209 protein-coding genes, 3 tRNA genes and 1 pseudogene (2 of these 213 running past the window's edge) are annotated in these 226,450 nt (G+C 66.1%); 99 read left to right on the forward strand and 114 right to left on the reverse strand.

Annotated features, from left to right (window positions below; genetic code table 11):
* From SJY41_RS12390 to SJY41_RS12400, 3 genes are all read right to left on the reverse strand, one after another.
* Nucleotides 1–358 carry the 5' portion of a TorF family putative porin gene (locus SJY41_RS12390; protein ID WP_380782114.1) on the reverse strand. 491 nt of this gene lie to the left of the window's left edge, so the window shows 358 of its 849 coding nt (coding positions 1–358); the start codon lies at nt 356–358; the stop codon falls past the left edge of the window.
* Between the two features lie 296 nt (nt 359–654).
* A complete protein-coding gene (gene nhaA, locus SJY41_RS12395) occupies nt 655–1,779 on the reverse strand; it encodes a Na+/H+ antiporter NhaA (protein ID WP_380782116.1) in 1,125 nt (374 codons plus the stop codon).
* Complete coding sequence (locus SJY41_RS12400) at nt 1,776–3,152, reverse strand: FAD/NAD(P)-binding protein (RefSeq protein ID WP_380782118.1); 1,377 nt, start codon at nt 3,150–3,152, stop codon at nt 1,776–1,778. Before SJY41_RS12400 ends, nhaA begins: the two co-directional genes overlap by 4 nt.
* Nucleotides 3,153–3,401: 249 nt before the next feature.
* Between SJY41_RS12400 and SJY41_RS12405 the strand changes: the two genes are divergently transcribed.
* Nucleotides 3,402–5,777: a TIM-barrel domain-containing protein gene (locus SJY41_RS12405; RefSeq protein WP_380782120.1), complete on the forward strand. Its 2,376-nt coding sequence runs from the start codon at nt 3,402–3,404 to the stop codon at nt 5,775–5,777.
* A 63-nt stretch (nt 5,778–5,840) separates the two neighbouring features.
* Here the strand turns inward: SJY41_RS12405 and SJY41_RS12410 are convergent, their stop codons facing one another.
* The gene (locus SJY41_RS12410; protein ID WP_380784139.1) at nt 5,841–7,508 is read right to left on the reverse strand and encodes an MFS transporter; all 1,668 of its coding nucleotides are present in this window, start codon (nt 7,506–7,508) and stop codon (nt 5,841–5,843) included.
* A 32-nt stretch (nt 7,509–7,540) separates the two neighbouring features.
* Nucleotides 7,541–9,016 (reverse strand): DcaP family trimeric outer membrane transporter, encoded by a 1,476-nt coding sequence (locus SJY41_RS12415; protein WP_380782122.1) that lies wholly within the window; start codon nt 9,014–9,016, stop codon nt 7,541–7,543.
* Nucleotides 9,017–9,168: 152 nt separating this feature from the next.
* On the opposite strand from SJY41_RS12415, the gene acs reads away from it, so the two are divergent.
* Nucleotides 9,169–11,124: an acetate--CoA ligase gene (acs, locus tag SJY41_RS12420; protein WP_380782124.1), complete on the forward strand. Its 1,956-nt coding sequence runs from the start codon at nt 9,169–9,171 to the stop codon at nt 11,122–11,124.
* Between the two features lie 82 nt (nt 11,125–11,206).
* Here acs and SJY41_RS12425 read toward each other — a convergent pair whose 3' ends face one another.
* Complete coding sequence (locus SJY41_RS12425) at nt 11,207–11,884, reverse strand: spermidine synthase (protein ID WP_380782126.1); 678 nt, start codon at nt 11,882–11,884, stop codon at nt 11,207–11,209.
* A gap of 191 nt (nt 11,885–12,075) precedes the next feature.
* Here SJY41_RS12425 and SJY41_RS12430 point away from each other — a divergent pair.
* Nucleotides 12,076–12,149: transfer RNA gene (locus tag SJY41_RS12430), tRNA-Gly, on the forward strand.
* Between the two features lie 93 nt (nt 12,150–12,242).
* Here the strand turns inward: SJY41_RS12430 and SJY41_RS12435 are convergent.
* The 6 genes from SJY41_RS12435 to groES all read right to left on the reverse strand — a co-directional run bounded on the left by SJY41_RS12435 (nt 12,243) and on the right by groES (nt 17,175).
* Nucleotides 12,243–12,746, reverse strand: coding sequence for a DUF4262 domain-containing protein (locus tag SJY41_RS12435; protein ID WP_380782128.1), 504 nt, complete (start codon nt 12,744–12,746; stop codon nt 12,243–12,245).
* Between the two features lie 201 nt (nt 12,747–12,947).
* On the reverse strand, nt 12,948–13,349 hold the full coding sequence (locus tag SJY41_RS12440) for a winged helix DNA-binding protein (protein ID WP_380782130.1): 402 nt from the start codon (nt 13,347–13,349) through the stop codon (nt 12,948–12,950).
* 19 nt (nt 13,350–13,368) lie between these two features.
* On the reverse strand, nt 13,369–13,827 hold the full coding sequence (locus SJY41_RS12445; RefSeq protein WP_380782132.1) for a hypothetical protein: 459 nt from the start codon (nt 13,825–13,827) through the stop codon (nt 13,369–13,371).
* 34 nt (nt 13,828–13,861) lie between these two features.
* Complete coding sequence (locus tag SJY41_RS12450; RefSeq protein WP_380782134.1) at nt 13,862–14,854, reverse strand: sigma factor-like helix-turn-helix DNA-binding protein; 993 nt, start codon at nt 14,852–14,854, stop codon at nt 13,862–13,864.
* Nucleotides 14,855–15,146: 292 nt separating this feature from the next.
* Nucleotides 15,147–16,790, reverse strand: a complete 1,644-nt coding sequence (groL, locus tag SJY41_RS12455) for a chaperonin GroEL (protein WP_380782136.1) — start codon at nt 16,788–16,790, stop codon at nt 15,147–15,149.
* A gap of 97 nt (nt 16,791–16,887) precedes the next feature.
* Nucleotides 16,888–17,175: a co-chaperone GroES gene (gene groES, locus SJY41_RS12460; RefSeq protein WP_056052039.1), complete on the reverse strand. Its 288-nt coding sequence runs from the start codon at nt 17,173–17,175 to the stop codon at nt 16,888–16,890.
* Between the two features lie 512 nt (nt 17,176–17,687).
* On the opposite strand from groES, the gene sppA reads away from it, so the two are divergent.
* Entirely contained in the window at nt 17,688–19,643 is a 1,956-nt protein-coding gene (gene sppA, locus SJY41_RS12465; protein ID WP_380782138.1) for a signal peptide peptidase SppA, read from the forward strand.
* A 2-nt stretch (nt 19,644–19,645) separates the two neighbouring features.
* Nucleotides 19,646–20,212, forward strand: a complete 567-nt coding sequence (locus SJY41_RS12470; RefSeq protein WP_380782140.1) for a GNAT family N-acetyltransferase — start codon at nt 19,646–19,648, stop codon at nt 20,210–20,212.
* A 351-nt stretch (nt 20,213–20,563) separates the two neighbouring features.
* Here the strand turns inward: SJY41_RS12470 and SJY41_RS12475 are convergent, their stop codons facing one another.
* Entirely contained in the window at nt 20,564–21,202 is a 639-nt protein-coding gene (locus SJY41_RS12475) for a trimeric intracellular cation channel family protein (RefSeq protein ID WP_380782142.1), read from the reverse strand.
* Between the two features lie 183 nt (nt 21,203–21,385).
* On the opposite strand from SJY41_RS12475, the gene SJY41_RS12480 reads away from it, so the two are divergent.
* Nucleotides 21,386–21,691: a glycine zipper 2TM domain-containing protein gene (locus SJY41_RS12480; protein ID WP_380782144.1), complete on the forward strand. Its 306-nt coding sequence runs from the start codon at nt 21,386–21,388 to the stop codon at nt 21,689–21,691.
* 89 nt (nt 21,692–21,780) lie between these two features.
* Entirely contained in the window at nt 21,781–22,206 is a 426-nt protein-coding gene (locus SJY41_RS12485; protein WP_380782146.1) for an OsmC family protein, read from the forward strand.
* A 53-nt stretch (nt 22,207–22,259) separates the two neighbouring features.
* On the opposite strand, the gene SJY41_RS12490 is transcribed toward SJY41_RS12485, so the two are convergent.
* Nucleotides 22,260–22,481, reverse strand: a complete 222-nt coding sequence (locus SJY41_RS12490; RefSeq protein WP_380782148.1) for a hypothetical protein — start codon at nt 22,479–22,481, stop codon at nt 22,260–22,262.
* Nucleotides 22,482–22,587: 106 nt separating this feature from the next.
* Between SJY41_RS12490 and SJY41_RS12495 the strand changes: the two genes are divergently transcribed.
* The 3 genes from SJY41_RS12495 (at nt 22,588) to SJY41_RS12505 (ending at nt 25,294) form a co-directional block, all read left to right on the forward strand.
* Nucleotides 22,588–23,328, forward strand: coding sequence for a hypothetical protein (locus tag SJY41_RS12495; RefSeq protein WP_380782150.1), 741 nt, complete (start codon nt 22,588–22,590; stop codon nt 23,326–23,328).
* Nucleotides 23,329–23,627: 299 nt separating this feature from the next.
* Nucleotides 23,628–24,002 carry a fluoride efflux transporter CrcB gene (crcB, locus tag SJY41_RS12500; RefSeq protein ID WP_380782152.1) on the forward strand — a complete coding sequence of 125 codons (375 nt, stop codon included), beginning with the start codon at nt 23,628–23,630 and terminating at the stop codon, nt 24,000–24,002.
* The gene (locus SJY41_RS12505; RefSeq protein ID WP_380782154.1) at nt 23,999–25,294 is read left to right on the forward strand and encodes an RluA family pseudouridine synthase; all 1,296 of its coding nucleotides are present in this window, start codon (nt 23,999–24,001) and stop codon (nt 25,292–25,294) included. The genes crcB and SJY41_RS12505 overlap by 4 nt, the downstream gene beginning before the upstream one ends.
* A 334-nt stretch (nt 25,295–25,628) precedes the next feature.
* On the opposite strand, the gene SJY41_RS12510 is transcribed toward SJY41_RS12505, so the two are convergent.
* Nucleotides 25,629–26,126: a DUF1440 domain-containing protein gene (locus SJY41_RS12510; protein ID WP_380782156.1), complete on the reverse strand. Its 498-nt coding sequence runs from the start codon at nt 26,124–26,126 to the stop codon at nt 25,629–25,631.
* A gap of 112 nt (nt 26,127–26,238) precedes the next feature.
* Between SJY41_RS12510 and SJY41_RS12515 the strand changes: the two genes are divergently transcribed.
* From SJY41_RS12515 to SJY41_RS12525, 3 genes are read left to right on the forward strand one after another with little or no spacing between them, the layout of a single operon-like run.
* Entirely contained in the window at nt 26,239–26,898 is a 660-nt protein-coding gene (locus tag SJY41_RS12515) for an HAD-IA family hydrolase (protein WP_380782158.1), read from the forward strand.
* Nucleotides 26,895–27,113 carry a hypothetical protein gene (locus SJY41_RS12520; protein ID WP_120301293.1) on the forward strand — a complete coding sequence of 73 codons (219 nt, stop codon included), beginning with the start codon at nt 26,895–26,897 and terminating at the stop codon, nt 27,111–27,113. The genes SJY41_RS12515 and SJY41_RS12520 overlap by 4 nt, the downstream gene beginning before the upstream one ends.
* A 13-nt stretch (nt 27,114–27,126) precedes the next feature.
* Nucleotides 27,127–27,807, forward strand: a complete 681-nt coding sequence (locus tag SJY41_RS12525) for an ATP12 family chaperone protein (RefSeq protein WP_380782160.1) — start codon at nt 27,127–27,129, stop codon at nt 27,805–27,807.
* A gap of 142 nt (nt 27,808–27,949) precedes the next feature.
* Here SJY41_RS12525 and gmk read toward each other — a convergent pair whose 3' ends face one another.
* The 5 genes from gmk to SJY41_RS12550 form a co-directional block, all read right to left on the reverse strand.
* Nucleotides 27,950–28,600 (reverse strand): guanylate kinase, encoded by a 651-nt coding sequence (gmk, locus tag SJY41_RS12530; RefSeq protein WP_380782162.1) that lies wholly within the window; start codon nt 28,598–28,600, stop codon nt 27,950–27,952.
* A gap of 73 nt (nt 28,601–28,673) precedes the next feature.
* Complete coding sequence (locus tag SJY41_RS12535) at nt 28,674–28,871, reverse strand: hypothetical protein (RefSeq protein ID WP_380782164.1); 198 nt, start codon at nt 28,869–28,871, stop codon at nt 28,674–28,676.
* Nucleotides 28,868–29,080 carry a hypothetical protein gene (locus tag SJY41_RS12540; RefSeq protein WP_380782166.1) on the reverse strand — a complete coding sequence of 71 codons (213 nt, stop codon included), beginning with the start codon at nt 29,078–29,080 and terminating at the stop codon, nt 28,868–28,870. Before SJY41_RS12540 ends, SJY41_RS12535 begins: the two co-directional genes overlap by 4 nt.
* A gap of 175 nt (nt 29,081–29,255) precedes the next feature.
* Nucleotides 29,256–30,647, reverse strand: a complete 1,392-nt coding sequence (gene fumC / locus SJY41_RS12545; protein WP_380782167.1) for a class II fumarate hydratase — start codon at nt 30,645–30,647, stop codon at nt 29,256–29,258.
* 186 nt (nt 30,648–30,833) lie between these two features.
* On the reverse strand, nt 30,834–31,319 hold the full coding sequence (locus tag SJY41_RS12550; protein ID WP_380782169.1) for an SspB family protein: 486 nt from the start codon (nt 31,317–31,319) through the stop codon (nt 30,834–30,836).
* A 71-nt stretch (nt 31,320–31,390) separates the two neighbouring features.
* Here SJY41_RS12550 and hisB point away from each other — a divergent pair, with 71 nt between their 5' ends.
* The 9 genes from hisB to SJY41_RS12595 all read left to right on the forward strand — a co-directional run bounded on the left by hisB (nt 31,391) and on the right by SJY41_RS12595 (nt 37,437).
* Nucleotides 31,391–31,978 carry an imidazoleglycerol-phosphate dehydratase HisB gene (hisB, locus tag SJY41_RS12555; protein WP_056052090.1) on the forward strand — a complete coding sequence of 196 codons (588 nt, stop codon included), beginning with the start codon at nt 31,391–31,393 and terminating at the stop codon, nt 31,976–31,978.
* Nucleotides 31,975–32,292, forward strand: coding sequence for a YciI family protein (locus tag SJY41_RS12560; protein ID WP_380782171.1), 318 nt, complete (start codon nt 31,975–31,977; stop codon nt 32,290–32,292). The genes hisB and SJY41_RS12560 overlap by 4 nt, the downstream gene beginning before the upstream one ends.
* On the forward strand, nt 32,289–32,906 hold the full coding sequence (hisH, locus tag SJY41_RS12565; protein WP_380782173.1) for an imidazole glycerol phosphate synthase subunit HisH: 618 nt from the start codon (nt 32,289–32,291) through the stop codon (nt 32,904–32,906). The genes SJY41_RS12560 and hisH overlap by 4 nt, the downstream gene beginning before the upstream one ends.
* Nucleotides 32,903–33,637, forward strand: a complete 735-nt coding sequence (gene hisA / locus SJY41_RS12570) for a 1-(5-phosphoribosyl)-5-[(5-phosphoribosylamino)methylideneamino]imidazole-4-carboxamide isomerase (protein ID WP_380782175.1) — start codon at nt 32,903–32,905, stop codon at nt 33,635–33,637. Before hisH ends, hisA begins: the two co-directional genes overlap by 4 nt.
* 244 nt (nt 33,638–33,881) lie before the next feature.
* Nucleotides 33,882–34,670 (forward strand): imidazole glycerol phosphate synthase subunit HisF, encoded by a 789-nt coding sequence (gene hisF, locus SJY41_RS12575; RefSeq protein ID WP_380782177.1) that lies wholly within the window; start codon nt 33,882–33,884, stop codon nt 34,668–34,670.
* Nucleotides 34,671–34,675: 5 nt separating this feature from the next.
* Nucleotides 34,676–34,867, forward strand: coding sequence for a hypothetical protein (locus tag SJY41_RS12580; protein WP_380782179.1), 192 nt, complete (start codon nt 34,676–34,678; stop codon nt 34,865–34,867).
* A gap of 32 nt (nt 34,868–34,899) precedes the next feature.
* Entirely contained in the window at nt 34,900–35,220 is a 321-nt protein-coding gene (locus tag SJY41_RS12585) for a phosphoribosyl-ATP diphosphatase (protein WP_380782180.1), read from the forward strand.
* A gap of 116 nt (nt 35,221–35,336) precedes the next feature.
* On the forward strand, nt 35,337–35,714 hold the full coding sequence (locus SJY41_RS12590) for a histidine triad nucleotide-binding protein (RefSeq protein WP_380782182.1): 378 nt from the start codon (nt 35,337–35,339) through the stop codon (nt 35,712–35,714).
* Nucleotides 35,715–35,826: 112 nt separating this feature from the next.
* A complete protein-coding gene (locus SJY41_RS12595; RefSeq protein ID WP_380782184.1) occupies nt 35,827–37,437 on the forward strand; it encodes an amino acid permease in 1,611 nt (536 codons plus the stop codon).
* A gap of 174 nt (nt 37,438–37,611) precedes the next feature.
* Here the strand turns inward: SJY41_RS12595 and SJY41_RS12600 are convergent, their stop codons facing one another.
* Nucleotides 37,612–38,610 carry an adenosine kinase gene (locus SJY41_RS12600; protein WP_380782186.1) on the reverse strand — a complete coding sequence of 333 codons (999 nt, stop codon included), beginning with the start codon at nt 38,608–38,610 and terminating at the stop codon, nt 37,612–37,614.
* 456 nt (nt 38,611–39,066) lie between these two features.
* Between SJY41_RS12600 and SJY41_RS12605 the strand changes: the two genes are divergently transcribed.
* Complete coding sequence (locus SJY41_RS12605) at nt 39,067–39,756, forward strand: EI24 domain-containing protein (RefSeq protein ID WP_380782188.1); 690 nt, start codon at nt 39,067–39,069, stop codon at nt 39,754–39,756.
* Entirely contained in the window at nt 39,753–40,124 is a 372-nt protein-coding gene (locus tag SJY41_RS12610; RefSeq protein ID WP_380782190.1) for a hypothetical protein, read from the forward strand. The genes SJY41_RS12605 and SJY41_RS12610 overlap by 4 nt, the downstream gene beginning before the upstream one ends.
* 101 nt (nt 40,125–40,225) lie before the next feature.
* Here SJY41_RS12610 and queG read toward each other — a convergent pair whose 3' ends face one another.
* The gene (gene queG, locus SJY41_RS12615) at nt 40,226–41,368 is read right to left on the reverse strand and encodes a tRNA epoxyqueuosine(34) reductase QueG (RefSeq protein WP_380782192.1); all 1,143 of its coding nucleotides are present in this window, start codon (nt 41,366–41,368) and stop codon (nt 40,226–40,228) included.
* A 44-nt stretch (nt 41,369–41,412) separates the two neighbouring features.
* Here queG and SJY41_RS12620 point away from each other — a divergent pair, with 44 nt between their 5' ends.
* The 4 genes from SJY41_RS12620 to msrB all read left to right on the forward strand — a co-directional run bounded on the left by SJY41_RS12620 (nt 41,413) and on the right by msrB (nt 45,574).
* Nucleotides 41,413–42,354 (forward strand): ABC transporter ATP-binding protein, encoded by a 942-nt coding sequence (locus SJY41_RS12620; RefSeq protein ID WP_380782194.1) that lies wholly within the window; start codon nt 41,413–41,415, stop codon nt 42,352–42,354.
* A complete protein-coding gene (locus tag SJY41_RS12625; RefSeq protein ID WP_380782196.1) occupies nt 42,351–43,583 on the forward strand; it encodes an ABC transporter permease in 1,233 nt (410 codons plus the stop codon). The genes SJY41_RS12620 and SJY41_RS12625 overlap by 4 nt, the downstream gene beginning before the upstream one ends.
* Nucleotides 43,584–43,777: 194 nt before the next feature.
* On the forward strand, nt 43,778–45,025 hold the full coding sequence (locus SJY41_RS12630; RefSeq protein ID WP_380782198.1) for a cytochrome P450: 1,248 nt from the start codon (nt 43,778–43,780) through the stop codon (nt 45,023–45,025).
* Nucleotides 45,026–45,085: 60 nt separating this feature from the next.
* Complete coding sequence (gene msrB, locus SJY41_RS12635) at nt 45,086–45,574, forward strand: peptide-methionine (R)-S-oxide reductase MsrB (RefSeq protein WP_380782200.1); 489 nt, start codon at nt 45,086–45,088, stop codon at nt 45,572–45,574.
* A 430-nt stretch (nt 45,575–46,004) separates the two neighbouring features.
* Here the strand turns inward: msrB and SJY41_RS12640 are convergent, their stop codons facing one another.
* The 4 genes from SJY41_RS12640 to SJY41_RS12655 all read right to left on the reverse strand — a co-directional run bounded on the left by SJY41_RS12640 (nt 46,005) and on the right by SJY41_RS12655 (nt 51,126).
* Complete coding sequence (locus tag SJY41_RS12640) at nt 46,005–46,613, reverse strand: CHAP domain-containing protein (RefSeq protein WP_380782202.1); 609 nt, start codon at nt 46,611–46,613, stop codon at nt 46,005–46,007.
* A 137-nt stretch (nt 46,614–46,750) separates the two neighbouring features.
* The gene (locus SJY41_RS12645; RefSeq protein ID WP_120299450.1) at nt 46,751–48,628 is read right to left on the reverse strand and encodes a M1 family metallopeptidase; all 1,878 of its coding nucleotides are present in this window, start codon (nt 48,626–48,628) and stop codon (nt 46,751–46,753) included.
* Between the two features lie 240 nt (nt 48,629–48,868).
* Nucleotides 48,869–50,302: an MFS transporter gene (locus tag SJY41_RS12650; protein WP_380782204.1), complete on the reverse strand. Its 1,434-nt coding sequence runs from the start codon at nt 50,300–50,302 to the stop codon at nt 48,869–48,871.
* Nucleotides 50,299–51,126 (reverse strand): SDR family NAD(P)-dependent oxidoreductase, encoded by an 828-nt coding sequence (locus SJY41_RS12655; protein WP_380782206.1) that lies wholly within the window; start codon nt 51,124–51,126, stop codon nt 50,299–50,301. The genes SJY41_RS12650 and SJY41_RS12655 overlap by 4 nt, the downstream gene beginning before the upstream one ends.
* A 130-nt stretch (nt 51,127–51,256) precedes the next feature.
* Between SJY41_RS12655 and SJY41_RS12660 the strand changes: the two genes are divergently transcribed.
* Nucleotides 51,257–52,045 (forward strand): SDR family oxidoreductase, encoded by a 789-nt coding sequence (locus SJY41_RS12660; RefSeq protein WP_380782208.1) that lies wholly within the window; start codon nt 51,257–51,259, stop codon nt 52,043–52,045.
* 155 nt (nt 52,046–52,200) lie between these two features.
* On the opposite strand, the gene SJY41_RS12665 is transcribed toward SJY41_RS12660, so the two are convergent.
* Entirely contained in the window at nt 52,201–54,456 is a 2,256-nt protein-coding gene (locus tag SJY41_RS12665) for an NADP-dependent malic enzyme (protein WP_380782210.1), read from the reverse strand.
* A gap of 511 nt (nt 54,457–54,967) precedes the next feature.
* Here SJY41_RS12665 and mutS point away from each other — a divergent pair.
* From mutS to SJY41_RS12680, 3 genes are all read left to right on the forward strand, one after another.
* Nucleotides 54,968–57,547 (forward strand): DNA mismatch repair protein MutS, encoded by a 2,580-nt coding sequence (gene mutS / locus SJY41_RS12670; RefSeq protein WP_380784140.1) that lies wholly within the window; start codon nt 54,968–54,970, stop codon nt 57,545–57,547.
* A gap of 365 nt (nt 57,548–57,912) precedes the next feature.
* Nucleotides 57,913–58,878 (forward strand): cation diffusion facilitator family transporter, encoded by a 966-nt coding sequence (locus SJY41_RS12675; protein ID WP_380782212.1) that lies wholly within the window; start codon nt 57,913–57,915, stop codon nt 58,876–58,878.
* A gap of 50 nt (nt 58,879–58,928) precedes the next feature.
* The gene (locus SJY41_RS12680) at nt 58,929–59,342 is read left to right on the forward strand and encodes a hypothetical protein (protein ID WP_380782214.1); all 414 of its coding nucleotides are present in this window, start codon (nt 58,929–58,931) and stop codon (nt 59,340–59,342) included.
* Between the two features lie 62 nt (nt 59,343–59,404).
* Here the strand turns inward: SJY41_RS12680 and SJY41_RS12685 are convergent, their stop codons facing one another.
* The 3 genes from SJY41_RS12685 to SJY41_RS12695 form a co-directional block, all read right to left on the reverse strand.
* On the reverse strand, nt 59,405–60,721 hold the full coding sequence (locus SJY41_RS12685; protein ID WP_380782216.1) for an Nramp family divalent metal transporter: 1,317 nt from the start codon (nt 60,719–60,721) through the stop codon (nt 59,405–59,407).
* Nucleotides 60,722–60,800: 79 nt separating this feature from the next.
* On the reverse strand, nt 60,801–60,974 hold the full coding sequence (locus SJY41_RS12690; protein WP_380782217.1) for a hypothetical protein: 174 nt from the start codon (nt 60,972–60,974) through the stop codon (nt 60,801–60,803).
* Nucleotides 60,975–61,082: 108 nt separating this feature from the next.
* On the reverse strand, nt 61,083–61,706 hold the full coding sequence (locus SJY41_RS12695) for a DNA-3-methyladenine glycosylase family protein (protein WP_380782219.1): 624 nt from the start codon (nt 61,704–61,706) through the stop codon (nt 61,083–61,085).
* 75 nt (nt 61,707–61,781) lie between these two features.
* Here SJY41_RS12695 and SJY41_RS12700 point away from each other — a divergent pair, with 75 nt between their 5' ends.
* Complete coding sequence (locus SJY41_RS12700) at nt 61,782–62,099, forward strand: ferredoxin (protein WP_380782221.1); 318 nt, start codon at nt 61,782–61,784, stop codon at nt 62,097–62,099.
* 164 nt (nt 62,100–62,263) lie between these two features.
* Here the strand turns inward: SJY41_RS12700 and rlmB are convergent, their stop codons facing one another.
* Nucleotides 62,264–63,007, reverse strand: coding sequence for a 23S rRNA (guanosine(2251)-2'-O)-methyltransferase RlmB (gene rlmB / locus SJY41_RS12705; protein WP_380782223.1), 744 nt, complete (start codon nt 63,005–63,007; stop codon nt 62,264–62,266).
* Nucleotides 63,008–63,183: 176 nt separating this feature from the next.
* On the opposite strand from rlmB, the gene SJY41_RS12710 reads away from it, so the two are divergent.
* The 7 genes from SJY41_RS12710 (at nt 63,184) to SJY41_RS12740 (ending at nt 73,460) form a co-directional block, all read left to right on the forward strand.
* Nucleotides 63,184–63,270 (forward strand) — tRNA-Tyr (locus tag SJY41_RS12710).
* 181 nt (nt 63,271–63,451) lie between these two features.
* Complete coding sequence (locus tag SJY41_RS12715; RefSeq protein ID WP_380784141.1) at nt 63,452–65,851, forward strand: glycogen/starch/alpha-glucan phosphorylase; 2,400 nt, start codon at nt 63,452–63,454, stop codon at nt 65,849–65,851.
* Nucleotides 65,848–68,010: a 1,4-alpha-glucan branching protein GlgB gene (glgB, locus tag SJY41_RS12720; RefSeq protein WP_380782225.1), complete on the forward strand. Its 2,163-nt coding sequence runs from the start codon at nt 65,848–65,850 to the stop codon at nt 68,008–68,010. The genes SJY41_RS12715 and glgB overlap by 4 nt, the downstream gene beginning before the upstream one ends.
* 62 nt (nt 68,011–68,072) lie before the next feature.
* Nucleotides 68,073–69,332, forward strand: a complete 1,260-nt coding sequence (glgC, locus tag SJY41_RS12725; protein ID WP_380784142.1) for a glucose-1-phosphate adenylyltransferase — start codon at nt 68,073–68,075, stop codon at nt 69,330–69,332.
* A 211-nt stretch (nt 69,333–69,543) separates the two neighbouring features.
* On the forward strand, nt 69,544–70,989 hold the full coding sequence (glgA, locus tag SJY41_RS12730; protein WP_380782227.1) for a glycogen synthase GlgA: 1,446 nt from the start codon (nt 69,544–69,546) through the stop codon (nt 70,987–70,989).
* The gene (locus SJY41_RS12735; RefSeq protein ID WP_380782229.1) at nt 70,986–72,605 is read left to right on the forward strand and encodes an alpha-D-glucose phosphate-specific phosphoglucomutase; all 1,620 of its coding nucleotides are present in this window, start codon (nt 70,986–70,988) and stop codon (nt 72,603–72,605) included. The genes glgA and SJY41_RS12735 overlap by 4 nt, the downstream gene beginning before the upstream one ends.
* Before the next feature lie 18 nt (nt 72,606–72,623).
* On the forward strand, nt 72,624–73,460 hold the full coding sequence (locus SJY41_RS12740; protein WP_380782231.1) for an HpcH/HpaI aldolase/citrate lyase family protein: 837 nt from the start codon (nt 72,624–72,626) through the stop codon (nt 73,458–73,460).
* Nucleotides 73,461–73,597: 137 nt separating this feature from the next.
* Here SJY41_RS12740 and SJY41_RS12745 read toward each other — a convergent pair whose 3' ends face one another.
* The 5 genes from SJY41_RS12745 to SJY41_RS12765 are packed head-to-tail and all read right to left on the reverse strand — an operon-like array spanning nt 73,598 to nt 77,506.
* Nucleotides 73,598–73,891, reverse strand: coding sequence for a plasmid stabilization protein (locus tag SJY41_RS12745; protein WP_380782233.1), 294 nt, complete (start codon nt 73,889–73,891; stop codon nt 73,598–73,600).
* A 54-nt stretch (nt 73,892–73,945) separates the two neighbouring features.
* Nucleotides 73,946–74,527, reverse strand: coding sequence for an ABC-type transport auxiliary lipoprotein family protein (locus tag SJY41_RS12750; RefSeq protein ID WP_380782235.1), 582 nt, complete (start codon nt 74,525–74,527; stop codon nt 73,946–73,948).
* An 8-nt stretch (nt 74,528–74,535) separates the two neighbouring features.
* Nucleotides 74,536–75,501: an MlaD family protein gene (locus tag SJY41_RS12755; protein ID WP_380782237.1), complete on the reverse strand. Its 966-nt coding sequence runs from the start codon at nt 75,499–75,501 to the stop codon at nt 74,536–74,538.
* Nucleotides 75,501–76,397 (reverse strand): ABC transporter ATP-binding protein, encoded by an 897-nt coding sequence (locus SJY41_RS12760; protein ID WP_380782239.1) that lies wholly within the window; start codon nt 76,395–76,397, stop codon nt 75,501–75,503. Before SJY41_RS12760 ends, SJY41_RS12755 begins: the two co-directional genes overlap by 1 nt.
* The gene (locus tag SJY41_RS12765; protein WP_380782241.1) at nt 76,397–77,506 is read right to left on the reverse strand and encodes an ABC transporter permease; all 1,110 of its coding nucleotides are present in this window, start codon (nt 77,504–77,506) and stop codon (nt 76,397–76,399) included. Before SJY41_RS12765 ends, SJY41_RS12760 begins: the two co-directional genes overlap by 1 nt.
* Before the next feature lie 62 nt (nt 77,507–77,568).
* On the opposite strand from SJY41_RS12765, the gene SJY41_RS12770 reads away from it, so the two are divergent.
* A complete protein-coding gene (locus tag SJY41_RS12770; protein ID WP_380782243.1) occupies nt 77,569–78,261 on the forward strand; it encodes an HAD family hydrolase in 693 nt (230 codons plus the stop codon).
* Between the two features lie 381 nt (nt 78,262–78,642).
* Here the strand turns inward: SJY41_RS12770 and SJY41_RS12775 are convergent, their stop codons facing one another.
* The 3 genes from SJY41_RS12775 to SJY41_RS12785 form a co-directional block, all read right to left on the reverse strand.
* Nucleotides 78,643–79,911, reverse strand: coding sequence for a DUF445 domain-containing protein (locus SJY41_RS12775; protein ID WP_380782245.1), 1,269 nt, complete (start codon nt 79,909–79,911; stop codon nt 78,643–78,645).
* A gap of 177 nt (nt 79,912–80,088) precedes the next feature.
* On the reverse strand, nt 80,089–83,310 hold the full coding sequence (locus SJY41_RS12780) for an efflux RND transporter permease subunit (protein ID WP_380782247.1): 3,222 nt from the start codon (nt 83,308–83,310) through the stop codon (nt 80,089–80,091).
* Between the two features lie 4 nt (nt 83,311–83,314).
* Nucleotides 83,315–84,493, reverse strand: coding sequence for an efflux RND transporter periplasmic adaptor subunit (locus tag SJY41_RS12785; RefSeq protein ID WP_380782249.1), 1,179 nt, complete (start codon nt 84,491–84,493; stop codon nt 83,315–83,317).
* 210 nt (nt 84,494–84,703) lie between these two features.
* On the opposite strand from SJY41_RS12785, the gene SJY41_RS12790 reads away from it, so the two are divergent.
* A complete protein-coding gene (locus SJY41_RS12790) occupies nt 84,704–85,432 on the forward strand; it encodes an SIMPL domain-containing protein (RefSeq protein WP_380782251.1) in 729 nt (242 codons plus the stop codon).
* 180 nt (nt 85,433–85,612) lie between these two features.
* On the opposite strand, the gene SJY41_RS12795 is transcribed toward SJY41_RS12790, so the two are convergent.
* From SJY41_RS12795 to SJY41_RS12805, 3 genes are all read right to left on the reverse strand, one after another.
* A complete protein-coding gene (locus tag SJY41_RS12795; RefSeq protein WP_380782252.1) occupies nt 85,613–85,870 on the reverse strand; it encodes a GlsB/YeaQ/YmgE family stress response membrane protein in 258 nt (85 codons plus the stop codon).
* Nucleotides 85,871–85,963: 93 nt separating this feature from the next.
* Nucleotides 85,964–86,263, reverse strand: a complete 300-nt coding sequence (locus SJY41_RS12800; RefSeq protein ID WP_380782254.1) for a DUF1153 domain-containing protein — start codon at nt 86,261–86,263, stop codon at nt 85,964–85,966.
* A gap of 103 nt (nt 86,264–86,366) precedes the next feature.
* Nucleotides 86,367–86,594 carry a hypothetical protein gene (locus tag SJY41_RS12805; RefSeq protein ID WP_380782256.1) on the reverse strand — a complete coding sequence of 76 codons (228 nt, stop codon included), beginning with the start codon at nt 86,592–86,594 and terminating at the stop codon, nt 86,367–86,369.
* Nucleotides 86,595–86,790: 196 nt separating this feature from the next.
* Between SJY41_RS12805 and mnmA the strand changes: the two genes are divergently transcribed.
* Nucleotides 86,791–87,909, forward strand: coding sequence for a tRNA 2-thiouridine(34) synthase MnmA (mnmA, locus tag SJY41_RS12810; RefSeq protein WP_380782258.1), 1,119 nt, complete (start codon nt 86,791–86,793; stop codon nt 87,907–87,909).
* A gap of 37 nt (nt 87,910–87,946) precedes the next feature.
* Nucleotides 87,947–88,195 carry a UvrB/UvrC motif-containing protein gene (locus SJY41_RS12815; RefSeq protein ID WP_056412271.1) on the forward strand — a complete coding sequence of 83 codons (249 nt, stop codon included), beginning with the start codon at nt 87,947–87,949 and terminating at the stop codon, nt 88,193–88,195.
* Between the two features lie 461 nt (nt 88,196–88,656).
* Here the strand turns inward: SJY41_RS12815 and SJY41_RS12820 are convergent, their stop codons facing one another.
* The 3 genes from SJY41_RS12820 to pdxH form a co-directional block, all read right to left on the reverse strand.
* Entirely contained in the window at nt 88,657–89,448 is a 792-nt protein-coding gene (locus SJY41_RS12820; RefSeq protein WP_380782260.1) for a PhzF family phenazine biosynthesis protein, read from the reverse strand.
* 69 nt (nt 89,449–89,517) lie between these two features.
* Nucleotides 89,518–90,465, reverse strand: coding sequence for a cation diffusion facilitator family transporter (locus tag SJY41_RS12825; RefSeq protein WP_380782262.1), 948 nt, complete (start codon nt 90,463–90,465; stop codon nt 89,518–89,520).
* Complete coding sequence (gene pdxH, locus SJY41_RS12830) at nt 90,462–91,040, reverse strand: pyridoxamine 5'-phosphate oxidase (protein WP_380782264.1); 579 nt, start codon at nt 91,038–91,040, stop codon at nt 90,462–90,464. Before pdxH ends, SJY41_RS12825 begins: the two co-directional genes overlap by 4 nt.
* 113 nt (nt 91,041–91,153) lie before the next feature.
* On the opposite strand from pdxH, the gene SJY41_RS12835 reads away from it, so the two are divergent.
* The 11 genes from SJY41_RS12835 to SJY41_RS12885 all read left to right on the forward strand — a co-directional run bounded on the left by SJY41_RS12835 (nt 91,154) and on the right by SJY41_RS12885 (nt 103,711).
* On the forward strand, nt 91,154–92,035 hold the full coding sequence (locus tag SJY41_RS12835; protein WP_380782266.1) for a Ku protein: 882 nt from the start codon (nt 91,154–91,156) through the stop codon (nt 92,033–92,035).
* A 192-nt stretch (nt 92,036–92,227) separates the two neighbouring features.
* Nucleotides 92,228–94,756 (forward strand): DNA ligase D, encoded by a 2,529-nt coding sequence (gene ligD / locus SJY41_RS12840; protein WP_380782268.1) that lies wholly within the window; start codon nt 92,228–92,230, stop codon nt 94,754–94,756.
* Nucleotides 94,757–95,175: 419 nt separating this feature from the next.
* The gene (locus tag SJY41_RS12845; protein WP_380782270.1) at nt 95,176–97,647 is read left to right on the forward strand and encodes a circularly permuted type 2 ATP-grasp protein; all 2,472 of its coding nucleotides are present in this window, start codon (nt 95,176–95,178) and stop codon (nt 97,645–97,647) included.
* 169 nt (nt 97,648–97,816) lie between these two features.
* Nucleotides 97,817–98,710 carry a transglutaminase N-terminal domain-containing protein gene (locus SJY41_RS12850; RefSeq protein WP_380782271.1) on the forward strand — a complete coding sequence of 298 codons (894 nt, stop codon included), beginning with the start codon at nt 97,817–97,819 and terminating at the stop codon, nt 98,708–98,710.
* Nucleotides 98,711–98,803: 93 nt separating this feature from the next.
* A complete protein-coding gene (locus SJY41_RS12855; protein WP_380782273.1) occupies nt 98,804–99,739 on the forward strand; it encodes a DnaJ C-terminal domain-containing protein in 936 nt (311 codons plus the stop codon).
* Nucleotides 99,740–99,745: 6 nt separating this feature from the next.
* Entirely contained in the window at nt 99,746–100,711 is a 966-nt protein-coding gene (locus SJY41_RS12860) for a YihY/virulence factor BrkB family protein (RefSeq protein ID WP_380782275.1), read from the forward strand.
* Between the two features lie 8 nt (nt 100,712–100,719).
* The gene (fabI, locus tag SJY41_RS12865; RefSeq protein WP_380784143.1) at nt 100,720–101,511 is read left to right on the forward strand and encodes an enoyl-ACP reductase FabI; all 792 of its coding nucleotides are present in this window, start codon (nt 100,720–100,722) and stop codon (nt 101,509–101,511) included.
* A gap of 35 nt (nt 101,512–101,546) precedes the next feature.
* On the forward strand, nt 101,547–101,759 hold the full coding sequence (locus SJY41_RS12870; protein ID WP_380782277.1) for a DUF4160 domain-containing protein: 213 nt from the start codon (nt 101,547–101,549) through the stop codon (nt 101,757–101,759).
* Entirely contained in the window at nt 101,743–102,096 is a 354-nt protein-coding gene (locus SJY41_RS12875) for a DUF2442 domain-containing protein (protein WP_380782279.1), read from the forward strand. Before SJY41_RS12870 ends, SJY41_RS12875 begins: the two co-directional genes overlap by 17 nt.
* A complete protein-coding gene (aroC, locus tag SJY41_RS12880; protein ID WP_380782281.1) occupies nt 102,093–103,160 on the forward strand; it encodes a chorismate synthase in 1,068 nt (355 codons plus the stop codon). Before SJY41_RS12875 ends, aroC begins: the two co-directional genes overlap by 4 nt.
* 56 nt (nt 103,161–103,216) lie before the next feature.
* Nucleotides 103,217–103,711: a hypothetical protein gene (locus tag SJY41_RS12885; RefSeq protein WP_380782283.1), complete on the forward strand. Its 495-nt coding sequence runs from the start codon at nt 103,217–103,219 to the stop codon at nt 103,709–103,711.
* 54 nt (nt 103,712–103,765) lie between these two features.
* On the opposite strand, the gene SJY41_RS12890 is transcribed toward SJY41_RS12885, so the two are convergent.
* From SJY41_RS12890 to SJY41_RS12910, 5 genes are all read right to left on the reverse strand, one after another.
* Entirely contained in the window at nt 103,766–105,055 is a 1,290-nt protein-coding gene (locus SJY41_RS12890) for an adenylosuccinate synthase (RefSeq protein ID WP_380782285.1), read from the reverse strand.
* A 30-nt stretch (nt 105,056–105,085) separates the two neighbouring features.
* Complete coding sequence (locus SJY41_RS12895) at nt 105,086–106,186, reverse strand: ATP phosphoribosyltransferase regulatory subunit (RefSeq protein ID WP_380782287.1); 1,101 nt, start codon at nt 106,184–106,186, stop codon at nt 105,086–105,088.
* Nucleotides 106,183–106,545, reverse strand: coding sequence for an endonuclease domain-containing protein (locus SJY41_RS12900; RefSeq protein ID WP_380782289.1), 363 nt, complete (start codon nt 106,543–106,545; stop codon nt 106,183–106,185). Before SJY41_RS12900 ends, SJY41_RS12895 begins: the two co-directional genes overlap by 4 nt.
* A gap of 110 nt (nt 106,546–106,655) precedes the next feature.
* Nucleotides 106,656–108,233: a phosphoglycerate dehydrogenase gene (gene serA, locus SJY41_RS12905; RefSeq protein ID WP_380782291.1), complete on the reverse strand. Its 1,578-nt coding sequence runs from the start codon at nt 108,231–108,233 to the stop codon at nt 106,656–106,658.
* Between the two features lie 205 nt (nt 108,234–108,438).
* The gene (locus SJY41_RS12910) at nt 108,439–109,593 is read right to left on the reverse strand and encodes a phosphoserine transaminase (RefSeq protein ID WP_380782293.1); all 1,155 of its coding nucleotides are present in this window, start codon (nt 109,591–109,593) and stop codon (nt 108,439–108,441) included.
* Nucleotides 109,594–109,776: 183 nt separating this feature from the next.
* Here SJY41_RS12910 and SJY41_RS12915 point away from each other — a divergent pair, with 183 nt between their 5' ends.
* Complete coding sequence (locus SJY41_RS12915) at nt 109,777–110,460, forward strand: extensin family protein (RefSeq protein ID WP_380782295.1); 684 nt, start codon at nt 109,777–109,779, stop codon at nt 110,458–110,460.
* A gap of 33 nt (nt 110,461–110,493) precedes the next feature.
* On the forward strand, nt 110,494–111,378 hold the full coding sequence (locus SJY41_RS12920; RefSeq protein WP_380782297.1) for a TIGR00730 family Rossman fold protein: 885 nt from the start codon (nt 110,494–110,496) through the stop codon (nt 111,376–111,378).
* Nucleotides 111,379–111,525: 147 nt separating this feature from the next.
* On the opposite strand, the gene SJY41_RS12925 is transcribed toward SJY41_RS12920, so the two are convergent.
* Nucleotides 111,526–112,257, reverse strand: coding sequence for a c-type cytochrome (locus tag SJY41_RS12925; protein ID WP_380782299.1), 732 nt, complete (start codon nt 112,255–112,257; stop codon nt 111,526–111,528).
* Nucleotides 112,258–112,402: 145 nt separating this feature from the next.
* Between SJY41_RS12925 and SJY41_RS12930 the strand changes: the two genes are divergently transcribed.
* A complete protein-coding gene (locus SJY41_RS12930) occupies nt 112,403–113,305 on the forward strand; it encodes a prephenate dehydratase (RefSeq protein ID WP_380782301.1) in 903 nt (300 codons plus the stop codon).
* Between the two features lie 36 nt (nt 113,306–113,341).
* Here the strand turns inward: SJY41_RS12930 and SJY41_RS12935 are convergent, their stop codons facing one another.
* The 3 genes from SJY41_RS12935 to SJY41_RS12945 all read right to left on the reverse strand — a co-directional run bounded on the left by SJY41_RS12935 (nt 113,342) and on the right by SJY41_RS12945 (nt 115,762).
* A complete protein-coding gene (locus SJY41_RS12935) occupies nt 113,342–114,652 on the reverse strand; it encodes a sensor histidine kinase (protein WP_380784144.1) in 1,311 nt (436 codons plus the stop codon).
* Between the two features lie 97 nt (nt 114,653–114,749).
* The gene (locus SJY41_RS12940; protein WP_380782303.1) at nt 114,750–115,415 is read right to left on the reverse strand and encodes a response regulator transcription factor; all 666 of its coding nucleotides are present in this window, start codon (nt 115,413–115,415) and stop codon (nt 114,750–114,752) included.
* A 35-nt stretch (nt 115,416–115,450) separates the two neighbouring features.
* Nucleotides 115,451–115,762: a hypothetical protein gene (locus tag SJY41_RS12945; protein ID WP_380782305.1), complete on the reverse strand. Its 312-nt coding sequence runs from the start codon at nt 115,760–115,762 to the stop codon at nt 115,451–115,453.
* 121 nt (nt 115,763–115,883) lie between these two features.
* On the opposite strand from SJY41_RS12945, the gene SJY41_RS12950 reads away from it, so the two are divergent.
* Together SJY41_RS12950 and SJY41_RS12955 are read left to right on the forward strand one after the other, a co-directional pair.
* Nucleotides 115,884–117,665 carry an ABC-F family ATP-binding cassette domain-containing protein gene (locus SJY41_RS12950; RefSeq protein ID WP_380782306.1) on the forward strand — a complete coding sequence of 594 codons (1,782 nt, stop codon included), beginning with the start codon at nt 115,884–115,886 and terminating at the stop codon, nt 117,663–117,665.
* Between the two features lie 97 nt (nt 117,666–117,762).
* The gene (locus SJY41_RS12955) at nt 117,763–118,002 is read left to right on the forward strand and encodes a hypothetical protein (protein ID WP_380782308.1); all 240 of its coding nucleotides are present in this window, start codon (nt 117,763–117,765) and stop codon (nt 118,000–118,002) included.
* A 55-nt stretch (nt 118,003–118,057) separates the two neighbouring features.
* On the opposite strand, the gene SJY41_RS12960 is transcribed toward SJY41_RS12955, so the two are convergent.
* The 5 genes from SJY41_RS12960 to SJY41_RS12980 all read right to left on the reverse strand — a co-directional run bounded on the left by SJY41_RS12960 (nt 118,058) and on the right by SJY41_RS12980 (nt 125,738).
* Complete coding sequence (locus SJY41_RS12960; RefSeq protein WP_380782310.1) at nt 118,058–118,861, reverse strand: DUF815 domain-containing protein; 804 nt, start codon at nt 118,859–118,861, stop codon at nt 118,058–118,060.
* A gap of 39 nt (nt 118,862–118,900) precedes the next feature.
* Nucleotides 118,901–120,850, reverse strand: coding sequence for a tetratricopeptide repeat protein (locus tag SJY41_RS12965; protein ID WP_380782312.1), 1,950 nt, complete (start codon nt 120,848–120,850; stop codon nt 118,901–118,903).
* A gap of 67 nt (nt 120,851–120,917) precedes the next feature.
* Nucleotides 120,918–122,276: a PEP-CTERM-box response regulator transcription factor gene (prsR, locus tag SJY41_RS12970; RefSeq protein WP_380782314.1), complete on the reverse strand. Its 1,359-nt coding sequence runs from the start codon at nt 122,274–122,276 to the stop codon at nt 120,918–120,920.
* Nucleotides 122,273–124,324, reverse strand: coding sequence for an XrtA/PEP-CTERM system histidine kinase PrsK (gene prsK / locus SJY41_RS12975; RefSeq protein WP_380784145.1), 2,052 nt, complete (start codon nt 124,322–124,324; stop codon nt 122,273–122,275). The genes prsR and prsK overlap by 4 nt, the downstream gene beginning before the upstream one ends.
* Before the next feature lie 25 nt (nt 124,325–124,349).
* Nucleotides 124,350–125,738 (reverse strand): TIGR03013 family XrtA/PEP-CTERM system glycosyltransferase, encoded by a 1,389-nt coding sequence (locus SJY41_RS12980; protein WP_380782316.1) that lies wholly within the window; start codon nt 125,736–125,738, stop codon nt 124,350–124,352.
* A gap of 162 nt (nt 125,739–125,900) precedes the next feature.
* Between SJY41_RS12980 and SJY41_RS12985 the strand changes: the two genes are divergently transcribed.
* Entirely contained in the window at nt 125,901–126,974 is a 1,074-nt protein-coding gene (locus SJY41_RS12985) for a mannose-1-phosphate guanylyltransferase/mannose-6-phosphate isomerase (RefSeq protein ID WP_380782318.1), read from the forward strand.
* A 484-nt stretch (nt 126,975–127,458) separates the two neighbouring features.
* Here SJY41_RS12985 and SJY41_RS12990 read toward each other — a convergent pair whose 3' ends face one another.
* The 10 genes from SJY41_RS12990 to SJY41_RS13035 form a co-directional block, all read right to left on the reverse strand.
* Nucleotides 127,459–128,691, reverse strand: a complete 1,233-nt coding sequence (locus SJY41_RS12990; RefSeq protein ID WP_380782320.1) for a glycoside hydrolase family 27 protein — start codon at nt 128,689–128,691, stop codon at nt 127,459–127,461.
* A 2-nt stretch (nt 128,692–128,693) separates the two neighbouring features.
* Nucleotides 128,694–131,009, reverse strand: a complete 2,316-nt coding sequence (locus SJY41_RS12995; protein ID WP_380782322.1) for a glycoside hydrolase family 3 C-terminal domain-containing protein — start codon at nt 131,007–131,009, stop codon at nt 128,694–128,696.
* A gap of 103 nt (nt 131,010–131,112) precedes the next feature.
* Nucleotides 131,113–132,714 carry an alpha-N-arabinofuranosidase gene (locus SJY41_RS13000; RefSeq protein ID WP_380784146.1) on the reverse strand — a complete coding sequence of 534 codons (1,602 nt, stop codon included), beginning with the start codon at nt 132,712–132,714 and terminating at the stop codon, nt 131,113–131,115.
* A 59-nt stretch (nt 132,715–132,773) separates the two neighbouring features.
* Entirely contained in the window at nt 132,774–136,358 is a 3,585-nt protein-coding gene (locus tag SJY41_RS13005; RefSeq protein WP_380782324.1) for a hydantoinase B/oxoprolinase family protein, read from the reverse strand.
* Nucleotides 136,359–136,389: 31 nt separating this feature from the next.
* The gene (locus tag SJY41_RS13010) at nt 136,390–138,423 is read right to left on the reverse strand and encodes a M3 family metallopeptidase (RefSeq protein WP_380782326.1); all 2,034 of its coding nucleotides are present in this window, start codon (nt 138,421–138,423) and stop codon (nt 136,390–136,392) included.
* Between the two features lie 10 nt (nt 138,424–138,433).
* Nucleotides 138,434–139,831 (reverse strand): L-serine ammonia-lyase, encoded by a 1,398-nt coding sequence (locus SJY41_RS13015; RefSeq protein WP_380782328.1) that lies wholly within the window; start codon nt 139,829–139,831, stop codon nt 138,434–138,436.
* A 202-nt stretch (nt 139,832–140,033) separates the two neighbouring features.
* A complete protein-coding gene (locus SJY41_RS13020; RefSeq protein WP_380782330.1) occupies nt 140,034–141,434 on the reverse strand; it encodes a dihydrolipoamide acetyltransferase family protein in 1,401 nt (466 codons plus the stop codon).
* Nucleotides 141,434–142,441, reverse strand: a complete 1,008-nt coding sequence (locus SJY41_RS13025; protein ID WP_056053047.1) for an alpha-ketoacid dehydrogenase subunit beta — start codon at nt 142,439–142,441, stop codon at nt 141,434–141,436. Before SJY41_RS13025 ends, SJY41_RS13020 begins: the two co-directional genes overlap by 1 nt.
* 217 nt (nt 142,442–142,658) lie before the next feature.
* Nucleotides 142,659–143,948: a thiamine pyrophosphate-dependent enzyme gene (locus SJY41_RS13030; RefSeq protein WP_380784147.1), complete on the reverse strand. Its 1,290-nt coding sequence runs from the start codon at nt 143,946–143,948 to the stop codon at nt 142,659–142,661.
* Nucleotides 143,949–144,087: 139 nt separating this feature from the next.
* Nucleotides 144,088–145,107 carry a fumarylacetoacetate hydrolase family protein gene (locus SJY41_RS13035; RefSeq protein ID WP_380782332.1) on the reverse strand — a complete coding sequence of 340 codons (1,020 nt, stop codon included), beginning with the start codon at nt 145,105–145,107 and terminating at the stop codon, nt 144,088–144,090.
* Nucleotides 145,108–145,294: 187 nt separating this feature from the next.
* On the opposite strand from SJY41_RS13035, the gene SJY41_RS13040 reads away from it, so the two are divergent.
* From SJY41_RS13040 to SJY41_RS13055, 4 genes are all read left to right on the forward strand, one after another.
* Nucleotides 145,295–145,537, forward strand: coding sequence for a DUF6894 family protein (locus tag SJY41_RS13040; protein ID WP_380782334.1), 243 nt, complete (start codon nt 145,295–145,297; stop codon nt 145,535–145,537).
* 202 nt (nt 145,538–145,739) lie between these two features.
* Nucleotides 145,740–146,471 (forward strand): Crp/Fnr family transcriptional regulator, encoded by a 732-nt coding sequence (locus SJY41_RS13045; protein WP_380782336.1) that lies wholly within the window; start codon nt 145,740–145,742, stop codon nt 146,469–146,471.
* Between the two features lie 226 nt (nt 146,472–146,697).
* The gene (locus tag SJY41_RS13050; protein WP_380782338.1) at nt 146,698–148,137 is read left to right on the forward strand and encodes a DEAD/DEAH box helicase; all 1,440 of its coding nucleotides are present in this window, start codon (nt 146,698–146,700) and stop codon (nt 148,135–148,137) included.
* Between the two features lie 57 nt (nt 148,138–148,194).
* Nucleotides 148,195–148,461, forward strand: a complete 267-nt coding sequence (locus SJY41_RS13055; RefSeq protein ID WP_380782340.1) for a hypothetical protein — start codon at nt 148,195–148,197, stop codon at nt 148,459–148,461.
* A gap of 215 nt (nt 148,462–148,676) precedes the next feature.
* Here the strand turns inward: SJY41_RS13055 and SJY41_RS13060 are convergent, their stop codons facing one another.
* The 5 genes and pseudogenes from SJY41_RS13060 to SJY41_RS13080 form a co-directional block, all read right to left on the reverse strand.
* The gene (locus SJY41_RS13060) at nt 148,677–149,342 is read right to left on the reverse strand and encodes a nitroreductase (RefSeq protein WP_380782342.1); all 666 of its coding nucleotides are present in this window, start codon (nt 149,340–149,342) and stop codon (nt 148,677–148,679) included.
* 115 nt (nt 149,343–149,457) lie between these two features.
* A complete protein-coding gene (gene hslU, locus SJY41_RS13065; protein WP_380782344.1) occupies nt 149,458–150,753 on the reverse strand; it encodes an ATP-dependent protease ATPase subunit HslU in 1,296 nt (431 codons plus the stop codon).
* 119 nt (nt 150,754–150,872) lie between these two features.
* Nucleotides 150,873–151,415: an ATP-dependent protease subunit HslV gene (gene hslV, locus SJY41_RS13070; RefSeq protein WP_380782346.1), complete on the reverse strand. Its 543-nt coding sequence runs from the start codon at nt 151,413–151,415 to the stop codon at nt 150,873–150,875.
* A gap of 199 nt (nt 151,416–151,614) precedes the next feature.
* Nucleotides 151,615–151,842: pseudogene (locus SJY41_RS13075) on the reverse strand (3TM-type holin); the annotation flags it as partial.
* Between the two features lie 95 nt (nt 151,843–151,937).
* A complete protein-coding gene (locus SJY41_RS13080) occupies nt 151,938–152,474 on the reverse strand; it encodes a glycoside hydrolase family 108 protein (RefSeq protein WP_380782348.1) in 537 nt (178 codons plus the stop codon).
* Nucleotides 152,475–153,019: 545 nt separating this feature from the next.
* Here SJY41_RS13080 and SJY41_RS13085 point away from each other — a divergent pair.
* The gene (locus SJY41_RS13085; RefSeq protein ID WP_380782349.1) at nt 153,020–155,302 is read left to right on the forward strand and encodes an NADP-dependent malic enzyme; all 2,283 of its coding nucleotides are present in this window, start codon (nt 153,020–153,022) and stop codon (nt 155,300–155,302) included.
* Between the two features lie 100 nt (nt 155,303–155,402).
* Here the strand turns inward: SJY41_RS13085 and SJY41_RS13090 are convergent, their stop codons facing one another.
* The gene (locus SJY41_RS13090; protein ID WP_380782351.1) at nt 155,403–155,636 is read right to left on the reverse strand and encodes a hypothetical protein; all 234 of its coding nucleotides are present in this window, start codon (nt 155,634–155,636) and stop codon (nt 155,403–155,405) included.
* Nucleotides 155,633–155,935 (reverse strand): hypothetical protein, encoded by a 303-nt coding sequence (locus tag SJY41_RS13095; protein WP_380782353.1) that lies wholly within the window; start codon nt 155,933–155,935, stop codon nt 155,633–155,635. The genes SJY41_RS13090 and SJY41_RS13095 overlap by 4 nt, the downstream gene beginning before the upstream one ends.
* A gap of 126 nt (nt 155,936–156,061) precedes the next feature.
* On the opposite strand from SJY41_RS13095, the gene SJY41_RS13100 reads away from it, so the two are divergent.
* Complete coding sequence (locus tag SJY41_RS13100) at nt 156,062–156,406, forward strand: hypothetical protein (protein WP_380782355.1); 345 nt, start codon at nt 156,062–156,064, stop codon at nt 156,404–156,406.
* A gap of 262 nt (nt 156,407–156,668) precedes the next feature.
* On the opposite strand, the gene SJY41_RS13105 is transcribed toward SJY41_RS13100, so the two are convergent.
* Complete coding sequence (locus tag SJY41_RS13105) at nt 156,669–156,950, reverse strand: CsbD family protein (protein ID WP_380782357.1); 282 nt, start codon at nt 156,948–156,950, stop codon at nt 156,669–156,671.
* Nucleotides 156,951–157,145: 195 nt separating this feature from the next.
* Nucleotides 157,146–157,949 (reverse strand): SirB1 family protein, encoded by an 804-nt coding sequence (locus SJY41_RS13110; RefSeq protein WP_380782359.1) that lies wholly within the window; start codon nt 157,947–157,949, stop codon nt 157,146–157,148.
* Nucleotides 157,950–158,050: 101 nt separating this feature from the next.
* Here SJY41_RS13110 and SJY41_RS13115 point away from each other — a divergent pair, with 101 nt between their 5' ends.
* The 3 genes from SJY41_RS13115 (at nt 158,051) to SJY41_RS13125 (ending at nt 160,059) form a co-directional block, all read left to right on the forward strand.
* Nucleotides 158,051–158,635: a glutathione S-transferase N-terminal domain-containing protein gene (locus SJY41_RS13115; protein ID WP_380782361.1), complete on the forward strand. Its 585-nt coding sequence runs from the start codon at nt 158,051–158,053 to the stop codon at nt 158,633–158,635.
* 91 nt (nt 158,636–158,726) lie between these two features.
* Entirely contained in the window at nt 158,727–159,557 is an 831-nt protein-coding gene (locus tag SJY41_RS13120; protein ID WP_380782363.1) for an aldo/keto reductase, read from the forward strand.
* Between the two features lie 13 nt (nt 159,558–159,570).
* Entirely contained in the window at nt 159,571–160,059 is a 489-nt protein-coding gene (locus SJY41_RS13125) for a metallophosphoesterase (RefSeq protein WP_380782365.1), read from the forward strand.
* Between the two features lie 168 nt (nt 160,060–160,227).
* Here the strand turns inward: SJY41_RS13125 and SJY41_RS13130 are convergent, their stop codons facing one another.
* The 5 genes from SJY41_RS13130 to SJY41_RS13150 form a co-directional block, all read right to left on the reverse strand.
* Nucleotides 160,228–160,533 carry a cytochrome o ubiquinol/quinol oxidase subunit IV gene (locus SJY41_RS13130; RefSeq protein WP_380782367.1) on the reverse strand — a complete coding sequence of 102 codons (306 nt, stop codon included), beginning with the start codon at nt 160,531–160,533 and terminating at the stop codon, nt 160,228–160,230.
* Complete coding sequence (locus tag SJY41_RS13135; RefSeq protein WP_380782369.1) at nt 160,530–161,156, reverse strand: cytochrome c oxidase subunit 3; 627 nt, start codon at nt 161,154–161,156, stop codon at nt 160,530–160,532. The genes SJY41_RS13130 and SJY41_RS13135 overlap by 4 nt, the downstream gene beginning before the upstream one ends.
* Nucleotides 161,153–163,252: a cbb3-type cytochrome c oxidase subunit I gene (locus SJY41_RS13140; RefSeq protein ID WP_380782371.1), complete on the reverse strand. Its 2,100-nt coding sequence runs from the start codon at nt 163,250–163,252 to the stop codon at nt 161,153–161,155. Before SJY41_RS13140 ends, SJY41_RS13135 begins: the two co-directional genes overlap by 4 nt.
* A complete protein-coding gene (locus SJY41_RS13145) occupies nt 163,249–164,121 on the reverse strand; it encodes a cytochrome ubiquinol oxidase subunit II (RefSeq protein WP_380782373.1) in 873 nt (290 codons plus the stop codon). Before SJY41_RS13145 ends, SJY41_RS13140 begins: the two co-directional genes overlap by 4 nt.
* A 349-nt stretch (nt 164,122–164,470) precedes the next feature.
* Nucleotides 164,471–164,547, reverse strand: a tRNA-Pro gene (locus SJY41_RS13150).
* A 243-nt stretch (nt 164,548–164,790) separates the two neighbouring features.
* On the opposite strand from SJY41_RS13150, the gene yajC reads away from it, so the two are divergent.
* From yajC to SJY41_RS13170, 4 genes are read left to right on the forward strand one after another with little or no spacing between them, the layout of a single operon-like run.
* Nucleotides 164,791–165,132 carry a preprotein translocase subunit YajC gene (gene yajC, locus SJY41_RS13155; RefSeq protein WP_380782375.1) on the forward strand — a complete coding sequence of 114 codons (342 nt, stop codon included), beginning with the start codon at nt 164,791–164,793 and terminating at the stop codon, nt 165,130–165,132.
* Nucleotides 165,132–166,736: a protein translocase subunit SecD gene (gene secD / locus SJY41_RS13160; RefSeq protein WP_380782377.1), complete on the forward strand. Its 1,605-nt coding sequence runs from the start codon at nt 165,132–165,134 to the stop codon at nt 166,734–166,736. Before yajC ends, secD begins: the two co-directional genes overlap by 1 nt.
* Before the next feature lie 14 nt (nt 166,737–166,750).
* The gene (gene secF / locus SJY41_RS13165) at nt 166,751–167,716 is read left to right on the forward strand and encodes a protein translocase subunit SecF (RefSeq protein ID WP_380782379.1); all 966 of its coding nucleotides are present in this window, start codon (nt 166,751–166,753) and stop codon (nt 167,714–167,716) included.
* A gap of 3 nt (nt 167,717–167,719) precedes the next feature.
* Nucleotides 167,720–168,094 carry an Mth938-like domain-containing protein gene (locus tag SJY41_RS13170; protein WP_380782381.1) on the forward strand — a complete coding sequence of 125 codons (375 nt, stop codon included), beginning with the start codon at nt 167,720–167,722 and terminating at the stop codon, nt 168,092–168,094.
* On the opposite strand, the gene SJY41_RS13175 is transcribed toward SJY41_RS13170, so the two are convergent.
* A complete protein-coding gene (locus SJY41_RS13175) occupies nt 168,076–169,257 on the reverse strand; it encodes a glycosyltransferase (RefSeq protein WP_380782383.1) in 1,182 nt (393 codons plus the stop codon). The genes SJY41_RS13170 and SJY41_RS13175 overlap by 19 nt on opposite strands.
* A 303-nt stretch (nt 169,258–169,560) precedes the next feature.
* On the reverse strand, nt 169,561–170,385 hold the full coding sequence (locus SJY41_RS13180; RefSeq protein WP_380782385.1) for a class I mannose-6-phosphate isomerase: 825 nt from the start codon (nt 170,383–170,385) through the stop codon (nt 169,561–169,563).
* 158 nt (nt 170,386–170,543) lie between these two features.
* On the opposite strand from SJY41_RS13180, the gene SJY41_RS13185 reads away from it, so the two are divergent.
* Entirely contained in the window at nt 170,544–171,506 is a 963-nt protein-coding gene (locus SJY41_RS13185) for an outer membrane protein assembly factor BamD (RefSeq protein ID WP_380782387.1), read from the forward strand.
* Nucleotides 171,507–171,568: 62 nt separating this feature from the next.
* Entirely contained in the window at nt 171,569–173,233 is a 1,665-nt protein-coding gene (gene recN / locus SJY41_RS13190; protein ID WP_380782389.1) for a DNA repair protein RecN, read from the forward strand.
* 129 nt (nt 173,234–173,362) lie between these two features.
* On the opposite strand, the gene SJY41_RS13195 is transcribed toward recN, so the two are convergent.
* The gene (locus SJY41_RS13195) at nt 173,363–173,710 is read right to left on the reverse strand and encodes a hypothetical protein (protein WP_380782391.1); all 348 of its coding nucleotides are present in this window, start codon (nt 173,708–173,710) and stop codon (nt 173,363–173,365) included.
* 127 nt (nt 173,711–173,837) lie between these two features.
* The gene (locus SJY41_RS13200; RefSeq protein ID WP_380782392.1) at nt 173,838–174,812 is read right to left on the reverse strand and encodes an SDR family oxidoreductase; all 975 of its coding nucleotides are present in this window, start codon (nt 174,810–174,812) and stop codon (nt 173,838–173,840) included.
* Nucleotides 174,813–174,924: 112 nt separating this feature from the next.
* Here SJY41_RS13200 and ligA point away from each other — a divergent pair, with 112 nt between their 5' ends.
* The 6 genes from ligA to SJY41_RS13230 all read left to right on the forward strand — a co-directional run bounded on the left by ligA (nt 174,925) and on the right by SJY41_RS13230 (nt 186,144).
* Nucleotides 174,925–177,060: an NAD-dependent DNA ligase LigA gene (gene ligA / locus SJY41_RS13205; RefSeq protein ID WP_380782394.1), complete on the forward strand. Its 2,136-nt coding sequence runs from the start codon at nt 174,925–174,927 to the stop codon at nt 177,058–177,060.
* 211 nt (nt 177,061–177,271) lie between these two features.
* Complete coding sequence (locus SJY41_RS13210; protein ID WP_380782396.1) at nt 177,272–180,586, forward strand: carboxypeptidase regulatory-like domain-containing protein; 3,315 nt, start codon at nt 177,272–177,274, stop codon at nt 180,584–180,586.
* Between the two features lie 140 nt (nt 180,587–180,726).
* Nucleotides 180,727–181,872, forward strand: a complete 1,146-nt coding sequence (locus tag SJY41_RS13215) for a sensor histidine kinase (RefSeq protein WP_380782397.1) — start codon at nt 180,727–180,729, stop codon at nt 181,870–181,872.
* Nucleotides 181,869–182,666 carry a LytTR family DNA-binding domain-containing protein gene (locus SJY41_RS13220; RefSeq protein ID WP_031393111.1) on the forward strand — a complete coding sequence of 266 codons (798 nt, stop codon included), beginning with the start codon at nt 181,869–181,871 and terminating at the stop codon, nt 182,664–182,666. The genes SJY41_RS13215 and SJY41_RS13220 overlap by 4 nt, the downstream gene beginning before the upstream one ends.
* Nucleotides 182,667–182,819: 153 nt before the next feature.
* Complete coding sequence (locus SJY41_RS13225; protein ID WP_380782400.1) at nt 182,820–183,833, forward strand: cell wall hydrolase; 1,014 nt, start codon at nt 182,820–182,822, stop codon at nt 183,831–183,833.
* 442 nt (nt 183,834–184,275) lie between these two features.
* A complete protein-coding gene (locus tag SJY41_RS13230) occupies nt 184,276–186,144 on the forward strand; it encodes an ABC-F family ATP-binding cassette domain-containing protein (RefSeq protein WP_380782402.1) in 1,869 nt (622 codons plus the stop codon).
* Between the two features lie 255 nt (nt 186,145–186,399).
* Here SJY41_RS13230 and SJY41_RS13235 read toward each other — a convergent pair whose 3' ends face one another.
* Both SJY41_RS13235 and SJY41_RS13240 read right to left on the reverse strand, forming a co-directional pair.
* Nucleotides 186,400–186,720 (reverse strand): DUF3297 family protein, encoded by a 321-nt coding sequence (locus tag SJY41_RS13235; protein ID WP_380782404.1) that lies wholly within the window; start codon nt 186,718–186,720, stop codon nt 186,400–186,402.
* Between the two features lie 108 nt (nt 186,721–186,828).
* On the reverse strand, nt 186,829–187,212 hold the full coding sequence (locus SJY41_RS13240; RefSeq protein ID WP_380782406.1) for a hypothetical protein: 384 nt from the start codon (nt 187,210–187,212) through the stop codon (nt 186,829–186,831).
* A gap of 209 nt (nt 187,213–187,421) precedes the next feature.
* Between SJY41_RS13240 and SJY41_RS13245 the strand changes: the two genes are divergently transcribed.
* Nucleotides 187,422–188,093: a L,D-transpeptidase family protein gene (locus SJY41_RS13245; protein WP_380782408.1), complete on the forward strand. Its 672-nt coding sequence runs from the start codon at nt 187,422–187,424 to the stop codon at nt 188,091–188,093.
* A 427-nt stretch (nt 188,094–188,520) separates the two neighbouring features.
* Here SJY41_RS13245 and typA read toward each other — a convergent pair whose 3' ends face one another.
* From typA to SJY41_RS13260, 3 genes are all read right to left on the reverse strand, one after another.
* Nucleotides 188,521–190,365: a translational GTPase TypA gene (gene typA / locus SJY41_RS13250; RefSeq protein WP_056051990.1), complete on the reverse strand. Its 1,845-nt coding sequence runs from the start codon at nt 190,363–190,365 to the stop codon at nt 188,521–188,523.
* A gap of 89 nt (nt 190,366–190,454) precedes the next feature.
* Nucleotides 190,455–191,420, reverse strand: coding sequence for a DUF2268 domain-containing putative Zn-dependent protease (locus SJY41_RS13255; RefSeq protein ID WP_380782410.1), 966 nt, complete (start codon nt 191,418–191,420; stop codon nt 190,455–190,457).
* 325 nt (nt 191,421–191,745) lie between these two features.
* Nucleotides 191,746–192,759, reverse strand: a complete 1,014-nt coding sequence (locus tag SJY41_RS13260; RefSeq protein ID WP_380782412.1) for a zinc-binding alcohol dehydrogenase family protein — start codon at nt 192,757–192,759, stop codon at nt 191,746–191,748.
* 150 nt (nt 192,760–192,909) lie between these two features.
* On the opposite strand from SJY41_RS13260, the gene SJY41_RS13265 reads away from it, so the two are divergent.
* Together SJY41_RS13265 and SJY41_RS13270 are read left to right on the forward strand one after the other, a co-directional pair.
* On the forward strand, nt 192,910–194,121 hold the full coding sequence (locus SJY41_RS13265) for a toxic anion resistance protein (RefSeq protein ID WP_380782413.1): 1,212 nt from the start codon (nt 192,910–192,912) through the stop codon (nt 194,119–194,121).
* Nucleotides 194,122–194,126: 5 nt separating this feature from the next.
* Complete coding sequence (locus SJY41_RS13270) at nt 194,127–194,834, forward strand: hypothetical protein (RefSeq protein ID WP_380782415.1); 708 nt, start codon at nt 194,127–194,129, stop codon at nt 194,832–194,834.
* A gap of 260 nt (nt 194,835–195,094) precedes the next feature.
* On the opposite strand, the gene SJY41_RS13275 is transcribed toward SJY41_RS13270, so the two are convergent.
* Nucleotides 195,095–195,934 carry an inositol monophosphatase family protein gene (locus SJY41_RS13275; protein ID WP_380782417.1) on the reverse strand — a complete coding sequence of 280 codons (840 nt, stop codon included), beginning with the start codon at nt 195,932–195,934 and terminating at the stop codon, nt 195,095–195,097.
* A 90-nt stretch (nt 195,935–196,024) separates the two neighbouring features.
* Between SJY41_RS13275 and SJY41_RS13280 the strand changes: the two genes are divergently transcribed.
* Both SJY41_RS13280 and SJY41_RS13285 read left to right on the forward strand, forming a co-directional pair.
* Nucleotides 196,025–196,558: a peroxiredoxin gene (locus SJY41_RS13280; protein WP_380782418.1), complete on the forward strand. Its 534-nt coding sequence runs from the start codon at nt 196,025–196,027 to the stop codon at nt 196,556–196,558.
* A 103-nt stretch (nt 196,559–196,661) separates the two neighbouring features.
* Nucleotides 196,662–197,756 carry a GGDEF domain-containing protein gene (locus SJY41_RS13285; protein ID WP_380782420.1) on the forward strand — a complete coding sequence of 365 codons (1,095 nt, stop codon included), beginning with the start codon at nt 196,662–196,664 and terminating at the stop codon, nt 197,754–197,756.
* 419 nt (nt 197,757–198,175) lie between these two features.
* On the opposite strand, the gene SJY41_RS13290 is transcribed toward SJY41_RS13285, so the two are convergent.
* Nucleotides 198,176–198,793: a YbhB/YbcL family Raf kinase inhibitor-like protein gene (locus SJY41_RS13290; protein ID WP_380782422.1), complete on the reverse strand. Its 618-nt coding sequence runs from the start codon at nt 198,791–198,793 to the stop codon at nt 198,176–198,178.
* A 4-nt stretch (nt 198,794–198,797) separates the two neighbouring features.
* Nucleotides 198,798–199,310: a hypothetical protein gene (locus tag SJY41_RS13295; RefSeq protein WP_380782424.1), complete on the reverse strand. Its 513-nt coding sequence runs from the start codon at nt 199,308–199,310 to the stop codon at nt 198,798–198,800.
* 100 nt (nt 199,311–199,410) lie between these two features.
* Between SJY41_RS13295 and SJY41_RS13300 the strand changes: the two genes are divergently transcribed.
* A complete protein-coding gene (locus tag SJY41_RS13300) occupies nt 199,411–199,851 on the forward strand; it encodes a DUF1810 domain-containing protein (RefSeq protein ID WP_380782426.1) in 441 nt (146 codons plus the stop codon).
* 67 nt (nt 199,852–199,918) lie between these two features.
* Nucleotides 199,919–200,044: a hypothetical protein gene (locus tag SJY41_RS13305; RefSeq protein WP_259457500.1), complete on the forward strand. Its 126-nt coding sequence runs from the start codon at nt 199,919–199,921 to the stop codon at nt 200,042–200,044.
* A gap of 557 nt (nt 200,045–200,601) precedes the next feature.
* On the opposite strand, the gene gyrB is transcribed toward SJY41_RS13305, so the two are convergent.
* The 8 genes from gyrB to SJY41_RS13345 form a co-directional block, all read right to left on the reverse strand.
* Nucleotides 200,602–203,136, reverse strand: coding sequence for a DNA topoisomerase (ATP-hydrolyzing) subunit B (gene gyrB, locus SJY41_RS13310; protein WP_380782428.1), 2,535 nt, complete (start codon nt 203,134–203,136; stop codon nt 200,602–200,604).
* A 51-nt stretch (nt 203,137–203,187) separates the two neighbouring features.
* Nucleotides 203,188–203,448, reverse strand: coding sequence for a hypothetical protein (locus tag SJY41_RS13315; RefSeq protein ID WP_380782430.1), 261 nt, complete (start codon nt 203,446–203,448; stop codon nt 203,188–203,190).
* Nucleotides 203,449–203,541: 93 nt separating this feature from the next.
* The gene (locus tag SJY41_RS13320; RefSeq protein WP_380782432.1) at nt 203,542–204,348 is read right to left on the reverse strand and encodes an OmpA family protein; all 807 of its coding nucleotides are present in this window, start codon (nt 204,346–204,348) and stop codon (nt 203,542–203,544) included.
* Nucleotides 204,349–204,436: 88 nt separating this feature from the next.
* Complete coding sequence (locus SJY41_RS13325) at nt 204,437–205,645, reverse strand: DNA replication/repair protein RecF (protein ID WP_380782434.1); 1,209 nt, start codon at nt 205,643–205,645, stop codon at nt 204,437–204,439.
* Between the two features lie 44 nt (nt 205,646–205,689).
* Nucleotides 205,690–206,490 carry a Coq4 family protein gene (locus tag SJY41_RS13330; RefSeq protein WP_380782436.1) on the reverse strand — a complete coding sequence of 267 codons (801 nt, stop codon included), beginning with the start codon at nt 206,488–206,490 and terminating at the stop codon, nt 205,690–205,692.
* Between the two features lie 181 nt (nt 206,491–206,671).
* Nucleotides 206,672–207,157, reverse strand: a complete 486-nt coding sequence (locus tag SJY41_RS13335; RefSeq protein WP_380782438.1) for a YbjQ family protein — start codon at nt 207,155–207,157, stop codon at nt 206,672–206,674.
* 158 nt (nt 207,158–207,315) lie between these two features.
* The gene (gene dnaN, locus SJY41_RS13340; protein ID WP_277983735.1) at nt 207,316–208,434 is read right to left on the reverse strand and encodes a DNA polymerase III subunit beta; all 1,119 of its coding nucleotides are present in this window, start codon (nt 208,432–208,434) and stop codon (nt 207,316–207,318) included.
* Nucleotides 208,435–208,579: 145 nt separating this feature from the next.
* A complete protein-coding gene (locus tag SJY41_RS13345) occupies nt 208,580–209,233 on the reverse strand; it encodes an outer membrane protein (RefSeq protein WP_380782440.1) in 654 nt (217 codons plus the stop codon).
* Nucleotides 209,234–209,421: 188 nt separating this feature from the next.
* Here SJY41_RS13345 and SJY41_RS13350 point away from each other — a divergent pair, with 188 nt between their 5' ends.
* From SJY41_RS13350 to SJY41_RS13365, 4 genes are all read left to right on the forward strand, one after another.
* A complete protein-coding gene (locus SJY41_RS13350; RefSeq protein WP_380782442.1) occupies nt 209,422–210,057 on the forward strand; it encodes a histidine phosphatase family protein in 636 nt (211 codons plus the stop codon).
* Nucleotides 210,054–210,527 carry an invasion associated locus B family protein gene (locus SJY41_RS13355; RefSeq protein ID WP_380782444.1) on the forward strand — a complete coding sequence of 158 codons (474 nt, stop codon included), beginning with the start codon at nt 210,054–210,056 and terminating at the stop codon, nt 210,525–210,527. The genes SJY41_RS13350 and SJY41_RS13355 overlap by 4 nt, the downstream gene beginning before the upstream one ends.
* Before the next feature lie 268 nt (nt 210,528–210,795).
* A complete protein-coding gene (gene rlmN / locus SJY41_RS13360; RefSeq protein ID WP_380782446.1) occupies nt 210,796–211,986 on the forward strand; it encodes a 23S rRNA (adenine(2503)-C(2))-methyltransferase RlmN in 1,191 nt (396 codons plus the stop codon).
* Nucleotides 211,979–212,737 carry a sulfite exporter TauE/SafE family protein gene (locus tag SJY41_RS13365; RefSeq protein ID WP_380782448.1) on the forward strand — a complete coding sequence of 253 codons (759 nt, stop codon included), beginning with the start codon at nt 211,979–211,981 and terminating at the stop codon, nt 212,735–212,737. The genes rlmN and SJY41_RS13365 overlap by 8 nt, the downstream gene beginning before the upstream one ends.
* On the opposite strand, the gene SJY41_RS13370 is transcribed toward SJY41_RS13365, so the two are convergent.
* Nucleotides 212,728–214,272 carry an ABC transporter permease/substrate-binding protein gene (locus tag SJY41_RS13370; protein WP_380782449.1) on the reverse strand — a complete coding sequence of 515 codons (1,545 nt, stop codon included), beginning with the start codon at nt 214,270–214,272 and terminating at the stop codon, nt 212,728–212,730. The two genes, SJY41_RS13365 and SJY41_RS13370, sit on opposite strands and share 10 nt — an antisense overlap.
* A complete protein-coding gene (locus SJY41_RS13375) occupies nt 214,269–215,042 on the reverse strand; it encodes an ATP-binding cassette domain-containing protein (protein WP_380782451.1) in 774 nt (257 codons plus the stop codon). The genes SJY41_RS13370 and SJY41_RS13375 overlap by 4 nt, the downstream gene beginning before the upstream one ends.
* A gap of 54 nt (nt 215,043–215,096) precedes the next feature.
* Here SJY41_RS13375 and SJY41_RS13380 point away from each other — a divergent pair, with 54 nt between their 5' ends.
* Complete coding sequence (locus tag SJY41_RS13380) at nt 215,097–215,885, forward strand: SDR family oxidoreductase (RefSeq protein ID WP_380784148.1); 789 nt, start codon at nt 215,097–215,099, stop codon at nt 215,883–215,885.
* A 42-nt stretch (nt 215,886–215,927) separates the two neighbouring features.
* Here the strand turns inward: SJY41_RS13380 and SJY41_RS13385 are convergent, their stop codons facing one another.
* Entirely contained in the window at nt 215,928–216,224 is a 297-nt protein-coding gene (locus tag SJY41_RS13385; protein WP_055881974.1) for a 4a-hydroxytetrahydrobiopterin dehydratase, read from the reverse strand.
* Between the two features lie 48 nt (nt 216,225–216,272).
* Between SJY41_RS13385 and SJY41_RS13390 the strand changes: the two genes are divergently transcribed.
* Genes SJY41_RS13390 through SJY41_RS13405 form a run of 4 tightly spaced genes read left to right on the forward strand, consistent with a single transcriptional unit; the run spans nt 216,273 to nt 219,058 of the window.
* Nucleotides 216,273–216,707, forward strand: a complete 435-nt coding sequence (locus tag SJY41_RS13390) for a metallopeptidase family protein (RefSeq protein ID WP_380782453.1) — start codon at nt 216,273–216,275, stop codon at nt 216,705–216,707.
* 41 nt (nt 216,708–216,748) lie between these two features.
* The gene (ccmA, locus tag SJY41_RS13395; RefSeq protein WP_380784149.1) at nt 216,749–217,276 is read left to right on the forward strand and encodes a heme ABC exporter ATP-binding protein CcmA; all 528 of its coding nucleotides are present in this window, start codon (nt 216,749–216,751) and stop codon (nt 217,274–217,276) included.
* Nucleotides 217,273–217,914, forward strand: a complete 642-nt coding sequence (locus tag SJY41_RS13400; RefSeq protein ID WP_380782455.1) for a heme exporter protein CcmB — start codon at nt 217,273–217,275, stop codon at nt 217,912–217,914. The genes ccmA and SJY41_RS13400 overlap by 4 nt, the downstream gene beginning before the upstream one ends.
* Before the next feature lie 31 nt (nt 217,915–217,945).
* Nucleotides 217,946–219,058 carry an oxidoreductase gene (locus tag SJY41_RS13405; RefSeq protein WP_380782457.1) on the forward strand — a complete coding sequence of 371 codons (1,113 nt, stop codon included), beginning with the start codon at nt 217,946–217,948 and terminating at the stop codon, nt 219,056–219,058.
* Between the two features lie 106 nt (nt 219,059–219,164).
* On the opposite strand, the gene SJY41_RS13410 is transcribed toward SJY41_RS13405, so the two are convergent.
* Complete coding sequence (locus SJY41_RS13410; protein ID WP_380782459.1) at nt 219,165–219,356, reverse strand: hypothetical protein; 192 nt, start codon at nt 219,354–219,356, stop codon at nt 219,165–219,167.
* Between the two features lie 375 nt (nt 219,357–219,731).
* On the opposite strand from SJY41_RS13410, the gene SJY41_RS13415 reads away from it, so the two are divergent.
* Nucleotides 219,732–220,235, forward strand: a complete 504-nt coding sequence (locus tag SJY41_RS13415; protein ID WP_380782461.1) for a MucR family transcriptional regulator — start codon at nt 219,732–219,734, stop codon at nt 220,233–220,235.
* An 87-nt stretch (nt 220,236–220,322) separates the two neighbouring features.
* Here SJY41_RS13415 and SJY41_RS13420 read toward each other — a convergent pair whose 3' ends face one another.
* The 7 genes from SJY41_RS13420 to SJY41_RS13450 form a co-directional block, all read right to left on the reverse strand.
* Nucleotides 220,323–221,228 (reverse strand): flagellar motor protein MotB, encoded by a 906-nt coding sequence (locus SJY41_RS13420; RefSeq protein ID WP_380782463.1) that lies wholly within the window; start codon nt 221,226–221,228, stop codon nt 220,323–220,325.
* A gap of 3 nt (nt 221,229–221,231) precedes the next feature.
* Entirely contained in the window at nt 221,232–222,095 is an 864-nt protein-coding gene (gene motA, locus SJY41_RS13425) for a flagellar motor stator protein MotA (protein ID WP_380782465.1), read from the reverse strand.
* Between the two features lie 112 nt (nt 222,096–222,207).
* The gene (locus SJY41_RS13430) at nt 222,208–223,128 is read right to left on the reverse strand and encodes a flagellin (protein WP_380782467.1); all 921 of its coding nucleotides are present in this window, start codon (nt 223,126–223,128) and stop codon (nt 222,208–222,210) included.
* A 5-nt stretch (nt 223,129–223,133) separates the two neighbouring features.
* Nucleotides 223,134–224,480, reverse strand: a complete 1,347-nt coding sequence (flgK, locus tag SJY41_RS13435; protein WP_380782469.1) for a flagellar hook-associated protein FlgK — start codon at nt 224,478–224,480, stop codon at nt 223,134–223,136.
* Complete coding sequence (locus tag SJY41_RS13440; protein WP_380782471.1) at nt 224,477–224,824, reverse strand: rod-binding protein; 348 nt, start codon at nt 224,822–224,824, stop codon at nt 224,477–224,479. The genes flgK and SJY41_RS13440 overlap by 4 nt, the downstream gene beginning before the upstream one ends.
* On the reverse strand, nt 224,821–225,915 hold the full coding sequence (locus tag SJY41_RS13445) for a flagellar basal body P-ring protein FlgI (protein ID WP_380782473.1): 1,095 nt from the start codon (nt 225,913–225,915) through the stop codon (nt 224,821–224,823). The genes SJY41_RS13440 and SJY41_RS13445 overlap by 4 nt, the downstream gene beginning before the upstream one ends.
* A gap of 131 nt (nt 225,916–226,046) precedes the next feature.
* A protein-coding gene (locus SJY41_RS13450; protein WP_380782475.1) for a flagellar basal body L-ring protein FlgH crosses the window boundary here: on the reverse strand, nt 226,047–226,450 show its 3' portion. 289 nt of this gene lie beyond the right edge of the window; the window shows 404 of its 693 coding nt (coding positions 290–693); its start codon lies off the right edge, out of view — the gene reads right to left on this strand; the stop codon is at nt 226,047–226,049.

Consider the following 226,450-nt stretch of genomic DNA (forward strand, 5'->3'; position numbering starts at 1 on the left):
CGCCGCCCGGATACATGTACCAGGTCAGGCCGACGTCGATCGTCGCGTTGTCCGCGAGCTTGTGCTTGTAGCCGCCGATCAGGTCGAGTTCCATGTTCGAGCCGCCGAACGTGCCCCAGCCCGACAGGTTCGATCCCCAAGCGCCGACATACACGCCGCTCTCGTGCGCGATCGTCAGCCCGCCCTGGATCGCGCCGTCCTTGTCCGACTGCGACACGCCGCGCAGGCGGTAGTCGGTCGCGAGCGTGACGGAACCGGAGATGGTTACCGGAGACGGCGGCGCGGTGTCCTGTGCGAACGCAGGCGTGGCGATACCGGCGAGAAGTCCGGCGGCGGCGGCGAAACGAAGAATGTGCATTGCGGTCCCCATGCGCGTGCCGCCGGAAGGATGGCGGTTCGCGAGGACTGGCAATTAGGCTCTGGCGACGTAGCAATTCGAGATCGATTGCCGGGCCGGAGCATATGTTTCGCGTAGTATTGTCGAATTATCGACGGCTACCGTACTGGCCGAGATGCACCACCCCGGCGGAGGCCGGGGCCCAGGTGGAAAGGTCGCTGTGACGAAGCGCACCCGCCGATAGAATCGTTGCCCAACTGGGCCCCGGCCTCCGCCGGGGTGATGCCTGCCCAGTGCCGATCGGCATTACCGACTTACTATCCGGTGCGGCGAAGGATCATCCAGCCGGCGATGCCCGACAGGATCGAGCCGGCGAATACGCCGACCTTCACCGCGTCCATTGCGTGCGGTGCGCCGGCGAAGGCGAGGCCGCCGATGAACAGACTCATCGTGAAGCCGATCCCGCACAGCACCGCCATGCCGTACACCTGCGTCCAGCTCGCGTTCTTGGGTGCCTCGGCCAGCCGGAACGTCACGAGCCCACGGATCGTCGCGAAGATACCGATCTGCTTGCCGAGGAACAGCCCCAGCATGATCCCGACCGGCAGCGGCGCGATCACGTCCGCCGCCACCATCCCGCCGAACGCGATGCCGGCATTGGCAAACCCGAACGCCGGCACGATCAGGAAGCTCGACCACGGCTGGAGCGCGTGTTCGAGACGTTTGAGCGGCGGCTGGCCGTCCCCGGTCCGCAGCGGAATCGTCAACGCGACCGCCACGCCCGCGAGCGTCGCATGCACACCCGACAACAAGACGCCGTACCAGATGCCGACACCGATCAGCAGATACGGCACCAGCGAGCGCACGCCCGACAGGTTCAGGACGACGAGCACGCCGAGCCCCGCACCCGCTGCGAGCAACGGCAGCAAAGCGATGTGGCCGGTGTAGAACACCGCGATGACGAGGATCGCGAGCAGGTCGTCGATCACCGCGATCGCCGTCAGCAATATCTTCAACGAGGTCGGCACGCGCGACCCGAGCAAGGCCAGGATGCCGAGCGCGAACGCGATGTCGGTCGCCGCCGGGATCGCCCAGCCGCGCAGATTGGCGGGCGTGCCCATGTTGACGAGCACATAGAGGGCCGCCGGGACCGCCATGCCCGCGAGCGCCGCCGCACCGGGCATGATGCGCTCGCCCCAGGTCGAGAGATGCCCCGAGACGAACTCGCTCTTCACCTCCAACCCGATCAGCAGGAAGAACAAGGCCATCGCGCCGTCGTCGATCCAGTGGTGGACGCTCATCCCGCCGACCGTGTGGTGCAGTGTCGCGAAGTAGGTTGGCGCGAGCGGTGAGTTCGCGACGATCAGTGCCGCTACCGCCGCCGCGAGCAGCACGATGGCTCCCGCCGCCTCGCCCGAGAAAAAGCGCCGGATCGCGGTCAAAGACCTTCGCCGCCGACCCATTGCGCGTTGGACAGGCGCCGCGCGAGATCCCAGCTCTGGACGCGGATATCGGGCACCGCGACCACCTCCCACAGCCCGCCACGAGTCATCGGCCCGATGCAGTGGATCCGGTCATCCGGCGTGCCGTCGGCGCGGATCGCGCGCGACTGCGCATCGACGTCGACGCCGAGCCGCAACGGATCGGGCCGGATCGCCCCCGCCGCGAGCAGGTGCTTCACGAGCGGCTCCTCCGAGCGCAACAGGTCGCCCTGCGGCCCGGTGCAATTGACGATCCGCGCGGCACGCGTGACGACCGGATCGGTCTCGCCGCGAGGCCGCCACGTCAGCCTCGCCTGCGTCCCGTCGGCGTCGGCGGACACGATCTTGCCCGCCGCGAAGGTCAGCCGCCCGGTCGCAACGAGCGCCTCGACCCGGTCGGCAACGGCTGGTGCGAGCCGGTGGCGGTGGACGTCCCAATACGGGCGTAGATGGCGAAGGAAGCGTCCGCGCACCTCCTGCGACGCCGCCGCCCACAGCATCTGCGTGACCGGACGAAGCTCGTCGACTGCGCAACGCCAGCCCTCCGTCGCGGCACGAGCGCGGACATGGCGGACGAGGTCGGTCAGCCCGCCCTGCGGTTTGTCCGAAACCCCGCGGTGCGCCGGCGCGCCATCGACATGCCGTCGCGGCGACAAGCCGCGTCGCGACATCGCCAGGATATTTCCGACGAACCCCTGCGCATCGAGCAGCAACGCCGCGTCGATCGCGGTCAGCCCGGTCCCGACCAGCACGACGGTATCGTCCGCACCCAGCCCCTCGGCGAGGTTCGCAGCCCAGGGGTCCGCGTAATAGACACCGGCCGGCAGCGCCTCCGGCTTCAATCCCGGCGGCGTGTGCGGCGGCAGATTGCCGAGCGCGAGCACCGCGGTGTCGGCCGCGATCTTGCGCCCATCCGCCATCGTCAGCGTCACCCCGTCGCGTTCGACCGGATCGATCGCGCAGACCTCGCCCTCGACATGCACCAGCCGGCCATCCGATTCCGCGATCGCCGCATCGAGCAGTTCGCGCAGGTACGCGCCATAGGTCGTGCGGGGCACGAAGGTCTTGCGGTCGCCCTTGCCGTGCGCCTCGAGCCAGCGGACGAAGTGATCGGGGTCGTCGGGCAACGCGCTCATGTTCCCCGCGCGGACGTTCAACAGATGATCCGGGTGGGCCGCACTATAGGCCACGCCGCGCGCGAGCTGGCGGTCGCGCCGCTCGATCAGCGTGACGCGGGGTCCGTCATGCCGGATCAGGTTGACCGCGAACAGCGCGCCCGAAAATCCGCCGCCCACGACGACGACGTGATCCTCGGGGCCCGCGATGCGCGGCATTGTTGGTCGTTCGTCCATCTGTTCGCTCACCCATTGGCTGCGCACGCCATGCCTTATCGGCGGCAGCTAGCCTACCCCTTTGCCACGCAGCATCCGTCCCGGCCTCACGCCCCGGGCGCCGCAGACGCATCCTTGGGCCCAATTATACGACCACGTGCCATCTGGCATTTCGGCCGCGAACCGAGCATGTCGCGCGGGACCACCGCGCGCATCTGCGCCGACCTCTTTGCTGACGGGAAACCTGAACCCATGTCGACCTTCCTTTCCGCCGCTCGCCTCCTGCTGGTCGGCACCTGCCTTACATCGGCTCTGTCGGCACCGGCCTGGGCCGACCCGATGGCGACGGTCGACCGCAACGGCAGCCTGGTCGCGATAGAGCCCTATGCGCCGAACATCGTCCGCGTCACGATCTCGCTCGATCGTGCGCTGGCCGACGCGCCGCCGGGCGAGGGCCCCAACGCGAAGTCGGACGCGACCGGCTGGACGCACCGCACCGACGCGAGCGGGGACGTCTTCACGTCGAACGCGGTATCGCTGACGGTCGCTGCGCAGCCCTGGCCCAAGGCGCCGACGCAGATGCAGCGCTATTTCGCGCCGTCGCTGCCGCCCGTCTCGATCGCCGTGCGCAAGCCTGACGGTCGCATGGTCGCCGAGATGACCGGCTGGGAAATGTCGCCGCAGACCGTGAACGGTGAAAAGACGTTCCGCGTCGGCGCAAGCTTCGCGGTGCAGCCGAACGAGCATTATTACGGGCTCGGCCAGAACCAGGAAGGCGTGCTCGATCTCAAGGGTCGTACGATCGACTGCCGCCACAATTACGATGCGCCGGCAGGCGAAACGGTGTGCGTGCCGTTCATGGTGACGAACAAGGGGTACGGCATCGTCTGGGACAATGCCTCGGCGACCACCGTTTCCCCCGGCCTGTCGAGTTCGACGCACTGGCAGTCGAACGTCGGCGAGCGCGTGTCGTTCTTCGTCATCACCGGCGACACGACCGACGAACTCTACGCCGGTTACGCCAAGCTGACCGGTGCGACGCCGCTGCCGCCAAAGGCCGCGTTCGGGCTGATCCAGTCGAAGGCCCGCTACGAGACGCAAGCCGAACTGCTCGACATCGCCAAGGGGTATCGCACGCGCGGCCTGCCGCTCGACGTGATGGTGCTCGACTGGTTCTACTGGTCGCGGATGGGGCAGCTGGACATCGACCGGACCTATTTCCCCGATCCCAAGGGCATGAACGACACGCTGAAGAGCATGGGGATGCATTCGATCATCAGCGTGTGGCCGCGATTCGAGAAGGAATCGCGCTATTTCAACTTCCTCGGCACCAAGGGGTGGCTGCTGAAGGACAAGGACGGCGGTGTGGTCGACGGCCTGCCGATCCGTTCTGACCGTGCCGGCGCGCTGCTCGATTCGACCAATCCGGACGCCCGCGCCTGGTTCTGGGATCGGATCCGCGACAATATCGCGTCGCAGGGCTTCGACTGGTTCTGGCTCGACGAGACCGAGCCGGACTTGGTCCCGGACGGCAATTTCTTCTCGATCGGATCGGGTGATCGGTATCACAACCTGTATCCGCTGGTGCACACGCAGAGCGTCGCTGAAGGCTCCGCGCGCGACCGGCCCGACTTTCGCAACCTGATCCTCGCGCGGGCGGCCTATCTCGGTACGCAGCGCAACGGCGCGCTGTTCTGGTCGTCGGACGTGCAGGCGAACTGGGAAACGCTGCACCGCCAGGTTCCCGCGGGGCTCGGCTTTACCGCGACCGGCATGGCCTATTGGAGCAGCGACACGGGCGGCTGGCAGTATCCGAACGGGCCGAAGGCGGAGCATGCGCCGCTGCTCGATCCGGCCGGCGCGACGGCGATGCCGCCGAGCTACACCGACTATCCCGAGCTGTTCACGCGCTGGTTCGCCTATAACAGCTTCACGCCGACGCTGCGGATACACGGCCAGCGCCCAGCGACCGCGCTGTGGGATTATGGCACGGCGGCCGAGCCGGTGCTCGCCGGTTTCCTGAAGCTGCGCTACGCGCTGATCCCGTATCTCTATTCACTCGGCTACCAGACCTACAGGACCGGTGCGCCGTTCATGCGCGCGCTGTTCATGGACTTCCCCAACGATCCGGCCGTCGCGACGATCGGCGACGAATATATGTTCGGGCCCGCCTTCCTGGTCGCGCCGGTTACCGAGCAGGGCGTCACCAGCCGCAAGGTCTATCTGCCGGCGGGTTCCGAATGGTATGATTATTGGACCGATCAGCGCTATGCGGGTGGCCAGACGATCGACGCTGCGGCGCCGATCGACCGCATCCCGCTGTTCGTCCGTGCGGGGTCGATCGTGCCGATGGGCGTACAGGTGCCGAGCACCGCGACCAAGCAGGCGCTCGAGACGATCAAGGTCTATCCGGGCCGCGATGCGAGCTTCACGCTGTACGACGACGACGGCGTCACCAACGGCTACAAGAATGGGGCGGGCAAGAAGGGTGCGGGATCGAGCGCGGTGCTGCGCTGGAACGACGCGGCGGGGACGCTGACCGCATCGGGTCCGCTGCCGACCGGGCAGGACGTCAGGACGCTGGTGAAGGTCGTGGCTCCGCGCCAGCCCGGAACGGCTGCACGCTGACGTGACTGGGGCGGGAGGGTCCGAGGATCCGCCCGCCCCGACATTCCGATAGTCTAGATCGGCTCAGCCGTGCAGCGACCTGCGGAACGTCTCCGGCAGGAACACCAGCCCGACCACTGCCGTCACCGCGCAGGCGACGATCGGGTACCAGAGCCCGTAATAAACATCCCCGGTGGCCGCGACCATCGCGAACGCCGCGGTCGGCAGGAATCCGCCGAACCAGCCATTGCCGATATGATAGGGCAGCGACATCGACGTGTAGCGGATCCGTGTCGGGAACAACTCGACCAGCAGCGCCGCGATCGGGCCGTAGACCATCGTCACGTACAGCACGAGGATGACCAGGATCGCGACGACCATCGGCTTGTTGATCTGCGCGGGGTCCGCCTTTTCGGGATAGCCTACCGCGGTCAGCGCGGTCTTTACTTCGGCACCGAACGCCTTGATCGCCGCCGCTTTCTCCGGCCCGGAAACGACCGCCGGGTCGACGACCGGGATCGTCGCGCCGCCGATATGAATCTGTGCGACGGTGCCCGCGGGTACGACGACGTTGGTATAGGATATGCCGGCCTTCGCCAGATAGGCCTTGGCGATGTCGCATGAACTGCGATCGAACTTGTTCTTGCCGACCGGATCGAACTGCACCGAACATTCGGCGGGGTTGGCGACGACCGCCACCGGCGACGATTCCTGCGCGGCATAAAGCGCCGGGTTGGCCGCCTTCGACAGCGCGTGGAACAGCGGCATGTAGGTCAGCGCGGCGAGCGCGCAGCCGGTCAGGATGATGTATTTCCGCCCGACCTTGTCGGACAGCCAGCCGAACAGGATGAACGCAGGCGTGGCGATCAACAGTGCGATCGCGATCAGGATATTGGTGGTCGGCCCGTCGACGCGCAGGTTCTTTTCGAGGAAAAACAACGCGTAAAACTGGCTGGTGTAGAACACGACGCCCTGCCCGACGACCGCACCGAACAACGCGATCAGCACGACCTTTAAATTGCTCCACTGCCCGAACGCCTCGGTCAGCGGCGCCTTCGAGGTCTTGCCCTCGTCCTTCATCTTCTGGAACACCGGGCTCTCTTCGAGCTGCATGCGGATCCAGAGCGACACCGCCAGCAGCGCGATCGAGACGATGAACGGGATCCGCCAGCCCCACGCCGCGAACGCCTCTTCGCCGACCAGGGTCCGCACGCCGATCACGATCAGCAGCGCCGCGAACAGGCCGAGCGAGGCGGTGGTCTGGATGAAGCTGGTGAACAGCCCGCGCTTGTTGTCGGGCGCATGCTCGGCGACATAGGTCGCGGCACCACCATATTCGCCGCCGAGCGCAAGGCCCTGCAACAGGCGTAACACGACCAGCGCGATCGGCGCGGCGACGCCGACCGACGCGTAGCTGGGGAGCAGGCCGACGAGGAAGGTCGACAGGCCCATGATCGCCATCGTGACCAGGAACGTGTTCTTGCGCCCGACGACGTCGCCGATCCGCCCGAACACCAGCGCACCGAATGGCCGCACCGCGAACCCCGCCGCAAACGCAGCGAGTGCGAAGATGAAGCCGGTGGTTTCGTTCACGCCCGAGAAGAACTGCGCGGTGATGATCGTCGCGAGCAGGCCGTAGAGGTAGAAATCATACCATTCGAACACCGCGCCCAGCGACGAGGCGATGATGATCAACGGCTGGCTCTGCGTGACGCGACCGGGTGGGGAAACGTCCCCTGTTGTCGTAGCTATGACGATGTCCTCTCGGATGGCGCGATCATGCGTCAGAAGGAATAGCGGGCCGCGAATTCGCCGCGGTCCATCTTGCCCACCTCCCCGTCGACCAACGTACGTTCGGCGTGACGAAATTCGACGCCGAGATCGACGGCCTTGACCGGCGAGTAGAAGAGATTGGCGGAGGCGCTCCACGTGGAATCGCTCGCGCCGATCGGCACCGCGCCGGTCGGATAGTCGATCCCCTGGACGCTGCCGGTGAAGGTCGAGCGCAGCTTGTCGGTCCAACCGAGCTTGAGTGCCGCAAAGCCCGCGGTGAGACTTGGTGTCTGCAACCGCATGCCTACCAACGGCACGAACACCGCATCCGGCGCGAGGTTGAGGCCGACGTAGCGGCCGATACCGTCGCCGTGCGTCACCATGAAGCGGATGTCGGAACGGCCGTTCTCGTCGAGCGGGACCTTGCCCGCGAACGATACGCCCCACCCGGTCGCGGATTCGTTCAACGCTCCGGTATCGATCGTCAGCTTGCGGCCGAGCCCCGCCAATGAGAATTCACCGAACGCGGTCTTGTAGTTCAGCCGCGCGGTAATGTCGGGCAAGCGGTCGTCGGCATTCTCGACGATCGTGGCCGACGCGACACTGGTCGACGAAGTCTCGGGGTTTTCCGCCGCGACCGACAGCGACAGCGCATCGCTCAGCTTGCGCGTGTAGCGGATCTGCGGCTGGCGAACGAACACGGTGCCTTCCGTCGGCCCGATCAAGTCGGTGGTCTCCGGCAGCGCACCGACATACTGAAAGTTCGACCAGTCCTGGCCGAACAACCAATCGTCGTAGACGAAGAACGCACGCCGTAGACCCAGGTCATAGCCATTGGTGGCCCGCTGGTTTCCCTGGGTACCAGGAACGACCTGGAAATCGAGTTCGACAAGGCCTTTCAGCGTGTGGCCGGCGATCGGCGTCTCGGTGGAGAGGACGAGCCGCGTCTGCTTGACGTGACCCTCGACGCTATCGCCTTCGTTCCGGCCGCCGACCGGAGTCATGCTCGGAAAATAGAAATCGCGACCGACCGATTCCGGCGCGATGTTGCCGCCGCTATACCGGCTGACCGAGGCATAGGCCTTGATGAAGCCGTTCAGCTTGACCGTGGTACCGGCGACCTTGAAGCCATCGGTCGAAGCGGTCGCTGGCCCCGTAGGCTTGGTTGCGGCGAGTGCGGTCGCGGTACTCGGACCGTTCGGCCGAGGTGCCGTCGGTGAAGACACCACCTCGGTCGGCGCGATCGGCGCCGAACCCGCACTGGGCGACGACGACGGAGACTGGGCTGGGGACGGCGTGGCGGACGCCGTAGCCCGGGCCGCGTTCAACTCGCCGCGCAAATCCTGGACCGCTGCCTCGAGCGCCTTGAGCCGGGTCTCGAGTTCGATTTCGCGCGCCGTCTGCGCCTGCGCGGCGGTGGGCGCCAAGCCCATCAACGCCGTGCCAGAAAGCAAGGCCGTCAGGGCCATCCGTGTCTTGAACGCCATACTTCTCATCCCTGCTTCGCTCTCCACTGGTCTGACGCGCGGATATAGGCTGCGTCATCATGCCGGATTGCGATCCGGCGTCCACCCCTTACTGCGATTGGGGGTGATTGTCCGAACACGACCGTCTAAAGCGCGCCGAAAAGGAGAGCCAGATGACCGAGGCCAGCTATCCCGTCCCCGCAGAGTGGGCAAAAGACGCGCTGATCGATGCCGCTGCCTATGACCGAATGTACGCGGAGGCCGCGACCGATCCCGACGCCTTCTGGGCACGCGAGGCGAAGCGGCTCGACTGGATCGTGGCACCGACCAGGATCAAGGACACCTCGTTCGACGAGAGCGATTTCCACATCCGCTGGTTCGAGGACGGCCAGCTCAACGTCGCCGCCAATTGCGTCGATCGCCACGCGGACACGCGCCCCGACGCGACGGCGATCTTGTGGGAGGGCGACGACCCCGCCGACGCCCGTGCGATTACCTACGCCGAACTCCGCGACGAAGTATCGAGGCTCGGCAACGCGCTGAAGGCGCGCGGCGTTCGGAAGGGCGACCGCGTCACGATCTACATGCCGATGATTCCCGAAGCGGCATTCGCAATGCTCGCCTGCGCGCGGATCGGCGCGATCCACTCGGTGGTGTTCGGCGGCTTCTCGCCCGAGAGCCTGTGCAACCGCATCCACGACTGCGACAGCCGCATCGTCATCACCGCCGACGAGGGCTTGCGCGGCGGCAAGACCATCCCGCTGAAGGCCAATGTCGACGCGGCGCTGAGCCACGCGAACCTCGCGGTCGAGACCGTCATCGTCGTCCGCCGCACCGGTGGCGCCGTGACGATGACCGAAGGCCGCGACTGCTGGTACCATGCGTGCATCGCCGGCCAGTCCACCGACTGCGTGCCCGAACCGATGGGCGCCGAGGACCCGCTGTTCATTCTCTATACCAGCGGCTCGACCGGCCAGCCCAAGGGCGTGCTGCACACCAGTGGCGGCTATCTCGTCTGGGCGTCGATGACGCACGAATACGTCTTCAACTACCGCCCCGGCGAGATCTTCTGGTGCGCCGCCGACGTCGGCTGGGTCACCGGCCACACCTACACGCTGTACGGCGCGCTCGCGAACGGCGCGACGACCGTGATGTTCGAGGGCGTACCCAACTACCCCGACCACAGCCGCTTCTGGCAGATCGTCGACAAATATCAGGTCAACATCCTGTACACCGCACCGACCGCCCTCCGGTCGCTGATGCGCGAGGGCGACGACTGGGTCACGCGCACCAGCCGCAAGTCGCTGCGCCTGCTCGGTTCGGTCGGCGAACCGATCAATCCCGAGGCATGGAACTGGTATCACAACGTCGTCGGCGACGGCCGTTGCCCGATCGTCGACACGTGGTGGCAGACCGAGACCGGCGGTCACATGATCAGCCCCCTGCCCGGTGCTACCGCTTTGAAACCCGGCAGCGCGACCAAACCGTTGTTCGGCGTTGTCCCCGAACTCGTCGATGCCGACGGCAAGGTCCTCGATGGCGCGGTGGAGGGCAATCTCGTCATCGCCGATAGCTGGCCGGGCCAGATGCGGACCGTGTGGAACGATCACGCACGGTTCTTTCAGACCTATTTCTCGACCTACCTCGGCAAGTATTTTACCGGCGATGGCTGCCGTCGCGACGAGGACGGCTATTACTGGATCACCGGCCGCGTCGACGACGTGATCAACGTCAGCGGCCACCGAATGGGCACCGCCGAAGTCGAAAGCGCCCTGGTCGCGCATGCGAAGGTCGCCGAGGCGGCGGTCGTCGGCATGCCGCACGACGTGAAGGGTCAGGGCATCTATGCCTATGTCACGCTCAACGCGAACGCGGAGTCTAGCGAAGACCTGCGCAAGGAGCTCGTTCAATGGGTCCGCCGCGAGATCGGGCCGATCGCGACACCCGACATCCTACAGTTCGCGCCTGCCTTGCCCAAGACGCGCTCGGGCAAGATCATGCGCCGTATCCTGCGCAAGATCGCGGAGAACCAGCTCGATCAATTGGGCGATACGTCGACGCTAGCCGATCCCGCCGTCGTCGATGCGCTGATCGCCGGCCGCAACGAGGCCACCGCCGCACCGGCATGACGCGCACGCGTCTCGCAGATGGCGGCGGAGCTTTGGAGGCACTTGGGATAAACCAGCAACGATCCCGGTGCCTCCGGCGGCCCTAGTCCGCCGCCGTCGCGAACCAGATGACGTGCCTTGGACCTTTTCCGTTGCTCCGCGCGCGAACGACGACCTCGTCGGTACGGAAGCCCGACTGCGTGAGGCGGCGCGTGAAGACCGGATCCGGGGCGGCGGACCAGATCGCCAGAATGCCGCCGGGTGCGAGTGCTCGCTTCGCCGCGGTCAGCCCGCGTGCCGAATACAGCCGGTTGTTGTCGCTTCGGGTCAGTCCGTCGGGCCCGTTGTCCACGTCGAGCAGGATGGCATCATAGACGGACGCACCTTGCGCGATGACCGCGGCCACGTCGCCTTGGATCAGCTCGACGCGCGGGTCGTCGAGACAGCCCGCCATCAGCGTCGCCATCGGGCCCCGCGCCCATTCGATGATCTCGGGCACCAGTTCGACCACCGTGATCCGAGCGGTATGGTCGAGTACCGCGAGTGCCGCACGCAACGTGAACCCCATGCCGTAGCCGCCGATCAACAGGTGCGCTCCCGTCCGGCCTTCGAGTCTTGCGCATGTCATGACCGCCAGCGCTTCTTCGGATCCGCTCATCCGCGTACTCATCAATTCGGCGCGATCGAGCAGGATCATGAAGTCGTCCGCCCGGCGATACAGTCTGAGTTCCTCGCTCGCACCCGGCACCGCGGCAATGGCAATCAATTCTCGTGGAGTCATCGTAGGTCCAGGTCCTTGGCATCCGAGCGCCGAGGATCGTACCACATCGACAGGAAGAAAAGGAACGACACGACGGAGCAGACTTGACGTCAGAATGGCGCCCGTGGCAGTGGTTTTCGGCATCACCGGGGAACGCCGAGCGGATTTCGGCTCGTGGCGCAACCGATGACACGCAGCCGTCTGGCTGTGATGCGGGTATAGTACAATGGTAGTACAGCAGCCTTCCAAGCTGAATACACGGGTTCGATTCCCGTTACCCGCTCCATCCCCTGCAAAAGCCCCGCTCCATCGAGCTAATTTCCGGGATGGGAAGGGAAGCGGACTGGCGGCTTTTGAGGCAGCGCGATGGAAAGCGGACTCACCCCGTAAGTGCTGACTCCCACCCATTTTCTGTAAGATCGATCTGGTCGGTTGCAAAAGCTGTGTCGAACTCCTGCTCCCATGGGAAAACGCCACGCCGATCCGGCCAAACAATCTGAAGGCATGGGAAATCGTCGCTACCGTAAAACCATCGGCTCCAGCCGAGGTGATTTCGGTAGAAGCGCTTTGCCACCGGAAAGGCATAGGCAAGAAGGTTTTCAAACGCTCTATCGGTTGGCTCGCCTACCGGCAGTGGTAACCCCGCCTTAGCCTCTCGGAATAACTCCCAGAACACGTCATGGGCTATCTCACGCTTCATGCCGAACATAATCAATTCTGGCTGACCGGTGTTCACCCACAACCCCGTAGTAAACGAGAACCCCGGCCCTTCAGTGTCGCCAAACACTGCGGTATCGAACCAGCCGTGCTCTCGGACCTTGGCTACAAACACTCGCTCGGCATCATCCAGAGCTTCATCAGGCGCGTTCAGGGCGGTTCGCATGAGCGGTCGCTAACCCTCCCGCTGAACGTCCGCAATCAGGAAGCGCAACAGCCATCCCGAATGACCTATTCTGGGCGCTCTCTGCCGGCCCTAAACGAACGCCCCGCGGTACCGACCAGACTCGGGGAATCCGATCGTTCGGCCTGAAGGCAGGCGCCATACCTGATAATGGCCAATTCCCGTTACCCGCTCCATCCCATTTCAGGCATCGATCAACCGTCCGAGCAGCGCCGCCATGCGCCTGCGGCCGAGACCGGTGAGTTGAACGTGCGATCGCCGGCCGTCACGTTCGTCGCGGGTCCGTTCGACCAGGTCGGCCTCCTGCAACAATGTCAGATACCGTAGCGCGGTAGCCGATGGTGCGCGTGCGCCGATGCAGACTGCGGAGACGCTGAGCCGGTGGCCTTCATGGTCGGAGATGAACAGATCGAGCAGGATATCCCAAGCCGGTTCCGAGAACAGCGCCTCGCCGAGCAGCGCGTCGCGAACCTTGCGGAGCTCGTAGAGCCGCTTGGCCATGTCGACCAATGCGAGATCGGATACGGGAAGGGACACCTGGCGCTGCGTGGAAATGGCAGGCGCCATGGCAAATGCGAAGGTCATAAACATCTTCCGAATTCGCTTAACGCGTAGTCGGGTCCTGGTGGCTCCAGTCGAGATCCCAGCCTCGAGCCCGGATCCGCTGCGAATGCCTGACAGTCCCGATCACGAGAAGCAGAACGATGGGATAGCTCCAGACGGCGGAAAGGACCGCATAAACGAGGCGGATCACGTCAGGACTGATCGCCCTGGCCAGATGCGCACCCGTGCCCAGCGCATGAAGCGCGGTAACCCAGGCCGGCCAGAACCGATCGGCGTGCAACGTGATCGTGATCATCACCGCCAGCAGGATCAGGTCGATGATCATCACGCCGACCTCCAATCCTGCGAACAGGACGGGGGTATCGCGCTGGACCATTCCGGTCGACGCCGCCGCAAGCAGCAGCGCCAACGCCGTCAGCCGCTCCGGCGCCCCGCCCCGCAGGAACGCGTAGCCGGACGCCGCAATCTGAATCGCGTAGAACAACCAGACCCGATCCAACTCTTATCTCCGAAGCAGGACCGAGAGCGGCCGTTCAGGCAACTGCGGCCAGGCGGACCGGGGCAACCTGGTCCGCAACGTCACGCAGCGCGCCTTCGTTCGGCGGGCACGGGGCCGTGTCGCCATATCCATAAAACCGGCCAAGACCGATCTCGGTATGGACATCCACCAGCGCGCGGTGCGCCTCGACGAAGCGCTGTCGCGCGTTGATGATGTCGAACGAAGCCTGGGAGACCATCTGCAGCGCGGCGGCGCCCGTGCCGACCGGCAGATTGGCGGCCGCACGCTCCTGCAGCAGCGTCGTCATGCACGACGCGGTGAGCATTGCCGCCTCGTCGACCGCGGCTTCTGCTTTCAGGAAATCACTGGCCACCCTGTCGGCAGCCTGACGCCGTTGCCTCAACATCGAAATCTCTCCCCTTGGCGCCGACGTTGCGGTGCCGTGTACGGGAGCGCTGCGGTCACGGTTGGATCGCAACAGGGTGGTCAACGTCATCGCCATGTTCACGACCGCCATCGAGGTGACAGCGATCAAACCCATGAGCACGAGAAGTCGTACTGCCCTGTCGCCGATCGAGAACCGGTTTCGCGCCACCCCCATAAATCCGCTGTTCCCGGACATTCCGAGGAAGCGGCGAACAAGCCCCCACGGCTCGATCTGGACCCCGTTTGAGGGCTGGCCGGGGGTGATGGGAATGTCGATTGGTTCGGATGGTAGCCGTTCGTATGTCGCAGGCGGGCCACTCCATGACGGCCCGGCAGCGGGACCGGCTGCGTCGACATCCAGCCGCTCGTGGACCAGGACGCCGTCCCCGCTAGCGCCGCGTTCGTGCTGCTGCAGACGGCGCGCCGCCTCGAAGCGCGTACCGACGCCGAGAATCTGGACGGCGCGCTCGATCCGCTTGTCGATCGCTGACGGCGACACGCCGACGATCGCCGCGATCTCCTTCGAATTGTGATGCGTCAGCACGAGCCGGAGACAGGCACGTTGGGCTTCGGTCAACTGATCGATGCGGCCTTCGGTCATGGTGCTATGGTAGCGAAAACCCAAAGTGGTTGCACCTCCCGCGTGCGGCCAATCGTGGGAAATCTCCAATCATAGGATCGGTAGCATCTGCCTGATCGGGCAGGGGTGCGAGCGACGTGGACGAACGAAGGGCCGGGGATTCCTCCCCGGCCCTTCGTCTTGGTCGTCTGTTCGGAACGGAGGACCGGCGAAGCCGGCCCTTTTCGTCGGACGGGACTGGGGGCTTCGCCGCCCAGCCCGCCGGCCGTTCTGATTTCGTGTCGGAAGCAGCTTTCGCTGCCTCCGTCCGAAATCAGAAGTCCATGCCGCCCATGCCGCCCATGCCGCCGCCGCCCATGGGCATGGCGGGCTTGTCTTCGGCGAGTTCGCTCACGGCCGCTTCGGTCGTGATCAGGAGGCCTGCAACCGATGCTGCGTTCTGCAGCGCGGTGCGGACGACCTTGGTCGGATCGATCACGCCGGCTTCGACCAGGTTCTCATACGTGTCGGTCGCGGCGTTGAAGCCGATCGACGTGTCGTTGCCGTCGAGCAGCTTGCCCGAAACAACCGCACCGTCATGACCCGCATTCTGAGCGATCTGGCGAACCAGAGCAGTCAGCGACTTGCGAACGATGTCGATACCGCGCGTCTGGTCTTCGTTCGCACCGGTCAGGCCATCGAGTGCCTTAGTCGCGTACAGCAGCGCCGTACCACCACCGGGGACGATGCCTTCTTCGACGGCTGCACGGGTTGCGTGCAGGGCGTCGTCGACGCGGTCCTTGCGCTCCTTGACTTCGACTTCCGAAGACCCGCCGACCTTGATCACGGCAACGCCGCCGGCAAGCTTGGCGAGACGCTCCTGGAGCTTCTCCTTGTCGTAGTCGCTGGTCGTGTTCTCGATCTGCTGGCGGATCGCTTCGGTACGGCCCTTGATCGTGTCGTGATCGCCGGCACCGTCAACGATGACGGTGTTGTCCTTGTCGATCGTGACGCGCTTGGCGGTGCCGAGCATGCCGAGCGTGACGGTTTCAAGCTTGATGCCGAGGTCTTCCGAGATCATCTCGCCCTTGGTCAGGATCGCGATGTCCTCGAGCATCGCCTTGCGACGATCGCCGAAGCCCGGTGCCTTGACCGCTGCGACCTTCAGGCCGCCGCGCAGCTTGTTGACGACGAGCGTGGCGAGAGCCTCACCCTCGATGTCTTCTGCGATGATCAGGAGCGGACGACCCGACTGAACGACGGCTTCCAGGATCGGGAGCATCGCCTGCAGGTTCGAGAGCTTCTTCTCGTGGATCAGGATGTAGGGATCCTGAAGCTCGACCGACATCTTCTCGGGGTTGGTGATGAAGTAGGGCGACAGATAGCCGCGGTCGAACTGCATGCCCTCGACGACGTCGAGCTCGAATTCGAGACCCTTCGCTTCCTCGACGGTGATCACGCCTTCCTTGCCGACCTTCTCCATGGCTTCGGCGATCTTCTCGCCAACTTCACGGTCGCCGTTTGCCGAAATGATGCCGACCTGCGCCACTTCCTTCGAACCCGAAACCGGCTTCGAACGCGCCTTGACGTCCTCGACGACCTTGATGACGGCGAGATCGATGCCGCGCTTCAGGTCCATCGGGTTCATGCCCGCTGCAACCGACTTCATGCCCTCGCGGACGATCGCCTGCGCCAGAACCGTTGCGGTGGTCGTGCCGTCACCGGCGATGTCGTTGGTCTTCGAGGCCACTTCGCGCAGCATCTGCGCACCCATGTTCTCGAACTTGTCCTTGAGCTCGATCTCCTTGGCGACGGTGACGCCGTCCTTGGTGATGCGCGGTGCGCCGAAGCTCTTGTCGATGACGACGTTGCGGCCCTTGGGGCCCAAGGTCACCTTGACCGCGTCGGCGAGGATGTCGACGCCGCGGAGGATGCGCTCACGCGCGTCACGACCGAATTTCACGTCCTTGGAAGCCATGTCAGCTGCCCTTTCAGATGAGATATAGAAAAAGAAGGTTAAGCCGGGTTAGGCCAAGATCAGGTCTGAAAACCGATGATCCCTGAAGTCGTCGGGGTTAGCCGACGATCCCGAGGATGTCAGATTCCTTCATGATCAGAAGGTCTTCGCCGTCGACCTTGACCTCGGTGCCCGACCATTTGCCGAACAGGATCTTGTCGCCGGTCTTGACGTCGAGCGGGGTGATCGTGCCGTTCTCGGCGCGGGTCCCGGTGCCGATGGCGACGACTTCGCCTTCCTGCGGCTTTTCCTTGGCGGTGTCGGGAATGATGATGCCGCCAGCCGTCTTCTCTTCGGCTTCGAGGCGCTTCACCAGCACGCGATCATGCAACGGACGAAAGTTCATGGGGTCCATGTCCTTTTGGGATTGTGACAGATTTCTGGCACTCAGGGAGCCCGAGTGCCAACGGACGGCATATGTGCTTGCGTGTGCGGCATGTCAAAGGCCGGGAGCGGGAATTTTTTCGGGCGAGCGTGGGTTTGGGGCATCGTGGCTGAGGCGGCTGGATGACCGCGCTGCCGTTCTCCTGCGAACGCAGGAGTCCAGGGTTACGAGGTGCAGCGCTTGGGATCCTGGGCTCCTGCGTTCGCAGGAGAACAAGGCTGGGCGAGCCCACTCCGTGATGCGGATACCGCGAAAGCTGCACGCAGCCTGCCCCAGCATGCCGTCATCCTCGCGCACGCGGGGATCCATACTGGCTAGCCCATCGATAGAGGCGCCGGCGTTCGAGTTTATGGGTCCCCGCGTCCGCGGGGATGACGGATAGGGAGAGGGCCAGCACGACGACGCCCCCCCCTGTGTTGGACACGTAATACAGGGCATTTACCTCCGTCCGCGCATGCTCTAGCTCTGCTCGCATGACCGATACCGCAGCGCCGTCCTACGCCCCCTCCTACACCGACCCTGCCCGTCCCCCTCGCCGCAACTGGCGACTCGTACGCGGGGTGTGGAAGTTCCTCGTGGCGATCAAGGATGCGCTCGTCCTGATCGCCATGCTGTTGTTCTTCGGCCTGATCTTCGCGGCGCTGAATGCGCGGCCGGGAACCAAGGCGATCAAGGACGGCGCGCTGGTGCTCGACCTGAACGGCTCGATCGTCGAGCAGCCCGAGGAGCAGGCCGCGTTCGCCGCGCTGTCAGGGCAGAGCCAGACGCGCCAGTTCCGCCTGCGCGACGTGGTGCGATCGATCGATACCGCGCGCACCGATGCGCGCGTGAAGGTGGTGGTGCTCGATCTGGACAGCTTCGGCGGTGCGTATCCCGCAGCCTTGGGCGAAGTCGGCGACGCGCTGGCGCGGGTGCGGGCGAGCGGCAAGCCGGTTCTGGCTTACGCGACCGCGTACACCGATGGCGGCTACCGGCTGGCGGCGAATGCGAGCGAGGTCTGGGTCAACCCGCTGGGTGGCACGATCTTCATGGGACCGGGCGGAAATCAGCTCTATTACAAGGGCTTGATCGACAAGCTCGGCGTCAACGCGCACGTCTACCGCGTCGGCCGCTACAAGTCGTTCGTCGAGCCGTACACGCGCGCCGACCAGAGCGAAGACGCGCGCGCCGCCAGTACCGCGCTGTACGGCACGCTGTTCTCGCAGTGGCGCGAGGCCATCGCCAAGGCACGGCCCAAGGCGCAGATCGCCCAGTTCCTGAGCGCGCCCGACAAGGTCGTGCTCGCGGCGAACGGTAACATCGCCGAGGCGAATTTGCGTGCTGGCATCGTCGACAAGCTCGGCGACCGGACCGCGTTCGGCCGCCGCGTGGCGGAGATCGCCGGGAGCGACAACAACAAAGCGGCCGGCAATTTCAATACGATCAAATACGACGCGTGGGTGAAGGCCAACCCTCTCCCGACCGGCGGCGACGCGATCGGCGTGTTGACGATCGCCGGCGATATCGTCGATGGCGAGAGCGGTCCCGGCAAGGCGGCCGGCAAGACGATCGAGAAGGCGGTGCTCGACGGGCTCGCCAAGAAGACGCTGAAGGCGCTGGTCGTGCGCGTCGATTCGCCGGGCGGCTCGGTGCTGGCGTCGGAGCAGATCCGGCTCGCGATCCTCGAAGCCAAGCGGCAGAAGCTGCCGGTCGTGGTGTCGATGGGCGGCCTTGCGGCCAGCGGCGGATACTGGGTGTCGACGCCGGCCGACGTGATCTTCGCCGAGCCCGGCACGATCACCGGCTCGATCGGGATCTTCGGCGTGATCCCGACCTTCGAGAACGCGCTCGCCAAGATCGGCGTGACCAGCGACGGCGTGAAGACCACGCCGCTGTCGGGCCAGCCCGATATCGTCGGCGGCACCACGCCGATGTTCGACGCGATCGCGCAGGCCGGCATCGAGAACGGCTATCGCGAGTTCGTGAGCCGCGTGGCGGCATCGCGGAAGCTGTCGCCGGCGCGGGTGAACGAGATCGGCCAGGGACGCGTTTGGGATGGCGGCACCGCGCGCCAGATCGGACTGGTCGACCGGTTCGGCACGTTGCAGGATGCGATCGACGAGGCAGCCAAGCGCGCCAAGCTCGATCCGGCCAAGGTACATGCCGAGTATCTCGAGAAGAAGCCGGGCTTCCTCGCGACGCTCGCGCAGGATTTCGGCGACACGGGCGATGACGATGCCGCGGATGGCGCAACCGGCGGCGATGCGTTCGCGCATGTCGCGGCGGATCGGCGCCAGATGCTCGCGCGCGCGGTCGGCGACATGAAGCGGCTGGCGACGTCGGGCTCGATCCAGGCGCGCTGCCTGGAGTGCGGCGGGATGGGGCCGACCTCGGCAGGGCTCGGCGACGCGAAGCTGCTCGACCTGCTGCTCGCGCGGATCGGGTTCTGACCATGCCAGCCGGCATCGTCATTCGCGCGGCGGTGCCGGAAGATGCGGCGTCGATCGCGGCGATCTATGCGCCGCACGTGCTGGTCGGCACGGTGTCGTTCGAGACCGAGGCGCCCGACGCGCGCCAGATGCGGACGCGGATGACGGCGTCGGGCGGACTCTATCCGTGGATGGTGGCCACGGTGGGTGACGAGGGCGGCGTGCTCGCCTTTGCCTATGCCGCACGGTTCCGCGAGCGCGAGGCGTACCGGTTCGTGTGCGAGACTACCGTCTATGTCGCGGACGCGGCGCAGCGGCAGGGCGCGGGGCGGCTGTTGTACGAGGCGTTGATCGACACGTTGCGGGCGCAGGGCTTTACGCAGGCGATCGGGGTGATCGCGCTGCCGAACGATTCGTCTATTAAGCTGCACGAGGCGGTCGGGTTCCGGCGCGCGGGGGTGTACCGAGAGGTCGGCTACAAGAACGGCCAGTGGATCGACGTCGGGCACTGGCAGTGCGAGCTGAACGAGGGTTCGGTACCGCCGGTCGAGCCGAAGCGGTTTGCGGATGTCGGTGTGGTGCGGGGGTAGGGTAGCGTGCTTCCGATGGAGTTGCATTTCAACATCCGGAATCTTTAAATCCGCATCCACCAATAGAAGCACCTCCCCGGCGAAGGCCGGGGTCCAGTTGGGCAACGTCGCTGATCAAGTGTCGCGCTCAATTACCGCAGCCTCACCAACTGGGCCCCGGCCTCCGCCGGGGAGGTGGGTTGTTAAGGATGTCGTGACCGGATCAGTTCGGCGTTTCAATCAGGATTGTCGAAAGGTGAAAGGCCGCAAACCAAGTGCGGTCCCCGCCCCCTTGTTCTCCCGCGAAGGCGGGAGCCCAGTCTGGGTCCCCGCCTTCGCGGGGACACAAGCTAGAGCTCGAGACGGGTTGAGCTAGCGGCGGCCGCCATACGCCGGCAGCGCCAGGTGATAGCGGATCGCCGCTGCCCGCAGCGTGAAGCCAGCACTCGCCGCGATCATCGCCGCCCACGCCAGCGGCACGCCCAGCAACACCAGTCCAACATAGCTTGCCGCCGCCAACGCCGCCGCCGTCACATACAGCTCTGGCCGCATCAGGATCGACGGCTCCCCCGCCAGCACGTCGCGGATGATGCCGCCGACGCAGGCGGTCATCACGCCCATCAGCGCCGCGGGCACTGGCGGCACGCCGTAGCCGAGCGCCTTGGCGGCGCCGTAGACCGCATAGGCCGCGAGACCGACCGCATCGAACCAGCCGAGCGCCTCGTCCTTCCACCAGCGTTCGGGCGTCACCCAGATCAGCAGCGCGACGCCGAGGCACACGCTGGCGGCGCGCGCATCGTGCACCCAGAACACCGGCGCGCCGATCAGCAAGTCGCGTACCGTGCCGCCGCCGACGCCGGTGATCAGGCCAAAGAACACGAGCGTGACGAAGGTCTGTCCGCGCTTGGCCGCGGCGAGCGCGCCCGAGGCGGCGAACACGGCGAGCCCCGCCAGGTCGAACCACGGCGCGGCGACGGGCAGGATTTCGACGGGAAGCGGGACGGGCAGCATCGTGGCGACGTAACCGGCCTGCCATCCAGCGTAAAGCGGGACCGCGGATGGCGGGTCCTGCCAAGACATCGCGGCCTGGCGCGCATGAACACCAGCATGAACGGGGTGTTGTTTTCCGTTCATGCAACCGGCGGTATAGTCGCATCGTTACGCTATCAGATCATATCACTTGGGAGTTCAACAATGCGTAAGTTTATCCTGGCACTCGGCCTTGGCGCGATGGTCCTGCCGACCGTCCTCATCCCGGTTTCGGCTGCAGACGCCCGCGATCGTCGCGAATGGCGTGGTCGTGACGGCCGCACCTATTGCAAGAAGAACAACGGCACGACCGGTACGATCATCGGCGGCGTCGGTGGTGCACTGCTCGGCCGCACGGTCGACACCCGCGGCGACCGTACGGTCGGCACGCTGGGCGGCGCCGTGCTCGGCGGTCTCGCCGGTCGCGCGATCGACAAGGGTTCGAGCAACAACAATCGTCGTTGCCGCTAATCCGGGCGCCGCTATTTCGGTAGTCATGCGTTGGGGAAGGGCGTCGCGGGAAACCGCGGCGCCTTTTTCTCGTCCCGAAAGGATCAATGATGACCACACGCAGCGGATCGGCCAAATATGACGGCCTCGGCAAGAGCGGCAAGGGCCATGTCTCGACGCAGTCGGGCGTGCTGTCCGACAGCCCCTACGGCTTCAACACGCGGTTCGAGAACGAGCCGGGCACCAACCCCGAGGAGCTGATCGCGGCGGCGCATGCGAGTTGCTTCACGATGGCGCTGAGTTTTGCGCTTGCGGGCAAGGGCTATGAGGCTGGTACGCTGGAGACGTCGGCGAAGGTGACGCTCGACAAGGACGGCGACGGCTTCAAGATCACCAAGTCGGCGCTCACCCTGACCGCCAAGATCGACGGCATCTCGAAGGACGAGTTTGAGGCAATCGCTGCGGATGCCAAGGCGAACTGCCCGGTATCGAAGGTACTGAACGCAGAGATCACGCTGGAGCACACGCTCGCCTGACCTGCCGGGCCCGGTGGAAACACCGGGCCCTTCGTTTCAGAAGTCCAGATCGTTCAGAAGATTCCGCCGCCAATGCTGAGGCGGATCGCGAAGATGACGATCAGCACGATGTTCAGGTTACGCCCACCGCTGCTCGACGAGAGCGCGCCGACGGCGGCGCCGACGATCCCGATCGGGATGACGAGCCAGTTCATCCAGCCGAGCAACGGAATGAACGCGACGAGGCCGAGCACGAGAGTGACGAGGCCGATGAGGATCGAGACGATGTTCAGCATAAGCCGAACATGGCGAGTCGCACCGCTTCGGGCAAGATCATCGCGGCGATGCGCGAGGCCGCGGAAAACGCTTTCTTCACCGTCTTTCGCGCATAGGATGCGGGTGATGACATTTTCCCCGCGCCGCACCCTCATCCTCCTGCCGCTAATGCTGGCGCCGATGCTGGCCGCCTGTGGCAGATCGTCCACCGACCAGCAGGACTTGAACAGCCTGGATGCGGAACTGACCAACGCCACCACGCGCGATCCTGCGATGACCGCCGCGCTGGGGTCGCAGATCATGGTCGACCCACGGCTTGCGCAATCGTCGAATACCGACGCGGTTCGGCCACCCACGCAACCAGGCAGCGGCGCGGTGCCCGATAGTGCGCTCGCGGCGGATCCGGTCGATGCGAAGACGTTGAAGCCGGCACCGGCGGCGTCGAACGACTGTCCGGAATGCAGGTCGGCGAACGGTGCGCTGACCCTGGGCGCACTGGCCGAGCGGCAGAAGACGCCGGATGCGGGGGCGTGCGCGAAGGATATCGGCTATTCGGCGGGATGGGCGAACCGGTTGCCGGCCGACCTGCCACTGTATCCGGGCGCGCGGCTGTCGGAGGCTGCGGGCGCGGACCAGAATGGGTGCCGGCTCCGAGTGGTGAGCTTTGCCAGCGCCGCGCCGATGCCGAAGATGCTCGCATATTATTATACCAAGGCGACGGCGGCCGGGTATTCGGCCGGGCACAGTACGGACGGGCGCCAGCACGTGCTGGGCGGGATCCGGGGGAACGACGCTTACGTGGTGTATGTGACCGCGCGGCCTGGCGGTGGGAGCGATGTGGACATGGTGTCCAACGCCGGGCGGTGAGATTTTGCGATACGTGCAACACCCCGGCGAAGGCCGGGGCCCAATTGGGAAACGTTGCTAATTGAGCGCCGGCCTTCGTTACTGCGACCTTTCCAATTGGGCCCTGGCCTCCGCCGGGGTGGTTTGTAACGGAGGCACGGGCTGCTCTCCATGTTTGCCCGCGAAGGCTGGCGCTCAGACCAGGTCCCCGCCTTCGCGGGGAAACAATCTGCGGACTGAGTGAAGCCTTCTGCGGGCAACCCCACCCCCTCCACCAACCCCACCTTTCCGTTTTGCCCGATTCACGCTAGGGCCCGACAATGTCTCCCCTTCTCTCCGTCATGGTCGGTGGTGCGGTCGGTTCCGGCGCGCGCTATCTGACTGGCCGCGCGATGCTGTCGTTGCTCGGTCCCGACTATCCCTTTGGTACACTGGCCGTGAATCTGGTCGGTGGCTTGCTGATGGGTGTGCTGGTTGGCGTGCTTGCCCGGACCAGCGCTTCGGAAACGTGGCGGCTGGTGCTCGGCGTCGGCGTGCTGGGTGGGTTCACGACGTTCTCGGCGTTCTCGCTGGATGTCGTCACGATGATCGAGCGGGGCGCCATCGGCGTCGCGTTCGGCTATGTTTTGGTGTCGGTGATCGGTTCGGTCGCCGCGTTGTTCGCGGGTCTCTCCGCAGTAAGGGCCGTCGCATGACTGCGGGCAAAAGCGATAGCGATATGGGTTTCCGCGAGTTCAACGTCGGGTTCGACGATGACGGCATCCGGCTGGACCGGTGGTTCAAGCGGCATTTGCCAGACACGAGCTTCACCACGGTGGCGATGTGGGCGCGCACCGGGCAGCTCCGCGTCGACGGCGCACGCGCTACGCCGGGCGACCGGATCGCGGCGGGCCAGATGCTGCGCGTACCGCCGCCCGAGGCCGACAAGGCCGCCGCCGACGTCGACAAGCCCAAGCGCGTCCGCGAACGCGTGATCCTGTCGGACGAAGAGACCGAGCTTGCGCAGGGCATGGTCATCCACAAGGATTTCCAGGCGTTCGTGCTGAACAAGCCGCCGGGGCTGGCCACGCAGGGTGGGACCAAGACGACGCAGCATGTCGACGGGCTGCTCGACGGATTGCAGTACGATAACGAGGGTCGGCCGAAGCTGGTTCACCGGCTCGACAAGGATACCTCCGGGGCTTTGCTGGTGGCGCGGACGTCGCGCGCGGCGGCGTTCTTCGCGAAGGCGTTCTCGGGGCGGACCGCGCGGAAAGTCTATTGGGCGCTGGTGGTCGACGTGCCGTCGATCGAGGACGGCATGATCGAGCTGCCGATCGCGAAGCAGCCGGGCACCGGCGGCGAGAAGATGCACGTCGACGAGGCCGAGGGCGCGCCGGCGCGAACGCGCTACCGGGTGATCGAGCAGGCCGGCAATCGCGCGGCGTGGGTCGAGTTGCAGCCGTTCACCGGCCGCACGCACCAGTTGCGCGTGCACATGGCGGCGATCGGGCATCCGATCGTTGGCGACGGAAAATACGGCGGCGCGGCGGCGTTCCTGACCGGCGGGATCTCGCGAAAAATGCATCTGCATGCGCGGCGCATCAAGGTGGATCATCCCGATGGCGGGTCGATCGACGTGACCGCCGAGCTGCCGACGCATTTCGCCGAGAGCCTCAAGCAATTGGGTTTCGAGGAGAAGCTGGGCAACGACCTGGTGCTCGACGAGAAGACCGCGCCGACACGCGAGCAGATGAAGTCGCGGGCTAGGGCGCATGCGAAGTCGGTGCGGAAGGACCGTAAGGGTGAGCGGCGTGGACGTGGGGCTGTCGAGGAGAAGGCGACGGGCAAGCCTGCGCCGAAGACGGGTGGACCTCGGACGGGGGCTGGGTCGAAGTTCGGGCCGCCGCGGAGTGGGCCTCGGGTTGAAGGTGCCAAGCCGGCTGGGCGCGGGCGTCCGGGTGGAGCGGGGAAGCCTGGGCCTCGGAGTGGGCCCGGGACTCGGTAACTGTTGGCGGCGGCCTAACGTGCCCTCACCCTCCCGCTCCCCCGAGGGGAGAGAGAGAATTGGTTAGACTGGGCGCTCAGACCTAACCATATTGCGCCACCCCGGCGAAGGCCGGGGCCCAATTGGAAAGGTTGAGGTAACTGAGCAACGTCCTTCGTTAGCGACGCCCCCCAATTGGGTCCCGGCCTTCGCCGGGATGGAGTTTGAGGTGGGGGCGCGACACCAACCGTAAGCCGTTCCCCCGCGAAGGCGGGGTCCAGGGGCCATGATCGCGGCGCTGCTCGATTCCTGCGCCCCCGCCTTTGCAGGGGAGCTAAGTGAGCGCAACTAACGCCTACTTCAGCCACCCCAGCAGGAACCGCCGCACGCCCTCCGTCACCGTCCCGAACACGATGTGCGACGCCGCGCTGTACAGATGCGTCGTCGGCGCTGTGTTCCACGGAGCCTCGCCCAGCCCCGCCGCCGGCACCGCCGCCTCGTCGAGCAACGACGTCGTCACCGCCGCGAACGCGGTCCCGTAACCTGCCGTCACTGCCGGCCGGTATTCCGCCGCCACCGCGTAGGCGATCCCCAGCCCTGCCCCGAGCGCATAATGCACGACCTGCCCGGCGAGCGGCTTGCGATCGTCGGAGATGGCGTGGCCGGCCACCGCCTTGGAAACCTTGTCCGCCGCTTTTTGCGTCGCGGGTTCGGCGTCGCTTTCCGACGACGACAGCGCGGCGACGCCTGCCTGGAACAGGTCCATCGCCAACGACGCGGCCAGCCCAGCAACCAGGCCGGCCGCCGCGGCGGCCCATGGGTTTGGAGCAGTGTCGGTCGGTGTGCGCGCCATGATCGGTCTCCAGAGGTATTCCACACAACCCGCCGCCTGCGCGGCCGTTCCGGTTTGGCGTTCCCTCGCGTGCACGCGTGATCTACGAGGCGGCAATGCGTTGGAAAACTTCTTGACCCGTCTTGCCGTGTTCGATTGCGACGGGACGCTCGTCGACAGCCAGGCGAATATTTGCGTCGCATGCGAACGGGCGTTCGAGCGCGCCGGGCTGGTCCCGCCGTCTCGCGCGGACATTCGGCGGATCGTAGGCTTAAGCCTCGTCGAGGCGATGCAGGTGTTGCTGCCAGAGGCGGACGCAGCGCTGCATCGATCGCTCGCCACCGACTACAAGAACGCGTTCCATGCGATGCGCGCGAGTGGCGAACTGGCCGACGAACCGTTGTTCGACGGGATCGCCGAAGTGCTGGGGACGCTTGCCGCCGACGGCTGGGCGCTGGGCGTGGCGACGGGGAAATCCGATCGCGGCCTCGCGCATATCCTTGCCGCGCACGGCATCACCGAACGGTTCGTGACGTTGCAGACTGCGGACCGGCATCCGTCGAAACCCGATCCGGCGATGCTGCTGGCGGCGATCGCGGAGGCGGGTGCTGCCGTGGAGACCACCGCGATGATCGGCGATACGAGCTTCGACATGGCGATGGCGCGAGCCGCCGGTGCGCGCGCCGTCGGGGTCGCGTGGGGGTATCACGACGTGCACGAGCTTTCGGATGCGGGTGCGGATGTCGTCGCGGCGACCGTGCCGGACTTGCTCCACATGGTGGCGCCACGATGACCGACGCCGACAAGCTCGCGCAGCGACGCTGGTTCGTGCTGGTCGCCGTGCGACTGGCAGGGGTGGCCGGCGCGCTGCTCGGGCTGATCCTGATCGCGCGCGCGCATGATCTCGGGCCGAAGATCCTCGGGACGGCGATCGTGTTGTCGGCGATGGCGATGATCGCCACCGTGCCGCGCAGTCTGGCGCATCGCTGGCGGAGTCCGCCTGAATGAACGGAATGGGCGCATGAAGCGGTTCTGGAAAGACGTCGCGATCGATGCGGACCGCGTGGTGACGCTCGACGGCAAGCCGGTGCGCACGCCCGGGCGGCGACCGCTCGCGTTGCCGAGCGATGCGCTGGCCGAGGCGGTCGCGGCGGAATGGCGCGCGGTCGGCGTGGACGTAGATCCGCGGACGATGCCGCTGACGGGACTCGCCAATGCGGCGACCGACCCGATCGCGAACGATCCCGCGCAGTTTGCCGCGCGGCTGGCGGCGTATGGCGAGAGCGACCTGCTCTGTTACCGCGCGGAAGGACCTCCGTTGCTGGTCGAGCGGCAGGCGGCGGCGTGGGATCCGCTGCTGGCATGGGCGCGAGGGCGGTATGACGTGACCTTCGCGGTAACGGCGGGCGTGATGCACGTCGCACAGGCCGCCGCGACGATCACGCGGCTGTATGAGGCGGTCGCGGCGTATGACGATTTCCGGCTGGCCGGGTTATCGCCGGTAGTGACGCTGACGGGGTCGCTAGTGATCGGGCTGGCGCTGATCGAGGGCGAGATCGATGCGGACGCGGCCTGGGCGGCGGCGGGAATCGACGAGGACTGGTCGATCGAGATGTGGGGCGAGGACTGGCAGGCGACCCAGTTGCGCGACGCGAAGCGCACGGAGTTCGGGTTGGGGGTAGAGTTTCTGGGGCTGCTTTGAGAGCGTATTCGCCCTCTCACATTCGTCACCCCAGCGAAAGCTGGGGTATCCCGGTTGGCGGGTATTGCGACCCGGAACGGGAATATCCCAGCTTTCGCTGGGATGACGGGTAGGGTCTGGGTGACGTTGACGGTAGGTAAGCCTAGCGGGTCAGCCGGCGGATGAAGCCGATCAGGCCGGTCTGGCGCGAGCGCTTCAACCGTTCGGCAGCGAGGATCGTCTTCACGCCGCGGATGCAGCTGTCGACGTCGTCGTTGACGAGCACGTAGTCATAGCCGTCCCAGTGGCTGACCTCGTTGGCGGCGCGCGACATGCGCGCTTCGATCACTTCGGTCGAGTCGGTGCCGCGGCTGGTGAGCCTGCGGTGGAGCTCTTCCATCGATGGCGGGAAAATGAAGACGCGGACGACGTCGCCGCCGGCGATCTGGAACAGCTGTTGCGCACCCTGCCAGTCGATGTCGAACAGCACGTCCTTGCCGGCGGCCAGCATCTCCTCGACCTGCGCGCGCGGCGTGCCGTAGCGGTGGTTGAAGACGTGCGCCCATTCGAGGAACTCGTCGTTCGCGACCATGTCCCGAAAGCCCTCGAGGTCGGTGAAGTGATAGTCCTTGCCGTCGACCTCGCCGGCGCGCATCGGCCGTGTCGTTACCGAAACCGACATCTCCAGCTCATGCTCGTCGGCGAGCAATCGGCGCGCGATCGTCGACTTGCCGGCGCCCGACGGCGATGACAGGACGAACAGGACGCCGCGGCGACGGAAACCATGCGGGTCGGACGGGGGATTGTTGGGCATGCGCGCCCTTGCCGCGGACCATGCACGGGCGTCAACCCATGTGCGGTCCGCGGTTCGGCAATTACGCCGGCAATCAGATCGCCTTGCGCGCCTTGTTGCGATCATACGCCTTCTTGGCTGCGTAGCCGCCGCCGAGCACGAGACCGAGCGGGCCCATCCGGCGCAACACGCTCATCGCGACCACGCCCTTGATCGCACCCGAGGTGCCGCCGCTACCGTCCCGGCGACCCATTTCGCGGCCGACGAGTGCGCTGATGATACGTCCGATCATGCTTCCGCCTCCCCGAAGACCTGATCCTTCAGTTCCGTCGCGCCGCGCAGCACCGCCCAGCCGACGGCGTATGTAACCGCGAGCGGGATCACGATCTTGAGCACGTTCGCGGTGATCGCGCCGATGATCGCGCCGTCTGCGTTGCCGTCGTCGCCGCTCATCGAATCGATGCCTGCGCCGATCAGCGCGCCTATGGTCGTTGCGCCCACGTTATTTCTCCTCGGAATGTGCCGGGGTAGCGTTTGGCGACGAAATGGGTTCCCGACTGAGTTCCCAGCCGCCCGCCACTCCCCTTCCGTTCGCCCTGAGCGAAGTCGAAGGGAGTGCCCCAAGCGGGGGTGCTTCGACTTCGCTCAGCACGAACGGAATTTTGGGGTGCGGGCGTTACCGTCCCAGCATCGACTCGGGTTTGACGACGCGGTCGAAGGTCTCGGCGTCGACTAGGCCAAGCGCGAGGCCAGCTTCCTTGAGCGTCAGACCCTCGGCGTGCGCGTATTTGGCGATCTTGGCGGCGGCGTCGTAGCCGATCTCGGGCGCGAGGGCGGTGACGAGCATCAGCGAGCGATCGAGCAGGTCGGCGATGCGGCCGCGGTTGGGTTCGATGCCATCGACGCAGCGTTCCGCGAACCCTTCCATCGCAGTCGCCAGCAGGTCGATCGAGCGCAGCACGTTGGCGCCGATCAGCGGCTTGAAGACGTTGAGTTCGAGATGACCCTGCATGCCGCCGACCGTCACTGCGACGTGGTTGCCCATCACTTGCCCCGCGACCATCGTCAGCATCTCGCACTGCGTCGGGTTGACCTTGCCGGGCATGATCGAGCTGCCGGGCTCGTTGGCGGGCAAGTCGATCTCGCCGAAGCCGCAGCGGGGGCCGGAGCCGAGCAGGCGGATGTCGTTGGCGATCTTGGTCAGCGCGACCGCCAGCGTGTTGAGCGTACCGGACAGGTGCACGAGCGGGTCGTTCGATGCGAGCGCCTCGAACTTGTTGCGCGCGCTGACGAACGGCAGGCCGGTGATCGCTGCCAGTTCGTGCGCGATCGCGTCGCCGAAGCCCGCGGGGGCGTTGAGGCCGGTGCCGACCGCGGTGCCGCCCTGCGCGAGGATGACCATGCCGTGGCTGATCGCGGGTTCGATGCGGTGACGGCAGCGGTAGAGCTGGTTCGCATAGCCGGAGAATTCCTGGCCGAGCATCAACGGCGTCGCGTCCTGGAGGTGGGTGCGCCCGATCTTGACGATGTCGTCCCAGGCGTTCGCCTTCGCGTCGAGGGATGCGTGGAGCTTGTCGAGCGCTGGGATCAGGCGGTGCGTGGTGGCGATCGCGGCGGCGATGTGGAGCGCGGTCGGGAAACTGTCGTTGGACGACTGGCTCATGTTGACGTGATCGTTGGGGTGGACCGGCGACTTGCCGCCGCGGGCGCCGGTGAGGACCTCGTTGGCGCGGCCGGCGATGACCTCGTTGGCGTTCATGTTCGACTGTGTGCCGCTGCCGGTCTGCCAGATGACGAGGGGGAACTGGTCGTCGAGCTTGCCGTCGATCACTTCCTGCGCAGCGGAGTCGATCGCGGTGGCGATTTTTTCGTCGAGGCCGTGGGCGCGGTTTACGCGGGCGGCGGCCTGTTTGACGAGCGCCAGGGCGTGGACGATCTCGATCGGCATGCGTTCGCGGGTGGCGAAGGGAAAGTTCTCGATCGAGCGTTCGGTCTGCGCGCCCCAATAGGCGGTGGCGGGAACCTCGATCGGGCCGATCGTGTCGGTTTCTGTGCGGGTCTGGGTCATGGGGAGAGAACCTTCCGTAGCGGGCTCGGGATCCCTCGCCCATTCGGGGAGAGGGAGGGCGGGGCCGCAGGCGACGGAAGGGTTAGGGGCTTGAGGCTCGGGACGCGTGTCCCAACGCCCCTCACCCTTCCCACCGCAAGTGCGGCGGGCCCCTTCCCTCTCCCCGGGGGGGAGAGGGAGTACGGGTCACTTTTTCCGCTTGAAATCCACGGCGACGACGTTCGAGCCGTCTTCGATCGGGACCGCGGTCGGGCCGTCGTTCTCGGCTGCCTCATGATCGCCGAGCGCGTCTTCCGCACCCTCCTGCGCCTGGAAGCGGAGTTCGAAGCTCACGGCTGGATCCTGGAACCCGGTGATCGCCGAATACGGGATCACCAGCTTCGACGGGACCTGGTTGAACGAAAGTCCGATCGAGAAGCGCTCGTCGTCGACGACGAGGTCCCAGTAGCGGTTCTGCATGACGATCGTCATCTCGTCGGGAAAGCGCTCGATCAGGCGCTTGGGAATGTCGACTCCGGGCGCCTGGGTCTTGAAGGTGATGTAGAAATGATGCTCGCCGGGCAGTCCGCCGGCCTCCGCGACCGAACCGAGGACGCGGCCGACCACGGCACGCAGGGCTTCTTGTACGATCTCGTCGTACGGAATCAGGCTATCGGGCAGTCCATCACTCATTCCCCTTGGGTAGCGGCATTCGTTTCCCGGTCAAGATTGCATGCGTCGTACGGGGCGTTATGGGAGGTGGCATGCGCACCGCCACGATCACCCGCTCCACCGCCGAGACGGCGATCGACGTCACCGTGAACCTCGATGGGACCGGCGTGTACGACGTCGAGACCGGGGTCGGTTTCTTCGATCACATGCTCGAGCAACTGTCGCGCCACTCGCTGATCGATATCCGCGTGCGGACCAAGGGCGACCTGCACATCGACGAGCACCACACCGTCGAGGATACCGGCATCGCGATCGGGCAGGCGTTCGCGCAGGCGCTCGGCGACAAGCGTGGCATCGCGCGGTACGGCGATGCGCTGTCGCCGATGGACGAAACGCTGACGCGCGTGGCGCTGGATATTTCCGGGCGGCCGTGGCTGGTGTGGAAGGACCTGTTCTCGCAGAAACGCTTGGGCGGCATGGATACCGAGATGTTCGAGCATTTCTTCCACAGCTTTGCGCAAGCCGCCGGCATCACGCTGCACGTCGAGACTTTGTACGGGACGAACAACCACCACATCGCCGAGGCTGCGTTCAAGGGCGTCGCGCGGGCGCTGCGGACCGCGATCGAGATCGATCCGCGCAAGGCCGACGCGATCCCGTCGACCAAGGGGATCTTGTGAGCGAGCCGTTCGCACGGACCGACGCGCCGTTGTGCGTGGTTGCGCTGACCTACGTCGTGCCGCTGGACGCGATCGATGCGCGGATGAAGGAGCATGTCGCGTGGCTCGGCAAGGGCTATGCCGAGGGCGTGTTCCTCGCGTCGGGTCGGCGGATCCCACGTACCGGCGGAGTTATCCTGGTCCGCGGCGAGAAGGCCGCGGTCGAAGCCGTGGTCGCGACCGATCCGTTCGTGAGCGGCGGGCTGGCCACTGCCGAGATCACTGCATTTACCGCGAGCATGGTCCTGCCCCCGATTGCCGGGCTGCTCGAGTGACGCTGGCGCTGATCGATTACGGCGCGGGCAATCTGCATTCGGTCGAGAACGCGTTGCGGACTGCCGGGTGTGTCGATCTCGTCGTGACGTCGGACGCGGATGTGGTCGCGAAGGCCGAGCGGATCGTGTTGCCGGGCGTCGGCGCGTATGGCGCCTGCGCGGCGGCGTTGCGCGCGGTGCCGGGGATGGTCGAGGCGTTGAACCGGCGCGTTCGCGACGAGGGTACGCCGTTTCTCGGCATTTGCGTCGGCATGCAGTTGATGGCCGATGCGGGCGAGGAAATGGGGACGCATGCCGGGCTTGGCTGGGTGCCGGGACGTGTGCGACGGCTGGCGCCGGGGACGATGCCCGGACTTGGGGAGGCAAAGGTGCCGCATATGGGGTGGAACGACGTCGTTCCGACCAGGCAGCATCCGCTGATCGAACCAGGTGAGGCGTATTTCCTGCACAGCTTTGCCTTCGAAGGCGCCGACGTGCTCGCGACGACCGAGCATGCCGGCGCGGTTACCGCCGCGATCGGTCGCGACACGATGATCGGCGTGCAGTTTCATCCTGAGAAGAGCCAGCGCTACGGCCTGGCCTTGCTCGAACGATTCCTGGAGTGGCGGCCGTGAGCCTTATCATTTTCCCCGCGATCGACCTCAAGGCGGGTCAGGTGGTGCGTCTCGCCGAGGGCGATATGGACCGCGCGACCGTGTACGGCGACGATCCGGCGGCGCAGGCGATGCTGTTCGCGGACGCCGGCGCTGAGCATCTGCATGTCGTCGATCTCGACGGTGCGTTCGCGGGGGCTTCGGTCAACGGCGATGCGGTTCGGGCAATCGTGGCGCAGTTTCCGGGGCATGTGCAGCTCGGCGGCGGGATCCGGACCCGGGCCAGCGTCGAGGGCTGGTTCGATCTGGGCGTGTCGCGTGTCGTGATCGGCACGGCTGCGCTGGAGGATCCCGACTTCGTCCGCGGCGTGGCGAAGGATTTCCCCGGCGGGATCGTCGTCGCGGTCGACGCGAAGGACGGCATGGTCGCGACCAAGGGCTGGGCCGACGTGTCGACCACGACCGCGGTCGACCTCGCACGACGGTTCGAGGATGCGGGTGTGGCGTCGTTGCTGTTCACCGATGTCGGGCGCGACGGGATGCTGAAGGGGTGCAACGTCGACGCTACGGTCGATCTGGCGCGCTCGGTAGACATTCCGGTGATCGCCAGCGGCGGGGTCAAGGGCATCGCCGAGATCCACGTCCTCGCTTTGCATGCGCGGGATGGGGTGGAGGGCGTGATTACCGGGCGAGCGCTGTACGACGGCCGGCTCGATCTTGCTGCGGCATTGAGTGTGGCGAAGGCTGCATGATGGTTCACGCGGACACGCGGAGACGCGGAGATAGTAAGAGCTTTTCGCGCAGAGGCGCAGAGAGCGCAGAGGAAGTGTGCGGCAGCATTCATTGCTTCCTGACTGGCGACGGAACCCGGCCCGCCCCAGCGCGCCCCTTCTTCTCTGCGTCCTCTGCGCCTCTGCGCGAAATATTCTTTTTAGCGGCTTTGCCGCGTCGCCGCGTCTCCGCGTCTCCGCGTGAACCAATTCTACGGCGCAGCGCATGACGGTTCGAGCACGCGTCATTCCCTGTCTCGACGTTGCCGATGGCCGCGTCGTGAAGGGTGTCAACTTCGTCGAGCTCCGCGACGCGGGCGATCCGGTCGAGCAGGCGCGGGCCTATGACGCGGCAGGAGCGGACGAGCTGTGCTTCCTCGATATCGGGGCGAGCCATGAAGGCCGGGGGACGATCCTCGACGTCGTGCGGCGGACGGCGGCGGTATGCTTCATGCCGTTGACGGTCGGCGGTGGCGTGCGGACCGCCGACGATGCCCGCGCGCTGTTGCTGGCGGGGGCGGACAAGGTGGCGGTCAATTCGGCCGCGGTCGAGCGGCCGGAACTCGTGGCGGATATCGCCGAGCGGTTCGGCAGCCAATGCTGCGTGGCGAGCGTCGATGCGCGGCGATCGGGCGAAGGCTGGGAAGTCTTCACGCATGGCGGGCGGCGGGCGACTGGTATCGACGCGATCGCGCACGCGCTGAAGCTCACGGAACTGGGTGCGGGCGAGTTGCTGGTCACGTCGATGGACCGTGACGGGACGCGCAGCGGCTACGACCTCGACCTGATCCGCGCGATTTCGGATCGGGTGAGCGTGCCCGTCGTGGCGAGCGGCGGCGTCGGCGGGCTCGACGATCTGGTGGCCGGGATCCGCGACGGTCATGCGAGCGCGGTGCTGGCGGCATCGATCTTCCACTTCGGGCAGGCGTCGATCGGGGATGCGCATGCCGCGCTGGCGGCAGCGGGCATTCCGGTGCGAACGCCGGTGCGTTCGACGTTGTCTTTCGGGGCCTGACCGGAATGCCGGTCCTCGTGATGCTCGCGGTCGAGTCCGGGCATAGCGGCGTGGCACACCCGCTTACCGGGTTCGCCCTGTCGGACGTGGCGCTCTTCGTGATCGCGGTGGTCGCCGTGTGGCAGGTGCGACGGGCGCTGCGCAAACGCTTCGCAAAGACCCGGGCTCCGGCAAAGCCGCCCTTCAAGAAGGATTGACCCGCCTGCCCTGCTGCGCCAGCAAGCTGCGCATGGCAGACCCCATATTCGACCGCCTCGAAGCGACCATCCGCGCCCGCCGCGATGCACCCGCCGATACCAGCTACACCGCGAGCCTGTTCGCCAAAGGCCGCCCCAAGATCGCGCAGAAGCTTGGCGAGGAAGCCGTCGAAACGGTGATCGCCGCATGCTCTGGGGACGACGCGAGCATCGTGCCGGAAGCGGCGGACCTGATGTTTCATCTGGCTGTGCTGCTCGCGGATGCGGGGTTGAGCCTGGACGACGTGCGCGCGGAACTGGAACGGCGCGAGGGTGTCGGCGGCTTGGTCGAGAAGGCTGGGCGGACGGACTAACCTTCTCCCCTTCCGCTTGCGGGAGGGGTTGGGGGAGGGCATGACGCACATGCTCCGCCGGGATCGGGATGGCCCAGCCCCTCCCCTAACCCTTCCCGCAAGCGGGAGGGGAATATATGCCGATCGACGCCACCCAGCCTTATGACGACCAGAACATCTTCGCAAAGATCCTGCGCGGCGAGATCCCGTCGAAGCGGGTCTATGAGGATGCGTTCGCGATCGCGTTCCACGACATCAACCCGCAGGCGCCGACGCACCTGCTCGTGATCCCCAAGGGCGCGTACGTATCCTGGGACGACTTTTCCGCGCGGGCCCCCGACGCCGAGATCGCAGGCTTCATCCGCGCGGTCGGCACTGTCGCGCGCGCCGCTGGCCTCGTCGAACCGGGTTATCGCCTGCTCGCCAATGTCGGGCAGGACGGACATCAGGAGGTGCCGCATCTGCATGTTCATGTCTTCGGCGGGCGCCCGCTCGGGCCGATGCTGGCGCGATAGGCCAGCTTCACCGCACTAAAGGATTGCGCGTAATAAAATTGCCATTAGGCTCGGGCGCTTGTGCAAGGGGGCCTCATTGACCCGGCCCTCGCAATCCCCGGGGGGTACCGAATTGATTTTTGGTCGCGTAAAATCGCTGGATGCCATTCTGGCGACGGCAGAGAAAAAGGGGCTGGCGCGCACGCTCAGCGCGTTCCAGCTGACGCTTCTAGGCGTCGGCGCGGTGATCGGCACCGGTATCTTCGTGCTGACGTCCGAGGCGGCGCAGAAGGCCGGGCCGGGCATGCTGCTGAGCTTCATCGTCGCGGGCTTCGTCTGCGCGGTGGCGGCACTCTGCTATTCCGAGCTGGCGTCGATGGTGCCGGTGTCGGGCTCGGCCTACACCTACACCTATGCGGTGACCGGTGAGCTGCTTGCCTGGATGGTCGGCTGGGCGCTGATCCTCGAATATGCGGTCGGCGCGAGCGCGGTCGCGGTGGGGTGGTCGAACCATCTGGCCGGGCTGCTCGACGGGATCGGCTTCCACATTCCCAACGGGTTGCGCAACGCGGACGCCCTGATGGCGAATGTCCAGGTCGCGTTCGGCGCCACGCCCAACGCCGATCTGCAGACCGCGATGACGGTCGGCGGGTTCATCAACCTGCCCGCGGTGATCGTCATCGCACTCGTCACATGGCTGCTCGTCGTCGGCACGACCGAGAGCGCGCGCGTCAACGCGGTGCTGGTGCTGATCAAGATCGCCGCGCTCACCGCGTTCATCGCGCTGACGATCCCGGTCCTCAAGGCCGACAATTTCCATCCGTTCCTGCCCTATGGCGTCGGCAATCCGCTGAGTTCGTCGGGCGTCGGCGTGCTGGGTGCCGCGGCATCGATCTTCTTCGCCTATGTCGGCTTCGACGCGGTCTCGACGGCAGCCGAGGAAACCAAGAACCCGCAACGCAACGTGCCGATCGGGCTGATCGCCAGCCTCGGCATCTGTACGTTGTTCTACCTGCTGGTCGCCTCGGGTGCGATCGGTGCGATCGGCGCCAACCCGGTGACGACCGCGGATGGCGGCGTGCTGGCGCCGGGCTCGGCCGAGATGGCCGGGCGTTGCGCCGCGATCGTCGCAGGGGGCGCGATGGAGCCTCTGGTCTGCTCGAAGGAAGCGCTTGTCCACGTGCTCCAGGTCATCAACTGGCCGATCATGGGTCGCCTGGTCGGCCTCGCCGCAGTGCTCGCACTGCCGTCGGTCGTGCTGATGATGATGTTCGGCCAGACCCGCGTGTTCTTTACGATGGCCCGTGACGGCCTGTTGCCGGCAAAGCTGGCATCGATCCACCCGAAGTTCCGCACGCCGCACGTCGTCACGGTCGTGACCGGCATCGCTGCGGCGGTCGCAGCGGCGGTGCTGCCGGTCGGCAAGCTCGCCGATTATTCGAATGCGGGCACGCTGTTCGCGTTTATGATGGTGGCGATCTCCGTGATGGTGCTGCGCAAGACCGACCCGAGCCGCAAGCGCCCGTTCCGCACGCCGGCGGTGTACATTGTCGCACCGCTCGCGATCATCGGCTGCATCGGGCTGTATCTGTCGCTGCCGCTGACCGCCAAACTGGTCCTCCCGGGCTGGGGCGCGATCGGGCTCGCGATCTACTTCCTGTACAGCCGCTCGCGCAGCCATGTCGGGCTTGGCCTCGACGATGGTGCGGCCGAGGACGATCGGGCGCCTCCGGGTACGCTCTGAGACTGGACGCGAAAAGGGCCGCGGGAGGAAACTCCCGCGGCCCTTTTTTTGTGTCTTCAAACCAAACTCGTCATCCCCGCGGAGGCGGGGACCCATATCCTCAAACGTTCGCAACCTTATTGCAACGCCAGCCAGTATGGGTTCCCGCCTTCGCGGGAATGACGGTGCGGTGGCTCAGCCGATATGCTTGGCGGCAAGCGCCTTCATGTCGACCATCGGGCGGGCGCCGACATGGCTGATGATCTCGGCCGCGCAGACCGCGCCGAGCTTCAGCGACGCCTGCAGGTCGTAGCCCTGCGCCTGACCGTGGAGGAAGCCGGCCGCGAACAGGTCGCCCGCGCCGGTCGTGTCGACGACCTTGGCGATCGGCTCGGCCTTGACCTCGGCGCGCGTGCCGCTCTGAAGCGCGCAGGCGCCGTGTTCGCCGCGGGTAACGACCAGGGTCGGAACCTGCGCCGAGATCTTGGCGACGGCTGCGTCGAAGTCTTCGGTCTCCGCAAGCGCGGCGAGTTCGCTCTCATTGGCGAACAGGATGTCGATCAGGCCGTCCGACAGCAGCTGGCGGAAGTCGCCGCCGTGACGCGAGATGCAGAATACATCGCTGAGCGTGAAGGCGACTTTTCGCCCTGCCCCGCGCGCGCAGTCGATCGCGGCGCGCATCGCCGCGCGCGGCTCCTCGGGATCCCAGAGATAGCCTTCGAGATACAGGATCGCGCTGTCGGCGATCATCGCGGTGTCGATCGCCGCGGCGGGGAGGAACTGACCCGCGCCGAGGAAGGTGTTCATGGTGCGCTGGCCGTCCGGCGTCACGAAGATCAGGCAGCGGCCGGTGGTCGGGTCGCCGGCGCGGACCGGCGTGGCGAACTCGATGCCGATGCTGCGGACGTCGTGCGCGAAGACCTGGCCGAGCTGGTCGTCGGCGACCTGGCCGATGAACCCGCATTTACCGCCGAGCGCGGCGATGCCGGCAACGGTGTTGGCAGCCGACCCGCCGGAGATTTCCATGCCCGGGCCCATCTTGGCATAAAGCGCGTCAGCTTCCTCCGGCGAGAACATCAGCTGCATCGAGCCCTTGGCGACACCGATCTCTTCGATGAACGCGTCGGTGGCGGTGCTGAGAATGTCGACGATCGCATTGCCGATCGCGACCACGTCGTAAGTGGGTGTGCTCAAGGGGAAACTCCGGGGAACGGGAAAGCCCTGCCGTAAATCGCGGGGGGGATTGGTGCAACTGGTGTGCGTAGGCCGGGAGATCGCTGCCGTCGCCACGTCGCTGATAGCGTAGATGCTGTCTGCCTGAATAGGCTTCACCCCGGCGGGGCCCGGGGCCCAGTTGGGGGACGGCAGTAACGGAGGGTGACACTCCGTTACGCCGACCTTTCCAACTGGGCCCCGGCCTTCGCCGGGGTGGTGGTGGATAAGCGCAGCGATTTGAAATCGGTGACGACGATAATTGCCCCCCTTCTCCACTCCCCTGTTCCCTCGCGAACGCGGGGGTCCAGGATCTCCGGCGGAGTTCGTGGTTTAGCTGGGCTCCCGCGTCCGCGGGGGAACACGGGGTGCGCGCTCGTTCTATCCAGCGAGCAGAGCTTCGTTGACCTTCCCGAGCCCCCACGCCATCCCAACCATATGCTCCGCGCTCTCCTTCTCTCGCTTGGCCAGCTTACCGATCCGCCCATCCTGCGTGTGTTCGTCAAGTCGATGGCCCTCACGTTGCTCATGTTCGCCGTCACTGGGGTCGGCGTGTGGTGGGAAACGCAGGCGGCGCTGGCGGCGTGGCTCGGTTGGGATGCGGCAGGCCTGGCGGCGGCGTTCGCGCTGTTCGTCATGGTCCTGGCGCTGTGGTTGCTGTTCCGCGCAGTCGCGATCGCGGTCGTCGGGATCTTTGCGGACGAAGTGGTGGAAGCGGTCGAGGCACGGCATTATCCCGAAGCGCTGAAGACCGCGCGGCCCGTGCCGCTCGCGCGCAGCCTGGCGATGGGCTTGCGGTCTGCAGGCCGCGTGATCCTCGTTAATCTGCTGATGCTGCCGGTTTATATCGCGCTGCTCGTGACCGGCGTCGGCACGGCGGCGGCGTTCTTCGTGGTGAACGGCTGGCTGCTTGGCCGCGATCTCGGCGATATGGTGGCCGCCCGCCATATGGACGCAGCGGCGATGCGGGGCTGGCGTGCGACGACGCGGCCGGGGCGGTTCGCGCTGGGGCTTGCGAACACCGGGCTGTTCGTGGTTCCGATCCTCAACCTCGCCGCACCCGTGCTGGGCGCCGCGATCGCGACGCATTATTTCCACACGCAGCATTTCCGTAAGGGCCGATCATGACGCGATTGACGACGATAGGGATCGCGCTGGCACTCGGCGGCGGGCTGTCTGGTTGCGCCGTGCCGGTCGCCAAGCCGGCGGTCGGACGGCCTGCAATCCCGTATACGAGCGCCGGACTCGAGCGCGTGCTGGGTCAGGATGCGGCTGGTTTGACCAAGCTGTTCGGTCAGCCCGACGCCGACGTCCGCGAGGGCAGCGCACGTAAACTCCAGTTCCAGAGCGGGATCTGCGTGCTCGACGCGTATTTGTATCCCAAGGGATCGGACGCCCCGCGTGTCACCTATCTCGACGCGCGCGAACCCGACGGCAGCACGATCGACCGCGCCAGCTGCGTTGCCGCACTGACACGGCGGGAGGGGGGGCGGTAGCGCCGATAATCGACCGACCTCCCGCATCTCCTTGCGTTTTGGCGCTTGTCGGCAACTGAAGCAGTCCGTCGGCTAACCGCGGCGGTTGGCCATCGAATTCATCAGCTCCCGGCAAGAGTTCTCCATTCGCCGGCCACGTCCAGATCGCGCTCTTGTGGGAAACGCCGGGCGCGTTCCATTTGACAGCGGACTTGATCGAGACGCGAAAGCGCCCAGATCGCCGCGCCTCGAACGACGGCAACCTCGTCGTCGAGCAGTCGCACGACCGGATCGATCAAACTCGCGTCACGACTGTTCGCCGCGGCGATCAGTGCGTTGCGGATCATTCGGTTGCGGCCGATCCGCTTGATGGGCGAGCCGGCAAAGATTTGGCGAAAGCCGGCGTCGTCCAGCGCGAGGATGTCCTCGAGTTCTGGCGCGACCAGTTCGGCGCGGGGATGGAAGGCCAGGTTCGCATTCGCCGCAGCGGCGAACTTGTTCCAGGGGCAAACTGCCAGGCAGTCGTCGCAGCCGTAGATGCGGTTGCCGATCGCGGCGCGGAACTCGTGTGGGATCGGGCCGGCGTGTTCGATCGTGAGGTAGGAAATGCAGCGGCGGGCATCGAGCTGGTACGGGCGTGGGAAGGCGTCGGTCGGGCACGCGCGCTGGCACGCGTCGCAACTGCCGCAGGTGTCGACGCCGCCGCGATCCGGTTCCAGGTCGAGCGTCGTGTAGATTGCGCCGAGGAATAGCCAACTGCCGTGTTCGCGGCTGACGAGATTGGTGTGCTTGCCCTGCCAGCCGAGGCCCGCTGCTTCGGCGAGCGGCTTTTCCATCACCGGCGCGGTGTCGACGAAGACTTTGAGGTCGAAGGGGGGCAGATTGCGCCCTGCCTCTGCAGCCAGCCACCGCCCCAGCGCCTTTAACTGCCGCTTCACGACGTCGTGATAATCCGGCCCTTGCGCGTAGACCGAGATCCGCCCTACCCCGCCTTTGTCCGCCAGCCGCAGGGGATCGTCTTTCGGGGCATAGCTCATGCCGAGCGCGATGACGCTGCGCACTTCTGGCCAAAGGCCGGCGGGGCTCTCGCGGTGGTGCTTGCGCTCCTCCATCCAGATCATGTCGCCGTGGCGTCCGTCTGCCAGCCATTGGTGGAGGCGTTCACCCGCGAGCGGCGCGGCATCGGCGTGCGCGATCCCGCAGGCAACGAAACCCAGCTCCGTCGCTTTGGCCTTCAGCCTGTGTTCCAGCTTGTCTTGCGCCACGTCCGCCCGCTACCACGAGGCCACCCTCGGGAGGAAGATTGCGCGTGAACGATGAATGGGCGGTCACCGCGAACGGGATCGTGAAGCGGTTCGGCGATCGGCGCGTGGTCGACGGCGTCGACATCATGGTGCCGCGCGGCTCGGTGTACGGCGTGCTCGGACCCAACGGCGCGGGCAAGACGACGACGCTGCGGATGCTGCTGGGGATCATCGAGCCCGACGAGGGCTCGCGGACGCTGCTAGGCTATGACAATCCGCGCGATGCGAGCGACCGGGTGGGGTATCTGCCCGAGGAGCGCGGGCTGTATCCGGCGATGAAGGCGCGGGAGGCGATCGCGTTTCTCGGGGCACTTCGCGGACTCGACTGGAAGACGGGGCGCGAGCGTGCGGTCGTGCTGATGGAAGCCGCCGGGCTCAGCCATGCGGTCGATGAAAAGATTCGGAAGCTGTCGAAGGGCATGGCGCAGCTGGTGCAGCTGCTTGGCTCGGTGGTGCACCAGCCGGACCTGCTCGTGCTCGACGAGCCGTTTTCGGGGCTCGATCCGGTTAACCAGGAGCGGCTGGAGAAGCTGATCCTGAACGAGCGGGATCGCGGTGCGACGATCCTGTTCTCAACGCATATCATGAGCCATGCCGAACGGCTGTGCGACCGGCTCGCCATCATCGCCGGCGGCAAGCGGCGGTTCGAGGGGACGGTCGCGGAGGCGCGCGGGATACTGCCGCAGCGGGTGTATTACACGCCGCATCGGCCCGATCCGGCGATCCGGGGCGTACTGCCGGCGGATGCAGCCGCGGACGGGGATAGCTGGCGGTTCGAGCTGCCGAGTGAGGGGATCGAGAGTTTGCTGGTGAGGCTGATCGACGCGGGATACGGGATCTCTGGGCTATCGATCGAGCGCCCGGGCTTGCATGAAGCGTTCGTCCGGATCGTCGGCCAGCATGCGGATGCGCCTACGGAGGGCGCCCCCTTGGAGATTCGGGCATGACCCGTTTTCGCCGTACCTTGCGCCAGACCTTCACGATCGCCCGGCGCGATTTCATCGCCACGGTGTTCACGCCGATCTTCCTGCTGTTCCTGTTTGCGCCGGTCATCATGGGTTCGTTCGGGGCGATCGGCGGAATGGGCGCGGCGAGCGTCAGTGGCGGCGCGCAGGACAAGACGCGGATCATCGCGATCGTCCCCGCCGCCATGACGCGGCCGATCGCCGAGTCCGATACTCGGTTGCGCGGCATGTTCCGCGAGGACGAAGCGCCGCCCGCGCTGACCACCGTCGCGCCGACCGCCGACCCGGCAGCGCAGGCGCATGCGGCGTTCGAGACGAAGGATATCGATGCATCCGCCGTGCTCTACGGTCCGCTCGATGCGCCGCAGATCCTCTACGGTCCGCGGGGCAGGCGATCGGCAGATTATCTCGGGCTGCTCGCGCAGACGACGCTGGCCGCACAGAAGCTGGGAGGTACCCTGCCGACGATCGCCGCGACCAAGACGCAGATCACGCGCTCGACGACCTCGGTGGGTGGGCAGCACCAGTCGGCGTTCTTCGCGGTGTTCGGAATCTTCTTCCTGACGCTGTTCCTGTCGGGGCAGGTCGTCGGGACGATGGCCGAGGAGCGCAATAACAAGGTGATCGAGGTGCTCGCCGCCGCGGTGCCGCTTGAATCGGTGTTCTTCGGCAAACTGATCGGAATGTTCGGCGTGGCGGTGCTGTTCGTCGCGTTCTGGGGCACCGTCGTCACGCAGATCACGACGCTGATGCCGGCGGGCGCGGCGGCGGCCCTGGGCGACCTGACCCCGGCAGTCGGCGCGCCAATGTTTGCGGTACTGTTCGCGGCGTATTTCAGCATGGCGTATCTGCTGCTGGGGTCGGTGTTCCTCGGGGTGGGTGCGCAGGCGTCGACGATGCGCGAGATCCAGATGCTGTCGCTGCCGATCACGATCCTGCAGGTTGCGATGTTCGGGCTGTCGTCCGCGGCGGCCTCGCGACCCGGGAGTTGGGTCGCTACGGTGGCAGAGTTGTTCCCGCTGTCGTCACCGTTCGCGATGGCTGGCCGAGCGGCGAACTCGCCGGAACTGTGGCCGCATGTCGCGGCGCTGGCGTGGCAAGCTTTGTGGGTGACGATCTTCATTTCCGTTGGCGCGCGGCTGTTCCGGCGCGGGGTTTTGCAATCCGGTAGCGCTCGGCCGTTCTGGCGGCGGAAGCCGAGGGCGGTTTGATGCGTGCCCACCGACTCTCGCCCATCCCCCCTTCCGTTCGCCCTGAGCGAAGTCGAAGGGTGGGTACCGCGCGCAGGTGCTTCGACTTCGCTCAGCACGAACGGGGGTAGGTGTGATGCGTAGCTACTCGGCCCAGCCCTGTTGACATAAGTGTCAGCAAAGCCTCTCCTGCACGAAAATACAGGAGAGACACGATGGCGACTCTGGTGCGGGACGTGAGCGTTGACGAGGCCCCGGCGGTGGATCCGCTCGATGTGAGCCGCGCCGAACTGTACCGCGACGACCTGTGGCAGGCGCCGTTCAAGACGCTCCGCGCCGGGTCGCCGGTCCATTATGTCGAGCACTCCGACTACGGCCCGTACTGGTCGGTCTCCAACTACAAGGGCATCGTCGAGGTCGAGTCGCTGCCCGATCTCTACTCGTCCGAAGCCGGTGGGATCACGATTGCCGACTTCGTTGCCGAGCGCGATGTCCGCATGCCGATGTTCATCGCGCGCGATCGCCCGGTGCATACGGGACAGCGACGCACCGTCGCGCCCGCCTTCACGCCGAGCGAGATGACGCGGATGTCGGGCGATATCCGCAGACGGACGGCGGACATGCTCGACAGCCTGCCGTGGAACACGCCGTTCGACTGGGTCGATACCGTGGCGATCGAACTGACCACGCAGATGCTGGCGATCCTGTTCGACTTTCCCTGGGCGGACCGGCGGAAGCTTACCTTCTGGTCGGACTGGGCAGGCGATATCGAACTGGTGAAGAGCGAAGAGCTGCGTCAGCAACGCCTCGTCCACATGTTCGAATGCGGATCGTATTTCAAAGGCTTATGGGATGCGAAGATCGACAAGGCGCCGACGCCGGACCTGATCTCGATGATGATTCATTCGGATGCGATGAGCCACATGGATCACAACGAGTTCATCGGGAACCTCATCCTGCTAATCGTCGGCGGCAACGACACGACGCGTAATTCGATGTCGGCGCTCGCCTATGGCCTCGACAAGTTCCCGGACGCGCGGGCAAAGCTGGAGGCGGATCCGGCGCTGATCCCGAATGCGGTGAGCGAGATCCTGCGGTGGCAGACGCCGCTTGCGCATATGCGGCGGACTGCGACCGCGGACGCGGAGTTGATGGGGCAGCAGATCAGGGCGGGTGACAAGCTGGCGCTCTGGTACATCTCGGCGAACCGCGACGAGAGCGTGTTCGGCGACGATGCGGACGACATCGTGGTGGATCGGCCGAACGCGCGGCGGCATCTAGCATTCGGGCACGGCATCCACCGCTGCGTCGGCGCGCGGCTGGCGGAAATGCAGATCGCGATTTTGCTCGAGGAGATGGCGAAACGGCGGATGCGGATCAACGTGCTGGGCGAGCCTACGCGAGTCGCCGCGTGTTTCGTCCACGGATATCGGACGCTGCCAGTGGAAATCAGTAAATACTGAGGCTTGGCGTCACCTTTCGGTTGGGTCGCCCGTACCTATATCCGAACCATGGAGACGAACATGACCCAGGACCGCCGCGCTTTCCTTACACTTGCCGGGGCGGGCGTCGCCGGCTTTGCTTTATGGGGGTGCTCGTCGCAGCCAGCCCAGGCCGCCGAGCGGTTCGAGGTGACGCTGACCGATGCGCAGTGGCGCAAGAAGTTGTCGCCGGACGCCTATAACACGCTGCGCAAGGAAGGCACCGAGGCGCCGTATTCGAGCCCGCTGAACGGCGAGCATCGCGCTGGGGTATTCTCGTGCGGCGGGTGTGCGTTGCCGACCTATTCGTCCAAGACCAAGTTCGAGAGCGGGACGGGGTGGCCGAGCTTCTGGCAGCCCTTGCCGAACGCCGTACGGACGCGGGTGGATTCGACGTTGGGGATGGCGCGGACCGAGGTGCATTGCCGTCGGTGCGGCGGGCATCTGGGCCATGTGTTCGACGATGGGCCCAAGCCGACCGGCAAGCGCTATTGCATGAATGGCGATGCGTTGACGTTTAGGGCGGCCTGAGGGTGAGCGCTGGGCGGGGTTGAAGGGCCAGCCTAGGGAGATCATCCGCGATTTCTGCCACTGCCCCCCCTCCTTGTTCCCCCGCGAAGGCGGGGGTCCAGACTGTGCTCCCGCCTTCGCGGGGGAACAAGGGAGAGGCGGATGTGCGGTGTTGCGCCTCGACCACCCTGCGTGTTGCGTATCCGCACTTCCGCAAACGCACCTCCCCGGCGAAGGCCAGGGTCCAGTCGGGTGACGCCTAACGAAGCTGGCGGGCCGTTACGGCGACCTTTCCAACCGGGCCCCGGCCTCCGCCGGGGGGTACCTTTCGGGAAGATCGAGGCGCTGAACTGTCAGGCGGCGATCAGCGGCGAAACGTTAGACTGTGGAACTTGCAGGGACGTGCGGCGTATGCCGGGACTAGCCGTGCATCACACTGCATAGACGGGGCTCAGTTGGCCTCGTTCACCAGCGTGAAGATGCCACGAGGATCGGTCGGGCCATGCTGGATCGTCGCGAGCTGCGCAGCGTTAGCGCGCTGCGTTGCGGTGTGGTTGGCGCTGGCCACCTGGTACGCAGGCGCGTCGAGCGTGTCGCGGGCAGGTGCGTGGCCCGAGTAGATGAAGCCCTTGGTCGGGTAGGCCGAGGTGCCGAGGCCGCCCTGCGGGCCGTACCAGACCTTGACCATGCTCCAGTCGCCGGCGGGCGAGACGTCGATCGCGCGGACGTTGGTCTCGATCGCGCCGGGACGCGACCAGTTGGCGTGGGTGAGCAGGACTTCGTGGTCGTTGATCACTTGGCTCACCATGGCGACATGGCCGACGCGCATCCGCGAGGTGGCGGCGAAGGCGAGGACCGAACCGGCCTTCGGGGTGTGGCCACGCTCGTAGCGACCCTCGGCCTGGCTCCACCAAGTGTTTGCGTTGCCACGGATTTCGATGCCGGACACCGAACGCGCAAACGTGACACACTGCCAGAACTGGGCCGCTGCCGGTGTGGCCGTCATCAGGCCGCACGATACCACCAGCGCAAAACGCGCTGCTAACGCCTTGAAATTCATCGAGACCCCCCGGCCAAAACCCGTTCGTCACAGTCTGACTACGGGGGGTTCGAATTAATTGAAACCCGGCTGGGAACCTTATCCGACGAAGCGTGTTATCGCGCCGACGAGTTCCCAAAAGCGTAAGCCAGACTGCCTCAGTTCATGAGTTTCCAGCCGGTTATGCGGTCCACCGTGACCTGCGTAACCGCATGATAGCCCGGCCGCGCCTTGCCGTAGATGTCCATCGCCAGCTTGTGGCCCCAGTCGCCCGAACCCATCATCTGCTGGAACAGCGGCGCGACGAACTTCCGGCGGCCCTGCGAGGTCAGGAACTGCTCGGCCGAAGCATCAGCAGGCGCATAGTGGTTGGCGAGCGCGAGTTGCAGCCAGGCGAAGCGGATCTCGGCATTGCCGGTGGCGTTCCAACCGAATGTTGAATCGAGCGTCTTCAACCGCTCGGCCGGAAGCTTGCGCGGGAGTTGCGTGATGAAGCGCGTGATCTCCTGCGTGGTCGCCTTGCCCGGAACGGCCGATACCGGCCCGCCGGCCGCATACGCCTTCGCCGCCGCATCGACTGCGGGGAAGGCGACGGAGGTCACATGCACTGCGTTCGCGGGGATGCCGGGGCTGTAGACCCAGGTATCGACGCCGATCGTCCTGGCTTCGGCGGGAGTCAGCAGCTTCGACTTGAGGTCGGCGAGGAAGCCGGCGCTGGTCTGCGGCTGGAAGGCGTGGCGGTCGAAATAGCTGCGGAGATAGGCGTCGAAGCGCGCGCGGCCGACCTGGCGTTCGATCGTGCGAAGGAACGTCGCTCCCTTGTCGTACGCGATCTGGGTCATGCCGTCGTCGGGATCGCGCGATGCGTCGAGATCGAGGTGAAGCTGCGTGTCCTTCGCGGCCGGGCCGCCGGCGTCCTTCACCGCGTCCTGCATGTCGGTCCAGGAGAGATCCGCCTCCATGTCGGCGCGGCGCTTGCCATAGAGCGCCTCCATGATCCGGTTTTCGAAATAGCTCGTAAAGCCTTCGTTGAGCCAGAAATCGTCCCACGTCGCGTTCGTCACGAGGTTGCCCGACCAGCTGTGCGCGAGTTCGTGCGCGATCAGCGAGACGAGGCTGCGGTCGCCGGCGATCGCGGTCGGCGTGGCGAAGGTGAGCGTCGGATTCTCCATGCCGCCGAACGGGAACGACGGCGGCAGGACCAGCACATCATAGCGACCCCAGCGATACGGGCCGTACAGCCCCTCCGCCGCGGCGACGAACTTCTCGAGCTCGCCGAACTCGTACGCGGCCTTGGGCAAGGTCGCGGGTTCGGCCCAGATGCCGGTGCGTGAGCCGGTCGACTTGAACGCGATGTCGCCGACCGCGAGCGCGATCAGGTAGGGCGCGACCGGCTTGTCCATCTTGTACTCGAACGTGCAACGGTCGGCGACGCAGACGGGCTTGCCTGCCGATAGCCCGCTCATCACCGCGGTGAGTTGCTTGGGGACGGCGATCTTCGCCTCCCACGTCTGGCGGATGCCAGGGGAGTCCTGCGTCGGGATCCAGCTTCGGTTGAGGATCGCCTCGCCCTGGCTGAACAGGAACGGCTGCTTCTTGCCAGCAGTCTGCGCAGGGGTCAGCCATTGCAGCGCCTTGGCGTCGGGCGACGAGGCGTAGGCGATGCGGATTCTCCTGGCGCCGTTGAGCGTGACAGTCAGCGGCGCGCCGTGGATCTTGTCGACCGCGCCGACTTCGTAGGGAAGCGGCTTGCCGTTGGCGTCGGTGATGTTGACGATCTTCAAGCCGTTGTCGTCGAGCACAAGTTTCGCGCCTGGTTTCGCCAGGATGTCGAGCGTGGCGATGCCGCGGATGACGTGCGTGTCGAAGTCGGCGGCAAGATCGAGCGCGACATGCGTGACGCGCGCCTGGGCGGGGCGGGCGTAGCTGTGCGGGTCGCGCGCGTCGGCTGTTGTGAGGACGGGTGCGATTGTCTGTGCGACGGCGGGCGATGCTAAGACGAGACCGAGGGCGGTGGCTAGGGCGGGGATACGCATGGGAACTCCGATGTCGCCGTTCCCCAAGTTCGGGAAGGCCAAGCCTGAGTCCTAACGTGCGGGCCCTGTTGCTGGAAGGGCGGGACGATCGCAGTTTTGCACCTTCCCCCGCAAGGGGGAGGTGTCGCCGTAGGTGACGGAGGGGGAGGACACAAAACCGACGTTCCTTTGCCTCCCCCTCCGCCTAGCGAGAGCCAGCCACCTCCCCCTGGCGGGGGAGGATCGTACGAGGTGGCATCGTCAGTCGTTGCGAACTGGTGTCGTTGCAAGTCTCGCCAGCCGTGCCTCGTGTTCGACGCGGCCGAAGGGGAAGCGGGAGAAGAAGTACGCCGAGACGCACGCCAGCACGATGTAGAGGCCGGCGTAGATCAGCGTGAGGCGGTCGATCGTGGCGATCGGGACCGTCCCCGGCGTCGCCTTGGCGGGGAACCCCGCCACGGCGAGGATCATGCCGGCGAAGAAGATGCCGATCCCGCTCGTGCATTTCTGGACGAAGAACGAGCCGGCGAAGAACACGCCTTCCGACCGCCTGCCCGTCTTTGCTTCCGAGTCCTCGACCACGTCCGCCATCATCGATGCGCCGAGGATGAACCCGGTGACGTTCGACGCGGTGCCGAGGATGAAGAACCCGAACAGCATCGGCAGCAATGCGGGCTCGCCGACGTCCGGAAACACGCTGAGCATCCGCAGCCAATAGGGCGAGGTGTTGAGCGCCGCGCCCAGCAGCACCGCGCCCATCGCCGCCTTGGGCTTGCTCCCCGTCCTGCCGAGCCGGGGCGCGGCCAGGAACGCGAGGAACACGCCCGAGAACAGCGCGATCGTCAGATAGACGAACACCGGCCCCTTGAAGCCCCACACATAGGTGTAGAGATAGTTCGACATCGCATAGCTGATGCCCTGGATCGTGTACGCGCACACCCCCGCCGCCATCAGGATCGCGAACGCGCGGTTCTTCACGGTCTGGCGGAGTTCGGCGAAGGATTCGCGCAGCGTCTGCTTGGCGATCGGCGGGTTCGGGAGATGCCTGATCTCGTGATGCGTGCCGAGCGCGGACACGAGGATCGCGACGCCGATGAAGACCGCCCCCGCGAGTGCAAAGCCGCTGTAACCGGCGCGGTTGAGCAGGCCGTTCGGGAACGCCGCGGTGGGTGCGAGGAAATACTGGTACGCCGACAACAGCATCAGCAGCCCGCCGACCCAGCCGAACAGATAGCGATACGCCATGATCCGCGTCCGCTCGTCATACCCCGATGTCAGTTCGGGCGTTAGCGCGACGGACGGCACCTCATAGCAACTCACCGCGCTGCGCACGATCACCGCCATGACGAACAGCCACACGAGCGTCTGCGGCTCCGACATCACCGAGGGCGGGTTCCATAGCAGCAGCCAGCCGACCATGATCGGCAGCGCAGACGCGTACATCCACGGGTGCCGCCGGCCCCATTTCGTCCGCGTGCGATCGGAGAAGAATCCCACCGCCGGGTCGACGAACGCATCGATCAGCAGCGCCATCATGATGACGAGCCCGACGGTGGCGGACGGGAGTCCCACCACCTGGTTGTAGAACAACAGCAGGAACGTGCCGAACCCGGCGTCCTTCACTCCGTACGCGACTGCGCCGAAGCCGTAGCTCGCCATCGTGCCGTTGGAGAGGCGGCGGGCGGGTGCCGTCATTTCAGCTTGTCGAGCAACGCGAACAGCGAGGGTTGGGCCGGGTCCCAGCTCGGCCGCGTGCCGATCGTCATGCCGCCGTCCACCAGGATGTGCGTGCCGGTGATGAAGCTCGCATCGTCGCTCGCGAGGAACGCGACTGCGGCGGCGATATCCTCGCTGGTGCCGGGGCGGCGGATCGGCTGCGCGTCGGCGGCGATGTGCGCGATCATCGCGTCCGCCTGTGACGTCTTGGCGGCGTCGAGTTCGAGCGTGCGCGTGAAGATATTGGTGACGATGAAGCCGGGCACGACCGCGTTCACGCGGATCTCGTGCTGCGCGAGATCGGCGGCGGCCTGCTTGGTGAGGTGGAGGACGCCGGCCTTGGCGGTGGAATAGGCGGTCGGCGCGTAGCCGGTGCCGAGCGCGGAGACCGACGAGGTGTTGACGATCGCGCCCCCGCCTCGCTTCGCCATCAACGGCGCGGCGTAACGGATGCCGAGCGCGACCGAGCGGAGGAGCAGCGCCTGGGTTCGGTCCCAGTCCTCCGGGGAAATCTCGCCGATCGGGTCGCGCGAGCCGCCCGCGCCGGCATTGTTGAACAGGATGTCGAGCCCGCCTGCGTCGTCGGCGGTCTGCATCAGCGCCTCGATATCGCTGGCCTGGAGCACGTCGGTGCGCTGGAACATTATGCGCCCGCCGGATGCGTCGGCGATCGCGTGGCCGCCGGCCTCGTCGATGTCGCCGATCAGGACGGTGGCGCCTTCGTCGGCGAGTCGGAGTGCGGTCGCCCGGCCGATGCCGGACGCGCCGCCGGTCACGACGGCACGCTTGCCTGAAAACCTCACATGCTCTCTCCTGGTTTTTTGCGAGCATAGTACGGGCTTTGCACTCGTCAATGACGGCTGGTTCGAAAAACGGGTTTGCGGACACTGGCACGCGCGGGTACCAAGCGGCCAAACATTCGGAGGATGCGTGATGGATACGACCAACCTGTTCCGGCTCGACGGCCGCGTCGCGCTGATCACCGGCGGCAGCCGCGGGATCGGCAAGATGATCGCCGCCGGCTTCATCGCGCAGGGGGCCAAGGTGTATATCTCGTCGCGCAAAGCCGATGTGTGCGAGGCGGCGGCGGCGGAGCTTGGGCCGAACTGCATCGCGTTGCCGCAGGATGTCTCGACGGTGGCGGGGTGCAAGGCGCTCGCCGCGCAGTTCGCCGAGCATGAGTCGCAGCTCGATATCCTCGTGAACAATGCGGGTGCGGCGTGGGGCGTGCCGTTCGAGGAGTTCTCCGAGGTCGGCTGGGACAAGGTCATGGACCTGAACGTGAAGTCGCCGTTCTTCCTGACGCAGGCGCTGCATGCGGCGTTGAAGGCTTCGGGATCGCGAGAGCGGCCGGCGAAGGTGATCAACATCACGTCGATCGATGGGCAGCGGCTGAACCCGTGGGAGACGTACAGCTATCATGCGTCGAAGTCGGCGCTGATCTACCTGACGAAGCGGATGGCGGCGCGGCTGGTGACGGATTCGATCAACGTCACCTCGATCGCGCCGGGCGCGTTCGCGAGCGACATGAACAAGGCGGCGCGGGATCACGGCGATGCGGTGGCGCAAGGCATTCCGGCGAAGCGGGTCGGGGTGGACGAGGATATGGCGGGCGCGGCGATTTATCTGGCGAGCCGAGCTGGGGATTATGTGATCGGCGAGACGATCACGGTGGATGGCGGCCTCGTCCACGCGTCGCTAGGCACAAGCATCGACGCCTGAATCAATCCCTCGCCCCTCCGGGGAGAGGGAGGGAGGAGCACTTGCGACGGAAGGGAGAGGGGCGTTGGGACGAACCGTCCCGAGCCTCACTCCCCTCTCCCTTCCCACGGCAAGCGCCGCGGGCCCCTTCCCTCTCCCCGTAGGGGCGAGGGAAATTAGCGCGCGATGCCGCCAGCCGCGAGAACGGCCAGCGTCACCAGTTCGCTCGCCGTCGACGTCATCGGCGCGACCTGCACCGGCTTTTCCATGCCGATCAGCATGGGGCCGATGACCGAGTCCCCGCCCAACTCGCGCAACAGCTTCGCCGAGATATGCGCCGACTGAAGCCCCGGCATTATCAGCACGTTCGCTGGCCCCGACAGCCGCGCGAAGGGGTAGTTGGCCAGTTGCTTGGGGTTCAGCGCGACATCGGGCGCCATCTCGCCTTCGTACTCGAAACCAACTTTCCGGCCGTTCAGCACCCTCACCGCATCACGGATGTTGTCGAGCCATTCGCCCTTCGGATTGCCGAAGTTCGAGTAGCTGAGGAACGCGACGCGGGGCTCGTGACCCATCCGCCGCGCGACCGCCGCCGTCTGTTCGGCGAAGTCGGCGAGCTGTTCGGCGGTGGGGCGTTCGTTGACGGTGGTGTCGGCGATGAACACCGTATGGCTCTTGCCGATGAGCAGATGGATGCCGAACGGGGTTTTCCCCGCGAGCGGATCGATCACGCGGTAGATCTGGCGCATCGTCTCGCCGTAGGTGCGCGTGATGCCGGTAATCAGCGCGTCGCCCTCACCGAGCTGGAGCAGCAGCGCGCCGAAGATGTTGCGGTCCTGGTTGACCATCCGCTCGCAATCGCGGCGCAGGTAGCCGCGACGCTGGAGCCGCAAATACAGGAAGTCGACCATCTGCGGCACGAGCGGCGAGACGCGGCTGTTGTGGAGTTCGAAGCTCTCGGGATCGGTGACGCCGAGGGCGCGCAGGCGGTCGGGTACGTCGTCGCGGCCGACCAGGACCGGGGTGCCGTAGCCGCCCTCCTTGAAGGCGATGGCGGCGCGGAGGACGACTTCTTCCTCACCTTCCGCGAAGATCACGCGCTTGGGGTGCGCGCGCGCGCCTTCGTACGCCATCGACAGGACCGAGGTGGTCGGGTTGAGGCGGGCGCGCAACGAATGCCGATACGCTTCGATGTCGAGGATCGGCTTGGTCGCGACGCCCGAGGCCATCGCGGCTTTCGCGACGGCGACGGGGACGACTTCCATCAGGCGCGGATCGAATGGCGCGGGGATGATGTACGCCGGGCCGAAGCTGTGGCTGACGCCGTAGGCCGCGGCGACTTCCTCGGGCACGCGTTCGCGCGCCAACTCCGCGATCGCGTTGGCGGCGGCGATCTTCATCGCGTCGTTGATGCCAGTCGCGCGGACGTCCAATGCCCCGCGGAAGATGAACGGGAAGCCGAGCACGTTGTTGACCTGGTTCGGATAATCCGAGCGCCCGGTCGCGACGATCGCGTCGGGGCGCGCGGCCATCGCCAGTTCGGGGCGAATCTCCGGCTCGGGGTTGGCCATCGCGAAGATGATCGGCGCGGGGGCCATGTCCTTGACCATCTCCGGCGTCAGCGAACCCGCCGCGGACAGGCCGAGGAACACGTCGGCGCCGACCAAAGCCTCGGTCAACGTGCGCGTCTCGGTGACGGCAGCGTGTGCGGACTTCCACTGGTCGACGCCGTCGCGGCCCTGGTAGATCACGCCCTTGCGGTCGCAGAGGATGACGTTGTCGCCGCGCACGCCCATGGCTTTCACGAGTTCGGTGCAGGCGATCGCCGCGGCGCCGGCGCCGTTGACGACGATCTTGACCTCGGACAGTTTCCGCCCGGTCAGCAGGCACGCGTTGATCAGGCCGGCGGCGGTGATGATCGCGGTGCCGTGCTGGTCGTCATGAAAGACCGGGATGTTCATCCGCTCGCGCAGGGCCTGCTCGATGATGAAGCATTCGGGGGCCTTGATGTCCTCGAGGTTGATGCCGCCGAAGGTCGGCTCCATCAGCTCGACCGCGTCGATGAAGCGGTTCACGTCCTCGGTCTTCAGCTCGATGTCGATCGCGTCGACGTCGGCGAAGCGCTTGAAGAGCACCGCCTTGCCTTCCATCACCGGCTTGCTGGCGAGCGGGCCGAGATTGCCCATGCCGAGGATCGCGGTGCCGTTCGAGATGACGGCGACAAGGTTACCCTTCGCCGTATAGTCGTAGACGGTGGCGGGATCGTCGTAGATCGCCTGCACCGGCACCGCGACGCCGGGCGAATAGGCGAGCGCGAGGTCGCGCTGCGTCGCCATCGGTTTCGACGCGATGATCTCGATCTTTCCCGGACGACCTTCCGAATGGAAGAGCAAGGCTTCGCGTTCGGAGAATTGCAGCGTTTCGTCGGACATGGGGCCTCGCGCGGTCGTTAGGATCTGGAGGACCTTCTAGGCAGGTGGTCGGCATTCGTCACCCCGGACACTTCGCCCTGGTGGGCCGCCGCCTACCAGCACCGCCCCGGCGAAGGCCGGGGTCCAATTGGAAAGGTGGTCGTAATAGCGCGCCGCCCTTCGTTATTGCCGTCCCCCAATTGGGCCCCGGCCTTCGCCGGGGTGGTGATGGTGCGCGGGCGGTGCTGGTGCTGGTGCGGGGGGTGGTGCTGGTGCGGGGTGGTGCTGGTGCGGGGTGGTGCTGGTGCGGGGTGGTGCTGGTGCGGGGTGGTAACAACTCCTTCTCCCCCTTGGGGAGAAGGTGGCGCGGATGCGCCGGATGAGGGGTGGTTGGGGTGCGCACCCGAGCCTCACTCCCCCTCACCCTCCCACGCTGCGCGCGGGCCCCTCCCTCTCCCCGAGGGGAGAGGGGTTTTATGGGACGTGGCTTTTCGCTACCCGCACCATGATGTCGCATCCCGCCCCTACCCCCATGATGACGCAGTATCTCGGCCTGAAGGCGGAGGCGCAGGATTGCCTTTTGTTTTATCGCATGGGCGATTTCTTCGAACTGTTCATGGACGATGCGCGGATCGCGGCGGGGGTGCTCGACATCGCGCTGACCGCGCGCGGCGAGCATGAAGGCAAGCCGATCCCGATGTGCGGCGTGCCGGTGCATGCCGCGACGGTGTACCTGCAACGGCTGATCAAGGCCGGCCACCGCGTCGCGATCGCCGAGCAGGTCGAGAGCCCGGCGGAGGCCAAGGCACGCGGCGGATCGAAGGCGCTCGTCGCGCGCGCGATCGTGCGGGTGGTGACGGCGGGGACGCTGACCGAGGAGGCATTGCTCGACGCGCGCTCGGACAATTGGTGCGTGGCGATCGGCGAGGCTGGCGGGTCGGTCGCGATCGCCGCGGCGGACGTGTCGACCGGGCGGTTCGAGATCGTCGAGGTTGCGGGCGACGCGGTCGAGGCGGAACTTGCTCGGCTCGGCGCTGCCGAAGTCGTCGCATCCGAGGCTAGCGCGTTCGAGGAGGCGGCTACCACGCTGCGCCCGAAGATCGATTTCGACAGCGGCGCGGGCGAGGCTCGGCTCAAGCGGTTGTACGGCGTGGCGACGCTCGATGGGTTCGGGCAGTTCGGGCGCGCGCGGCTGGCCGCAGCGGGCGGGCTGGTCGCGTATCTGGAGCATAATGCGAAGGGCACGATGCCTTTCCTCCGCCCGCCGCGGATCGGGCGCGCAGCGGAAACGATGGCGATCGACGCCGCGACGCGGGAGAGCCTGGAGCTGACCTGCACCACCGGCGGCGTGCGGAAAGGGAGCCTGCTCGATGCGGTCGATCGGACCGTCACCGGGGCCGGCGCGCGGTTGCTCGGGGCGGATCTCGGCGCGCCGTTGATGGACAAGGCGGCGATCGACGCGCGGCTCGATCTGGTGCGGTTGTTCCATGACGACCAGGCGGCGCGCGAGCGGTTGCGCTCGACGCTGCGGGCCTTGCCGGACATCGGCCGCGCGCTCGGGCGACTGGCCGCCGGGCGTGGCGGCCCGCGCGATCTCGGGCAGTTGCGCGACGGGCTGGACGGAGCGTGGAGCCTCGGCGAGCGGATGGATGCGATCGGCGATCCGCCGGTGCTGCTCCGGGACATCGCGCCAAGGTTGCGCGGGCATGGCGCGTTGATTGACCTGCTCAAGCGCGCGCTCGTGCCGTCGCCGCCGATCGAGGCGTCGGATGGCGGGTATATCGCGGCAGGGTATGATGCGGCGCTCGACGATCTGCGCGATGCAGGCGCTGGCGGGCGGCGGGCGATCGCCGCGCTGGAGGCGGAGTTCCGCACTGCGACCGGCGTCACCGCGCTGAAGATCCGGCATAACGGCGTGCTCGGCTATCATGTCGAGGTGCCGGCGCGGGCGGCGGACCCTTTGATGAAGCCAGAAAGCGGCTTTACGCATCGGCAGACGCTGGCGGGCGTGGTGCGGTTCAATACGCCTGCTTTGCATGAGGTTGCGGCGAAGGTGTCGCAGGCCGGCGCGCATGCGTTGGCGGCGGAGGCCGCGCATCTTGAGGAACTCACCGCGCAAGCTCTGGCGGGGCGCGAGGCGATTGCGGCGACGGCGGATGCTTTGGCGCGGCTCGACGTTGCCGCGGGGCTCGCGGAGCGCGCGGCGGAAGGTGCCTGGGCGCGGCCTTCGCTGGTCGATCACGCGTGCTTCGAGATCGAGGGCGGGCGGCATCCGGTGGTCGAGGCAGCGGTCGCGAAGTCGGGCGACCGGTTCGTCGCAAACGACTGCAACCTGTCGGAGGCGTCGCGGCTGTGGCTCGTCACCGGCCCGAACATGGGCGGTAAATCGACCTTCCTCCGCCAGAACGCACTGATCGCCGTGCTCGCGCAGGCCGGGTCGTACGTGCCCGCGACCAAGGCTACGCTGGGGCTGGTCGACCGCCTGTTCAGCCGCGTCGGGGCGTCGGACAACCTTGCGCGCGGGCGGTCGACGTTCATGGTCGAGATGGTCGAGACCGCGGCGATCCTCGCGCAGGCGACGCCGCGTAGCTTCGTGATCCTCGACGAGGTCGGGCGCGGGACCTCGACTTATGACGGGCTCGCGATCGCCTGGGCGGTGGTCGAGGCGATCCACGAGGACAATCGCTGCCGCTGCCTGTTCGCGACACATTACCACGAGCTCACGCGGTTGGCGGAGCGCTGCGAGGCGCTGTCGCTGCACCACGTCCGCGCGCGCGAATGGAAGGGGGAGCTGGTGCTGCTCCACGAACTCGCCGACGGCCCGGCGGATCGGAGCTATGGGCTGGCGGTCGCGCGGCTGGCGGGGATGTCGCCGGTGACGGTGGCGCGCGCGAAGGCGGTGCTGGCGAAGCTCGAGGCCGGACGTGCGAAGACGGGGGGGCTGGCGGCCGGGCTGGACGACCTGCCGTTGTTCGCCGCCGCCGCGCAGGTCGAGGAGGCAGCGTGCGACGTGCTGCGCGAGGATCTCGCCAAGCTCGACATCGACGCGATGAGTCCACGGGATGCGCTCGACGCGCTGTACCGGTTGAAGGCGTTGGCGAACGAGGGCTGAGCACTTCCCCCGTCATGCCGGACCCTTCGACTAGCTCCAAGAGAGCCTCGTTCCGGCATCCACCGTTCCGCCCATTCGAGAGAATTGAGTGCGCGGGACGGTGGGCCCCGGCCTCCGCCGGGGTGACGGAGTGCGTTGGTGGCAGGGTAAGCTGCTCCCCTCCCTGAAAGGGAAGGGGTTGGGGGTGGTCGGGTTCCGCATGTCCTTGCGGTTGCGACATAAACTGGCCGACCCACCCCCTGCCCCTCCCTTTCAGGGAGGGGGGCCGTTGCGTGATTGGCGACGTGCGAGAATGTCTCTCGCGTCCTAGTATCTCACGATACGTCGATGCTAGGCGGCGGCCGGATTTAGCGGAGTGCCGAGCGTTGGGCGGACATCATCACGGGCACGACCATTCGCATGGTCACTCACACAGCCACGGCGGGGGCCACTCGCACGGGGGCCACAGCCACGCCCCGGCCTCGTTCGACCGCGCGTTCGCGATCGGCATCGGCCTCAACATCGTGTTCGTCGTCGTCGAGGCGATCGTCGGCCTGCGGATCGACTCGGTCGCGCTGCTCGCCGACGCGGGCCACAATCTGTGCGACGTGCTCGGTCTCGTCGTCGCCTGGGGCGGCACGATGCTTGCGCGCACCGCACCGACCAAGCGCTACACCTACGGGTTAAAGGGCTCGACGATCCTCGCCGCGCTGGCCAACGCGCTGCTGTTGCTGGTCGCACTCGGCGCAATCGTGCTCGAGGCTTCGCAGCGCTTGTCCGATCCCGCCCCTACCGCCGGGCTTACCGTGTCGATGGTCGCGGGCATCGGCATCGCCGTGAACGCGTTCACCGCCTGGATGTTCGCGCGCGGTCGCAAGGGCGACGTCAACATCCGCGGTGCGTACCTCCACATGGCCGCCGACGCGCTGGTGTCGGCGGGCGTGGTGATCGCCGGCTTCGTGATCTGGCGCACCGGGCTCACCTGGATCGACCCCGCGGTGAGCATCGTCATCGCGTGTCTGATCTTCTGGCAGACCTGGGGCCTGCTTCGCGAAACCGTGGAGATGTCGCTGTCCGCCGTCCCTCGCGGGATCGAGTTCGACCATGTCGACGAGGCGCTGTGCGGCCTGCCCGGCGTGACCGGGATCCACGACCTCCACATCTGGCCGATGAGCACCACCGAGCCCGTGCTCACCGCGCACCTGATGATGCCGGGCGGCCATCCGGGCGATCGGTTCCTGAGCGATGCCCGGACGATGCTCCACGACAAATTCGGCATCGGTCACGCGACGTTGCAGGTCGAGACGGGGGAAGGACACGATTGTTCGATGGCCAACGCCAGCACGGTATGAACCTTTTGCGGGACGTGTGGGTTACCCTGACAGAGATCAGGAGATTATCCATGAAGAAGCATTTCATCGCCGCATTGATGTCGGTTGCCGTTGTCGCGCCAGCGATGGTTCCGGTCGCAGCCTCTGCGCAGCGCCATGACGATCGTCGCAACAACAACGACCGCAATGGCCGCGGCGACCGCAGCTGGCACGGCGACGACCGCAACTGGGATCCGTCGCGCAGCTATCAGAGCGGCAACTACCGCGAGCGCCGCCTCGGCCGCAACGACCGCATCTATCGCGGCCAGGACGGTCGCGCCTATTGCAAGCGCAACGACGGCTCGACGGGCCTGGTGCTCGGCGCACTCGGCGGCGGCGTGCTGGCGAACCTGATCGGTGGCGGTACGCTGGGCACGCTGGCGGGCGCCGGTGGTGGCGCACTGCTCGGCCGCTCGGTCGATCGCGGCAACGTACGCTGCCGCTGAGCTTCGACCAAAATTAGCTGATAACGAAGCGGCGGCCGAGCGATCGGTCGCCGTTTTCGCATCTACAGCATGCCGTAGAGCAGCGTGCCGTTGAGCCCGATGATCACCGCGGCGATCACCCAGGCGAGGATCTTCAGCCACGCCGGGCTGACCAGATCGCCCATGATCGTGCGGTCGCCGGTGAACTTGACGAGCGGCACCACCGCGAACGGGAGCTGCAGGCTCAGCACGACCTGGCTCAGTACCAGCAGCTTGGTCGCGCCGACATCGCCCGACGCACCGACGACGAACACGGCGGGGACGATCGCGAGCAGGCGCGTCACGAGCCGCCGCGCCCAGACCGGCATGCGCAGGTTGAGGAAGCCCTCCATCACGATCTGGCCGGCGAGTGTGCCGGTGACGGTCGAGTTCTGCCCCGACGCCAGCAGCGCGACCGCGAACAACACGCTTGCCGCGCCCATCCCGAGCATCGGGGCCAGCAACTCGTACGCCTGATCGATCTCGGCGACGTCGGTCCGGCCGGCGACGTGGAAGGTCGCCGCCGCGAGGATCAGGATCGCTGCGTTGATGAAGAAGGCGAGGCCCAGCGCGACCGTGCCGTCGATCGTCGCCATCGTGATCGCGTCGCGCTTGCCGGCCGTGTCCTTGGCGAAGGCGCGGGTCTGGACGATCGACGAGTGGAGGTACAGATTGTGCGGCATCACGGTCGCGCCGAGGATGCCGATCGCGATGTAGAGCATCGCCGGATTGGTGACGATCTGCGTGGTCGGGACGAGACCGCCGAGCACGCCCGCCATGTCGGGCCGCGCGAGGAACAGCTCGAAGACGAAGCAGCCGGCGATGATGACGAGCAAGGCGACGACGAACGCCTCCAGCTTGCGGAAGCCGAAGCGTTGCAGCGCCAGGATCAGGAACACGTCGAGCGCGGTGAGAACGACGCCGTAGACCAGCGGCAGTCCGAACAGCAATTTCAGCGCGATCGCGGTGCCGAGCACCTCGGCGAGGTCGCAGGCGATGATCGCGATCTCGCACAGGAACCAGAGCGCGACCGAGACCGGCTTCGAATAGTGAGCGCGGCAGGCCTGGGCGAGGTCGAGGCCGGCGACGATGCCGAGGCGAGCGGAGAGGGCCTGCAGCACCATCGCCATCAGGTTCGACAGCAGCACGACCGACAGCAACGTGTAACCGAACGCCGAGCCGCCGGCGATGTCGGTCGCCCAGTTGCCGGGGTCCATATAGCCGACCGCGACGAGATACCCCGGCCCCACGAACGCGAACAGGCGGCGCCAGAAGGAGGCGCCTTCGGGGACGACGACGGTGCGGTGGCTCTCGGCGAGCGAGTTGGCGAAGTCGGATGCGGGAAGATTGGGGGCTGCCATCGCCCGCCGCTTTGCCGGAAGGGGGCGGGGGGAACAAGCATATCGTCGGGCGCCTGGCCCTAGGGCGGCGGCGCCAGGATCAGCCTGCCAGCAGCTTAGCCGCGACGTCTTCCATGCTCCCCACCACCAGCAGCGAGTCCCCGCCGACGAGTCCGACCTTGGTCTGCCCGTTTTCATCCTTGCGCAGATAGGCGATGTTCGCCGTCACGACGTAATAGTTGCCGCCATGCGATTTCAGTTCGACGAATTTCATGATCACGACTCCTGAGTGCTGCTGCGATAGGGCTGAAGATACAGCACCGGGTTAACGCGCCGCGACCCATAGAGCGCACGCGCAGCCCCCAGCTGCGGACCGCCGTTTTCAGATCACCTTCATGTCCGCCTGATAGTGATGCCACGCGAATATCGCCGCGGCGCCGCGGTGTGGGCGCCACGGCTCCGCCACTTCGCGGCTCAATTTCTCGCTCGGGCGCGTTTCGTGACCGAGAATGCGCCCGATCTCGATCTGGATCGCGAGGTCGCCCGCCGGCCAGATGTCGGTGCGGCCCTCGGCGAACAGCAGGTAGATCTCCGCCGACCAGCGACCGATGCCTTTCACGCGGACCAGCGCGGCGATCGCCTCCTCGTCGTCTTCGGGCAGCTGGGTCAGGTCGAGGCGGCCGCTCGTCACCTCGTCGGCGAGGCTGCGGGCGTAACCGAGCTTCTGGCGCGATAGTCCGGCACTACGCAACGTCTCGTCGCTGGCGGCAGCGATCTTTGCCGGATCGCCAGCCCCGCCGACCACCGCGTCGAGCTTGTTCCACACCGCCGCCGCCGAGGCGACGCTCACCTGTTGCCCGACGATCGTGCGCAGCAACGTCGCGAAGCCGCGTTCGCTGATCCGGGGCGCGGGGTGACCGGCATTGCCGACCGCGACTGCGAAGGCCGGTTCGATCGCGCACAAAGCCGCCATGGCGGTTTCCAGTTGATCCGCACTCAGCCCCATGATGCGGCGCGCCTTGCTGCTTGCTTGCGCACCGCGCGCTCGGCATGAACGGACACAGGTTTATCGGAGAATGACATGCCCAAGCTTATCGTCGTGACGCGTGAAGGGGAAGAACGCGAGATCATCGGCGAGGCAGGCCTTTCGGTGATGGAAGTCATCCGCGACGCCGGGATCGACGAGATCCTGGCGCTGTGCGGTGGCTGCTGCTCGTGCGCCACCTGCCACATCCATGTCGACCCGGACTTTGCGGCCAAACTGAAGCCGATGAGCCCGGATGAAGATGATTTGCTCAATTCGACGAGCGACCGCGATGAGTTTTCGCGACTGTCGTGCCAGATCGAGCTGACCGACGGGCTGGATGGGTTGAAGGTCCGGATTGCAGCGGAGGACTAATTCCCTGTCCCTCGCCCCTACGGGGAGAGGGAGGGAGGAGCCGTAGGCGACGGAAGGGAGAGGGGCTGTTGGGATGAACCGTCCCGAGCCTCACTCCCCTCTCCCTTCCCACCGCAAGGGCGGCGGGCCCCTTCCCTCTCCCCGTAGGGGCGAGGGAGTTTAGGTTACCGCGTCGTTATCGCATACAAGGCGATCGCCGCTGCGTTCGACACGTTGAGGCTCTCGACCTTCTCCGAGATCGGCAGTTTCGCCAGCTCGTCGCAATGCTGCTCGGTATTCTGGCGCATGCCCTCGCCTTCGGCGCCGAGCACGATCGCGATGCGCTGCGTGCCCATCGCCTCCGCCAGCGTCTGCGTCGCGTGGCCGGTCAGCCCGATACGCCAGAAGCCGGCTGCGGCGATCTCTTCCAGCGCGCGGGCGAGGTTGACGACGCGGATCCACGGCACGCTCTCAAGCGCCCCGGACGCGGCCCGCGCGATCGTCCCCGATTCCGGCGGCGCGTTGCGATCCGGCGTGATGATCCCCAGTGCATCGAACGCCGCCGCCGAGCGCAGAATCGCGCCGACATTGTGCGGATCGGTCACGCCGTCGAGGATCACCAGCGGACGATTGTCGTCCTTGCCGTGCTCCAAAAGGTCGGCGAGCCACATGTCCTCGAGCGGCTCGACCTCGATCACCACGCCTTGGTGCGGCGCATCGCCCGGCACCAGCCGCGCCAAGTCCATCGCCTCGGCATAGGTCACCGGCACGTCGGCCGGCAGGTCGAACCCGGCCAGCGCCTCGCGCGTGCCGAGGATTTTGCGCACCGTGCGCTCCGGATTGGCGAGCGCCGCCCCTACTGCGTGCTTGCCCCAGAAGCGGGGGCGGCCTGCCGGTGCCTTGCTCGGCCTGTGTCCCTTGCGTGCCATATTCGCTCTCTATCGTGTCTGTGTATGCCGCGTCCTTGTCGGCATTCGGCGCCCGCGGCAACTATGAACCACGAAACTTCGCAAAACCCGCGTTGACAGGCGGGGCGCGCTTCGCCATTGAGCCGCCTCGCTTGAAACAGTGGCGCTCGAAAGAGCGGCGCTTGCAAAAGCGGCCTGGACAGGTGGCCGAGTGGTTAAAGGCAGCAGACTGTAAATCTGCCGGAGTTTCTCCTACGTAGGTTCGAACCCTACCCTGTCCACCACCGCCCCCGCGCGGTGATGGATTTTTCCAAATCAAGATATTGATCGGCAACATTCTTTTCCTGCACGGGAAGGAAGTCCGCGTGACATCGGCCCGCGGACGGCTAGGATCACCGCGACCGTAACGATTTCGGAAACCGTGTGACCTCAGATCCTGCCGTACAGCCGCCCGTTCAAGCACCCGTGATCCAGGATCTGGCCGACTCGATCCTCGACACGCTGGTCCACCGCATCGGCAAGGATGCGCAGGCCGCCCGCCCCCACGACTGGCTCGCCGCGACGATCCTGACGGTCCGTAACGACATCGTCGAACGCTGGATGGCCTCGACCAAGGCAGCGCACGCGGCCGGCGCCAAGCGCGTCTATTATCTCAGCCTCGAATTCCTGATCGGGCGGCTGTTGCGCGACGCGGTGACCAACCTCCAGCGCAACGACGAAGTCACGCGGGCGCTGAAGCTCCACGGCGTCGACCTCGCCGAACTCGAAGAGATCGAACCCGACGCGGCGCTCGGCAATGGCGGCCTCGGCAGGCTCGCCGCCTGCTTCATGGAGAGCATGGCGAGCCTCGCGCTGCCCGCCTATGGCTACGGCATCCGCTACGTGAACGGCATGTTCCGCCAGCGGATCGACGATGGCTGGCAGGTCGAGATGCCGGAGAACTGGCTCGCGCACGGCAATCCCTGGGAATTCGAACGCCGCGAGAGCGCCTATTTCGTCGGCTTCGGCGGCGAAGTGACGGTAACCGATGGGGGTCAGGTTCACTGGAGCCCGTCCGAAGCGGTCGAGGCGACTGCCGTCGATACTCCCGTGGTCGGCTGGCGCGGCAAACACGTCAACACGCTCCGCCTCTGGACTGCCAGCGCGTTCGATCCGATCAAGCTCGACCGCTTCAACGCCGGCGATTTCTCGGGCGCGCTGGCCGATCAGACGCGCGCCGAGACGCTCACCCGCGTCCTCTACCCCAACGATTCCACCGCGGCGGGGCAGGAACTCCGTCTCCGCCAGGAGTATTTCTTCTCGTCCGCGTCGATCCAGGACATCGTCCGGCGCCACATCCAGTATTTCGGCGACATCCGTACGCTGCCCGACAAGGCCGCGATCCAGCTCAACGACACGCATCCCGCGGTGTCGGTCGCAGAGCTCATGCGGCTGCTGATCGACCACCACGAATTCGCGTTCGACGAGGCGTGGAAGATCACGCGCGCCACCTTCGGCTACACCAACCACACGCTGTTGCCCGAGGCGCTAGAGAGCTGGCCGCTGCCGCTGTTCGAACGGCTGCTCCCGCGCCACATGCAGATCGTCTACGCGATCAACGCCAAGCTGCTGCGCGAGGCGCGCGGCACCGAGGGGATCGACGACAGGGCGATCTCGGCGATCAGCCTGATCGACGAGGGCGGCGAGCGGCGCGTGCGGATGGCGAACCTCGCCTTTGCCGGGTCGCACAGCGTCAACGGCGTCGCCGCGCTGCATACGCAGCTGATGAAGAAGACGGTCTTCGCCGATCTCCACAAGCTCTACCCGACACGGATCAACAACAAGACCAACGGCATCACGCCGCGTCGCTGGCTCCAGCAATGCAATCCCGGCCTGACCGCGCTGATCCGCGATGCGATCGGCGACGGCTTCCTCGACGATGCCGAAAAGCTGGTCGATCTGGATGTTTTTGCCGACGATTCCGGTTTCAGGGAGCGCTTTTCGAGCGTGAAGCGTTCGAACAAGGTGGCACTGGCTAATCACATTAAGGAGAGCATGGGGCTCCGCGTCGACCCGGACGCTATGTTCGACGTCCAGATCAAGCGCATCCATGAGTATAAGCGCCAGCTGCTCAACATCATCGAGACGGTCGCGCTCTACGACCAGATCCGCAGCCATCCCGAACGCGACTGGACCCCGAGGGTCAAGCTGTTCGCGGGCAAGGCGGCGTCGAGCTATCACAACGCGAAACTCGTCATCAAGCTGGCGAACGACGTCGCCCGCCGGATCAACGCGGACCCGTCGGTTGGTGGCCTGCTCAAGGTTGCGTTCCTGCCCAATTACAACGTGTCGCTGGCGGAGAAGATCATCCCCGCCGCCGACCTCAGCGAACAGATCTCGACCGCCGGACTCGAGGCGTCGGGCACCGGCAACATGAAGTTCGCGATGAACGGCGCGCTGACGATCGGCACGCTCGACGGCGCCAACATCGAGATCAAGGACCGCGTCGGCGACGACAACATCTTCATCTTCGGCATGACCGCCGACGAGGTCGAGGCGAAGCGCGCCGACGGCTATGATCCGCGCAGCGTCATCGATGGTTCGAACGAACTGCGCCAGGCAGTGTCCGCGATCGCGTCCGGCGTGTTCTCGCCCGACGACAAGACGCGCTATGCCGGGCTTATGGGCGGGCTGTACGAGGGCGACTGGTTCATGCTCGCCGCCGATTTCGACAGCTATGCCACCGCCCAGCGCGCGGTCGATACGCGCTGGAACGACCGCGATGCGTGGGTCGCCTCCACCGTCCGCAACGTGGCCCGCGTCGGCTGGTTCTCGTCCGACCGCACGATCCGCGAATACGCGCGGGAAATCTGGACGGTGATGTGAAGCCACCCGAAGGCGCCATCGTTGCCCTGCTTGAAGGGCGTCACGACGATCCGTTCTCGTTGCTCGGCGTGCACAGCGGCCCGACCGGTGTGTTCGCCCGCGTCTGGCTGCCGGGCGCGGACACGGCCAAGGCGCACGCACTCGACGGCACCGCGCTCGGCACCCTCCCCCGCATCGACGATCGCGGTCTGTTCGAGGGCCCGATCGACGGCACGCAACAGCCGGTGAAATACCACGCCGAGGCGGGCGACACCTCGTGGTGGGTCACCGACCCCTACAGCTTCGGCCCCGTGCTCGGCCCGATCGACGACCTGCTGATGGCCGAGGGAACGCACCGCCGCCTCCACGACAAGATGGGCGCGCACCTGATCGAGCACGAGGGCGCGCACGGCGTCCACTTCGCGCTCTGGGCCCCCAATGCGCAGCGCGTGTCGGTGGTCGGCGACTTCAATGACTGGGACGGGCGCCGCCACGCGATGCGCAAGCGCGGCGACGTCGGCGTGTGGGAGATCTTCATCCCCGACATCGCCGAATACCGCGCCTACAAGTTCGAGATCGTCGGTCCCGATGGTCAGATTCAACCGCTCAAGGCCGACCCGTTCGCGTTCGCGGCCGAACTCCGACCCGCCAACGCCTCGATCACGCGGAAGCTCGCGCACGACTGGGCTGACACCGATCACCGGAAACACTGGGCCTCGGTCGATCCGCGTCGCGTGCCGATCAGCATCTATGAGGTCCACGCCGGATCCTGGGACCGTGACGAGAACGACTGGTTCCTGACCTGGGACGCGCTCGCCGACCGTCTGATCCCCTACGTGGTCGAGATGGGCTTCACGCACATCGAATTCCTGCCGATCAGCGAACATCCGTACGACCCGAGCTGGGGCTACCAGACCACCGGTCTCTACGCGCCGTCCGCCCGCTTCGGCGACGTCGATGGCTTCGCTCGGTTCGTCGATGGCGCACATCTCGCCGGGATCGGCGTGCTGCTGGACTGGGTACCTGCACATTTCCCAACCGATGCGTTCGGCTTGGCGAAGTTCGACGGCACCGCGCTGTACGAACACGAGGATCCGCGGCTCGGCTTCCACCCCGACTGGAACACCGCGATCTACAATTTCGGGCGGCGCGAAGTGACGTCGTTCCTCGTCAACAACGCGCTGTTCTGGGCCGAGCGCTATCACATCGACGGCCTGCGCGTGGATGCGGTCGCGTCGATGCTGTACCGCGACTACTCGCGCAAAAGCGGCGAATGGATCCCCAACGCAGACGGCGGTCGCGAGAACTGGGAAGCCGTCGCGTTCCTTCGCGACATGAACCGCGAGATCTACGGCCAGCATCCCGGCGTCTTCACAATCGCCGAGGAATCGACGTCGTGGCCAGGCGTCTCCGCGCCGGTGAGCGACGACGGCAAGAGCGGCGGGCTCGGGTTCGGGTTCAAGTGGAACATGGGCTTCATGCACGACACGCTCCAGTACATGGCGCGCGATCCGCTGCACCGGAAGCACCACCACGGCGAGATCAATTTCGGGCTAGTCTACGCGTTCAGCGAGAATTTCGTCCTGCCCTTGAGCCATGACGAGGTCGTCCACGGCAAGGGTTCGCTGCTGACCAAGATGCCCGGCGACGACTGGCAGCAATTCGCCAACCTGCGCGCCTATTACGCGTTCATGTGGGGCTATCCGGGCAAGAAACTGCTCTTCATGGGGCAGGAATTCGCGCAGCGCCGCGAATGGTCGGAAGCCCGCGCGCTCGACTGGTGCCTGCGCAACAGTCGCAGCCATGAGGGGGTCCGCAACCTCGTGCGCGACCTGAACACCGTCTACCGCGAGAAGCCGGCATTGCACGCGCGCGATTGCGAAGGCGAAGGCTTCGAATGGCTGATCGCCGACGATGCCGCCAATTCGGTGTTTGCGTGGTTGCGCAAGGCACCCGGTGCGAAGCCGGTCGCGATCATCGCCAACATGACGCCGATCGCGCGTGCACCCTATCGCATACCCTTGCCGCATGACGGCCGCTGGTGCGAGATCATCAACAGCGATGCGCGCGAATATTGGGGCAGCGGCCTCGGCAATCTCGGCGGCGTCGTGGCCAAGGACGGCGCGGCCTGGGTCACGCTGCCCCCGCTCGCGACGATCATGCTCGAGTTCGAAGGTTAACACGGAACAACCCGCGGGTAACGGGGCGTTATACCGCGGAATATTAGGGAGAGACGGACATGGTGGAACGGCGGGGACAGCCATTGGCGCGCGACGCGATGGCGTATGTGCTGGCCGGCGGCCGCGGCAGTCGCCTGATGGAGCTGACCGATACGCGCGCGAAACCCGCGGTGTATTTCGGCGGCAAGGCGCGGATCATCGATTTCGCGCTGTCCAACGCGATCAACTCGGGCATCCGCCGGATCGGCGTCGCGACGCAGTACAAGGCACATTCGCTGATCCGCCATCTCCAGAGCGGCTGGAATTTCCTCCGCTCGGAACGCAACGAGAGCTTCGACATCCTGCCCGCCTCGCAGCGGATCAGCGAGTTCCAATGGTACGAGGGCACCGCCGATGCCGTGTACCAGAACATCGACATCATCGAGAGCCACGCGCCCGAATACATGGTCATCCTGGCGGGCGACCATATCTACAAGATGGATTACGAGTTGATCCTGCAACAGCATTGCGAGACCGGCGCGGACGTCACCATCGCCTGCCTCGAAGTGCCGCGGATGGAGGCGGTGGGCTTCGGCGTGATGGCCGTCGACGAGCATGACAATGTCACCGCGTTCGTCGAGAAACCCGCCGATCCGCCTGCGATCCCAGGCAATCCGGACATCGCGCTGGCATCGATGGGGATCTACGTCTTCCACACCAAATTGCTGTTCGACGAACTCCGCCGCGATGCCGAGACGCCCGGATCGTCGCGCGATTTCGGCAAGGATATCATCCCGTACCTCGTCAAGCACGGCAAGGCGGTCGCGCACCGCTTCTCCGACAGCTGCGTGCGCTCGGGCAGCGAAGTCGATGCCTACTGGCGCGATGTCGGCACGGTCGATGCGTATTGGGAGGCGAATATCGATCTCACCGATGTCGTGCCCAAGCTCGACCTCTACGACCGCAGCTGGCCGCTCTGGACCTATTCGGAGGTCACGCCGCCCGCAAAGTTCGTCCACGCCGACGACGGTCGCCGCGGCGAGGCGGTGTCGAGCCTCGTCTCGGGCGACTGCATCATCTCCGGCTCCTCGATCCACCGCAGCCTGATCTTCACCGGCACGCGCGCGCACAGCTACTCGATGCTCGATCAGGCGGTGATCCTGCCGCATTGCGTCATTGGTCGGGGTGCACGCCTGTCGAAGGTGGTGGTGGACCGCGGTGTGGAGATCCCTGACGGGTTGGTTGTCGGGGAAGATGCCGAGGCGGATGCTCAACGCTTCCGCCGTACGGACAGCGGCGTGGTGCTGGTGACCAAATCCATGATCGACCGGCTGACGGCGTGATGACGAACGCATATCCTCCCCGGCACGGGGAGGGGGACCTTTCGCCATCGGCGAAGAGTGGAGGGGGCTCATCGCAAGCGTACCGGCTGCGACCGCAAGCGTACCGGCTGCGATTGCGGGAGGACCGCCTGCGATCGAACGCGTACCGTCTGCGGAAGCCCCCCTTCACCATGCGATGCATGGTCCCCCTCCCCGTGCCGGGGAGGATGTGATGCGCGTCCTGTCCGTTGCCTCCGAAGCCTATCCGCTCATCAAAACCGGTGGACTTGCGGACGTGGTCGGCGCGTTGCCGGCTGCGCTCGTGCCGCATGGTGCAACGCTCACGACCTTCCTTCCGGGCTATCCCGCGCTCGCCGCCGTTACCAAGCGCGCCAAGGTCGTCCACCGCTACACCGACCTGCTCGGCGCCGAAGCGCGCATCCTGAAGACCAAGATCGGCGACCATGCCCTTCTCGTGCTCGACGCGCCCAGCCTCTTCGCGCGCGGCGGCGGCCCTTACGGCGACGCGACGGGGGCGGACTGGTCCGACAACTGGCGCCGCTTCGCCGCATTCGGCAGGGCAGCGGCCGATCTCGCCTCGGGCGTCGTTGCGGGGTACGACTTCGACGTCCTGCATGCGCATGACTGGCAGGCGGCAATGGCCCCCGCCTATCTGCGTTACGCCTCCGGCCCGGGCTCACCCGCCAAGACAGTGGTGACGATCCACAACATCGCGTTCCAGGGCCGCTACGGCGCGGACATTTTCGCCGACCTGGACCTCCCCGACGCAGCCTTCGCGCTCGACGGCGTCGAATATTACGGCGGCGTCGGCTTTTTGAAGGCCGGTCTCGAAGCCGCCGATGCGATCACCACCGTCAGCCCGACCTATGCCGCCGAGATCCGGCGCGGTGAGTTCGGCATGGGCCTGGAAGGCCTGATCAACGATCGCGCCAGCCGCGTCGCGGGAATCGTCAACGGCATCGACCCCGCGGTCTGGAACCCGGAGACGGACGCCGCCCTTCCCTCGCGCTACACCGCGCGCGCGCTCAGCCGTCGCCGGATCAACAAGCGTGCGGTAGAGCAGACCTTCGGGCTCGACGCGGGCGAAGGACCGATCTTTACGGTCGTCAGCCGCCTGACGTGGCAGAAGGGCATGGACGTGCTCGCGGGCGCACTCGACGAGCTGGTCGCGCTCGGCGGCCGTCTGGCGTTGCTAGGATCGGGCGATACCGCACTCGAACTCGCCTTCCTCGCCGCCGCCGAACGCCACCCCGGCCGGATTGGCGTCCGCATCGGTTATGACGAACCCGTCTCGCACCTGTTGCAAGGCGGCGCCGACGCGATCCTGATCCCGTCGCGGTTCGAACCCTGTGGCCTGACGCAGCTTTACGGCCTTGCTTACGGCTGCATTCCTGTCGTCGCGCGCACCGGCGGTCTGGCCGATACCGTGATCGACGCCAACGAAGCCGCAATCGCCGCGGGCGTTGCCACCGGCGTCCAGCACGACGGCGTCACGCCAGAAGCACTCAGTCACGCGCTGCGCCGCACCATCGCGCTCTATGCACGCCCCGATCGTTGGGCCATGTTGCAGCGCAACGCCATGCGCGCGGACTTCTCGTGGGACGAGAGCGGCCGCCGCTACGCAAACCTCTATTCGAGCCTTCTGGAACCCGCATGATCCGCACCGTTTCGACCACGCCATATACCGATCAGAAGCCCGGTACGTCGGGCCTGCGCAAGAAGGTGAAGGTGTTCCAGCAGGCCAATTATGCCGAGAATTTCGTCCAGTCGGTATTCGACGTGGTGGCGGACAAGTCTGGCGCCACGCTGGTCATTGGCGGCGATGGGCGCTTCCTCAACCGTGAGGTCATCCAAGTCGCGATCCGCATGGCAGCCGCGAACGGCTTCGGTCGCGTGATCGTGGGTCGCGGCGGCATCCTGTCGACGCCTGCTGCCAGCCACATGATCCGCAAGCGTGGTGCGATCGGTGGGCTCGTCCTGTCGGCAAGCCACAACCCGGGCGGCCCCGACGAGGACTTCGGGATCAAGTACAATATCGCCAACGGCGGCCCCGCCCCCGAATCCGTGACTGACGCGATCAACGCCCGGACGCTGGAGATCGATCGTTGGCTGACCGTCGACGCCGATGACATCGACCTTGATACCGATGGCGAAGTCACCGTCGGCGCGATGCCCGTCGAGGTCGTCGACCCGGTCGAGGATTATGCCGCGCTCATGGAGACGCTGTTCGACTTCGACGCGATCCGCAGCGCCAAGCTGACGATGGCGTTCGACGCGATGAGCGCCGTCACCGGGCCCTATGCGACCGAGATCCTCGAACGCCGCCTCGGTTTTGCGGCCGGCACGGTACGCAACGGTACGCCCCTTCCTGATTTCGGCGGCCACCATCCCGACCCCAATCTCGTCCACGCGCATGAATTGTACGAGACGATGATGGCGCCGGATGCGCCCGACTTCGGCGCGGCGTCGGACGGCGACGGCGACCGCAACCTGATCATCGGCAAGCACCGCTTCGTCACCCCTTCGGACAGCTTGGCCATGCTGGCGGCGAACGCGCACCTCGCGCCGGGGTACGCAGGCGGCCTCAAGGGTATCGCCCGCTCGATGCCGACCAGCGCCGCCGCCGACCGGGTGGCCGAAGCGCTCGGCATCCCCGCCTACGAGACCCCGACCGGCTGGAAGTTCTTCGGTAACCTGCTCGACGCCGGCATGGCGACGATCTGCGGCGAGGAAAGTGCCGGCACCGGCTCTGACCACGTCCGCGAGAAGGACGGCCTGTGGGCAGTCCTCCTGTGGCTCAACATCCTCGCGGTCCGCGGCGAGAGCGTCGACACGATCGCCCGCGATCACTGGGCCAAGTTCGGCCGCAACTATTACGCGCGCCATGACTACGAAGGCGTCGAGACCCCGCGCGCCGACGCGTTGATGGCCGCGCTTCGTGCAAGCCTCGCCACCCTCCCCGGCCAGCAGTTCGGTGACCTCACCGTCGAGACCGCGGACGAGTTCGCCTATACCGACCCGACCGACGGCTCGATCAGCCGCAACCAGGGTGTCCGCATCCTGTTCGAGGGCGGTAGCCGCGTGGTGTTCCGTCTCTCGGGTACCGGCACCACCGGTGCGACGCTGCGCGTATACCTCGAACGCTACGAGCCCGTCGGCGGCGACCTCGACCGCGATACCGGCGAGATGCTGGCGAGCATCGTCGCCGCCGCGGAGTCGATCGCCGGCATCGCCCCGCACACCGGTCGCACGGCGCCCGACGTCGTCACCTGATCCGCGACGGCCGATAGCATGACGACCAGACGCCGCCGCAGCGCGCTCTACATGCCCGCCTCGAACGCGCGCGCCATCGCCAAGGCGCGGACGCTCGCGTGCGACGTCGTGATCCTCGATCTGGAGGATGCCGTCGCGCCCGACGAGAAGGCTGCGGCGCGGGAGCGGGTGTGCGAAGCGGCGCGTGATGGAGGCTTCGGCGAACGCGAACTGGTGGTACGCGTCAACGGCCTCGACACCCCCTGGTATGCCGACGACATCGCCGCGGTTCGCGCGATCGGCTTGGCCGCGGTGCTCGTTCCCAAGGTTTCGTCGGTTGCGGATTTGCGCCAGGTCCGCACATCGCTGGGCGAAGAGGAGACGCCGATCTGGGCGATGATCGAGACGTGCGCCGCGATACTCGCTCTCCCCCAGCTTTCGACAGCAGCCGCCGAGACCGGGCTCACGGCTCTGGTCACTGGCACCAACGACCTCGCCAAGGAGATGCGCTGCCGGCTCGGCGCCGATCGCATGCCATTGATCCCGGCGCTGAGCTCGACCGTGATCGCTGCGCGCGCAGCGGGAATCGTAGCGCTGGACGGCGTGTGCAACGCGCTGGACGATGCCACGCGGTTCGCGGCGGAGTGCGCGCAGGGCGCGATGCTGGGGTTCGACGGGAAGACGCTGATCCATCCTTCGCAGATCGACGCCGCCAATGCGGGCTTCGGACCGACCGAGGAAGACCTGGCTTGGGCACGCAAGGTCGTGGCGGCGTTCGAAGATTCCGAAAACGCCGACAAGGGCGCGATTCGTCTGGACGGTCAGATGGTGGAGCGCCTGCATCTGGCCGAAGCAGAAACGATTCTGGCACTATAGCCCCTTCCCCCTGTGCGAGAGGTAGGGCCCCGCCTGCTAGTTGGCAGTTGGGATCGTTAGGGGTGCAGAGGAACAACCGCTCAACCAGCATGGTCGTGGCAGCGTCGCCCGCGAGGGCACAAGGGTAGAGACGTTACCTAGCTGGAAGCGTTCTTGCGCCGTGTCTCCCAGCCCTTCTTTGCCGCCGCAGACTTCGCGGCATCGCTGCGGCCGGCAGCCTGTTTCCCGCCACTGTGTGAAGACACATGGGTATCAGGCTTGCCGCGACCCGAGCCGGACTTGTTGCCGCCGCCTGAATCCTTGTTCACCGTCGCCCATGCCCGACCTTCGGCCTCCTTTTCAGGAACGCCGCGATCCTCATAGCCTTCGGCGATGTGCTCGGCCTTGCGCTTCTGCTTGTCGGTATACGCGCTCTTGTCGCCCTGTGGCATCGCTATCCTCCGTATCAGGAGGCTGAAACGCTCAAACGAAAAGGTCGTTCAACCTCAGCGGCCGATCCAGTCGGCGACTTCCGTCGCAACCTGGTTTGCCGCCTGGTTGATGCCGGTCGCCGACGACGCCGCGTCGATCGCCGCAACCGGCACGCGTGCCTCGAAGCGATGCTTCTCGACCGTCGACTTGCCGGCACGGGTCAGCGACGCATCGAACGTCACGACCGCCTCGCGCGTGGTCGCATCCAGGCCGAAGTTGCGCAGTTCGCCGCTCAGCAACCCGCCGGGATCGCCGACCGACTGCGCCGTCGACAGCACGACCTGTCCGGTCCGCGCCGATACCGTATCCGATACCAGCCGCGCGAACAGGCGCGCCGGGGGTTCGGCCCACTGCGCATCCGTCACATACGCGATCGAGGTTGGCGTCGCCTGCACCGGCACGCGCGCGGTGGCGAGCGACTGCGGCACGACCGGGACCTGGATCGTGATCGACTTCGCCGTCGCCGAATCCTGGTTCTGGCCGACCGGTACCGACGATGCGCTCGTCAGGGTCAGCAGCGTGGGGGGCGGTTTCGCGCCGAAGCTGATGCATCCGGCGAGGGGCAGCATCGCGATCAGGATGAGCGGTGTCTTCATGGCGTGCCTCACTTACCCTTGTAATCCGGGAGCTTCTGCTGCCCGATCAGCGAACTCGCGCCGCCCTGGTCGACCTTCTCGGCGACCGACGAGAGCGCCGCGGCGGTCGTGCGGAGATCGCGAACCAGACGGTTGGCTTCGGGGATCGTCGTCTTGGAGAATGCCTGCAAGCCGGGGCGTGCATCGCCGATCGCCGAGTTCAGCGTTTCCGCGCTCTGTTGCGCGGAGACGATCGCCTTGTTCAGGTTCGCCATCGCCGGCTTCACGTCCTCCGACAGCACGCCGTTGGTTGTCTTCGCCAATACGCCGAACTGCTGCGCAGCATCGCCTGCCTGCTGGATCGCGACCCGGGTCTGCGCGAGCGTCGCGGCGATCTCGGGACCACGGTCGGCCAGCGCGTCGGTCAGGCGGTTGGTGTTCTCCAGGATCCCGGCGATCGACGCCTGGTTCTTGTCGGTCAGCAAGCCGGTCAGGCGCTCGGTCAACGTCGACAGACGTTCGAGCAGCTGCGGTGCGGAATTCAGGATCGCGCCGAGACCGCCAAGCTTGGTCGGGATCACGGGCACGCCGTACGGGCATTCGGTCGGCGTCCGCGTCTCGGGGCAACCGATCGCCGGTGCGCCCTTGCGGGCGCCGTCGAGCGAAATCTGGCTCACACCGGTGAAGCCTACGCCGGAGATCGACGCGGTCGTGCCCTGCAGCACCGGCGTCTCGTCGTTGACGCTGATACGGACGCGGACGAACTGCGGATCGTTCTTCCACAGCGAGATCGTCTTCACCTGCCCCGACGGCACGCCGGAGAACACCACGGCGGAGCCGCGTGCGAGCCCGTCGACCGACTGGCGGAAGAAGATGTCGTATTCCTTCTCTTCCTTACCGCCAATCCGCGCGATCCACACGGTGAACAGCGCGAGAAGCGCCAGCAGGATCAGCACGACGGCGCCGACTAGGACGTGGTTCGAACGGGTTTCCATCAGCGCGTCCTTGCTTCTTTCTCGGCGTATGTCGCGTCGGCGTCGTCCGGCGCGGACTGCTTGGACTGGACTTCGGTAGGATGTTCGGCCGCGACCTTGTCGGCGCGCTCGTGCGCCTCCTGCGTCGCGACCGCAGCGCGGCCACGCGGGCCCTTGAAATATTCCTCGATCCACGGATGATCGAGGGCCAGCAATTCGTCGATCGTACCGACCGCGATCACCTTCTTGTCCGCGAGCACCGCGACCCGGTCGCAGATCGCATACAGCGTATCGAGATCGTGCGTGATCAGGAACACCGTCAGCCCCAGCGTCTTCTGCAACGACTGGGTGAGGCCATCGAACGCGGCGGCGCCGATCGGATCGAGCCCTGCGGTCGGCTCGTCGAGGAACAGCAGTTCGGGATCCAGCGCCAGCGCCCGCGCCAGGCCGGCACGCTTGCGCATGCCGCCCGACAGCTCGGCGGGATATTTATTGGCCGCATCCGCCGGAAGCCCGGTCATCACGACCTTGTACGAGGCGATCTCGGCCAGCAGCGCAGCCTGCAATTCCGGGTAGAATTCGCGCAGGGGCACTTCGACGTTCTCGGCGACGGTCAGCGTCGAGAACAGCGCACCACCCTGGAACAGCACGCCCCAGCGCTTGCGGATCTCGGTCGCCTCGGTTTCCTCCCGACCGATGGTCGGTTCGCCGAACACGGTGATCTCGCCCGCGACCGGAGTCTGCAACCCGATGATCGAGCGCATCAGCACCGACTTGCCGGTGCCCGAGCCACCGACCACGCCGAGGATCTCGCCGCGCCGCACGTCGAGGTCGAGCCCGTCATGCACGGTCGAATCACCGAACGCGTTCTTCAGCCCCTTCACGGAGATGACGATATCGTCTTTCTTGCGGGGCATCAGTCCCACCCGATCCATGTGAAGAATACTGCGAAGAACGCGTCGAGGACGATCACGAGGAAAATGCCCTGGACGACCGCCGACGTGGTGCGCAGGCCGACCTGTTCGGCGTCCGCCTCGACCTGCATGCCCTGGAAGCAGCCAGCCACCGCGATGATCGCGCCGAACACCGGCGCCTTGATCAGCGAGATGTAGAGATCGGTGATCGGCACGACTTCGCGGATACGCGCGATGAAGGTGACCGGGGGAATGCCGAGCTGCACCCAGCAGAGCAGGCCGCCGCCGATGATCGCGATCACCGACGCGTAGAAGCCGAGCAGCGGCATCATCACGATCGCCGCGAGCACGCGCGGCAGCACCAGTGCCTCCATCGGCGACACGCCGATCGTCCGCATCGCGTCGATCTCTTCGGTGAGCTTCATCGTGCCCAGCTGCGCCGCGAACGCCGAGCCCGAGCGGCCGGCGACCATGATCGCGGTCATCAGCACGCCGAGTTCGCGCAAGGTCAGGCGACCGACGAGGTTGATCGTGAACACTTCCGCGCCGAACTGGCGAAGCTGCACCGCGCCCTGCTGCGCGATGACCATGCCGATCAGGAAGCTCATCAGCCCGACGATGCCGAGCGCGGCGATGCCGACCACCTCGAACCGCTGGACCACGGCGTTGAACCGGAACCGGCGCGGATGGCGAATGACGCTGCCAAATGCGATCGTCGTCGCGCCCAGAAACGCGAGCAGGCCGAGCATCGTCCTGCCGGTGAGCACCACCGCGTCGCCGATCTCGCCGAGGATGCGAGTGACGGCGTTGACCTTGGCGGGCTTCGCGGCGATCGGCTGATCGGACGCGACGACCTGATCGAACAGCGCCTGGCCGTCTTCGTCGAGCCCGGCGATCGTTGCGTCGTTGCGCGCCGCGAACCGGTGGACAACCCAGGCGCCGATCGTGTCGATCCGGTCGACACCACTGAGATCGACATGCTTGATCGAGGATGCGTCGACCGCCTCGAGGCGATCGGGCAGATTGCCGATCCTGGCCAGCGACAAATCGCCGGTAAACCGAAGCGTGCCGGTATCGGCACCGTCCTGTTGGAAATCGGCCATCGCGCTCATCGGGCGCACCTTTGCGGCAAAGTGACTGGATCGGCAAGACGAATGCGGCGTATGCGAACGCGATGATTCAGAAGCCTCCCGTCCGTCTCGCCATCTACGACATGGACAAGACCATCACGCACGCGCCGACCTGGACCCCGTTCCTGCTCCAGACCGCGCGACGGGGCGGCGCGCCGTGGCGACTGGCGCTCGTGCCGTTCGCGGGCATCGCGGCGCTCGGCTATGTCGGCAAGCTGATCAGCCGGGGGCGGCTGAAATATGTGATGCAGCGCATGATGCTGGGGAAACGCATGTCGCCGGCCGAGGAACGGCGTGCCGCGGACGCGTTTGCGGACCGGGTGATGCGCGACGGCGTGTTCGCGAGCGCGCGGACGCAGATCGCGGTGGACCGCGCCGCGGGATACCGCCTCGTCATGGCGACCGCTTCGTATCGATTCTATGTCGAGGCGATCGCCAAGCGACTGGGCTTCGACGCGGTGATCGGGACGGAGAGCGTGCGCGACACGGACGGCGTTCTGCTCGCCGGCATTGAGGGTGAGAATTGCTACGGTCCGGCCAAGCTGCGGATGATCGAAGCGTGGATGGCGCGCGAGGGGATCGACCGGGAAGCGGCGCATGTGCGGTTCTACTCCGATCATGTTTCGGACGCGCCGACCTTTGCTTGGGCGGACGAACCGTTTGCGGTGAATGCGCACGGGCCTTTGCGGTTGCTGGCGAAGGCCAAGGGGTGGGTGATGCCGGATTGGGAGCGGTAGCGGCGGTCTTTGCTTCTGCGACAGGAGTAGGATCGCAATTTCAGACACGTTGCACCAACACCACCCCGGCGGAGGCCGGGGCCCAATTGGGAAACGGTACTGATAGCCGCTGCGCGCCGTTACTGTGACCTTGCCAATTGGGCCCCGGCCTTCGCCGGGGTGGTGAACTTGAACCAGAGGCCGCGCCGCTGTGTTCTCCCGAGAACGCGACAAGGCACCTTTCCCCTCTACCCTCCGGGGAGAGGGAGGGGCCCGCGCGCTCTTGCGCGTGGGAAAGTGAGGGGCTTGAGGCTATGGCGCGCGCCCAACCACCCCTCACCCTTCCGTCGCCTACGGCTCCTCCTTCCCTCTCCCCGGAGGGTAGAGGGAGACGCGCACGTGTTACAGCAGCACATCCACGCTGTGGATCACCAACCCCACCAGCCCGCCGACGATCGTCCCGTTCACCCGGATATATTGCAGGTCGCGGCCGACGGCGTTCTCCAGCCGGCGGGTGATCGTGTCCGCATCCCAGCTGCGCACCGTTTCCGAGACCAGCTTGACGATCCCGTCGCCATAGTCGGCCGCAGCCCCCACCGCCGCGCGGCGTACGAAGCGGTTGATCGTGCGTGACATGCGCGGGTCGTGCTGCAGGGTCTCGCCGAGCTGGCGGAGGATGTCGCCGAGCTGGCCCGCCATCGCCCGTTCCGGGTCGCGCGCGATCGCCAGTAGCGCACCGCGCGCCTGTTCCCACAACCCGTCGAGCCAGCGCTGCATCGCCGGATTGTCGAGCAGATCGTTCTTCATCGTCTCGACCCGCGCGCGCATGCGGCGGTCATATTGGAAATCCCAGGCGAGCCGATCGAGCCCCTCCTCCGCCTTCAGGCGCAGCGGGTGCTCCGGGTCCTCCGCCATCTCCGCGAGCAACCGATCGAACCCGCCGATGAGCTTGTTGGCGACGGTCTCGTCGAGCCCGGTCCAGCGCAGGATCGAGCCGGCCTTGTCGTGGACCATCGCGCGGACGAGATGATCGTTCGCCGCCAGCGTCTTGGCCGCCCAGCGAATCGCGCTTTCGAGCAACGGCGCATGACGACGTTCGGCGATCGCGGCTTTCAGCAGCTGGCCAAAGATCGGCGACACCTCGGTGGCGCGGAGGCGCGCGCCGATCCCGGCCTTGATCATCCCGCCGAGCCGCGCCGGATCGAGACCTTCGAGAACCTGCGCGACCAGCTTCGACGCGCCTTGGCGGAAGCGGCCCCCTGCCCCCTCCGGCGGATCGGTCAGCCAGCGCGCGATCGCGCCCGCGACGTCGAGCCGACGCGTGCGCCGCGCGATGACGACGGGGATCAGGAAATTCGCGCGGAGGAACTGCGCGAGCGTATCGCCGATCCGGTCCTTGTTGCGCGGCACGATCGCGGTGTGGGGAATCGGCAGGCCGAGCGGATGGCGGAACAGCGCGGTCACCGCGAACCAATCGGCGAGTCCACCGACCATTGCAGCCTCAGCGAACGCGCGGACGAAGGCGAACGCGGGATGGACCGGTACCAGCGCGCGGCTGATGAAGAACGTCGCGGCCATGAAGACGAGCAGGCCGGTTGCAACCACCCGCATGCGGACGAGCGCGGCCGGGGCAGCTTCGCCGACCGGGCGCGTGCGGGAAGATACAGTCATACCCGAAACAATCCCCCAGCGCGGGGATAGTTCACGTCGAATACGCGCGACGATGCGCCGGCCGGGTATGTGCGGCGTAAACCCGGAAACGCCACTCCCGTTCGTCCCGGGCGAAATCGAGGCGCGACCTTGAACCAAGGGGCTGCGAGTTCGCTCAGTACGACCGGAGGAATGGTGTCATTCCGCCGGTTGCGTACCGTCGCCGAGCTTGGGCGTCGCGGGTCCGAGACGCGGTCCGGAGGGCCCTGCCAGCCCGATCACTTCGCTGCCGTCGTCGCCGGGGCGATAGGTCAGCAGGCTCCGGCCGAGACGCGGCCCGATATACCGCTCTATGCCGACCGCGAGACTGAAGGCGGCCGGGACGATCAGCAGGGTCAGGATGGTCGACAGGACGAGCCCGCCGATCACGACGATACCCATCGGCGCGCGCCACGATCCGTCGCCGCCGAGCGACAGCGCGGTCGGGATCATGCCCGCGACCATCGCCACCGTCGTCATGACGATCGGCTGTGCGCGCTTGTGGCCGGCATCGACGACCGCGGTCCAGACGTCGACGCCCTTGGCCATCTCCTCCAGCGCGAAGTCGATCAGCAGGATCGAGTTCTTCGCGACGATGCCGAGCAGCATGAGGATACCGATGAACACCGGCATCGAGACCGGATTGCCGGTCGCCCACAAGGCCAGCAATCCGCCGAGGGGTGCGAGCAACAGCGAGCCCATGTTGACGAACGGCGGCAACGCGCGGCGGTACAGCAGCACCAGTACCGCAAAGACGAGGAACGTGCCCGCGATCACCGCCAGGATGAAGTTGTTGATCATCTCCGCCTGGAACTTCGACTGGCCCAGCACGAGCTTGTTCACGCCGGTCGGCAGGTTCATCATCGTCGGCAGCGCGTCGATCTGCTTCTGCGCGACACCCGAGACGATGCCGGGTGCGAGGTCGGCGCCGATCGTCAACTGACGCTGCTGATTGACGCGGTCGATCTTGGTCGGACCCGAGCCGAGCGTGATCTCGGCCACCAGATTGAGCGGCACCGAGCCACCCGACGCGGTCGACACCGGCAGGTTCTGGATCGTCGACAGCTCGCTGCGGGCACCCTGGTCGAGCGCCACCCGGATCGGGATCTGGCGATCGGACAACGAGAAGCGCGCCGAGTTCTGGTCGATATCGCCCAGGGTCGCGATACGGATCGCCGACGACAGTGCCTGAGTCGTCACGCCGAGATTTGCGGCGAGATCGAAGCGCGGCTTGATGACGATTTCCGGACGCTGCATGTTGCCGGCAACACGCGGTGCTACCAGCGTCGGCAGGCGCGACATCTCGGTCACGATCTTCTGCGCGGTCGCATCGAGGAGCTTCGGATCGTCGCCGCCCAGCGTCACGCTCATGTCGCGCGTGCTGCCGCCCCAGCCATTCTGCGACCGGAACGAGACGCGCGCGTCGGGGATCGCAGCGAGCTGCGGTGCGAGATTGCGCTCGAACTCCGTGCTCTTCATTTTCCGGTCGTCTTTCAACGTCGCGGTGACGCGTCCGGCGTTGACCGAGCCGTTGGCACCGCTGCGCGCATAGACCGACTGCACGTCGGGCTGCGATCCGATCAGCGCGGCGACCCTGGTCACCACCGCTTCGGTCTGCGACAGCGTCGTGCCCGGCACCATGTCGATCACCGCCATCGACGTGTCGTTGTCCTGCGCGGGCTGGAACGTCATCGGCAAGACCGCGAACATCACGATCGTCATCAGGAACGCGAACACGCCGAGCCCGAGCACCCAGAAGCGGTGATCGCGGAACCGGCTGGTGACGCGGCGGAACCCACCGCGCGCCGCGGAGGCCTTTGCCTTGCCGGTTTCCAGCGTCCATTTCAGCGTCGCCATATAGCCGTCCATCAGGACGCCCTCGCCGTGCACGGCGGGGCCGGCGGACTTGAGGAAATAGGCGGCGAGCATCGGCGTGACGAGGCGTGCGACCGCGAGGCTCATCAGCACCGAGGCGACCACCGTAAGGCCGAAATTCTTGAAGAACTGGCCCGAGATACCCGGCATCAGGCCGACCGGCAGGAACACCGCGACGATCGCCATCGTCGTCGCCAGCACGGCGAGACCGATCTCGTCGGCGGCGTCGATGGAAGCCTGATAGGCGGACTTGCCCATCCGCATGTGGCGGACGATGTTCTCGATCTCGACGATCGCGTCGTCGACCAGCACGCCGGCGACGAGGCTGAGCGCGAGCAGCGTCATCTGGTTCAGGTTGAAGCCGAGCAGGTCCATGAACCAGAAGGCGGGGATCGCCGACAGCGGGATCGCGAGCGACGAGATCACCGTCGCGCGCCAGTCGCGCAGGAACAAGAACACCACGATCACCGCGAGCACCGCGCCCTCGATCATCGCGTGGATCGCGCTCTCATACTGCATCTCGGTATATTTGACGCTGTTCGAGCGCAGCACGAAATGCACGTTCGGATTGCGCTTTTCCATCGCCGCGAGCTTCTTCACCGCCTCGTTGAAGACGGTGACGTCGGACGAGCCCTTGGAGCGCTGGAAATCGAAGCTGATCGTCTGGCGTCCGTCGATCGCGGCACGGCTGCGCTGTTCGGCATACAGGTCGCGGACCTGCGCGATGTCGGCCAGTCGTACCGTCCGGCCATTGCCGACGTTGATCTGGGTCTGCGCTAGCGCGACCGCGTCCTTGGCGTTGCCGAGCACGCGGACCGACTGTTCGGAACCGGCGATCTCGGCACGACCACCGGCCGCGTTCAGATTGACCTGGCGAAGCTGCGCGTTGACCTGGCTCGCGGTGAGGCCCTGGCTCTGCAGTTTCAGCGGATCGAGGATGATCCGGATCTCGCGACTGACGCCGCCGTTGCGGTTGACCGCGGCCATGCCGGGGACCGACAGCAATTCCTTCGCGACGTTGTTGTCGATGTACCAGCTGAGCTGTTCGACCGTCATGTCCTTGGCGATCACCGAGTAACTGGCGAGATCGTTGTCGGTGGTGTTCGCGCGGAAGACCTGCGGCTCGAGGATGCCCTCGGGAAGGTCGCTGCGAATCTGCGAGATGGCGTCGCGCACGTCGGTGACGGCGCGGTCGATCGGCGTGCCGATGGCGAGCTGGACGACGGTCTGCGACTGGCCTTCGGTGACCGTCGAGGTGATCTCGTCGATGCCCTGGAGCGAGCGCACCGCCGCCTCGACGCGCTGCGTGACCTGCGTCTCGAGTTCGGTCGGGGCAGCACCCGGCTGGTTGATGACGACGATCGCGATCGGGAAATCGATGTCCGGATCGTTGTTCACGTCCATCCGCATGAAGCTGACGATGCCCGCCAGCGTCAATGCGATGAACAGCACGATCGGCGGCACCGGATTGCGGATCGCCCAGGCCGAGATGTTGCGGAAGTTCATGACCTCAGCTCGCTTTCTTCGTGACCGGTTTCACCTTCTGCCCGGGGGCGAGGAAGCCGCCCGCGGACAATACCACGCGCTCGGTGCCGTCGAGCCCGCCCAGGATCGTCACGCCCGCATCGGAAACCTGGCCGATCCTGATATCGCGCCGCACCACCTTGTCGTCCGAGCCGACGACATACACGAAGCTGCCCTTCTCGTCGCTCTGCAACGCCGAATCGGGCAGCAGCGGTGCCTGGGTCGCGCCACCGACGATCGTCGCCGCGGCAAAACCGCCCGGCCGGAGCGCAGGATCATACGCCACCGCGATCCGCGCGATGCCTTGGCGGCTCTGCGGATCGATCACGGGCGACACCTGCCACACCTGGCCGGCGAAGCCCTGCGTCGTACCGACCGGCACCACCGTCGCGCGGGCGCCGGCATGGAGCCCGGCGAGATCGGCTTCGCTCAACTGCGCGCGCATTTCCATCTGGCCGTCTGCCGCCATGCGGAACAGTACGCCGGTACCGGCCCCCACAACCTGGCCCGATTCGACGCCGCGCGTGAGCACGAGGCCCGCCGCCGGTGCGCGGATATCGAGTCGGCCGTTGCGCGCCCGCGCTTCGCCGAGCGTCGCCTGCGCCACCTTCACGCGCGCGGCGGCGGCGTCGCGCGTCGCGGCCTTGCGCTGAAGATCGGCCTTCGAGATGAACCCGCGATCGACCAGCTGCTGGGCACGATCGAGTTCGGCCTGCGCGATCGTCTCGTCCGAGCGCGCCACGCTGACCGAGGCGGCCAGCGATGCCGCGGTCTCGGTCTGGACCGAGCGATCGACCGTCGCGAGCACCTGGCCCGCCGCGACCCACTGGCCCGGCTCGACCAGCACGCGGGTGATCATGCCGCCCTCGCCTGCGACGCCGACCGGCATCTCGCGACGGGCGGCAATCGTGCCGGTCGCGGCAATCGTGCGGTCGACGACCTTGCGTCCCGGCACGACCACCGAAACGGTCGGGACCTGCTCGACCACGGGGCCGGCGGCGACGGGTTTCTTGCCGGACTTGAACGCGAACACCGCGGCCACGATCGCCAGGACCAGGACAACCGCGATGACGATGTTGCGACGGCGATGCGAGGGGGCCGTATAATCGGGAAGCGCCAGCTGCTCCTCGCCGTCAGTGCCGATCGTCTTCGTCTCGTAGTTCATGCGCGCCTTAATCCCCGTTCCGACCGGCCCTATCGCGACCCGCAGCACTCTTCTCAAGCTGTATTATCTGAATAAGTCACCGTGCTCAAGCCCCTCGGCGAGCGCGGGCCGGATACATGCTTCGATTCCGATCCATCCGCAATGGCGTTCAGCTTGCGTTGACCTCGACGGGGGCACAGGCACGCGCATCGTTCTTCGGGAGACGCAACCATGAATACCACTTCGTTACTGGCGGCCATCGCAGCGCTGCCACTGGCTGCCGCCGCCAACGCCCAGACCGCGCCGTCGACCGTCGAGGCGATGGTGCCGGCCGCCGGTACCGTGCTCGACGTGACTGCCGAGGGGCACACCACGCGGACGCCGGACCTCGCGACGATTCGCGCCGGTGTGGTCTCCCAGTCGCCGACTGCCGCGGCCGCGCTTTCGGACAATGCCCAGCGCATGGGCAAGGTGCTGACCGCACTGAAACAGGCCGGCGTCGCGCCGCGCGACATCGCGACGTCGTCGGTCGGCCTCTCGCCGCAATACCGGTATGCCGACAACCAGCCCCCGGTGATCACCGGGTACCAGGCGACCAATACCGTCTCGGTTCGCTTCCGCGACGTCGCCAAGTCCGGCACGATCCTCGATACGCTGGTAGCGCAGGGCGCGAATCAGATAGACGGTCCGAACCTGTCGATCGACAAGCCCGAGACCGCGCTCGACGAAGCCCGCACCGACGCGATCGCGCAGGCCAAGCGCCGGGCCGATCTCTACGCGAAGGCGGCAGGGCTGCGGGTATCGCGGATCGTGTCGATCGCCGAATTGGGCCAGGATACCGGCGGCTCGCCGCAGCCGATGTTCATGGCACGCGCGGCGATGGCCAAGGACAGCACGCAGATCGCGCCCGGCGAGAAGGACGTGACGGTTACGCTGTCGGTTCGGTTCCTGCTGAACTGACGCCTGGCGCCCCCCCTGCCTGGCACGTGCCGGGCAGGTACGCTCCCTTTCCCGCAGGACGAGGGAGAGACGTGACTGCGGCGACCGGCGATGACGCGGTGTCTTCTGTCATCGACACATGAAAAAAGGGCCGCCCGGTTGCCCGGACGGCCCTTTCACTTCGCGTGACGAAGCGAACTCTTAGCGGACGCTGCCGCGACGCACGAGGTTCACGATCGCAAGCAGGATGATCGCACCCAGCAGCGACACGATGAACGAAGTCAGCGTCAGCGGCGCGTTGTTGATCGAGCCACCCGACAGGATCAGGCCACCGATAAAGGCGCCGACGATACCGACGATGATATTCAGGAAAATGCCCTGCTGCGCATCGGTGCGCATGATCATGCTGGCAATCCAGCCAATGACGCCACCGATGATCAGCCAAAGAATGAGACCCATGATATTTTCCCTCCGTTGAGCCCGTATCCGGGCGATGGCGGAAAGACGTGCGAGCGGGGTTTTTTGTTCCGCTCGCGTTTTGAGTTTAGCGGATCAATACTTTTGTTGACGCTCGTACAGCGACTTATAGTGCTGAATACGCGTGACCCGAAGTCCAGGCATACCCGAGCGATCGATGGCGCGCTGCCAACCGGCGAATTCCTCGACCGTCAGACCATAGCGCGAGCAGACGTCGTCGACGCTCAGCAAGCCGCCGTTTACCGCGGCGACGACCTCGGCCTTGCGGCGCACGACCCAACGCGTGGTGCTGGGCGGGGGCAAACTGTCCAGCGTCAACTGCTCGCCGAGCGGTCCGATGACCTTGCCGGGGCGAATTTTATGATTCTCGATCATTTAAAACCTCTGATCGGGGCCGGCGGCCCCTTCTCGATACGCACACACGACACATAGTCGCAGGTCTTGAAGATCGGCTGAAACGCCGCGGTAAACAGCATCTTCATTCGTCCTTCCACCGGGTTAAAGCCGCTGCCATCGGCCCGTTGAACGCGCCGTGAAGCGGCGCGAACAATTTGGAATCGATCGTCGTTCTCGCAAAGCTGGCTTGTACCACCGCAGTCGGGCTCGCTGCCTGCCGGGCGGCGATACCGACGATCAGGACCGCGAGGTCACCGGGAAGAACGGTGACCTCAGCATCACGATCAAAACGGGGGAAGCTAAGGTCCAACTGGGTACTCGCGACAACGTCTGGGAGGTCCGGTATAGAGCGAGGGGGTGAAGGGACCGTAAAACTGTCGAACGAAGTTTACGGCGTTGTCGCTTTTTTCCAATGACTGGTCGTGTTTTTCCGTCGACTCGTCCTGATACAGATTAAACGGTGCATCTTTTTGCAACGGACGCCTTGGGCGCTTATGTAGCGCGCCATGAACCAGACCGATTTTCAGCTAGGGTCCGACGGCAGTTCGATGGCCGGAAAGCGTATCGTCGTCGCGATGTCGGGCGGCGTCGACAGCTCGGTGGTGGCGGCGCTGGCGCATGCGACCGGCGCGGAGACGATCGGCGTTACCCTGCAGCTCTACGATCACGGCGAGGCGGTCGGCCGTGCGGGCTCTTGCTGCGCAGGGCGCGACATCCGCGATGCGCGCGCGGTGTGCGACCGGCTCGGGATCGCGCATTACGTATTCGATCACGAGACAAGCTTTCGCGAGCAGGTGGTCGACAAGTTCGCCGACGAATATCTCGCCGGTCGCACGCCGATCCCCTGCGTCCAGTGCAACATGGGGCCGAAATTCACCGACCTGCTGAAGCTCGCGCGCGACTTGGGCGCGGATTGCTTGGCGACCGGGCATTATGTGCGCCGCGTCGAAGGCGCGCACGGGGCGGAGTTGCATCGTGGTGCCGATCCTGCGCGCGACCAGAGCTATTTCCTGTTCGCGACCACGCAGGCGCAGCTCGACTATCTGCGCTTTCCGTTGGGTGGCCTGCCCAAGGCCCGCGTGCGCGAGATCGCGGCGGAACTGGGGCTTGGCGTCGCGGCCAAGCCCGACAGCCAGGATATCTGCTTCGTGCCGGACGGCGATTATGCCGGGCTGGTGAAGAAGCTGCGGCCCGAGGCGGCCGAGACGGCGGGCGACATCGTCGATCTCGGCGGTGCGAAGCTCGGCGAGCATCGCGGGCTGATCCACTTCACCGTCGGCCAGCGCCGCGGGCTGGAGATCGGCGGGAGCCCCGAGCCGCTCTACGTCGTCCGCGTCGAGCCCGCGACGAAGCGCGTCGTGGTCGGTCCCCGCCGGGCGCTCGCGGTCGAGGCGGCACGGATGACCGACATCAACTGGCTGGGCGGGGACTTCGCTGGACCATTGACCGCCAAGGTACGGTCGATGGCCAAGCCGGTTCCTGCCCGCCTGGTCGGCGACCGCGTGGTGTTCGATACGCCCGAATACGGGGTCGCGCCGGGCCAGGCGGCGGTATTGTACGCCGGCGAGCGCGTGCTGGGCGGTGGCTGGATCGCGGAAACGCAGGCGGCACTCGCAGCCGCCTGACGCGCAGCCCTTAACGGTTTCACGCGTTGAGCGCGACATGGATATCGAAGACCTCCGCCGCCAGATGGAAGCCGCCGCCGCCGCGATGGACTTCGAGACTGCGAGCCGCTTGCGCGACCAGATCAGCGTGCTTCGTGGTGGTGGCGATGTCGCGGATACGGCTGGACTGACGCGTCAGCAGCCGGGGGCGATGGGCCTGGGGACCAGTCAGCAACGGATGACACCGCCGCCGGGGTGGGTGAAGCCCAAGAAACCCGATCCGATGACCAAGGGGCGGAAGCGGTAGGCGCTTCGGGCCACTGCCTCAATTACACTCTGCTGGCAGTTGGCCATTGCCCACTTAGCTCTCCCAACCGTCATCCCAGCGAAAGCTGGGATATCAGCGTGCGGCTCCCGTCATCTGCCCCGCAGGAGACCCCAGTTTTCGCTGGGGTGACGAGTTTGGTTCGGGTGACGGGCTTGGTTTGGTCGACGGGCTTGGTTTGCGTGGCGGGTCTGGTTTGGGCGGCGGGTCTGGTTCGGGCTGCGGGTCTGGTTCGGGCGGCGGGCCTGGTTCGGGCGGCGGGTCTGGTTTGGCCGACGGGTATGGTTTGGGCGACGACCCGCGGGCGTAACAGGCTCAGGCTAATGACGGTGTCCGTTGACGATCGCTTGGCGGTAGGCGGCATCAATGCCTCCGACGCCTTAAGTGGTCGGAGGGTGCAGTTCCGTCGAGGAGCGGGTTGCCGCTCCCCGATCATCCTCGCCTCACGGCAGCAGGAACGTACCCTCGATCGTCGTCACGCACGCTCCGCCCAAGACCACGCGGTTGCCCTCAAGCCGGCATGTCAGCTTCCCGCCCCGAGCGCTCGCCTGGAACGCGGTGAAGCTGTCGCCCAAGGCTGGTGCCCAATACGGCACCATGACCGCATGCGCCGAGCCGGTCACCGGGTCCTCGTCGATCGCGTAATAGGGCGTGAAGGCACGGCTCACGATACCGGTTGCCGCGCCTCGGGCGGACACGATGGCCACGATCGGGAATTTCGCCAGCGCGACGAAGTCGGGCTTCAGATCGCGCACGATGGCTTCGTCGTCGACGATCACCAGCGCATAGCCCTTTTCGTGCCACAAGGTCTCGACGGGCGAGGCGATGTTCAGCGCCGCGACGATCTCCGGCATCGCCTTTGACGCAGGCGCCCAGGCGGGCAGTTCCAGCGTGTACCCGCTATCCGCCCGCGCGACCTCCAGCATGCCCGCCTGCCGCGTCCGGAACCGGACACGGTCGAGCGCGGTGTCGGACGACAGCACGAAATGCCCGCTCGCCAGCGTGGCGTGGCCGCACAGCGCGACTTCAGCGCCGGGCGTGAACCAGCGCAGGTCGAAATCGACGCCCTCCTCGTCCGACGCGACGATGAAGGCGGTCTCGCTCAGATTGTTCTCCTGCGCGATGTCGAGCAGCACATCGTCGTCGAGCCATGTCGACAACGGCATCACCGCGGCTGGGTTGCCCCCGAACGGCGTGTCGGAAAACGCATCGATCTGCGCGAACGGTATTCTCATGACCCGAACCCCTTAAACCCGCTTGCCCAACCCTGAACGGGCAGGCCTGCTCGCTGAACCCCGAGCGGGTCAGACCCGCTTGCTGAACCAATGCGGCGTCACGTCCGCCTCGACCAGCGGATTGTCGGTATCGACATGGCCCTCGGGATCGAGATGGATGAGCACCTCGACCTTCGGAAACGCCGCCCGCAGATTGCGCTCGACCGCCTCGACGATGTCGTGCGCGTTGGCGACGGTCAGGTCGCGCGCCACCTCCATGTGGAACTGCGCGAAATCGTGGCTTCCCGAGCGCCGCGTGCGGAAATCATGGATGCCGCGGATGCCCGTCTGGCGTGCGGCGACGTCAAGAAACTGCGTGCGCAGATCCTCGGGCCATTCCTTGTCCATCAACTGGTCGATCGCGTTCGACGACGCCTGGAACGCACCCCAGGCCAGCCACAGCGCGATGACGATGCCGAAGATCGGATCCGCGCCGCTCCACCCGACATATTGATCGAGCACCAGCGCGACGATCACCGACCCGTTGAGCAGCACGTCGGACTGATAATGCACATTGTCCGCCAGGATCGCGACCGACCCGGTCTGGCGGATGATCTTGCGCTGATAAGCGAGCAGGAACACCGTCGCGACGATCGCGATGATCGACACGCCGATGCCGAAATCGGCACCGGTGGTCGGCGCCGGATGGTTGAATGCGAGGATCGCGCGCCAGGCGATGCCGACCGCCGACGCGGTGATCAGCATGACCTGGAACAGTGCCGCGAGCGCCTCCGCCTTGCCGTGGCCGAAACGGTGATCGTGATCCGCCGGCGTCGCCGCCAGCCGCACGCCGTACAGCGTCACCAGCGAGGCGAGCAGGTCGAGCGCGGTGTCGGCGAGCGAGCCGAGCATCGCCACCGAGCCCGTCGACCATGCCGCAAAACCCTTCAGCAGCAGGAGGAAACACGCCATCGCGACGCTGGCGAGCGCCGCGCGCGTCGCTAGCGGGATGAACTTGCGGCGTTCGTCCTGCGTCATGGGAACAGCAGCCCTTCGCTCCAGCCGCCGTTCTCGCGCGTGAACAGCCGGCGTTCGTGGAGGCGATGCGCGCGGTCCTGCCAGAGTTCGATGCGGTCGGGTGCGATCCGGTAGCCGCCCCAATGCGGCGGGCGCGGCACGTCGCTGCCCTCGAACCGCGCCTGCATCTCGGCGAAGCGGCGCTCGAACGTTTCGCGCGAGTCGAGCGGACGGGACTGATCCGAGGCCCAGGCGCCGAGCTGCGAGTCGCGACCGCGCGAGGCGAAATAGGCATCCGACTCGGCGTCGCTGACCAGGCTCACCGCGCCCTCGATCCGGACCTGGCGGCGCAGCGACTTCCAGTGGAAGAGCAAGGCGGCGTACCGGTTGACGGCGAGGTCGCCGGCCTTGCGGCTTTCGCGGTTGGTGTAGATCACGAAACCATCGGGGCCATGGCCCTTGAGCAACACCATCCGCACCGACGGGCGGCCCTCCGCATCGGCGGTGGCGAGTGCCACCGCATTGGAGTCGTTGATTTCTGTGGTCCGCGCCTCGGCGTACCAGGCATCGAACAGCGCAATCGGATCTTCGGACATGGCGGTGCCATAGCGAAACTTGCGCCCGAGCGAAACCGCGGGAGGGAACGACTCTGCCCTGCCGATGATTGATTACGCAATCGAATCGTTTCCGCAACGAAGGAACACTGACGGTGGCAGCACGCGCGTATTGGCAGGGGCAGATCCGGCTGGCTTTGGTCTCGATCCCGGTCGAGATTTATTCGGCGACGAAATCCGGCGCGGCGGTGTCGTTCAAGCAGATTCACGAGCCGTCCGGCCAACCGATTCATTACGACAAGGTCGTCACCGGTATCGGCCCGGTCGATGCGGACGAGATCATGAAGGGATATGAGGTCTCGAAAGGCGAATACGTCTTGCTGGAGCAGGATGAGATCGATGCCGTGAAGCTGGAATCGAAGAAGACGCTCGAGCTGACGCAGTTCGTCGATGCGAGCGAGATCGACGTGCTCTATTACGAGAAGCCGTATTTCGTGGTGCCTGCGGACGACCTGGCGGAGGAGGCGTTCATCGTTTTGCGCGAGGCTTTGAAGCGGACGAAGAAGGTGGGCTTGGGCCAGCTCGCAATGCGCGGCCGCGAATATGTCGTGAGCCTGAAGCCGTGCGGGCGCGGGATGGTGCTGGAGACGCTGCGCTACGCCGATGAGGTGCACAAGGCGCAGGGATATTTTCGCGAAATCCCCGACGACAAGCCGTCCGAGGAACTGCTCGAACTGGCGGAGGCGCTGATCGAGAAGCGCAGCGCGGACTTCCATCCGCAGGAGTTCCACGATCGCTACGTCGATGCGCTGAAGGATTTGATCGAACGCAAGCGCAAGGCGAACGGGAAGAAGATCATCGAGGACAAGGACACCGGCGAGAGGACGGGGTCCAACGTGGTCGACCTGATGGCGGCGTTGAAGAAATCGATGGAGAAGAGCGGGGGTGCGGCGGAGAAGGCGCCGGCGAAGAAGGCCCCTGCCAAGCGGGCGCCGGCCAAGACCGTTGCCAAAACCCCAGCCAAGAAACGTGCGTAACCCCCTTCCTTGTTCCCCCACGAAGGCGGGGGCCCAGACTGGACTCCGGCCTTCGCGGGAGAACAAGCTTGCTGACCTCTCGATGCTCCACCCCGTCATCCCAGCGAAAGCTGGGATCTCCCCGTTGCAGACCGTGCCCCTGCCGCGCGAGGTCCCGGCTTTCGCCGGGATGACGAAGACGGGACACTATTGATGGCCACGCCCCCAGATCCCCTCGCGCTCTACAATTCCAAGCGGGACTTCGCGAAGACCGCCGAACCCGCGGGCACGCTGGCGCCCGGTAACGGCAACAGCTTCATGGTGCAGAAGCACGACGCGACGCGGCTCCACTGGGATTTCCGCCTGGAGATTGACGGCGTCCTGAAAAGCTGGGCGGTCACGCGCGGCCCGAGCGTCGACCCGAACGAAAAGCGCCTCGCGGTCCGTACCGAGGACCATCCGCTGAGCTACGCCACGTTCGAAGGCACGATCCCCGCCGGCGAATATGGCGGCGGCACGGTTATGCTCTGGGACCGCGGCACGTGGTCGCCGATCAAGGGCAAGTCGGCGAAGGACCTCGACAAGGGCCACCTCCACTTCGTCCTTGATGGCGAGCGGATGAAGGGGGAATGGCTGCTGATCCGGCTGAAACCGCGCGCGAAGGAGAAGCGCGAGAACTGGTTGTTGCGCAAGATCGACGATGCGGCGGCGGGGGGGACGGATACGCTGGTCGAGGAGGCGCTGACGAGTGTTTCGACCGGGCGGACGATGGTGGAAATCGAGGAGGGGAAGCCCGCCCCTAAATCCAAACCCAAACCGTCATCCCGGCGGAAGCTGAAATCGCAAGCGGCAAGTGCGGGACAGGAGCCGCGGGAAACCCCAGCTTCCGCTGGGGTGACGAAGAGGGGGCGGGGCGCAGTCGCCAAGCTGCCTGACTTCCGCGAGTTGCAGCTTTGTACGCTGGTCGACGCCGTCCCTACCGGCTCGGCCTGGCTGCACGAGGTCAAATATGACGGCTACCGCGCACTGGTCTCCGTCGCGAACGGCAAGGCGAAGGTTTTTACCCGCACCGGGCTGGACTGGACCGACAAGTTCGCGGCGATCGCCCACGCTGCTGCCAAGCTCCCAGTCGAATCCGCGCTGATCGATGGCGAGATCGTCGCGTTCAAGGACGGCCATCCTGATTTCTCGACGCTGAAGGACGCGATCTCGGCGAGCGGCGACATGACGTTGTTCGCGTTCGACCTGCTTGAACTCGACGGCGAAGACCTGACCGGTCTTGCCAACCTCGATCGCAAGGCGCGCCTGCAGCCGTTGATTCCAGAGGACGAAGACCGCCTCCGCTACTCAGATCACGTCATCGGCGCGGGCGAGCAATTGTTCGCGACGATGTGCCGCGAAGGCCTGGAAGGCATCGTCTCGAAGCGGGCCGATGCGCCCTATGCGGGCAAGCGGACCAAAGCGTGGCTCAAGGTCAAGTGCACGCACCGCCAGGAGTTCGTCATCGTCGGGTGGCTGCCTTCGGACAAGAAGCGCGGGTTCAAATCGCTGCTGCTCGGTGTGCGCGAGGGCGAAGGCTATCGTTATGCGGGTAAGGTCGGCACCGGTTTCGACCAGGCGTTGATGGACGAGATCCGCGACAAACTCGACGCGCTGGAGAGCAAGACGCCGACGGTGGAGGCGCCACGCGCGGCCGTTCGCGGCGCGAAATGGGTGACGCCGAAACTGGTCGCCGAGGTCGCCTTTGCCGAGGTGACCCCGGACGGCGTGCTGCGCCATTCGAGCTTCATCGGCCTGCGCGAGGACAAGGCGGCGGAGGACGTCGTCGCCGAGACCCCGGCCCCGTTGCCCGATGCCCCGGCTGGAAACACGGCGCCCGAGACGAGCATAAAGGTCAGCAGTCGGGACCGCGTGATCTTCGACAAGTCGGACGTCACCAAGGGCGATCTCGCCGACTATTACGTCGCGGTCTCGGGCATCATGCTGCCGTTCGCGGGCAACCGCCCGATCAGCCTCGTCCGCTGCCCCCAAGGGCGGTCGCGCGCGTGCTTCTTCCAGAAGCACGATGCGGGCAGCTTCGGCGATGCGGTGCATCAGGTGCCAATCCGCGAGAAGGACGGCTCGACCGAGGACTATCTGTATGTCGACGATGCCGACGGCCTGGTCGCGTGCGTGCAGATGGGGACGATCGAGTTCCATGGCTGGGGCTCGTCGAACGCGACCCTGGAAAAACCCGACCGGCTGGTATTCGATCTCGATCCCGACGAGGGGCTCGACTTTGGCGACACGAAGAAGGCCGCCGAGCATTTGAAGAACCAGCTTGCGGAACTGGGGCTGGTCAGCTTCCCGATGCTGTCGGGGGGCAAGGGCGTGCATGTCGTCGTGCCGCTGACTCCCGAGGCGGAATGGCCGGCGGTGAAGGATTTCGCCGACCGGTTCGCGCGGGCGATGGCGGGGGCGGATCCGGAGCGCTTCGTCGCGACGATGGCCAAGGCCAAGCGCAAGGGGCGGATCTTCATCGACTGGCTTCGTAACCAGCGCGGCGCGACTGCCGTCATGCCGTATTCGGCGCGGGCTCGGGCGGGGGCACCGGTGGCGGTGCCGGTGTCGTGGACCGAGTTGCGGGATATCGAGACGGCTGCGCGCTGGGGTGTGAAGGATGGGGCCGAGTTGATCGCTCGGGCGGGTTCGCGGGCGCTGGAAGGGTGGGGTGTGGCGGATCAGGTGTTGCCGGATTTGTAAGTGACGCCCCTTCCCGCGACCACCCCGGCGGAGGCCGGGGCCCAGTTGGGGGACGTCGCTAATAGACGGCAGCGCTCTGTTACGACCACCTTTCCAACTGAGCCCCGGCCTTCGCCGAGGTGGCTGAGCGCGTCGGGCGTCTTTCACTTCTCCCCCACCCGGCACTACCCTGCCGCTACCCCTGCCCACGCGTCATCCCAGCGAAAGCTGGGATCTTAATGGGGCGAGCGTTGCGTCCGCCAAGCGGAATATCCCAGCTTCCGCTGGGATGACGGGTCTGGTGTGGGATGAGGCAGATGCAGCCGATGCGGCAGGCGCGATGATGGTGAAGCGCGATCCAACTCCGCGCTTTTATGTTGCACCGCCGCGTCGAAAGGTGAAACACCGCCGCCACTGATCGGGGGCACCAAGGCATGGAAATGGCGACGCAATCCGCGCCCCTGTTCGACGCGACGGTCCATGCCGAGCGCTGGATTGCCGACTATTGCGCGCGCAGCACCGGCGCCGACGTACTCTGCAAGGACGCGGACCCGGCCTGGTCCGCGATGTTCGCCGAGCTCGCGACGGTCGCGTCGGACGATCTCGGCCATGCTCGTGAACGCGTCCAGCGTCACGCGGTCGACATCGGCACCGGCTTCCGCATCGCCGACGAACCCGATGAGCGTCCCTGGCCCGTTTCGCCCGTCCCGCTGCTGATCGAGGCCGGCGAATGGGCGGCGATCGAGCGCGGCGTGATCCAGCGCGCGACGCTGATGGAGACCGTGATCGCCGACCTGTACGGCGAGGGCAAGCTGGTCGCCGACGGCCACATCCCCGCGGCGCTCGTCACCGGCAGCCCGTTCTTCCTGCGGCCGATGGTTGGCCTCGACCCGCCCGGCGGCCGCCACCTCGATTTCATCGCGATCGATCTCGGCCGCGGCCCGACCGGCGAGTGGCGCGTGCTCGCCGATCACCTTCGAGCCCCTGCCGGCGCCGGCTATGCGCTGGAGAACCGCCTAGCAGTCAGCCGCACGCTTGGCGGCCTACAGGCGCGGCTCAACGTCCAGCGGCATGCGCCGTTCTTTGCCGCGTTTCGCGCCGGGATCGCGGCGATGTGCAAGCGGACCGACCCGCGGATCGGGCTGCTGACGCCTGGCCGGTTCAACCCGAGCTATCCCGAGCAAGCGCATCTGGCGCGCTATCTGGGGCTGTTGCTGGTCGAAGGCGCGGATCTCGCCGCGCTGGAGGACAAGGTGTATGTCCGCACCATTGGTGGGCTGAAGCGGATCGATGCGCTGTGGCGGCGGCTCGATCCCCGCCTGCTCGATCCGCTGGCGTTCGACACGCATTCGCAGATCGGCGTGCCGGGGCTGATCGATGCCTATGCTGCGGGCAACGTCGTGCTGTCGAACGCGCCGGGCTCGGCCGTGCTGGAGGCGCCGGCGTTCTCCGCGTTCCTGCCGCAGCTTGCGCGGTCGCTGCTCGGCGAGGAACTCGCGCTCCCGAACATCGCGACATGGTGGTGTGGGCAGGACGGCGCGCGCGCGCAGGTCGAGGCGAATTTCGATCGCCTGCTGATCGGCCCCGCCTTTCACGCCGCTCCGTTGGGGCTCGCCTCCGGCCCCACCGCCGGCGCCGATATTACCGGCGGTGATCGCGCGCGGCTGCTCGCGGACATGGCGCACCGGCCGCAGGATTATGTCGGCCAGGAGATGGTCCAGCTCTCGACCATGCCGGTCGTGGTCGGCGATGCGCTGGTGCCGCGGCCCTTCACTCTGCGCGTCTTCGCGGCACGCGGCGGCGACGGCGAATGGATCGTGTTGCCCGGCGGGTTCGCGCGAATCGGCGAGCATCCAGACCCGCGAGCCGCGGTGATGGGCGAAGGCATCTGGTCCGCGGACGTTTGCGTCTACGGTGCCGAGCCGGTCGCGCCCGTTTCGCTGCTGACAGCGCCCGATTCGCTGCACGTGCGCCGCAATCCGGGGACGTTGCCGAGCCGGGTGGCGGACAATTTCTATTGGCTCGGGCGGTATCTGGAGCGCGGCGAGGCGTTGCTCGGCGCGATCCGGGTGATGCTGGGCAATTCGATCGACGTCGATGGCGGGGCGGTGCTGTCGCCCAATACGGTCGGCAAGCTGGTCGGGCTGATCGTCGGTGCCGGCAGCGCGCCGCATCCGCCGTCGCTGCGTCGTGCCGACCTGACGGCGTTCGCGCGTTCGGCGATGGAGGACGAACACTGGCAGTCGATCCTGACGCTGAACCGCCACGCACGCGAGATCGGCGAGGGTTCGCGCGATCGGTTGTCGGCGGACATGGTGCGGCTGCTCGAAGCGCCCTTCCCTACCCACCGTGGCATGCTGGAGCGCGCGGGATCGCTGCAACGGCGCTATGCCGCGATCGCCGGGCTGTCGGCGGAGCATATGGGGCGGACGGCGGCGTGGCGGTTCCACGATCTCGGGCGGCGGATCGAGCGGGCGATGGCGATGGCGCGCGCGATCCGCTTGTTCGGGATGCCGGGCGCGTCGCCGGATGACCTGTCGGTGCTGCTCGACCTCGCCGACAGCCAGATCACCTATCGTCAGCGCTACCCCACCGGGATCGCGCGGGTCCCGGTGATGGACCTGGTCGCGCTCGATCCGGGCAATCCGCGCAGCCTCGCCTTCTCCGCCGAACGGATCGCCGCGCGGCTGGCGGAACTGCCGGTGCTGAGCGACGACGAGATGGCCGAGCCGCAACAGGCGCAGGCGACGGCGTTGCAGGCGATCGTCGCGACTGCTTCCGCGGCGGAGCTGAACGCGGAGACGCTGGGGGATATAGAACGGCGCTTGGGCGCGGTATCCGATGCGCTTGCGCGGCGCTATTTCCTGCAAGGCGCCGAGCCGTTGCGGACCAGCGGGCTGACCTTGGCGTGAGCGGCGGCGTTGGCGTGCGCAACAGACTCCCTCTCCCCTCCGGGGAGAGGGTCGGGGTGAGGGGCGGCCAAGCAGTGCTCCGCCTGGAACAGCCCCTCACCCCAGCCCTCTCCCCGGAGGGGAGAGGGGGTAAGAAGAGGACCGCCCTTTCCTCGATACGGAGCGGATCATGATCTACGACATCCGCCACGTCACGACGTTCGACTATGGCGCCAGCGTCAAGTTCGCGCGGTGCAATCTGCGGCTGAAGCCGATCGACTGGCCGGGGCAGCGGCTGGACAGCTATGCGCTGTCGGTCCACCCGGCCGGGCGTACCAGCCCCGCGCGGGCCGAGGCGGGGCTTGCCAACGTCACGCGGCTGGTGGTCGACACACCGGTGCGCCACCTGACGATCGAGAGCCGGTCGCGCATCACTGTGGACCGACTCGTGCCGGTACCCGACGCCAGTGATCCGACGTTGGCCGATATTGCGGCGATGGCGCGGGCGAGCACCGATCTTTCGGCCGCGAGCCCGGCGAACTACATCTATCCCTCGCCGCTGATCCCGCTCGACCAGGCGATCGCCGACTATTGCGCGCCCGACCTCGATCCGTCGCGTGGCGCGCTCGAGGCCGGGATCGCGCTTGCGCGGCGGATCCAGGAGGAGTTCGTGTTCGATGCGGACGCGACTCTGGTCGATACGCCGCCACACGAGGCATTCCTGCAGCGCAAGGGCGTGTGCCAGGACTTCGCGCAGATCATGATCACGGGCTTGCGCGCGGCGGGCCTGCCCGCGGCGTATGCGTCGGGCTATATCCGGACGATCCCGCCCGAGGGTCAGCCCCGGCTCGTCGGGGCGGACGCGACTCATGCCTGGGTCCTGCTGTGGTGCGGGCCGGTGCGCGGCTGGGTCGGGGTCGATCCGACCAACGGGATCTGGATGGCGAGCGACCACATCGTCATGGCGGTCGGTCGGGATTATGCCGAGATCGCGCCGGTCGACGGCGTGGTGCTCGGATCGGGCGCGCAGAACATGGACGTCAGCGTGGACGTGGCGCCGCTGGACGAGTCCGCGGCGGTGTAGGATGCGTTGGCGGCGGGCGCCTTCGGCATGCCCGCGATTGCGTTGCGCGGCCCCTCGCCCCACATAGACGCGCAAGACAAAATGGGGACGTAAGTGGCCGATCCGTACAAGACCCTGGGTGTAGCGCGCGACGCGACCGAAGCAGACATCAAGAAGGCGTATCGCAAGCTCGCCAAGGAGCTTCACCCCGATCGCAACAAGGACAATCCGAAGGCGTCGGAGAAGTTCAGCGTGGTCACCAACGCGTACGACCTGCTGAACGACAAGGACAAGCGCGCGCGCTTCGACCGCGGCGAGATCGACGGCGACGGCAACCCGGCCGCGCCGTTCGGCTTTGGCGGCGGGGGCGGCGGGCGTCCCCAGCCCGGCGGCTTCCGCAGCGAGGGCTATGAGTCCGGCGCCGGCGGCCCCGACATGAGCGACATCTTCGAAGGCCTGTTCGGCGGCGCGCAGCGTGGCGGCGGCGGCGGTTTTTCGAGCGGCTTCGGGCGTCGTCCGCAGCCCAAGGGCGAGAACGTCGCCTATCGCCTGCAGGTGCCGTTCGTTGAAGCGGCTACGCTCGAGCCGCAGCGCGTGACGCTCGCTGATGGCAAGACGCTCGACCTGAAACTGCCCGCGGGTGTCGAGACCGGCACCCAGATGAAGCTCGGCGGCAAGGGTGAGCAAGGCTTGGGCGGCGCCGGCGATGCAATCCTGACGATCGAGGTCCAGCCGCACAAATTCTTCACGCGCGACGGCGACGACGTTCGCCTCGACCTGCCGATCACGCTGGCCGAGGCCGTGCTGGGCGGGTCGATCAAGGCGCCGACGGTCGACAAGCCGGTGATGCTGACGATCCCCAAGGGCACCAATTCGGGCAAGACGCTGCGCCTGAAGGGCAAGGGTTTCCACAAGAAGAACGGCACGCGTGGCGATCAGCTCGTGACGCTGATGATCGACATTCCCGCGGACGATGCGGCACTTACCGCCTTCGTCGAAAGCTGGGATGGACGCGAGGCCGGGAACCCGCGGGGGGCCATGGGCGTCTGAGCCCACGTGAACGACAGTCCCCTAACGCCCGAAGCGCGCGCCCACCAACATGGTGGCGCGCGCACCCGTCTCAACCGCGGCATGGCGAAGGTCAGGCCGGGCAGTTACGCGTTCGAGATCGTCAAGCGATCCGCGCTGGGAGTGTTCAACGACGGGTTCATTCACGCCGGCAACCTCGCCTACCTCGCGCTGATGACGCTGTTCCCGTTCTTCATTGTTGCTGCCGCGATCCTGTCGCTGTTCGGGCAGAGCACCGAGACGGTCCGCGCGGTCGAGAGCTTCCTCCACGTCCTGCCGCCCAACGTCGCCGACCTTTTGCGCAAGCCGATCAGCGACGTGCTGGCCGCGCGTACCGGCTCGCTGTTGTGGCTCGGCGGTCTGGTCGGACTGTGGACGGTCGGCAGCTTCGTCGAGACGATCCGCGACATCTTCCACCGCGCTTATGGGCTGAAGGCAACGGCACCGTTCTGGAAATCGCGGCTTGGTTCGTCGTTCGTGATCGTCTGCTCGGTGGTGATCGCGCTGCTGTCGTTCCTAGTGCAGGGCATTCTCACCGCTGCCGAACAGTTCATCTATCGCCTCGTCCCGTTCGCGCAGGATGCGGCCGGCTGGGTCGGGCTGTCGCGCCTTATCCCTGGTCTGTTCATGTTCGGCGCGCTGTATCTGCTGTTCTATTCGGTGACGCCGTCGCGCTATCGCTACTCGAAATGCCGGAAATGGCCTGGCGCATTGTTCACCACGGCCTGGTGGGTCAGCGCCACCGCGTTGCTACCGCTCGTCCTGTCGCGGCTCGGTGGCTACGACCTGACCTATGGCAGTCTGGCAGGCGTCGTCATCATGCTGTTGTTTTTCTATGTCATCGGGCTCGGGCTGGTATTCGGCGCGCATCTGAACGCGGCACTGGCGGAACCCCCCGAAACCACGCTAGAGCAGCCGGCTACGAACGGACAGACAACAGAGGCGACGGCGTGAACGGTTTGATGGCGGGCAAGCGTGGGCTGATCATGGGCTTGGCGAACGACAAGTCGCTGGCCTGGGGGATCGCCAAAAAGCTGTCCGAAGCGGGTGCGGAGCTCGCGTTCAGCTACCAGGGCGAGACGATGGAGAAGCGCGTCCGCCCGCTCGCCGAGCAGCTGGGCGTCGCGCGGTTGTTCGATTGCGACGTCTCCGACATGGGTGCGCTCGATGCGACGTTCGACAAGCTGGCGCAGGAATGGCCGACGATCGACTTCGTCGTCCACGCGATCGGCTTTTCGGACAAGAACGAGCTGCGCGGGCGGTTCGTCGATACCAGCCTCGACAATTTCCTGATGACGATGAACATCTCGGTCTATTCGTTCGTCGCGGTCGCGCAGCGCGCCGCCAAGATGATGACCGAGGGCGGCTCGATGCTGACGCTGAGCTATTACGGCGCCGAGAAGGTGATCCCGCATTACAACGTGATGGGTGTTGCCAAGGCCGCGCTCGAGACGAGCGTGCAGTATCTCGCGGTCGACCTCGGCCGTGACAACATCCGCGTGAATGCGATCTCGGCGGGTCCGATCAAGACGCTGGCGGCGAGCGGGATCGGCGATTTCCGCCTGATCCTGAAGTGGAACGAACTGAATTCGCCACTGAAGCGCAACGTGACGATCGACGACGTCGGCGGTGCGGGGCTGTATCTGCTGAGCGACCTGGCGAGCGGTGTCACGGGCGAGACGCACCACGTCGACGCGGGCTACAACGTGATCGGCATGAAGGCCGAAGACGCGCCCGATATCGCACTGGTTTGATGCCGACGGTGCTCCGGCTACATGGCCTGCGGTTCATGATCTTTCTCGACGATCATGCACCAGCGCATGTCCATGTACTTGGAGACGGCGAAGCGAAGATCGAGATCGGAGGCGACGGGGGCGTTCCGCGCATGATATATGCGGAACGGCTAAGCGGAGCGATGCAACGGCGCGCGCTCGCTGCTGTTGCCGAGAACCGAACAATGCTGCTGATGAGATGGGTCGAAATCCATGGCCGAACTGACTGACGAAGACATTCTGGCTGCGAACGAGCGCGGTCGTATCGAAATGGCGACCAAACCGCGAGCCCAGGCTGCGCGGTATGATCGCGATCAGGATCGTATCGTGGTCGACCTAGTGAATGGATCGACGTTCGCGTTCCCACCGCGCTTGTTGCAGGGTTTCGATCGAGCGACGTCGGACGAGATCGCGGAAGTTGAAATCCTGGGCGTCGGGTTTGGCCTGCACTGGGAGTCGCTCGACGCCGACTTTACCGTGGCAGGACTCATGGCCGGCCGTTTCGGCACGGCACGCTACATGGCGGAGCGGTTCGGCGCCGCCTGGGACGCGGTCGCAGCGGAATGAGCTTCAATACGTTTGGACGACTGTTCCGCTTTACCACCTGGGGCGAGTCTCACGGCCCTGCGCTCGGCGCGGTCGTCGACGGGTGCCCGCCGGGGATCCCGCTGACCGAGGCCGACATCCAGCCTTGGCTCGACAAGCGTCGCCCCGGCACCTCACGCTTCACCACGCAGCGGCGCGAGCCCGATACCGTCCGCATCCTGTCCGGCGTGTTCGAGGGCCGCACGACGGGCACGCCGATCAGCCTGATGATCGAGAATGTCGACCAGCGATCGAAGGATTATTCCGACGTCGCCAAGGCCTATCGCCCCGGTCATGCCGACTATGCCTATGACGCGAAGTATGGTTTTCGCGATTTCCGTGGCGGTGGCCGCTCGTCCGCGCGCGAAACCGCCGCACGCGTCGCGGCAGGTGCAGTGGCACGTCTGGTCGTCCCGCAGGTGCGGGTCCGCGCCTGGGTCGAGGCGATCGGTGGCGACGCGATCGATCCTGCCAACTTCGACGATGCGCAGATCGACCAGAACCCGTTCTTCTGCCCCGACGCCGGCGCCGCACTTCGGTGGGAAGCCCTTGTCGACGCTGCGCGGAAGTCCGGCTCGTCGCTGGGTGCGGTGATCGCGTGCGAGGCGACGGGGGTTTCCGCGGGCTGGGGCGCGCCGCTGTATGCCAAGCTCGATTCCGAACTCGCGTCGGCATGCATGAGCATCAACGCGGTCAAAGGCATCGAGATCGGCGACGGATTCGCCGCTGCCGCGCTATCGGGCGAAGCGAACGCCGACCCGATGCGGCCGGGGGTAGAAGGTCCCGAATTTCTCGCCAACCATGCAGGCGGGATCGCCGGCGGCATCGCGACCGGCCAGCCGATCCGCTTACGCGTCGCGTTCAAGCCGACCAGTTCGATTCTCACCCCTGTCGAGACGATCAGCCCGACCGGCGAGGCCACGACGATCGCCACCAAAGGCCGCCACGATCCCTGCGTCGGGATCCGCGGAGTCCCCGTGGTAGAGGCGATGGTGGCGCTGGTTCTGGCCGACCAGGCATTGTTGCACCGGGGTCAGTGCGGCTGAAGGTGGAACACAATTTGGCTTGAAGCGCTTTGTCTCCAGTAACTTAGGAGAGAACAATGCGTATCTTAACTTCGATTGCAGCAGCTGCACTCATTATTCCAAGCATGGCGATGGCGCAGACGAGCGGTGGTACCGGCGGCACGGCAGGCGGCAGCATGGGCGGCACGACCAGCGGCAGCACTGGCAGCATGTCGACCGGAACCACGGGCTCGATGGGCGGCCAGATGGGCACGTCGTCGAGCACCGGCTCGACCGGTACGACCGCAACCCCGTCGCGCTCGTCGCGCGGCACGTCCACGCGCAGCAGCCGTACGCGGGGCACGTCCGGTACCCGCGGGACCGGGACGGGTTCGACGAGCACTGGCACCACCAGTGGGTCGATGGGCTCGGGTACCATGGGCTCGGGTACGATGGGCACGGGCACGATGGACGGCACATCGATGGGTGGGTCGCTCGGCGGGTCGACGACCGGCACGGGTAGCACCACCGGTGGTACCATGGGCGGTACGACGGGCGGCACCAGCACCGGCGGTACGACCGCCCCGCAGTGATCCGCGCCTGAAACGATGAGAAGGCCGGGCGAGCGATCGCCCGGCCTTTTTGTGTCAGTCCGAGAACGGATCGCGGACGAGGATCGTGTCGGCACGCTGCGGGCTGGTCGAGACCAGCGTCACCGGGCAGCGGATCAGCTCTTCGATCCGGCGGATATACTTGATCGCCTGTGCCGGCAGGTCGGCCCAGCTGCGCGCGCCGGCAGTCGTTTCCTGCCAGCCTTCCATCGTCTCGTAGATCGGCTCGACCAGCGCCTGGTCCGCCGCATGCGCCGGGAAGTAATCGAGCGTCTCGCCGCGCAAGCTGTAGCCGGTGCAGATCGACACGGTCTCGAACCCGTCGAGCACGTCGATCTTGGTCAGCGCGATCCCGGTGATCCCACCAACCGCCGCCGCCTGGCGCACCAGCACCGCGTCGAACCAGCCGCAGCGGCGCTTCCGGCCGGTGACGGTGCCGAACTCGTGGCCACGCACGCCGAGGCGCTCGCCGGTCTCGTTCTCGAGCTCGGTCGGGAACGGGCCGGAACCGACGCGCGTCGTATAGGCTTTGGCGATGCCGAGCACGAAGCCGACTGCCGATGGCCCAAGGCCGGAGCCACCGGCCGCTGCGCCCGCGATCGTGTTCGACGAGGTGACGAACGGGTACGTCCCGTGGTCGACGTCGAGCAGCACGCCCTGCGCGCCTTCGAACAGGATCCGCTTGCCGGCCGAACGCGCGGCGTTGAGATCGCGCCATACGGGCTTTGCGAACGGGAGGACGAAGCCGGCGATCTCGCGCAGTTCCGCGATCAGGCGGGCGCGGTCGATCGGCGGTTCGCCGAACCCTGCGCGGAGAGCGTCGTGATGCGCGGTGAGGCGATCGAGCTGCGGCCCGAGATCATCGAGATGCGCGAGATCGCAGACGCGGATCGCACGGCGGCCGACCTTGTCCTCATACGCAGGCCCGATCCCGCGGCGGGTGGTGCCGATCTTGCCGGCGCCGCTGGCGTCTTCACGCAGGCCGTCGAGATCGCGGTGGAACGGCAGGATCAGCGCGCAGGTATCGGCGATCCGCAGCGTCTCCGGTGTCGCGGTGACGCCTTGCGCGCCCAACCGCGCGATCTCGTCCTTCAGCGCCCAGGGATCGAGCACCACGCCATTGCCGATGAACGACGGCGTCCCGCGGACGATGCCCGATGGCAGCAGCGACAATTTATAGACGTTCTCGCCGACGACCAGCGTGTGGCCGGCATTGTGGCCGCCCTGGAACCGGACGACCATGTCGGCACGCTCGGCGAGCCAGTCGACGATCTTGCCCTTGCCTTCGTCGCCCCATTGCGCGCCGATGACTGCTACGTTGGCCAAACTCTATCTCCTGAGGATTACGCGCAGCGCCTACAGCGCGCGGGGCTCGCCTGCTACCCATAGATGCGTGCAGACCTGTGCTTCGGGGGTATCGCCGGCTTCTAGCGCGGCGACGGTGACCCAGCCCTGGGCACGCATTGCGGCGCCTTCGGTGGCCGGCGTGCCGAACGGGAGGAAGAGGCGGCGGCGGTCGACCGTCGCGACGCGCTCGACCAGGGCGTCGGCGAACAGCGAGAAGCCGGTGGCGGCCTCCTCGGCGCCGTTCTCGTGAACGACAGTGTAGGTGCCGCCGCGGCCGACTTCACGTGCGCTGCCGTCGGCGAAGAGCGAGAATCCGAGCCAGCTCTGATATTCGAAGCCGTGCCGCTCGGTCGGGTCGAGCGTGAGCGCGACGCGGCCGTCGATCGCGTCGGCAATCCGCGCGAGGCCGTCGAGGCGCGAGGCGAGCGCGCCGGTGGTGTCGAAGGCACGGAGGCGGTCCATCGCCTGCGCGAAGGGGCCGGCGGCTTCGATCAGGGGGAGGTAGGCGGGCGCGAGCGCGGCGACGGCACCGGCGTCCTTCGCGTCGAGACGGTCGCGCAAGGTGGCGATCAGCTCGGGCGCGACGGGAAGAGGTCTGGCGGCAAGCGTCGGCACCAGATCGGGGAGCGTGAAGTCGATCGACGCATTGGCGACATCGGCGGCGGCGATCATGTCGACTGCCACTGCGACGAGTTCGTGCGCTGCGGCGACCGAGTCGAGCCCGATCAGCTCGCAGCCGATCTGCCGCGTCTCACGGGCGGGCGCGAGCTGCGATGCGCGGAGTTTCAGCACCGAACCGGCGTAGCTCAGCCGGACCGGACGCGGGTGGTGCCCCATCCGGGTGGCAGCGATCCGCGCAACCTGTGCCGTGATGTCGGGCCGGATCGCGAGGGTGCGCTGCGATACGGGGTCGACGAAGCGCACCGCATCGTGGAGGCCACCGGCCTTCAGGCGCATCTCCAGACCGTCGGCGAATTCAGCCAAAGGTGGATCGACGCGTTCGTAGCCGTGGAGACGGGCTGCTTCGAGTACGCGGGCTTCCAGCGCCGCGGCCGAATCGGCGAACGGCGGGAGGCGATCTCGGAAACCTTCGGGGAGGAGTGCGGTCATCGTGTCAGGTCCACGCGTGTCACAAGTGCATCGCCCAACACCTGCAAAACGCCTTCGAGATTGGTCATCACATCGGTATTGGCGAAACGGATCACCCGATATCCCTGCTCTTCCAGCCACGCGGTCCTGCAGGCGTCGCGTGCTTGATCGGTGTGCGTATCGCCGTCAAGCTCGACGACCAGCATGTGCGAGCGCGCGACGAAATCGGCGATGAACGCGCCGATCACGACTTGGCGGGTGAACTTCACGCCCTGGAAGCGCTTGGCGCGAACTTCGTACCAGAACCGCATTTCCGGTCCGGTCTGCCCGGACCGCATCACCTTCGCTCGGTTCAGCATGATGTCGTCGGTTTTGGGCATGACTCCCTCTCCCCTTTGGGGAGAGGGCCGGGGAGAGGGGCCGCCCCAAATGCCACCTCTTGGTACTGCCCCTCTCCCCTACCCTCTCCCCAAGGGGAGAGGGAGTCTTGTTAGAAGTTGAGGCCCATTGCGGTCTTTACGCCGGGGAGCGCGCGGACCTTGGTCAGCAGGTCGGGAGTCACGGCTTCGTCGACCGAGAGGAGGAGCACCGCCTCGCCACCCGCCGAACGACGGCCGAGATGGAACGTCCCGATATTCACGCCCGCCTCGCCCAGCGCCGTCCCGAGACGACCGATGAAGCCGGGCGCATCCTCGTTGACGACGTACAGCATCGGGCCTGCGAGATCGGCCTCGATCTTGATCCCGAGCAGTTCGACCAGGCGCGGTGCCGAGTCGCCGAACAGCGTGCCGGCCACCGAGCGCTCGCCATCCTCGGTCTTCACCGCGACGCGCAGCAGCGTGTGATAATCCGCCTCGCGCTCGGTACGGACTTCGCGGACTTCGAGACCACGCTCACGCGCCAGGACCGGCGCGTTGACCATGTTGACGGTCGCGGTCTGCGTCTGGAGATAGCCGGCGAGCACCGCGCTTACGATCGGCTTCGCGTTCAGCTCTGCCGCCGCGCCCTCGGTATGCACGGAGATCCGCGACACCGCGCCGTGCGTCAGCTGGCCGACCAGCGAACCAAGCTTCTCAGCCAGCGCCATGTACGGCTTCAGCTTCGGCGCTTCCTCGGCCGACAGCGACGGCATGTTGAGCGCGTTGGTGACGCCGCCCGACATCAGGTAATCGGCCATCTGCTCGGCGACCTGGATCGCGACGTTGACCTGCGCCTCGGTCGTCGACGCGCCGAGATGCGGCGTGCTGACGAAGTTCGGCGTGTTGAACAACGGCGACGCCTTGGCGGGCTCCTCGACGAACACGTCGAGTGCGGCGCCGCCGACCTGACCCGAATCGAGCGCCGCCTTCAGCGCGACCTCGTCGATCAAGCCACCGCGCGCGCAGTTGATGATGCGGACGCCCTTCTTGGTCTTGGCGAGCGCCTCGGCCGAGAGGATGTTGCGCGTCTGGTCGGTCAGCGGCGTGTGCAGCGTGATGAAGTCGGCGCGCGCGAGCAGTTCGTCGAGCGTGACCTTCTCGACGCCGATCTCGATCGCCCGCTCGGGCGTCAGGAACGGGTCGAACGCGACGACCTTCATCTTGAGGCCGCGCGCACGGTCGGCGACGATCGAGCCGATATTGCCCGCACCGATCAGGCCGAGCGTCTTCGACGTCAGCTCGACGCCCATGAAGCGGTTCTTCTCCCACTTGCCGGCCTGGGTCGAGGCGTCAGCCTCGGGCAGCTGGCGGGCGAGCGCGAACATCAGCGCGATCGCGTGCTCGGCGGTGGTGATCGAGTTGCCGAACGGGGTGTTCATCACGACCACGCCCTTCGCCGAGGCGGCGGGGATGTCGACATTGTCGACGCCGATGCCCGCGCGGCCGATCACCTTCAGGTTGGTGGCGTGCTCGAGAATTTCCTTGGTGACCTTGGTCGCGCTGCGGATCGCGAGGCCGTCGTAATTGCCGATGATCGCGATCAGTTCGGCGGGCGTCTTGCCGGTGATCTCGTCGACCTCGACACCGCGCTCGCGGAAAATCTGAGCGGCGCGGGGATCCATTTTATCGGAAATGAGGACTTTAGGCATGGGATTGCTCCTAGAATTCGGGGGATTTGGGGGCGCGCCTTCCGTTCCATCCACCTCCGTCATCCCGGCGGACGCCGGGACCCACGGTTGCGGTTCGCTTCATGGGCGAATGCTCCGTGTCCATGGGTCCCGGCGTGCGCCGGGATGACGGAATGGGGGTGGTTGTTGGAAGGAAGGCTAAAGGAAGCGGTGACGGTAGGTTGGTTTAGGCGGCCTTGGCGGTCGCGTAGGCCCAGTCGAGCCACGGGCCGAGCGCCTCGATGTCGGCGGTGTCGACGGTCGCGCCGCACCAGATCCGCAGGCCCGGAGGCGCATCGCGGTAACCGGCGACGTCATAGGCTGCGCCCGCCTTCTCCAGTGCCGACGCCATCGCCTTTATCAGCGCCTCGTCCGCACCCTCGACCGTGAGGCACACGCTGGTCTTCGACCGCGTTGCCGGATCGGCCGCGAGATGGCCGAGCCAATCCCGCTCCGCCACGATCTTGTCGAGCGCCGCCGCGTTCGCATCCGACCGCTTGATCAGCCCGTCCTCGCCGAGCGACTTCGCCCATTCGAGGCTGAAGATCGCGTCCTCGACCGCCAGCATCGACGGGGTGTTGATCGTCTCGCCCTTGAACACGCCTTCGGTGAGCTTGCCCTTCGAGACGAGGCGGAACACCTTCGGCAGCGGCCAGGCCGGCGTGTAGGTCTCGAGCCGCTCGAAGGCGCGGGGGCCGAGGATCAGCACACCGTGCGCGCCCTCGCCGCCGAGCACCTTCTGCCACGAGAAGGTCGCGACATCGATCTTCGTCCAGTCGATGTCGTAGGCGAACACGCCCGAGGTCGCATCGGCGAACGAGAGTCCCTCGCGGTCGTCCGGGATCCAGTCCGCGTTCGGCACGCGCACGCCGCTGGTGGTGCCGTTCCAGGTGAAGAGCACGTCGTTCGACCAGTCGACCGCGCCCAGATCGGGCAGCTGGCCGTAATCGGCGCGCACGATGGTGGGATCGATCTTGAGCTGCTTCACGGCATCCGTGACCCAGCCCTCGCCGAAGCTTTCCCAGGCGAGCGCGGTGACGGGCTTGGCGCCCAGCATCGTCCACATCGCCATCTCGTACGCGCCGGTGTCGGAGCCGGGGACGATGCCGATGCGATGCGTATCGGGGAGCTTGAGCAGTTCGCGCATCACGTCGATGCTGTACTGGAGGCGGGTCTTGCCGATCTTCGAGCGATGCGAGCGACCGAGCGAGTCGGTGGCAAGCTTGTCCGCGGACCAACCCGGAGGTTTCGCGCAGGGACCGCTGGAGAAAAAGGGACGTGCCGGCTTCGTCGTCGGCTGGTCGAGCGCGCCCAATGCGGGTGCGGTAATGGTATCCGTCAAAATAGTCTCTCCTCACAGAGAGCACGCGCGGCGTTGGGACCGCGTGGCCCGTCGCCGGCCCTAACGGCATGCGCCGGGGTGTCAACCTTCCAAGCATCCGACCGCCGCCGATAACCACCAGGCGATCACCAAGCCCTTGTTTGCGAACACTTCGTACCGCATCAGCCTCGGCGTGAGGGTTTCATGACAGATAGACGGCGGCACGGGCCAGGCCCGACGGGGTGGATGACGGTCGTCGCGATGGCCCTGACGCTTGCCGCTTGCGGACGCGCCGATCGCCCCAGTTCGCCGCAACAGACCCGGCCCAATCTCTCGGTGCCGAGCAATCGCGAGACCGCACAGTGTCTCGCGGACCTGCGCCAGTTGCACGTGTCGTTCCAGGTCCTGCCCGACCGTGAGACCGGGCCCGGCTGCGGGCTCAACGGCACGATCAAGCTCGTCGACATCGGCGTGCCCGTCGCCAACCTCACCGCGGTCCGTTGCGGCGCCGCGCGCGCGTTCATCGGCTGGACGCGCAACGCAGTCGCGCCCGCCGCATACCAGTTGCTCGGCAGCGAACTGGCGCGGATCGACAGCATGGGGAGCTATGCGTGTCGCAACGTCGTCGGCTCGGCGCGCAACGCGAGCCGCCGCTCAGGCCACGCGATCGCCAACGCGATCGATGTCGGCGGGTTCGTGCTAAAGGATGGGCGGCGAATCACCGTGCTGAACGACTGGAACTCGCCCGACCCGCAGGTCCGCCAGTTCCTCCAGACGATCCGCGCGTCGGCGTGCAAGCGGTTCGGCACGGTGCTGAGCCCCGATTACAACGCCGCACACCGCAATCACCTTCATCTCGAAGACGATCGCGCCGATTTCTGCCGCTAGCCCTGCCCTCCCGTTTCCTCTAATCCCGCCTGAATGACAGATACACGAGTTCCCTCGCGCGTTTTCGCGAACGCAAGCCAGGATGCCGAATCCGCCCGCGACTCCGTTTCCACACCGCAGACGCAGCACCCGCATTACAAGCTCGCCTTCCAGGACATGGATTTCCTGTTGCGCGAAGACCTGCGGCCGGTGCGCTTCCAGCTCGAATTGCTGAAGACCGAACTCGTCCTCGAAGAGGCGAAGATCGGCTCGACGTTCGTGTTCTACGGCTCGGCGCGCATCCCCGAGCCGTCCAAGGCAAAGGCGCTGCTGGAACTGGCGAGCGACGAGAAGTCGAAGAAGATCGCCGAGCGGCTGGTTGAAAAATCCAAATATTACGACGTCGCCCGTGAGCTGGCTGCGAAGGTCAGCGTGCTGCCGCGCGACGAGCGTGGCTGGCGGCAGTTCGTGGTGTGTTCGGGCGGCGGTCCGTCGATCATGGAAGCGGCCAACCGCGGTGCGGACGACGTCGGCGCCGAGTCGATCGGGTTGAACATCGTCCTACCGCACGAGCAGGCGCCGAACCCGTATGTGACGCCGTCGCTGTCGGTGCAGTTCCACTATTTCGCGCTCAGGAAGATGCACTTCCTGCTGCACGCGCGCGCCTTGGCGGCGTTCCCTGGCGGGTTCGGAACGTTCGACGAGCTGTTCGAGCTGTTGACGCTGATCCAGACGGGCAAGATCCAGCCGATTCCGGTACTGCTGTTCGGCCGTGCGTTCTGGGAGCGGGTCGTGAACTTCGATGCGCTGGTCGAGGAAGGCGTCGTCAGCGAGAAGGATCTCGGGATCTTCCGCTACGTCGAGACGGCGGACGAGGCCTGGGACGCGGTGCAGGCGTTCTATCGTGAGCGCGCGGAGAAGGAAGCCGCGGAGGGGTAAGCTTTCCTCGGGGGGAAGAAGTGCCCCTTCTGCTCCCTCTCCCCCTTCCGGGGAGAGGGCTGGGGTGAGGGGCTGTTCCGGGCGCCGTACTGCTTGGCTGCCCTTCACCCCGACCCTCTCCCCGCAGGGGAGAGGGAGTAGAAAACGTTACTTCTCCGAACGGGCACCCTTGCGCGCTGCTTCCGGATCGACCGACGGTGCGCCCGAAGCCGGCGTGCCGGTGTTGGCGATGTCGGCCGTATCAGGCCCGGTCTTCGCAGCAGCCTCGGCCGCATTCGCGGTCGCCGGCTGATTCTTGGCCGCCGCATCCTTCGCCGCCGCGTCCTTGGCCGACGGAGCAGCGCCCGCCGCCGGTGCAGCCGGCAAGGGCAGGTTCGATCCCTGTTGGTTGAGATACAGGATGACGTTGGCACGATCCTGCGCGTTGCCGAGCCCGGCAAACGTCATCTTCGTACCAGGCGCGAACTTGCGCGGGCTGGTCAGCCACGCGTTGAGCTTGTCGAAATCCCACGACCCACCGACACTCGCCAGTGCCGAGGAGAAGGCGTACCCGCCCTTGCCCTTGGCGATCGCCTCACCGACGGTCGCATACAGATTCGGGCCGATCCCGTTTGCCCCGCCCTGGTTGATGGTGTGGCATGCGGCGCATTTCTTGAACACTTCCGCGCCCTTGGCGGCATCCGCGGTCGGCAGCAACGACGCGATCGGGACCTCGGCGGCAGCGCCAGCCGCGCCCTCGGCAACGACACCCTCGATCGCGTAACCCATCTTCTCCGGGCGTTCGCCGTGGAAGATCATCCCGCCGACGATCGACAATCCGAGCGCTGCACCGCAGCCTGCGAGCACCCAGCCGGCGATCGTATTGGTCCGGTTGTCCATTTTGCGCGTCCGCCCCTGTTCTGTTTGGGATATCCATAGGAAAGCACGACGTGCATCGCAAGTCGCGGTTGTACCCGCCCGCGAGCTCCGCTCTCGATCGCCCTGCTCTTGCTCACAGGTCCCGCGCTGTCTACGCGGCCTCGGCATGGAAAACTTCGCCGCCCCCGCCCGCCCGATCGTCGCGCGGATGACGCAAGCCGCTGCCGCCGACACCGCGCGCGCCGTCGCATTTCAAGGCGCACCGGGGGCAAACAGTCACGTCGCCGCGGTCGAAGCGTTCCCGAACGGCTTGCCCCTCCCCTGTTTCGATTTCGCCGACGCGATCGACGCGGTGAAGGACGGCCGGGCCGACTGTGCGATCATCCCGATCGAGAATTCGCTGCACGGCCGCGTCGCCGACATCCATTTCCTGTTGCCCGAATCGGGCCTCGTCATCACCGGCGAGCATTTCCTGCCGATCCGTCACGCACTCATGGGCACGGGCCCGCGCGATGGCATCCGCCAGGCGATGAGCCATCCGCAAGCGCTTGGTCAGTGCCGCCACTGGCTGAAGGCGCACGGGATCGAACCAGTGAGCTATCCCGACACCGCCGGCGCCGCCGCCAAGGTCGCCGAGATTGCCGATCCTGCGATCGCGGCGCTCGCCCCGCCCGCCGCCGCCGGTCTGTACGGACTGGACCTGCTCGCGACCGACATCGCGGACGCGGATCACAACATGACGCGGTTCGTCGTGCTCGCACGCGGCGGCAAGCCCCCCGCCGCACAAGAGTCGGCCGGTGGGGCGTGGATGACCACGCTGATATTCGAAGTGAAGAACGTCCCCGCCGCGCTCTACAAGGCGATGGGCGGCTTTGCGACGAACGGGGTGAACATCACCAAGCTGGAGAGCTACCAGCGCAACGGCAGCTTCTCCGCGACCGAATTCTACGCTGACGTGGTCGGCAAGCCGGGCGACGCGAACCTCGATCACGCACTGGAGGAGCTGGGCTTCCACTCGAAATGGCTTCGAGTGCTGGGAACGTATCCCCAGGCGCGGTCACGGGGGTAACCCGATCCTCCTTAGCGAGGGAGGATGGACGCGGCACTAGTTCGCCGCCGGTAGCCGCAATCGCACGAGCAGTCCGCCAAGGTCCTCGCTCTCTTCCAAGCTGACGTTACCTTCGTATATTTCCGCCACGTCGCGGACGATGGCCAACCCGAGCCCGGTCCCCGGCTTCCCCGTATCCAGACGGACGCCCCGGTCGAAGATGCGGACGCGCTCCTCCTCCGGGATGCCGACGCCGTCGTCCTCGATCAGGAACTCGACGAAGCCCGAATGCGCGCCGACCGTCACGAACACGCTGCCGCCGCCGTATTTCGCCGCATTCTCGATCAGGTTGCCGAGCATTTCGTCGAGATCCTGCCGCTCGACATGCACCTGGAGTCCGCGCGGTCCGGTCACGTCGATACGGATGTGGCGATACAGCCGGCCGACCGCGCGCTCGACCGATTCGAGGCTCGGCCATACGTCGGCGCGACTGTGCGCGGAGCCGCGACGGCCGACGGCGCGGGCGCGGGCGAGGTGATGGTCGACCTGACGCCGCATCGTCCGCGCTTCGCGGATTACGGTGTCCGCCAGGTCGTCCGACTGCGCGGTGGCGGCGTTCATGATCACCGTCAGCGGGGTCTTGAGCGCGTGAGCAAGGTTACCGGCGTGGCGTCGCGCTTCCTCCGCCTGGCGTTCGTTATGCTCGATCAGCGCGTTCAGTTCCTCGACCATCGGCGCGACCTCGATCGGCATCGCGCTCGACACGCGGTTCGACTGGCCAGCCCGCATCCGCGCGATCTCCTCGCGCACGCGCCGCAACGGCCAGAGCCCGTAGAAGGTCTGGAGCGCGGCCAGCACAATCAGCCCGGCCGCGAGCAACGCGAAGCTGCGGACGAGCGTGCGGCGCAACGTCGTGATCTGCGCGTCGAGGCCGTCGCTACTCTGCGCTACCTGGAAGCGCCAATGGACCTTGGATCCCGGCAAGACGACGTCGCGCTCGACGATCCGCAGCTTCTCATCGGGAAACTGCTTACTGTCGTAGAAATGCGCGTTGCGATCGTCGTGTGGCCCGCCGAACGCGAGCCGGCGATCCCAGAGCGAACGCGATGGAAAATCCTCGCGCCCCTTGCCCGAAACCTGCCAGTACAGTCCCGAATACGGCTCGACGAAGCGTTGGTCGGCGGCGGCGTCGCGCGTGAAGATCACTTCGCCCTCGGGGCCGATCTCCGACGAATTGAGCAACGAGCGCAGGACGTATTCGAGCTGGTCGTCGAAATTGCGCGTCACCGCCTGACTGAGCACGCGGTCGAGTGCATATCCGCCGCCGCTGAGCAGCACGACGATCCACACCGCCGCGATCAGGATCATCCGCCGGGACAGCGAACCCTTGACCGCGGCCGGCACGCGAAGCGGTGCCTCGGCGTTTAAAGGAGCGGATGTCGGCGTGCTGTCCATGACGGAACGATCAGGCGTCCGGGTCTTCGAGGCTGTAGCCGAGACCGCGGATCGTCGTGATCACGTCCTGGCCGAGCTTCTTGCGGATGCGCGTCACGAACACTTCGATGGTGTTCGAATCGCGATCGAAATCCTGATCGTAGATATGCTCGATCAGTTCGGTACGGCTGACGACCTTGCCCTTGTGATGGAGCAGATAGCTGAGCAGCTTGTATTCCTGCGCGGTCAGCTTCACAGGCTCGCCGGCGCGCGTCACCTTGCCGCTGCGCGTGTCGAGGCGAATGTCGCCGGCATTCAACTCGGACGAGGCGTTGCCGCTAGCTCGCCGGATCAGCGCACGGAGGCGCGCGATCAGTTCCTCGCTCTGGAACGGCTTGGCGACGTAATCGTCGGCACCGGCATCGAGGCCTGCGACTTTGTCCGACCAGCTGTCGCGCGCGGTCAGCACCAGCACGGGCATCACCTTGCCTTCCTTGCGCCAGCGATCGAGCACGGTCAGCCCGTCGATCTCGGGGAGGCCAAGGTCGAGCACGACCGCATCGTAATTCTCGGTCGACCCGAGGAAATGCCCTTCCTCGCCATCGACTGCGAGATCGATCGCATAGCCGGCACCCTCCAGGGTGTTCTTCAGTTGCTGGCCGAGATTCGGCTCGTCCTCGACGATCAGAACGCGCATGATAATCCTCTCGATTACAGGTTTAACGGCAAACCCTAGCGACCGGTGCGGCCGACGATCTGACCGGTGCGGCCGTCGACGTCGACCCAGATCACGGTTCCATCGCGCAGGAATTTCAGCGTGTAAATGGCGCTGCCCGAATCATAGTCGGAGCCGAGATATTGCGCGCCCCGCATCGTCGGGATCACGCGACCCTCGATCTCGCGCAGCGACAACCCGCCCGTCCTGCGCGCCTGGAAGGCCGACTGCTGATCGGCACGGCGCTGATCGGGCTCGCCAGCGAAAGGGGCGGCACCCATCATGACGGGCGCAGCGGCCAGGGTCGCAAGGATAAGCAGCATCTTCATGGCCGTGACATAGCCCCCCCGCATTGAACAGCCCGTGAATGAGGCGATCCGCGCAGGCGATGCATGTTCGGGCCACAGTGTAACTTGCCTGCATCACTTGCCGCCCCTACTTGGCGCGAACATGGCAGCACCAATCTTAGCATTCGAAGGCCTCGGACTCGTCCAGGGCTCGGGATGGCTCTTTCGCAACCTCGACATTCACATCGGACCACGCGACCGGCTCGCGCTGATCGGCCGCAACGGCGCCGGCAAGACGACCTTGCTGAAACTGCTCGGTGGCAGCATCGACGCCGACGAGGGCCGCAGGGTGATCGTGCCCGGCACCCGTGTCGTCATCCTGGAGCAGGAGCCCGACCTGCGCGGCTTCGCCACCTTGCGCGACTACGTGATGGCCGGCGACGACGCGCCGGTGAACTACGAGGCGGATTCGATCGCCGACCAGCTCGGCATCGACCTGTCGCGCGAGGCGGCCTCCGCTTCGGGCGGCGAACGACGCCGCGCGGCGATCGTCCGCGCGCTGTCGCAAGATCCCGACGTGCTGCTGCTCGACGAGCCGACCAACCATCTCGACATCGGCGCGATCGAGTGGATCGAGGAATGGCTCAAGCGCTTCCGCGGCGCATTCGTCGTCATCAGCCATGACCGTACCTTCCTGACGCGGCTCACCAAGCAGACCTTGTGGCTCGATCGCGGTGCGATCCGGCGGGCGGAGATCGGTTTCGGCGGGTTCGAGGCCTGGACCGAGCAGGTCTATGCCGAGGAACAGCGCCAGGCCGAGAAGCTCGACGCGCGGCTCAAGCTGGAGGAGCATTGGCTGCTCCGCGGCGTCACCGGGCGGCGCAAGCGCAACCAGGGCCGTCTCACCAAGCTGCACGAGATGCGCGCCGAACGCGCGTCGATGATCGGACCGCAGGGCTCGGCGAACCTCACGACCAGCAGCGACGACACCAAGTCGAAGGTCGTGATCGACGCCAAGAACGTCACCAAGGCGTATGGCGATCGCACGATCATCGGCGACCTGACGCTCCGGGTGACCCGCGGCGACCGCATCGGCATCGTCGGCCGCAACGGTGCGGGCAAGTCGACCCTGCTCAAGCTGCTGACCGGCGAGATCCAGCCCGACAGCGGCTCGATCAAGCTGGCGCAGACGCTCGACGCGGTCGTGATCGACCAGCAGCGCAGCCTGATGGCACCCGAGAAGACGGTCCGCGAAGTCGTGGTCGACGGCGGCGAATGGATCGACGTGCTCGGCGTGCGCAAGCATATCCACGGCTATCTGAAGGACTTCCTGTTCGACCCGAACATGGTCGACGCGAAGATCGGTTCGCTATCGGGCGGCGAACGCTCGCGGCTGCTGCTCGCGCGCGAGTTCGCCAAGCCGTCTAACCTGCTGGTGCTCGACGAGCCGACCAACGATCTCGATCTCGAGACGCTCGATTTGTTGCAGGAAGTGATCGGCGATTACGACGGTACCGTCCTGATCGTCAGCCACGATCGCGACTTCTTGGACAGGACCGTGACGATCACGCTCGGGCTCGACGGTTCGGGCACGGTCGACGTGGTCGCCGGCGGGTATGAGGATTGGGAAAAGCGTCGCGCGTCGACGACGACCGGCAAGCGCGCCTCGAATAAGGTCGCCGCCACTGCCCCGGCCGTCTCGGCTCCGCGTCCGAAACTGACCTACAAGGACCAGCGCGACTATGAGCTCCTGCCCAAGCGGATCGAGGAACTCGACGCGCAGATGGCCCGCGATGCGATCAAGCTTGCCAAGCCCGACCTCTACATGCGCGACCATGCGACATTCGCGAAGCTGACCGCAGCCATCGAAGCCGCGCGGGCGGAAAAGGAGGCGGCGGAGATGCGGTGGCTGGAACTGGCTGAACAGGTCGACGGAACTATTTGATCGAGGTGGTCTGGACGTTTCGACCCTGGATCAATAGTGGAACCCCAGTGCATCTGCTGCGTTGCAGCAGTGCTGTAAGATAAAATTGGAGATGTTTATGAACCTTAAGGCTTTCACCGGTGGCGCACTCGCCATTGCAATGCTCTCGACTTCGGTTGCCGCGACCGCAGCGCCTGTAGCCAACTCGGCATCGGCTCTCCGGGTCGGTTCGGTTACGAAGGGCAAGAGCGAAGTCGCTGGCGGCGGCGTTATCGCTGCTCTGCTCCTCGCTGGCGTTGCAGCGATCGGCGTGGTCGCGATCGTCAAGGACAGCGACGACAACTCGGATAGCAACTAAGCGTTGCGGGCCGGCGCTACGTGCGCCGGCCCATCCTTCCGGTCCGAGCCGGGTTTCAGAGCGCCTTACCGGCCCTGCCCGCCAGATCGACGATGTATTGCCATGCAACACGGCCGGACCTGCTTCCCCGGCGTGTCGCCCACCCGATAGCCTCGCCGGGTTCGAACGTCAGGTCGTTGGCCTGGGCATAGGCAGCGACGATCGCGAGATATCCGTCCTGATCGAGCGCATGGAACCCCAGGCTGAGGCCGAAGCGATCCGATAGCGCCATATGATCGTCCGCGGAATCGCGTGGATTTATTGCGCTTTCCTGTTCAGCGATATCGCGTGGGGCCAGGTGCCGGCGATTGGCTGTCACCACCAATCTCACATTTGCAGGGCGCGGCTCTGCCCCGCCCTCCAGCATCGAGCGCAGCGTTCGCGCTTCGGCGGGAACGTCGAACCCCAGATCGTCGACGAACAGAACGAATGCGCGATCGACCTGCGCGAGCGCCGCGAACAGCATCGGCAGCGCGGTGAGCTCCGACACTTCGACGAGCGCCACATCGCCGCCCGCCGCCTGCACCGCCGCGACCGCACTTTTGACGAGTGCCGACTTGCCCGTGCCCCTTGCGCCCCACAGCAGCACGTCTTGCGCGGCGTGACGTTGCGCCAAACGTTGCAGATTGCCGACCAATGCCGCTTTTTGCCGATCCACGCCGATGAGCATGTCCAGCGACAGCGGCGTGAAGGCTCGCGCGGGCTGCAGTGCCGCACTGCGCCACACATAGGCCGGATGGCTGTGCGGGTCAGCGACAGGCGGCGGCGGCGGCGACAGGCGCTCGAGCGCGGCGGCGATGCGGTCCAGAGGATCGGTCATGCTCGGGCTTTGGCGGCACCAGACCGTTCGAGCAAGCGTTCAACCAAGCTGACGGAGATGTCCGGCGATCGTCATGTTCTCCGGCGCGAGCTTGCTTGCCTTGATCAACAGCTGACGCGCACCCGCCACATTCCCCGCAGCACCCAAGGCAACGCCGTATGCGTCCGCCGCCGCCGCACTCATCGGGGAGAGGTCATAGGCGGCGCGGCCATAGCGGACGGCGATCTCACCATCGTCGCTACCGGCATAGGCCAGCGCAAGATCGGACAGGACACCCCCGTCGCGGTTGCCGAGACGGCGGCGGAGGCCTTCCAGCGTCTCGATCGCGTCGTCCCAGTCGCCCGCTGCGACCTGCCAGTGACCGAGCAGACGAAGTCCGGCCAGGCTTTGCGGGTTCTGCGAGAGGTATAGCGCCAGCGAGGCCGCGGCATCCTGTGCGCGGCCCGCCCGGCCGAGCGCATCGACGAGGCGCAGCATCGTCGGTTCGTCGAATGCCAAATTCGCAGCGCGAGCATACGCGCTTGCGGCATCGCCGTAACGAGCGGACGTGGCGAGCGCATCCCCGAGTGCGAGCTGTGCCGCGGGTGCGCCAGGGCCAGCCGCGACGAGGGCGCGCGCGCGCGCGGTCGCACCGGCAACGTCGCCACGTGCCAACTGGCCGCGGATCACGCCGAGCACATAGGTCGGATCACCGGCCGCCGCGTCCGCGTCGGCGATCAGCGCACCGATCGCAGCGTCGGTCGCGAACACGGTAGCAGGCGCACCCGTTCGTGCCGCCGCACGATCGAGAAACTGTGCGGAGGAAGCCCGATCGCCCAGTGTCTCCAATGCGCGAGCGATCAGGGTCAGCGAGTAGCTGTCCGCATCGGCGCGAAGCCCGATCGGCCGCAGCGCATTCACCGCATCTTCCGCGTCGCCTGAGCGAAGCAGCGCTGCGCCGAGCAATCGCCTTGCCGCGACGTTCAGCGGCTGGACGGCAACAAGTTGCTGCCACGTCGCGGCGGCCTGTTCGTATTTCCCGTCGGCATACGCCAGACTGCCCGACAGGAGGATCGTGCCCGGCAGACCCGCGACTGCCGGCCCCGCGCGTTGCAGAAGCACACGCGCAAGATCGATCCGGCCGGCACGGGCTGCCATCGTCGCCTGAAGGTACAGGGCCTGTGGACTACCCGGCCGCGCGAGCAGCGCCTTGCGGGTCGCTGCAAGCATGTCGGCATTGCGCCCGACCTCGCCCAGCGTCGCGGCATATTCGATCAACGCCGGGGGGTAATAGGCATCGCTCCGCAACGCCGCCTCGAACCATGGCAGCGCCGCGGCCAAGCCGTAGCGGCTGCGGACTATTTCCCCTTGCAAGGTCAGCGCTGCGGGTTCGCGGGGCCCCAGGGCGACCGCCTGGGACGCAGCAACGCTGGCCCCGCCGGTATCGCCGGCGGTCAGTCGGATACGACCGAGATCGGTCCAGGCTGCCGCATCGTTCGGCACGCGGTCCAGAAGGGCGCGCAGCACCGCCTGTGCCTGGATGATGTCATCCTGTGAGGCAAGCGCGCGGGCCTGGATACGCGCGGCATACCCGGCGTAGCGCGGCCCCGCCTGCGCAGCTTCTTCGATCGCACCGGCGGGATCGCCCTGTAGCAGGCGCGCATGGGCTCGGAGCTGATGGAGGCGATCCGCCGGTATCCCGGCATCCGTCGCGCGCGTCAGTTCGGCTTCCGCAGCAAGACCGTCACCCAGTTCGAGATAGGCCCGCGCGAGAACGCTGTGCGCTATGCCGAGCGTCGGCGATGCAGCAATCGCATGTTGCGCATTGGTACGCGCCGCGCTGTAATTGCCCGTTGCCAGCGTAGCCAGGCTGTCGACCAGCAGCCGGCGCCCGTCCGGCGGTGGCGAGCGGGTAGCAAGCGCGATCGCCGCTCCGACGACGATTAGCGATGCCAGGCCCAGCATGACGAGTCGTGCGCGCGGGCCGGTCAGGACCGCTGTCAGCTTCACGCGCCGACGTCGCCCGCGCCGCAACAGCGGATAGCGTGACACGCGAGGGTGTGGTGCGCCCGCCGGCTCAGACATGAAGATCATAGCTCTTGAGCAAGTCGTACAAGGTCGGCCGGCTGATTCCCAGCAGCCGCGATGCGCCCGAAATATTGCCGTCCGCGCGCGCGAGCGCCTGCCGGATCGCCTTGCGATCGGCTAGTTCGCGCGCGGTCCGCAGGTTCAAGGCCGCCGCCTCCTCCGCCTTGCCGTCGAGATCGAGATCGGTCGCGGTCACGAGCTTGCCGTCGGCCATGATGACTGCGCGTTTGATCCGGTTTTCGAGTTCGCGGACGTTGCCGGGCCAGTTCCAGCCGTCGATCGCGCTGCGTGCGTCGGGCGCCAAGCCGGTAACCACGGGGTTCATCGCCACGGCATAGCGCGTGACGAAATGCCGCGCGAGCAGTACCGCGTCTCCCGTGCGCTCGGCGAGCGGCGGAATGCGGACGACGATTTCCGCGAGCCGGTAATACAGGTCGTCGCGAAACCGGCCATTGGCGACCATCGCGTCGACGTTCTGGTGCGTGGCACACACGATTCGCGTATCGACCGGGATCGCCTTGCGACCGCCGACCCGCTCGATCACGCGCTCCTGGAGGAACCGGAGCAGCTTGACCTGCAACGCGAGTGGCACGTCGCCGATTTCGTCGAGGAACAACGTCCCGCCCGCGGCTTGCTCGATCTTGCCCGGCGTGGTCTTGATCGCGCCGGTGAACGCGCCCTTCTCATGCCCGAACAATTCGCTTTCAAGCAGTGTTTCCGGAATCGCCGCGCAGTTTATCGCGACGAAGTTTCCGCGCGCTCGCGGCGACGCATCGTGAAGTCCGCGTGCCAGCAATTCCTTGCCGGTGCCACTCGCGCCCAGCAGCATGACCGATACGTTGGCAGGCGCCACGCGTTCCAGAGTCCGGGTGACGACCGCCATCTCCGGCGAGGCACTGATGAGACCTCCGAAGCCGCCGGTGTCGACGCGCGCGGCCAGTCGCCGGTTCTCGGTTTCCAACGCATGGACATGAAAGGCACGACCGACGATCAGACCGAGCGTATCGATGTCGATCGGCTTGGCATAAAAGTCCCACGCTCCGTCGGCGATCGCCTTTAGAGCGCTTTCGCGCGCGTCGTGGCCCGAGGCGACGATGACCTTCGTGTCAGGCTTCATCGCCAGGATGTCACGCAGCGTCGCAAAGCCTTCGGTCACACCGTCGGGATCGGGTGGCAGGCCGAGGTCGAGCGTGACCACCGCGGGCTCGTATGCACGAACCGCATCGAGCGCCTGCGCACGATTGCTCGCGACCACGATCTCATACCCTTCATAGGCCCAGCGGAGCTGACGTTGCAGCCCGACATCGTCCTCGACGATCAGCAGGACGGGGCGCTGCTCGTCGATCATGCCGCGACATCCAGCGCTGTGTCGGTCGGAATGGCAACGGGAAGCAGGATGCGGAAGCGCGTCCCCTCACCTTCGCGACTTAGGACTTCGAGCGTCCCGCCCATCGCATGGACGAGTTGCCGCGCCTCGAACGCGCCGATTCCGAACCCGGTCGGCTTCGACGATACGAACGGCCGAAACAGCTGATCGCGAACGAATCCTGGGGTCATGCCGCAGCCGTGATCGATCACGTCGATCGCGACGCGGTCGTCGATCGTCTCGGTTGCCAGCACTATCGGCGAATCGACGCCGCTTGCTTCGATTCCGTTCTGGATGAGATGACTCAGCACCTGTTCGAGGCGCGCGACATGCCCGAGCGCCTGGGTCGGAGCGCCGCGTACGGACAGCCGGTGCTGTCCCCGCCGGGCGACGACCGCGCGGTCGATCAGCGCGGCGATGTCGACCGGCTGCAGCGGTTCGCTCGGCGCGGCGTTATGCTGCGAGAGGCGGGCGAGAAGCGCGTTCATGCGATCGGAAGAATCCTTGAGGGTCGCGACCATGTCGACGCGGAAATCGGGATTGTCGGCGTGGCGTTCGGCATTGCGCGCGACCAGGGTCAACTGGCTGACGAGGTTCTTGATGTCGTGCAGGATAAACGCGAAGCGACGGTTGAATTCGTCGAACCGCGCGGCATCGGCGAGCGCGGCATGCGCGCGGTCTTCCGCCAGATAGCTCGCGGCCTGCCGCCCGGCGACGCGCAGCAGGTCGAAATCCTCCCAGTCCAGCGCCCGGTCGACCGGCGGTCGTGCCAGTACGATCGCACCAACCAGCGTACCACCATGCGCCAACGGCACGACGGCCCACGCGTCCGCACACGCGCACAACCAGGCCGGGACACTGGTGATCTCGTCATCGGGCGCAGTGCCGGCGCGCACGGAATCGAGCTCGATTATCCGGCCGCTGCGTTCGAGATGACGTACCAGCGCATCATCGCTGCTGCCGACGCTACAGCGCCATTTCCAGGTAGCGCCGATCTCGAGCGAGCCGACGTTGGGAACCAGCAGCAACCCGCCAGGCGAGTCGGTCAGTTCCGCGAGTGCGCGGACGACCCGAGGACCCAGGGGCTCGGCCGTGTCGTAAGATTCGGCATCGGACTTGCCGAGCGTATCGGTGAAACGCTGCCATTCCGCGCGATAATCGTAACGGTGGCGGAACAGATGCTTGGCGACCTTGACCTTGGTCCAGGCGCGCAGCCACGGCGTCGAGAGCATCGCCAGGACGGCGGCGGTCGCGCCGAACACGATCGCGGTCTGAGCGATGCGGGCATAGGCACCGGCAAAGTTGCCGGCGATGCTGGTCGCCAGCGCGGTACTTCCTGCATACAGCACGACCCCTACGGCGGAGAGCGCGCGTACCGCGACGGGTCGTGAAACGCCCAGCGTCCAGTCGCCACTGCGATGGGCCGCGAGCATCAGCAACACCGCCGCGCCCGACATCGTCAGCCCGCGTAAAACGAGGAGCGACGATACCCAGGCCGCATGGAAATACTGCATTGTGAACAGCAGCAGATCGACGCCCCACATCGCCGCCAATGTGAGCACGACCAGTCGGATACCGCCGCGCGACGCAGGCGCCGCCTGATAGAGATGATGGGCGAGCACCAGCGCGCTCGTCGCGGCCATCATCCGGAACGCCAACCGGGCCGCGCCGATCGCTGCCACCGCGTCTTGGTCCATCGGCACCGTTTCCACGACCGCGAGCAACGCGCCGACAGCGGCGATCGCCACCACCACCAGATAGACCGCGCCGAGCGCAAAATTACCGGTGCGATCACGCCGGACCAGCGCCAGCATGAACCCGAGCCAGGCGATGTTACGGGCGCTCTCGGCGACCCGTGCTGCCACGTCGCCAGCATCGATGCCGGCAACCGCCAGCGCCCAGAGGCTCGTGACGAACAACGACGCGACGAACGCGGCGTGCGACCATTGACGCCCGCCTCTGCGGAGTTCCGAGACCCCGAGTATGCCGAACAGCAGCGCCGCCAGCGCATGACTCCAGAGGATCGGCATCGCCGTCACGCCGCGGCCACCATGGTCAGCGTGCGCCTGCCGGCCATAGTACCACGCGAAGAGTCTGCAGAAGGATCAGCATGTCGAGGAACGGCGAATAATTCTTGGCGTAATACAGGTCGTATTCGAGCTTGTGCCGGGCATCCTCGATCGACGCGCCGTAAGGGTAGTTGATCTGCGCCCAGCCGGTGATCCCGGGCTTCACCATATGGCGTTCGGCGTAGAACGGAAGCTGGTCCTCGAGTTGCTCGACGAACTGCGGGCGCTCGGGGCGTGGCCCGACGAAGCTCATCTCGCCCTTCAAAACGGTCCATGTCTGGGGCAGCTCGTCGATCCGGACCTTGCGGATGAAGCGACCGATCCGGGTGATACGTGGATCATCCTCCGCCGCCCAGACGGCCGTGCCGGCGATCTCGGCATCCTGCCGCATCGACCGTAGTTTCAATATGTCGAAGCCCTCGTTGTACAGGCCGACACGACGCTGGCGATAAAAGGCAGGCCCCCTCGATTCGAGCTTGATCGCGATCGCCGTGATCAGGATGATCGGAATCGTGAGCACCAGCAACACACTGCTCGCGACGATGTCGAACGCGCGCTTGAACACGCTCGACAGCATCCGGCTCGAGGCGAAGCCGTCCGAGAAGATCAGCCAGGACGGATTCACGCTCTTGAGATCGATCCGGCCCGTCTCGCGTTCGAGGAACGTCGAGATCTCGCTGACCTGGACGCCGGTAGTACGCACGCGCAGAAGGTCCTTCATCGGCAACGCGTTGCGCCGTTCGTCGAGCGCCAAGACGACTTCGCTCGCATTCTGATCGACGATGTGGGCGGCCAGATTGGGAATTTCCGCCCGCGGCAACGCGTTCTGCACGACAGGCTCTACCTCGCCCATGCGGACGAACCCGGCGACGACGAAGTTTACCCCTGGTTGTTCGGCCAATGCCTCGATCCGAGCCGCCCGTGCTCCGGCACCCAGCACGACGATCCGCCGTTTGAACGTCTCCCCACCCAGCGTCTTGCCGAGCAGCGCCCGGACGAAGACCAGCAGCATCGTCGCGATGACCGTCGAATAGAGCAGGTTCGATCGCCAAAGCGCCAATGGGGGGACGAGAAAAAAGATGAGCGACAGGAACATCACGCCAAGCGACAGCGCCACGGCAAGGCGGGCGGCGGCAAAGCGGAGCGACAGGAACGATGCCACGCCGTAAGCCCCGACCGCGACCAGCGACACCTGCAACGCGATCGCGAAGGTCAGCAACTGCCCGATACGCGTATGGATCGGCGCGACTTCCATGCCGATCTGATGCGCGCGAACGATCCAGCCGATTTCCGCCGATGCCACCAGCAATACCGCGTCGACGAAACCGAGCAGCAGCACCGCATAGGGGACGTAGTGCTTGAAGAGCCGTATCATGCCACGCTATCCCGACACATCATTTGTAAACGTTACCGACACCTGAGCGCAGGTTTCGCAGCAAATTACCAAAAAAGCCTGAAGACGGCGGATCGCCTCGCATGATTCGGCGATTGGCACGCCGGGCGGTCGCGCTATAGCTCGTCCCCTTCAGGAGGATGCATGACCGCACGTAAGATCGTTCCCGTAATTCTTTCAGGCGGATCGGGCACGCGACTCTGGCCGATGTCACGGCCCGAAATGCCCAAGCAAATGCTTGCCTTGACGGCGGACGAGACGATGCTGCAGCTCACCGCGGGGCGAGCACGTGGCGAACGCTATGCGGCACCGATCGTCGTTGCCAATGCGCGTCATGCCGATCTGGTCGAGCAGCAGCTCGCCGATGCGGGTGCGGCACCGCAGGCGCTGATCCTCGAACCGACCGGCCGCAACACTGCGCCGGCAATCGCGCTTGCGGCGATCGCTGCGGGTGGCGGCGGCGACGCGTTGCTGGTGATGCCGTCGGATCACGTAATCGATGACGTCGCGGCGTTTCACGCCGCGATCGAGGCGGCGATGCCGCTGGTTACGCAGGGCTGGCTTGTCACGTTCGGCATCGCACCCGACGCACCCGAGACCGGCTATGGGTGGATCCAGATCGGCGAGGAATTGCGCCCTGGGATCAACCGCGTGGCGCGGTTCGTCGAAAAGCCGCCGCTCGAGGCCGCGCAATCGATGCTCGCCAGCGGTGATCATGCCTGGAACGGCGGAATCTTCCTGTTCCTCGCCGATGCCTATCTCGAAGCGCTTGCGCAGTTCGATCCGGGCATTCTGATCGCCACGCAGGAGGCGATGGACAAGGCGCGTACCGAGGGCACGCGAATCTACCCCGACGCGGTCGCCTTTGCTGCCTCGCCCGATGATTCGATCGACTATGCAGTGATGGAAAAGGCGGAGCGCGTGGCGGTGGTGCCGGTCGACATGGGCTGGAACGACGTCGGCAGCTGGGATGCCCTGCACGCGATCAGCGACGTCGATGGCGATGGCAATGCGCACCGCAGCCACGGCGACGGCGACGTGCTCGCGATCGACACGAAGACGTGCTTCGTCCGCAGCGACGGCATCCGGGTTTCGTTGGTCGGGGTCGAAGATCTGATCGTCGTCGCCAGCGGCAACGACGTGCTGATCATGCCGCGTGGTCGCAGCCAAGAGGTCAAAAAGCTGATCGAGGCGATGAAATCGCGAGATAAGGCCTGAAACTATCGTCCGCTCTCCACGGTGAAGGGGAGCGGACCTCACGGCCACGCAGAAATTTACGGTCGTTTGCGCGACTTCGGCACCTGCGACAATTTGGTGAGAAGCGTCGGGATGTCGTCCGTGATCATCGTATCAGTCGGCGTCTGCCACGAGGTGCGCAGGGTTTCTCCGACAGTGTGCAATCGCGCGTCGGACGCACGCTTCGGAGTCTCGTCTCGCACTATGGCCTCGATTACGCATACGAGCCCGGCGGATCCTCCGGGGGGATGAGGACGCCGCCGGGCTCGCCAGTCAAACCGTCGGTGACCCATCCGGTTCCAGCCGCGCGTCGCTAAATTTCCCCGACACTGTGTATCGACGCACTCCTGGCCGATTCGAGGGCACGCGGCTTAGACTTGAAGTAACGCTTACGGACCAACAGCCAGGGCAAGAGTTCGTCATGGACTGGTGCAGGCGACCAGTGACGTAGGAAGAGCCGCAGCCGCTACTTTCCCGAACGCCGGGGGGTCACCTTCAGCATCACCACGCCGTGCGGCGGGACCATCGCCGAGAAACGCCCGTCGCGCAGCCGCCGCGTCTTACCGGACCACAGATCGCGAACGTCCGACGCCAGCCCATCCGTGTAGCCGATCTCCGGCCACGCGACCGCGATCTCTGCCGCCGCCGCGCCCCGGTTCAACAGCAACACTGCACGACTTCCATCCGCCAGCGGCCGTGCCCAGACCTCGCGGTCGCCATCGTCGCGCACCCGCCTGCCCTGCATCCCGAGCGCATCCTGATCGACCGCGATCACGTCCTTGTTCAGCAGGATCGCGCGTGTGGCGGTGTCCATTTTCGCGACGTCGTTGCCGGCGATCAACGGCGCGGCCATCATCGCCCAGAGGCTGAAATGCGCGCGGTATTCGGTGTCGGTCATGCCGCCATTGCCGACTTCGAGCATGTCGGGATCGTTCCAATGCCCTGGGCCTGCGAACGGATACAGCGGCTCGTTCTTGTCGGCGATGTCCATCACGCCGAGCGAATAGGTCACCGGCCCCGCCCACGCATCACGGATATCGCCGGTGGTCCGCCACATGTTGCCGATCTTCGCGGCCCATTCCCACGGGCGGTTGTTGCCCCATTCGCAGATCGACAGCAGCATCGGCCGCCCGCTCGCGCGAATGGCGTCCGACATCAGCGCATACGCCTCCTCGGCATTGCGCACGCCGGTCGAGCACCAGTCGTATTTGAGGTAATCGACGCCCCAGCGCGCATAGGTGAGCGCATCCTGATATTCATGCCCCTGGCTGCCGGGACGCCCGCCGCAGGTCTTCCGCCCGGCATCGGAATAGATTCCGAACTTCAGCCCCCTGGCGTGCACGTAGTCCACCAGCGCCTTGATCCCAGACGGGAACTTGCCCGTGTCGGCGGTGATGAAGCCATCCTTGTCGCGGTCGCCGTGCCAGCAATCGTCGATCACGACATAGCCGTACCCCGCCGCCTTCATGCCGTTCGCGACCATCGCGTCGGCGGTGTCGCGGATCACCTGTTCGGTGACCTTGCAGCCGTGCTTGTTCCAGCTGTTCCAGCCCATCGGCGGTGTCATCGCGAGGCCGTTGGCGGTCCGCCCGGCCTCGCGCGACGGCCGCACGGTGTTGGGATCGACGAGCTGGTCCTGCGCCGCCGCGCTGCTAGCCGCGAAGACCATCAGCACCGCAGCGACGATCTGCCGCACCATGATCAGCGACCGCCGCGATCGAGCGTCTGGGCGGGCACGCGGACCGTCACGGTCTGGACGATGTCGGTCGCCGAGGTGGCGAGCATCACCTTGTAGTCGCCGCCAGCGATCTTCCACCCACCACTCGTCACGTCGAACGTCGCAAGCAGGCGCGGATCGACCGTTACCGACACCGCCTGGCTGGTACCGGGCGCGAGATCGACCTTGCGGAAGGCGCCGAGCCGCTTCGGGGCTTCCCAGCCTGCGCCGGAGACATAGACCTGCGCGACTGCCTTCCCCTGCGCCGCACCCGTGTTGCGCACCGAGAAATCGGCCTTGATCCCCTTGCCTTCAGCCGTCGCGGTCAGACCACTCAACGCGAAGTTCGTGTAGGACAGGCCATAGCCGAACGGGAACAGCGGCTTGGCGCCGGTCTTGTCGAACCATTTATAGCCTACAGCTGCGCCTTCGATGTCGTAATTGCCCATCGGATGCGCGTCGCGGTCGAGCTTCGGATCGCCCTCGATCACCGGACGCGGCAGTTGCGCGACCGACGCCGGGAAGGTCGCCGGCAGATGCCCCGACGGGTTGACCTCACCGGTCAGCACGCGCGCAATCGCCTCGCCGCCCGCGGTGCCTGGATACCACGCCTCCACCACCGCGCCGACCTTGCCCAGCCACGGCATCACCACCGGACCGCCGGTTTCGAGCACGACGACGGTCTTCTTGTTCGCCCGTGCGACCGCATCGATCAGCGCGTTCTGGGCGCCCGGCAGGTTCAGATCGGGGACATCGAGCGACTCGCCGGTCCACTGCTCGCCGAACACGACGACGACGTCCGCCTTGCGCGCTGCCGCTGCGGCGGCCTTAACGTCCTTGCCGTCGAGATACGTGACCGTCGCCCCGGTCCGCGCCTGCAACGCCTTCATCGGCGACGACGCGTGATAGGTCTTGGGCCCGGGGAAGCCGCTCGGGAATTCGTCCGGCACGACCAGGCCGTTGGTCGGTGCGTTCGGCGAATAGACCTGGCTCGAGCCGCCGCCCGACAGCACGCCGATATCGGCATGTGCGCCGACTAGCAGGATCGACTTGGCCGTCTTGGCGAGGGGCAAGAGACCGGCGGTGTTCTTGAGCAGCACGATGCCTTCTTCGGCATCCGCGCGCGTCACCGCGGCGTGGCCGGCATAGTCGATCGTCGTCGCGCGGTCGCCTGCCACGACCGTGTCGAACGCACCGACCGAAAACATCCCCCACAGCACGCGGCGTGCCATGTCGGTCGCACGCACTTCGGTCACATGGCCGTTGTTGACCGCCTCGCGCAGCGCGTCCGCGAAATAGGGCGAGCGATCGAACGCCCAGCCGGATTGCTGGTCAAGCCCGGCGTTGGCGGCCTCGCTGGTCGAGTGCGTCGCGCCCCAGTCGGACATCACATAGCCCTTGAAGCCCCAGTCGCGCTTCAGGACGGTGTTGAGCAGCCAGTCGTTCTCGCACGAGTAATGGCCGTTGACGCGGTTGTACGAGCACATGACCGAGCCGGGCTGGCCAACCTCGTTGGCGATCTCGAATGCGAGCAGATCGGACTGGCGCGCAGCCTGTTCGCCGATCTTGGTATCGATCGTGAAGCGGTTCGTCTCCTGCCCGTTGAAGGCGTAATGCTTCATCGTCGAGACGACATGCTGCGACTGGATGCCCTTGATCTCGTGCCCGGTAATGACGCCGGCCAGCAACGGATCCTCGCCGCCATATTCGAAGTTGCGCCCGTTCCGCGGCTCGCGCGTGAGATTCATGCCGCCCGCAAGCTGCACGTTGAAGCCCGACAGGAACGCCTCGTTGCCGATCATCGCGCCACCGGCCTGAGCCAGTTCGGGGTTCCAGGTCGACGCGGTCGCGATCCCGGAAGGCAGCGAAGTGCGCAAACGAGGCGTCGGCCCACGCTGGCTGGCGACGCCGACGCCGGCATCGGTCTGCCACTGGTTCGGGATGCCGAGCCGCGGGATCCCCGGCACGATCCCGGCGGACGCTGGCAGTCCGTCCTTGGGGTAGGCCCAGTTCTTGGTCGGCGTCTTCAGCCAGTCGGCCGTCGTCGCGAAATAGCCGAAGGTGAGCTGCAACTTCTCGTCGAGCGTCATCTCCTTGAGGAGCAGTTCGACGCGCGCATCCGCGGACAGCCCGGTGTTCATCCACGGCCGCGCCCGGGGGCCATCGGTCCGCGCCGCCGCTGCGCCTGGCGCATTGTTGGTCGTCTGCGCAGTAACCGGAGCGGCGGCCAAAGCCGTTGCCGCGAGGATCGATCCCGCCAGCAGTCGGACAAACAGTGCGCGAGGGCGGGGTGCGGTCATGGGCTTCACTTTCTGAATGATCCTGTACGTCGAGATGCGGTTTGGCGCGTCCGGCGCCTCGCCGCAACCGGGAGCAAAGCCCCCGGCCCACTGGCTTGCGTCCCTATCGCAACGTCAGCATCACAACCGATTTCGGCGGCAAAGTCACGAGCAGCCTGCCACCGTCGATCCGCGCACCCGTAAAGGCGACCGGAGTTACCGTATCGGGTGCGTCGAAGGTGTTGATCGCCGTCATGGTCGGGGCGGTCAGCACCTGCCCCGTCACGCCCGTCGCGGTCACGCCGGACAGTGTCGTCGTCACGGTGGTGGGCTTGTTCGGGTCGAGGTTGGCAAGCGCGACGTGGACCAGCCCGTCCTTGCCGCGCACCGCGGACGCGCTGACCGCGGGCATCGTCCACTGGTCCTTGTTGTACCAGGGCGACGTCACCTCGATCGGCAGGACAATGCCGTCCATGTACGGCTTGTACATCGCAAAGACGTGATAGGTCGGCGTCAGCACCATCTTCACGCCGTCGGTCAGGATCATCGCCTGCAGCACGTCGACCATCTGCGCGATCGCCGTCATCTTCACGCGGTCGGCATGTTTGGCGAAGACGTTGAGGTTGATCGCGGCGACCATCGCGTCGCGCAGGCTGTTCTGCTGGCGCAGGAAGCCGGGATTGGTGCCGGGATCGGGCGCATACCACGTCCCCCATTCGTCGACCGCGAGCCAGACCTTCTTCTGCGGATCATATTTGTCCATCGCCGCGCTGTGCTTGGTCAGCAGTTCGTCCATGCGAAGCGTTTCCGCGAGCACGTGCGCCCATTGCTCCTCGCCGAACGCGGTCGAGGACAGCTTGTGCTCCCAGGGTGCGGCGACCGTGTAGTAATGCAGCGACAGCGCATCGACCTGCTTGCCGGCCTCGCGCATCATCGTCTCGGTCCAGGCATAATCGCCCGAGTTCGCGCCGCTGGCGATCTTGGTCACCTTCGTGCCTGCCGGCGCCTTGATGAAGGTCGCATAGCGGCGCGTGACGTCGGCGGCATATTCCGCGCGCATGTTGCCGCCACAGCCCCACAGCTCGTTACCGATCCCGAAGAACGGCACCGCCCAGGGCGCCTTGTGGCCATTCTGCGCGCGCTCGTCCGCCAGCGTTCCGGCGGGCGAGGTCATGTATTCGACCCATTCCGCCATTTCCTGCGGCGTACCGTTGCCGACGTTGCCCGAGATATACGCTTCGGCGCCGACCTGGCCGACCAGGTCCATGAACTCGTGCGTACCGACGGTGTTGGGCTCGGTCACGCCGCCCCAATGGGTGTTGATCTTGATCGGACGCTTGGCCCGTGCGCCGACACCCTCGCGCCAGTGATATTCGTCGGCGAAGCAGCCGCCTGGCCAGCGGATCGCCGGTACGCCAAGCCCGCGCAACGCGCCGATCACATCGTTGCGGAAGCCACGCGTGTTCGGGATTTTCGACTTTTCGCCGACCCATAGCCCGCCATAGACGCCGGTACCCAGATGCTCGGCGAATTGCGTGAAGATGTGGCGGTCGTACGTCGGACCGGGCTGATCACCGTGGATCGCGATCTCGGTCTGCGTCGGTGCCGCTGTCACGGTTGGCGGTCCAGCCTCCTGCGCACTGGCCAGCGCACTCGTGCCGATCAGCAGAGCCGTCGCCAGACCGACGCATTTGCGCGCCCACCGCTCGCTATTCGCGTGCATCATCCCCATCACCCTCTCCCGGTTTATTAGTCAGACTTATTGAGCCGGGAAGAGTTTGGCAATCAGGGTTTGTCGCGCGCCTCTGCGATAGCCCCGGCGGCCGCGAACCCGCCACCGCCCGGGGTTTCGATGACGAAGACATCGCCGGCCCGCATTTCGATCCTGCCGGTCGAGCCAAGCGGTTCGGTCGTGCCGTCACGGCGCTCGACCCGAGCCGCACCCACCCCGCCTTCGGCGCCGCCCGCCATCCCGAACGGTGCCACGCGGCGACGGTTGGCGAGGATGCACGCCGTCATCGGTTCCAGGAAGCGGACGCGGCGCGTCGCGCCGTCGCCGCCGCGATGCGCGCCCTGCCCGCCGGAACCGCTGCGTATCGAAAACGCGTCGAGTTGTACCGGGTAGCGGGTTTCCAGGATCTCGGGGTCCGTCATCCTGCTGTTGGTCATGTGCGTCTGGATAACCGATGCGCCGTCGAAGCCGGGCCCCGCGCCTGCACCGCCGGCGATGGTCTCGTAATATTGGTGCGTGTCGTTGCCGAAGGTGAAGTTGTTCATCGTCCCCTGGCTCGCCGCCATGGCGCCGAGTGCGCCGAACAGCGCGTCGGTGACGACCTGGCTGGTCTCGACGTTGCCGGCGACGACGGCGGCCGGATAGCGCGGGTTGAGCATCGAGCCTTCGGGGACGCGGATCGTCACGCCGCGCAGGCAGCCGTCGTTGAGCGGTACCGCCTCGTCGATCAGCGCACGAACGACGTAGAGCACGGCCGCACGGACGATCGAGACGGGCGCGTTGAAGTTGGTTGGGCGCTGCTCGCTGGTGCCGGCGAAATCGATGTCGAGCGTTGCCGCCGTCCGGTCGACGCGGACGGCCACGCGGACGACCGCGCCGTCGTCCATCTCGTACGCGAAGTCGCCATCGTCGAGCGTTGCGATCAGGCGACGAACGGCAGCGTCGGCATTGGCCTGGACGTGCTCCATATACGCCGCGACGACATCGGTGCCGTACTCGTCCGCCAGGCGCGCGAGCCCTGCCGCACCGCGCGTGCACGCCGCGAGCTGCGCCGCCATGTCGGCAATGTTCTGGTCGATGTTGCGCGCCGGATAGGCTCCGCCGGCGAACACCGTGCGCAGCGCGGCTTCGAGGAATCGTCCCTCGTCGACGACCAGCACGTCGTCGAGCAGCACGCCCTCCTCCTCCACCGACCGGCTTTCGGGTGGCATGGACCCCGGCGTGATCCCGCCGACATCGGCATGATGGCCGCGTGCCGCAACGAAGAAGGCGGGCGCGTCGCTCCCAACGTCCTCAAGGCTGTCGGCGAACACCGGCATGATCACGGTGATGTCCGGCAGATGCGTGCCGCCGCGATAGGGCGCATTCAACGCGTAGGCGTCGCCGCGGCGGATACCACGGCCGTCCGCGCCGCCGCCTCGCGCATCGATGATCGTCCGGATGCTCTCGCCCATCGAGCCGAGGTGGACCGGGATGTGCGGCGCGTTGGCGACGAGGTTGCCGGATGCGTCGAACAGCGCGCAACTGAAGTCGAGCCGCTCGCGAATGTTGACCGACGCCGCCGAGCGCTGGAGCGCTGCGCCCATTTCCTCGGCAATGCTCATGAACAGGCCGGCGAAGATGGCCAGACGGACAGGGTCGGATTCGGTGCCGACGCTGGCACCGACGCGGGGCGTGATACGGTCGAGGATCAGGTTGCCGATCGGATCGACGCGTGCGCGCCAACCGGGTTCGACGATGGTGGTCGAGACACTGTCCAGGATCAGCGCCGGGCCGTCGACGCGGTGTCCGGCGGGGAGGCCGTCGCGCGCGAAGACCGGCGTCTCGTGCCATGTGCCGGCCATGTAGACCGGGGCGGTCGACAGTGGCGGAGCCGGCTTGTCCGGGAAGACAACCAGCGCGGCGTCGATCGGCGGGCTCTCGGCGATCGCCTCGGCAACGATCCGGTCGGCGATCAGCGGCGCTTCGCTGGCAAAGCCGAACTGCGCGACGTGCGCGGCATCGAACGCGGCGATCATCGCAGCTGGTTCGTCGAAATCGAGTTCGATCGTGTGGTCGGTCTGGCCTCGCCGCAGGTGCACGCGCCGTTCGATCCGGACAGCGTCCGCCGATACGCCCTGCGCCACCAGTGCCTCGCACGCCGCGTCGGCAAGGCCATGCAGCGCCTGCATGATCCCGGTATAGTCCGAGAACGCCGCACCAGCGGTCGCCTCACGTAGAATCCGCCGATCGGCGAGTCCCATGCCGTAGGCCGACAGCACGCCGGCGAGTGGGTGGATCATCACCCGGCCCATCGCCAGCGCGTCCGCGACGAGGCACGCATGCTGCCCCCCGGCACCGCCGAAGCACGCCAGCGTGTAGCGCGTCACATCATGCCCCCGCGCGACGGAGATCGTCCGGATCGCATTCGCCATGTTCGCGACCGCGACCGCGACGAACCCTTCCGCGGCGACATGTGGATCGAGCGGCAATTCCGCGAACCGCGCCGCCACGGCGTCGGCATCGAGCGCTGCATCTCCCGCCGGCCCGAACAGCGCCGGGAAGAACTCGGGACGCACCTTGCCCAGCATCACGTTGCAGTCGGTGACGGTGAGAGGGCCGCCACGGCGGTAGCACGCGGGTCCTGGTACCGCGCCCGCGCTCTCGGGGCCGACGATCAGCCGCTCCCCGTCGAACCGGCAGATCGAGCCACCGCCTGCCGCCACCGTGTGAATCCGCAGCATCGGCGCGCGAATGCGGGCGCCGGCGATCAGCGTCTCGGTGTCGCGCTCGTAGGTGCCGGCGTAATGCGACACGTCGGTCGAGGTGCCGCCCATGTCGAAGCCGATGACATGCTCGAACCCGGCCTCGCGGGCGGTCGCGGCCATGCCGACGATGCCCCCCGCCGGCCCGGACAGGATCGCGTCCTTGCCGCGGAATCCTGCGCCGTCGACCAGCCCCCCCGACGATTGCATGAACAGCGCGCCCGGCCCCAGCGCCGCGCTAAGCCCCGCCACATAGCGATCGACGATCGGCGAGAGATACGCATCGACGACGGTCGTATCGCCGCGCCCGATCAGCTTGATCAACGGCGCGACGCGGTGGCTGACCGAGATTTGCGTGAAACCGATTTCGGCCGCGATGTCCGCCAGCGATTCCTCGTGCGCGGTGAAGCGGTAGCCGTGCATCAGGACGATCGCGACCGCGCGCAAACCTTGATCGAACGCCGCCTGCAATCCCGTGCGGGCCGCGGCGGTGTCGAGCGGACGGATCACGTCGCCCTCCGCACCCACCCGCTCGTCAATCTCCACCACATGGGTGAACAGAGGCGACGGGCGGTTCACGTCGCGTGCGAAAATATCGGCGCGTTCCTGGTGACCGATCAGCAGCGCATCGCCGAAGCCTCGCGTGATCGCCAGGGCGGTCGGCTCGCCCTTGCGCTCTAGCAACGCATTGGTCGCAACCGTCGTGCCGATCCGCAACTCCAGCGGCACATCCGCCCCGTCGGTCAGCCGCCGGATCGCCTCGACCGCCGCATCGTCATACCGCTCGGGATCTTCCGACAGCAGCTTGGCAGTCACGACCCGGCCGTCCGGTCGCCGCGCGACGACATCGGTGAACGTGCCGCCGCGATCGATCCAGAACTGCCATGCCGTCATCGGCGGGCGTCAGCCGACAAGACGACGGGCATCATTGCAACCCGTGACGGATCAGCATCGCGGTCGGCTCGGGGTCGCGCCCGCGGAACGCGCGGAAGCTGTCCGCCGCGGGCCGCGTTGCCCCTCGCGCGAGAACTTCCTCGCGGAACCGGTCGCCGGTCTTACGATCGACCAGCCCGGCCTCTGCAAACGCTTCGAAGCCGTCCGCGGCCAGCAGTTCGGCGTAGAGATAGCTGTAATAACCCGACGCATAGCCGCCTGCGAAAATGTGGCTGAACGCGTGCGGGAAGCGGTGCCATTCGGGGGGGCGGATCACCGCCACCTCGTCACGCACCGCCTCGATCACCTCGATCGGATCGCTACCCATCGTGCCGAGATGGAGCAACAGATCGAACAGCGCGAACTCGACCTGGCGCAGGATGAACATCCCCGCCTGGAAATGCCGCGCCTTCACCATCCGCTCGAACAGGTCGGCGGGGAGCTTCTCGCCGGTCTTGTAGTGGCCGGACATGCCGGTCAGCACGTCCTTGTCCCAGGCAAAATCCTCCATCAGCTGGCTCGGCAGCTCGATCGCGTCCCACTCGAAGCCGTTGGTGCCGGCGATGCTCGGGCGGTTCACCTTGGTGAAGAGCAAATGGATGCAGTGGCCGGTCTCATGCAGCAGCGTGGTCACGTCGTTGTGGCTCAACAGCGACGGCGTGTCGCCACCATCCGGCGCGAAATTGCAGACGAGATACGCGACCGGCACCGTCACGGTATTGCCGTCTTGCAGCCGCGGCCGCGCCTGCGCCATCCACGCGCCGCCACGCTTGCCGGTGCGCGCGTGAAGGTCGAGATACAGCCCGGCGAACACCGTCCCGCTCTCGTCCACCACGTCGAAGAACCGCGCATCGTCGTGATACAACGACACGTCGTCGCGCTCGACGAGCTTGATCCCGAACAGGCGCTGCATCAGCGTCTGCCAGCCCTCCATCACGCGCGCGACCGGGAAATACGCCTTCACCACCTGCGCATCGACCGCATAGCGATCCTGCCGCAACCGGTTCGACACAAAGCCCGCATCCCACGGCTCGAAATCGACGATCCCGAGATGCTCGGCGGCGAACGTCTTCAGTTCGGCGAGGTCGCGCTCCGCGGCCGGCTTCGCACGCCGCGCTAGATCGCGCAGGAACGCGATCACCTCTGCGCTATTCGGCGCCATCTTGGTCTCCAACGACCACGCGACCGGATCGGTGAACCCGAGCAGCTTCGCGCCCTCGTGCCTCAGTTCGAGGATACGCGCGATCCGCGCACCGTTGTCGAATTCGCCCGCGTTCGGCCCCTGATCCGACGCGCGCGTCGCGAATGCGCGGTACATGCGCGCGCGAAGATCGCGGTTCTCGGCGAAGGTCAGCACCGCGTTGACGCTCGGTTGTTGCAGCGTGACCAGCCAGCCCGCCTGCCCCTTCGCCTTAGCGGCATCCGCGAACATCGCCTTGTCCGCGTCCGAGATCCCCGCGAGATCCGCCTCGTCCGTCACCAGTTCCGACCACGCGTCGGTCGCGTCGAGTACCGCGCTGCCGAACTCGTTCGACAACCCCGACAGCTCGACCGAAATCTCGCTGAACCGGTCGCGTGCCTCGGACTCCAGCGCGACGCCGGACAGCGTGAAATCGCGGATCGCCTGCTCGACCGCGACCCGGTCCTCGGTCGGCAAATCGGCAAACTCGGGCGACACGCTCAGCGCGACGAACACCTCATACAGGTCGCGGTTCTGGCCTACCTTCATGTCGTTCTCGACGAGCCGCTTCTGCCCTTCCGAATACGCCACGCGCAGCTCGGGCGTGTCCGCCACGCCGTGCAGATGCGACACCGCCGACCAGATCGCACCGATCTCGGTATTCGCGCGCTCGTACGGCAGCCACGCGCCCGCGAAATCGGTCGGCCGTGCGGTCGTCAGCGCCTCGACCATCGCCTCGTGCCGCGCGATCGCCTCGTCGAGCGCAGGCGCGATCTGGTCGGGCGACAGTTCGGCGAAACGGGGCAGCGACAGCGTATCGAGAAGCGGGTTCGTCGGGGCAGTCATGGGAAATCCTTCAGCATTCGACGACGTTGACGGCCAAGCCACCAAGCGACGTCTCCTTATATTGCGAGCGCATGTCCTCACCGGTCTGGCGCATCGTCTCGATCACCGCATCGAGGCTGACGATATGGCGACCGTCCCCCCGCAGCGCCAGATACGCGGCGTTGATCGCCTTGATCGCACCCATCGTGTTGCGCTCGATGCAGGGGATCTGGACCAGCCCGCCGATCGGATCGCAGGTGAGCCCGAGGTTATGCTCCATGCCGATCTCGGCGGCGTTCTCGATCTGCGCATTGGTCCCGCCGAGCGCCGCGACCAGCGCGCCCGCCGCCATCGAGCACGCGACGCCGACCTCGCCCTGGCACCCCATCTCCGCCGCGGAGATCGACGCGCGCTTCTTGTAGAGGAAGCCGATCGCCGCCGCGGTCAGCAGGAAGTCGTGCGCGCCCTTTTCCGTCGGGTCCTTCGTAAACGTCTCGTAGAATCGCAGCACCGCGGGCAGCACGCCCGCTGCACCGTTGGTCGGCGCGGTCACGACGCGACCACCCGCGGCGTTCTCCTCGTTCACCGCCAGCGCATACAGGCTGACCCATTCGAACACCGCGGACGGATCTGCCGCGGTATCGCGTGCCTGCAACCCCTCAAACAACGCCTTCGCCCGACGTGGCACCTTCAGCCCACCCGGCAGGATACCGCCCTGCCGACACCCACGATCGATCGACGCGAACATCGCCGCGCGCACCGCATCGAGAAAAGCATCGGTTTCGCTTTCCGGCCGCCACGCAATCTCGTTCTCGCGGACGATGTCGGCGATCGTCATCCCCGTCGCATCGCCGGTCGCGAGCAGTTCCGCCCCTGACGAGAACGGCCGCGGCAACGAGATGTTCGCCTTCACCGGCCCCGACCCTGCCTCGACGATCGCGCCACCGCCGATCGAGAAATAGGTCCGCTCTACGCTCCGCCCGTCGCCGAACGAGGCGGTGAAGGTCACCGCGTTGGGATGTCCCGGCAGGAAGGTCTGCGCGTGGAAGAGCAGGTGCTGGCTCTCCTCGAACCCGATCTCCACGCGCTCGGCCAGCATCAACCGCCCGCTCGACCGGATCGCCGCCAGCCGCACCGGGATCAGGTCGGGGTCGATCGTCTCGGGCTGCGCACCGCTCAGGCCCAGCATTACCGCGCTGTCGGTCGCATGCCCGCGCCCGGTCAGCGCCAGCGAACCGAAGAGGTCGACGCGCACCGCGACGGGCTTGTCGTCGGCGACCAGATCGGCGAACAACCAGGCCGCGCGCATCGGCCCGACGGTATGCGAACTCGACGGCCCGATCCCGATCGTGAACAGGTCGAGGATGCTGATCGCCTGATGGCAATCGGGGCGGGCGCGAGCGTGTTCGTCGGGGCGATCGAGGGTCAACGGGTTCATCCCTTACGATACGAGACTATACCGCGCGCCGTCCATCCGAAGCTGAGCCCCGTCTCACGCGGATTGAGCATGGGCAAGGCAGGCGCACCGACCATCGTGGTTTGCCGACCACTTCTGCCAGGTTGATGCATTCCGGTGACCCGACCTCCGGTGGTCAGGTCCGCCGACGTGCATGGCCTCAACGCATCGCCCGTCAGTCGGCGAACAGCAGGACGGGGGTTTCGAGGTACTTCTTCAGCCCCTGGACGAAGCTTGCCGCGTCCCAGCCGTCGACGACGCGGTGGTCGCAACTGATCGACAGGTTCATCAGCTTGGCACGGACCACCTCGTCGCCCTTGAAGACCGGGCGCTCGACGATCTTGTTGGGGCCGATGATCGCGACTTCGGGGCGGTTGATGACCGGGGTCGTGGCGATGCCTCCGAGCGGGCCGAGCGAGGTTACGGTGATCGTGCCGCCGCCCATCTCGCTGGGAGCGAGCTTGCCGGCGCGGGCGGCTTCCGCGAGGCGCGTGATCTCCGTCGCGAGCTGCCAGACGTTGCGGTCCTGCGCGTCGCGGATCACGGGGACGGTGAGGCCCGCGTCGGTCTGCGCGGCCATGCCGAGGTGGATGGCGCCATGGCGTGTGACTATGCCTGCTTCGTCGTCGTAGCGCGCGTTGAGCATCGGGAAGTCGGGGATCGTCTTGCAGATCGCGACGATCATCAGCGGGAGCATGGTAAGCTTCGGGCGGCCGCCCCGGTTGGCGTTGAGGTCGGCGCGCATTGCTTCCAACGCGGTGACGTCGATCTCGTCGACATAGGTGAAGTGCGGGATCGCGCGCTTCGACGCGGCCATGTTCTCGGCGATGCGGCGACGCATGCCGATGACCTTGATGGGCTGGTCTTCGCGGGCGCGGGATGCGTGGGGGGGGTGGTAGCCTTCGCCCGAGCCGTAGCGGAGGTAGGCGTCGAGGTCCGAGTGGCGGACGCGGTCGGAGTCGGTTTTGACCGAGGCGAGGTCGATGCCGAGATCGCGGGCGCGGGCTCGGACTGCGGGGGATGCGAGGGCGTGGGCCTTTTGCTCCGCCTCAGCCGCAGGAGCGGCGTGCGCCTTCTGCTCCCTCTCCCCTGTGGGGAGAGCACGTGCTTGCTGCTCCCTCTCCCCTATGGGGAGAGGGCTGGGGTGAGGGGTTGGGGCAGTTACCGGCGCTTCCGCCTGGGGCGGCCCCTCACCCCGACCCTCTCCCCGGAGGGGAGAGGGAGTTTCTGTTGCGACCTCTTCAACGCCGGGGTTCTCGGCTTCGTATTGCTCGGCGGTCTCAGCCTGTGCTGGCGTCAGCGGCGCGGCGACTACCTCGTCCGCGGCATCCACCGCGTCCGTCTCGATCACAACCAGCGCGGCGCCGATCGACACCTGGTCGCCGACTTCGCCCGCGAGCTCGACGACCACGCCGGTCACCGGCGACTCCATCTCGACGGTGGCCTTGTCGGTCATCATGTCGGCGATCGGCGAATCTTCTTCGACACGGTCGCCGATGGCGACGTGCCATGCGACGATCTCGGCCTCGGAGATGCCTTCGCCGATGTCCGGCAGCTTGAAGGTGAAGCGGGCCATTATGCGTCCTTCATGATCTTTTTCAGGGCTTCGCCGATGCGGACCGGCCCCGGGAAATACGCCCATTCGAGGCTGTGCGGGTACGGCGTGTCGAACCCGGTCACGCGCTCGATCGGTGCCTCGAGATGGTAGAAACAGCGTTCCTGGACGATCGCCGACAGCTCTGCGCCGAACCCGCTGGTGCGGGTCGCCTCGTGGACGATCATGCAGCGACCGGTCTTCTTCACCGACGCCTCGATCGTCTCGATATCGAGCGGCACGAGCGTGCGCAGGTCGACGATCTCGGCGTCGATCCCGGCCTCGGCGACGACGGCCGCGCAGACATGGACCATCGTGCCGTAGGCGAGGATGGTGAGCGCCTCGCCCGCGCGGACGATCTTCGCCTTGCCGAGTTCGATCTTGTAATAGCCGGTCGGGACCTCGCCGGCCGGGTGCTTCGACCAGTTCTGCGACGGGCGATCCCAATAGCCGTCAAACGGGCCGTTGTAGATGCGCTTGGGCTCGAAGAAGAGGGTCGGATCATTGTCCTCGATCGCGGCGATCAACAGGCCCTTGGCGTCATAGGGCGTCGACGGGATCACCGTCTTGATGCCGGACATGTGGGTGAAGAGCCCCTCCGGCGACTGGCTGTGCGTCTGGCCACCGAAGATGCCGCCGCCGAACGGCGAGCGGACCGTGATTGGAGAGGTGAACTCGCCGGCCGAACGGTAGCGCAGGCGTGCCGCTTCGGAGACGAGCTGGTCGAGCGCGGGGTAGATATAGTCCGCGAACTGGATCTCGGGGACGGGCCGCAGGCCGTACGCGCCCATCCCGACCGCGACGCCGATGATGCCGCATTCGGTGATGGGGGTGTCGAACACGCGGGTCTTGCCGTGCTTGGCCTGGAGCCCGGCGGTCGCGCGAAAGACGCCGCCGAAATAGCCGACGTCCTCGCCCATGACGATCACGTCGGGGTCGCGCTCCATCATGATGTCCATGGCGGAGTTGATCGCCTGGATCATGTTCATGCGGGTGGTGGGTTCGGCACCGTCTTGGCTTGACGAGGCCGCAGCCGCTTCCTCGGTTGCGTCCGGCCCACGTGCTTCAGTCACGTCGCTCATACAAACACCTTCGTCACCCCAGCGAAAGCTGGGGTCTCATGCCGCGAGGGCACGCTCGATAACCGGGATATCCCAGCCTTCGCTGGGATGACGGAATTTGGTTGGACGGAGTTAGGCTGGGTGCTCATGCCTTGCGATCCCATGGACGGCCGCTCGCCGCTTCCTCGTCGAGCATCTGCTGGCGCTGCTCCTTCAGGTGCCACGGCAATTCCTCGAACACGCCGTCGAACAGCGACTCGAGCGGCTGGTGCAGGCCGTGGCCGAGGATGCCGTTCTTCTCGGCTTCCTTCTGCGCGGCCTTGACCTGCTCGGCGAGTTCCTTGTCCTGCGCTGCGTGACGCTCGTCGTCCCATTCACCGATCGCAATCAGGTGATCCTTGAGGCGCTTGATCGGGTCGCCGAGCGGCCAGGCGTTGGGTTCGCCTTCGCTGCGATACTGCCCCGGATCGTCTGAGGTCGAGTGGCCTTCTGCGCGGTAGGTGAAGTGCTCGATGAGCGTCGGGCCCTGATTCGTGCGCGCACGTTCGGCGGCCCATTCGGTCGCTGCGTAGACAGCAAGTGCGTCGTTGCCGTCGACCCGCAAGCCCGCGATGCCGTAGCCGACCGCGCGCGCCGCGAACGTCGTCGCCTCGGCGCCGGCGAACCCGGAGAAGCTGGAGATCGCCCACTGGTTGTTGACGACATTGAAGATCACCGGCGCGCGATAGACCGCGGCGAACGTGCACGCCGAGTGGAAGTCGCCCTCGGCGGTCGAGCCCTCGCCGCACCAGGTCGCGGCGATCCGCGTGTCGCCCTTGGCGGCGGACGCCATCGCCCAGCCGACCGCCTGCGGATACTGCGTCGTGAGGTTGCCGGAGATCGAGAAGAACCCGGCTTCCTTGACCGAATACATGATCGGCAGCTGCTTGCCGCCGAGCCTGTCCGCGGTGTTCGAATAAATCTGGTTCATCATGTCGACGAGGCTCCAGCCCCGTGCGATCAACAGCCCCTGCTGGCGGTACGAGGGGAAGCACATGTCCTCGTAATCCAAGGCATACGCCGCGGCGACGGCGACTGCCTCCTCGCCGAGCGCCTTCATGTAGAAGCTGGTCTTGCCCTGCCGCTGCGCGCGGAACATGCGCTCGTCGAACGCGCGGAGCAACGCCATGCTGCGCAGCATGCGGCGCAGCACGTCGGGCGAAAGCTTGGGATCCCAAGGGCCGACCGCGTTGCCGTCGTCATCGAGCACACGGACCAGTGTGTAGGCGAGATCAATGAAGTCGGACGCCTTGTCGGCGGTGTCGGGGCGGCGCGCTTCACCGGCGGGCGGCACGTCGACTTCGGCGAAGTCCACCGCGTCGCCGGGGCGGAACTTCGGCTCGGGGATATGCAGCGTAAGTGGCTGCAAATTGGCGCGCGGATGCTCGCTTGCCATCGTCATTCCATCTCCATGAGGCCGCTGTGACCGCGGAACACTCTTACCGAACCTTGTTATTAAATTTCAACGCAGATTGCGAGGGGGAGTTGCGCATTCACGCTGTGCCGCAAGGATTTTTCTCCCCCTCCCGTCGGAATCAGCCCGCGACGGTTTGTTCGATGACGCCGAAGATCGGATGGCGCTTGTCGTCTTCAGCCCAGATGCGGACGACGTCGCCCTTCTTGAGGAACGGCGTGACGGGCTTGCCGCCCTGGATGGTCTCGATCGTCCGCACTTCGGCCAGGCAGGAATAGCCGACCCCGCCCTCGGCGACGGACTTGCCCGGCCCGCCATCGGGGCCGCGGTTCGAGACGGTGCCGGAGCCGACGATCGTCCCCGCGCCCAGCTTCCGGGTCTTCGCGGCATGTGCCACCAGCGTACCGAAATCGAACGTCATGTCTTCGCCCGCTTCGGCGCGGCCCAGTGGCTGTCCGTTGAGGTCGACCATCAGCTTGCGGTGCAGCTTGCCGTCCTTCCACCAATCGCCAAGCGAGTCGGGCGTCACGAAGACTGGCGAGAACGCGCTGGCCGGCTTCGACTGGAAGAAGCCGAAGCCCTTGCCGAGCTCGCCTGGGATCAGGTTGCGAAGCGATACGTCGTTGGTCAGGCCGACCAGCAGGATTGCCGCCAGCGCCTCTTCGCGGCTGGCACCCAAAGGCACGTCGCCGGTCACGACGACGACTTCGGCTTCCATGTCGCAGCCCCAGGCTTCGTCGGCGAGCGGGATGGGGTCGCGCGGTCCCAGGAAGCCGTCCGAGCCGCCTTGATACATTAGGGGGTCGTGCCAGAAGCTGTCCGGCATCTCCGCTGCACGCGCCTGTCGCACGAGCGCGACGTGGTTCACGTACGCCGAGCCGTCCGCCCATTGATACGCGCGCGGCAACGGCGACTCGGCATCGTGCTCGTGAAAGCGCCGCATCGGTATCATTTCGTGCTCAAGGTCGGTCGCAAGATTTTGCAGGTCGCACGAGATCCGGTCCCAGTCGTCCAGCGCGGCCTGCAACGTCGGCGCGATATGGCTGGCGTCGGCGTACCAAGCGAGGTCGTTCGATACGACGACGAGCCGACCATCGCGTCCCCTGGACGTGTCGGCATGCTTCAGACTGGCCAGTTTCATGCGGCGGATCCTCTCATTGTTTCCTGCTTCCTACGCCTTTGGCCCGACGCAAGTCGAGCACCCAAGTCGCGTGCAGCATCCCGTATCGAAATGGACCGGTCCACCGGCGAGAAAACTGATTTTAGTAAGGGCGGCGCGGACGGCTACGCGGTAGGATGCCGGCACTCAGACATCGAGGATATCCAGCATGCCCAGATACTTCTTCGATATGGCCAACAGCACACGCGACATCGATGAAGAAGGGACGGAACTCGCCAGCGCGGACGACGCGCGGGTCCAGGCGGTGGTGTTCGCAGGCGATTATCTTCGCGATCAACCGGGACTTGTCTGGGATGGAGGCCAGTTCGCCGTCGCGGTTCGCGACGAGGCCGGCAGGGTTCTGCTCAATGTCGTGGTCACCGCGACGGACCCTGCCGACAGCAGCCTTTGACAGCAACACGCTGGCAGCAGGGAACCGGTGCCAATACCCGGTGCCCGAAGACGTTCTCCGCACCGATATCGCGACAAATCGCAGTAACATGGGTTTTGTCGAACAGGTCAATCCTGGGATAAGGTGGACTGTAACGCGACGCGCTATCCCGGTGGAGGTGACAGCGAGGGGATTGCTCCTGCCCTGAATGCGGAGCGTGCACGTGGATATCTCCATCGTGAGTGATCAGTTGATTCGTAAATTCTCATCGCGGGTGTCGATGAGTGCGGGAGATCGTGCCCAGATCGCGGCGCTGCCGTTCAAGTTGCGGACGATCGATGCGTCGACCTACATGCTGCGCGAAGGCCAGCATCCGACCCGGTGCGCGTTCATCGTCGCCGGGCTTGCCTATCGCCAGAAGCTGACGCCGAACGGCGAGCGCGAAATCGTGTCGATCGTGATGCCCGGCGAGTTCGTAGATCTTCAGAATCTATTCCTCGATGAATCGGATCATGACATCCAGGCGCTCACCAGGCTGACGCTGGCCGAGATCCCTATCAACGCGCTGCGCGACCTCATCTTGGCTTGCCCACCCGCGGGGCATGCCCTGTGGGTCGATGCGCTCATCGAGTCGTCGATCCACCGCGAATGGCTGCTGAACATCGGCCGGCGCAATGCGCGGACGCGGCTCGCGCATCTGTTGTGCGAATTCTCGGTTCGGTTCAGGACATCGGCAGGTGCCGACATGGCGTACGAGCTGCCGATGACACAGGAGCAGCTCGGCGATGCGCTCGGCCTGACACCTGTTCACGTCAACCGCGTGCTGAAGTCGCTCGAAACCGCCGGGCTGATCGCGCGTAAGAAGCGCCAGGTCAGCGTGATGGACTGGGCCGGCCTGCGTGACACCGCCGAGTTCAACGAGCGCTATCTCCACCTGAGCCAGCAACCGATCTGAGCCCGATGCCAACGGGAAGACCAGTGGCAACTTGACTTTTCAGCTGATCTACATCATCTAGCGCAAATCGAGGTGTCATGCAGCGTGATCGGATCTGAATAAGGTCCAAGCTCCGCCTCGGTCGTTTCCAACGGGCTTCCCTTTTCACGCGGGGTGTCAAAACACCACCGCCACTCGCGCGTCCGCTTGAGGATTCGCGAGCCCGGCATCTATTGAGAGACTATCCATGTCATTTGCAAACCTCGGCCTTGCCGAGCCGCTTGTCCGTGCGCTCGAAGCCAAGGGCTATACCGAGCCGACGCCGATCCAGGCACAGTCGATCCCGATCCTGCTCGAAGGCGGCGATCTGCTCGGCATCGCGCAGACCGGCACCGGCAAGACCGCCGCATTCGTGCTGCCGTCGATCCAGCGCCTGACCGAAAACCAGAAGCGCGTCCTGCCGACGCATTGCCGCATGCTGGTGCTCGCGCCGACGCGCGAACTCGCCAGCCAGATCGCCGACAGCGCGCGCGCGTACGGCCAGTTCAGCAAGATGTCGGTAACGACCGTGTTCGGCGGCACCAGCATCAACAAGAACCGCCAGGACATGAGCCGCGGCGTCGATATCCTCGTCGCCACGCCGGGCCGCCTGATCGACCTGATCGAGCAGGGCTTCGTCAACCTGTCGATGATCGAGATCCTCGTGCTCGACGAAGCCGACCAGATGATGGACCTGGGCTTCATCCACGCGCTGAAGAAGATCGTCCGCATGCTGCCGAAGAAGCGCCAGACGCTGTTCTTCTCGGCGACGATGCCGGTCGCGATCCGCGAGCTGGCCAGCCAGTTCCTGCTTGATCCGAAGACGGTGTCGGTGAAGCCGGCTGCGACGACCGCCGAGCGCGTCGACCAGTATGTCACATTCTGCAACCAGTCTGAGAAGCAGGCGCTGCTGACGATCACGCTCGCCGATCCGGCGATCGACCGCGCGCTCGTGTTCACGCGCACCAAGCATGGCGCCGACCGCGTCGTGAAGCTGCTGGCCGGCAACGGCATCGCCTCGAACGCGATCCACGGCAATAAGAGCCAGGGCCAGCGCGAGCGGGCACTTGGCGAGTTCAAGCAGGGCAAGGTCAAGGTCCTGATCGCGACCGACATCGCCGCACGCGGGATCGACGTCTCGGGCGTCAGCCACGTCATCAACTTCGAGCTGCCGAACGTCGCTGAGCAGTATGTCCACCGCATCGGCCGTACCGCGCGTGCGGGCGCCAGCGGCATCGCCGTCGCGTTCTGCGCCGATGACGAGAAGGCGTACCTGCGCGACATCGAGCGGATCACCCGCCAGAAGGTCCAGGTCCGGTCGCTGCCGGAGGATTTCGTCAACCTGTCGAACCAGATCAAGCAGACGCGCGTCAAGACCATGGGCGCCGATCCCGAGGTCCGGATCGACCGTCCGCGCGATCCGGCGCGTCCGCGCGCGACGCATTCGGCTAGCGCGACCGGCAGCAATGGTCGCAACTATGCGGGTGCGAGCCGCGGTGGCCAGGGTGGCGGCGGCGGTCGTCCCCAGGGCGGCGGTCGTCCCGGTGGCCAGGGCGGCGGTCGCCCTGCTGGCGGCGGTCGTCCAGCCGGCGGTGGCGGCGGTGGCCGTGGTCCGAGCCGCGGCGCGGGTCCGAGCTCGGCACGCTAACGGAGCATTCGTTCGCCTCGCGGGTTTGCTATAGGCTGGCCCGCGAGGAGAATGCTCATGGACGTTTCCACTACACCTGTTGCCGAACGCGTCGCGCGAGTGCTGGCCGGTCAGCGGATCAGCGCGAATGCCGGCGGGGACTCTGAGTCGGCGTCGCGGCTGATCGATGCGGCCTGGGCCGATTACCTGCCTGATGCGCTGGCGGTGCTGAAGACACTCCGCGAGCCTGACAAGGCGATGGCCGCGGCGGGTGATCCGGCGGTTTGGGAGGCGATGATCCTTGCGGGGATCAAGGGCGCCAAGCCTCAGACGGTGGTCCTCTAAAAACTTGTTTCCCCGCGAAGGCGGGGACCTAGTCTGGGCACCCGCCTTCGCGGGTGAACATTGCCGTAATTGTCCCATACGCCACCACCCCGGCGAAGGCCGGGGCCCAATTGGAAAGGCCGGGGTAACGAAGCGCTTCCGCCAGTTACACTTGTCACCCAATTGGGCCCCGGCCTTCGCCGGGGTGGTACTCTATTTTGCGATGACGGCTTGAATCAGCGGATCGTCGTAAGCCATTCGGCTTCGTCCGCGCGCGCGGTGCGCAGTGCATTGGCCGGCGCGCTCTTGTCCTCGTAGCCGATCGCCATGCCGCAGAAGAGCATGCGGTCTTCGGATGTTCCGAGGAACGTGCCGATCGTTTCCGGATACATCGCCCAGCATTCCTGCGGGCAGGTGGCGAGGCCGGCTTCGACCGCCAACAGCATCAGATTCTGCAGGTACATGCCGAGGTCCGACCATTGCGGCGGGCCCATCCGCTTGTCGACCGTGCAGAAATACGCGGCGGGGGCGCCGAAGAACTGGAAGTTCTGCGCGAACCATTCCCGGCGGGCGGCCTTGTCGTCGCGGGGGATGCCGATGTGGGCGTACATCGCTTCGCCGACCGCGTAGCGGCGGTCTCGGTAGGGTGAGACGAGTTCGCGTGGGTAGATGTCGTAGGCTGGCGCTTCGGCGGTGCCGCTGCCGATCTTTTCGGCCATGATGGCTTTTAGGCGGGCCATGGCTTCGCCCTGGACGATGGCGATGTGCCAGGGCTGGAGATTGCCGCCGGTTGCAGCCCGGGATGCCTTTATCGCCAGGTCGTGGAGCAGGGTCGGGTCGACCGGCGTGTCGAGAAAGCCTCGGACGGAGCGGCGAGCGGCGATGGCTTCGGTCACGTCCATGGTGTTCTCCTAAATACCCCCCACTTCGTTCGCCCTGAGCGAAGTCGAAGGGCATGAGACTCAGGTGCTTCGACTTCGCTCAGCACGAACGGGGGGTGGTGCCCCCCGCCTTACGTCAGAGCACGAAGCGGCTCAGGTCCGTGTTGCGGGCGATTTCCTTGAGCTGGCTGTCGACGTACGCGCCGTCGATGATCAGGTTGGAGCCGCCACGGTCCTCCGCATTGTAGCTCACCTCCTCGAGCAGCTTTTCCATTACCGTCTGCAACCGCCGCGCGCCGATGTTCTCGATCTCCGAATTCACCTCGGCAGCGATGCGCGCGATGGCGGCGATGCCGTCTTCGGTGAATTCGATGCCGACGCCTTCGGTGGCGATCAGCGCCTTGTATTGCAGCGGCAATGACGCCTTGGTGTCGGACAGGATCGCGACGAAATCGCTTTCGGTAAGGCCCTTGAGTTCGACGCGGATCGGCAGGCGGCCCTGGAGTTCGGGGAGCAGGTCGCTCGGCTTGGCGACGTGGAACGCGCCGCTGGCGATGAAGAGGATGTGGTCGGTCTTCATCGGGCCGTACTTGGTCGCGACGGTCGTGCCTTCGATCAAGGGCAACAGGTCGCGCTGGACGCCTTCGCGGCTGATGGAGCCGCCACGACCGTCCGAGACCGCGATCTTGTCGATCTCATCCAGAAAGACGATGCCGTTGGCCTCGGCGTCCGCCAATGCGACGCGGCTGACTTCGTCCTGGTCGAGGCGCTTGTCGGCCTCTTCCTCGACCAGCTTGTCCCACGCCGCGTGGACAGTGAGTTTCCGCCGCTTGAGCTGCTGGCCGCCGCCGAACGACTTCATCATCTCGCCGAGGTTGATCATCTGCGGGGCACCACCGGGGATCTCGAACGGCGTGGTCGGCGCCTGTTCGACTTCGATCTCGACTTCGGCAGAGTTGAGATGGCCGTCGAGGAAGCGCTGCTTGAAGCTCTCGCGCGTCGCCGTGCTCGAATCCTTGCCGACGAGCGCGTCGAGCAGACGCCCCATCGCCGCCTCCTCCGCCTTGTCCTTGACGGCGACGCGACGCCGTTCTTTTTCGAGGCGGATGGCTTCCTCGACCAGGTCGCGGGCGATCTGTTCGACGTCGCGGCCGACATAGCCGACCTCGGTGAACTTGGTCGCCTCGACCTTCACGAATGGTGCGTCGGCGAGCTTGGCCAGACGGCGGCTGATCTCGGTCTTGCCGCAGCCGGTCGGTCCGATCATCAGGATGTTCTTGGGCGTGACCTCGTCGCGGAGGTCTTCGCTGAGCTGCTGGCGGCGCCAGCGGTTGCGCATCGCGACGGCGACCGCGCGTTTCGCAGCGGCTTGGCCGATGATGTGGGCGTCGAGCGCGGCGACGATTGCCTTCGGGGTGAGCTGGTCGTTCATTTTGTTACCTTCTCCCCTCCCGCTCGGGAGGGGTCGGGGGAGGGCGTGGCCGCAGCGGAAGGCGTGGGTGAGGTGTATTTCAGCCCCTCCCCTAACCCCTCCCGCAAGCGGGAGGGGAATTACGTGGTCGAGTCCATCGTTTCCACCGTGAGGCGGTCGTTGGTGTAGACGCAGAGCTCGGCGGCGATCGCCATTGCCTTGCGGCACAGGATCTCGGCGTCGTTCTCGTATTCGACCAGCGCGCGGGCGGCGGCCAAGGCGTAGTTGCCGCCGGAGCCGATCGCCGCGACGCCGTTTTCGGGTTCCAGCACGTCGCCGTTGCCGGTGAGGATCAGCGTGACGTCCTTGTCAGCGACGATCATCATCGCTTCGAGATTGCGGAGGAACTTGTCGGTGCGCCAGTCCTTGGCGAGCTCTACCGCAGCGCGCAGCAGCTGGCCCTGGTGCGCTTCGAGCTTGCGTTCGAGGCGTTCGAACAGCGTGAAGGCGTCCGCGGTCGCGCCGGCGAAACCGCCGATGACGCTGCCGTCACCCAAACGACGCACCTTGCGCGCGTTGGGTTTCATGACGGTCTGGCCCATCGAGACCTGGCCGTCGCCGATCACGACGACCTTGCCGCCGCGGCGGACCGAGAGGATCGTGGTGCCGTGCCAAGTCGGCATGGCGTGGGGGTCGTTGCTCATGGTGGCGATGTAGGGTTTGGTTTTGGGGGTGCAACGCCCTGCCGCCTCCACCCCCCTTTCCATCATCCGTCATCCCCGCGCAGGCGGGGATCCGGACCCTCGGACCTCACCCGTTCATCACTGAAGTCAACCAGTATGGGTTCCCGCCTCCGCGGGAATGACGAAGGACGCTCGGTGGTTATCGCCCTTTCCCCCATTCTCGCGCCACCGTGTAGCCGAGATAGCCTGTGCCGAAGAGCGCGTAGAGGGGTTCGGGGATCGCATTGAGATAGGCCGACATGCCGGCCGCAATCGCTTGCGCCGTTTGCGGGCGGACGGCGGCGATCAGCCCTGCCGGGATTGCGCCGAGCAGCAATGTGTACATTACGTAGAGGAAAGTCGGGCGGGCGCGGGTGATCCAGGGATCTGGCGCTGGATCAAGGGGTTGCGGGGTCATTGGCTGCCTCCGGCAAACGTGAAGTATAGGAAGTATGGACGCTGGGAGCGGTTCGCTCGCGGGCGTCAGGTGCGGTTGGCGAGCCAGCCGTAGAGGAAGGCTTCGTTGGCGGGGCGGGTCTCGGCGAGCGCGACGTAGCGTTCGCCCTGGAGCGCCTCGATCGCTTTCAGGAGCACGGTTTCACCGCCGGGTTTTCGGCGGGCGAGGAAGGCATCGAGGGCGGTCAGCGTCGCCGGGCCGATGCGGCCGTCGAGGATCATGTCGGGATAGTCGGTCGCGCCCCGGTTGAGCGCGTTCAGCGCGCGCTGGAGGAAGGTGGCGGCGACCGCGGGGCCCATGTTGACGCCGGTGTCGAAGAGTTCTTCGGCGATTTTCGGAGCGCGCGGCGCGATCTGGTCGAAGGCGGGGCGGGTCCAGTAGAGGCGGCGGTAGATGCTTTCCGCCTCGTCGCGGGGGAAGGTTCGCATGTCTCCGGTGTAGCCGTTGGTGCGGGCTACGCCTTGCGTGATGCCGTAGCGGGTGGGGCCGCCTCGGTCTGCGGGGTGGTTGATGTAGCCGCCTTCGCGGTCGATGACGGCGTCGATTAGGTGGTCGATTGTCATGGCTGGCTCCCCGGTTTGCTGGCGGGAGCGAACCATATTGGTTCGCTGTAGGACAGGAATTTGTGGGGCCGCTCCCAAATCTGTTCCCCCGCGAAGGCGGGGGTCCAGGGTTACGGAGGGTAACGCTTGTGGTTCCTGGGCTCCCGCCTTCGCGGGAGAGCAAGAAGGTTCGCAGCAGAACAAGCAGGATTGAAGCACGACGCATTCGCCGACATCGCACCGCCCCGGCGGAGGCCGGGGGGTCCAGGGGGGGAACGGTGCTAATGAAGGGCGGCGCTTCATTACCTTCGACGTTCCAACTGGGCCCCGGCCTTCGCCGGGGTGGTGGCACTTTGAGTGGTGGCACTGATGGGTCGTGGCCTGATGGGTGGTGGCACTGATGGGTCGTGGGCCGACAGTTGCCCCCCTCCCTCAAACCGACGCTACGTCCGCGCGGGGTTGGCGGATCGGTCCCCCTAAGGCTATGCGCTGCCTTGAACATTCGCTGCGGGCCCTGCCCGCGCGGTCCACCCGGTCGCCGCCGCGGCCGACAGGTTAGGAAGACCATGGAAGACGATTTCCGCAAAGCCGCGCTCGATTATCACCGCTATCCCAAGCCGGGTAAGCTCTCGGTAGAGGCGACAAAGCGGATGGCGACGCAGCGCGATCTCGCGCTCGCCTATTCGCCCGGCGTCGCGGCTGCGTGCGAGGAAATCGCGCTCGATCCGGACAAGGCGCGCGACTATACCGCGCGCGGCAACCTCGTCGCGGTCATCACCAACGGCACTGCGGTGCTCGGGCTTGGCGCGATCGGCGCGCTCGCGTCGAAGCCGGTGATGGAGGGCAAGGCGGTGCTCTTCAAGAAATTCGCCGGGATCGACTGTTTCGACATCGAGATCGACCAGCGCGACCCGCAGGCGTTCATCGAAGCCGTGCGCGTGCTCGAGCCGACGTTCGGCGGGATCAATCTCGAGGACATCAAGGCGCCGGAATGCTTCGAGATCGAGACGAAGCTGCGCGAACTGATGAACATCCCGGTGTTCCACGACGACCAGCACGGCACTGCGATCGTGTGTGCCGCCGCGGTCCGCAACGTGCTCGAACTGCGCGGCAAGCGGCTCGACCAGATGAAGCTGGTGACGTCGGGCGCAGGCGCGGCGGCGCTGGCGACGGTCGACCTGCTGGTGTCGATGGGTCTCAATCCCGAGAACGTGACGCTGACCGACATCGCCGGCGTCGTGCACAAGGATCGCGGCGACGTGATGCCGCCGAACATGGCGCGTTATGCCCGCGAGACCAATGCGCGGACGCTGCCCGATGCGTTGGAGGGGGCGGACATCTTCGTCGGCCTGTCGGCGCCGCGCGTGCTGAAGCAGGAATGGCTGCACCTGCTCGCGCCCGACCCGCTGATCCTGGCGCTGGCCAACCCGGAGCCGGAGATCCAGCCGGCACTGGTGCACGCGACCCGGCCCGATGCGATCATCGCGACCGGGCGTTCGGATTTCCCGAACCAGGTCAACAACGTGCTGTGCTTCCCGTTCATCTTCCGCGGCGCGCTGGACGTCGGCGCGACCGAGATCAACGAGGCGATGAAGGTCGCGGCGGTCGATGCGATCGCCGCACTCGCGCGGGCGACCGCATCGGACGTGGTGGTGACCGCGTATGGCGGCGCGACTCCGGTATTCGGGCCGAACTACATCATTCCCAAGCCGTTCGATCCACGGCTGATCCTGCACGTTGCCCCCGCAGTGGCGAAGGCGGCGATGGATTCCGGCGTAGCGACGCGGCCGATCGAGGATTTCGACGCGTATATCCGTGATCTCGAAGTGTTCGTGTATCGCTCGGGCCAGCTGATGCGGCCGATCTTCGCGCGCGCCAAGCAGGCGGGGCGGACGATCGCGTACGGCGAGGGCGAGGACGACCGGACGCTGCGCGCGGTGCAGACGGTGATCGACGAGGGTATCGGGCGGCCGGTGCTGATCGGGCGGCGCGACGTGATCGGCCAGAAGATCGAGGCGAGCGGCCTGCGCATGGCGATCGGCACCGATGTCGAGGTGCTCGATCCGGGTACCGACCGCGAGGTGTTCGATCCCTTGCTTGCCGGGTACAACGCGCTGGTCGGCCGTCGCGGCACCCCGCCCGACAGCGCCGAGCGTGCGCTGCGCACGCGGCCGAGCGTGGCGGCGGCGATGCTGCTGCGCGAGGGGCGCGTCGATGCGGCGCTGTGTGGTGGCGTCGGCGACTGGTGGACGCAGATGACGTACATCATGCCGCTGCTGCCGCGGATGCCTGGCGTGTCGCGGCTGTACGCGCTGTCGGCGGTGATCCTGCGAACGGGCAGCCTGTTCGTGTGCGACACGCACGTCACGATCGACCCGACCGCCGAGCAGATTGCCGAGATGACCTTGCTCGCGGCCGAAGCGGTGCGCGCGTTCGCGATCGAGCCGAAAGTGGCGTTGCTGTCGCATTCGAGCTTCGGTGCGTCGCGGTCGCCATCGGCACAGAAGATGCGCGCCGGGCATGCGTTGCTGAAGGATGCGGCGCCCGAGTTCGAGTTCGACGGCGAGATGCACGGCGATGCGGCGCTGTCGGAGGCGTTGCGGCGGCGGCTGGTCGGGGACAGCCCGCTGACCGGGTCGGCGAACCTGCTGGTGATGCCGAACATCGATGCGGCGAACATCGCGGTATCGTTGCTGTCGGCGTCGACCGAGTCGCTGCCATTGGGGCCGATGCTGCTGGGGCTCGCCAAACCGCTGCAGATGCTGGTGCCGAGCGTGACCGCGCGCGGGATCGTGAACCTCAGCGCGATCGCGGTGGGTCAGGCAGCGACGGTGAGCGAAACCGTCTGACGCTGCAAACCCGACCTGGCGACCATCCACAGATGCGGCACGCGCCGATATCGATGGATGGTCGCGAGGTCCGGTTCGTGAGACGGCGGGCGAAGCGGGTTTAGTCGACGCCCTGTTTGCGCGCGCCGTCGATCATGCGCTGGGCGATCTGTCGGACGGCGTGATCGTCTTTCGTATCGTCGGTCGCGGGATCTCCGAGGTGATCCAGGCTGCCTTCCATGAAGTCCAGCAACCCGCTGTGCCGGCTCTCGATATATTCCATGAGCTTGAACAGCAGATGCTCGGTTGCGATCTCGCGCTGGCGAGCGTGGGTGGCGGTGTCCGGGCTCGTCATTTGACGCTTTCCTCCGACGCATCGAACTCGTCGAACGCGGCGCGGACTTCGCTCGCCGCGGCATCGTCGGCGACCTCGACGGTGACGACGACCTTGCCGTTGAGTTCAGCGTCGTCGCGTGCCTCGGGGCTGGGTTCGCCCGCCGCGTTGTCGGAGCCGGCTTCCTCGACACCGGCGGTATTCGCGTCGCCGTCCGCCGTTACCAGGACCTTCGCGCGATCGATGTCGAATTGCTGTACCAGCCGCTCGACCGTCATTTCGGCTTCGCGCCGCGTATCGAATTTCGCGATCAATTTCATGGACCTAATCCTTCAGCCGGCATGGCTCGAGGAAACAACTATCGGAATGCCGCGCGGTGCCATACGGGCGGGCCAGTTTCGTTGCAGGGCGCATATCGTGTACCTGCGGTCAGAGCGGGTGATCGCATGCCACATGCCAGCAACATCATTTACTGCACGGGTCCGGACAGCCCCCACGCCTTCGACCTCGTGCCGATCCAGCATCGCAACGGCAGCCTGGATGCCATGTGCCCGGTCTGCAAGGGCAGAGGCCAGTGGAATGCCGAGATCGATCTCGTCAGTTTTCGCTGCAAACGTGTCGGGTGCGACCGGTGCCATGGCGCCGGCTGGGTCGAGACCGGCAGCGATCCGATCGGGCTGCCGGACATCGTGATGACGCCGGAGGGATATCCGCAATGGACCGTTCGCTATGAAGCGAGCGCAGCGGTCGACGAGGTCGACCCTGCAAAGCCCGGGCTGGCCGAAATCTGAGAAGCGGTGCCCACGGACGATACCAGCGCGAGTCGCGTGGCCAGATGAGGGATACCGCGGCAGGGAGGCGTCTTGGGAATGCTCAACCTGCCGCTTGCCCCAAGACTACGCGCTCAAATGCGGATTGCAACCAATCTCGAGTCCCGAAATGGCGCAAATTTATTGCATCGCGGTCGTAGCGATTTCGCCTGCGGTCGACTGTCCAATACGATGACGGTAAGCGACAGGCCGTTCCGTCTGGAGCGGCCTGTCATACCGGCGATTACTTGCCGCGAAGCGTGTTCAGGATTGCCAGTCCAACGACCCCAACCAGCGCGGCGGTCGCATACGGGCGGGCCTGGGCGAAACCCTTGGCCTTCTCGATTGCCGGGCCGGGGTTTGCGATAACGTCCTTTGCAGCACCCGCGACCTGCTTGGCGCTTCCGGTGAGCTGGTTCGCGAGACCTTCGCTCTGCAACGACGTGTCACCGGTCAGATTGCCGACCGCTTCCTGTACGTTGCCGGCTGCGTCCTGGCCGTGGCCCTTCAGTGTCGTCGTATTCATAGTCCGTGCTCCTGGTATGCGTTCGCAACGAACACAATCGGGACCGCAACGATCGAAGGTACAGTTGGGTCCGAATCCTCCATCACAAAGCACACCGTGAGGTTTTGGCGCACGACCCGGGCCGGAACGTGTGGAACGGCTTTGCACACACGCGGCCGGCGTTGAGCCGGCGATCGCGCAGCAACGGACGCCCGGTCATCCGGTCGCCAGCGAAGCCAGCGTTGCCGACACCCGCCCCCGGAGCTCGGGATCGCGGGTGATCTCCAGCATCGCGCTCAGGCTCGCGCGCGCGGCCTGGACGTCGCCATCGACCAGCTCGAGACGAGCGCGTTCCCACCAGCCATGGCCATAGCCCGGCGCCATCGAGGTCATGCGCGTATAGAGGTCCAGCGCGCGTCGCCCCTTGCCGGCCGCCTCCGCCCGCGTCGCCTGATTGAGCAGCAGCCGGACGAGGATCGCGCGGTTCGGCATGGCGGCGACATGGCTGACCGCAGCCGCGGGACCCGGATTGGCGGCCATCAGCAATGCCGCCAGCTGGTCGCGGCCGACCCGGATGCCACCACGGAACGGATCGACGATGACCGGGACCGCCTCCGCGCCGACCAGGACCAGGACATGGCCTGGCACGTCGAGCGCGTCGGCCTGCCAGCCGAGCCGGCGCGCGACGCCGACATAGAGGATCGAAAGGCTGACCGGCAGGCCGCGCCGGCGATCGATCACGCGGATGAGATCGGCATTGGCGGGATCGTCATAGGTCTCGCGGTCACCGACGAATCCGAATTCCTCGCCGATCACGCGGGCAAGCGCGTCCGCCCGAGCCTCGGCGCTCGTCGCGCCGCCGTCGACCGCCTCGAGACGGATCGCCATCGCTTCGATCACGTCGCGGTACGGGATCGGGTCGATCGCCGGATGATCGAGCAAGGCCAGCGAGAGCGCGGCCTCGTCGAGGATGATGTCGTCCTCGTCGAGAAGACCGAGGCGGATGAGATTGTCGTTCATCGTGCCAAGATGGGAATACGAAGCGGCCGTGCAAACCGGCGGCGATACGCAGCCGATCGGCACCCTTGCGCGTTCAGCGATCTCGACACGGGAGATTATGAATGAAGTTCTATTATTCGCCCGGCGCCTGCAGCCTGGCCGACCACATCGCGCTGCATGAGGCGCGTCTTTCGTTCGAGCACGAAAAGGTCGATCTGAAAACCAAGCGCACCGAGAGCGGCAACGATTACATGGCAATCAACCCGAAGGGATATGTGCCCGCGCTGACGCTGGATACCGGTGAGACCCTAAGCGAGAACATCGCCATCCTCGACTGGATCGCGCGCCAGGATTCCGCGCTGCGACCCGCCGGAACGATGGGGAATACGCATCTGCTGGAAGCGCTCGCATTCATTTCGACCGAGATCCACAAGAGCTTCAAACCCTTCTTCGCCGGCGGAAGCGACGAGGAAAAGGCGAAGGCTGGCGCGGTCATCGTCAAGCGCATGACGTATCTGTCGGATACCATGCGCGGCGACTATCTGTTCGGTGGCGGTGTCAGCGCTGCGGATTGTTACCTGTTCGTGATGCTGCTGTGGGTCGCTAAACTGCACATCGATGCACCGGCCAAGCTGGTGGCGTTCCGCGAACTCATGATGACGCGCCCCGCCGTGCAGAAGGCGATGTCCCGCGAGGGGCTCCTCTGAACCGGGGCATGCCCCCGACCCCCTTTTTGTCCCGAGCGTGCCCCTGCCGCCTGTATCGATGGCGGCAGGGGCGAACCCTGCGAGAGCGATGATGAAGACTGTGATTCTGCCGGGTGGCGAGACGGTGCCGGGCCTGGGACAAGGGACCTGGATGATGGGCGAACGGCGCGATCGTCGCGAGGCGGAGATCGCCGCGTTGCGGACGGGCGTCGACCTCGGCATGACGCTGATCGATACTGCCGAGATGTACGGCGACGGCGCGTCCGAGATGCTGGTCGGCGATGCCCTTGGCGGCGTCCGCGATCAGCTGTTCCTTGTCAGCAAGGCATATCCGCAAAATGCTTCGCGCAAGCGCCTGGCCGCAGCGTGCGAGGCGAGCCTGGACCGGCTGAAGACCGATCGGCTGGACCTTTATCTTCTCCACTGGCGCGGATCGGTGCCGCTGGCCGAGACCGTCGAGGCGATGGAGGCGCTGCGCAACGCCGGCAAGATCCGTCATTGGGGCGTCAGCAACCTCGATCACGACGACATGGAGGAACTGCTCGCGGTCGGTGGACGGGAATGTGCGACCGACCAGATCCTCTACAATCTCACCCGGCGTGGCCCCGAACACGACCTGCTGCCCTGGCTTGAACGGCACGATATTCCCTGCATGGCGTACAGCCCGGTCGAGCAGGGCCGGCTTCTCGCCGATCCAGCACTGGGCCGGATCGCCGGGACGATCGGGGCCACGCCGGCGCAGGTCGCGCTCGCCTGGGTGCTGCGACGCAAGGACGTGATCGCAATCCCGAAAGCGGGTAGTGTCGCGCACGTCCAGGAGAACCGCGCAGCCGCCGATCTCGATTTGTCGTCCGACGATCTCGCGGCGCTCGATGCGGCATTCCCGCGGCCAGCCGGACCGCGGCCGCTCGAGATGCTCTGAACCGGATCGCACGATGATGTTCTTCACCGCCGACACGCATTTCGGCGATCACCGGACGATCAACATCCATGGTCGGCCGTTCGCGTCGGTCGCCGAGATGGATGCGGCCATCGTCGCCGGCTGGAACGCGGTGGTGGGGCCGCAGGACGAGGTCTGGCATCTCGGCGACGTCGCGCGCCGGCCCGCGGACGTGCCTGGCCTGCTGTCGCGCCTCAACGGAACCAAGCATCTCGTCCGCGGCAACAACGATCCTCCCGCCACAGCCGCCGCCGCCGGATGGACGAGCGTGCAGGACTATGTCGAGCTGACGCAGGACGGGATCATGCTGGTACTGTGCCATTACCCGTTCAGGAGCTGGAACGGCCAGCATCGCCGATCGATCAATTTACACGGCCATAGCCACGGGCGACTGAAGCCGGTGCTGCGCCAGTTCGATGTCGGCGTGGATGCCCGCGACTACCGACCGACGACGCTGGCCGCGCTGCTCGGCCGCACCGACTGACGTCGCCGACGCGTCTTTCGCTCGGTCCGCCGGGGGGAAGGTTCTGGCCGATATCCGCACCGGGCTGGGTCGCCGAAGCTTCGAATTCTGGAAGCGCGGATGCCGGAGTCGGGCGATCTTATCGTCGAGGCGGTGCAGCATCCTGAGCGCTGACGCTCGCGCGGCGGATCACCCCATCATCCGGCCACGCAGGTTGAACAGGATCACCAGCGTCCCCGACACCATCAAGGCGATGATGAGCGTCGAGAAAAGGATCAGCTGCAGATCGTGGCGCGACGATCGCTTGAAGCTGATGTGGAGGAAGCAGCGGAACTGCACCGCCATCTGGATCAGGCCGAGCGTCAATATCGCGCCGAACGTCGCCCTTGCGCCGATCGACGGCCAGCGCACGGCGGCGAACGCGGCGATCGTCAGGGCCAACGACAGCGCGTATCCGACCGCATAGGTACGCAGTTCGCGGGTCCGGTCGCTCATCCGATGTTCCCTTGCAGATAGACGACCGTGAAGATCGCGATCCAGACGATGTCGAGCAGGTGCCAGAACAGTCCCAGCCGCAGCAGGTTGATCCGCACGCGCGCATCGAGGCCGTACGCGCAGATCTGGCCGACCATCACGACCAGCCAGAAACAGGCGACCGCGACGTGGAGACCGTGCAGGCCGACGAGCGCGAAGAACGATGACAGGAAGCCGCTGCGCATCGGATAGGCGCCGTGTGCGAACATCGTCGCGAAGTCGTTTGCTTCGAGCGCGAGGAAGACGAGGCCGAGGCCGAGCGTCGCGGCGAGCCAGCCGAACAGCACGCGGCGGGACTCTTCATATTTCATCGCAAGCGTCGCGCGGCCGAAAGTGGCGCTGCTCGTCAGCAGCAGCAACGTCTCGACGAAGGCCGGCATCAGCTTGAACTCGGACGCCGGGGTCGGGCCGCCGACGGTGCTCGCAATCATCGTGCCATAGGTGGCGAAGAGCAGCGCGAAGATCACCGCGTCGCTCATCAGGAACATCCAGAAGCCGAAGATCGCGTTCTCGGCCTGGTCCTTGGTCAGTTCGCCGGTGTCGCCGAGGTTGAGGCCGGCATGCGCCAGTTCGGGTTCGCTCACGTCACGATCTCCGCCAAACCGCGGTTGACGGCGGCAGTCTCCAGTTGGCGCGGGATTGCGGACGTTGTGCGGACGCGGGCGAGCCAGCCCTCATGCTCGCGCGCGACCTCGGCGGCGGGGATGGTTCGGTGCCGATTGCGGCCGAAGCTGCGCAACACGACCGCCGCGACGATCACCTGGAGCGCGACGATCGCCAGCCCCCAGATCTCCCAGACGATACCGAACGCGGCGACCGCAGCGGCGAGCCCGATCGCGACGCTGGTCGCGCTGCCACGGGGAACGACGATGTCCTCGTATGTCGGCGGCGAGGCGTAGGGATCGGGTTGCCCTTCGTCATGCTTGTGATCGTAGAACGGGTTGCGCCCGTCGATCAGCGGCAGGACCGCGAAATTATATTCCGGCGGTGGTGCGCTGACCGACCATTCTAGCCCGCGGCCATCCCACGGGTCGCCCGCCTCGACGCGGGTCGTGGCGCGGTCGCGGATGCTTACCCACAACTGGATGCCGAGCGACGTCAGTGCCGCCAGCAGGATGAACGCGCCGACGCAGGCGACGTAGAGCCAGGGCCGGAACGACGGTTCGAAGATCGCCTGAGTCCGCCGCGCCATTCCGCTCGCGCCGAGCACGTAGAGCGGGAAGAAGGCGAGGTAGAAGCCGACCACCCAGCAGGTGAACGCGATCCGCCCCCAGCGCTCGTCAAGGCGGAACCCGAACGCCTTGGGGAACCAGTAATGATAGCCGGCCAGCATCCCGTAGAGCAGGCCCGGGATCAGCATGTTGTGGAAATGCGCAACTAGGAACAACGTGTTGTGGACTAGGTAATCGAGCGGCGGCATCGCCAGGATGATGCCGGTGAAGCCGCCCAGCACGAACGTCATCATGAACGCGATCGCGTAAAGCATCGGTACGGTGAACCGCACCTCGCCGCGAAACATCGTCCAGATCCAGTCGTAGATCTTGACGCCGGTCGGCACGCCGATCGTCATCGTCGCGATCCCGAACACCGCGTTGACGTTGGCCGACTGCCCCATCGTGAAGAAATGATGGACCCACACGGTGAAGCTCAGCACCGCGATCGCCATCGTCGCGATCACCAGCGAGGTGTAGCCGTACAGATCCTTGGTCGAGAAGGTCGACACGACCTCCGAATACACGCCGAACGCGGGCAGGATCAGGATGTAGACCTCGGGATGACCGAACAGCCAGAACAGGTTGGCGTAGTTCATCATGTTGCCACCAAGGTCGTTGGTGAAGAAATGAAACCCGAGATAGCGGTCGAGCGCGAGCAGCAGCGTGGCGACGGTCAGCGGCGGCATCGCGAAGATCATCAGGATCGACGTGCACAGGCTGGTCCAGGAGAACATCTGCATCCGCATGAACCACATCCCCGGCGCGCGCAGCTTGTAGACGGTGCAGGCGATGTTGATCCCCGCCATCGTCGAGCCGATCGACCCCAACGTTACCGCCCAGATCCAGTAGTCAACGCCAACGCCGGGGCTGAACGCGCGCTCGGTATAGGGCGGGTAGCCGCTCCATCCGCCGGTCGAGAACTCGCCGACGACGAGGCTCGTCATCATCAGTCCGGCGGCGCCGATCGTCAGCCAGAGCGCGATCGAATTGGCCCAGGGAAACGCCATGTCGCGCGCGCCGATCTGCAGCGGCAGGACATAGTTGATCATGCCGGTCAGGAACGGCATCGCCATGAAGAAGATCATGATCGAGCCGTGCGTCGAGAACAGCTGGCCGAAATGATCGGGCGACAGGAAGCCGGGATTCTCGATCGCGACCGCCTGCTGCATCCGCATCAGCACCGCCTCGACCAGCGCACGCGACAGCATCACGAACGCGACGACGATATACATGATGCCGATCTTCTTGTGATCGAGGCTCGTCAGCCACTCGGTCCACAGATACCGCCACTTGCCGTAGCGCGTCAGCAGCGCCGCGACGACGACCGCGCCGATCACCACAAGCCCGCCCGCGAACGCGCCGATGATCTCGCTGATCGTCGGGTTCTCCCACGCGCGCACGAACGGCAGGTCCTGCCAGCCGAACCGGCCGAGCACGGCGGGCCAGAGAGGAACGGAGACGGTCATCGATCGGCTTTCGGCAAGGAACGGGGCGGTGGAGAATGGGGCATGCCGCCGTTTGCGGCGATAACGTGCTCGAACAGGTTCGGCGTCACGTGGGCGAACTCGACGGGTTGCTTGATGATCGATCGGGCGCTGAGACGGCGCCACGCCTGCGGATCGAGCGTACGCTGGCCGCGGCGCGTGCTGGCGACCCAGCGATCATAGTCGGCCGGAGTAACGGCGACGACGGCGAACTTCTGATGCTGGAAGCCGGCGCCGTTATATTGCGTGTTCTCGCCGGTGAACCGGCCCGGCCGGTGCGCCGCGATGTTGAGTTCGGTGGTCATGCCGGCCATCGCGTAGATCTGGCCGGCGAGCTGCGGGATCAGCATCGACTGCATCACCGTGCCGCTGGTCAGGCTGATGTGGACCGGGCGCCCGGCGGGGATGGTAAGCCGGTCGACCGCCGCGATCGCCTGGTCGCGCCCCTGTCCGGGATAGACGAACACCCATTTCCAATCGAGCGCGATCGCCTGCACCTCGATCAGCGCGGCGCCCGGCAACCGGCGATAGGGATCGTCGATCTGCGTCCATTGCCAGAGCAGCACGGCGAGCCCGATGACGATGCCGGCTGGTGGGATCCAGATCAGCCCCTCCACCCACCAGTTGAAGTTCCACTTCGGCCGGTAGGCATCATCCCGGTTCGACAGCCGGTAATGCCAGGCGAACAGCGGGGTCAGCAGCAATACGGGCCCAGCAACGAACAGCAGCACGATCGACACCGTGATGAACAAGTGGCGCTCGTGCCCGGCGACCGGACCCTGCGCGTTCAGGAAGCCATGCGACAAGGCCGTGCATCCGCCCAACGCTAACAGCAGAATCGAAACCGGCATCAGCCGCCGGAGCCGTCGCCCGCACTGAGAAATCACGTCCCCCCCTACCCGGCACCGACCGGTCGACTCGCTGACTGTTGGCGACCGCGGGGTCGTAACCGCGCATCGGTCGATACAGCCGCTTCCCCTAACCATATCGCAGGGCCGTCCGACCACAAGTTTCGGCGGAAACCCGAAGCTTATCCGCAAAAGACAAGATTCGAACCTGGAGGGCTGGTCGGGTGCAGCATCGAACATGGCGGAAGGGTCACCAACGGGGCGACGCTCGTCGAGCTTTTGCGGATGGCTGGAAATGTCGAACGCGGATCGCCGGGGTCGATGCCCGTCAAACGATCGCGGTTCGGTAAAATGGTCGGAGCGACAGGATTCGAACCTGCGACCCCCACACCCCCAGTGTGGTGCGCTACCAGGCTGCGCTACGCTCCGACCGAACGGGCCGCAAGGCGACCCGAGGGGGGCGCACTACGCGGGGTGCGCGCGGGATGCAAGTGCGAAGACGGGCAATGCCGGGCCGGACGTCCGGTCGCTGACACAACACGTCTCATCCTGTGGCGATCTGTTGCGCGACGTCCCAAGCGATGATAGCGGGCTGGCCAATGCGGGCGCGACGCGTGACGTCCAGCCCGACCTATCCTTCAGCCGCTACGGCCCAGCCAGATACGGAACTCCATGTTCATCTCACCAGCTTATGCCCAGGCCGCAGACGGCGCCACCACGGCCGGGGGCGGAATCGCCTCGTTCCTGAGCCTCGCGCCGCTGTTTCTCGTGTTCGTCGTGTTCTATTTCCTGATGATCCGCCCGCAGCAAAAGCGGATGAAGGCGCTGCAGGCGTCGGTCGCCGCGGTGAAGAAGAACGACAGCGTCGTCACCTCGGGCGGCATCCTGGGCAAGGTGACCAAGGTCGAGGATAACGTCGTCGAGGTCGAGATCGCGCCGACTGTCCGCGTTCGCGTCGTCAAGTCGACGCTGACCGACATCACCAGCCCGAACACGAAGCCGGCAAACGACTGATGTTGGATTTTCCGCGCTGGAAGGTCGGGTCGATCATCGGGTTGCTGGCGGCTTTGTGCCTGCTGGCGATCCCGAGTTTCCTCCCCGAGAGCACCACGAGCCAATGGGGGCGGATCCCGCATCCGCACATCAACCTCGGGCTCGATCTCGCCGGCGGCAGTTACCTGCTGCTCGAGGCCGATACCGCCGACCTTGCCGCGACGCGGATCGAGGCGATGCGCGACAGCGTCGCGGGGACGATGCGCAACGGCACGCCCCGGATCGAGATCGGCGACATTTCGACGCGGGGCGGCCAGCTGAGCTTCCTGCTGCGTGATCCGAGCCAGGTCGATGCGGCGCGCGAGCGCCTGCTGGCGATCACCGGCGGTGGCGCCGGGATGAGCGGCCAGCGCGAATGGGACATCAACGTCGTCGACACGAGCCGGTTCGTGCTCAAGCCGACCGAAGCGGGCCTGACCCAGGCGGTCGACACAGCGATGAAGGACGCGACCGAAGTCGTTCGCCGCCGCATCGACGAGCTCGGCACCAAGGAGCCGACCATCGTTCGCCAGGGCGCGACCCGGATCGTCGTTCAGGTGCCGGGGCTTAAGAACCCGCAGGCGCTGAAGGACCTGCTCGGCAAGACCGCCAAGCTCGAATTCAAGCTGGTCGACGAAACCGCGAACCCCGCCGATCTGGCCAAGGGTATCGCGCCGATCGGTAGCCAGATCCTTCCCTACCCCGGCAATCCTCGCGGCGGTTCGTTCATCGCGGTCAAGCGGTCGGTGATCATCTCAGGCGACCAGCTCGCCGATGCACGCCAGGAGTTCGAGCAGCAGACCAACGCGCCACAGGTGGCGATCACATTCAACGCGGTTGGCGGGCGTCGCTTCGCCAAGGTGACGACCGACAATACGGGCAAGCCGTTTGCGATCATCCTCGACAATCAGGTGATCTCCGCGCCGAATATCAACGAGCCGATCCTGGGTGGTCGCGCGTCGATCTCGGGTAACTTCACCGTGGAATCGGCGAACGCGCTGGCGATCACGCTGCGGTCGGGCAAGCTGCCGGTCAATCTGAAGACGATCGCGGAAAGCACCGTCAGCCCGGATCTCGGCAAGGATTCGATCCGTGCCGGCGTGCTGGCGAGCGTGATCGCGGCGATTGCCGTGATCGTGTTCATGCTGGTCACCTATGGCCGGTTCGGATTCTATGCGAACCTGGCCGTGGTCATCAACATCCTGGTCATCGTCGCGGTCATGGCGATGCTGAACGCGACGCTGACTTTGCCCGGGATCGCCGGGTTCGTGCTGACGATCGGTACGGCGGTGGATGCCAACGTGCTGATCAACGAGCGTATTCGCGAAGAGCGACGGCGCGGGCGTAGCGTGATCCAGTCGGTCGAACTCGGCTACAAGGAAGCATCGCGGACGATCTTCGAGGCGAACGTGACGCATGCCATCACCGGCGTGATCATGCTGCTGCTCGGCTCGGGTCCGGTGAAGGGCTTTGCGGTCGTGCTGCTGATCGGGATCTGCACGTCGGTGTTCACCGCCGTCACGTTCACGCGGATGATGGTCGCGCTGTGGCTGCGGAAGAACCGCCCCACCACGATCAATATTTGAGGCGGGAGATTATTATGCGCCTGCTGAAACTCGTACCCGACAACACCAACCTGAAGTTCGTCTCGCTCCGTAAATGGGCGTTCGGGCTGACCCTGCTGCTGTCGTTGCTGGCGATCGGCCTCGTCGTGACGAAGGGCCTCAACATGGGCGTCGACTTCGTCGGCGGCGTCCTGATCGAGGAAAAGTTCGCGACCCCACCGTCGATCGACGCGGTCCGCACCGAAGTCGACCGGCTCGGTGTCGGCGAGGCTTCGATCCAGTCGTTCAGCGATCCCAAGACGCTGTCGATCCGCCTGCCCGTCCCCGCCGGCGACGAAGGTGCGACCAACCGCCTCGTCAAGAAGGTGTCGGACGATCTGGCCGTGAAGTTCCCCGGCGCGACCTTCTCGAAGTACGACACGATTTCGGGCAAGGTTTCGGAGGAACTGATCAGCAAGGGGCTGCTGGCCGTCGGCCTCGCGATCCTCGGCATCGCGTTGTTCGCGGTGGTGCGGTTCGAGTGGCAGTTCGGCGTCTCGACGGTGGTGGCGATCGTCCATGATCTGTTGATGACGCTCGGCTTCTTCGCACTCACGCAGTTCGAGTTCGACCTGAACATCGTCGCGGCGGTGCTGACGATCATTTCGTACTCGATCAACGACAAGATCGTGATCGACGATCGTATCCGCGAGAACATGCGCCGCTATCGCAAGATGGATATGCGCGAGATCATCGACCTGTCGGTGAACGAGACGCTGCCCCGGACCGTGATGACGTCGGTGACGATCCTGCTGGCGCTGATCGCGATGCTGATCCTGGGCGGCCACGTGCTGCGCGGGTTCACCGCCGCGATGATCCTGGGTATCATTGTGGGCACATATTCGTCGATCTACGTGTCGTCGTCGCTGCTCATCACGCTGGGGCTGCGCGCCGATCCTGCACCGCGCAAGGGCGGCGTGCAGGACGGTGCCGAGCGGGTTGGCCCGAAGGTCGAGCGCTAACCCATGCGGATGGACCGCGAGAAGACCGATGGGCCGATGATCTCGGCGATCGGTCGCGGCGGGTTCAAGGTCGACGACGGTTATTATACCGCGTTGTCGATCAGTCCCGAACGGGCGGATGGCTGGGCGCCGCCAGCGTTCGACGCGCTGGCCGAGGCGGACGTCGCGGCGTTGCTGGCGCTCGATCCGCCGCCGGAGTTCCTGCTGCTGGGTACGGGCTCGGCGCTTCGCCAGCCGCCGCTTGCGTTCAAGCGTGCAGTCGAAGCGCGGGGGTTCGGGATCGAGGCGATGGATAGCCGTGCCGCCGCTCGGGCCTGGGCCGTATTGCGCGGCGAGGGTCGCTGGATCGTGGCGGCGCTCTACCCTCTCGAAGGGTGATCCGCGACCAGGGCCGCCAAATGCGCGTAGAGCGCAGCGGTGTTTCTTTCCCATGTAAATCCGGCTGCGGTCGCGCGGGTCCGGGCGGCCGGCGACGGGTCCGCCAGCAGGTCACCGATCGCCGCGGCAAAGGCTAACGGATCGCCGATCGTCACGCGGCCGGCATCGGGCGACGTCACTACTTCGTGCGCGCCGCCGGCATTGGTGATGACGATCGGCGTCCCGCACGCGAGCGACTCGACCCAGGCATTGGCGAGGCCCTCCAATTCGGATGCCAGCGCGCTGACGTCAGCGGCAGCGATGAACGCCGGGAGGTCGCCGTGCGGCAGGCTGCCGAGCAGGCGGACACGGTCGCCGACGCCGAGTCGCTCGATCAACGCCTCGAGTGCAGGCCGGGCGGGGCCGTGGCCGGCGATCAGCAGCGTGACTCCCGGTAGTGTCGCCACCGCTTCGATGACGACGTCGTGCCCCTTGCGCGGCAGGAGTCCGCCGATCGCGATCACCAGCGGGCCGTCGACACCGATCCTTGCCTTTGCCGCCACGCGGTCGACGGGGTGGAACCGGTCCTGGTCGACGCCGGTGTAATGAACCAATATCCGGTCCGCCGGCATGCCGAGCGTGACCATGTCCGCCTTCATCGCCGCACTGACCGCGAGCAGGCCGGCCGCGCCCTGCCCCGCCTTGCGGATCTGCGGGGCGGTCGCGGGCGCCTCGCCCCATTGATGGATGTCGGAGCCGCGCGCCTTGATCGAGACCGGGACGCCGTAGCGCTTGCCGAGCGCCACTGCGGCGGGGCCGTCGGGAAAGAAGAACGACGTATCAATCACGTCGAAGGCGAAGTCGGCGCGGATCGCGTCGAGCACGGGCACCAGCGCGCGTTCGAGTGCGGCGGCGTGAAAGCGGCCTTGCGTGAACGGGATCGCGGAGAACCGGGGACGGTGGACGTCGAGACCTTTCCAGCTGTCGCGGCGCGGCACGGTTTCGAGCGTAGCGTGATGGCGGAGGCGGCGGAGAAGGCCGGGCGGGCGGCCGATCGGCGCGACGACCTTCAGGTCGACCCCCGGGTGCGCGGCAAGGCCAAGCGTCTGACGTTCGACGAAACCACCGAAGGTCGGCCGGGTGCTGTCGGGGAACAGGGTGGAGAGGGTGAGAACGCGGAGCATGGCTTGGTCGCTACAGGAGGCCGGTTAATTCGGGGTGAGCTTGGACGTCGTGGGGCGCCACATTCGGCCTCCACCTCGGCGAAGGCCGGGGGGACCCATGGGAAAGGTGGCAATAACGATGCGCCACCCTTCGTCAGCAACGTCCGCCTAGTGGGCCCCGGCCTTCGCCGGGGTAGTGGTCGTGTGAGGAAGCGCTAGCCCGCAGTTACCCCGTTTCCCCGCGAAGGCGGGGACCCAGACTGGGGTCCCGCCTTCACGGGAGAACAAGGAGAATAGTTGAACGAACGTTGAAGCGCCGCGTGCTCAGATTCGCTTCGCCAGCGGATACGCGAACAACAAATCCGCATCCGCGCTGGTCGAGACCGTCTCGCTCCCCGTCATGGTCGCGCATTCGCCTGCCTTGAACGCGACGCCGGCCACTTCTCCCGAGCCGGCGATCGGGATCACCCAGCCGGTCGTGCCCTCGGGGAGGTTGACGACGTGGTCGCCGCCTTTCCAGCGTTCCAGCACGAACTTGGGGCCTTCGACCATGATCGTGCGGCCGGTCTCGATCTCGACCGGTGGCGCGACGGGGACGTACGGAGTCGGATCGGCGACATCGATGCCGTCCTTCAGGTGCAGTTCGCGGTCGCTGCCGTAATCGTAGAGGCGGTACGTGGTCTCGGAATTCTGCTGGACCTCGATCACCGTCAACCCGCCGCCGATCGCGTGAATCGTGTCGGAGGCGCAATACATGAAGTCGCCCGGCTTGACCGGCTTCCAGTCCAGCTTGTCCTCGATCGTGCCGTCGAGCGCCGACTGGCGGAGGTCGTCCTTCGAGATGGGCGCCTTCGTGCCCACCGCGATCGTCGAGTCGGCTTCGGCCGCGAGAATCGTCCAGCACTCGTCCTTGCCGCGCGGCAGGCCGCGAGCATGCGCCTGGTCGTCATCGGGATGGACCTGCACCGACAGCTTCTGCGATGTGAACAGATATTTGATCAGCAAGTCCGGCGTGGTGTCGCCGGGCTCCTGGAACCAGACTTCGCCGATCGGCGGCGAACCGGCGGCCGGGTCCTCGAAACCGGGCCAGAGCGTGTCGCGACCCCAGGGCTTTTCGACGCGATGGGTGTGCAACAATGTGGCGGGCATGACATGATCCTCGACTGAATGGCGCGGCAGAGTCCGGGGGACAGTACGGAGCGCCAACGCACGACTATTGCCGTCTGATCCGGGCCACGGGAAGAGCCAAGACCAGCCCGGCGAAAAGGATTGTTCGCGGCTATCCGCTTACGCTAAGGACAACGCCGATGCGTATCCCCCAGTCTCTTCCGAGCATGCCGCGTGCCCTCGCGGTCACGCTCATCGCCGCGCTTGCGCTCCCCATGGCCGGTTGTGCGGGTGGCCGCACCGCCAAGGGCGACCTTCCGTACGTCGCGCGCGACGTGGGCACGCTGTACTCGACCGCCAAGCGGCGCCTCGATCAGGCGCGCTACAAGGAAGCGGCGCAGCTGTTCGACGAGGTCGAGCGCCAGCATCCCTATTCGATCTGGGCGCGCCGTGCGCAGATCATGTCGGCGTTCAGCTATTACCTCGCCAAGGACTACACCGCGTCGATCAGCTCGGCGCAGCGCTTCCTGGCGGTGCATCCGGGTAACCGCGACGCGCCCTACGCCTATTACCTGATCGCGCTCGGCTATTACGAGCAGATCACCGACGTCACGCGCGACCAGAAAATCACGCGGCAGGCGCTCGATTCGCTGGGCGAGCTGATGCGCCGCTATCCGAACACGCGCTATGCATCGGACGCGCGGCTGAAGATCGATCTGGTCAACGACCATCTCGCCGGCAAGGAGATGGAAATCGGGCGGTTCTACGAGACGCGCGGCCAATGGCTCGCAGCGAACGGCCGGTTCCGCACCGTGATCGACAAGTTCCAGCAGACGACGCACACGCCCGAGGCGCTGATGCGGCTGACCGAGACGTATCTGGCGCTTGGCGTTCCCGTCGAGGCTGAAAAGGCCGGCGCGGTGCTCGGGCGCAACTATCCGGGTACCGACTGGTATCAGCATGCGTACGACCTGCTGAAGAAGAACCAGGTGCCGGCGGTGCCGCCGATGAAGCCCGGCGAGCAGGTCGTGCCCGTGGGTACCAAGGGTACGCCCTCCGTGCAGGTCGAGCTCGACGAGCCTGGCTCGACGCCGACTGGCCCAACCTTGCGGACGCCGACCGCACCACGTTCGGCCGGCCAGCCTTCGAATACCGGAAGCTGATCCACGCAGCGGGAACATAGGGGGATCGCTTTGCGTGGTCGTTCGTCTATGGCGGACATACTATGCTGACCGAGCTTTCCATTCGCGACGTGGTGCTGATCGAGGCGCTGGATCTGGGATTCGGCGAAGGGCTCGGCGTGCTCACCGGCGAGACCGGCGCGGGCAAGTCGATCCTGCTCGATGCGCTGGGGCTGGCGCTGGGAGGGCGCGGCGATAGCGGGCTGGTGCGACACGGTGCCGCGCAGGCGGTAGTGACCGCGACGTTCGATGCCCCTACCCCCGATTCGCCGCTTGCGTTGTTATTCGACGAGAACGGGCTGGAGATCGAACGTGGCGAGCCGCTGATCGTGCGGCGGATCGTCAAGGCGGATGGCGGCAGTCGCGGATTCGTCAATGACCAGCCTGCGTCGGCCGGCCTGCTACGCGAGATGGCGCCGCATCTGGTCGAGATCCACGGCCAGCATGACGAGCGCGGGTTGCTGAATGCGCGCGGACATCGGGCATTGCTGGACATCTTCGGGCGGACCGAGCCCGGCGCTACGGGCAAGGCCTATGCAGCGTTTCGTACGGCCGAGGCCGAACTGGCAGCCGCCCGCGCCGACATCGAAACGGCGGCGCGTGATCGCGAGTGGCTTGAGCATACGGTCGCCGAACTCACTGGGCTGGCGCCCGTTGCCGGTGAGGAAGAGACGCTGGCGGATACCCGGCGATCGATGCAGCGCGCGGAGAAGATCGCCGACGACCTGGCGGCGATCGACGATTTCCTGGAGGGCAAGGACGGCGGAATGGCGAAGCTGCGCCAGGCCGCGCGCGTGCTCGAGCGGATCGCCGAAGATCATGTTGCGCTGGGCAACGCGCTGGCGGCGGTCGATCGCGCGGTGATCGAGGCGTCGGTGGCGGAGGAGAGCTTGCGCGATGCGCGCGCCGACATGGCGTATGATCCCCGCGCATTGGAGGATGACGAGGCACGGTTGTTCGAGCTTCGGGCGATGGCGCGCAAACACCGCGTTCAGCCGGACGACCTGGCCGCGCTGGCGGACGAGATGCGCGCGCGGCTGGAGCGGCTGGATGCGGGCGAAGGCGGGATCGCGGTGATCGAGGCGCGCGTGGCGGCGGCGCGCAAGGCCTATGATACGGCATCGGACGCGCTGACGAAGCGACGTCTGGCGGCCGCCAAGCGGCTCGACGTCGCGGTGGCGGGCGAACTCGCACCGTTGAAGCTGGATGCGGCGCGGTTCCAGACTGTCGTTGCGCCGCTGGGTGAAGAGGGCTGGTCGGTGGCGGGCAAGGACCGCGTCGAGTTCGAGATCTCGACCAATCCCGGCGCGCCGTTCGCGGCGCTGACCAAGATCGCGTCGGGCGGCGAATTGTCGCGCTTCATCCTCGCGCTGAAGGTGGCGCTGGCGGAGGAAGGTGGCGCGTCGACCATGGTATTCGACGAGATCGACCGCGGTGTCGGCGGCGCCGTGGCAAGCGCGATCGGCGAACGACTCGCGCGGCTGGCGCAGAGCACGCAGTTGCTGGTGGTGACGCACAGCCCGCAGGTAGCGGCGCGTGGTGCCAAGCACCTGCTGATCGCCAAGAGCAGCGACGGCACGGTCACGCGGACGGGCGTGCGGGCTTTGAGCGAGGACGAACGACGCGAGGAGATCGCGCGGATGCTGTCCGGCGCGTCGATCACGGACGAGGCGCGTGCCCAGGCGGAGCGGTTGCTGGAGCGGGCTTAACGCGCTCAGGTTAAAGCCAAATAACCACTATCGTTCCCCCGCGAAAGCGGGGGCCCAGGATACCACCCACGGCCTCCGTGACCCTGGACTCCCGCGTTCGCGGGAGAACGGTGCCGCGAAAGGCTGATCTCAGGGCGTCGCCTGCCGCGGGTGTCCCAGATGAATCTTCAGCACCGGCACGACGATATAATCGCCGCCGACTTTCCGCAGGCCGTGGAGCGCCCGGCTACCGAACGCGCCATCTTCGTGGATTGCCGCGCGGACGGGCGTCTGTTCGGTATGAATCATGTCGTCCAGCCCGGCCGCGCTGGCGTCGGAGCGTGGCCAGAGCGATTGCTGGACCCGGTCGTCGGCCGAGGAATCATCGTTCCAGTCGTAGCCGATGGCTGGAGCCGGCGCGGGGGAAACATGCGCCTGCTGGGCGGTGGCGGGGACCGCGGAGAGGGCGAGGAGCATGATAGCGAGCCCGGCGTTCATCGCGTCCCTTCCCGTCCTGCCCCGACAAAGGCCGGGGCCCAATTGGGCAGCAGTTGCTGGTAAACCCGGTACCGCGTTGCAACGACTTTGCCAATTCGGCCCCGTCCTCACGGGTGAAGGGCGCAAATCAGGACGCGCCGGTGCCGCCGTTCGCGCCGAAGAAGCTGCCGGTGGTATAGCTGTCGCCCGGATCCGCCAACGCGACGTAGAGACCCGCCAGTTCGGCCGGCTGGCCGGCGCGGCCAAGTGGCGTATCCTGGCCGAATTCACCCATCTTGCCCGGCAATTGCCCGCCAGCGACCTGCAGCGGCGTCCAGATCGGGCCCGGTCCGACCGCGTTGACGCGGATGCCCTGCTTGGCGAGCTGCTTGGCGAGCGCCTTGGTGAAGATCAGGATCGCGCCCTTGGTCGAGGCATAGTCGAGCAATTCCTTTTCTGGACTGACCGAGTTGACCGACGCGGTGTTGATGATCGCCGCGCCGGGCTTCATCAGCGGAATCGCCGCCTTGCACAGGTGGAACATCGCGTAGACGTTGGTCTTCATCGTCCGGTCGAACTGCTCGAAGCTGATCTCGGCGATCGATTCCTTCGACTGCTGGTACGCCGCATTGTTGACGAGGATGTCGATCCCGCCGAGCTCGCGATTGGCGCGCGCGATCAGGTCGTTGCAGAATTTCGCCTCGGTCAGGTCGCCGGGTATCAGGACGACCTTGCGCCCTTCCGCGCGGAGCAGCTTGGCGACGTCCTGCGCGTCGGGTTCTTCCGTCGGGAAGTAATTGATCGCGACGTCGGCGCCCTCGCGGGAAAAGGCGATCACCGCGGCGCGACCGATCCCCGAATCGCCGCCGGTCACGAGCGCCTTGCGGCCGGCGAGACGCCCCGAGCCGCGATAGCTGGCCTCGCCGCAATCGGGGACGGGGTGCATGTCGCGCTGGAGTGCTGGCCATTTCTGGCGCTGCTCGGCGAAGGGTTGCGACGGGTATTTGGTCTTTGGATCGGCGAGTGGCGCAGCGCCCTGCGCAAAAGCCGGTGCGGCGGCAGCGGCGAGGCCTGCGACGGCGGCCCCCTTGAAAAGGTCTCGGCGGCTCGTGTCGTCGGTCATGATCGCGTCTCCGGGAAATTGTCCTGAGAGTTCAAAGCGTAACTTCGCGGAATGTTCACCGGATTCATGCGGGCTCTTGTCGAAAGGCGGCCCCCTCCCCTAACCCGGCACGATGTTGTTCGACCTTCCCGCGACCGAGACCGATGCCGCCGCCGAACTGGAGGCGCTCGCGGCGCAGATCGCGTACCATAATGCACGCTATCACACTGACGATGCGCCTGAGATCAGCGACGCGGACTATGACGCGCTGGTGCGGCGCAATGCGGCGATCGAAGCGGCGTTTCCGGCGGCGGTTCGGGGCGATTCGCCGAGCCGGACGGTCGGCGCGGCACCCGCCGGGCACCTGGCGAAGGTCGCGCATGCCAAGGCGATGATGAGCCTCGACAATGCGTTCGCGGACGAGGAGGTCGAGGAGTTCGTGGCGCGGGTGCGCCGGTTCCTGAAGCTGGCGGACGACGAGCCGGTGGCGTTGACGGCAGAGCCGAAGATCGACGGGCTCTCGTGCTCGCTCCGGTACGAAGAGGGCCGCTTGGTGCAGGCGTTGACGCGCGGCGACGGGCAGGTCGGCGAGGACGTCACAGCCAATGTGAGAACCATCAGCGATATCCCGCAGACCTTGTTCCCCCGTAAGGGTGCGATCCCCGCGATCTTCGAGGTGCGCGGCGAGGTGTATATGGCGAAGGACGATTTCGCCGGGCTCAACGCCCGCCTGCTCGCGGAGGCGGAAGAAACCGGCAAGGACGCGCGGCAATTCGCCAATCCGCGCAACGCCGCCGCCGGATCGCTGCGCCAGAAGGACGCGAGCGTCACCGCGAGCCGGACGCTCAGGTTCCTCGCGCATGGCTGGGGCGAGGCGAGCGTCGTGCCGGGCGAAACGCAGGCGGAGGTCGTCGACACCCTGCGCGGCTGGGGCTTTCCGATCGCGGAGGGGTTCGCGCGAGTCGAGGGAACAGCCGCCGCGCTCGACGTCTACCGCAGCATCGAAGCCGAGCGAGCCGACCTGCCGTTCGACATCGACGGCGTCGTCTACAAGGTCGACCGGCTCGACTGGCAGGCACGGCTCGGTCAGGTCGCGAAGGCACCACGCTGGGCGATCGCGCACAAATTTCCCGCCGAGCGCGCGCAGACTTTGCTCGAGCGAATCGACATCCAGGTCGGCCGGACGGGCGCGATGACTCCCGTGGCGCGGCTGTCGCCCGTAACGGTCGGCGGTGTCGTCGTGACCAATGCGACGCTGCACAATGCCGACGAGATCGAACGGCTCGGCGTTCGGCCGGGCGACCGCGTGCTCGTTCAGCGCGCTGGCGACGTGATCCCGCAGATCGTCGAGAACCTGACGCCCGACGCCGAGCGCGAGGCCTATGTCTTCCCGCATCTCTGCCCCGAATGCGGATCTGCCGCCGAGCGCGAGGAAGGCGAAGTCGTCTATCGCTGCACCGGCGGGCTGATCTGTCCGGCGCAGCGGGTCGAACGGCTGATCCACTTCGCGTCGCGCCACGCGTTCGATATCGGCGGTCTCGGCCAGACGCTGATCGAGGCGTTCTTCCGCGACGGACTGATCGAATCGCCCGCCGACATCTTCCGCCTGACCGAAGAGCAACTGGCGGCACGCAAGAAGGACGGACGTGTCTGGGCGGCAAAGGTGATCGCCGCGATCGAGACCAAGCGGACGATACCACTCGACCGGTTCCTGTTTTCGCTCGGCATCCGCCATGTCGGCGAGATTACCGCCCGTGACCTTGCGCGACGCTATGTGTCAGCGCAGGCGCTTGGGTCCGTGCTGCGTCACGCCGTGTTCCTGCGCGGCCGGATCGAGCCGGTGATCGGCGAACCCGAGCGGAAATTCGTGCTCCGCCGCGACAAGCTGCTGGTCGGCGCGATCGAGACTGCAGGCATCGGCCCGGAAGTCGCCAGCGCGCTGGTCGGCTTCTGCGCCGAGCCGCACAACCGCCGCGTGGTGTTCGACCTGCTGCGCGAAGTGAAGCCGGCGGACGTGATCCACGAGACTCGGGAATCGCCCGTGACCGGCCAGATCCTGGTCTTCACCGGCAGCCTGGAGACGCTGAGCCGCGACGAAGCCAAGGCACAGGCGGAAGCGCTCGGCGCCCGCGTGGCGGCATCGGTATCGACCAAGACCGGCCTGGTCATCGCCGGCCCCGGCGCGGGCTCGAAGCTGAAGAAGGCGACCGACCTCGGCATACGGGTCATCACCGAAGCCGAATGGGCGGACATCGTCGCCGCCAGCTAGGCCGGCTCACGATCGCTGCCGGGGTTGGTTCCAGCAGCCTTGAAACGGTTCAATTGCGTGGCTTTTTTGCAACGCAACATCACCGATTGTGTCTGTGACAATTCCCGACTCGCCATTGTCACATATCCGAAATATTCACCGTGCAGGGCCGGATTAACGCGACATGAAGCGGCGGAATCCAGAGCAGCAAGCTCAAAAGGGGTAATTATCGATGCGGAAAAACCTGTTCCTAGGTGCGGCAGTCGTCGCGCTGGTCGCACCAATCGCGGCATCCGCACAGGAAACGACGTCGCAGATCCGCGGCACGGTGACCAACGCCGGTACGCCGGTCGCCGGCGCAACCGTGGTTGCGACCGACGTCGCGTCGGGTACGCGCGCTGAAACCAGCACGGACGCCGGCGGCGGCTATTCGCTGGCCGGTCTGCGCCCCGGCGGTCCCTTCACCGTCGTGGTCACCAGCCCGCTCGGTAACAAGACCGTCACCGACATCTTCACCGTCGTGCAACAGGCTTATACCCTGCCTGTCGATCTCGGCGCGACGACCGAAACCGCTGCTACCGCAGGCGAGGAAATCGTCGTCACCGCGTCGTCGATCCGCGGCGCCGGCATCCGCTCGAACGGCCCGCAGACGGTGCTGACCCAGGCCGACATCCAGAAGGTCGCTTCGGTCAACCGCGACGTGCGCGACATCGTCCGCCGCGATCCGTTCGCAACGCTCGATCTGTCGAACGCGGGTGAACGCGGCGGCGCGGTCTCGATCGCCGGCGTGAATCCGCGGTTCAACCGCTTCACCATCAACGGCGTGCAGGTCGGCGACAATTTCGGGCTGAACCAGGATTCCAGCCCGACCGGGCGTGGCCCCGTCCCCTTCGACGCGCTCGCCCAGGTATCGGTGGCGGCCGCCAATTATGATTTCCGCCAGGGCAATTACCAGGGCGGGGCAATCGACACCGTGCTCCTGTCCGGCAACAACGAGTTCCACGGCACCGGCTTCTACTCGCTGAACACCGACGAGTTGCAGGGCGACAAGAGCGACGGGACGAAGTTCGTCGTCCCCAACTTCAAGTCCGAAACCTACGGCGCCACGCTGCGCGGCCCTCTGGTGAAGGACACGCTGTTCTTCATGGTTTCGGCCGAACGCAACACCGATCCTCGCCCGTTCGCGACTCAGGTCAGCCAGGTTCCGGGCCTCACCGCCGCTCAGATCACCAGCGTCATCGGCACCGCCAACTCGACCTACAATTACGATCCGGGCGGCGTCCTGACGATCAACAACCGCAAGGACGAAAAGATCGTCGGCCGGCTCGACTGGAACATCACGAATGGCCAGCGTCTGTCGGTTTCCTACATCAACGCTTACGACTCGCTCGACAGCCAGAACAACACGAGCACCGGCACCAGCCCGTCCTACGGACTGGAATCGAACGCCTATACGCTGACCGAGTTGCTGCGTGCCGGCATCGTCCAGTTGAACTCCGACTGGACCGACAATTTCTCGACCGAAGCGCGTGGCATCTACAAGACGTACAAGCGTGGGCAAGAACCACTGCTCGGCCGCGGCTTTGCGCAGTTCCGCGTCTGCACGGACACCGCCACCGCGGGCAGCCTGACGGCCTGCACGACCGGCGCGACGAGCCCGACGGTCACCACCGGATCGGCGATCGTGGCGTTCGGCCCGGATAACAACCGGCAGACCAACGAACTCAACACCAGCACCTATGGCGGCTCGTTCCTGAGCCGGCTGCGATTGAATGATCACGAGTTCAAGATGCTCGTGGAGTTCAACCAGAACAGCACGTTCAACAACTTCGTGCCAAACAGCCTCGGCAATTACTATTTCGACTCGCTGGCCGATTATCAGGCCCGTCGCGCCGATCAGCTGACCGTCGCCGTGCCGATCAGCACAGCGCAGAACGGTGCTGCGTCTGACTTCCATTACGATCAGTGGACGTTCGGCATGCAGGACGACTGGCAGGTCAGCAGCGCGCTGCAGTTCAGCTACGGCTTCCGCTGGGACCTGTACGGCATGCGCGGCGCGCCCGTCGCCAACCCCGCGTTCCTGGCCCGTGAAGGGTTCCGCAACACCAAGACCTATAAGGGCCTGGAAATCTTCCAGCCGCGCGCAAGCTTCAACTGGAAGCCGGTGTCGCGCGTGACGCTGCGCGGCGGTGCCGGCATCTTCGGTGGCGGTTCGCCCGACATCTATCTGTCGAACAGCTTTTCCAACACCGTCCTGACCAACTCCGTGACCTTCACCCGCGCCGCGTCTGCAGCACTGCCGGCGCAGGCTACCGGCGCTACCTGCACGGGCAACGTGCCGACCGCGATCTGCACTGCGGCGCTCAACGGCGTGACCGGCCAGATACCACAGGCAGTCGCTGACTATGTCCGCGGCGGAGCGACCAACGCGCTGACCAATACCGGCGCGCTCGATCCAAACTTCAAGCTGCCGTCGTCGTACAAGGCCACGCTGTCGGTGGATTACGATCTATTCGGCATCCAGTTCGGCGCCGACTATTATTTCTCGGCCGCCAAGAACCAGGTGATCTTCACCGACGCGCGATCGGTGGTTATCGGCACGCTGCCGGATGGTCGTCCGCGCTACAGCTCGTTGGCCGGTTTCGCCGACAACAACTATGACATCCTGTCTACCAACACCGGCAAGGGCCGCACCCATATCGGCGTCGTCCGTTTCGACAAGCGCTTCGACTGGGGCTTGCAGCTGGGTGGCAGCTACTCGATGCAGGACGTCCGCGACGTATCGCCCGCGACGTCGTCGACGATCAATTCGAACTATCAGAACCAGTTCTTCTCCGACCCGAACATGCCAGCACTCGGCACGTCGAGCGACCAGATCAAGTGGCAGTTCAAATATACGCTCGGCTACGACCACGCCTTCTTCGGCGACTACAAGACCAAGCTCCAGCTGTTCGGCGAGACTCGCGCAGGACGTGCGTACAGCTACGTCATGCAGAACAACACGACCAACAGATCGCCGGTCAGTGGCACGATCCTGAACAGTGCGTTTCTGTTGCCCTACGTGCCGACCGGCATGAACGATCCGATCGTATCCTATGACACCGCCGCGACCGCGACGGCATTCGACGCGTTCATCAACAGCTCGTCGCTCAACAAGTATCGCGGCCGGATCGCGGCGAAGAACATCGCACGCAGCCAGTCGTTTACGCGTATCGATCTCCACCTCGAGCAGGAACTGCCGACCTTTATCGGTGGCTCGCGCGTTTCGGTGTTTGCCGACGTCAACAACCTGCTCAATCTGATCGACAGCGATTGGGGTGCGCTCAAGCAGTACAACTTCGCGTACAACGCTGCCGTCGTGCAGGTGCAGTGCCTGGCCGTAGCGACCCCGACCGGGGCGGCCCCGGGTACGGGCGTGCAGAACACCACCTCGACCCAGCCCTGCGTGCAGTATCGGTACTCGGGATTCACGCAGCCGAACGACAAGGTGACGAACGTCACGGGTTCGCTTTATGCGATCCGCGTCGGCGCACGCTTCACCTTCTAAGCGACGCGCGACCTGATCGGTCGATGGGCCGCCGTTCCCTACGGGGAGCGGCGGCCTTTTTGTTGCGCGGCTTGCGGCCAACACGCGAAATTCGCGTGGCTTTTGCGTGCACCCGCCACCGCGTGTAAGACCGCGGCCCGATGGCTACCCCTTCCGCCCCCTCCCCCGGCTACTCCGCCCAGAACCCAGCCCGGCGCCTGCCCTTCCACGCGCGGCCGTTCTTCGAGAACAAGGCGCGCGCATTCTGGATTCTCCAGGCGGTCGGGTGGAGCGGTTACCTGTTGCTGCGCGGGGTGGTGTCGATCTCGAACGGGCTGTCGCTCGACGGGGTGATCCCGGTGATCGTCGAGGCGATCGTCGGCTACTGCATCACGCTGCTGCTCTCGACGATGTACGGCCAGTATCGGCGGATGAACCGGCTGGTCGGGATGTTCCTGACGATCGCGACGCTGGCCGCTGCGACGTTCCTGTATGCGGTGCTCGACGCGTTCACCTTCTCGTTCATCGCGACTGCGACGCCGGGCGTGACGCTCACGCGGCTTTTGGGCTCGGTCTACGTCACTTTCACGGTGCTGTTCGGTTGGTCGGCGCTGTATTTCGGGATCAATTTCTACCTGATCGTCGAACAGCAGATCGACCAGATGGAGCATCTCGAGAACCAGGCGTCATCGGCGCAGCTGGCGATGCTGCGCTATCAGCTCAATCCGCATTTCCTGTTCAACACGCTGAACTCGATTTCGACGCTGGTGCTGTTGAAGCAGACCGAGCGCGCGAACGCGATGCTCAGCCGGCTGTCGTCGTTCCTGCGCTATACGTTGGCAAACGAGCCGACCGCGCACGTCACCGTCGCGCAGGAAGTGGATCAGCTGAAGCTGTATCTGGAGATCGAGAAGATGCGGTTCGAGGACCGGATGCGGCCGAAGTTCGACATCGATCCGCGCGCCGAACGCGCCCGTTTGCCGTCGCTGCTGCTCCAGCCGCTGGTCGAGAACGCAATAAAATATGCCGTCACGCCGCAGGAAGAGGGCGCGGAAATCTGTGTGGAAGTGCGCCTCGCCGGGGAACGGGTGCAGATCGCCGTATCCGACACCGGACCGGGCTTGATCGAGGGACGGATCGGTTCAAGCCTTTCAACCGGCGTGGGGCTCGCTAATATTAGAGACAGGTTGGTTCAGGCATATGGCCCTGACCACCGTTTCGAAACGCGCTCCACGCCTGCTGGCGGATTCTCGGTCGAGATCGAGATTCCCTACCAGCTTGAAGACGTGAACAGAGAGGCCGCATGACCATCCGTACCATTCTCGTCGACGACGAGCCGCTGGCGATCCAGGGGCTGGAACTCCGACTCCAGGCCCATGAAGACGTCGAGATCATCGAAAAATGCTCGAACGGCCGCGAGGCCATCCGCGCGATCAAGACGCACAAGCCCGACCTCGTCTTCCTCGATATCCAGATGCCGGGGTTCGACGGGTTCTCCGTCGTGCAGGGCCTGATGGAGGTCGAACCGCCGTTGTTCGTGTTCGTCACCGCGTATTCGGATCACGCGTTGCGCGCGTTCGAGGCGCAGGCAGTCGATTACCTGATGAAGCCGGTCGAGGAGTCGCGACTTGCCGATACGATCGAGCGGGTTCGGCAGCGTCTGTCCGAAAAGCGCGGCGTCGAGGAGGTCGACCGGTTGCGCGAAGTGCTCGCCGATGTCGCGCCGGATGCGGCGGCCGACATGCCGGACGGCGACGCGGTATCCGCGAACCGGTTCGAGAAGCTCATCAACATCAAGGATCGCGGCCAGATCTTCCGCGTCGACGTCGACACGATCGAGCGAATCGATGCGGCCGGCGATTACATGTGCATCTACACCGGCGATAATACGCTGATCCTGCGCGAGACGATGAAGGATCTGGAGAAGCGACTCGACCCGAGGCGGTTCCAGCGGGTGCATCGGTCGACGATCGTGAACCTGGATCTGGTGAAGCAGGTTAAGCCGCACACGAACGGTGAATGCTTCCTGGTGCTGAATTCCGGGGCCAGCGTGAAGGTTTCGCGGTCGTATCGCGATGTCGTCGCGCGGTTCGTTCACTGAGTTGATGCCGTCATCCCGGCGAAAGCTGGGATCTCGCGGTAACTGGCTCCCTGCCGATCGAGGTCCCGACTTTCGTCGGGATGACGGGGTTGCGCTTCCTCGGTAGCGCTCCTCGTTAACCAGTCCATAAATCCTGCCCCCTAAAGCGGGCGGATGAAGACGTCGGGCCTCGCCCTTTATCCACACGCGCTGATCGGCCTGCCTGCTCTGGTGCTGGCGACGTCGTGCGTGCCGGCGGACCATCCTGCGGCGATCGCGCGAGTCCAGCCCGAGCGTAATTCGCGGGCGCTGCTGAGCCGGATGGCGCTGCATGTGCCGGACGATATCTCCGCTAAAGTTGCGACCGCTACGCCTGAAGCGCCGTTTACGGCTGCGGCACCGTTCGTCGCTCCGCCCTTTCTGACCTCGAAATCGGCCGATGACGCGAGCCGTGCGGCCGATTGCCTGACCGCGGCGGTGTATTACGAGGCGCGCTCGCAGTCGCAGGATGGACAGCGGGCGGTGGCCCAGGTGGTCTTGAACCGGGTGCGCGATCGGGCGTTTCCGAACAGCGTTTGTGGGGTCGTGTATCAGGGGGCCGAGCGGCGGACCGGATGCCAGTTCAGCTTCACCTGCGACGGCTCGATGAACCGGCCGCGCGAGGTTGGCGCCTGGGACCGCGCGCGTGCGGTTGCGGCGGCGGCGCTCGGCGGGAGCGTTTACGCGCCGGTCGGAGCCGCAACGTCGTTCCATACGACCAGCATCCTGCCGTGGTGGGCGTCGAGCCTTGCGCGGATCACGACGGTCGGCGCGCATGTGTTCTATCGCTGGCAGGGCGCGCTGGAGCGGGCGCTGACGTTTCGGCAGGCTTATGCGGGGGTCGAGCCTGGGGTTCGAGGTTCTGCCTTTGCCGGCGTGAGTAGCGTGGCGCCGGTCGTGACGCAGGTTGCCGGGGTCTCGGTGCATTATGGTAACCAAGACGTCGTTGCCGACCCGGGTGCGGAGCCGGTGGAGGCGTTGCACGGGGTGACGGTGCACCGGGGGGTGCCGCGCTCCGGCTCGACGATGGCGGGCGCTGCGGTTGTCCCGACACGGTTGGTTTCCGGGGTGCGGGTTCACGTCGGTGGGCGGGCTGCTACGCTGCTTGGCGGTGAAAGCGCCGACGCGATCGTTTCCGACGAAACCTGATGGCTCCCTCCCCTTCAGGGGAGGGTCGGGGTGGGGCACTGCCCCTAGCGACACGTTCGCGGATACGCCCCACCCCAGCCCTCCCGTGAAGGGGAGGGAGTTTTAGAGGCTCCCTATTCCAATACCCGCACCACCCCGGCGAAGGCCGGGGCCCAGTTAGGGGACGTTGCCAACTGCGGACGGCGCTTCGTTACAACGACTTTTCCAACTGGGCCCCGGCCCCCGCCGGGGTGGTGGCCATGCGGAGTGGTCATGGGCCTCGATATGCCCCTTCTCGTTCCCCCGCGGAGGCGGGAGTCCAGAGTCTCGGGCGGTGGCGTTTGTGATCCTGGCCCCCCGCCTCCGCGGGGGAACTGCTCAGGTTCGATCGATAGCTCACTGCTCGATCGCCATCGATACCCTCCCCTCGCAAAACCATGCTGCATCTGCTAACGGGACGCCCATGCTGAACCTGAACAATATCACGGTGCGCCTGGGCGGACGCGTTATCCTCGATGGCGCCACCGCCGCGTTGCCGCCGGGCTCGCGCGTCGGGCTTATCGGGCGCAACGGTGCGGGCAAGTCGACGATGGTGCGCGTGATTGCAGGCCAGCTCGAGCCTGACGACGGTTCCGCCGACATGCCCAGGGGCGCCCGCATCGGCTACCTCGCGCAGGAGGCCCCGCACGGCGTGAAGACGCCGTTCGAGACCGTGCTCGAAGCCGATCTGGAGCGCGCCGCGCTGATGATCGAGAGTGAGACGAGCGAAGATCCCGACCGGCTCGGCGACGTGTACGAGCGGCTGATCGCGATCGACGCCTATACCGCGCCCGCACGCGCCGCGCAGATCCTGCTCGGGCTCGGATTCGACGAGGACATGCAGGCGCGCACGCTCGACAGCTTTTCGGGTGGCTGGAAGATGCGCGTCGCGCTGGCCGCACTGCTGTTCTCGCAGCCGGACCTGCTGCTGCTCGACGAGCCTTCGAACCATCTCGATCTCGAAGCGGTGATGTGGCTCGAGGACTTCCTCAAGGGCTACAAGGCGACGATCGTGGTGGTCAGCCACGAGCGCGATTTCCTCAACAACGTGGTCGATCACATTCTGCATCTGCAGGGCGGCAAGATCACGCTGTATCCCGGCGGCTACGACGCGTTCGAGCGGCAGCGTGCCGAGCGCCTCGCACAGATCGAGGCGGCGCGTGCCAACCAGGCGGTGCAGCGCGAAAAGCTGCAGGAATATATCGCCAAGAATTCGGCTCGCGCGTCGACCGCGAAGCAGGCGCAGTCGCGGCAGAAGATGCTGTCGAAGATGCAGCCGATCGCCGAGAGCTATAACGATCCGACGCTGTCGTTCGGCTTCCCCAACCCGACCGAGCTGCGTCCGCCTCTGATCACGCTCGACATGGCGACGGTGGGCTATGCCGACGTGCCGATCCTGAAGCGGCTCAACATGCGGCTCGATCCCGACGACCGGGTCGCGCTGCTCGGGCGCAACGGCAACGGCAAGACCACGCTCGCGCGGCTGCTGGCGGCGCAGCTGACCCCGATGGACGGCGAGATGTCGTCATCGGGCAAGATGAAGGTCGGGTATTTCACCCAGTATCAGGTCGAGGAACTCGATCCGACCGACTCGCCGATCGAGCATATGTCGCACCTGATGAAGGGTGCGGCTCCGGCTGCCGTCCGCGCGCAGCTGGGGCGATTCGGCTTTTCCGGCGACAAGGCGACGACCAGGGTCGGCAAGCTGTCGGGTGGGGAGCGTGCGCGTCTGGCGCTGGCGCTGATCACGCGCGATGCGCCGCATCTGCTGATCCTCGATGAGCCTACCAACCATCTGGACGTCGATGCGCGCGAGGCGCTCGTGCAGGCGCTCAACGCGTATACCGGCGCGGTGGTGCTGGTCAGCCATGACCGGCACATGCTCGAGCTGACCGCGGATCGGCTGGTGCTGGTCGACGACGGCACCGCGAAGGAATTCGACGGCAGCCTCGACGACTACATCGCGTTCGTCCTGAAGGGCGATGGCGGCAAGGGCGATGCGGCGTCCAAGGCCGACAAGAAGGCCGGGAAGAAGGCTGCGGCCGAGGCGAAGAGCAACGACGCGGCGCTGCGCAAGGCTTTGCGCGAGATCGAGGAGCAGACCGCGAAGTTCACCAAGGAGCGCAATGCTCTGGACCGCGCGATGGTCGATCCGGCGACGGCGGAGCCGCGCTTCTCGCGGATGTCGATGGGGGATCTAAGCAAGCGTCGCGCGGAAGTGCATGCGAAGCTCGAGGCCAGCGAGGCGAAGTGGCTTGAGGCTAGCGAGGCACTGGAGGGCGTGGAGGCTTAAGCCGCCGCGGCCGCCCTGCCGCGGTCGTCATCCCAGCGAAAGCTGGGATATCCCCGTTCGGGCCGCGCAGTCCGCCAAGCGGCATACCCCAGCTTTCGCTGGGGTGACGGACTTTGGGTTGCTGCTGTATTGCAGCGATGGTCCGCGCTTCCATGTTCTCCCGCGAAGGCGGGAGCCCAGTCTGGATCCCCGCCTTCGCGGGGAAACAGGCTTCCCCTAGTTTAGGGAATAAGCTTCGAACGAGCCAGGATCGGCTCAGCCCTCGTCGGTGTCCGCGTCCGCCGCGGGACGCTCGAACCAAGCCTCGACCGGGCCGACCAGCTTCAGCGTCAGCGGGTTTCCGGCACGATCGACCTTCTTGCCGAGCGCGACTCGGATCCAGCCTTCCGAAATGCAATATTCCTCGACGTCGTGGCGAACGGCGTCCTTGAAGCGGATGCCGATGCCGCGCTCCAGCAACTCCTGCTGGAAGAACGGGCTGCGCTGGTTGATAGAGAGGCGATCGGGGGGCGTGTCGCCGGTTGCGGCCGGGGTGACGGCGGCTTCGGTCTCGGGGGTGTTGGGCGTGTCGGTCATGGTCGCGCGTCTAGCGGCAAGCGCCTGCCCCACGCCACAAAAAAGGCACCTGACGCAAAAGAGGCGCCGGGATTGCTCCCGACGCCTCCGTGCGATCGCGAAATCGGATCAGCTGCAGACCTGCACCGATACCCGGTCGCCATAATAGGGATCGACCCGCCATTCGTTCCAGCACCGCGGACGGTAATCCTCACGGTAGTAGGTGCGGACCGGCGCGTTGTAATAGGCGCGCGGCGGGGGGCCACGGTAATAGCCGTCGTCATAATAGCCGCGGTTGCGGTTGTTGCTGCTGGCAATCGCTGCGCCGACGCCGAGGCCGAGGATGCCGCCGAGCACGGCCGCACCGGCTGCGTTACCGCCACGATGATAGCCGCCGTAGCCGCGTCCATAGCCGCCACGCCCCCAACGCTGTGCGTCGGCAGGTGCCGCCGCCGTCAACGCCGTTGCCGCCAGGGCTACGCCGAGACCTGCCTTCTTCAAAAATCCGTTCATCTTCCGAACTCCATTACTAGTTACGCCCGGTCCGCTTGGGACAAACGCATAAGTGTCCGACCGTGTTTCAGGATTTAGGCGATTCGGCCTGAACCGGTTCGGAACGGCTTGTTAACCCACGGTATAGCTGGCGGAGACGGTCCCGTGCGGGGACACGGTCGGCGCGGCACTGCTGGGCATTGTTTACGAATATCGGATAGGGTGCCGCGATGCGCAGGATGATGACGACGCGAACGATCGCCTTTGCCGTGCTCGGCGGAAGCGCGGTGCTGATCGGTGGACTGGCTCTGTCCGGGTCGCCGGTGAAGGTGCGCGCGGCCGAACCGCCGGCGCGGGTGGCCAAGGCTCACGTCGCTGCGCCGATTGCGAAGGTAGTGCCGAAGGCCGTTGCCGTCGCTGCCCAGGAACCAGCCGACGCGTATGTCGTGAAGCGCGTGCTGAACGTTCCCGAGCCTTTGCGGCATGGCGCGTATTACTGGGATACGAAGGGCGTGCCCGAAGGCCCGATCGTGATTACCGTCGACCTGGTGGCGCAGACCTTGTCGATCTTTCGCAGCGGGTACGAGATCGGGACGGCGGCGGTGATCTATGGCGCGGACGAGAAGCCGACTCCGCTCGGCGTGTTCAAGATCACGCAGAAGGACGCGCACCATGTGTCGAACCTGTACGGCGCGCCGATGCCGTACATGATGCGGCTGACCAATGACGGCGTTTCGATCCATGGCAGCGCGCTGATGGATGGGAAGTACGCGACGCACGGCTGCGTCGGGGTGCCTACGCCGTTTGCGAAGCTGATCTTCGAGCAGGTCAAGCTTGGCGATCGGGTTATCGTGACGAGCGGGGAGATGTTGCAGCGAGGCGGGCGGATTACTGCTGCTTGAGGGCGGAGTCTAACGTCCGATAGCGCACCGTGCCCTCACCTTCGCCGCCTTCGGCGTCTCTTCCTCTCCCGGTGGGAGAGGGTTTTGTGGATGCCTTCATATCCTAAATATAGGCGCCTCCCCGGCGAAGGCCGGGGTCCAATTGGGGGACGTCGGTAACGAAGCGCAGCGCTGCGTTACTCCGACCTTTCCACCTGGGCCTCGGCCTTCGCCAGGGAGGTGCATCGGTTGGTCCTGACCACTGGCGTTGCCGCCGACGTGGATGCAGCCTTCGGGCTTTCTCGCAAAACAAAAAGGGCCGGAGGTTTCCCCCCGGCCCTTCTTCATTTCTTGCCCAGCGCGCCGCGGCGAAGCCGCGTCGTCGGACCTCGCCTGAGCGAGGCCGGCCGAGCGCCTGAGGGCTCAGCCGGCTTCGCCTTCGCTGGCCTCAGGCGCTCTGCTTAGCCCGGCTAGCGCGCTTGCGCTCGTTCGCATCCAGGAAGCGCTTGCGCAGGCGGATCGACTTTGGCGTGACTTCGACCATCTCGTCGTCATCGATGTACGCGATCGCCTGCTCCAGCGTCGCGCGCTTCGGCGGGGACAGGCGGACCTGGTCGTCCTTGCCGCCCGAGGCGCGGAAGTTGGTCAGCGCCTTGGTCTTCATCGGGTTGACCTCGAGATCGTCCGGCTTGGCGTTCTCGCCGACGATCATGCCCTCATAGAGAGCCTCGCCGTGGCCCACGAACAGGATGCCGCGCTCTTCGAGCGGGCCCAGTGCGTAGTTGTTCGCCTCGCCCGAACCGTTCGAGATCAGCACGCCGTTCTTGCGGCCCTCGATCGCGCCCTTGTGCGGACCATACTTCTCGAACAGCCGGTTCATGATCCCCGTGCCGCGCGTGTCGGACAGGAATTCGCCATGATAGCCGATCATCCCGCGCGACGGCGCCGAGAAGGTGATGCGGGTCTTGCCGCCGGTCGACGGACGCATGTCGGTCAGTTCGGCCTTACGCGTGTTCATCTTCTCGACGACAGTGCCCGAATGCTCCTCGTCGACGTCGATGATGACGGTCTCGTACGGCTCGGTCTTCTTGCCGTTCTCGTCCTCGCCGAACAGTACGCGCGGACGCGAGATGCCGAGCTCGAAGCCTTCGCGTCGCATCGTCTCGATCAGGACGCCCAGCTGAAGCTCGCCGCGGCCGGCGACTTCGAAGCTGTCCTTGTCGGCCGCCTCGGTCACCTTCACGGCGACGTTCGACTCGGCTTCGCGGAACAGGCGCTCGCGGATCATGCGGCTCGTCACCTTGCTGCCCTCGCGACCCGCCATCGGCGAATCGTTCACGGCAAAACGCATCGACAGCGTGGGGGGATCGATCGGCTGCGCGTGCAGCGGCTCGGTCACCGTGATGTCGGCGATCGTGTCGGCAACCGTGGCGACCGAGAGACCTGCCAGCGAGATGATGTCGCCGGCCTTCGCTTCGTCGACGGGAACCCGCTCGAGACCACGGAACGACATGATCTTCGAAGCACGACCGGTCTCGATGATCTTGCCATCGTTATCGAGCGCGTGGATCGCCTGGTTGGTCTTCACGGTACCCGAATTGACGCGACCTGTGAGGACGCGGCCGAGGAACGGATCGCGGTCGAGCAGCGTGACGAGGAAGGTGAACGGCACGCCGGCGACTTCCACTGCCGGAGGCGGCACGTGCTTCACGATCGTCTCGAACATCGGGATCAGCGTGCCTTCGCGCGCGTCCATGTCGGTCGAGGCATAGCCGTTGCGACCCGATGCGTAGAGCACGGGAAAGTCGAGCTGGTCGTCGTTCGCGTCGAGCGACACGAACAGGTCGAACACTTCGTCGAGCACTTCCTGGATGCGCGCGTCGTTACGATCGACCTTGTTGACGACGACGATCGGCTTCAGGCCGAGCGCCAGCGCCTTGCCGGTGACGAACTTGGTCTGCGGCATCGCGCCTTCCGACGAATCGACCAGCAGGACGACGCCGTCGACCATCGACAGGATGCGCTCGACTTCGCCGCCGAAATCGGCGTGGCCGGGCGTGTCGACGATGTTGATGCGGATGCTCTCGGACTCGCCGGGAGGGGTCCAGTCGACCGAGGTCGGCTTGGCGAGAATGGTGATGCCACGCTCTTTTTCGAGGTCGTTCGAATCCATTGCGCGCTCTTCGACGCGCTGGTTGTCGCGGAAGGTGCCGGACTGGCGGAAGAGCTGGTCGACCAGCGTCGTCTTGCCGTGATCGACGTGCGCAATGATCGCCACGTTGCGGAGGCTCATGGATATAATCTCTTGATCGAGGGATTGGTTGGCGCGCGCCATAGCGTAATTGTTGCGCCGCGGGAAGATGCAGCCGTATTTAGGGAACCTCAGCGCCGTTTGTAAGTTCCGGCGGCGAGAATGCTCCGGGGGTCGTGAACCGCCAACATCGCCTTCAGCGCGGCGTGCTTGTCGGGTGCGGCGGCATAATAACGCTGCCAGATGCGCAGGCCCATCCAATAGCCGAGTTCGGGCGGCCAGCCGGCGGGCGGCGTGGAGTAGTTGCCGACCCAGCGTGCATAGGCCTTGGCTTCGGGCGAGCCCTCCTCGGGATCGTCCTTGTCGGTGAGCGTGCGGGTGAGCGTGATATCGGCCTGCATCTGGCGCCAGAGTTCCGCCTCGCGCGGCGTGGCCCAGGCGGCGCGGGCGGCGTCGGGCTCCTCGCCGGTGACGAGTTGCGCGATGAAGTCGGCGGCGCCCTCGACCAGGATCGCGGTGAGCAGCGGGTCGCGGGCGAGCGTCATCCCAGCGTCCTGCTGGAAGGAATGCACCGTCTCGTGCGCGAAGAAATGCCGCAGCGTCTGGCGGAGTTTGTCGGGCGTCGGCGACATGCGGCACAGCACTTCGAGGCCGAGCACCTGTGCGCCGGGCTTGGCGGTGCCGCCGGACGTGTTTGCGCCGAAGACTATATAGACCTGCGGGAGCTTCACGTCGGGGAGCGCGCCGTGGAGGCCAAGATAGATCGCGCGGAGATCGGCGGTGGCGGCCTTTGCGGCGGGGAGGCAGGTCTTGATCGCCTGCGCGTAGCGGGTGGGGCTGGCGGCGATGGCGCGCGCGAGATTGTCGGCATCGACGATCCGCCCGGGGGTGAAGACGCCGATCCCGAAACTGCCCTTGTCGAGATAGTCGCGTTTCAGTTGGGCGGCGGTGGGCTTGCCTTTGGTTTTGGCGAAGAGGGTCGCGAAGCGGTCGGCGTCTTCGGTGTGGATCGTGGCGGTGAGCGGATCGGCTGGCGGGGGGCGATTCGTGGCCGCCACGGGGAGGAGGGCGAGCGCGAGGATCAGCGGGCGAAGCATGGTGCAGAGTATCGCGTGTTTGCCGGGGCGCCAGCCTCATTCGGCGGTGAGACACGCCTCCGCTGAACCAATGCCGTTCCCCCGCGAAGGTGGGGGTCCAGGGTCACGAGCGGTGTCCTCCTTGGCTCCTGGGCCCCCGCGTTCGCGAGGGAACAAGAAGGAGTGGTTCACCTACCCACCGTCCACCCCGGCGAAGGCCGGGGCCCAATTGGAAAGGTGGCAATAAAGGAGCGCCGCGATCCGTTAGCAACGTCCCCCAATTGGGCCCCGGCCTTCGCCGGGGTGGCGCTTGAGTTGAAGGATTAATTTTCGGAACGTCGAAAGCTTAGAACCCCTCCAGCACGATCTTCCCCTTGGCCGTGTGGCTCTCGATCCGCTCGTGCGCCCGCCGCAAATTCGCCGCGTCGATCCGCCCGAAATTCTCCGCCAGCGTCGTCCGGATCGTCCCCGCATCCACCAGCCGCGCGACCTCGTCGAGCAACTTGCCCTGCTCGCCCATGTCCGCGGTCTGGAACAGCGAGCGCGTGTACATCAGCTCCCAGTGGACCGAGATCGACTTTTGCTTGAGCGGCACGATGTCGAGCGTCTTCGGATCGTCGATCAGCGCCAGCCGGCCCTGCGGCGCCAGCAGCTCGCCGATCTCGGCGATGTGCTCGTCGGTATGCGTTGTCGAGAACACGAACCCCGGCGCCCCCAGCCCGAGCGCCTCGACCTGCGCGGCGAGCGGCTTGCGGTGGTCGATCACGTGATGCGCGCCGAGGTCCTCGACCCAGCCGCGGGTCTCGTCGCGCGACGCGGTGGCGATCACGGTCAGGTCGGTGAGCTGCCGCGCGAGCTGGATCGTGATCGAGCCGACCCCGCCCGCCCCGCCGATGATCAGGATCGCGTTCGCCGCACCAGGGACGGGTTTGCGCACGTCGAGCCGGTCGAACAGCGTCTCCCAGGCGGTGACCGAGGTCAGCGGCAGCGCCGCCGCCTGCGCCCAGTCGAGCGACGCCGGCTTGTGACCGACGATGCGTTCGTCGACGAGGTGATATTCGGAATTGGTACCGGGTCGGTCGATTGCACCCGCGTAGAACACGTCGTCGCCGACCGAGAACCCGGTCACGTCCGGGCCGACCGCAACGACGACGCCCGATGCGTCCCAGCCCAGCACCTGCGGCTTGCCGTCCGGATCTTCGCGACGCTGGCGGATCTTGGTGTCGACCGGGTTGACCGATACCGCCTTCACCTCGACGAGCAGATCGCGCCCGCTGGCTTCGGGTTTGGGAAGATCGAACTCCACGAGCGACTGAGGGTCGTCGATGGGGAGCGACTTGGTATAGCCGATGGCGCGCATGCAATGTCTCCTGGATTACCCCGACATAGCCGCTGATGCCGCCTCCCGGTTCCACGCGACTGTTGGCAAGCCTGAGTGTATTATCTATATACGCCACTTGAACGCGGGGCGGGTTGCAGCCACGATGCCCCACCGAACGGAGAGACAAGCATGGCGACGACCCCGAACACGCTGACGGAAGAGCCGGGTCTGGTGCTGACCCCGCCCGACCCGGTGCCGACCGTCGCCGCGGCCAAGGCGTCCGGCCTCGTGCCCGTCGATGCCGGCGTGAAGTCGCAGCTAGAGGAGCGCGTGTCGGGCTTCGTCACCGATCTCGTCGCGCAGGACGTCAATTCGCCCGAATTCGGCAAGCGCGTCGACGCGATCACCGCGATGGGCGCGAAGGAAATCCGCGAGGCCGCCGGCCAGTCGAACCGCTTCCTCGATCGCCCGGTCAAGGCGATGGATCAGGAGACCGGCGTCGGCAAGGATCTCGCCGAGCTGCGCCGCGTCGTCGAGGATCTCGATCCCGGCAAGAAGGGCAACCTGACCGCGCCGCAGAAGCTGTTCGGGATCATCCCGTTCGGTGGCAAGATGCGCAATTATTTCGACGGCTACAAATCGTCGCAGACGCACATCGCGCAGATCCTGAAGAGCCTTGGCTCGGGCAAGGACGAGCTGCTGATGGACAATGCAGCGATCGATACCGAGCGCGCGAACCTGTGGGCGGCGATGGGCCGGCTCGAGCAGATGATCCACCTGTCGAAGACGATGGACGCCAAGCTGGAGGACGTCGCCAACGATCTCGATCACAGCGATCCCGCCAAGGCGAAGGCGATCCGCGAGACCGCGCTGTTCTACACGCGCCAGCGGACGCAGGACCTGCTGACGCAGATGGCGGTGACCGTGCAGGGCTATCTCGCGCTCGATCTGGTCAAGAAGAACAATGTCGAGCTGGTGAAGGGCGTCGATCGCGCGTCGACCACGACCGTCTCGGCGCTGCGGACCGCGGTGACGGTGGCGCAGGCGCTGACCAACCAGAAGCTGGTGCTGGAGCAGATCACCGCGCTCAACACGACGACCGCGAACATTATCGATTCGACCGGCAAGCTGCTCAAATCGCAGACCGCGCAGATCCATGAACAGGCGGCGTCGGCGACGATCCCGCTGGAAACGCTGCAACGCGCGTTCCAAAATATCTACGACACGATGGACGCGATCGACGTGTTCAAGCTCAAGGCGCTCGATTCGATGAAGGTCACGGTCGGCGCGCTGTCGAACGAGGTCGACAAATCCCGTGGGTATATCGCGCGTGCTGAAGGCGCGACGCAGGGCCAACTCGGCGGACCGTCCGGCAGCCCGTTCAAGCTGGAGGCGATGTAACCCTCGTGAGCGAAGTCGACGACGCCATCGCCAGCGCCCGCGCCTCCTGGTCGCGCATTTCCGACGACCGCACCGGCACGGTGATCGGGCGCGTGCCATCGCGGGGGCGGGCGCGGCAGACGCAGGCGATCGGCAAGCGGCTGACCCGGATCGCGGTCGCCGACGTCGCGATCCTGATCGCGGCGATGGTGATCGGCTGGATCGTGCCGCTCGGGATCGGCGGTGCGATGCTGGTGATGGCGCTGCTGGTCGCCGCCACGGTGCTGTTCGCGGTGTGGCCCGCCGAACGTGCTCCGACGACGGAGCGGCTCGCCGCGGTCGACATCCGTGCGCTGCCTGCGCAGACCGAACGCTGGCTGGAGGCACAGCGCCCCGCCCTCCCCGCGCCGGCGATGACGCTGGTAGACCGGATCGGCCTGCGTCTCGAGACGCTCACGCCGCAACTTGCGACGCTCGACGCGAATACACCCGAGGCGTTCGAAGTCCGCAAGCTCGTCGGCGAACAACTCCCGGCGTTCGTAAAGGACTATGAGAAGGTGCCCCCGTCATTGCGCACGACCCCGCGCAACGGCCGCACGCCAGACGCGGAACTGGTCGCCGGCCTGTCGCTGATCGAGCACGAAATCGGCGAGATGACCGCGCGCCTCGCGCAGTCGGACCTCGACAATCTGGCGACGCGCGGCCGGTTCCTGGAGATCAAGTACAAGGAGTGAAGCGCACCCGGCTCAGCATCTGCCGCAGGAAGGCGCGCTTCGTGTCCGAAGCCGACGCGATGATCGTAGCCCGGTCCGCGCGCGTTCCGCTGGCAGCCTATCGCTGCGACCGGTGTCGGCATTTCCACCTTACCAGCCGGACGAAAGGCAAGCGTACATCGTCAGCCGGGTTGGGCACCGGACACCAGGACCAACCCTGAACGGATCCGCTACGCCGTCGCAGTCGAGACGGTTTTCGCAGCAACGTACGGGAATAGCCGTCAGTGGTCGTGGCCCTCGTGGTCCCGGGGCCCATGGCCATCGGGTTGGAGCCGGTGCATCGCTTCCAGCACGTCATCCATTCTCGCAGGGTCGCCGATCGCGAGGACATGGCCTTCGCTCGCAGCCGTCAGGGGATCGCCGTTCCAGTCGCACATGCGGCCGCCTGCGCCTTCGACGATCGGGACCAAGGCTGCGAAGTCGTAGAGTTTCAGGCCGGATTCGCAGACGACGTCGAGATGGCCGCTCGCGAGCAGGCCGTAATTGTAGCAGTCCCCGCCATAGACGGGACCCTGGCGCGGATTGCCGCCGGAAATCGCCGCGACCAGGGCGAGATAATGCGGTACGTCGCCATCGTCGAAGAGATGCGGGCTCGTGGTGGCGATCGTCGCGCCTGGCAACTCGCGACAGGTCCGCGTGCGGACGGGATTGCCGTTGAACGTCGTAGGACGTCCGGCGACACCGACCCAGCGCTCGCGCTGGACTGGCTGATCGATGATGCCAAGCACCGGCCAGCCGTCTTCGACCAGCGCGATCAGCGTGCCGAAGATCGCGCGCCCTACGGTGAAGCTGCGCGTGCCGTCGATCGGGTCGAGCACCCATTTCCGGTTGGTCACGCCCGCCTTTTCACCGAACTCCTCACCGACGATCCCATCGCCTGAGCGCTCCGCATCGAGCAGCCGGCGCATCGCGGTTTCGGCTTCCCGATCGGCACGCGTAACCGGCGATTGATCGTCCTTGATCTCGACGCCATGCTCATGACGGAAATAGGGTCGGATGACGTGGCCCGCGGCATCCGCAAGGCGGTGCGCGAGGTCGATATCGGCTTGGGTCACTGGCATTTTTTCAATCTATCGGGCGTGGCCGTCACCGGCAATGGACGGATCGCTCATCTCGGCGTAGGCCATTGCGATCTAAACGGAGTATCTTGCATGCGCCTCGTCTCGACCCTCACTGCCGCCCTTCTCGCCGCCACCCCGGCATTCGCGGCACTCGCCCCCGGCGCCAAGGCTCCGGACTTCACGACCCGCGGCGCGATCGCCGGCAAGGTCTTTACCGTGCATCTGGCGGACCAGCTCAAGAAGGGCCCGGTCGTACTGTACTTCTTCCCGGCGGCGTACACAGGCGGATGCAACGCCGAAGCGCATGCGTTCGCCGAGGCAATTCCGGCGTTCACCAAGGCAGGCGCCACCGTCATCGGCATGTCGGCCGACAACGTCGAGACGCTCAGCAAGTTTTCGGCCGAGAAATGCGCGGGCAAATTCGCCGTCGCCAGCGCCGGACCGAACGTGATCAAGGGCTACGACGTGGCGCTCGGCAAGCAGGTCATGGGTCGGGACGTCACCAAGCGCACGAGCTACGTCATCGACAAGACTGGTCGCATTGCCTTCGTCCATGACGAAATGAACCCGGCCGCCCATGTCGCCACGACACTTGCCGCGGTCGAGAAGCTGACCGGTAAGTAACTGCCAGCGACCCTGATATCACCGGGCCGGCAAGATTCTGCCGGCTCGGTGACGGTATGATAACGCTTCGCGGCTATCGCTTCGGCGGGACGTGGGGGAAATCATGCGCATCTTGGGACTGGCGAAGGCCATACGGACTTCAACACCGTGTGCAGACGATACGTTGTTCGAGCGGATCGGCAATTTCCTCGATACGCAGGGGCTCAGCGCGGACCCGGCGCATTACGCGTTTGCGTTCGCCGCCTTGTCCGCGCCCGAGGAGCCACTCGGCCAGGCCGTCGCGCGGCTTTCCAGCCAAGGCATACGCCTAACCCGAAACGATATCGAGCGGCTCGGCGGACGCGTAGTCGACGGCCCGCCCGTTGTCCTGACGCGACCGCATATCGCAAATGCTTCGGACGATACACGGGCCAGCACCGTACCGGCTACGCGGCCGGAGGATCAGGTCGATGCCGCCGCAATCGCGCTGGTTACCGAAACACAGCAGCAGTTCGACGGGTTCGCCGAGATCGTACGGACGATCCGAGACGAGACGCGTGGCTTCGGACGCGATCTTGCACGCAGCGCCGCGGCGATCACGCAGATGGTCGGGATCGACGAAATTGCCGACATCACCAGCGCGATGATCGGGCGTATTCGCGACAGCGAGGTAAGGCTTGCGATCGCGACCGCGGAAACGGACGGCTTGCGCGCCAAACTGGCAGAAGCGCGCGACAGTGCCCGCCGCGACGTACTGACCGGCCTGCCCAATCGTCGGGCGTTCGAGGAAGCGCTGGCCGAGCGGAGCGTGGACTCTGGCCCTCATTGTCTCGCAATGTGCGACATCGATCGGTTCAAGCTCGTCAACGACGTGCATGGCCACGGCGTCGGAGACCGCGTGCTTACCGCAATCGGCCATGCCATTGCCGCGGAGTGTGCACCGCACCTTGTGGTGCGCTACGGCGGCGAGGAATTCGCGGTGCTGCTCAGCGGCCTGACGCTCGTCGACGCCTCGAACCTGCTGGATTCAGTCCGGGCGACCGTGGCGGCGAAGCGGTTTCGCAATCGCGATACGGATACCGCGCTCGGCACGATCACATTTTCCACAGGTATCACCGCGATCGGCGACGACGAACATGCGGAAACCGCGTTCGCGCGTGCCGATCGGCTACTATACGCTGCCAAGGATCTGGGCCGAGATCAGGTTTGTGCCGGCTGATCCTGCTTGTTGGCGCGAATTACCGCGGCGACGTGGTGCATTCTGCCAATCGCGATAAAGCTATCTGAGATAATCCTTTTATCTCAGATAGTTAATAAGCTGGCACGTTGTATGCAAATGTCCTGGCATGGGAGGCCGGATGGTCCGGCATTCCCAGACCAAAGGAAATTACCATGTCGCTCCGTTTCGAAACCGCCCAGCGTATCGCCCTCTCGTTCGTCGGCGCCGTGTTCTTCGCCACGATCGCCGTCGCCGCCGCTACGCCTATCATGCCGATCGCCTGATCCAGGGCACCCCTCCAAAGCGAAGGACTGACATCATGGTTCGCAGCCTGCTCATCGGCGTCGCCGCCTTCTCAACGACCATCATCCTGATCATCACGCATACCGGCGTCACCGTGGCCTGACGTAAAGCGCCGCTCAGGCGGGTACAGCCGTCTCGACCGTCCCGACTGGCCCATTCTCCTCCCGCGAATACGTTCCGATCAACAGCCCTGCCGCCAGGACGTGCCCGGTAATGGCCTCGATCATCGCCGAACGCCCCGGAGTTCCGCCGGGATCGCCAGCGCCCGCGCCAACAGCAAACAACTGGAACGCATAGCGATGCTTGCCGTGACCGCTTGGCGGATCGGGTGGCAGCCAGCCTTCGCGCAGATACGAATTCCGGCCGACGTCTCCCGCAGATGCGGAGCCTGTGCCGTCCGCAACGATCGCACCTTCCGTCAAATAGCCTGACTCCGCCGCAAGGCCCCAGACGATCGCATGTACCAGCGGTTGGGGGGCCGGTGCGTCGGGATCCTCCACGAGCAGAACGAGGTGGGCCGTCCCCGCAGGGGGCTGCGTCCATGTGAGCGCCGGAGATATGCCCTCTCCGTCGGCAGTAAAACGGAGCGGCAGTCGTCCCTCATTCGAAAAGGCGGGACTGGTCAGGTCCAGCGTATCGAAGTCCTCGCCCAACTGGACGATCGCAAGTTTGTCGACGCCAGCGCGAAGACCGCTCATCGCGTTGCCGAGCCAGGCTGGGATATGTTCGAGCATGCGTTCAGCCTTCCGAAGGGCAGGATTGTCCACGGCGGACGGGGGCAGCCCCGGCGTACCAGTCGCTACCCTGCCCCATCGTCGCAGCGTCATGGTGGCAGACCTGTGCCTTGCCGTCCTTCGGATCGATCAGCACCGCCCAGTTATGATCGCCGCAATTATGTTCCTCGCACCCCCAGGCAGCGACGCGTGTGCCGACTTTGAAGATCGGCGTCATCGGACCGGATCTGCCGCGGATCGTCTCGCGCAGTTTTGCGTCGCCGACCGCGTTCACCAACCCGGTCGCAACATCCGTACGGTCGTAGAAATCGACGCCGGCGATCGCGTCATGCGGGTATTTGCCGACATAGGCGGTGATCGGGGTGGTCTGGGCCTGGCCGGGAATCGGCGTGGGCGCTCGCGCTTCCGGAGGTACGAAACCGCTGGGCGCGGGAGTCGCCGTCGGATCGTCCTTGCGTCCACACCCGGCAGCGACGAGCGGTACGGCAAGCAATGCTATTGCGATCGCGATTCTCATGCGTACACCCCGGTCATCGTCTGATCTCCCTAGTGTTGGTTGCAACGCACCGACCGGCGCCGTGGTTGCGGTTGTCGGACTACGCGACCATCTCGGGTCCATGGCTCACCAACTCGAACGCTTCGTCGCAGCGCAGGCCGGTATGTATGCTCAGGCGCTCGCCGAACTCCATCGCGGCGCGAAACGCAGTCACTGGATGTGGTTCATCTTCCCGCAGATAGCTGGACTGGGACAGAGCGCGATGGCGCGCACCTATGCGATCGCGTCCGCGGACGAGGCGCGGGCGTATCTCGCGCATCCGGTACTGGGGTCGCGGTTGATCAAGGCGACCGAGGCGATCACGGCGGCGGCCGGATCTGCAGACGCAATCCTGGGCGGTATCGACGCGGTGAAGCTGCGGTCGTCGATGACGCTGTTCGCTGCGGTTGCCGACGATCCCCGGCCGTATCGCGCGGCGCTGGACCGGTTTTTCCGCGGTCAGGACGATGCTGCAACGCTAGACCTGCTTCGGTCGCCCAGCTCCAGGGACTCGCTTCGATAACACGGGTATATCGACGGCGAAGCGTGTAACGTGGCGGCGGGGCCTTCCGCCCCTACGAGGTGTCGTCATGGCCAAGAGCCAGAAGAAATCGAGCAAGGAAGTCCGTAAGCCGAAGGCCGAGAAAGCGCCCAAGGCGAATGCTTCCAACCCGACTACCAAGGGCAAGCCCGTGGAGATGACCACGCTCAATTGAGCGAGACGACCTGCGCGATTGGTGGAAGCACGTTCGGGTCTTCGTCTACCCGCTAGTGTCTTTGCCCTGCCGCTCGCGGTAAGCGACGCCCAAGCCACCATCCGACACTTCGATCGGTGGGGCGCCACGATAGTATCGAAGCGGACGGCGGTTCACTCCGCTTCGATCAGCTTTTATTGCCATGCTATCGGCGCATGAAATCACCGTGTCGGCGGTCGGCGTAGGGTCGCCAGCATTGAGCCGCCGGCGTTCCAGGTCACGATGCGGGCTCGGGCGCGCTGACCAGGGTCGTGCAGCGATCTGGGACCTCGTTTGGGTCCGGGAGACCCTGACCATCATTTCTGGTCCGGGCTGTCCAGCGGCTAACAACGACCGTTCCTGCCGGTGTTCGCGGCACACTAGGCGTTAGAACCGCCTTCCGGCATTCGATCTGCAACCTGTTGACGCTGCCGCGTCGGCAGGAGTTGCGTTTATGGTACCAGCGTTTGACTACGCGCACGCGCACGGCGCGGTCGGTAACCGGCGGCCGAGCCTCCGGTTACCGAATCTATCGCGCGTCAGACGTCGAGGTTGGCGACGTTTAGCGCGTTGTCCTGGATGAACTCGCGGCGCGGTTCGACGACTTCGCCCATCAGCTGGGTGAAGATCTCGTTCGCGCTTTCGGCGTTGACCGCCGTCACACGCAACATCGAGCGGACCGACGGATCGAGCGTGGTTTCCCAGAGCTGTTCCGCGTTCATCTCGCCGAGGCCCTTGTAGCGCTGGATCGCGAGCCCCTTGCGCCCCGCCGTCAGAATCGCATCGAGCAGGTGGCTCGGACGCGAAACCTGAGTCGAGCCGCGGGCAGCGACGACCGTGACCGAGCCGATCACGCCGCTGCCGGCGGCTTCGGCACCGTCTTCGGCGTCGGGCTCTTCGGCCTGCGATGCCTTGCTTGCCGGGACGAGGTTCGAGGTCTGCGCGTAGCTCTCGGCCTGCTCGCCCGACAGTGCGTGCAGCTTGCGCGCTTCGGCCGACACCAGGAAGCTCGCCTCGATGATATGGTGATCGGTGACGCCGCGCCATGCACGCTGGAAGTGAATGCCGCCGTCTTCGGTCAGCACCGCGGTCCAGCGCGCATCGCCGTCGTCGAGTTCGAGACGACGCGTCACGATCTCCAGACGCGAGGTGCGATCCTCGACCGACGCCTCCGGATCGAACACGCCGCCAAGCGCGAGCGCCTCGATCATCCCGGCGTCGTAGCGCTTGGGAACGTAGCGCATCAGCGTCCGCATCCGGCGCGCGTGATCGACCAGATCCTTCAGATCGCGACCCGAACGGCCGCCGCCGGGGCCTTCGAGGACCATGGTCGAGACACCCGCGTCGACGAGATATTCGTCGAGCGCGGCATCGTCCTTGAGGTACATTTCCGACCGGCCCTTGGTCGCCTTGTAAAGCGGCGGCTGGGCGATGTAGAGATAGCCGCCTTCGATGATCTTGGGCATGTGACGGTAGAACAGCGTCAGCAACAGCGTGCGGATGTGCGCGCCGTCGACGTCTGCGTCGGTCATGATGACGATCTTGTGGTAGCGCAGCTTGTCCGCGTTGAAGTCGTCGCGAATGCCAGTGCCCATCGCGGTGATGAGCGTGCCGATCTCGCGGCTCGACAGCATGCGGTCTTCACGCGCACGTTCGGTGTTGAGGATCTTGCCGCGCAACGGCAGGATCGCCTGGAAGTGGCGATCGCGGCCCTGCTTTGCCGAGCCGCCTGCCGAGTCACCCTCGACCAGGAATAGCTCGGACTTGGCGGGATCGCGCTCCTGGCAGTCGGCGAGTTTGCCGGGCAGCGAGGCGATGTCCATCACGCCCTTGCGCCGCGTCAGTTCGCGCGCACGCTTGGCGGCCTCGCGCGCCGCTGCAGCGTCGATGATCTTGGCGACGATCGCCTTGCCGTGCGCGGGGTTCTCTTCGAGCCATTCGGCCATCTTGTCGGCCATCAGGCTTTCCAGCGGCTGGCGAACTTCGGACGAGACGAGCTTATCCTTGGTCTGGCTGCTGAACTTCGGATCGGGCAGCTTGACCGAGACGATCGCGGTCAGGCCTTCGCGCATGTCCTCGCCGGTGAGCTGGACCTTTTCCTTCTTCAACATCCCCGATTTCTCGGCGTAGTTGTTGAGCGTGCGGGTCAGCGCGGCGCGGAACGCGGCCATGTGCGTGCCGCCGTCGCGCTGCGGGATGTTGTTCGTGAAGGCGAGGACGTTCTCGTAATACGAGTCGTTCCACTGGAGCGCGACGTCCATCGTGACGTCGTCGCGCGTGCCGCTGATCGCAACCGGCTCGGGCATCAGCGGCAGCTTGGCGCGATCGAGATACTTCACGAACGCGGCGATACCGCCCTCGTAATAGAGCTCGACGGTCTTGCGCTCTTCGCTGCGGGCGTCGCTCAGGAACAGGCGGACACCCGAGTTCAGAAAAGCGAGTTCGCGGTAACGATGTTCGAGCTTGTCGAAGTCGAAATCGATGATCTTGAACGTCGTGGGCGATGGCAGGAAGGTGACTCGCGTGCCCTTCTGCCCGTCGGTCGCGGGGCCGACAATCTTGAGCGGTGCGACCGCGTCGCCGTAGGCGAAGCGCATGTAATGCTCCTCGCCATTGCGCCAGATCGTCAGGTCCAGCCATTCGCTGAGCGCGTTGACGACCGAGACGCCGACGCCGTGCAGACCACCCGAGACCTTGTACGCGTTCTCGTCGTTGGTGTTCTCGAACTTACCACCGGCGTGGAGCTGGGTCATGATGACCTCGGCGGCGGACACGCCTTCCTCGGTGTGGATGCCGGTCGGGATGCCGCGACCATTGTCGGTGACGGAAACCGAGCCGTTCGCGTTCAGGACGATGTCGATCCGGTCGCAATGCCCGGCGAGCGCCTCGTCGATCGCGTTGTCGCTGACCTCGAACACCATGTGGTGGAGGCCCGATCCGTCGTCGGTATCGCCGATGTACATGCCGGGGCGCTTGCGGACCGCGTCGAGGCCCTTGAGGACCTTGATCGAGTCGGCGCCGTAGTCGCCCATGTTCGGAAGATTGGGATTATTGGATTCAGGGTTGGATGCCATGACAAGTATATAGGCATTGGGGGGCCGAAACGGAAGCGAAATGGCCTGCGGTCAGCCTCGGGTGTCGCGCTGCTCCAACTGCCAGATGATGCTGCCCCACAGGCTTTGCGTGTGGAGCGCGACTGCATCACGCGCTGCCCGCGTCTGCGGCGTCGTCGTATCAAGCTGGTCCAAGCTCGCAACGTTCGCGTCACGCAGTCGCTCGGCCTGAAAGACAGCATTGGGATTGCCGGCCAACACCGAAAGCCAGACACCCTCGACAGCAAGGCGAAGCGCCACGATCTGCGCTTGAAGGTCGGCGACGTCGTCCATGCTTGCTCTTTCGTTACGGGTGAAGGTCTGCCCTCACGATCGCACCACGCGCTGTCAAGCCGACTGGCGTACCAAGCCAGTCGGCTTTTTCGATCAGCGCGCGAAACTGTCGGCGCGCTGGCCGAGCAAGGTTACCTCGACGCGGCGGTTGAGGCGCATGCCGGCTGGCGTCGCGTTGGTCGCGACCGGCTGGCTTTCGCCGTGGCCGACAACGCTGAAGCGCGCGCGGACGACGTCCATGTCGTCGAACGCCTGGCGGACGCTGGCGGCCCTGCGCTCCGACAGGTCCTGGTTGTGGGCATCCGTACCGCGCGAGTCGGTGAAGCCGTCGATCGACACGCGGACGCCCGGGTTACCGCGCAGATAGCGTGCCAGCGGACGCAACTTCTCGATCGCGCCGGGACGCAACACGTCGCTGTCGGTGCGGAACAGCACGTCTTCCTGCAGCGTCAGCGTCGCGCCGCGCGGCGTCTGGCGGAAGTGGTAGTCGCGCATCGCGCCGCGGTCCCAGGTCGTGGTGGTCTCGACGACGGTGGTGCCGCCACGATCGCCGCGATAGCCGCGTGGGTCGCGGCCATACGCGTCCCAGTCGAACCGGTCGCGACGGGGGCCGGCGATCCGCGCGAATTCGCGATTGGCATCATCGGCTTCCTGGCGGTTGATCCGGCCATCGCCGTTCGCGTCGAAGTTCGGCATCACGAACGCGCGGCCACGCGGTGTATCGCGCAGTTCGGGGAACAGGATCGGCACGCCTGCGCCTTCCAGCCGGTAGCCAGGGCGCGACCAAGGCGCGCGGCTCATGTCGTAGCGGGCTCCCTCGCGAGCCTGAGCGAAAGCGGGGGCAGTGGTTGTTGCGACCATCACTATGCCGAGGGCGGCGCGCGCGAATTTCCGGGTCATTGCGATCTCTCCATGGGCTTCGATGGACGGAGCTTTGCCCGCGCCCGCTTGAACGCGCGGTGACGTCGGTCGACAGCGCGCGTTCAGCCTAACGTCCGACCGCGATCCGCGTTGCCTGAGAGTCGATCGCATCGAACAACGCGTCTTCGGTGCCGGTCATCCACACCTGTCCTCGGCCGGCGAGGCGCGAAAAAAGAGCGGCGCGGCGGGCCGGGTCGAGGTGGGCGGCGACCTCGTCGAGAAGAAGTATCGGTGGCTGGCCGGTGCGCTCGGCGACGAGGTCGGCATGGGCAAGGACGATGCCGAGAAGGAGCGCCTTCTGCTCACCGGTCGAGGCGAGCGAGGCGGCACGGGCCTTGTCGAGATGCGTGACGGTCAGGTCGACCCGGTGGGGGCCGGCGAGCGTGCGGCCCGCCGCAGCATCGCGTGCGCGGCCCTGGGCGAGGTCGGCTTGCAGGCGGGTGGTATCGCCGCTCCATCCTTCGAGTGCCAACCCGGCGCGAGGGAACGGGCCGTCGTCCTGTTGCGCGAGGCGGGTGCCGAGCAGGGTGACGGTCTCGCGTCGGGCCGCATCGACCGCAGCGCCGTGCTCGGCCATTTGCGCCTCGAGCGCGGAGAGCCAGTCGCCGTCGGGGCGGCCCTCGTCGGCGAGCAGGCGGTTTCGGGCGCGCATCGCGGCGTCGTAGCGGGCGGCGTGGTGCGCGTGGGCTGGCGCTAGGGCTAGCGTAAGGCGGTCGAGGAAACCGCGGCGTTCGCCGGCGGGGGCGACGAAGAGGCGGTCCATCGCGGGCGTGAGCCAGAGGATCGTGAGCCACTCGGCGAGGGCGTTGGCGGTCGTGGTGGCGCCCTGGATGCGGACGATGCGGCGTTCTGGGGCTGAGGCGAGCGTCCCGGTGGCGACGTCGACTTCGCCGACTGCGGGCGTTTCCCGGTCCGCTTCTGACTCCCCTTCCGCTTGCGGGAGGGGTCGGGGGAGGGGCGCGTTTTCATCGAGGCCGGACGCCAGTACGTACGTCGCGCCCTCCCCTAGCCCCTCCCGCAAGCGGGAGGGGGATTTGGTCACCTGCTCGGGAAACAGCGTGGCCGCGACACCGAAGCCGCCTGCCCCGCCCTGGCGCGCCATCTCACCCAGCGCCGCGCGCCGCAGCCCGCGACCGGGCGCGAGCAGTGACACCGCCTCGAGGATATTCGTCTTGCCCGCGCCGTTCTCGCCCGTCAGCACGACGAACCCAGGGCCAGGCGTCAGCGTCAGGTCCGCGTGATTGCGGAATTCGGTGAGGACGAGGCGCGACAGCATTGCACCGCCCTTAGCGGCAATCCTGTTGCGGTGTCAGCCTTCGCTCAGGCGGCGATGCGCTCGTCGACGATCGCCGTGGGCGCCTCGCCCTTCTGCGTGCTCAGATAGGACGCGAGCGCCGGCCCCAGTTCGCGCTGTGCGAACAGGTATGCGACCGGCGTGACGATGCCGAGGCGCGCGCGGGCGCCGTCGAGCGGCTCGTGCAACAGCGTCAGGTAATCCTCGCCCGACACCCATTTCGCTTTCCGCCCGTTGCGATAACCTTCCCAGACCGCCTTCGCGAACAGCTTGCTGCCGGTGACGCGCATGCTCTTCAACGCCGCCGCCGAGCCGATCAGCGCCCAGCCTAGCCCGCCGACCTGGGCATAGCTGAACGCGACGAGTGCCGCTTCGCCCATGCTTTCGTCCGCCTTGTAACCGGTCAGCACGTGCCAGATGTCGTGCGTGTCGCGTACCCGTCGGCCGAACCACGCATAGGGATGCGCCAGATCATCCTCGCTCGGCTCGAGCCGCGAGACCTCGACCAGGCCGTCCGCGGAATAGCCGGTCGTCTCGAGAAAATTGCGATACGCCGCCCCGACCGTGCCGGGCGCGAAGCTCGCGACGAACGCGGGATCGGAGAAACGCTGCGCCAGTTCGACGCGGTCATAGGCGATCCGTCCGCCCTGCTCGGTGGCGATCAGCCGCGCGTAGTTCATCGGCGCGTTGCCGACGTTCAGCGCGCGCATGATCCGGAACACCTGCGTCGTGTCGTCCCCGTTCGCGAGCAGTTTGCTGATCGCATCAAACGCCGTACGCCAATCGCGACGACCAGTCGTACCGGGAAACGGAGGAAGCTTCGCCATCGAGTCGACTCCTTACTGACATTGCTGTTAGTATTGAGCTGGTGGCGCCGAGTCAATCGAGCACGAATTAGCGCGGCTTAAATCAACCAGCTTCGCAACGAGTAACTGAACCGTCTGATTTGCTCTCCGCGAGATTCAATACGTAGAATCATCTACAAGCGCTTCGCTATCGATACGTTGATCAGGCCCTCGCCGCCTGCAACGCATCTTGAATGTCTCTCGCGCGGTTTGCGAGCGCGGCACCCTCCCGCGTCACATCGAAAAACACAGGATCGTGAGGAACGATTTGCGTCAGCGACACGGCGGTGCCGGTCATGCATACCATCAACATGGCACGCTGACCGCCTACTTCAGCGTAATCTACATCTACCCCAAGAACCGCATTGCCACCTTGCTCAATGGCTTGGGCACGCAGTGACGCTTTGCACAGGTTCTCACCATCACGTAGTTTTGCGTTATATGTTCCGGACTGAGTCCCAAACAGATCGGTAAAGGCGGAAGCAACGTCCGAGAAAACGCCCGTCCCGGTCACTGTTTGCGCGGTAATTATGCCAAGCGGCTCATAGGTCCAGCCCATCGGCTGTTGCAAAGAGACGATTGGCACATGCGACAAAATCGCTGTTAGCTTGTCGCCGAGTTCTCGCGACTCCGATTCTAGCGCTTCCATTGCGTCTCGATACAATGGGTCCCCGCACTTATCACACGCCGCATCGACACGCTCGAAACCGGCCAAATTAATCACGCGAAGCCGGCTCGGAGCCAACGGTTGATTTGACGAAATCATCCCGACCTTGAGCACAGCTCCGCAATTTGAGCAGGTATCGCTCACACCCGCATCGGCATCAGCACGTACAGCGCAGGCGACTTGTCGTTCTCGCGGATCAGCGTCGGGGCGGCGGCGTCCGCCAGATGTACCTCGACCATGTCGCCGTCGATCTGCGCGAGGATGTCCATCAGGTAACGGCTGTTGAAGCCGATCTCGAACGGGAGCGCGACGTACTCGCCGGGGACTTCCTCGGCGGCGGTGCCGTTTTCGGGCGATGTGACCGACAGCGTGATCTTGTCGCGGTCGAGCGCCATCTTCACGGCTCGCGTTTTCTCCGTCGCAATCGTGGAGACGCGGTCGACGCCTTCCATGAAGCTCTTCGGGTCGATCTTCAGGATCTTGTCGTTGCCGGTCGGGATCACGCGGCTGTAATCCGGGAACGTACCGTCGATCAGCTTCGAGGTCAGGATCGCCTGGCCGAGGTCGAAGCGGATCTTGGTCGGCGACAGCGACACGCCGACCGAACCGTCGACCTCGTCGAGCAGCTTGCGCAACTCACCGATGCATTTGCGCGGCACGATCACGTCGGGCATCGATTCGGCGCCCTCGGGACGCGGCAGCGTGACGCGCGCGAGGCGGTGGCCGTCGGTCGCGGCGGCCTTCAGCACCGGGTTCGAGCTGTCGCCGTCGGCGACGTGGAGGAAGATGCCGTTGAGATAATAACGCGTCTCTTCGGTCGAGATCGCGAAGCGCGTCTTGTCGATGATCTGCTTGAGCGTCTCGGCGGGCAGCTCGAACTGGGTCGGCAGCTCGCCTTCCGCGATCACCGGGAAATCGTCGCGCGGCAGCGTGCCGAGCGAGAAGCGTGCGCGGCCTGCGACGATGCTCATCCGGCCTTCCGACGCGGCAAGCTGGACCTGGCTACCCTCGGGAAGCTTGCGCGCGATGTCGAACAGCGTGTGAGCGGACACGGTGGTCGCGCCGGGCTGGTCGACCGCGGCTGCGATCGATTCGTTGATCTGCAAGTCGAGGTCGGTCGCCATCAGCTTAAGCGTGCCCTCGGCGGTCGCCTCGATCAGCACGTTCGACAGGATGGGGATGGTATTGCGCCGCTCCACCACGGACTGGACATGGCTCAGCCCCTTGAGGAGCGTTGCGCGTTCGATCGTCGCCTTCATCAAAATTCCCCCCGCCACCGCAGCCGGACTCGGGGCTGGGGGCAATCCGCTAATGGCTTACCCAACAACAAAGGGTCGGAGCAAGCGCCCCGACCCTTCTTTGATCACGGTAAACGTCGCGTTAAAACCCGCGCGCCGTTCCGACTCAGAAGCGGAAGCCGTAGCTGGCGACCACCTGATGCCGATCGGTGTCGACATCGAAGCGGCCGCTGGTGCCGCCGGTCGCATAGTCGATGTTGCCGCGCTCATAGTTCGAATAGCGGTATTCGAGCTTGGCGTAGCTGTTCGGCCCCACCGCGTGCTCGGCGCCCGCGCCGACGCGCCAGCCGTCGAGGTTGAACTTGGTGTCGGTGGTCTGGCTGGTATCGCCTGCGAGCACCTTCAGCTTCGAATTGGTGTAGCCACCCTTGACGTACAGCATCGTCGTCGGTGCGACGACATAGCCGACGCGACCGCCGACATAGATGTCACGGCCCTGCTTGACGCGACCGAAGCCGAAGTCGCTGGTATAGTCGTTGCGGTCGCTCTTCGCGGTCGAGCCCGTCAGTTCTGCTTCCGCGCCGAGCACGATGTTGCTCGAAGTTGCGATGTCATAGCCGATGCCGCCGCCGTAGAGCAGGCCGTCGATCTTCTGGTCGTCGCGTCCGTTGTTGTTGGAAACGCTGCTGCCGGCGCCGGTGTGATCGTAGCCGAGCGTGGCCTCGACGCGAGGGCCGGTGAAGGTCGGGTTGGTCTGTGCGAGGGCGGGTGCGGCCACTGCGGTGGTCGCGAGCAGCGAGACGGCGATAAGCGTACGCATTGGGGTTACTCCTTACTGATCCGGCGCCCCATTACGCGGGGCGGACCGCTCCAATGGACCAGTCCGCGGGGCGTTGCATGAACCCCAGATAAACGCGGAAATCCGTTGCTTTTGCGCCACAGGGGGTTGAAACGCGGCCTATGATTCCAAGCCAGCGGCAGGGTGAAGCGGACGCCCGATCAACCGACATGCCACCGCCGCGCAAGGGGCGGGATTTCGTCGCGCGACACGGCGAAACCGTGTTCAATGCAGCGCATCGATTGCAGGGGGATGCGCCGCATACGCCGTTGACACGGGCTGGTTTCGCGCAGGCGGACGAGCTGGGGCGCGCGTTGCGCGGGTTGCTGGGAGCAAAGCCGTCGTTGACCTTGTGGGCGTCGCCGACCGGGCGCGCGCTGCAGACGCTGGCGGTGATCTGCGAGCATCTGGAACTGGATTGGCACGGCGCGCACACCGATGCGCGGCTGGTCGAGATCGACATGGGGTCCTGGGGCGGGCGCTATTATGCGGATCTTGCGGCGGAGGTCGGTTCGATCGTGCTGCCGGGCGGGATCCTGAAACGACCGGCGGACGGCGAGACCTATCCGCAGATCGCGGCGCGCGTGGGCGGGTGGCTGGCGGATACGGCGGGAGATTCAGGCGACCGACTGGTGATCATGCACGGAATTTCGAGTCGGGTGATGCTGGGGGTGATGACGGGAGCACCGATCGATCCCTCACTGGGCGCACCGATCGCGCCGGGGCTACCGCAGGGGTCGGTGACGCTGGTCGAGCATGGCCACGCGACCGTGCCGCATCTCGGCACCGGCTTCGCGCCGGCGTGAGGTTCGCCGCCCTGCTGTTGCTGGCCGTTGCCGTTCCGGCGGCGGCGCGTGACACGATTGGTATCTACAAGGGCTGGGGCGCGTTTCGCGATGCGACCCCGGATCGGTGTTTTGCTATTGCGCGTCCGGTGATGGCGGGGGGACGCACGAGCGGTTTTGCCAGCATTGCGACGTGGCCGAAGCGGGGATTGCGGGCGTCTTTCTATGTTCGGCTCAGTCGGGAGCGCGATCGGTCAGCGGGGGTGACGCTGACGGTTGGCGAGCGGCGATTCGCGCTGGTGGCGAATGGGCTGGATGCCTGGGCGAGCGATGCGCCGAGCGATCGGGCGATCGTTGCGGCATTGCGATCGGGGCGGAGCATGAGCGTCGAGGCGGTCGGCGTCGGCGGGCGGCCGTTTGCGGATGTGTATGCGTTGTCTGGCGCGGCGTCGGCGATCGATGCGGCTGTGCTGAGGTGCAGCGGGGGCTGAACTTTCGATTGGGAAGGCGCACCTTTCCAACCTAGCTGGATCCCCGCCAAAGCCACCACCCCGGCGAAGGCCGGGGCCCAGTTGGAAAGGTGGTAGTAACAGCGGACGGCGTATCGTTACCTCCGTCCCCCGCCTGGCCCAGGCCTTCGCCGGGGTGGTGCTGATTGTTGGCTGCGCGATCATGCCTAGCCCAGCGTCCCAGACCCCGACTCCACCCCTTCCCCACAGCCAGTAGAAAAATCAGCAAAAATCCCCTATGTGCCCGCGCATGCAGACCGCCGCGAACCTCATGCCTATCCCCGGGCACATCGATCCCGTGCCCGTTCCCCGCAGCTTCGTGCCGCGCAGCGATGGGCGTATCGACCTGCTCGGGCTGTCGCTCGCCGATCTGCGGATGGCGCTGGAGACGTCGCAGCTGGAGGAGCGGCAGGCCAAGCTGCGCGCCAAGCAACTGTGGCACTGGATCTACAATCGCGGCGCGACCGAGTTCTCGGCGATGACCGACATCTCGAAAACGATGCACCCTTGGCTGGAGCAGCGTTTCGTGATCAGCCGGCCGAACGTGGTCGAGGCGCAGGTGTCGACCGACGGCACGCGGAAGTGGTTGCTGCGGTCGGACGATGCGCAGGATTACGAGATGGTGTTCATCCCCGACGCGGATCGCGGCACGCTGTGCGTGTCGAGCCAGGTCGGCTGCACGCTCAACTGCACCTTCTGCCACACCGGTACGATGCGGCTGGTGCGCAACCTGACGCCCGCCGAGATCGTCGGCCAAGTGATGCTCGCACGCGATTCGCTGGGCGAATGGCCCAGCCAGCCGGAAGGCCGCATGCTCACCAACATCGTGATGATGGGGATGGGCGAGCCGCTGTATAATTTCGAGAACGTCCGCGATGCGCTGAAGCTGGTGATGGACGGTGCGGGCCTCGCGCTCAGCCGCCGCCGGATCACGTTGTCGACCAGCGGTGTCGTGCCGATGATGGCGCGTGCGGGCGCCGAGATTGGTGTGAACCTGGCGGTGTCGCTGCACGCGGTGACCAAGGAAGTGCGCGACGAGATCGTGCCGCTCAACCGGAAGTACGGCATCGAGGAGTTGTTGCAGGCGTGCGCGGACTATCCGGGCACGAACAACGCGCGGCGCATCACGTTCGAATATGTGATGCTGAAGGACAAGAACGACTCAGACGACGACGCGCGCGAACTCGTGCGGTTGCTGCGGAAGTACGAGCTGCCGGCGAAGGTGAACCTCATTCCGTTCAACCCGTGGCCGGGTGCGCAGTACGAGTGTTCGACGCCGGAGCGGATCAAGTCGTTCTCCAGCATCGTGTTCGCCGCCGGCATCTCGGCCCCGGTGCGGACGCCGCGCGGACGCGATATCGATGCGGCGTGCGGCCAGCTGAAGACCGCGGCGGAGAAGAAGAGCCGCGCGCAACTCGATCGCGAAGCCGCGCTTGCTTGAGTTGAGTTCGGTCGCGCTCGCGGCGGCTGCGGGAATACTGGGCGGTGCGATGAACGCGCTGGCGGGCGGCGGCAGCTTCGCGACGCTGCCGACACTGATCGGACTCGGCGTGCCGTCGACCTTCGCCAACGCGACGAGCAACGTCTCGCTCCAGCCGGGCGCGATGGCGAGCGCCTGGGCGTATCGGCATGGACTGGGGCCGATCTCGGGCGTCGGCATGAAGACGATGGCAGGAGTCACCTTCGTCGGCGGGCTTGCCGGCAGCCTGTTGCTGGTCGCGACTCCCGCAAGCGCGTTCGACGTCATCGTGCCATGGCTTCTGCTGTTCGCGACGCTGGCGATCGCGTTTGGCACGCGTGCGTCGCTGTGGCTCAGGTCGCGGGTCGAGATCGGACCGAAGTCACTGGTCGCGGTGCAGGCATTGCTGGGCATCTATGGCGGCTATTTCGGCGGCGGCGTCGGGCTGATGCTGACCGCCGCCTGGGGGCTGTTGTCGGGCGCGACGCCCGCGACGCTGGCGCCGCCACGCACGTTGATGCTGGCGGTCGCCAACTCCGCAGCGACGATCATCTTCATCGCGACCGGCATGGTGGCGTGGGCGCTATGCGTGCCGATGCTGATCGGCGGGATCGTCGGCGGGCATTATGGCGCGAAACTGGGCCTGTTGCTGTCGCCGCGCGTGATCCGCACGTGGACGCTGCTGGTGACGATCGCGACGACGATCGTGTTCTTCTACCGCGCCTATTCCTGAAGCCCGGTCTTCGCGGCGAGCCATTTCGCCGCGGCCTCGGGGGTCTCCTTGTCGGTATCGCGGTCGACCCGGTAGTTCGCGGCGCGCATCGCCTCGACCGGGATGCGGCCGACCATCGGCTTCAGCGCGGCGAGGAACTTGGCGTCCCCTGCCCGCTTCGGCGCGACCATCAGGATCGCGTCGTAACCGGGGATCGCACGGCGGGGGTCGGTGAGCACGGTCAGCCCGTCCGCGGCGATCCGGCCATCGGACGAGAAGGCGGAGATGACATCGACATTGCCGCTCTCCAGCGCGCGGTACATGAAGGTCGGGCTGTACGGCGTCGTCTTGGCGAAACGCAGCGGATAGGCGCGCTTCACCGCGGCCCATTCGGGGCGTTCGAGGAATTCGAGATCGCTGCCTAGCGTCATGCCGGGGGCGGCCTTCACCAGATCGTCGAGGCTGGTGATGCCCTTCGACTTGGCCGCATCGCCCTTCATCGCGAAGGCGTAGGCATTCTCGAACCCGAGCGTACCGACCAGGCCGACATGATGCTCGCGCCTCGCCCAGTCGGCGATCGCGGCGACCATCGCCGGGCGTTCGGGGACGTCGTTGCGCTTCATCTCGTTCGCCCAGATCGTCCCGGCGTAGTCGACATAGACGTCGATATCGCCGCCGGAGAGTGCGCCGAACACCACCGCCGAGCCGAGGCCGTCGCGATATTCGACGGTGTAGCCGGCATGTTCGAGCCGGTCGCCGATCAGCCGCGCGAGGATATATTGCTCGGAGAAGTTCTTCGCGCCCACGACGACGGTGCGGTCTGCGCCACCCTTGGGCCACAGCGGAGCAGTCGCCGCCGCGGTTCCCACGACCAGCACCACCGCGCTCGCGATCCACAGCCAGCGGCGACGCGCGCGGATGCCGTATTCGATGGCCCCGATCAGTGCATCGACCGCCAGCGCGAGCGCAGCCGCCGATACGCAACCGGCGAGCACCAGCGCCCAGTTCTGCGTCTGGAGTCCGGCGAAAATCATGTCGCCAAGGCTCGGCTGGCCGACCGTCGTCGACAGCGTCGCGGCGCCGATCGTCCAGACCGCCGCGGTGCGGATGCCCGCGATCAGCACGGGGGCGACCAAAGGTGCCTCGACCAGCCGCAGCTTCTGCGCGGGCGTCATGCCGACCGCGTCCGCTGCCTGGATCACCGCGGGATCGATGCCGTGCAACCCCGCCACCGCATTCCGCAGGATCGGCAGCAGCGCGTACAGCGTCAGCGCGATCAGCGACGGGAGGAAGCCAAGCGCGGGGAGGCCGCCACCGACCAGCGCGGAGAGGCTGAGCAGCACCGGGTAGAACAAGGCGAGCAGCGCAAGGCTCGGGATCGTCTGGACGAGGCTCGCAAAGCCAAGCGACACGCGCGCCACCGTCGCGTTGCGCGCGGACCAGATGCCGAGCGGCAGGCTGATCGCGATGCCGAGCAGCAGCGCCGCTGCGGAAAGCAGGACGTGGTTGGCAAGCAGCGGCGGCACACGGCCGAGCGCATCGAGGAACGCGCTCATGCGACCAGCGCCTGCAAGCGTTCGGCCTGCGCGCGCGGCACCTGCACCAAAGCCTGCGCGTCGTCGCCGCCCTTGCCGGCGACGAGGTCGGCGGGCGTGGCATCGGCGACGATCCGCCCCGCCTTCATCACCAGCACGCGGTCGGCGAGCAGCAGCGCCTCCGCCATGTCGTGCGTGACGAGGATGGTGGTCAGCCCGAGCCGGTCGTGGAGTTCGCGGATCCGCGTGCCGAGCGCGTCGCGCGTGACCGGGTCGAGCGCGCCGAACGCCTCGTCGAGCAACAGCAGTTTCGCGCCGGGAGCGAGCGCGCGGGCGATGCCGACGCGCTGGCGCTGGCCGCCCGAGAGCGCGTCGGGCATCCGGCCGGCTATGTCGCGGGGCAGGTCGACGAGGTCGAGCAGTTCGCCGACCTTCGCCTCGTCCGTGCGACCGGCGATGCGCAGGCCGATCGCGATGTTCTCGGCGATCGTCATGTGCGGGAACAGGCCGATGTTCTGGAACACGTAGCCGATCCGGCGGCGCAGTTCGGGCGCGGGCTCGTCGGCAACGTCGGCACCGTCGATCGTCACGCGGCCTTCGCTCGGCTCGACCAGGCGATTGAGCGTCTTGAGCAGCGTCGATTTGCCTGAACCGGACGTGCCGACCAGCGCGACGAAACTGCCACGCGCGATCTCCCGCGAGACCGCGTCGACGGCGATCGTCGCGCCCCCAGCGCCTGGGTACCGTTTGGTGACGCGTTCGAAAGCGAGCGCTGGGGAATTGTCTGGCATCTGCGCGCAGGATGCGGGAAACATACCGCAAAATCAAATGGAGAGGGGCGCATGATGCAGCAGAGCATTTTCATCACCGGTGGCGGATCGGGGATTGGCCGCGCCACGGCGCAACTGTTCGCTGCCAAGGGCTGGCGCATCGGGTTGGCGGACGTCAACGTCGCAGGGCTTGCCGAGACCGCTGCGCTGCTGCCTGCGGGGATGGTCAGCACCTACCAGATGGACGTGCGCGACCGCGATGCGTGGGTGGCCTCGCTCGATGCGTTCGTCGCGACCACCGGCGGGCGGCTCGACGTGCTGTTCAACAATGCCGGGATCGGCTCGGGCGGACCGCTCGTGGAGACCGACTTCGCCGAGATCGACCGGGTGATCGCGATCAACCTGGTCGGGGCGCTGAATGGCGCGCGGATCGGCCATGCGTATCTGAAGCGGATACCGGGATCGTGCCTGCTCAACACCGCCTCCGCATCGGCGATCTATGGCTCGGCGGGGCTCGCGCCCTATTCGGCGACCAAGTTCGGCGTGCGCGCGATCACCGAGGCGCTCGATGGCGAATGGGCGCGCGACGGGATCAAGGTGCGGTCGATCGTGCCGAGTTTCATCGACACGCCGCTGCTGGACTCCGCCCCCGGGAACAGCAACCACTCGATCCGCGATACGGTGACGGGCGCTGGGCTCGAACTGACCGGGGTGGACAAGGTCGCGGAGGCGGCATGGGCCGCGGTGCACGGCGACAAGGTGCACACCTTCGTAGGGAAGACTGCGCACCGCATGGCGTTCGCCGCACGGTGGATGCCGGGTGCGCTGCGCAAGCGCATGCGGCGCGATATGCGGAAGGGCTGACCCGCTCTGATACTCCCCCGCAAAGGGGAGTATCATGGGAACTCAGGCGTCGCCGACGATCGCGTCGATCGCTTCGGCCATTTCGATATCGCGGGGTGAAAGCCCCCCGGCGTCATGCGTCGTCAGCAGGATTTCCACCCGGTTCCAGACGTTCTTCCACTCCGGATGGTGGTTCGCCCGCTCGGCGATCAGCGCGACCTGCGTCATGAAGCCGAACGCCTCGACGAAATCGGCGAACACGATCGTCCGCGTGATCGCGTCGCGCGCATCGTCGTAATCCCACTCGTCGAGCCCATCGAGTGCCTCGGCCCGCTCGGTATCGTTCAGCGCTTCGATCATTCGCGTGTCCCTTGCCGCCATCGTTTGGCACCGCGTATGGCTGCGAGAATGAGCGGGCAAGCGACAATGCACGAGGGGGGCCGGGGCAGAGCACCCGATGCCGACACGATCGAGGCGCTCTGCCGCGCCACGATCGCCACGCTGCCCGCGCAGTTCGCCGAACATCTTGGCGACATCGTCTTCGCGGTCGAGGACTATGCCGACGACGAGACGCTGGCCGCGCTCGGCATCGAACACCCGCTCGACCTGTCGGGACTGTACCACGGCCGCCCGCTCGGCGAGAAATCGTCGATGGATTCAGGGACGATGCCCGACCGCATCGTCCTGTACCGCCGCGCGATCCTGGAGGAATGGATCGAAACCGGCGTCCGCCTCGACGACCTCGTCGCGCATGTGACGATCCACGAGATCGGCCATCATTTCGGCCTGAGCGACGACGACATGCATGCGCTGGAAGACTCCGCAGAAGATCGGGCCGCGTGAGTCTGGCGTTCCGCGACGTCGCGTGCGTACGGGGCGGGCGGATGCTGTTCTCTGGCGTGTCGTTCGATCTGGGTCCCGGCGACGCGGCGGTCGTCACCGGGCCCAACGGCATCGGCAAGTCGAGCCTGATCCGCATCGCCGCCGGCCTGCTCGCGCCGTTCGAGGGCGTCGTAACTTGCGGTGGGGACAAGGCGCTGCTGACCGAAGCGAGTTCGCTGGACCCCGATCGGACGCTTGCCGGTGCACTCCATTTCTGGGCAACGCTGGACATGGCCCCCGCCCCTGAAGCACGCGTCGCCGGCGCATTGACCGCGCTCGACCTGACAGCACTGGCCGGCATCCCTGTTCGCTTGTTGTCGACCGGCCAACGCCGCCGCGCGTCGATCGCCCGGGTTGCGGCCAGCAAAGCCCCCGTCTGGCTGCTCGACGAGCCCGCCAACGGGCTGGACACGGTTTCCGTCGGGCGTCTCGAAACGCTGGTCGCACAACATCGCGCGACCGGTGGCGTCGTCCTGATCGCCACCCATCTTTCGCTCGGCGTGCCGGACGCGCGGGAGATCGCACTGTGATCGCGCTGATCCGTCGCGATCTTCGGCGTAACGTATCGAGCGGGGGCGCCACGCTGGTGGTTGCGTTCTTCCTGCTCGTCGCGACGCTGTTTCCGTTCGCGATCGGCCCCGATGCGACGCTGCTCGCAAGGATCGGCGGCGGCGTGATCTGGACTGCGGCGTTGCTTGCGGCGCTCCTTCCGGTCGAGCGGCTGATCGGGCCCGATCTCGACGCCGGGGTCTTCGATCAACTGGCGGTGCGCGGCCTGTCGATGGCGGCGGTCGCGCTCGCCAAGACGATCGCGCACTGGCTGAGTTTCGGGCCACCGCTGATGCTTGCCGCGGTGATCGCGGCCGGGCTGCTCGATCTGTCGGGCGGGACGCTCTTGCGGGTCGAGATCGGGCTGGCGATCGGCACCCCCGGGCTTGCCGCGCTTGCCGTCGCCACCAGCGCACTGGTCGCAGGCGTTCGCGGCGGCGGGGCAGTGACCGGGCTCGTGATGCTCCCGCTTGCCGTGCCGTTGCTGATCTTCGGTGCCGGTTCGCTGGATCCGGCAGGTGGCGCAGGCGCGGTCAAGCTCCTCGCGGCGGTCAGCCTCGTACTGGTTACGGGTGCACCGTTCCTGGCAAGCGCAGCAATCCGCGCCGGAATGGAGTAGGCGTCGACCGGCGGAAAGAAGGACGGCGGACATGACATCGACAGGCGACGGCGCAGGCGATCCCGCGGCATGCATCCGGGTCGGGCTGATCGGCTACGGGTTTTCGGGCAAGACGTTCCACGCGCCGCTGATCGCGTCCGTCGCCGGGCTCGACTTGCGCGCAATCTGCTCGCGTGATGCAGGCAAGGTCGGTGCCGACTTCCCGGATATGGTCGTTCACCGCGACCCGCAGACACTGGTCGACTGCGACGACATCGACCTTGTCGTCATCGCCACGCCGAACGAGACGCATGCCCCGTTGGCGCGCGCGGCGATGGCTGCGGGAAAGCATGTCGTGATCGACAAGCCGTTCACGCTCGATCTTCACGAAGCTCGCGACCTTCTGGCACGCGCGCAACGGCACAATCTGCTGCTCTCGGTATTCCACAACCGGCGTTGGGACAGCGATTTCCTCACCATATGCGCGGCGATCGAAGACGGTGTCGTCGGCGAGGTGACCCATTTCGAGTCGCATTTCGACCGCTTCCGGCCAGAGGTGCGGGATCGCTGGCGCGAAAATTCCGGTCCGGGCAGCGGCGTCTGGTATGATCTCGGCCCTCACCTGGTGGATCAGGCGCTCCGGCTTTTCGGACTTCCCGATACGGTGCAGGCATCGCTGGCGATCCAGCGCGCCGGTGCGGTAACCGACGACTGGGCGCACGTCATCCTATCCTATGCCGAGCGCCGGGTGATCCTCCACGCGACCATGCTCGCCGCGGGAGGCTTCGACCGGTTTATCGTTCATGGACGTGCCGGAAGCATGACCAAGCGCTGCGCCGATCGACAGGAGCAACAACTCCTCGGCGGCATGCGACCGGGCGATACCGGATGGGGCGAAGACCCCGACCCGCTCGTTGTTCATGACGCCGGTGGCACGTGGGAACGGCCGGCGACGGCCGGCGATCAGCGGCGCTATTACCAGGGCATCGCTGCGGCGTTGACGGGCACGGGTGCAAACCCGGTCCAGCCGATCGAAGCCCTGGTCGTCATGGCAATCGTCGAGGCCGCGATCGACTCCGCCAGGACGGGTGCCACCGTGACCCCGCCGCTGAGCGACCGCGAGCGTGCCGAAACGATCGCATCACTTTCGCCGCGGCTCGCCTAGCGTCGATCGTCGTTTGCCGAGTGGTGACGGTTACGGTGATACGCCCGTGTCCGATCGGTTGCCAATGCGGATTTTCCACCGGCACCCCCTCCTTCGACGTTGGTCATCAACGGCCGAGCATGACCAACGCGATCAACGCTATCATCGCGATCCGGAGCGGCATCAACTGGTCGCCGACCGAGCGCACGACCGCGACATCGCCCATGCCCGCCCCGATACCGAGTTCGGTCAGCCAGTTGCTGCCCGAATAGTCCGATGTCCTGGGGTTTGGGTTCGCGCTGTCGGAGTCTGGAAGCATTCGGGGACTCTCTTGATGGACTACGTCACAGACATCGACGCGACGTTGCATTTCGGGCGGGCCGCGACTGTCGACAACGCCGACGATGCATGCGGGACCGTCGCGTCATTTCTATCGCGCGACACCGAGAGCGTCCAGCGGTGCCACACAGGGACCGGAGCGACGGTGCGATACGACGCGACGCTGTCGACAGGCCAATATCGGTACCCGGTTTGTACTAGATTTTCGGCGATTTAAAGCAATCAGAATGAACACGACTCCGATGCTTTCGACTTCCAATGTCGATTTTTACAATTTAATGTGCCGAAAATCCTTTTGAGCGGTTGAACCCGATGTCGCACGCCGTTACGGCGTCCGCAGACAATGGAGTGCAATATGGCCGAAGACACCACCGACCTCAACGCCGTCGAACTTGCGACTGAGCTTACGATTGCTTGGCTCGGCAACCCCAATACGCGTAGCTCGGCTGACGACGTTCCTGCCTTTCTCGGCAAGATGCATGACACCGTCGCGGCGTTGCTCGGCAATTCCACCGAGGCGGCACCCGTCGAAGCGGCGACCGAATACACGCCTGCCGTAACGGCACGCAAATCCTTGGCGTCCAAGGATCACATCATCTCGATGATCGACGGCAAGTCCTACAAGACCTTGCGTCGCCACCTCGCGACGCACGGCATGACCCCGGCCGAGTACCGCGAACGTTTTGGCCTGAAGCCCGATTACCCGATGGTTGCCGAGAACTACTCGGAAAGCCGTCGTGCAATGGCGAAGAAGATCGGCCTGGGTCGCAAGCCCGGCGCGCGCAAGACCGACGCCGCACCGGCCGCTGCACCCGCGACCGCACGCAAGCGCAAGACCGAGACTGCCGACGCCGAATAAGCGGTCGCAGTTCGACGGACAAAAGGACCGGCGCCGCAAGGAGCCGGTCCTTTTTCATATCCACGGTGCCGAGTCGGCGCAGTCCACTTACTTCGCGAAGAGGCCACGCCGGTAGAGCAGGGTGATGGCGACCCGGCGATTACGCGGATCAGCAGCATCTTTCACGATCAGCGGCTCGCGGTCGGCGACGCCTTCGATGCGTTCGAACCGTTCCTCCGACGTCCCCCCCGACAGCAGTCGACGGCGAGTCGCTTCGGCACGGCCGGACGACAGCATCCAGTTGTTCATCGCGCGCGGATCGCCATACGGTACGCTGTCGGTATGGCCGCGGATCATGATCGGGTTCTGCATGCCCTGGACCGAGCCTGCGATCATGCCGATCAACGACGACGCCTCGGGATCGAGTGCGGTGGTACCGAGCGCGAACATCGAATAATCCGCATCGTCGACCAGATCGATCCGCATGCCGTCCTGCGTGGGTACGAAGCGGACGTGGCTCGCCAGCCGCGAGAGCTTTGCCGATCCCTCGATCTGGCCGAGCACGCGTTTACGCAAGGCCTGGAAGTTCCTCTGGTCTTCCTTGGTCAGCGCATCGCGGCTTTTCAGCGACCCCTTCGGCCCCGTCCCTGCCGACGGCCCGCCGAGCCCGGCATCCGGAATCGCCAGCTGCGCCATGCTGGTCTGGCCAGGCTTCGGCCCGATGCGGTTCTTGTCGAGGATCGATTCGCCGCCGAACAGCCCGCCCCCGCCGATGCCGAGCGAGCGCGTGTTGAGGATGGTCGGCGCGAAGTAATCGGCGATGCCCTTGCGCTGTTTCTCGGTGGTCGCACCGACGATCCAGAGCAGCAGGAAGAACGCCATCATCGCGGTCACGAAATCGGCATACGCGACTTTCCACGCGCCGCCGTGATGGCCGCCATGCCCCTCGATATAGATCTTCTTGACGATGACCTTGGGCGGCTGGTTCGTCCCGTGAGGCGCGCGCGCGGCCACTGATTACTTGCCGCGCAAGCCGTCGAAGACTTCCGCGAAGCCCGGCTGGTTCTTGTGCGCGATGCCCGAGCGTGCGGCCTCGATCACCAGCGGCTGCGGATGGCCGTGCAGCGAGGCGATGATGATCTGCTTCACCACGTCGTAGATCGACGCGTCGGCATCGAGCACCTGCTTCAGCCGGTTCGCGAGCGGCGCGACGATGCCATAGGCGAGCAGCACGCCCATGAAGGTGCCGACCAGCGCCGAGCCGATCATCGCGCCGAGGATCGAGGGTGGCTTGTCGATCGAGCCCATCGTCTTCACCACGCCGAGCACCGCCGCGACGATGCCAAGCGCTGGCAGTGCGTCGGCGAGGCTGGCGAGCGTGCCGTGCGCAGCCTCCTCTTCGTGATGATGCGTTTTGATCGAGTGATCCATGACCTCCTCGACCGCGTGCACGTCGAGCGTCCCCGACGACACCACGACCAGGCGCAGCGTATCGGCGATTAGGTTGATGAGCGCCTTGTCCTTCAGCAGCTTGGGGTATTCGGTGAACACCGCCGACGACTGCGGATCCTCGACATGTGGTTCGAGGGCGATCGGTCCGTCCATCCGCAGCATCTTCATCAGCTTGCTGACGAGAAAGATGACGTCGAGATAATCCTGCTTCTTGTACTTCGGGCCCTTGAAGACCTTGCCCAGACCAGCGCCGAGGCCCTTCAGCTCCTTGCCCGAATTGCCGATGATCAGCGCGCCGGCGGCGGCACCGCCGATGATCAGCATCTCGTGCGGGATGGCCTCCATGACGGGGCCGAGCGCGCCGCCGGTGAAGGCGAATCCGCCGAACACCATGACGAGCAGGACGACGATGCCGATGACCGGAAACATGGTGTTCGAAATTCCCCCAGGGCCGGTAGCGGCACTTGCGTCGCCACAGAATTAACCGCCTTTGGTAGCCAACCGGTTACCAAGACGACGGCGCGCGCGATTTAAATTCGGATCAGCGCAAATAATCGAAGAGCGACAGCGCCGAGAGCTTCGAAAAGCTCGCCTGAGTCGCCGACAGGATCGTCATCGTCTTCTGCAACTCGACCACCGTGGTGGTGATGTCGGTATCTTCGAGCCCCGACCGGGTCGCCTCGCGGTCCGCGGCGACATCGGTCAGCCGCGACGTCTCCAGATCGACCCGAGCGGCACGCGCGCCGAGCGAGGCCTGCACCGTCGACACCTGATCCGATGCCGCGGTGATGTCGGCGAGCGACGTATCGAGCGAACTCGTCTTGAAGTCGTCCGATTGCAGCGCGGTCGCGATCGCGGACAGCATGGCGAGCGTATTGGTGCCGCCCTCGATGCTGCCATCGGGCTTGGTCTTGCCACCGACCGTGAAGACGCGCGCGGCGGTTTCGTTTGCCTGGACGCTCTGGCTGTCGCCAATCGGGATGCCCGAGACCGGCTTGGCGGCGAGCGCGTAAGTACCGTCGGTCGCGACCGCGGGCGCGCCATCGCTGCCGCCGAACAAGGCCTGGCCGCGCGCATCCTTAGCATTGGCGAGGTTGGTCAGCGTCGCGACGATCCCGGCAATCTGTTCGCCGATCGCCTTGCGGTTCGCGGCGTTCAGCGTGCCGGTCTTCGCCTGCGTCACCAGCTCGGTCGCGCTCTGCAACTGGTCGGTGATCGCGCTGAGGCTGGTGTCGCCCTGCTTCAGCACCGATTCGGCCGTGCCGAGATTGGCGGCGTACACCGTGTCGTTGGCAGTATCGCGCTTGATCCCGGCGAGCCGCTGATACGCGGCGCTGTCCGACGACGGCGCTGTCAGCTTGACGCCGGTCGAGATCTGGTTCTGCAGCGCCTCCGCCTTCGCGCTGAGCGAATTCATCGCCGTCGTAGAGCGATCATAGAAGAGGCGGGTGGCGATCTGCATGGGCGTTACCGTAGATCGAGGATGGTCTGGAACGTGTCGCGCGCGGTCTGGATCACGCGGCTCGACGCCTGATACGCCTGCTGGAAGCGCAGCAGGTCGACCGCTTCGCTATCGAGATCGACGCCCGAAGAGGAGGCGAGCGAACTCACCGCGCCGTCACGGATCGCGCTTTGAGCGTCGGCTACAACCTTGCGCTGTTCGAGCGCGGCGGCGTTGCCGGCGATCAGCGTCGTGGTGCGAGTCTCGAAGCCGCCGCTCGCGCGGACCGCCTGCAACGCGGAAAGATTGGACGCGTCGCGCGTGCCACCGGTCGCGCTGGCGGCGGCGATGCCGCGCGGATCATCAACCGCGACGCTGATGTCGGTCGGCGTGTCGCCGGTCGCGAACAGCGCCGCGCCCGCATTGCCGTCGAGATCGCGGCCCTGCGCCTGGACCGCGTTGATCCTGGTCGTGAAGTCGGTGGCGATCGTGTTCAGCGATCCGCGCGCCGCGGCGATTCGCTGCGCACCTTCCGCGAACCCGGCAAGCGCACCGCCGGTCGGCGACAGCGCGGACGTGACGTTGCCCCGCGTAACCGCGAACTGCACCGCGCCCTCGTCGTTGCGCGCATAGGATACCTGCCCGCTATCGCCACCGGCGACGAACACCGAGCCCGCCGCGCCGCCGAGCCGGACGGTCGTCCGCCCGAGATCGTCGAACGACGTGTTGATGTCGGTGATCGTGCTCATCTGTTCGAGCACCTGGTCACGCTGGTCGGCGAGCTGCGCCGCGGTCGTCGATCCCGGCGCGCTACGTGCGATGCCGTCGTTGATCTTGGCGAGCTCGGTACCGAGCGAATTGAGCGACTGCACCGCCTGCGATGCGGTCGAATCGAGATCGGCGGCCGCGGTATCGAGCGCCTGCCCGGTCGCGGTAAACGCGGCCGCGGCCGTCCCCGCCGATTCGAGCATGACCGCACGCGCAGGTTCCGACGTCGGATCGGCCGCGAGCTTCTGCGCGGACGTGAAGAAGCTGGTGAGCCGGTCACCAAGCTGGTTACCGCTCAGCGCGGTCTCGATCCGGTTCATCCAGGTGACGCCGGCTTCGGTCTTGGCAAGGTCGGTGCCCGCCGAGCGGACTGCCTGCGATCGGTATGCGTCGGCACTGCGCGCGATGCCGGTAACCGTGACGCCGCTGGCGCTGACCAGTTTTTGCGCGTTGAGGCCACCGCCGACCGACGACACTTCGGCAAGATTCGTCGTCCGCCGGGTATAGCCCGCCGTGCCGGTGTTCGCGATGTTCTCCGACACCGTGGACAGCGCGGTCTGATACGCGCGCACGCCCGAGGCGCCGATCGAAAGGAGATCGCTCATGGCGGCGAGTCTGCCGCAGGCTGGTTAAGATCGGATTGAGACTTGGCGAGAAAATCGGTCATCGCCTTGCCGATGCCGAGCGGCGTGTGCTCGGCCATCGACTTTGCGATCAGCCCGTCCTGCATGTCGGTGAAGGTATCGATCGCCTTCGAATCGAACAGCGGGTCGGCGAGTTTGGCCTGGCGCATGCTCTTCAGCATCATGCCGGTGAAGACCGCCTCGAACTTCTGGCCCGCCTGTTCGAGATTGTCCTTCGACTTCAGGCGGCTCGTGTCGGTCGAGATGCCGGTGGTCGCCGTCGTGGCCGACAGTGCCGCGGACGGGGTGGGCGTGATCGTGCTCACAGGACGATCAACTCGGCCTTGAGCGCGCCGGCTTCCTTCAGCGCCTCGAGGATCGCGACCAGATCGGCCGGCGATGCACCGATCGCGTTCACCGCCTTCACGATGTCGGCAAGCTTCGGGCCGGGCGCGAGCAGGAACATCGGGCGACGCTCCTCCTCGACCGCGACGCGACTGTTCGGCGTGATCGCGGTCTGGCCCTGGCTGAACGGCGCGGGCTGGCTGACCTGCGGCTTCTCGTCGATCCGCACCGTCATCTTGCCGTGCGTGATCGCCGCCGGACCGACCCGGACCGCCGAGTTGATGACGACGGTACCGGTGCGCGCGTTGACGATCACCTTGGCGGAGGGTTCGGCGGAGACCACGTCGAGATTCTCGATCGTCGACATGAGCGTGGCACGGACGTCGGCGCCGATCGGCGCGCGCACCGAAACCGACACCGCGTCGATCGCCTGCGCGCTACCGAAGCCGAGCTTCGAATTGATCGCACCGGCGACGTTCTGCGCAGTGGTGAAATCGGCGCGTGCGAGGTTGAAGGTCAGCGTCGGTGCGCTGTCGAACCCGGTCGCGACCGCGCGTTCGACGGTGGCGCCCTCGGGGATGCGGCCGGTCGAGGGCACGTTGACGACGATCTTCGACCCGTCCGCGCCTTCCGCACCGAGACCGCCGACCGCGAGGTTGCCCTGCGCCATAGCGTAGATCTGGTTATCGGCACCGAGCAGCGGCGTCATGATCAGGCTGCCACCGCGGAGCGACTTCGCCTTGCCCATCGATGCGACGGTGATGTCGAGGCGCTGGCCGGGCTTGGCGAACGGCGGCAGTTCGGCGGTGATCATGACGACCGCCGCGTTCTTCATGCCGGGGTTCGCGGTCGCCGGCAGCTGCAGGCCGAAGCGCGATGCGACGGCCTTCAGCGACTGCACGGTGTATTCGAGATTGTCGTCGCCCGTGCCTGGCAGCCCGACGACGATGCCGTAGCCGGTCAGCTGGTTCGAACGGATGCCCTGGAACCCGCCAAGGTCCTTGATCCGGTCGGCGGACGCCGGCGCGGCGATCAGGCAACCGGCGAGGATAGCAATGAGAAAGCGGATCATGGGAAACCTCAAGCCGGAACGCATGCCCTCACCCTTCGCCGCCTTCGGCGTCTTTCCCTCTCCCCTGCGGGGAGAGGGAAGGGGCCCGGCCGGCGCTTGCCGGGTGGGAAGGGTGAGGGCACGCCGGACCATCAAAACGGGCTGACGACGGAGAAGAAGCGGCCGAGCCACCCCTGGCGGCCGGCGCGGGCGACGTCGCCCTTGCCGGTGTACGAGATCTGCGCATCGGCCACGCGGGTCGACAGGATGCGGTTGTTCGCGTCGATGTCGGCGGTGCGGACCAGCCCCTTGATCTTCAGGAACTCGTCGCCGCGGTTCAGCGTGACGCGCTTCTGACCCTGCACCAGCATCGTGCCGTTGGGATAGACCTGCGCGACCGTCACGCTGACTTCACCCGACAGCGAGTTCGCCTGGTCGGCCGCCCCCGTCCCGTTGAAGGTCCGACCGCCGCTGAGCGTCGCGTCGGTCTTGTTGAACAGGCTGAGCAAGCCGGTGGTCGGCGGCGTGATCGTCCCCGACCCGCTGCTGTCGAGCT

It is taken from the genome of Sphingomonas sp. R86520, from assembly GCF_042466285.1.
Taxonomy (GTDB): domain Bacteria; phylum Pseudomonadota; class Alphaproteobacteria; order Sphingomonadales; family Sphingomonadaceae; genus Sphingomonas.

Excerpts from the sequence above, each read along its gene's own strand:
- SJY41_RS12685 (WP_380782216.1), bottom strand. The coding sequence starts at position 60,721 with ATGGCAGCCCCCAATCTTCCCGCATCCGACTTCGCCAACTCGCTCGCC.
- flgK (WP_380782469.1), bottom strand. The coding sequence starts at position 224,480 with ATGAGCGATCTCCTTTCGATCGGCGCCTCGGGCGTGCGCGCGTATCAG.
- SJY41_RS13385 (WP_055881974.1), bottom strand. The coding sequence starts at position 216,224 with ATGATCGAAGCGCTGAACGATACCGAGCGGGCCGAGGCACTCGATGGG.
- SJY41_RS13295 (WP_380782424.1), bottom strand. The coding sequence starts at position 199,310 with ATGAGAATCGCGATCGCAATAGCATTGCTTGCCGTACCGCTCGTCGCT.
- hisB (WP_056052090.1), top strand. The coding sequence starts at position 31,391 with ATGCGCACCGCCACGATCACCCGCTCCACCGCCGAGACGGCGATCGAC.
- SJY41_RS13390 (WP_380782453.1), top strand. The coding sequence starts at position 216,273 with ATGAGCGGGCAAGCGACAATGCACGAGGGGGGCCGGGGCAGAGCACCC.
- SJY41_RS12640 (WP_380782202.1), bottom strand. The coding sequence starts at position 46,613 with ATGAATTTCAAGGCGTTAGCAGCGCGTTTTGCGCTGGTGGTATCGTGC.
- SJY41_RS12930 (WP_380782301.1), top strand. The coding sequence starts at position 112,403 with ATGGAAAACTTCGCCGCCCCCGCCCGCCCGATCGTCGCGCGGATGACG.
- SJY41_RS12950 (WP_380782306.1), top strand. The coding sequence starts at position 115,884 with ATGGCAGCACCAATCTTAGCATTCGAAGGCCTCGGACTCGTCCAGGGC.
- SJY41_RS12740 (WP_380782231.1), top strand. The coding sequence starts at position 72,624 with ATGACGACCAGACGCCGCCGCAGCGCGCTCTACATGCCCGCCTCGAAC.
- SJY41_RS12850 (WP_380782271.1), top strand. The coding sequence starts at position 97,817 with ATGATCTACGACATCCGCCACGTCACGACGTTCGACTATGGCGCCAGC.
- SJY41_RS12605 (WP_380782188.1), top strand. The coding sequence starts at position 39,067 with ATGCTCCGCGCTCTCCTTCTCTCGCTTGGCCAGCTTACCGATCCGCCC.
- gyrB (WP_380782428.1), bottom strand. The coding sequence starts at position 203,136 with ATGGCATCCAACCCTGAATCCAATAATCCCAATCTTCCGAACATGGGC.
- SJY41_RS12940 (WP_380782303.1), bottom strand. The coding sequence starts at position 115,415 with ATGCGCGTTCTGATCGTCGAGGACGAGCCGAATCTCGGCCAGCAACTG.
- SJY41_RS12735 (WP_380782229.1), top strand. The coding sequence starts at position 70,986 with ATGATCCGCACCGTTTCGACCACGCCATATACCGATCAGAAGCCCGGT.
- SJY41_RS12400 (WP_380782118.1), bottom strand. The coding sequence starts at position 3,152 with ATGCCGCGCATCGCGGGCCCCGAGGATCACGTCGTCGTCGTGGGCGGC.
- pdxH (WP_380782264.1), bottom strand. The coding sequence starts at position 91,040 with ATGTCCGAAGATCCGATTGCGCTGTTCGATGCCTGGTACGCCGAGGCG.
- SJY41_RS13145 (WP_380782373.1), bottom strand. The coding sequence starts at position 164,121 with ATGCCGGTTTCGATTCTGCTGTTAGCGTTGGGCGGATGCACGGCCTTG.
- SJY41_RS13305 (WP_259457500.1), top strand. The coding sequence starts at position 199,919 with ATGGCCAAGAGCCAGAAGAAATCGAGCAAGGAAGTCCGTAAGCCGAAG.
- secF (WP_380782379.1), top strand. The coding sequence starts at position 166,751 with ATGCGCCTGCTGAAACTCGTACCCGACAACACCAACCTGAAGTTCGTC.
- SJY41_RS13220 (WP_031393111.1), top strand. The coding sequence starts at position 181,869 with ATGACCATCCGTACCATTCTCGTCGACGACGAGCCGCTGGCGATCCAG.
- dnaN (WP_277983735.1), bottom strand. The coding sequence starts at position 208,434 with ATGAAGGCGACGATCGAACGCGCAACGCTCCTCAAGGGGCTGAGCCAT.
- SJY41_RS12450 (WP_380782134.1), bottom strand. The coding sequence starts at position 14,854 with ATGACCGAAGGCCGCATCGATCAGTTGACCGAAGCCCAACGTGCCTGT.
- SJY41_RS13345 (WP_380782440.1), bottom strand. The coding sequence starts at position 209,233 with ATGCGTACGCTTATCGCCGTCTCGCTGCTCGCGACCACCGCAGTGGCC.
- SJY41_RS12665 (WP_380782210.1), bottom strand. The coding sequence starts at position 54,456 with ATGTCCGACGAAACGCTGCAATTCTCCGAACGCGAAGCCTTGCTCTTC.
- SJY41_RS12995 (WP_380782322.1), bottom strand. The coding sequence starts at position 131,009 with ATGACCGCACCCCGCCCTCGCGCACTGTTTGTCCGACTGCTGGCGGGA.
- SJY41_RS13090 (WP_380782351.1), bottom strand. The coding sequence starts at position 155,636 with ATGACGAGCCCGGACACCGCCACCCACGCTCGCCAGCGCGAGATCGCA.
- SJY41_RS13445 (WP_380782473.1), bottom strand. The coding sequence starts at position 225,915 with ATGATCCGCTTTCTCATTGCTATCCTCGCCGGTTGCCTGATCGCCGCG.
- SJY41_RS13025 (WP_056053047.1), bottom strand. The coding sequence starts at position 142,441 with ATGAACATGATCCAGGCGATCAACTCCGCCATGGACATCATGATGGAG.
- SJY41_RS13230 (WP_380782402.1), top strand. The coding sequence starts at position 184,276 with ATGCTGAACCTGAACAATATCACGGTGCGCCTGGGCGGACGCGTTATC.
- SJY41_RS13060 (WP_380782342.1), bottom strand. The coding sequence starts at position 149,342 with ATGGACGTGACCGAAGCCATCGCCGCTCGCCGCTCCGTCCGAGGCTTT.
- rlmN (WP_380782446.1), top strand. The coding sequence starts at position 210,796 with ATGCAGACCGCCGCGAACCTCATGCCTATCCCCGGGCACATCGATCCC.
- SJY41_RS13430 (WP_380782467.1), bottom strand. The coding sequence starts at position 223,128 with ATGCAGATCGCCACCCGCCTCTTCTATGATCGCTCTACGACGGCGATG.
- prsR (WP_380782314.1), bottom strand. The coding sequence starts at position 122,276 with ATGATCGACGAGCAGCGCCCCGTCCTGCTGATCGTCGAGGACGATGTC.
- SJY41_RS13010 (WP_380782326.1), bottom strand. The coding sequence starts at position 138,423 with ATGACTGCCCCGACGAACCCGCTTCTCGATACGCTGTCGCTGCCCCGT.
- SJY41_RS12870 (WP_380782277.1), top strand. The coding sequence starts at position 101,547 with ATGATCTTTCTCGACGATCATGCACCAGCGCATGTCCATGTACTTGGA.
- SJY41_RS13115 (WP_380782361.1), top strand. The coding sequence starts at position 158,051 with ATGAAGTTCTATTATTCGCCCGGCGCCTGCAGCCTGGCCGACCACATC.
- SJY41_RS12755 (WP_380782237.1), bottom strand. The coding sequence starts at position 75,501 with ATGGAAACCCGTTCGAACCACGTCCTAGTCGGCGCCGTCGTGCTGATC.
- SJY41_RS13120 (WP_380782363.1), top strand. The coding sequence starts at position 158,727 with ATGAAGACTGTGATTCTGCCGGGTGGCGAGACGGTGCCGGGCCTGGGA.
- SJY41_RS12785 (WP_380782249.1), bottom strand. The coding sequence starts at position 84,493 with ATGAACTACGAGACGAAGACGATCGGCACTGACGGCGAGGAGCAGCTG.
- SJY41_RS13335 (WP_380782438.1), bottom strand. The coding sequence starts at position 207,157 with ATGGAAGCGCTAGAATCGGAGTCGCGAGAACTCGGCGACAAGCTAACA.
- yajC (WP_380782375.1), top strand. The coding sequence starts at position 164,791 with ATGTTCATCTCACCAGCTTATGCCCAGGCCGCAGACGGCGCCACCACG.
- SJY41_RS12695 (WP_380782219.1), bottom strand. The coding sequence starts at position 61,706 with ATGGGGCTGAGTGCGGATCAACTGGAAACCGCCATGGCGGCTTTGTGC.
- SJY41_RS13350 (WP_380782442.1), top strand. The coding sequence starts at position 209,422 with ATGCCACCGCCGCGCAAGGGGCGGGATTTCGTCGCGCGACACGGCGAA.
- SJY41_RS13315 (WP_380782430.1), bottom strand. The coding sequence starts at position 203,448 with ATGGACGACGTCGCCGACCTTCAAGCGCAGATCGTGGCGCTTCGCCTT.
- SJY41_RS12630 (WP_380782198.1), top strand. The coding sequence starts at position 43,778 with ATGGCGACTCTGGTGCGGGACGTGAGCGTTGACGAGGCCCCGGCGGTG.
- SJY41_RS13125 (WP_380782365.1), top strand. The coding sequence starts at position 159,571 with ATGATGTTCTTCACCGCCGACACGCATTTCGGCGATCACCGGACGATC.
- SJY41_RS12920 (WP_380782297.1), top strand. The coding sequence starts at position 110,494 with ATGACAGATACACGAGTTCCCTCGCGCGTTTTCGCGAACGCAAGCCAG.
- SJY41_RS12505 (WP_380782154.1), top strand. The coding sequence starts at position 23,999 with ATGACTGCGGGCAAAAGCGATAGCGATATGGGTTTCCGCGAGTTCAAC.
- SJY41_RS13110 (WP_380782359.1), bottom strand. The coding sequence starts at position 157,949 with ATGAACGACAATCTCATCCGCCTCGGTCTTCTCGACGAGGACGACATC.
- SJY41_RS13320 (WP_380782432.1), bottom strand. The coding sequence starts at position 204,348 with ATGACCCGGAAATTCGCGCGCGCCGCCCTCGGCATAGTGATGGTCGCA.
- prsK (WP_380784145.1), bottom strand. The coding sequence starts at position 124,324 with ATGCCGATCCTCTGGAGTCATGCGCTGGCGGCGCTGCTGTTCGGCATA.
- SJY41_RS12750 (WP_380782235.1), bottom strand. The coding sequence starts at position 74,527 with ATGAAGACACCGCTCATCCTGATCGCGATGCTGCCCCTCGCCGGATGC.
- SJY41_RS12825 (WP_380782262.1), bottom strand. The coding sequence starts at position 90,465 with ATGACGCAGGACGAACGCCGCAAGTTCATCCCGCTAGCGACGCGCGCG.
- SJY41_RS13055 (WP_380782340.1), top strand. The coding sequence starts at position 148,195 with ATGGACGTTTCCACTACACCTGTTGCCGAACGCGTCGCGCGAGTGCTG.
- SJY41_RS13100 (WP_380782355.1), top strand. The coding sequence starts at position 156,062 with ATGCCACATGCCAGCAACATCATTTACTGCACGGGTCCGGACAGCCCC.
- SJY41_RS13370 (WP_380782449.1), bottom strand. The coding sequence starts at position 214,272 with ATGAGCGCGTTCCTCGATGCGCTCGGCCGTGTGCCGCCGCTGCTTGCC.
- SJY41_RS12780 (WP_380782247.1), bottom strand. The coding sequence starts at position 83,310 with ATGAACTTCCGCAACATCTCGGCCTGGGCGATCCGCAATCCGGTGCCG.
- serA (WP_380782291.1), bottom strand. The coding sequence starts at position 108,233 with ATGCCTAAAGTCCTCATTTCCGATAAAATGGATCCCCGCGCCGCTCAG.
- SJY41_RS12585 (WP_380782180.1), top strand. The coding sequence starts at position 34,900 with ATGGCAGACCCCATATTCGACCGCCTCGAAGCGACCATCCGCGCCCGC.
- SJY41_RS12520 (WP_120301293.1), top strand. The coding sequence starts at position 26,895 with ATGACCGACGCCGACAAGCTCGCGCAGCGACGCTGGTTCGTGCTGGTC.
- SJY41_RS13130 (WP_380782367.1), bottom strand. The coding sequence starts at position 160,533 with ATGAGCGACCGGACCCGCGAACTGCGTACCTATGCGGTCGGATACGCG.
- SJY41_RS12770 (WP_380782243.1), top strand. The coding sequence starts at position 77,569 with ATGATTCAGAAGCCTCCCGTCCGTCTCGCCATCTACGACATGGACAAG.
- SJY41_RS12775 (WP_380782245.1), bottom strand. The coding sequence starts at position 79,911 with ATGACTGTATCTTCCCGCACGCGCCCGGTCGGCGAAGCTGCCCCGGCC.
- SJY41_RS12955 (WP_380782308.1), top strand. The coding sequence starts at position 117,763 with ATGAACCTTAAGGCTTTCACCGGTGGCGCACTCGCCATTGCAATGCTC.
- SJY41_RS12590 (WP_380782182.1), top strand. The coding sequence starts at position 35,337 with ATGCCGATCGACGCCACCCAGCCTTATGACGACCAGAACATCTTCGCA.
- SJY41_RS12440 (WP_380782130.1), bottom strand. The coding sequence starts at position 13,349 with ATGACCTTCGCATTTGCCATGGCGCCTGCCATTTCCACGCAGCGCCAG.
- hslV (WP_380782346.1), bottom strand. The coding sequence starts at position 151,415 with ATGCCGACTTGGCACGGCACCACGATCCTCTCGGTCCGCCGCGGCGGC.
- SJY41_RS13245 (WP_380782408.1), top strand. The coding sequence starts at position 187,422 with ATGCGCAGGATGATGACGACGCGAACGATCGCCTTTGCCGTGCTCGGC.
- SJY41_RS12690 (WP_380782217.1), bottom strand. The coding sequence starts at position 60,974 with ATGAAATTCGTCGAACTGAAATCGCATGGCGGCAACTATTACGTCGTG.
- SJY41_RS13260 (WP_380782412.1), bottom strand. The coding sequence starts at position 192,759 with ATGCGCGCCATCGGCTATACCAAGTCGCTCCCCATCGACGACCCTCAG.
- ccmA (WP_380784149.1), top strand. The coding sequence starts at position 216,749 with ATGCTGTTCTCTGGCGTGTCGTTCGATCTGGGTCCCGGCGACGCGGCG.
- SJY41_RS12470 (WP_380782140.1), top strand. The coding sequence starts at position 19,646 with ATGCCAGCCGGCATCGTCATTCGCGCGGCGGTGCCGGAAGATGCGGCG.
- SJY41_RS12700 (WP_380782221.1), top strand. The coding sequence starts at position 61,782 with ATGCCCAAGCTTATCGTCGTGACGCGTGAAGGGGAAGAACGCGAGATC.
- SJY41_RS13105 (WP_380782357.1), bottom strand. The coding sequence starts at position 156,950 with ATGAATACGACGACACTGAAGGGCCACGGCCAGGACGCAGCCGGCAAC.
- SJY41_RS13095 (WP_380782353.1), bottom strand. The coding sequence starts at position 155,935 with ATGAAATTGATCGCGAAATTCGATACGCGGCGCGAAGCCGAAATGACG.
- SJY41_RS12925 (WP_380782299.1), bottom strand. The coding sequence starts at position 112,257 with ATGGACAACCGGACCAATACGATCGCCGGCTGGGTGCTCGCAGGCTGC.
- glgA (WP_380782227.1), top strand. The coding sequence starts at position 69,544 with ATGCGCGTCCTGTCCGTTGCCTCCGAAGCCTATCCGCTCATCAAAACC.
- SJY41_RS12960 (WP_380782310.1), bottom strand. The coding sequence starts at position 118,861 with ATGACCGATCCTCTGGACCGCATCGCCGCCGCGCTCGAGCGCCTGTCG.
- groL (WP_380782136.1), bottom strand. The coding sequence starts at position 16,790 with ATGGCTTCCAAGGACGTGAAATTCGGTCGTGACGCGCGTGAGCGCATC.
- SJY41_RS13235 (WP_380782404.1), bottom strand. The coding sequence starts at position 186,720 with ATGACCGACACGCCCAACACCCCCGAGACCGAAGCCGCCGTCACCCCG.
- groES (WP_056052039.1), bottom strand. The coding sequence starts at position 17,175 with ATGAACTTTCGTCCGTTGCATGATCGCGTGCTGGTGAAGCGCCTCGAA.
- SJY41_RS12980 (WP_380782316.1), bottom strand. The coding sequence starts at position 125,738 with ATGATACGGCTCTTCAAGCACTACGTCCCCTATGCGGTGCTGCTGCTC.
- mnmA (WP_380782258.1), top strand. The coding sequence starts at position 86,791 with ATGAACCAGACCGATTTTCAGCTAGGGTCCGACGGCAGTTCGATGGCC.
- fumC (WP_380782167.1), bottom strand. The coding sequence starts at position 30,647 with ATGACCCAGACCCGCACAGAAACCGACACGATCGGCCCGATCGAGGTT.
- gmk (WP_380782162.1), bottom strand. The coding sequence starts at position 28,600 with ATGCCCAACAATCCCCCGTCCGACCCGCATGGTTTCCGTCGCCGCGGC.
- SJY41_RS12985 (WP_380782318.1), top strand. The coding sequence starts at position 125,901 with ATGACCGCACGTAAGATCGTTCCCGTAATTCTTTCAGGCGGATCGGGC.
- SJY41_RS12510 (WP_380782156.1), bottom strand. The coding sequence starts at position 26,126 with ATGGCGCGCACACCGACCGACACTGCTCCAAACCCATGGGCCGCCGCG.
- rlmB (WP_380782223.1), bottom strand. The coding sequence starts at position 63,007 with ATGGCACGCAAGGGACACAGGCCGAGCAAGGCACCGGCAGGCCGCCCC.
- SJY41_RS12900 (WP_380782289.1), bottom strand. The coding sequence starts at position 106,545 with ATGCCCAAAACCGACGACATCATGCTGAACCGAGCGAAGGTGATGCGG.
- SJY41_RS13000 (WP_380784146.1), bottom strand. The coding sequence starts at position 132,714 with ATGATGCACGCGAATAGCGAGCGGTGGGCGCGCAAATGCGTCGGTCTG.
- SJY41_RS13380 (WP_380784148.1), top strand. The coding sequence starts at position 215,097 with ATGCAGCAGAGCATTTTCATCACCGGTGGCGGATCGGGGATTGGCCGC.
- acs (WP_380782124.1), top strand. The coding sequence starts at position 9,169 with ATGACCGAGGCCAGCTATCCCGTCCCCGCAGAGTGGGCAAAAGACGCG.
- SJY41_RS13325 (WP_380782434.1), bottom strand. The coding sequence starts at position 205,645 with ATGCTGTCGCGCCTCGTCCTCACCGAATTCCGCAATCACGCGGACCTG.
- SJY41_RS13225 (WP_380782400.1), top strand. The coding sequence starts at position 182,820 with ATGAAGACGTCGGGCCTCGCCCTTTATCCACACGCGCTGATCGGCCTG.
- SJY41_RS13080 (WP_380782348.1), bottom strand. The coding sequence starts at position 152,474 with ATGACAATCGACCACCTAATCGACGCCGTCATCGACCGCGAAGGCGGC.
- SJY41_RS12815 (WP_056412271.1), top strand. The coding sequence starts at position 87,947 with ATGGATATCGAAGACCTCCGCCGCCAGATGGAAGCCGCCGCCGCCGCG.
- SJY41_RS12415 (WP_380782122.1), bottom strand. The coding sequence starts at position 9,016 with ATGGCGTTCAAGACACGGATGGCCCTGACGGCCTTGCTTTCTGGCACG.
- recN (WP_380782389.1), top strand. The coding sequence starts at position 171,569 with ATGCTGACCGAGCTTTCCATTCGCGACGTGGTGCTGATCGAGGCGCTG.
- SJY41_RS13240 (WP_380782406.1), bottom strand. The coding sequence starts at position 187,212 with ATGAACGGATTTTTGAAGAAGGCAGGTCTCGGCGTAGCCCTGGCGGCA.
- SJY41_RS12435 (WP_380782128.1), bottom strand. The coding sequence starts at position 12,746 with ATGCGAACCGCCCTGAACGCGCCTGATGAAGCTCTGGATGATGCCGAG.
- SJY41_RS12760 (WP_380782239.1), bottom strand. The coding sequence starts at position 76,397 with ATGCCCCGCAAGAAAGACGATATCGTCATCTCCGTGAAGGGGCTGAAG.
- SJY41_RS13035 (WP_380782332.1), bottom strand. The coding sequence starts at position 145,107 with ATGAAACTGGCCAGTCTGAAGCATGCCGACACGTCCAGGGGACGCGAT.
- SJY41_RS12475 (WP_380782142.1), bottom strand. The coding sequence starts at position 21,202 with ATGCTGCCCGTCCCGCTTCCCGTCGAAATCCTGCCCGTCGCCGCGCCG.
- SJY41_RS12405 (WP_380782120.1), top strand. The coding sequence starts at position 3,402 with ATGTCGACCTTCCTTTCCGCCGCTCGCCTCCTGCTGGTCGGCACCTGC.
- SJY41_RS12915 (WP_380782295.1), top strand. The coding sequence starts at position 109,777 with ATGACAGATAGACGGCGGCACGGGCCAGGCCCGACGGGGTGGATGACG.
- SJY41_RS12945 (WP_380782305.1), bottom strand. The coding sequence starts at position 115,762 with ATGAAGATGCTGCTTATCCTTGCGACCCTGGCCGCTGCGCCCGTCATG.
- SJY41_RS13280 (WP_380782418.1), top strand. The coding sequence starts at position 196,025 with ATGCGCCTCGTCTCGACCCTCACTGCCGCCCTTCTCGCCGCCACCCCG.
- SJY41_RS13030 (WP_380784147.1), bottom strand. The coding sequence starts at position 143,948 with ATGGCAAGCGAGCATCCGCGCGCCAATTTGCAGCCACTTACGCTGCAT.
- SJY41_RS12550 (WP_380782169.1), bottom strand. The coding sequence starts at position 31,319 with ATGAGTGATGGACTGCCCGATAGCCTGATTCCGTACGACGAGATCGTA.
- SJY41_RS12645 (WP_120299450.1), bottom strand. The coding sequence starts at position 48,628 with ATGCGTATCCCCGCCCTAGCCACCGCCCTCGGTCTCGTCTTAGCATCG.
- SJY41_RS12745 (WP_380782233.1), bottom strand. The coding sequence starts at position 73,891 with ATGCCACAGGGCGACAAGAGCGCGTATACCGACAAGCAGAAGCGCAAG.
- hslU (WP_380782344.1), bottom strand. The coding sequence starts at position 150,753 with ATGAACGACCAGCTCACCCCGAAGGCAATCGTCGCCGCGCTCGACGCC.
- fabI (WP_380784143.1), top strand. The coding sequence starts at position 100,720 with ATGGCGGGCAAGCGTGGGCTGATCATGGGCTTGGCGAACGACAAGTCG.
- hisF (WP_380782177.1), top strand. The coding sequence starts at position 33,882 with ATGACGGTTCGAGCACGCGTCATTCCCTGTCTCGACGTTGCCGATGGC.
- SJY41_RS12580 (WP_380782179.1), top strand. The coding sequence starts at position 34,676 with ATGCCGGTCCTCGTGATGCTCGCGGTCGAGTCCGGGCATAGCGGCGTG.
- SJY41_RS13180 (WP_380782385.1), bottom strand. The coding sequence starts at position 170,385 with ATGCCCGCCACATTGTTGCACACCCATCGCGTCGAAAAGCCCTGGGGT.
- ligA (WP_380782394.1), top strand. The coding sequence starts at position 174,925 with ATGTTGTTCGACCTTCCCGCGACCGAGACCGATGCCGCCGCCGAACTG.
- SJY41_RS12650 (WP_380782204.1), bottom strand. The coding sequence starts at position 50,302 with ATGACGGCACCCGCCCGCCGCCTCTCCAACGGCACGATGGCGAGCTAC.
- SJY41_RS13275 (WP_380782417.1), bottom strand. The coding sequence starts at position 195,934 with ATGCCAGTGACCCAAGCCGATATCGACCTCGCGCACCGCCTTGCGGAT.
- SJY41_RS12845 (WP_380782270.1), top strand. The coding sequence starts at position 95,176 with ATGGCGACGCAATCCGCGCCCCTGTTCGACGCGACGGTCCATGCCGAG.
- SJY41_RS13285 (WP_380782420.1), top strand. The coding sequence starts at position 196,662 with ATGCGCATCTTGGGACTGGCGAAGGCCATACGGACTTCAACACCGTGT.
- SJY41_RS13410 (WP_380782459.1), bottom strand. The coding sequence starts at position 219,356 with ATGCTTCCAGACTCCGACAGCGCGAACCCAAACCCCAGGACATCGGAC.
- SJY41_RS13085 (WP_380782349.1), top strand. The coding sequence starts at position 153,020 with ATGGAAGACGATTTCCGCAAAGCCGCGCTCGATTATCACCGCTATCCC.
- SJY41_RS13375 (WP_380782451.1), bottom strand. The coding sequence starts at position 215,042 with ATGCCAGACAATTCCCCAGCGCTCGCTTTCGAACGCGTCACCAAACGG.
- SJY41_RS12480 (WP_380782144.1), top strand. The coding sequence starts at position 21,386 with ATGCGTAAGTTTATCCTGGCACTCGGCCTTGGCGCGATGGTCCTGCCG.
- SJY41_RS13300 (WP_380782426.1), top strand. The coding sequence starts at position 199,411 with ATGGCTCACCAACTCGAACGCTTCGTCGCAGCGCAGGCCGGTATGTAT.
- SJY41_RS13330 (WP_380782436.1), bottom strand. The coding sequence starts at position 206,490 with ATGGCGAAGCTTCCTCCGTTTCCCGGTACGACTGGTCGTCGCGATTGG.
- msrB (WP_380782200.1), top strand. The coding sequence starts at position 45,086 with ATGACCCAGGACCGCCGCGCTTTCCTTACACTTGCCGGGGCGGGCGTC.
- SJY41_RS12485 (WP_380782146.1), top strand. The coding sequence starts at position 21,781 with ATGACCACACGCAGCGGATCGGCCAAATATGACGGCCTCGGCAAGAGC.
- SJY41_RS12660 (WP_380782208.1), top strand. The coding sequence starts at position 51,257 with ATGGATACGACCAACCTGTTCCGGCTCGACGGCCGCGTCGCGCTGATC.
- SJY41_RS12680 (WP_380782214.1), top strand. The coding sequence starts at position 58,929 with ATGAAGAAGCATTTCATCGCCGCATTGATGTCGGTTGCCGTTGTCGCG.
- SJY41_RS12625 (WP_380782196.1), top strand. The coding sequence starts at position 42,351 with ATGACCCGTTTTCGCCGTACCTTGCGCCAGACCTTCACGATCGCCCGG.
- SJY41_RS13200 (WP_380782392.1), bottom strand. The coding sequence starts at position 174,812 with ATGACCGACGACACGAGCCGCCGAGACCTTTTCAAGGGGGCCGCCGTC.
- mutS (WP_380784140.1), top strand. The coding sequence starts at position 54,968 with ATGATGACGCAGTATCTCGGCCTGAAGGCGGAGGCGCAGGATTGCCTT.
- SJY41_RS12990 (WP_380782320.1), bottom strand. The coding sequence starts at position 128,691 with ATGGTGCGGCAGATCGTCGCTGCGGTGCTGATGGTCTTCGCGGCTAGC.
- aroC (WP_380782281.1), top strand. The coding sequence starts at position 102,093 with ATGAGCTTCAATACGTTTGGACGACTGTTCCGCTTTACCACCTGGGGC.
- SJY41_RS13050 (WP_380782338.1), top strand. The coding sequence starts at position 146,698 with ATGTCATTTGCAAACCTCGGCCTTGCCGAGCCGCTTGTCCGTGCGCTC.
- SJY41_RS13415 (WP_380782461.1), top strand. The coding sequence starts at position 219,732 with ATGGCCGAAGACACCACCGACCTCAACGCCGTCGAACTTGCGACTGAG.
- crcB (WP_380782152.1), top strand. The coding sequence starts at position 23,628 with ATGTCTCCCCTTCTCTCCGTCATGGTCGGTGGTGCGGTCGGTTCCGGC.
- motA (WP_380782465.1), bottom strand. The coding sequence starts at position 222,095 with ATGTTTCCGGTCATCGGCATCGTCGTCCTGCTCGTCATGGTGTTCGGC.
- SJY41_RS12790 (WP_380782251.1), top strand. The coding sequence starts at position 84,704 with ATGAATACCACTTCGTTACTGGCGGCCATCGCAGCGCTGCCACTGGCT.
- SJY41_RS12535 (WP_380782164.1), bottom strand. The coding sequence starts at position 28,871 with ATGATCGGACGTATCATCAGCGCACTCGTCGGCCGCGAAATGGGTCGC.
- SJY41_RS13020 (WP_380782330.1), bottom strand. The coding sequence starts at position 141,434 with ATGGCCCGCTTCACCTTCAAGCTGCCGGACATCGGCGAAGGCATCTCC.
- SJY41_RS13255 (WP_380782410.1), bottom strand. The coding sequence starts at position 191,420 with ATGCTTCGCCCGCTGATCCTCGCGCTCGCCCTCCTCCCCGTGGCGGCC.
- SJY41_RS13290 (WP_380782422.1), bottom strand. The coding sequence starts at position 198,793 with ATGCTCGAACATATCCCAGCCTGGCTCGGCAACGCGATGAGCGGTCTT.
- SJY41_RS13040 (WP_380782334.1), top strand. The coding sequence starts at position 145,295 with ATGCCCAGATACTTCTTCGATATGGCCAACAGCACACGCGACATCGAT.
- SJY41_RS13215 (WP_380782397.1), top strand. The coding sequence starts at position 180,727 with ATGGCTACCCCTTCCGCCCCCTCCCCCGGCTACTCCGCCCAGAACCCA.
- SJY41_RS12765 (WP_380782241.1), bottom strand. The coding sequence starts at position 77,506 with ATGAGCGCGATGGCCGATTTCCAACAGGACGGTGCCGATACCGGCACG.
- secD (WP_380782377.1), top strand. The coding sequence starts at position 165,132 with ATGTTGGATTTTCCGCGCTGGAAGGTCGGGTCGATCATCGGGTTGCTG.
- SJY41_RS13265 (WP_380782413.1), top strand. The coding sequence starts at position 192,910 with ATGGCGACGACCCCGAACACGCTGACGGAAGAGCCGGGTCTGGTGCTG.
- SJY41_RS12935 (WP_380784144.1), bottom strand. The coding sequence starts at position 114,652 with ATGATCCTGATCGCGGCGGTGTGGATCGTCGTGCTGCTCAGCGGCGGC.
- sppA (WP_380782138.1), top strand. The coding sequence starts at position 17,688 with ATGACCGATACCGCAGCGCCGTCCTACGCCCCCTCCTACACCGACCCT.
- ligD (WP_380782268.1), top strand. The coding sequence starts at position 92,228 with ATGGCCACGCCCCCAGATCCCCTCGCGCTCTACAATTCCAAGCGGGAC.
- SJY41_RS13140 (WP_380782371.1), bottom strand. The coding sequence starts at position 163,252 with ATGACCGTCTCCGTTCCTCTCTGGCCCGCCGTGCTCGGCCGGTTCGGC.
- SJY41_RS12875 (WP_380782279.1), top strand. The coding sequence starts at position 101,743 with ATGGCCGAACTGACTGACGAAGACATTCTGGCTGCGAACGAGCGCGGT.
- typA (WP_056051990.1), bottom strand. The coding sequence starts at position 190,365 with ATGAGCCTCCGCAACGTGGCGATCATTGCGCACGTCGATCACGGCAAG.
- SJY41_RS12525 (WP_380782160.1), top strand. The coding sequence starts at position 27,127 with ATGAAGCGGTTCTGGAAAGACGTCGCGATCGATGCGGACCGCGTGGTG.
- SJY41_RS13210 (WP_380782396.1), top strand. The coding sequence starts at position 177,272 with ATGCGGAAAAACCTGTTCCTAGGTGCGGCAGTCGTCGCGCTGGTCGCA.
- SJY41_RS12885 (WP_380782283.1), top strand. The coding sequence starts at position 103,217 with ATGCGTATCTTAACTTCGATTGCAGCAGCTGCACTCATTATTCCAAGC.
- SJY41_RS12795 (WP_380782252.1), bottom strand. The coding sequence starts at position 85,870 with ATGGGTCTCATTCTTTGGCTGATCATCGGTGGCGTCATTGGCTGGATT.
- SJY41_RS13005 (WP_380782324.1), bottom strand. The coding sequence starts at position 136,358 with ATGACGGCATGGCAGTTCTGGATCGATCGCGGCGGCACGTTCACCGAT.
- SJY41_RS13175 (WP_380782383.1), bottom strand. The coding sequence starts at position 169,257 with ATGCTCCGCGTTCTCACCCTCTCCACCCTGTTCCCCGACAGCACCCGG.
- SJY41_RS12490 (WP_380782148.1), bottom strand. The coding sequence starts at position 22,481 with ATGCTGAACATCGTCTCGATCCTCATCGGCCTCGTCACTCTCGTGCTC.
- SJY41_RS13405 (WP_380782457.1), top strand. The coding sequence starts at position 217,946 with ATGACATCGACAGGCGACGGCGCAGGCGATCCCGCGGCATGCATCCGG.
- SJY41_RS12495 (WP_380782150.1), top strand. The coding sequence starts at position 22,588 with ATGACATTTTCCCCGCGCCGCACCCTCATCCTCCTGCCGCTAATGCTG.
- SJY41_RS12425 (WP_380782126.1), bottom strand. The coding sequence starts at position 11,884 with ATGACTCCACGAGAATTGATTGCCATTGCCGCGGTGCCGGGTGCGAGC.
- SJY41_RS13195 (WP_380782391.1), bottom strand. The coding sequence starts at position 173,710 with ATGAACGCCGGGCTCGCTATCATGCTCCTCGCCCTCTCCGCGGTCCCC.
- SJY41_RS13170 (WP_380782381.1), top strand. The coding sequence starts at position 167,720 with ATGCGGATGGACCGCGAGAAGACCGATGGGCCGATGATCTCGGCGATC.
- SJY41_RS12800 (WP_380782254.1), bottom strand. The coding sequence starts at position 86,263 with ATGATCGAGAATCATAAAATTCGCCCCGGCAAGGTCATCGGACCGCTC.
- SJY41_RS12895 (WP_380782287.1), bottom strand. The coding sequence starts at position 106,186 with ATGACCGCACTCCTCCCCGAAGGTTTCCGAGATCGCCTCCCGCCGTTC.
- SJY41_RS12820 (WP_380782260.1), bottom strand. The coding sequence starts at position 89,448 with ATGAGAATACCGTTCGCGCAGATCGATGCGTTTTCCGACACGCCGTTC.
- SJY41_RS12610 (WP_380782190.1), top strand. The coding sequence starts at position 39,753 with ATGACGCGATTGACGACGATAGGGATCGCGCTGGCACTCGGCGGCGGG.
- SJY41_RS13185 (WP_380782387.1), top strand. The coding sequence starts at position 170,544 with ATGCGTATCCCCCAGTCTCTTCCGAGCATGCCGCGTGCCCTCGCGGTC.